Annotated in this window: 207 protein-coding genes, 2 tRNA genes and 2 pseudogenes (2 of these 211 cut by a window edge); 118 read left to right on the forward strand and 93 right to left on the reverse strand. The window is 71.5% G+C overall.

Going from position 1 to position 227,452, the window contains the following annotated elements:
- Positions 1-2,817: the 3' portion of a discoidin domain-containing protein gene (locus tag AB0J33_RS01935; protein ID WP_363608852.1), read on the forward strand. 882 nt of this gene lie to the left of the window's left edge; only the last 2,817 of its 3,699 coding nucleotides appear in the window; its start codon lies beyond the left edge, outside the window; the stop codon is at positions 2,815-2,817.
- A gap of 1 nt (position 2,818) precedes the next feature.
- Here the strand turns inward: AB0J33_RS01935 and AB0J33_RS01940 are convergent, their stop codons facing one another.
- Positions 2,819-3,619 carry a crotonase/enoyl-CoA hydratase family protein gene (locus AB0J33_RS01940; RefSeq protein WP_363608854.1) on the reverse strand — a complete coding sequence of 267 codons (801 nt, stop codon included), beginning with the start codon at positions 3,617-3,619 and terminating at the stop codon, positions 2,819-2,821.
- 185 nt (positions 3,620-3,804) lie between these two features.
- On the opposite strand from AB0J33_RS01940, the gene AB0J33_RS01945 reads away from it, so the two are divergent.
- Positions 3,805-4,659, forward strand: coding sequence for a DUF2231 domain-containing protein (locus AB0J33_RS01945; protein ID WP_363608855.1), 855 nt, complete (start codon positions 3,805-3,807; stop codon positions 4,657-4,659).
- 1,203 nt (positions 4,660-5,862) lie between these two features.
- Here AB0J33_RS01945 and AB0J33_RS01950 read toward each other — a convergent pair.
- The 12 genes and pseudogenes from AB0J33_RS01950 to AB0J33_RS02005 all read right to left on the reverse strand — a co-directional run.
- A pseudogene (locus AB0J33_RS01950) lies at positions 5,863-6,816 on the reverse strand (LysM domain-containing protein); the annotation flags it as partial.
- A gap of 14 nt (positions 6,817-6,830) precedes the next feature.
- Positions 6,831-7,280 carry a pilus assembly protein TadG-related protein gene (locus AB0J33_RS01955; protein ID WP_363608857.1) on the reverse strand — a complete coding sequence of 150 codons (450 nt, stop codon included), beginning with the start codon at positions 7,278-7,280 and terminating at the stop codon, positions 6,831-6,833.
- A complete protein-coding gene (locus tag AB0J33_RS01960; protein WP_363608859.1) occupies positions 7,277-7,744 on the reverse strand; it encodes a TadE/TadG family type IV pilus assembly protein in 468 nt (155 codons plus the stop codon). The genes AB0J33_RS01955 and AB0J33_RS01960 overlap by 4 nt, the downstream gene beginning before the upstream one ends.
- Positions 7,741-8,196 (reverse strand): TadE/TadG family type IV pilus assembly protein, encoded by a 456-nt coding sequence (locus AB0J33_RS01965; protein ID WP_363608861.1) that lies wholly within the window; start codon positions 8,194-8,196, stop codon positions 7,741-7,743. Before AB0J33_RS01965 ends, AB0J33_RS01960 begins: the two co-directional genes overlap by 4 nt.
- 5 nt (positions 8,197-8,201) lie before the next feature.
- The gene (locus AB0J33_RS01970) at positions 8,202-8,405 is read right to left on the reverse strand and encodes a hypothetical protein (protein WP_363608863.1); all 204 of its coding nucleotides are present in this window, start codon (positions 8,403-8,405) and stop codon (positions 8,202-8,204) included.
- Between the two features lie 24 nt (positions 8,406-8,429).
- Positions 8,430-9,299 (reverse strand): type II secretion system F family protein, encoded by an 870-nt coding sequence (locus tag AB0J33_RS01975; RefSeq protein ID WP_363610170.1) that lies wholly within the window; start codon positions 9,297-9,299, stop codon positions 8,430-8,432.
- 117 nt (positions 9,300-9,416) lie between these two features.
- On the reverse strand, positions 9,417-10,319 hold the full coding sequence (locus tag AB0J33_RS01980) for a type II secretion system F family protein (RefSeq protein WP_363608865.1): 903 nt from the start codon (positions 10,317-10,319) through the stop codon (positions 9,417-9,419).
- A 4-nt stretch (positions 10,320-10,323) separates the two neighbouring features.
- Complete coding sequence (locus AB0J33_RS01985; protein WP_363608867.1) at positions 10,324-11,865, reverse strand: ATPase, T2SS/T4P/T4SS family; 1,542 nt, start codon at positions 11,863-11,865, stop codon at positions 10,324-10,326.
- Positions 11,855-12,655 carry a ParA family protein gene (locus AB0J33_RS01990; RefSeq protein ID WP_363608869.1) on the reverse strand — a complete coding sequence of 267 codons (801 nt, stop codon included), beginning with the start codon at positions 12,653-12,655 and terminating at the stop codon, positions 11,855-11,857. Before AB0J33_RS01990 ends, AB0J33_RS01985 begins: the two co-directional genes overlap by 11 nt.
- A 2-nt stretch (positions 12,656-12,657) precedes the next feature.
- Positions 12,658-13,317, reverse strand: a complete 660-nt coding sequence (locus AB0J33_RS01995) for an SAF domain-containing protein (protein WP_363608871.1) — start codon at positions 13,315-13,317, stop codon at positions 12,658-12,660.
- Positions 13,314-14,183 carry a hypothetical protein gene (locus AB0J33_RS02000; protein ID WP_363608873.1) on the reverse strand — a complete coding sequence of 290 codons (870 nt, stop codon included), beginning with the start codon at positions 14,181-14,183 and terminating at the stop codon, positions 13,314-13,316. Before AB0J33_RS02000 ends, AB0J33_RS01995 begins: the two co-directional genes overlap by 4 nt.
- A gap of 56 nt (positions 14,184-14,239) precedes the next feature.
- The gene (locus AB0J33_RS02005; protein WP_363608875.1) at positions 14,240-14,806 is read right to left on the reverse strand and encodes a hypothetical protein; all 567 of its coding nucleotides are present in this window, start codon (positions 14,804-14,806) and stop codon (positions 14,240-14,242) included.
- Between the two features lie 785 nt (positions 14,807-15,591).
- On the opposite strand from AB0J33_RS02005, the gene AB0J33_RS02010 reads away from it, so the two are divergent.
- A complete protein-coding gene (locus AB0J33_RS02010) occupies positions 15,592-16,263 on the forward strand; it encodes an A24 family peptidase (RefSeq protein ID WP_363610172.1) in 672 nt (223 codons plus the stop codon).
- Positions 16,264-16,428: 165 nt separating this feature from the next.
- Here AB0J33_RS02010 and AB0J33_RS02015 read toward each other — a convergent pair whose 3' ends face one another.
- Positions 16,429-17,058, reverse strand: a complete 630-nt coding sequence (locus AB0J33_RS02015; protein WP_363608877.1) for a phosphatase PAP2 family protein — start codon at positions 17,056-17,058, stop codon at positions 16,429-16,431.
- 170 nt (positions 17,059-17,228) lie between these two features.
- Here AB0J33_RS02015 and AB0J33_RS02020 point away from each other — a divergent pair, with 170 nt between their 5' ends.
- Positions 17,229-19,628 (forward strand): glycosyl hydrolase family 65 protein, encoded by a 2,400-nt coding sequence (locus tag AB0J33_RS02020; RefSeq protein WP_363608879.1) that lies wholly within the window; start codon positions 17,229-17,231, stop codon positions 19,626-19,628.
- A gap of 15 nt (positions 19,629-19,643) precedes the next feature.
- On the opposite strand, the gene AB0J33_RS02025 is transcribed toward AB0J33_RS02020, so the two are convergent.
- Positions 19,644-20,108, reverse strand: coding sequence for a hypothetical protein (locus AB0J33_RS02025; RefSeq protein WP_363608881.1), 465 nt, complete (start codon positions 20,106-20,108; stop codon positions 19,644-19,646).
- 145 nt (positions 20,109-20,253) lie between these two features.
- On the opposite strand from AB0J33_RS02025, the gene AB0J33_RS02030 reads away from it, so the two are divergent.
- From AB0J33_RS02030 to AB0J33_RS02040, 3 genes are all read left to right on the forward strand, one after another.
- Positions 20,254-21,042, forward strand: coding sequence for an SAM-dependent methyltransferase (locus tag AB0J33_RS02030; protein WP_363608883.1), 789 nt, complete (start codon positions 20,254-20,256; stop codon positions 21,040-21,042).
- 71 nt (positions 21,043-21,113) lie between these two features.
- Positions 21,114-22,274 carry a low temperature requirement protein A gene (locus AB0J33_RS02035; protein WP_363608885.1) on the forward strand — a complete coding sequence of 387 codons (1,161 nt, stop codon included), beginning with the start codon at positions 21,114-21,116 and terminating at the stop codon, positions 22,272-22,274.
- A 27-nt stretch (positions 22,275-22,301) separates the two neighbouring features.
- A complete protein-coding gene (locus tag AB0J33_RS02040) occupies positions 22,302-23,198 on the forward strand; it encodes a helix-turn-helix domain-containing GNAT family N-acetyltransferase (protein WP_363608887.1) in 897 nt (298 codons plus the stop codon).
- Positions 23,199-23,268: 70 nt separating this feature from the next.
- Here AB0J33_RS02040 and AB0J33_RS02045 read toward each other — a convergent pair whose 3' ends face one another.
- The 8 genes from AB0J33_RS02045 to AB0J33_RS02080 all read right to left on the reverse strand — a co-directional run bounded on the left by AB0J33_RS02045 (position 23,269) and on the right by AB0J33_RS02080 (position 30,438).
- Positions 23,269-23,433, reverse strand: coding sequence for a hypothetical protein (locus AB0J33_RS02045; protein WP_363608889.1), 165 nt, complete (start codon positions 23,431-23,433; stop codon positions 23,269-23,271).
- Entirely contained in the window at positions 23,423-23,953 is a 531-nt protein-coding gene (locus tag AB0J33_RS02050) for an RNA polymerase sigma factor (protein WP_363608891.1), read from the reverse strand. The genes AB0J33_RS02045 and AB0J33_RS02050 overlap by 11 nt, the downstream gene beginning before the upstream one ends.
- Positions 23,954-24,182: 229 nt before the next feature.
- Entirely contained in the window at positions 24,183-24,413 is a 231-nt protein-coding gene (locus AB0J33_RS02055) for a hypothetical protein (protein WP_363608893.1), read from the reverse strand.
- Between the two features lie 175 nt (positions 24,414-24,588).
- On the reverse strand, positions 24,589-26,496 hold the full coding sequence (locus tag AB0J33_RS02060) for an ABC transporter permease subunit (RefSeq protein ID WP_363608895.1): 1,908 nt from the start codon (positions 26,494-26,496) through the stop codon (positions 24,589-24,591).
- A 125-nt stretch (positions 26,497-26,621) separates the two neighbouring features.
- Positions 26,622-28,058 carry an extracellular solute-binding protein gene (locus tag AB0J33_RS02065; RefSeq protein ID WP_363608897.1) on the reverse strand — a complete coding sequence of 479 codons (1,437 nt, stop codon included), beginning with the start codon at positions 28,056-28,058 and terminating at the stop codon, positions 26,622-26,624.
- Positions 28,059-28,370: 312 nt separating this feature from the next.
- A complete protein-coding gene (locus tag AB0J33_RS02070) occupies positions 28,371-29,141 on the reverse strand; it encodes an IclR family transcriptional regulator (protein WP_363608899.1) in 771 nt (256 codons plus the stop codon).
- Between the two features lie 233 nt (positions 29,142-29,374).
- On the reverse strand, positions 29,375-29,677 hold the full coding sequence (locus tag AB0J33_RS02075; RefSeq protein WP_363608901.1) for a hypothetical protein: 303 nt from the start codon (positions 29,675-29,677) through the stop codon (positions 29,375-29,377).
- A gap of 23 nt (positions 29,678-29,700) precedes the next feature.
- Positions 29,701-30,438 (reverse strand): SDR family oxidoreductase, encoded by a 738-nt coding sequence (locus AB0J33_RS02080; RefSeq protein ID WP_363608903.1) that lies wholly within the window; start codon positions 30,436-30,438, stop codon positions 29,701-29,703.
- A 238-nt stretch (positions 30,439-30,676) separates the two neighbouring features.
- Here AB0J33_RS02080 and AB0J33_RS02085 point away from each other — a divergent pair, with 238 nt between their 5' ends.
- Positions 30,677-31,570, forward strand: coding sequence for a helix-turn-helix transcriptional regulator (locus AB0J33_RS02085; RefSeq protein ID WP_363608905.1), 894 nt, complete (start codon positions 30,677-30,679; stop codon positions 31,568-31,570).
- A gap of 338 nt (positions 31,571-31,908) precedes the next feature.
- Here the strand turns inward: AB0J33_RS02085 and AB0J33_RS02090 are convergent, their stop codons facing one another.
- From AB0J33_RS02090 to AB0J33_RS02110, 5 genes are all read right to left on the reverse strand, one after another.
- Positions 31,909-32,370 (reverse strand): SRPBCC family protein, encoded by a 462-nt coding sequence (locus AB0J33_RS02090; protein ID WP_363608907.1) that lies wholly within the window; start codon positions 32,368-32,370, stop codon positions 31,909-31,911.
- A 17-nt stretch (positions 32,371-32,387) separates the two neighbouring features.
- A complete protein-coding gene (locus AB0J33_RS02095) occupies positions 32,388-32,708 on the reverse strand; it encodes a metalloregulator ArsR/SmtB family transcription factor (protein ID WP_363608909.1) in 321 nt (106 codons plus the stop codon).
- A 554-nt stretch (positions 32,709-33,262) separates the two neighbouring features.
- A tRNA-Lys gene (locus AB0J33_RS02100) sits at positions 33,263-33,334 on the reverse strand.
- A gap of 143 nt (positions 33,335-33,477) precedes the next feature.
- Positions 33,478-35,109, reverse strand: a complete 1,632-nt coding sequence (locus AB0J33_RS02105; RefSeq protein ID WP_363608911.1) for a hypothetical protein — start codon at positions 35,107-35,109, stop codon at positions 33,478-33,480.
- A gap of 119 nt (positions 35,110-35,228) precedes the next feature.
- Positions 35,229-36,812: a hypothetical protein gene (locus AB0J33_RS02110; protein WP_363608913.1), complete on the reverse strand. Its 1,584-nt coding sequence runs from the start codon at positions 36,810-36,812 to the stop codon at positions 35,229-35,231.
- Between the two features lie 279 nt (positions 36,813-37,091).
- Between AB0J33_RS02110 and AB0J33_RS02115 the strand changes: the two genes are divergently transcribed.
- Complete coding sequence (locus tag AB0J33_RS02115; protein WP_363610174.1) at positions 37,092-38,174, forward strand: NAD-dependent epimerase/dehydratase family protein; 1,083 nt, start codon at positions 37,092-37,094, stop codon at positions 38,172-38,174.
- Positions 38,175-38,285: 111 nt separating this feature from the next.
- On the opposite strand, the gene AB0J33_RS02120 is transcribed toward AB0J33_RS02115, so the two are convergent.
- The 5 genes from AB0J33_RS02120 to AB0J33_RS02140 all read right to left on the reverse strand — a co-directional run bounded on the left by AB0J33_RS02120 (position 38,286) and on the right by AB0J33_RS02140 (position 43,052).
- A complete protein-coding gene (locus AB0J33_RS02120; RefSeq protein ID WP_363610176.1) occupies positions 38,286-39,485 on the reverse strand; it encodes a hypothetical protein in 1,200 nt (399 codons plus the stop codon).
- A 111-nt stretch (positions 39,486-39,596) separates the two neighbouring features.
- Entirely contained in the window at positions 39,597-40,346 is a 750-nt protein-coding gene (locus AB0J33_RS02125) for a ZIP family zinc transporter (protein WP_363608915.1), read from the reverse strand.
- Between the two features lie 54 nt (positions 40,347-40,400).
- Positions 40,401-41,591: a GNAT family N-acetyltransferase gene (locus tag AB0J33_RS02130; protein WP_363608917.1), complete on the reverse strand. Its 1,191-nt coding sequence runs from the start codon at positions 41,589-41,591 to the stop codon at positions 40,401-40,403.
- Positions 41,592-41,669: 78 nt separating this feature from the next.
- Positions 41,670-42,389 carry a protein phosphatase 2C domain-containing protein gene (locus AB0J33_RS02135; RefSeq protein ID WP_124770664.1) on the reverse strand — a complete coding sequence of 240 codons (720 nt, stop codon included), beginning with the start codon at positions 42,387-42,389 and terminating at the stop codon, positions 41,670-41,672.
- 102 nt (positions 42,390-42,491) lie between these two features.
- Positions 42,492-43,052, reverse strand: coding sequence for an XRE family transcriptional regulator (locus AB0J33_RS02140; protein ID WP_363608919.1), 561 nt, complete (start codon positions 43,050-43,052; stop codon positions 42,492-42,494).
- Positions 43,053-43,107: 55 nt separating this feature from the next.
- Here AB0J33_RS02140 and AB0J33_RS02145 point away from each other — a divergent pair, with 55 nt between their 5' ends.
- Entirely contained in the window at positions 43,108-44,325 is a 1,218-nt protein-coding gene (locus tag AB0J33_RS02145) for a benzoate/H(+) symporter BenE family transporter (RefSeq protein ID WP_363608921.1), read from the forward strand.
- 24 nt (positions 44,326-44,349) lie between these two features.
- Here AB0J33_RS02145 and AB0J33_RS02150 read toward each other — a convergent pair whose 3' ends face one another.
- The 4 genes from AB0J33_RS02150 to AB0J33_RS02165 form a co-directional block, all read right to left on the reverse strand.
- Positions 44,350-44,721: a hypothetical protein gene (locus tag AB0J33_RS02150; protein ID WP_030486187.1), complete on the reverse strand. Its 372-nt coding sequence runs from the start codon at positions 44,719-44,721 to the stop codon at positions 44,350-44,352.
- A gap of 581 nt (positions 44,722-45,302) precedes the next feature.
- Entirely contained in the window at positions 45,303-45,554 is a 252-nt protein-coding gene (locus tag AB0J33_RS02155) for a hypothetical protein (protein ID WP_363608925.1), read from the reverse strand.
- Between the two features lie 81 nt (positions 45,555-45,635).
- Positions 45,636-46,109 carry a large conductance mechanosensitive channel protein MscL gene (gene mscL / locus AB0J33_RS02160; protein ID WP_363608927.1) on the reverse strand — a complete coding sequence of 158 codons (474 nt, stop codon included), beginning with the start codon at positions 46,107-46,109 and terminating at the stop codon, positions 45,636-45,638.
- Between the two features lie 39 nt (positions 46,110-46,148).
- Complete coding sequence (locus AB0J33_RS02165; RefSeq protein ID WP_363608929.1) at positions 46,149-46,829, reverse strand: FadR/GntR family transcriptional regulator; 681 nt, start codon at positions 46,827-46,829, stop codon at positions 46,149-46,151.
- A 215-nt stretch (positions 46,830-47,044) separates the two neighbouring features.
- Between AB0J33_RS02165 and AB0J33_RS02170 the strand changes: the two genes are divergently transcribed.
- Positions 47,045-48,196 (forward strand): MFS transporter, encoded by a 1,152-nt coding sequence (locus AB0J33_RS02170; protein ID WP_363610178.1) that lies wholly within the window; start codon positions 47,045-47,047, stop codon positions 48,194-48,196.
- A 13-nt stretch (positions 48,197-48,209) separates the two neighbouring features.
- Here AB0J33_RS02170 and AB0J33_RS02175 read toward each other — a convergent pair whose 3' ends face one another.
- Positions 48,210-48,566: an STAS domain-containing protein gene (locus AB0J33_RS02175; RefSeq protein WP_007454464.1), complete on the reverse strand. Its 357-nt coding sequence runs from the start codon at positions 48,564-48,566 to the stop codon at positions 48,210-48,212.
- Positions 48,567-48,728: 162 nt separating this feature from the next.
- Between AB0J33_RS02175 and AB0J33_RS02180 the strand changes: the two genes are divergently transcribed.
- From AB0J33_RS02180 to AB0J33_RS02205, 6 genes are read left to right on the forward strand one after another with little or no spacing between them, the layout of a single operon-like run.
- Positions 48,729-49,589 (forward strand): STAS domain-containing protein, encoded by an 861-nt coding sequence (locus AB0J33_RS02180; protein WP_363608932.1) that lies wholly within the window; start codon positions 48,729-48,731, stop codon positions 49,587-49,589.
- Positions 49,589-49,999 carry an STAS domain-containing protein gene (locus tag AB0J33_RS02185; RefSeq protein ID WP_112586344.1) on the forward strand — a complete coding sequence of 137 codons (411 nt, stop codon included), beginning with the start codon at positions 49,589-49,591 and terminating at the stop codon, positions 49,997-49,999. The genes AB0J33_RS02180 and AB0J33_RS02185 overlap by 1 nt, the downstream gene beginning before the upstream one ends.
- Positions 49,996-50,415: an ATP-binding protein gene (locus AB0J33_RS02190; protein ID WP_363608935.1), complete on the forward strand. Its 420-nt coding sequence runs from the start codon at positions 49,996-49,998 to the stop codon at positions 50,413-50,415. The genes AB0J33_RS02185 and AB0J33_RS02190 overlap by 4 nt, the downstream gene beginning before the upstream one ends.
- A complete protein-coding gene (locus AB0J33_RS02195) occupies positions 50,412-51,425 on the forward strand; it encodes a SpoIIE family protein phosphatase (protein ID WP_363610180.1) in 1,014 nt (337 codons plus the stop codon). Before AB0J33_RS02190 ends, AB0J33_RS02195 begins: the two co-directional genes overlap by 4 nt.
- A complete protein-coding gene (locus AB0J33_RS02200) occupies positions 51,422-52,783 on the forward strand; it encodes an ATP-binding protein (protein WP_363608937.1) in 1,362 nt (453 codons plus the stop codon). Before AB0J33_RS02195 ends, AB0J33_RS02200 begins: the two co-directional genes overlap by 4 nt.
- 13 nt (positions 52,784-52,796) lie before the next feature.
- A complete protein-coding gene (locus AB0J33_RS02205) occupies positions 52,797-54,326 on the forward strand; it encodes a SpoIIE family protein phosphatase (RefSeq protein ID WP_363608939.1) in 1,530 nt (509 codons plus the stop codon).
- 5 nt (positions 54,327-54,331) lie between these two features.
- On the opposite strand, the gene AB0J33_RS02210 is transcribed toward AB0J33_RS02205, so the two are convergent.
- Complete coding sequence (locus AB0J33_RS02210; protein WP_363608941.1) at positions 54,332-55,159, reverse strand: AraC family transcriptional regulator; 828 nt, start codon at positions 55,157-55,159, stop codon at positions 54,332-54,334.
- 31 nt (positions 55,160-55,190) lie between these two features.
- Between AB0J33_RS02210 and AB0J33_RS02215 the strand changes: the two genes are divergently transcribed.
- The 4 genes from AB0J33_RS02215 (at position 55,191) to AB0J33_RS02230 (ending at position 58,707) form a co-directional block, all read left to right on the forward strand.
- Positions 55,191-55,769 carry a TIGR03086 family metal-binding protein gene (locus AB0J33_RS02215; RefSeq protein WP_363608943.1) on the forward strand — a complete coding sequence of 193 codons (579 nt, stop codon included), beginning with the start codon at positions 55,191-55,193 and terminating at the stop codon, positions 55,767-55,769.
- 186 nt (positions 55,770-55,955) lie between these two features.
- Positions 55,956-56,492 carry a PadR family transcriptional regulator gene (locus AB0J33_RS02220; protein ID WP_363608945.1) on the forward strand — a complete coding sequence of 179 codons (537 nt, stop codon included), beginning with the start codon at positions 55,956-55,958 and terminating at the stop codon, positions 56,490-56,492.
- Positions 56,489-57,190, forward strand: coding sequence for an ABC transporter ATP-binding protein (locus AB0J33_RS02225; protein ID WP_363608947.1), 702 nt, complete (start codon positions 56,489-56,491; stop codon positions 57,188-57,190). The genes AB0J33_RS02220 and AB0J33_RS02225 overlap by 4 nt, the downstream gene beginning before the upstream one ends.
- A complete protein-coding gene (locus AB0J33_RS02230) occupies positions 57,187-58,707 on the forward strand; it encodes an FtsX-like permease family protein (protein WP_363608949.1) in 1,521 nt (506 codons plus the stop codon). The genes AB0J33_RS02225 and AB0J33_RS02230 overlap by 4 nt, the downstream gene beginning before the upstream one ends.
- Positions 58,708-58,741: 34 nt before the next feature.
- Here AB0J33_RS02230 and AB0J33_RS02235 read toward each other — a convergent pair whose 3' ends face one another.
- Both AB0J33_RS02235 and AB0J33_RS02240 read right to left on the reverse strand, forming a co-directional pair.
- Positions 58,742-58,927, reverse strand: a complete 186-nt coding sequence (locus tag AB0J33_RS02235) for a hypothetical protein (RefSeq protein WP_363608951.1) — start codon at positions 58,925-58,927, stop codon at positions 58,742-58,744.
- A gap of 93 nt (positions 58,928-59,020) precedes the next feature.
- Positions 59,021-61,117, reverse strand: a complete 2,097-nt coding sequence (locus AB0J33_RS02240; protein ID WP_363608953.1) for a S9 family peptidase — start codon at positions 61,115-61,117, stop codon at positions 59,021-59,023.
- Positions 61,118-61,213: 96 nt separating this feature from the next.
- Between AB0J33_RS02240 and AB0J33_RS02245 the strand changes: the two genes are divergently transcribed.
- Complete coding sequence (locus AB0J33_RS02245; RefSeq protein WP_363608955.1) at positions 61,214-62,572, forward strand: FAD-binding oxidoreductase; 1,359 nt, start codon at positions 61,214-61,216, stop codon at positions 62,570-62,572.
- A gap of 29 nt (positions 62,573-62,601) precedes the next feature.
- On the opposite strand, the gene AB0J33_RS02250 is transcribed toward AB0J33_RS02245, so the two are convergent.
- Together AB0J33_RS02250 and AB0J33_RS02255 are read right to left on the reverse strand one after the other, a co-directional pair.
- Complete coding sequence (locus AB0J33_RS02250) at positions 62,602-63,033, reverse strand: hypothetical protein (protein ID WP_363608957.1); 432 nt, start codon at positions 63,031-63,033, stop codon at positions 62,602-62,604.
- Between the two features lie 48 nt (positions 63,034-63,081).
- Positions 63,082-65,154 carry a SpoIIE family protein phosphatase gene (locus tag AB0J33_RS02255; RefSeq protein WP_363608959.1) on the reverse strand — a complete coding sequence of 691 codons (2,073 nt, stop codon included), beginning with the start codon at positions 65,152-65,154 and terminating at the stop codon, positions 63,082-63,084.
- A gap of 295 nt (positions 65,155-65,449) precedes the next feature.
- On the opposite strand from AB0J33_RS02255, the gene AB0J33_RS02260 reads away from it, so the two are divergent.
- Both AB0J33_RS02260 and AB0J33_RS02265 read left to right on the forward strand, forming a co-directional pair.
- Positions 65,450-69,817, forward strand: coding sequence for a HAMP domain-containing protein (locus AB0J33_RS02260; RefSeq protein ID WP_363608961.1), 4,368 nt, complete (start codon positions 65,450-65,452; stop codon positions 69,815-69,817).
- Entirely contained in the window at positions 69,814-70,368 is a 555-nt protein-coding gene (locus AB0J33_RS02265; protein ID WP_363608963.1) for a response regulator, read from the forward strand. The genes AB0J33_RS02260 and AB0J33_RS02265 overlap by 4 nt, the downstream gene beginning before the upstream one ends.
- A gap of 13 nt (positions 70,369-70,381) precedes the next feature.
- On the opposite strand, the gene AB0J33_RS02270 is transcribed toward AB0J33_RS02265, so the two are convergent.
- Positions 70,382-70,717: an STAS domain-containing protein gene (locus AB0J33_RS02270; protein ID WP_007454492.1), complete on the reverse strand. Its 336-nt coding sequence runs from the start codon at positions 70,715-70,717 to the stop codon at positions 70,382-70,384.
- A 179-nt stretch (positions 70,718-70,896) separates the two neighbouring features.
- Between AB0J33_RS02270 and hemL the strand changes: the two genes are divergently transcribed.
- Genes hemL through ccsB form a run of 6 tightly spaced genes read left to right on the forward strand, consistent with a single transcriptional unit; the run spans position 70,897 to position 76,874 of the window.
- Positions 70,897-72,237: a glutamate-1-semialdehyde 2,1-aminomutase gene (hemL, locus tag AB0J33_RS02275; protein ID WP_363608966.1), complete on the forward strand. Its 1,341-nt coding sequence runs from the start codon at positions 70,897-70,899 to the stop codon at positions 72,235-72,237.
- A gap of 6 nt (positions 72,238-72,243) precedes the next feature.
- Entirely contained in the window at positions 72,244-72,891 is a 648-nt protein-coding gene (locus tag AB0J33_RS02280; RefSeq protein ID WP_363608968.1) for a histidine phosphatase family protein, read from the forward strand.
- The gene (locus tag AB0J33_RS02285) at positions 72,891-73,460 is read left to right on the forward strand and encodes a TlpA disulfide reductase family protein (protein WP_363608970.1); all 570 of its coding nucleotides are present in this window, start codon (positions 72,891-72,893) and stop codon (positions 73,458-73,460) included. Before AB0J33_RS02280 ends, AB0J33_RS02285 begins: the two co-directional genes overlap by 1 nt.
- Positions 73,460-74,275: a cytochrome c biogenesis protein CcdA gene (locus AB0J33_RS02290; protein ID WP_363608972.1), complete on the forward strand. Its 816-nt coding sequence runs from the start codon at positions 73,460-73,462 to the stop codon at positions 74,273-74,275. The genes AB0J33_RS02285 and AB0J33_RS02290 overlap by 1 nt, the downstream gene beginning before the upstream one ends.
- The gene (locus AB0J33_RS02295) at positions 74,275-75,903 is read left to right on the forward strand and encodes a cytochrome c biogenesis protein ResB (RefSeq protein WP_363608974.1); all 1,629 of its coding nucleotides are present in this window, start codon (positions 74,275-74,277) and stop codon (positions 75,901-75,903) included. The genes AB0J33_RS02290 and AB0J33_RS02295 overlap by 1 nt, the downstream gene beginning before the upstream one ends.
- On the forward strand, positions 75,903-76,874 hold the full coding sequence (gene ccsB, locus AB0J33_RS02300) for a c-type cytochrome biogenesis protein CcsB (RefSeq protein WP_363608976.1): 972 nt from the start codon (positions 75,903-75,905) through the stop codon (positions 76,872-76,874). Before AB0J33_RS02295 ends, ccsB begins: the two co-directional genes overlap by 1 nt.
- Positions 76,875-76,943: 69 nt before the next feature.
- Here ccsB and AB0J33_RS02305 read toward each other — a convergent pair whose 3' ends face one another.
- From AB0J33_RS02305 to AB0J33_RS02315, 3 genes are all read right to left on the reverse strand, one after another.
- Positions 76,944-78,305, reverse strand: coding sequence for a hypothetical protein (locus AB0J33_RS02305; RefSeq protein ID WP_363608978.1), 1,362 nt, complete (start codon positions 78,303-78,305; stop codon positions 76,944-76,946).
- Positions 78,306-78,381: 76 nt separating this feature from the next.
- Entirely contained in the window at positions 78,382-78,657 is a 276-nt protein-coding gene (locus tag AB0J33_RS02310) for a hypothetical protein (RefSeq protein WP_363608980.1), read from the reverse strand.
- Between the two features lie 208 nt (positions 78,658-78,865).
- Positions 78,866-79,342: a MarR family transcriptional regulator gene (locus AB0J33_RS02315; RefSeq protein ID WP_363608982.1), complete on the reverse strand. Its 477-nt coding sequence runs from the start codon at positions 79,340-79,342 to the stop codon at positions 78,866-78,868.
- 79 nt (positions 79,343-79,421) lie between these two features.
- Here AB0J33_RS02315 and AB0J33_RS02320 point away from each other — a divergent pair, with 79 nt between their 5' ends.
- Positions 79,422-79,976 carry a carboxymuconolactone decarboxylase family protein gene (locus AB0J33_RS02320; protein WP_363608984.1) on the forward strand — a complete coding sequence of 185 codons (555 nt, stop codon included), beginning with the start codon at positions 79,422-79,424 and terminating at the stop codon, positions 79,974-79,976.
- A 22-nt stretch (positions 79,977-79,998) separates the two neighbouring features.
- Here AB0J33_RS02320 and AB0J33_RS02325 read toward each other — a convergent pair whose 3' ends face one another.
- Complete coding sequence (locus AB0J33_RS02325) at positions 79,999-80,874, reverse strand: alpha/beta hydrolase (protein WP_363608986.1); 876 nt, start codon at positions 80,872-80,874, stop codon at positions 79,999-80,001.
- A gap of 469 nt (positions 80,875-81,343) precedes the next feature.
- On the opposite strand from AB0J33_RS02325, the gene AB0J33_RS02330 reads away from it, so the two are divergent.
- Both AB0J33_RS02330 and mqnP read left to right on the forward strand, forming a co-directional pair.
- Complete coding sequence (locus AB0J33_RS02330; RefSeq protein ID WP_363608988.1) at positions 81,344-82,804, forward strand: menaquinone biosynthesis decarboxylase; 1,461 nt, start codon at positions 81,344-81,346, stop codon at positions 82,802-82,804.
- Positions 82,804-83,715, forward strand: coding sequence for a menaquinone biosynthesis prenyltransferase MqnP (gene mqnP / locus AB0J33_RS02335; protein ID WP_363608990.1), 912 nt, complete (start codon positions 82,804-82,806; stop codon positions 83,713-83,715). The genes AB0J33_RS02330 and mqnP overlap by 1 nt, the downstream gene beginning before the upstream one ends.
- A 60-nt stretch (positions 83,716-83,775) precedes the next feature.
- On the opposite strand, the gene AB0J33_RS02340 is transcribed toward mqnP, so the two are convergent.
- The gene (locus AB0J33_RS02340) at positions 83,776-84,759 is read right to left on the reverse strand and encodes a terpene synthase (RefSeq protein WP_363608992.1); all 984 of its coding nucleotides are present in this window, start codon (positions 84,757-84,759) and stop codon (positions 83,776-83,778) included.
- Between the two features lie 150 nt (positions 84,760-84,909).
- On the opposite strand from AB0J33_RS02340, the gene AB0J33_RS02345 reads away from it, so the two are divergent.
- Complete coding sequence (locus AB0J33_RS02345) at positions 84,910-85,539, forward strand: UbiX family flavin prenyltransferase (protein ID WP_363608994.1); 630 nt, start codon at positions 84,910-84,912, stop codon at positions 85,537-85,539.
- A gap of 140 nt (positions 85,540-85,679) precedes the next feature.
- On the opposite strand, the gene AB0J33_RS02350 is transcribed toward AB0J33_RS02345, so the two are convergent.
- Positions 85,680-85,946, reverse strand: a complete 267-nt coding sequence (locus AB0J33_RS02350; protein ID WP_007454516.1) for a BldC family transcriptional regulator — start codon at positions 85,944-85,946, stop codon at positions 85,680-85,682.
- A 270-nt stretch (positions 85,947-86,216) separates the two neighbouring features.
- On the opposite strand from AB0J33_RS02350, the gene AB0J33_RS02355 reads away from it, so the two are divergent.
- A complete protein-coding gene (locus AB0J33_RS02355; protein WP_334509027.1) occupies positions 86,217-86,675 on the forward strand; it encodes an Lrp/AsnC family transcriptional regulator in 459 nt (152 codons plus the stop codon).
- Positions 86,676-86,766: 91 nt separating this feature from the next.
- Positions 86,767-87,858 carry a PLP-dependent cysteine synthase family protein gene (locus tag AB0J33_RS02360; protein WP_363608997.1) on the forward strand — a complete coding sequence of 364 codons (1,092 nt, stop codon included), beginning with the start codon at positions 86,767-86,769 and terminating at the stop codon, positions 87,856-87,858.
- Between the two features lie 99 nt (positions 87,859-87,957).
- Here AB0J33_RS02360 and AB0J33_RS02365 read toward each other — a convergent pair whose 3' ends face one another.
- The 4 genes from AB0J33_RS02365 to AB0J33_RS02380 all read right to left on the reverse strand — a co-directional run bounded on the left by AB0J33_RS02365 (position 87,958) and on the right by AB0J33_RS02380 (position 94,007).
- Complete coding sequence (locus tag AB0J33_RS02365) at positions 87,958-88,578, reverse strand: putative glycolipid-binding domain-containing protein (RefSeq protein WP_363610182.1); 621 nt, start codon at positions 88,576-88,578, stop codon at positions 87,958-87,960.
- Positions 88,579-88,680: 102 nt separating this feature from the next.
- On the reverse strand, positions 88,681-90,492 hold the full coding sequence (locus tag AB0J33_RS02370; protein WP_363610184.1) for a DEAD/DEAH box helicase: 1,812 nt from the start codon (positions 90,490-90,492) through the stop codon (positions 88,681-88,683).
- A 329-nt stretch (positions 90,493-90,821) separates the two neighbouring features.
- On the reverse strand, positions 90,822-92,339 hold the full coding sequence (locus AB0J33_RS02375; RefSeq protein WP_363608999.1) for a hypothetical protein: 1,518 nt from the start codon (positions 92,337-92,339) through the stop codon (positions 90,822-90,824).
- A 114-nt stretch (positions 92,340-92,453) separates the two neighbouring features.
- Positions 92,454-94,007 carry a C40 family peptidase gene (locus AB0J33_RS02380; RefSeq protein ID WP_363609001.1) on the reverse strand — a complete coding sequence of 518 codons (1,554 nt, stop codon included), beginning with the start codon at positions 94,005-94,007 and terminating at the stop codon, positions 92,454-92,456.
- Positions 94,008-94,246: 239 nt separating this feature from the next.
- Here AB0J33_RS02380 and mqnE point away from each other — a divergent pair, with 239 nt between their 5' ends.
- The 3 genes from mqnE to AB0J33_RS02395 all read left to right on the forward strand — a co-directional run bounded on the left by mqnE (position 94,247) and on the right by AB0J33_RS02395 (position 96,241).
- On the forward strand, positions 94,247-95,416 hold the full coding sequence (gene mqnE / locus AB0J33_RS02385) for an aminofutalosine synthase MqnE (RefSeq protein WP_357646045.1): 1,170 nt from the start codon (positions 94,247-94,249) through the stop codon (positions 95,414-95,416).
- A gap of 23 nt (positions 95,417-95,439) precedes the next feature.
- Positions 95,440-95,877 carry a hypothetical protein gene (locus AB0J33_RS02390; protein ID WP_363609003.1) on the forward strand — a complete coding sequence of 146 codons (438 nt, stop codon included), beginning with the start codon at positions 95,440-95,442 and terminating at the stop codon, positions 95,875-95,877.
- A gap of 73 nt (positions 95,878-95,950) precedes the next feature.
- Complete coding sequence (locus AB0J33_RS02395) at positions 95,951-96,241, forward strand: DUF4229 domain-containing protein (RefSeq protein ID WP_363610186.1); 291 nt, start codon at positions 95,951-95,953, stop codon at positions 96,239-96,241.
- Between the two features lie 69 nt (positions 96,242-96,310).
- Here the strand turns inward: AB0J33_RS02395 and AB0J33_RS02400 are convergent, their stop codons facing one another.
- Positions 96,311-97,648 (reverse strand): C39 family peptidase, encoded by a 1,338-nt coding sequence (locus tag AB0J33_RS02400; protein ID WP_363609005.1) that lies wholly within the window; start codon positions 97,646-97,648, stop codon positions 96,311-96,313.
- 210 nt (positions 97,649-97,858) lie between these two features.
- Here AB0J33_RS02400 and AB0J33_RS02405 point away from each other — a divergent pair, with 210 nt between their 5' ends.
- From AB0J33_RS02405 to AB0J33_RS02420, 4 genes are all read left to right on the forward strand, one after another.
- A complete protein-coding gene (locus tag AB0J33_RS02405) occupies positions 97,859-99,736 on the forward strand; it encodes a M14 family metallopeptidase (RefSeq protein WP_363609007.1) in 1,878 nt (625 codons plus the stop codon).
- Positions 99,737-100,091: 355 nt separating this feature from the next.
- A complete protein-coding gene (locus AB0J33_RS02410) occupies positions 100,092-101,021 on the forward strand; it encodes an ABC transporter substrate-binding protein (protein ID WP_363609009.1) in 930 nt (309 codons plus the stop codon).
- Positions 101,022-101,034: 13 nt separating this feature from the next.
- Complete coding sequence (locus tag AB0J33_RS02415) at positions 101,035-102,132, forward strand: iron ABC transporter permease (RefSeq protein WP_363609011.1); 1,098 nt, start codon at positions 101,035-101,037, stop codon at positions 102,130-102,132.
- Positions 102,129-102,932, forward strand: coding sequence for an ABC transporter ATP-binding protein (locus AB0J33_RS02420; RefSeq protein WP_363609013.1), 804 nt, complete (start codon positions 102,129-102,131; stop codon positions 102,930-102,932). Before AB0J33_RS02415 ends, AB0J33_RS02420 begins: the two co-directional genes overlap by 4 nt.
- 12 nt (positions 102,933-102,944) lie before the next feature.
- Here AB0J33_RS02420 and AB0J33_RS02425 read toward each other — a convergent pair whose 3' ends face one another.
- Together AB0J33_RS02425 and AB0J33_RS02430 are read right to left on the reverse strand one after the other, a co-directional pair.
- Positions 102,945-103,709, reverse strand: coding sequence for a VOC family protein (locus AB0J33_RS02425; protein WP_363609015.1), 765 nt, complete (start codon positions 103,707-103,709; stop codon positions 102,945-102,947).
- Between the two features lie 94 nt (positions 103,710-103,803).
- Entirely contained in the window at positions 103,804-104,061 is a 258-nt protein-coding gene (locus AB0J33_RS02430) for a hypothetical protein (RefSeq protein ID WP_363609017.1), read from the reverse strand.
- Positions 104,062-104,128: 67 nt separating this feature from the next.
- Here AB0J33_RS02430 and AB0J33_RS02435 point away from each other — a divergent pair, with 67 nt between their 5' ends.
- Genes AB0J33_RS02435 through AB0J33_RS02450 form a run of 4 tightly spaced genes read left to right on the forward strand, consistent with a single transcriptional unit; the run spans position 104,129 to position 106,412 of the window.
- Positions 104,129-104,524 carry a type VII secretion target gene (locus tag AB0J33_RS02435; protein WP_363609019.1) on the forward strand — a complete coding sequence of 132 codons (396 nt, stop codon included), beginning with the start codon at positions 104,129-104,131 and terminating at the stop codon, positions 104,522-104,524.
- On the forward strand, positions 104,521-105,447 hold the full coding sequence (locus AB0J33_RS02440; RefSeq protein ID WP_363609021.1) for a WXG100 family type VII secretion target: 927 nt from the start codon (positions 104,521-104,523) through the stop codon (positions 105,445-105,447). Before AB0J33_RS02435 ends, AB0J33_RS02440 begins: the two co-directional genes overlap by 4 nt.
- Before the next feature lie 9 nt (positions 105,448-105,456).
- Positions 105,457-105,804, forward strand: coding sequence for a YbaB/EbfC family nucleoid-associated protein (locus AB0J33_RS02445; protein ID WP_363609023.1), 348 nt, complete (start codon positions 105,457-105,459; stop codon positions 105,802-105,804).
- Positions 105,801-106,412, forward strand: a complete 612-nt coding sequence (locus AB0J33_RS02450; protein ID WP_363609025.1) for a hypothetical protein — start codon at positions 105,801-105,803, stop codon at positions 106,410-106,412. Before AB0J33_RS02445 ends, AB0J33_RS02450 begins: the two co-directional genes overlap by 4 nt.
- On the opposite strand, the gene AB0J33_RS02455 is transcribed toward AB0J33_RS02450, so the two are convergent.
- Positions 106,401-108,662 (reverse strand): AAA family ATPase, encoded by a 2,262-nt coding sequence (locus AB0J33_RS02455; protein ID WP_363609027.1) that lies wholly within the window; start codon positions 108,660-108,662, stop codon positions 106,401-106,403. The genes AB0J33_RS02450 and AB0J33_RS02455 overlap by 12 nt on opposite strands.
- An 861-nt stretch (positions 108,663-109,523) precedes the next feature.
- Positions 109,524-110,774, reverse strand: a complete 1,251-nt coding sequence (locus AB0J33_RS02460) for a DUF222 domain-containing protein (RefSeq protein WP_363609029.1) — start codon at positions 110,772-110,774, stop codon at positions 109,524-109,526.
- Between the two features lie 437 nt (positions 110,775-111,211).
- Between AB0J33_RS02460 and AB0J33_RS02465 the strand changes: the two genes are divergently transcribed.
- Genes AB0J33_RS02465 through AB0J33_RS02475 form a run of 3 tightly spaced genes read left to right on the forward strand, consistent with a single transcriptional unit; the run spans position 111,212 to position 114,168 of the window.
- On the forward strand, positions 111,212-111,796 hold the full coding sequence (locus tag AB0J33_RS02465; protein ID WP_363609031.1) for a winged helix-turn-helix domain-containing protein: 585 nt from the start codon (positions 111,212-111,214) through the stop codon (positions 111,794-111,796).
- Positions 111,797-111,838: 42 nt separating this feature from the next.
- Positions 111,839-113,365, forward strand: a complete 1,527-nt coding sequence (locus AB0J33_RS02470) for an MFS transporter (protein ID WP_363609033.1) — start codon at positions 111,839-111,841, stop codon at positions 113,363-113,365.
- Positions 113,317-114,168, forward strand: coding sequence for a menaquinone biosynthesis protein (locus tag AB0J33_RS02475; protein ID WP_363609035.1), 852 nt, complete (start codon positions 113,317-113,319; stop codon positions 114,166-114,168). The genes AB0J33_RS02470 and AB0J33_RS02475 overlap by 49 nt, the downstream gene beginning before the upstream one ends.
- A 193-nt stretch (positions 114,169-114,361) precedes the next feature.
- On the opposite strand, the gene AB0J33_RS02480 is transcribed toward AB0J33_RS02475, so the two are convergent.
- Both AB0J33_RS02480 and AB0J33_RS02485 read right to left on the reverse strand, forming a co-directional pair.
- Positions 114,362-115,324 carry a hypothetical protein gene (locus AB0J33_RS02480; RefSeq protein ID WP_363609037.1) on the reverse strand — a complete coding sequence of 321 codons (963 nt, stop codon included), beginning with the start codon at positions 115,322-115,324 and terminating at the stop codon, positions 114,362-114,364.
- Positions 115,324-116,313: a hypothetical protein gene (locus tag AB0J33_RS02485; protein ID WP_363609039.1), complete on the reverse strand. Its 990-nt coding sequence runs from the start codon at positions 116,311-116,313 to the stop codon at positions 115,324-115,326. Before AB0J33_RS02485 ends, AB0J33_RS02480 begins: the two co-directional genes overlap by 1 nt.
- A 372-nt stretch (positions 116,314-116,685) precedes the next feature.
- Here AB0J33_RS02485 and paaA point away from each other — a divergent pair, with 372 nt between their 5' ends.
- From paaA to AB0J33_RS02610, 25 genes and pseudogenes are all read left to right on the forward strand, one after another.
- Complete coding sequence (paaA, locus tag AB0J33_RS02490) at positions 116,686-117,762, forward strand: 1,2-phenylacetyl-CoA epoxidase subunit PaaA (protein ID WP_363609041.1); 1,077 nt, start codon at positions 116,686-116,688, stop codon at positions 117,760-117,762.
- 32 nt (positions 117,763-117,794) lie between these two features.
- The gene (paaB, locus tag AB0J33_RS02495; protein ID WP_238668904.1) at positions 117,795-118,079 is read left to right on the forward strand and encodes a 1,2-phenylacetyl-CoA epoxidase subunit PaaB; all 285 of its coding nucleotides are present in this window, start codon (positions 117,795-117,797) and stop codon (positions 118,077-118,079) included.
- A 76-nt stretch (positions 118,080-118,155) separates the two neighbouring features.
- On the forward strand, positions 118,156-118,881 hold the full coding sequence (gene paaC / locus AB0J33_RS02500; protein WP_363609044.1) for a 1,2-phenylacetyl-CoA epoxidase subunit PaaC: 726 nt from the start codon (positions 118,156-118,158) through the stop codon (positions 118,879-118,881).
- A 38-nt stretch (positions 118,882-118,919) separates the two neighbouring features.
- The gene (gene paaD, locus AB0J33_RS02505; RefSeq protein ID WP_363610188.1) at positions 118,920-119,396 is read left to right on the forward strand and encodes a 1,2-phenylacetyl-CoA epoxidase subunit PaaD; all 477 of its coding nucleotides are present in this window, start codon (positions 118,920-118,922) and stop codon (positions 119,394-119,396) included.
- Positions 119,393-120,529: a 1,2-phenylacetyl-CoA epoxidase subunit PaaE gene (paaE, locus tag AB0J33_RS02510; RefSeq protein WP_363609046.1), complete on the forward strand. Its 1,137-nt coding sequence runs from the start codon at positions 119,393-119,395 to the stop codon at positions 120,527-120,529. Before paaD ends, paaE begins: the two co-directional genes overlap by 4 nt.
- Before the next feature lie 90 nt (positions 120,530-120,619).
- Positions 120,620-121,810 carry a cyclic dehypoxanthinyl futalosine synthase gene (mqnC, locus tag AB0J33_RS02515; RefSeq protein WP_363609048.1) on the forward strand — a complete coding sequence of 397 codons (1,191 nt, stop codon included), beginning with the start codon at positions 120,620-120,622 and terminating at the stop codon, positions 121,808-121,810.
- Between the two features lie 373 nt (positions 121,811-122,183).
- Positions 122,184-123,269 (forward strand): annotated as a pseudogene (locus AB0J33_RS02520) (cell wall anchor protein); the annotation flags it as partial.
- A gap of 666 nt (positions 123,270-123,935) precedes the next feature.
- Entirely contained in the window at positions 123,936-124,646 is a 711-nt protein-coding gene (locus AB0J33_RS02525) for a demethylmenaquinone methyltransferase (protein ID WP_363609050.1), read from the forward strand.
- 87 nt (positions 124,647-124,733) lie between these two features.
- Positions 124,734-124,958 carry a hypothetical protein gene (locus AB0J33_RS02530; RefSeq protein WP_363609052.1) on the forward strand — a complete coding sequence of 75 codons (225 nt, stop codon included), beginning with the start codon at positions 124,734-124,736 and terminating at the stop codon, positions 124,956-124,958.
- Between the two features lie 139 nt (positions 124,959-125,097).
- Positions 125,098-126,375, forward strand: coding sequence for a geranylgeranyl reductase family protein (locus tag AB0J33_RS02535; RefSeq protein ID WP_363609054.1), 1,278 nt, complete (start codon positions 125,098-125,100; stop codon positions 126,373-126,375).
- Between the two features lie 135 nt (positions 126,376-126,510).
- On the forward strand, positions 126,511-126,876 hold the full coding sequence (locus AB0J33_RS02540) for an NADH-quinone oxidoreductase subunit A (RefSeq protein WP_007454588.1): 366 nt from the start codon (positions 126,511-126,513) through the stop codon (positions 126,874-126,876).
- A gap of 14 nt (positions 126,877-126,890) precedes the next feature.
- Positions 126,891-127,568, forward strand: a complete 678-nt coding sequence (locus tag AB0J33_RS02545) for an NADH-quinone oxidoreductase subunit B (protein ID WP_145785918.1) — start codon at positions 126,891-126,893, stop codon at positions 127,566-127,568.
- Positions 127,565-128,302 carry an NADH-quinone oxidoreductase subunit C gene (locus tag AB0J33_RS02550; RefSeq protein WP_363609057.1) on the forward strand — a complete coding sequence of 246 codons (738 nt, stop codon included), beginning with the start codon at positions 127,565-127,567 and terminating at the stop codon, positions 128,300-128,302. Before AB0J33_RS02545 ends, AB0J33_RS02550 begins: the two co-directional genes overlap by 4 nt.
- Positions 128,299-129,627, forward strand: a complete 1,329-nt coding sequence (locus AB0J33_RS02555) for an NADH-quinone oxidoreductase subunit D (RefSeq protein ID WP_363609059.1) — start codon at positions 128,299-128,301, stop codon at positions 129,625-129,627. Before AB0J33_RS02550 ends, AB0J33_RS02555 begins: the two co-directional genes overlap by 4 nt.
- A 52-nt stretch (positions 129,628-129,679) precedes the next feature.
- Positions 129,680-130,810 carry an NADH-quinone oxidoreductase subunit NuoE gene (gene nuoE / locus AB0J33_RS02560; RefSeq protein ID WP_363609061.1) on the forward strand — a complete coding sequence of 377 codons (1,131 nt, stop codon included), beginning with the start codon at positions 129,680-129,682 and terminating at the stop codon, positions 130,808-130,810.
- Positions 130,807-132,123, forward strand: a complete 1,317-nt coding sequence (gene nuoF, locus AB0J33_RS02565; protein ID WP_363609063.1) for an NADH-quinone oxidoreductase subunit NuoF — start codon at positions 130,807-130,809, stop codon at positions 132,121-132,123. The genes nuoE and nuoF overlap by 4 nt, the downstream gene beginning before the upstream one ends.
- Positions 132,123-134,630, forward strand: coding sequence for an NADH-quinone oxidoreductase subunit G (locus tag AB0J33_RS02570; RefSeq protein ID WP_363609065.1), 2,508 nt, complete (start codon positions 132,123-132,125; stop codon positions 134,628-134,630). The genes nuoF and AB0J33_RS02570 overlap by 1 nt, the downstream gene beginning before the upstream one ends.
- A 31-nt stretch (positions 134,631-134,661) precedes the next feature.
- Positions 134,662-136,014 carry an NADH-quinone oxidoreductase subunit NuoH gene (gene nuoH / locus AB0J33_RS02575; RefSeq protein ID WP_363609067.1) on the forward strand — a complete coding sequence of 451 codons (1,353 nt, stop codon included), beginning with the start codon at positions 134,662-134,664 and terminating at the stop codon, positions 136,012-136,014.
- A gap of 1 nt (position 136,015) precedes the next feature.
- A complete protein-coding gene (gene nuoI / locus AB0J33_RS02580; RefSeq protein WP_112585694.1) occupies positions 136,016-136,657 on the forward strand; it encodes an NADH-quinone oxidoreductase subunit NuoI in 642 nt (213 codons plus the stop codon).
- Positions 136,654-137,427, forward strand: a complete 774-nt coding sequence (locus tag AB0J33_RS02585) for an NADH-quinone oxidoreductase subunit J (protein ID WP_363609069.1) — start codon at positions 136,654-136,656, stop codon at positions 137,425-137,427. Before nuoI ends, AB0J33_RS02585 begins: the two co-directional genes overlap by 4 nt.
- A gap of 117 nt (positions 137,428-137,544) precedes the next feature.
- A complete protein-coding gene (gene nuoK, locus AB0J33_RS02590; RefSeq protein ID WP_030486270.1) occupies positions 137,545-137,844 on the forward strand; it encodes an NADH-quinone oxidoreductase subunit NuoK in 300 nt (99 codons plus the stop codon).
- Positions 137,845-137,855: 11 nt separating this feature from the next.
- On the forward strand, positions 137,856-139,781 hold the full coding sequence (gene nuoL / locus AB0J33_RS02595) for an NADH-quinone oxidoreductase subunit L (RefSeq protein ID WP_363609071.1): 1,926 nt from the start codon (positions 137,856-137,858) through the stop codon (positions 139,779-139,781).
- A 64-nt stretch (positions 139,782-139,845) separates the two neighbouring features.
- Complete coding sequence (locus tag AB0J33_RS02600; RefSeq protein ID WP_363609073.1) at positions 139,846-141,378, forward strand: NADH-quinone oxidoreductase subunit M; 1,533 nt, start codon at positions 139,846-139,848, stop codon at positions 141,376-141,378.
- Positions 141,375-142,928: an NADH-quinone oxidoreductase subunit NuoN gene (gene nuoN, locus AB0J33_RS02605; RefSeq protein WP_363609075.1), complete on the forward strand. Its 1,554-nt coding sequence runs from the start codon at positions 141,375-141,377 to the stop codon at positions 142,926-142,928. The genes AB0J33_RS02600 and nuoN overlap by 4 nt, the downstream gene beginning before the upstream one ends.
- Before the next feature lie 90 nt (positions 142,929-143,018).
- Positions 143,019-144,104, forward strand: a complete 1,086-nt coding sequence (locus AB0J33_RS02610) for a polyprenyl synthetase family protein (RefSeq protein ID WP_363609077.1) — start codon at positions 143,019-143,021, stop codon at positions 144,102-144,104.
- Here the strand turns inward: AB0J33_RS02610 and AB0J33_RS02615 are convergent.
- A complete protein-coding gene (locus AB0J33_RS02615) occupies positions 144,080-145,312 on the reverse strand; it encodes an MFS transporter (protein WP_363609079.1) in 1,233 nt (410 codons plus the stop codon). The two genes, AB0J33_RS02610 and AB0J33_RS02615, sit on opposite strands and share 25 nt — an antisense overlap.
- 154 nt (positions 145,313-145,466) lie before the next feature.
- On the opposite strand from AB0J33_RS02615, the gene AB0J33_RS02620 reads away from it, so the two are divergent.
- The gene (locus AB0J33_RS02620) at positions 145,467-146,249 is read left to right on the forward strand and encodes an IclR family transcriptional regulator C-terminal domain-containing protein (RefSeq protein ID WP_363609081.1); all 783 of its coding nucleotides are present in this window, start codon (positions 145,467-145,469) and stop codon (positions 146,247-146,249) included.
- 138 nt (positions 146,250-146,387) lie between these two features.
- Here AB0J33_RS02620 and AB0J33_RS02625 read toward each other — a convergent pair whose 3' ends face one another.
- On the reverse strand, positions 146,388-148,514 hold the full coding sequence (locus AB0J33_RS02625; protein WP_363609083.1) for a PhoX family phosphatase: 2,127 nt from the start codon (positions 148,512-148,514) through the stop codon (positions 146,388-146,390).
- 227 nt (positions 148,515-148,741) lie between these two features.
- Here AB0J33_RS02625 and AB0J33_RS02630 point away from each other — a divergent pair, with 227 nt between their 5' ends.
- The gene (locus AB0J33_RS02630; RefSeq protein ID WP_363610190.1) at positions 148,742-149,257 is read left to right on the forward strand and encodes a sigma-70 family RNA polymerase sigma factor; all 516 of its coding nucleotides are present in this window, start codon (positions 148,742-148,744) and stop codon (positions 149,255-149,257) included.
- Complete coding sequence (locus tag AB0J33_RS02635; protein ID WP_363609085.1) at positions 149,254-149,973, forward strand: zf-HC2 domain-containing protein; 720 nt, start codon at positions 149,254-149,256, stop codon at positions 149,971-149,973. The genes AB0J33_RS02630 and AB0J33_RS02635 overlap by 4 nt, the downstream gene beginning before the upstream one ends.
- Positions 149,974-150,027: 54 nt before the next feature.
- On the opposite strand, the gene rarD is transcribed toward AB0J33_RS02635, so the two are convergent.
- From rarD to eccE, 4 genes are all read right to left on the reverse strand, one after another.
- Positions 150,028-150,966 carry an EamA family transporter RarD gene (gene rarD / locus AB0J33_RS02640; protein WP_363609087.1) on the reverse strand — a complete coding sequence of 313 codons (939 nt, stop codon included), beginning with the start codon at positions 150,964-150,966 and terminating at the stop codon, positions 150,028-150,030.
- Entirely contained in the window at positions 150,963-151,460 is a 498-nt protein-coding gene (locus tag AB0J33_RS02645) for a GNAT family N-acetyltransferase (protein WP_363609089.1), read from the reverse strand. The genes rarD and AB0J33_RS02645 overlap by 4 nt, the downstream gene beginning before the upstream one ends.
- A 121-nt stretch (positions 151,461-151,581) precedes the next feature.
- Positions 151,582-151,968, reverse strand: coding sequence for a phage holin family protein (locus AB0J33_RS02650; protein ID WP_124778570.1), 387 nt, complete (start codon positions 151,966-151,968; stop codon positions 151,582-151,584).
- Positions 151,969-152,028: 60 nt separating this feature from the next.
- A complete protein-coding gene (gene eccE, locus AB0J33_RS02655; RefSeq protein WP_363610192.1) occupies positions 152,029-153,825 on the reverse strand; it encodes a type VII secretion protein EccE in 1,797 nt (598 codons plus the stop codon).
- A gap of 440 nt (positions 153,826-154,265) precedes the next feature.
- Between eccE and AB0J33_RS02660 the strand changes: the two genes are divergently transcribed.
- Together AB0J33_RS02660 and AB0J33_RS02665 are read left to right on the forward strand one after the other, a co-directional pair.
- Positions 154,266-154,586 carry a WXG100 family type VII secretion target gene (locus tag AB0J33_RS02660; RefSeq protein WP_203149468.1) on the forward strand — a complete coding sequence of 107 codons (321 nt, stop codon included), beginning with the start codon at positions 154,266-154,268 and terminating at the stop codon, positions 154,584-154,586.
- A 21-nt stretch (positions 154,587-154,607) separates the two neighbouring features.
- Positions 154,608-154,901, forward strand: coding sequence for a WXG100 family type VII secretion target (locus tag AB0J33_RS02665; RefSeq protein WP_030486284.1), 294 nt, complete (start codon positions 154,608-154,610; stop codon positions 154,899-154,901).
- A 79-nt stretch (positions 154,902-154,980) separates the two neighbouring features.
- Here the strand turns inward: AB0J33_RS02665 and mycP are convergent, their stop codons facing one another.
- Positions 154,981-156,204 carry a type VII secretion-associated serine protease mycosin gene (gene mycP / locus AB0J33_RS02670; protein ID WP_363609092.1) on the reverse strand — a complete coding sequence of 408 codons (1,224 nt, stop codon included), beginning with the start codon at positions 156,202-156,204 and terminating at the stop codon, positions 154,981-154,983.
- Positions 156,205-156,356: 152 nt separating this feature from the next.
- Here mycP and AB0J33_RS02675 point away from each other — a divergent pair, with 152 nt between their 5' ends.
- On the forward strand, positions 156,357-159,065 hold the full coding sequence (locus tag AB0J33_RS02675; RefSeq protein ID WP_363609094.1) for an SseB family protein: 2,709 nt from the start codon (positions 156,357-156,359) through the stop codon (positions 159,063-159,065).
- Positions 159,062-159,427: a hypothetical protein gene (locus AB0J33_RS02680; RefSeq protein ID WP_357645956.1), complete on the forward strand. Its 366-nt coding sequence runs from the start codon at positions 159,062-159,064 to the stop codon at positions 159,425-159,427. Before AB0J33_RS02675 ends, AB0J33_RS02680 begins: the two co-directional genes overlap by 4 nt.
- A gap of 4 nt (positions 159,428-159,431) precedes the next feature.
- On the opposite strand, the gene AB0J33_RS02685 is transcribed toward AB0J33_RS02680, so the two are convergent.
- From AB0J33_RS02685 to acs, 4 genes are all read right to left on the reverse strand, one after another.
- Positions 159,432-160,364: an alpha/beta hydrolase gene (locus AB0J33_RS02685; protein ID WP_363609097.1), complete on the reverse strand. Its 933-nt coding sequence runs from the start codon at positions 160,362-160,364 to the stop codon at positions 159,432-159,434.
- A 166-nt stretch (positions 160,365-160,530) separates the two neighbouring features.
- On the reverse strand, positions 160,531-162,939 hold the full coding sequence (locus AB0J33_RS02690) for an immune inhibitor A domain-containing protein (RefSeq protein WP_363610194.1): 2,409 nt from the start codon (positions 162,937-162,939) through the stop codon (positions 160,531-160,533).
- A 330-nt stretch (positions 162,940-163,269) separates the two neighbouring features.
- Entirely contained in the window at positions 163,270-166,065 is a 2,796-nt protein-coding gene (locus tag AB0J33_RS02695) for an immune inhibitor A domain-containing protein (RefSeq protein WP_363609099.1), read from the reverse strand.
- A gap of 267 nt (positions 166,066-166,332) precedes the next feature.
- A complete protein-coding gene (gene acs / locus AB0J33_RS02700) occupies positions 166,333-168,297 on the reverse strand; it encodes an acetate--CoA ligase (RefSeq protein ID WP_363609101.1) in 1,965 nt (654 codons plus the stop codon).
- A gap of 412 nt (positions 168,298-168,709) precedes the next feature.
- Here acs and AB0J33_RS02705 point away from each other — a divergent pair, with 412 nt between their 5' ends.
- Positions 168,710-169,456 (forward strand): oxidoreductase, encoded by a 747-nt coding sequence (locus AB0J33_RS02705; protein ID WP_363609103.1) that lies wholly within the window; start codon positions 168,710-168,712, stop codon positions 169,454-169,456.
- Between the two features lie 20 nt (positions 169,457-169,476).
- Here the strand turns inward: AB0J33_RS02705 and AB0J33_RS02710 are convergent, their stop codons facing one another.
- Together AB0J33_RS02710 and AB0J33_RS02715 are read right to left on the reverse strand one after the other, a co-directional pair.
- Entirely contained in the window at positions 169,477-170,280 is an 804-nt protein-coding gene (locus tag AB0J33_RS02710) for an HAD-IB family hydrolase (protein ID WP_238661425.1), read from the reverse strand.
- A gap of 453 nt (positions 170,281-170,733) precedes the next feature.
- Positions 170,734-171,387 carry a Type 1 glutamine amidotransferase-like domain-containing protein gene (locus tag AB0J33_RS02715; RefSeq protein WP_363609105.1) on the reverse strand — a complete coding sequence of 218 codons (654 nt, stop codon included), beginning with the start codon at positions 171,385-171,387 and terminating at the stop codon, positions 170,734-170,736.
- Between the two features lie 124 nt (positions 171,388-171,511).
- On the opposite strand from AB0J33_RS02715, the gene AB0J33_RS02720 reads away from it, so the two are divergent.
- From AB0J33_RS02720 to AB0J33_RS02755, 8 genes are all read left to right on the forward strand, one after another.
- Positions 171,512-171,676 (forward strand): hypothetical protein, encoded by a 165-nt coding sequence (locus tag AB0J33_RS02720; RefSeq protein WP_363609107.1) that lies wholly within the window; start codon positions 171,512-171,514, stop codon positions 171,674-171,676.
- A gap of 221 nt (positions 171,677-171,897) precedes the next feature.
- Positions 171,898-173,001, forward strand: coding sequence for a septum site-determining protein Ssd (gene ssd, locus AB0J33_RS02725; protein WP_363609109.1), 1,104 nt, complete (start codon positions 171,898-171,900; stop codon positions 172,999-173,001).
- Positions 172,998-174,209, forward strand: coding sequence for a TadA family conjugal transfer-associated ATPase (locus AB0J33_RS02730; RefSeq protein ID WP_363609111.1), 1,212 nt, complete (start codon positions 172,998-173,000; stop codon positions 174,207-174,209). Before ssd ends, AB0J33_RS02730 begins: the two co-directional genes overlap by 4 nt.
- Positions 174,206-175,504, forward strand: coding sequence for a hypothetical protein (locus AB0J33_RS02735; protein ID WP_363609113.1), 1,299 nt, complete (start codon positions 174,206-174,208; stop codon positions 175,502-175,504). The genes AB0J33_RS02730 and AB0J33_RS02735 overlap by 4 nt, the downstream gene beginning before the upstream one ends.
- A 134-nt stretch (positions 175,505-175,638) precedes the next feature.
- Positions 175,639-176,244: a type II secretion system F family protein gene (locus AB0J33_RS02740; protein WP_363609115.1), complete on the forward strand. Its 606-nt coding sequence runs from the start codon at positions 175,639-175,641 to the stop codon at positions 176,242-176,244.
- A 23-nt stretch (positions 176,245-176,267) separates the two neighbouring features.
- Entirely contained in the window at positions 176,268-176,435 is a 168-nt protein-coding gene (locus tag AB0J33_RS02745; protein WP_081883916.1) for a DUF4244 domain-containing protein, read from the forward strand.
- Positions 176,432-176,854, forward strand: coding sequence for a TadE family type IV pilus minor pilin (locus AB0J33_RS02750; protein WP_363609118.1), 423 nt, complete (start codon positions 176,432-176,434; stop codon positions 176,852-176,854). The genes AB0J33_RS02745 and AB0J33_RS02750 overlap by 4 nt, the downstream gene beginning before the upstream one ends.
- Entirely contained in the window at positions 176,848-177,273 is a 426-nt protein-coding gene (locus tag AB0J33_RS02755; RefSeq protein ID WP_363609120.1) for an Rv3654c family TadE-like protein, read from the forward strand. The genes AB0J33_RS02750 and AB0J33_RS02755 overlap by 7 nt, the downstream gene beginning before the upstream one ends.
- 273 nt (positions 177,274-177,546) lie before the next feature.
- Here AB0J33_RS02755 and AB0J33_RS02760 read toward each other — a convergent pair whose 3' ends face one another.
- From AB0J33_RS02760 to AB0J33_RS02770, 3 genes are all read right to left on the reverse strand, one after another.
- Entirely contained in the window at positions 177,547-178,125 is a 579-nt protein-coding gene (locus tag AB0J33_RS02760) for a hypothetical protein (protein WP_363609122.1), read from the reverse strand.
- A gap of 165 nt (positions 178,126-178,290) precedes the next feature.
- Positions 178,291-178,500, reverse strand: coding sequence for a hypothetical protein (locus AB0J33_RS02765; protein WP_030334221.1), 210 nt, complete (start codon positions 178,498-178,500; stop codon positions 178,291-178,293).
- Positions 178,501-178,599: 99 nt separating this feature from the next.
- A complete protein-coding gene (locus AB0J33_RS02770) occupies positions 178,600-181,056 on the reverse strand; it encodes a DEAD/DEAH box helicase (protein ID WP_363609124.1) in 2,457 nt (818 codons plus the stop codon).
- A gap of 140 nt (positions 181,057-181,196) precedes the next feature.
- On the opposite strand from AB0J33_RS02770, the gene AB0J33_RS02775 reads away from it, so the two are divergent.
- The 6 genes from AB0J33_RS02775 to topA all read left to right on the forward strand — a co-directional run bounded on the left by AB0J33_RS02775 (position 181,197) and on the right by topA (position 189,324).
- The gene (locus AB0J33_RS02775; protein WP_179781807.1) at positions 181,197-181,553 is read left to right on the forward strand and encodes an STAS domain-containing protein; all 357 of its coding nucleotides are present in this window, start codon (positions 181,197-181,199) and stop codon (positions 181,551-181,553) included.
- Entirely contained in the window at positions 181,550-181,987 is a 438-nt protein-coding gene (locus AB0J33_RS02780) for an ATP-binding protein (protein WP_030334228.1), read from the forward strand. Before AB0J33_RS02775 ends, AB0J33_RS02780 begins: the two co-directional genes overlap by 4 nt.
- A gap of 316 nt (positions 181,988-182,303) precedes the next feature.
- Positions 182,304-184,664, forward strand: coding sequence for a sodium-translocating pyrophosphatase (locus tag AB0J33_RS02785; protein WP_363609127.1), 2,361 nt, complete (start codon positions 182,304-182,306; stop codon positions 184,662-184,664).
- Positions 184,665-184,766: 102 nt separating this feature from the next.
- Positions 184,767-185,306 carry a hypothetical protein gene (locus AB0J33_RS02790; protein WP_363609129.1) on the forward strand — a complete coding sequence of 180 codons (540 nt, stop codon included), beginning with the start codon at positions 184,767-184,769 and terminating at the stop codon, positions 185,304-185,306.
- Complete coding sequence (locus AB0J33_RS02795) at positions 185,297-186,028, forward strand: hypothetical protein (RefSeq protein ID WP_363609131.1); 732 nt, start codon at positions 185,297-185,299, stop codon at positions 186,026-186,028. The genes AB0J33_RS02790 and AB0J33_RS02795 overlap by 10 nt, the downstream gene beginning before the upstream one ends.
- A 461-nt stretch (positions 186,029-186,489) precedes the next feature.
- Positions 186,490-189,324 carry a type I DNA topoisomerase gene (gene topA / locus AB0J33_RS02800; protein WP_363609133.1) on the forward strand — a complete coding sequence of 945 codons (2,835 nt, stop codon included), beginning with the start codon at positions 186,490-186,492 and terminating at the stop codon, positions 189,322-189,324.
- Positions 189,325-189,464: 140 nt separating this feature from the next.
- On the opposite strand, the gene AB0J33_RS02805 is transcribed toward topA, so the two are convergent.
- Entirely contained in the window at positions 189,465-190,781 is a 1,317-nt protein-coding gene (locus tag AB0J33_RS02805) for a D-arabinono-1,4-lactone oxidase (protein WP_363609135.1), read from the reverse strand.
- Positions 190,782-191,007: 226 nt separating this feature from the next.
- On the opposite strand from AB0J33_RS02805, the gene AB0J33_RS02810 reads away from it, so the two are divergent.
- Positions 191,008-191,613, forward strand: coding sequence for a TetR family transcriptional regulator (locus AB0J33_RS02810; RefSeq protein WP_363609137.1), 606 nt, complete (start codon positions 191,008-191,010; stop codon positions 191,611-191,613).
- 20 nt (positions 191,614-191,633) lie between these two features.
- Here the strand turns inward: AB0J33_RS02810 and AB0J33_RS02815 are convergent, their stop codons facing one another.
- Positions 191,634-192,839: an amino acid deaminase/aldolase gene (locus AB0J33_RS02815; RefSeq protein WP_363609139.1), complete on the reverse strand. Its 1,206-nt coding sequence runs from the start codon at positions 192,837-192,839 to the stop codon at positions 191,634-191,636.
- A 350-nt stretch (positions 192,840-193,189) separates the two neighbouring features.
- Between AB0J33_RS02815 and tmk the strand changes: the two genes are divergently transcribed.
- The 6 genes from tmk (at position 193,190) to ricT (ending at position 199,129) form a co-directional block, all read left to right on the forward strand.
- Positions 193,190-195,280 (forward strand): dTMP kinase, encoded by a 2,091-nt coding sequence (tmk, locus tag AB0J33_RS02820; protein ID WP_363610196.1) that lies wholly within the window; start codon positions 193,190-193,192, stop codon positions 195,278-195,280.
- Positions 195,280-196,542 carry a DNA polymerase III subunit delta' gene (locus tag AB0J33_RS02825; RefSeq protein ID WP_363609141.1) on the forward strand — a complete coding sequence of 421 codons (1,263 nt, stop codon included), beginning with the start codon at positions 195,280-195,282 and terminating at the stop codon, positions 196,540-196,542. Before tmk ends, AB0J33_RS02825 begins: the two co-directional genes overlap by 1 nt.
- A gap of 123 nt (positions 196,543-196,665) precedes the next feature.
- Entirely contained in the window at positions 196,666-196,995 is a 330-nt protein-coding gene (locus AB0J33_RS02830) for a YbaB/EbfC family nucleoid-associated protein (protein ID WP_053659404.1), read from the forward strand.
- Position 196,996: 1 nt separating this feature from the next.
- Complete coding sequence (locus AB0J33_RS02835) at positions 196,997-197,302, forward strand: type VII secretion target (protein ID WP_112725261.1); 306 nt, start codon at positions 196,997-196,999, stop codon at positions 197,300-197,302.
- Positions 197,302-197,982 carry a hypothetical protein gene (locus AB0J33_RS02840; protein WP_363609144.1) on the forward strand — a complete coding sequence of 227 codons (681 nt, stop codon included), beginning with the start codon at positions 197,302-197,304 and terminating at the stop codon, positions 197,980-197,982. The genes AB0J33_RS02835 and AB0J33_RS02840 overlap by 1 nt, the downstream gene beginning before the upstream one ends.
- Before the next feature lie 307 nt (positions 197,983-198,289).
- Positions 198,290-199,129: a regulatory iron-sulfur-containing complex subunit RicT gene (ricT, locus tag AB0J33_RS02845; protein WP_363609146.1), complete on the forward strand. Its 840-nt coding sequence runs from the start codon at positions 198,290-198,292 to the stop codon at positions 199,127-199,129.
- 248 nt (positions 199,130-199,377) lie between these two features.
- Here ricT and AB0J33_RS02850 read toward each other — a convergent pair whose 3' ends face one another.
- Complete coding sequence (locus AB0J33_RS02850) at positions 199,378-201,120, reverse strand: metallophosphoesterase (RefSeq protein ID WP_363609148.1); 1,743 nt, start codon at positions 201,118-201,120, stop codon at positions 199,378-199,380.
- 144 nt (positions 201,121-201,264) lie between these two features.
- Here AB0J33_RS02850 and AB0J33_RS02855 point away from each other — a divergent pair.
- Positions 201,265-201,341 (forward strand) — tRNA-Thr (locus tag AB0J33_RS02855).
- Positions 201,342-201,396: 55 nt separating this feature from the next.
- On the opposite strand, the gene AB0J33_RS02860 is transcribed toward AB0J33_RS02855, so the two are convergent.
- Positions 201,397-202,254, reverse strand: coding sequence for a patatin-like phospholipase family protein (locus AB0J33_RS02860; protein ID WP_363609150.1), 858 nt, complete (start codon positions 202,252-202,254; stop codon positions 201,397-201,399).
- An 85-nt stretch (positions 202,255-202,339) separates the two neighbouring features.
- Positions 202,340-203,023 (reverse strand): class I SAM-dependent methyltransferase, encoded by a 684-nt coding sequence (locus AB0J33_RS02865; protein WP_363609152.1) that lies wholly within the window; start codon positions 203,021-203,023, stop codon positions 202,340-202,342.
- 66 nt (positions 203,024-203,089) lie between these two features.
- On the opposite strand from AB0J33_RS02865, the gene AB0J33_RS02870 reads away from it, so the two are divergent.
- The 5 genes from AB0J33_RS02870 to AB0J33_RS02890 all read left to right on the forward strand — a co-directional run bounded on the left by AB0J33_RS02870 (position 203,090) and on the right by AB0J33_RS02890 (position 209,059).
- Positions 203,090-203,647, forward strand: coding sequence for a DUF4240 domain-containing protein (locus tag AB0J33_RS02870; RefSeq protein ID WP_363609154.1), 558 nt, complete (start codon positions 203,090-203,092; stop codon positions 203,645-203,647).
- 147 nt (positions 203,648-203,794) lie between these two features.
- A complete protein-coding gene (locus tag AB0J33_RS02875) occupies positions 203,795-204,550 on the forward strand; it encodes an ABC transporter ATP-binding protein (RefSeq protein WP_363609156.1) in 756 nt (251 codons plus the stop codon).
- Positions 204,547-207,087: an ABC transporter permease gene (locus AB0J33_RS02880; RefSeq protein WP_363609158.1), complete on the forward strand. Its 2,541-nt coding sequence runs from the start codon at positions 204,547-204,549 to the stop codon at positions 207,085-207,087. The genes AB0J33_RS02875 and AB0J33_RS02880 overlap by 4 nt, the downstream gene beginning before the upstream one ends.
- Before the next feature lie 110 nt (positions 207,088-207,197).
- Positions 207,198-208,415, forward strand: coding sequence for a sensor histidine kinase (locus AB0J33_RS02885; RefSeq protein ID WP_363609160.1), 1,218 nt, complete (start codon positions 207,198-207,200; stop codon positions 208,413-208,415).
- A complete protein-coding gene (locus AB0J33_RS02890; protein WP_363609162.1) occupies positions 208,415-209,059 on the forward strand; it encodes a response regulator transcription factor in 645 nt (214 codons plus the stop codon). The genes AB0J33_RS02885 and AB0J33_RS02890 overlap by 1 nt, the downstream gene beginning before the upstream one ends.
- Positions 209,060-209,086: 27 nt before the next feature.
- Here AB0J33_RS02890 and AB0J33_RS02895 read toward each other — a convergent pair whose 3' ends face one another.
- On the reverse strand, positions 209,087-209,704 hold the full coding sequence (locus AB0J33_RS02895) for a pyridoxamine 5'-phosphate oxidase family protein (protein WP_363609164.1): 618 nt from the start codon (positions 209,702-209,704) through the stop codon (positions 209,087-209,089).
- 164 nt (positions 209,705-209,868) lie between these two features.
- Here AB0J33_RS02895 and AB0J33_RS02900 point away from each other — a divergent pair, with 164 nt between their 5' ends.
- From AB0J33_RS02900 to AB0J33_RS02910, 3 genes are read left to right on the forward strand one after another with little or no spacing between them, the layout of a single operon-like run.
- Positions 209,869-210,372 (forward strand): DUF2231 domain-containing protein, encoded by a 504-nt coding sequence (locus tag AB0J33_RS02900; protein WP_363609166.1) that lies wholly within the window; start codon positions 209,869-209,871, stop codon positions 210,370-210,372.
- Entirely contained in the window at positions 210,372-210,923 is a 552-nt protein-coding gene (locus tag AB0J33_RS02905; RefSeq protein WP_363609168.1) for an Hsp20/alpha crystallin family protein, read from the forward strand. The genes AB0J33_RS02900 and AB0J33_RS02905 overlap by 1 nt, the downstream gene beginning before the upstream one ends.
- Before the next feature lie 7 nt (positions 210,924-210,930).
- On the forward strand, positions 210,931-212,040 hold the full coding sequence (locus AB0J33_RS02910) for a glycosyltransferase family 9 protein (RefSeq protein ID WP_363609170.1): 1,110 nt from the start codon (positions 210,931-210,933) through the stop codon (positions 212,038-212,040).
- A gap of 6 nt (positions 212,041-212,046) precedes the next feature.
- Here the strand turns inward: AB0J33_RS02910 and AB0J33_RS02915 are convergent, their stop codons facing one another.
- Positions 212,047-212,925 (reverse strand): glycosyltransferase, encoded by an 879-nt coding sequence (locus tag AB0J33_RS02915; protein ID WP_363609172.1) that lies wholly within the window; start codon positions 212,923-212,925, stop codon positions 212,047-212,049.
- Entirely contained in the window at positions 212,922-214,760 is a 1,839-nt protein-coding gene (gene rfaE2, locus AB0J33_RS02920) for a D-glycero-beta-D-manno-heptose 1-phosphate adenylyltransferase (RefSeq protein ID WP_363609174.1), read from the reverse strand. Before rfaE2 ends, AB0J33_RS02915 begins: the two co-directional genes overlap by 4 nt.
- Before the next feature lie 168 nt (positions 214,761-214,928).
- Between rfaE2 and AB0J33_RS02925 the strand changes: the two genes are divergently transcribed.
- Positions 214,929-215,471, forward strand: coding sequence for a type 1 glutamine amidotransferase domain-containing protein (locus AB0J33_RS02925; protein ID WP_363609176.1), 543 nt, complete (start codon positions 214,929-214,931; stop codon positions 215,469-215,471).
- 155 nt (positions 215,472-215,626) lie between these two features.
- Positions 215,627-217,303, forward strand: a complete 1,677-nt coding sequence (locus tag AB0J33_RS02930; protein WP_363609178.1) for an MDR family MFS transporter — start codon at positions 215,627-215,629, stop codon at positions 217,301-217,303.
- Positions 217,304-217,348: 45 nt separating this feature from the next.
- On the opposite strand, the gene AB0J33_RS02935 is transcribed toward AB0J33_RS02930, so the two are convergent.
- Positions 217,349-218,206 (reverse strand): helix-turn-helix transcriptional regulator, encoded by an 858-nt coding sequence (locus AB0J33_RS02935; RefSeq protein ID WP_363609180.1) that lies wholly within the window; start codon positions 218,204-218,206, stop codon positions 217,349-217,351.
- 146 nt (positions 218,207-218,352) lie between these two features.
- On the opposite strand from AB0J33_RS02935, the gene AB0J33_RS02940 reads away from it, so the two are divergent.
- On the forward strand, positions 218,353-219,462 hold the full coding sequence (locus AB0J33_RS02940) for an FAD-dependent oxidoreductase (RefSeq protein WP_363609182.1): 1,110 nt from the start codon (positions 218,353-218,355) through the stop codon (positions 219,460-219,462).
- A gap of 88 nt (positions 219,463-219,550) precedes the next feature.
- Here the strand turns inward: AB0J33_RS02940 and AB0J33_RS02945 are convergent, their stop codons facing one another.
- Positions 219,551-220,183, reverse strand: coding sequence for a TetR/AcrR family transcriptional regulator (locus AB0J33_RS02945; protein ID WP_363609184.1), 633 nt, complete (start codon positions 220,181-220,183; stop codon positions 219,551-219,553).
- A 123-nt stretch (positions 220,184-220,306) separates the two neighbouring features.
- Here AB0J33_RS02945 and AB0J33_RS02950 point away from each other — a divergent pair, with 123 nt between their 5' ends.
- Complete coding sequence (locus AB0J33_RS02950; protein WP_363609186.1) at positions 220,307-221,341, forward strand: aldo/keto reductase; 1,035 nt, start codon at positions 220,307-220,309, stop codon at positions 221,339-221,341.
- Positions 221,342-221,376: 35 nt separating this feature from the next.
- On the opposite strand, the gene AB0J33_RS02955 is transcribed toward AB0J33_RS02950, so the two are convergent.
- Positions 221,377-221,868 carry an NUDIX domain-containing protein gene (locus AB0J33_RS02955; RefSeq protein ID WP_363609188.1) on the reverse strand — a complete coding sequence of 164 codons (492 nt, stop codon included), beginning with the start codon at positions 221,866-221,868 and terminating at the stop codon, positions 221,377-221,379.
- A 71-nt stretch (positions 221,869-221,939) separates the two neighbouring features.
- Here AB0J33_RS02955 and AB0J33_RS02960 point away from each other — a divergent pair, with 71 nt between their 5' ends.
- Positions 221,940-223,574 carry a fatty acid--CoA ligase gene (locus tag AB0J33_RS02960; protein WP_363610198.1) on the forward strand — a complete coding sequence of 545 codons (1,635 nt, stop codon included), beginning with the start codon at positions 221,940-221,942 and terminating at the stop codon, positions 223,572-223,574.
- A 186-nt stretch (positions 223,575-223,760) separates the two neighbouring features.
- Here the strand turns inward: AB0J33_RS02960 and AB0J33_RS02965 are convergent, their stop codons facing one another.
- From AB0J33_RS02965 to AB0J33_RS02985, 5 genes are all read right to left on the reverse strand, one after another.
- Entirely contained in the window at positions 223,761-224,771 is a 1,011-nt protein-coding gene (locus tag AB0J33_RS02965; RefSeq protein ID WP_363609190.1) for an NADPH:quinone reductase, read from the reverse strand.
- A gap of 28 nt (positions 224,772-224,799) precedes the next feature.
- Positions 224,800-225,453: an HAD family phosphatase gene (locus AB0J33_RS02970; RefSeq protein WP_363609192.1), complete on the reverse strand. Its 654-nt coding sequence runs from the start codon at positions 225,451-225,453 to the stop codon at positions 224,800-224,802.
- A gap of 32 nt (positions 225,454-225,485) precedes the next feature.
- Positions 225,486-226,313 (reverse strand): hypothetical protein, encoded by an 828-nt coding sequence (locus AB0J33_RS02975; protein ID WP_363610200.1) that lies wholly within the window; start codon positions 226,311-226,313, stop codon positions 225,486-225,488.
- A gap of 188 nt (positions 226,314-226,501) precedes the next feature.
- Positions 226,502-227,179, reverse strand: a complete 678-nt coding sequence (locus AB0J33_RS02980; protein WP_363609194.1) for an FKBP-type peptidyl-prolyl cis-trans isomerase — start codon at positions 227,177-227,179, stop codon at positions 226,502-226,504.
- Positions 227,180-227,325: 146 nt separating this feature from the next.
- Positions 227,326-227,452 carry the end of a DUF4241 domain-containing protein gene (locus tag AB0J33_RS02985; RefSeq protein WP_363609196.1) on the reverse strand. Its footprint extends 512 nt past the window's final position, so the window shows 127 of its 639 coding nt (coding positions 513-639); its start codon lies off the right edge, out of view — the gene reads right to left on this strand; the stop codon is at positions 227,326-227,328.

A 227,452-nucleotide genomic window follows, 5' to 3' on the forward strand; every position in this document is an offset into this window, starting at 1 on the left:
CGGACCGGCACCGGCAACCCGCCCACCGGAAGCAACCTGGCGATCGGTAAGCCGATCACCGCCTCCGGGTTCGTGCACACGTTCGTGGCCACCAACGCCAACGACAACAACGTGGCCACCTACTGGGAGGGCAACGGCAACCCGAGCACGCTGACCGTGCAGCTCGGCGCGAACGCCACCCTCAGCCAGGTCGTCGTGAAGCTCAACCCGGACTCGTCGTGGGGCACGCGTACCCAGAACATCACCGTGCTCGGTCGGGACCAGGGCTCGTCGAGCTTCACCACCCTGGTCGGCGCGGCGAACTACACCTTCAACCCGGGCAGCGGCAACACGGTGACCATCCCGGTCTCCGGTGCGGCGGCCGACGTACGCCTCTCGATCGCCTCGAACACCGGCGCCCCGGCCGGGCAGGTGGCCGAGTTCCAGGTCTTCGGCACCCCGGCGCCGAACCCGGACCTGACCGTCACCGGCATGTCGTTCAGCCCGTCCGCGCCCGTGGAGACCAGCACCATCACCCTCTCCGCGACCGTGCGTAACGCGGGTTCGGCGGCCTCCGGTGCCACCAACGTCAACTTCTACCTGGGCTCCACCCGGGTCGGCACCGCCTCGGTCGGTGGCCTCGCGGCCGGCGCCTCGACCACGGTCAGCGCCAGCATCGGCACCCGGGACTCGGGCAGCTACCCGCTCAGCGCGAAGGTCGACGAGTCGAACACCGTCGTCGAGCAGGACGACACCAACAACAGCTACACCAACCCCAACCCGCTGGTGGTCGGCGCGGTCGCCAGCTCCGACCTGGTCGCCTCCGCGGTCGACTGGTCGCCGGGCAACCCGCCGCCCGGTAGCACCGTCACCTTCTCGGTGTCCATCCGCAACGCCGGCAACCAGGCGTCCGCGTCCGGCGCGCACGGCATCACCCTGACCGTGCTCAACGACTCCGGCACCGTGGTTCGTACCCTGACCGGCTCGTACTCCGGCGTGATCAACGCCGGCGCGACGGTCGGCCCGATCAACCTGGGCACCTGGACCGCCGCGAACGGCAAGTACACCGTCCGGGTGGTGCTCGCCGTGGACGGCAACGAGCTGCCGGTCAAGCAGACCAACAACACCACCGACCGTCCGCTCTTCGTCGGGCGCGGCGCCAACCTCGGGTACGACATGTACGAGGCCGAGGACGGCACGACCGGCGGCGGCGCCGGGCAGGTCGGACCCAACCGGGACATCGGCAACCTTGGCGGCGAGGCGTCCGGACGTCGGGCGGTGACCCTGAACAGCACCGGCTCGTACGTCGAGTGGACCACCCGGGCGGCGACCAACACCCTGGTCACCCGCTTCTCCATCCCCGACTCGGCGGGCGGTGGGGGCATCGACTCGACGTTGAACATCTACGTCAACGGCACCCTGCACAAGCCGATCAACCTGACCTCCAAGCACATCTGGTTGTACGGCGCGGAGGCCAGCCCGAGTGACTCGCCCAGCGCCGGCCCGCCTCGCCACCTGTACGACGAGGCGAACGTCATGCTGAACTCGACCATCCCGGCCGGCAGCAAGATCCGTTTGCAGAAGGACCCGGCCAACACCACCACGTACGCGATCGACTTCATCAACCTGGAGCTGGTCGCACCGCGGGCCAACCCGGACCCGTCCCGCTACCGGGTGCCCTCCGGTTTCAGTCACCAGGACGTCCAGAACGCGCTGGACGCGGTCCGGATGGACACCACCGGCAACCTGATCGGCGTCTACCTGCCGGCCGGCACCTACGAGACCGCGCAGAAGTTCCAGGTGTACGGAAAGCCGATCACCGTGGTCGGCGCGGGCATGTGGTACACCCGCTTCCAGACGCCGACCGGTCAGCAGAACACCGACGCGGGCTTCCGGGTGGAGTCCTCGGCCAGCGGGTCGTCCTTCTCGCATCTGGCCTTCTTCGGCAACTACACCAACCGGATCGACGGGCCGGGCAAGGTCTGGGGTGAGTTGAAGGACGTCGACAACATGACCCTGGACAGCGTCTGGGTCGAGCACACCGTCTGCGCGTACTGGGGAGTGAGCGTCAGCGGGTTGACCATCAAGAACAGCCGCTTCCGGAACACCTTCGCCGACGGTGTGAACCTGACCAACGGCAGCACCAACAACCTGGTCACCAACACCGAGGGGCGGTCGAACGGCGATGACGCGTTCGCCCTCTTCTCGGCGACCGACCAGGGTGCGTCGACCGGCAACAACGGCAACGTGTTCGAGAACCTCACGGCCACGCTGACCTGGCGGGCGGCCGGGCTGGCGGTCTACGGCGGCTACAACAACATCTTCCGCAACCTGTACATCGCGGACATGTTGACGTACTCCGGGATCACCATCAGCTCGCTGGACTTCGGTTATCCGTTCATCGGGTTCGGAGCCAGCCCACCGACCCAGTTCCAGAACATCTCGCTGATCCGAGCGGGTGGGCATTTCTGGGGCTCCCAGACATTCCCCGCGATCTGGGTCTTCTCCGCCTCGAAGGAGTTCCGCGGCATCCGGGTGTCCGACGTGGACATCGTCGATCCGACGTACACCGGAATCATGTTCCAGACCAAGTACACCGGGTCGCAGCCGGAGAACCCGATCACCGACACCGTCTTCACCAACGTCTCGATCAGCGGCGTCCGGAAGAGCGGTGACGCGTACGACGCGAAGTCCGGCTTCGCGATCTGGGCCAACGAGATGCCGGAACCCGGTCAGGGCCCGGCGGTCGGCTCGGTCACCTTCAACAACCTGCGGCTGACCAACAACTACCAGGACATCCGCAACGTCACGACAACCTTCACCATCAACCGCAACTGATTCACCCGGTAGCCGACGCCGTCGGGAGGTCCCACCCTCCCGGCGGCGTCGCGCCGTGTCGGCCCTCGCCCGCGACGAACCGGGCCGCGCCGGCCGCCGCGTCGGTGGCCAGCGAGTTCATCCCGTACGCCAGCTCGGTGGCCAGCGCCTCCGCCTCGTCACGCCCCGCGCCGGCCAGCAGCGCCGCCCGGTCGTTGCGCAGGCAGGTCTGCGGATGCCGGGCCAGCGCCGCCGCCAACTCCTCGGCCGCCGCCCGCGCCTGGCCGGGTGGCACCAACCGATTGACCAACCCCATCGCGTACGCCTCGTCGGCCGGCACCGGGCGGCCGGTGAGGATCAGATCCACCGCCCGGCTCTCACCGATCAACCGGGGCAGCCGGACGGTGCCGCCGTCGATCAGTGGCACGCCCCAGCGACGGCAGAACACTCCGAGTGTCGCGTCGGACTCGGCGACCCGCAGGTCACACCAGAGCGCCAGTTCGAGCCCGCCCGCCACCGCGTACCCGGAGATCGCCGCGATCACCGGTTTGCTGAGCGTCATCCGGGTCGGACCCATCGGGCCGTCTCCCTCGGGCTCGACCCGGTTACCGCTCGGCGTGCCGATCGCCTTGAGGTCGGCACCGGCGCAGAACGTGCCCCCGGCGCCCCAGAGCACGGCCACCGAAGCGTCCGGATCGGCGTCGAAGGCCCGAAACGCGTCCGCCAGTGCCCGCGCCGTCGGCCCGTCGACGGCGTTGCGAGCCGCCGGCCGATCCAGCACGACGGTGGTCACCGCCCCGACCCGTTCCACCCGCACACCCATCCCGCCAGCATGCCCGCCCCACTCCACCCCGACAATCCCCGTCGATCTTGCGCGTTGTGCTGCCCCTTCACGGCTGGCGCCCGGATTCCCGGAGCAGGAGCGGCACGGTCGGCGGAGTGGGACCGGGCGTCAGATTTGTCGCCACCGACCGGTTTGCGACGCCGATCGCCGGGAAGTCGGTACTCGTGCGAGCACTTCTGACGAAAGTTGAGCAGGACTCCCGACTGGACCGCGCGGGCGACCGGTTGCAGCGGGTGGTCCTCGGCACGCTGCGTCCGCGACGGCTGCGCGACCTGCTGCACGGGGTGACCATCGGGCATCCGCTGCACCCGGCGATGGTGCAGGTGCCGGTCGGCGCGTGGATCAGCGCCGCGGTGCTGGACCTCATGCCCGGGCAACGCCGGCCCGCCACCGTGTTGGTCGGCGTGGGCACCCTCAGCGCGCTGCCGGCCGCGGTCGCCGGCCTGAACGACTGGGCGGCACTCGCCCGGGACCAGCGGCGGGTCGGCCTGGTGCACGCCGCCGCCAACACCGTCGGCGTGGCGCTCTACGCCGGCTCGCTGGCCGCGCGAATGTCCGGCCGCCACGGTGTCGGTCGCGCGCTCGGCTTCCTCGGGCTCTCCACCGTGAGCCTCGGGGCGTACATCGGGGGGCACCTGGCGTACAAGCAGGGGGCGCAGGTCAACCAGAGCATCTCCGAGTTGCGCCGGATGACCGACGGCTGGCACTCGCTGGCCGACATGGCGACGCTGCCGCAACGCACCCTGATCACCCGAGAGGTGGACGACGACATCTCGGTGATCCTCTACCGCCACGGTGACGAGGTGACCGTGATGTTGGAGCGCTGCCCGCACCAGAGCGGGCCGCTCGGCCAGGGTGAGGTGCAGGAGATCGACGGCCACGCCTGCGTGGTCTGCCCGTGGCACGGCAGCGCGTTCCGGCTCAACGGCGGCGAGGTCGTGCAGGGGCCGTCCGGCAACGACCAACAGGTCCTGCCCACCCGGATCCAGAACGGTGTGCTCCAGACCCGCCTGCCCTGAGCCCCGGCTGGCCTGAGCCTCCCCGGCTGGCCTGAGTTTCCCCGGCTGGCCTGAGCCGCCCGGCTGCCCTGAGCCCCCGGCCTGGCCTTGACCCTTTCCCGGCCTGGCCTTGAACCCTTTCCGGCCTGGCGGCCTTGAGCGCTCCGGTGCGGCGGCGTCGCGGTGGGTCGCGCGCCGATGCTCCGCAGCGCCTCGCCGGTCAAGGTGCAGCGGCTGGCCGCCCGCGGAGCTGATGATGCTCACGACGCTTATGCCTGTGAGTCATAACTATGACCCACAGGCATAACGCTCTTTGGGCACAGTGACCCGGCACTCCGGTCATCCTCGGGCCGACCCCCCGACCCCCCGACCCCCCGACCCCCCGACCCCCGGCGTCGCGGGCCGTGGGATACGCCTTCGACCGACGTGCGCGCGCGTCCAGCTTTGGTGCCGCACCGCCGCCGCACCCCCGCACGCCAACGCCCAACCCGCCCCGGCACCCGACCAGGTCACCGCCGGTCGAGTTGGCATGCTGCGCTGCGGAGCCGGCGAGCACCTTGCTCCAGACCTGCGCGTCGCGGCTGCGCCCGCTCGGCGAGGCCACCCGGGGGGGTCCCGTAGCGACTGTTCGCGGCGCTCGGATCAGCTGCGTCGGTGCCGGCCGACCGGCGGTCCGTCCGGCACCGAGTCCAGGCCATGTCCGCCGTCGAAGAGCCCACCTTCGTCGTCGCCGGCCCAGTCGTCACCGCTCCAACCCGCCGCGCCGGCGGTCGCCATTGCGCCGCCGGGGGGTGTCGTGCCGCCGGAAATCGCCATCCCGCTGCCGGGGAAAGCCGTGCTACCGGGGGGAGCCATGCCGCTGCCGGCGGGAGCCATGCCATTGCCGGCGGCGATCCCGCTGTCGGCGGCGATCCCGCTGCCGGTGGACGGAACCCTGCCGGCGGACGGAACACCGCCGCCACTCGGTGCCGCGGGGGCTTCGATGGCCGCCGCCGCCCGGCTCGCGGCCCAGGCGGCACCGCTTCCGGCCACCCCACCGCTGCTCCGGCCCGCGCCGCCGCCGGGTTGGCCCGTGCCAGCGCTGCTCCGGCCCACCCCGCCGCTGCTCCGGCCCGTGCCGCTGGTTCGGCCCGCGCCGCCGTTGGTTCGGCCCGCGCTGCTGCTCCGGCCCGCGCCGCCTCGACGCCTGCGGGAGGACGCGGCCAACCGGGGGGCCGCCCCTGCGGTCGCCGGGCGGCGGCGCAGCCCGAGAACCGCGCCGATCTGGGCGCCGACAATGCTCGCCACAGCCAGTACGGCGGAGACCGCCAGTGGTCGGTTCACCCGGTCGGCCTCGCCGGCCCGAGCTGCGCCGACCGTCATCGCGGGTGGTTGGCCCGCTGACTCCGTACCGCTGGGTGGTGCCGGGGTTTCCTGCGGCGGTGCGGCCCGCTCGGGCGCCGGCCGGGGTGGCTTCGGCGCTGCCGGCCGGTCGACCAGTCGGCCGCTGGCATGGTGCCGCGCCCCCTGGTCGGCGGCCTCGGTGGGGAGTCGGAGCAGCTGACCGGGGCGGATCCGATCCGGGTCGTCGAGCTTGTTCAGCTTGGCGAGCTGTCGGTAGTCGCCGAATTCGTCCAGGTAACGCTCGGCCACCTCCCCGAGGTAGTCGCCCCGCGCCACCCGGTACACCGGCGCGGCCTCGTCGTGCGCGGCGGAGCCGCCGGGCGCGGCCACGGTGGCGACCGCCGGTGCGACCGTCGGTGCGGCCGGACTCGCGTACACGGGGGTGCCGTAGACCGCCGCCGCGCTGGCGGCGGCCGGGCTGGCCACCAGGATCAGCGCCACCGAGCCGACCAGCGCGGCGGCGGCCTTCTGCTGGCGACCCATCCCCGGCAGCTTCGGTGCCGGCCGGCGCAGGGTCTGTGCCCCCAACTCGACGAGGACGGAGAAGGCGAACGTGGCCCAGCCGAACCAACCAGCCACGGCCAACGCGCGTAGGAAGAGTTGACCGTCGTCCCGGCTGGTCAGCGCGGTGCCCACCTCGCTGATCGTGGGTAGGTGATCCGGCAGCGGGTTGCCGGCGAAGGCGAGCAGCGCGATCGGCGCGCCGAACAGCAGCACCAGGAGCACAGCCAGCGCGCCGATGCCGGTGAGGATCCGTCCGGTCCGCCGTACGACGGACCCACCCGATACGGGCATGGCTGCCTTCCTTCCTATGGTGTTGCGGTGATGGCACGCGCGGTCGCCTCGCCGGTGACGGTGACGGCTTTGTTCTGGACAAACGGCCCGATCATCGACCGCTGGTAGGTGATGGAGACGGTCACCCGGATCAGCGTTTCCCCGTCGACCTCAGGGAAGTTCACTGTGTGGCCGGCGGTGTCCACGGCGGCCAGGTAGTCGCCGACCGCCTTGCGCGCCTCCGCCTGGTCGATCCGCTTCGGCCCGCCCTCGATGGCGGTGGCCCGGTCGATGGCCTGACCGCCGGCCCGGGCCGCCTCCGCGGCCAGGTTCTGGGCGCGTTGCAGGGTGCGGAGCTGCCCGGCGCCGTCGAAGGAGAGGCCGATGATGGCTAGAACCCCGACCATCGTCACCGCGAGGAAGATGCTCACCCGGCCGAACTCACCTGCCGGCGCGGACCTGTCCGCCGACGTGGCGGCCGTCACTGCCGGCCCCGGTAACGGTCCAGGGGAGAGGTGAAGCTCGCGCTGATCAGTTTCTGGCTGACCATGGTGGGCAGGATGCTGAGCGTGATGTCCTGGAAGGACACCACGCAGCTGATCGTCACAGTAACCGTGGCGTCGGTGCCCACCGTGCTGCTGAAGACGTCGTCGAAGTTGGAATCCTTGCCGCCCACCTTGCCGGTGAAGGTCGGCTTCAGGTCGTTGGCGCAGGCCAGACCGTGCCAGTCAAGCTGCTTCTGGGCGGCCTCCAGCGCCGCCTTCCGGGCGGTGCCGGAATCCCGGGATATCGACGCCGCCCGGGCGGCGTCGTGCGCCGCCGCGTCGAGCGCCTCCGCCGCGACCGCGCTGCGGCCGACCACTCCGGCTAGCACCATCAGCGCGATGAACGCGGGCGCGAGCACCGCCACCTCGATGGAGACCGAGCCCCGCTCGGCGGTACGGGTCATGGCGGGGTCACCCTCTCCACCGTGCCGTGGGCGGTCTGCCGTACCGCGAAGTCCACGCCCGGCACCACCGACAGGGACCGGCCGCTCACCGTGCAGGTCACCTCGGTCGGGGTGGTCACGCAGGTCGGTCCGGAGCTGTCCCAGCCCACCAGCCAACCGCCGGCGGCCCTGAGGAAACGGGTTGAACTGTCCACGCCGGCACCGGCCCCCGCCTGGTAGGTCCGCTGCGCGCTGACGCCGCTCTGCGCGGCGTTCAACGCGGTGGAGCGGGCGAGGAAGACGGCCGCGACCTGGATCGAAGCGAAGAGCAGCAGCAGGATCAGCGGCATCATCACGGCGAGCTCCACCGGGTTGGCCCCCCGTTCCCGCTCCCGTTCCCGGTCGCCGGCCGCGAGGCGGCGCCGGGCGGCGGTGACCGCTCGGCTCCACCTCGGGCACCCGGCTCGACGCATTCCGGCTACTTCGGGTTGGTGTGGTCCGGGATGCCATTCATCCAGTTGTTGGCCTTGGCCAAGGCCAACGCGGTGACCGCCATGGCGACGGCGACCAGACCAGCGATGATCACCGCAGTGGGCACCGGGCTGTCGCCGCGCTCACCGTCTCGGCGCAGCTCGGCCAGGCGCGTCGTCAGCGCGACGTGCAGGTAGCTGAGAATGGACATGGCGTTCTCCTTCAGAGGGCGGGGTCAGACACGGGCGATGAACGGATAGAGGACGAAGCCGAGCAGGACGAAGACGAGCAGTGCGCCCGGGATGTCGAGTTTGCTGGTCACTGCCTCGGCGCGGGCGAGGTTGTCGGTGCGGATCTGGTCGCGCAACGAGTCGGCGCGGCTGCGCAACGTCTCGTGCACCTGCGCGCCCTCACTGCCAGACGAGCGCATGATCGCGCCCACGTCGCCCAGCTCCGGAATTCCGATCTTGTCGGCGAGGTCGCGCAACTCGTCCCAGGGCGCGTGCATCTGCATCTGGGCGATCCGCAGCGACTCCTGAAGCCGGTCGAACACCCAGCCGTCGCAGACCGCCGCCGCCCGCTCCAGCGACTGCACCGGCCCGTGCGCCGCGGAGAGCTGCAACGCCACCAGATCGAGGTAGGTGCAGACCGCCTGGCGGAACTCGTCCCGAGCCGCGTCGGCCTTGGTCAACACGGCACGGTGCGCCAACAGGCCGCCCAACAGCGCCAGGCCGAGACTGCCCAGCACCGGCACGACCAGCGGAAACGAAACGCCGAGCAACCACAGCATCGCCCCGAGCAGGGTCGGTGTGGCCAATCCGATCAGCGCGGAGAGCAGCACCGACAGCGCGTACTGCTCGGAGGTTTGATCGATCAGGGCAAGCTGCATCTGCGGAGGCCGCAACCAGCGGGACATCCCGGTCAGCCAGTCGAGCCGCCGGGACGCGGGCGCGGCGAGGCGGCCGGTGCCGGGTGGCTGATGCAGTCGGCGCAGTGCCGGCCCCAGCGCCGGAGTCGCCGGCACCACCTCCCGGACCACCAGGAACACGCCCAACCCAACGGTGGCCCCGCCGCACACCGCGATGGCCAACTGCCAGTTCACGATCACGGGAGCCACCTTTCGTTCGCGACTGCGGGGCTCCGCTGCGCTGCACTCCTCGCGCTCACGGGAGCCACCTCTTGTTCGCGACTGCGGGGCTCCGCTGCGCTGCACTCCTCGCGCTCACGCGACCACCTCGTTGGGGTTCGGCGCCGGCAGGAACCGGGCCGGCCGCTGCGGCTGACTCATCGACCGCACCCAGGCCAGCAGGCCGATGAAGGCGGCGCCGAGAGCGGCCATCACCACCTGACCGATCGGGGTGCCGTACGGCTTGATGTACTCGGTGTTGATCAAGCCGTAGCCGAGGGTCGCCAGGGTCATTCCGGTGAGGAAGCGGACCGCGAACCGCGGCTGGGTGCGTTTGGCCTCGATCTCCCGACGGGTGGCCACCTCGGCGGATGCCGCGCCGGCGATCGAGCCGAGCACGTCACCGAGGCGTTCGCCCCGGTCGGAGAGGTGCAGGATCAACGCCGCGACCACCTGGTCGCAGACCGGGTCGGCGATCTCGTCGGCGAACGCCAGCAGCGCGGAGCGGGCCATCCAGCCGGCCTGTAGACGGGCGGCGAGCAGCCGTACCTCGTCCTCGATGCCGGGTGGCACGCTGCCGATGGTGCCGATGATTGCCTGTTGGAGGCCCTGCCCGGTGCCGGAGACGTCCTTGAGTCGGCGGGTCCACTCACCGACCGCCTCGATCCGGGCGATCGCCCGCTGCTCGGCCTTGCCCACCCCGAACAGCCACGGGGTGCCCGGCACCGCCACCGCCACCAGCAGGCCGACCACCGGCAGCCCGGTCAGCAGGAACGCCAACGCGCCGGCGACCAGCGCGGCCAGCAGCAGCGCCTGGTAGGCCCGCTGCTCGGCCGGGGTGCTGCCGGGCCCGCGCCACAGCCGGGCGGCACCCGGCCCGCCGCCCGGGCGTGGCCCGGGGGGTCGACGGGTGCCCACCAGCGCGACCACGGCCAGCAACAGCCCGGCCACACAGGCGGCCCCGGAGACCACCGCGATCAACTCCAGGCTGCCGAGCATCAGGTCACCGCCGGGCCAGTCGGGTCTGCCGAGGCCGCCGCCAGGCACCGGCGCCGGCCTCGACCCACCGGGTCAGCAACCGCGCGTCGTACCCCACCCGGAGCAGTTGGTCGCGGACCCGCTCCGGCAGGTGCCGGGGGACCGCACGACCATCCGGGCCGGGCCCGAAGACCGTGGTGGTGGTGATCCGACCGGCTTCACCGGCCCCGATCACCTCCTCCACGTGCGAGACGAACCGGTGTTTCCGCCCGCCGATAGCGGTCTCGTCCTCGATGGTGACGTAGACGATCAGGTCGAGGGCGTTGCCGGCCATCCGGCGGGCCTGGTCGACGGTCATCTCGCGGCCGTGCGCCAACGCCAACTCGACGATCCGTTCGCCCACACCGGCGGCGGTACGGGCGTGGATGGTGCACATCGACCCCCGGCTGGTGGTCATCGCCTGGAGCATCGGCACGATCTCCCGGGACCGCACCTCGCCCACGATGATCCGCAGGACTCCCATCCGCAGCGACAGCGGAATCAGGTCGGCGATGGTCACCTCACCGGCGGGACGGCCGTCGAAGCCGCGCTCGCCGTGCCCCTCCCGGGCCTCGAAGCTCATCACCGCCCGGTGCCGCTCCCGGCGGCGGGCGGGGAGCAGCTCGCGACTCTCCTCCAGCAGCACGTACGGCTCGTCGGGCGGGATCTCGTTCATCAGCGCCCGGATGACGGTGGTCTTCCCGGCACCCGCCAACCCGGCGACCATGATGTTCAGACCGGCGCGCATCGCCGCGCGGAGAAAGTCGCGCAGCAGCGGATCGATCATCTCGTCCAGGTCACCCCGGGCCCCCGCGAGATCGTCGAGGCTCACGTCCAGGGTGTTGTGCTTGCGGATCACCGCGTACGGGCGGTGGCTGACCAGGAACACCGCCGCCAGCCGGCTGCCGTCGGGCAGTTGCAGGTCGAGGGTGGGCTTCACGGTGGACAGGGACCGTTCGGTCGCGCCCGCCCGTCGGGCCGCCGCCTGGAGGATCTCCACCAGCTCGGCGTCGCTGTCGGCGATCGGCTCCGCCCAGTCCACCCCGCCGCCGTGCCGGGTGATGCGCACCTGGTCGCAGCCGAGGATGTGCACCTCCTCGATGGTGTCGTCGACCAGCAGGGTCTGGAGCCGGCCGAGCCCGACCAACTCGGCGGTCACCTGGTCGAGCAGCAGACGTTCGTCGCCGGCGGCCATCGGTGTGCCGGCCCGCCGCACGGAGTCCGCGTATGCGGCGACCACCGTGACGGCGAGTCGGGCCCGCTCGGTGTCCTCCTCGTCGACGGTGAACTCCCGGCCGCGCTGCCACAGGGTGAGGCGTTCGGTGAGTTCCCGGCGCAGCTCCCGGACCACCTGGAAGTCCATCCGGGGCCGGGGCGGCGACTCCGGCGGCGGCCCGACCGCGGGCATCGGCGGCGACATCGGCACGGACTGCTGGTGCCGGCCGTTGGGCGCGGCCAGTGGTGGCGCGGTGGAGGTCACGCCCGGTGGTTGTTGCCGAGGATCGGTGGAGACCGGCTCAAACCGCATCCGGCACCCCCTGCTGCACCGGCCACGCCAACCGGGCCCGCCGCCGCTCCAGGAGCGCCCCGATCGGCACCTCAAGCGCGGCCGCCGCGCGCATCAGCGGCCGTCCGGCCCGCACGGTCCCGCCCAGGGCGAGCACCCCGGCGGTACGCGGATCGTGCGGCATCCGCGCGATGACCGGCAGCTTCAGCGCGCGACTGATCTCGGTCCGCCCGTGCCCGTCACCGACCAGCAACAACCGCAGGGTGCCCGGCGGCACCCGGTGCTCGGCGAAGTCCCGTTCGATCGCGGTGACCACCGCGCGGGTGCCGGAGAGGTCCGGCAGGTGCGCCCGGGTCACCAGCAGCACCACCGACGCGGCCCGCAGCACCGGCCAGGGCGGCCCGGTCACGTGCAGCCGGCCACAGTCGACGAGTACGTCGTAGCCGGGGGTGCCGCGGTCGAGCGCGTCGAAGTAGTCGGCGAAGCGCTGCCAGAGCGGGGTGACGCTGCCGCTCTGGGTGGGGTCGACGAGCCCGGGCAGCAGCAGCCGTTCCCGGCGGGGCGCGTCCAGGTCGACCAGCTGCGACCAGAACGCGGTCTCCAGGTTGCCGTCGCGCAACTCGCCGACGGCCAGCTCCCCGATCCCGCGCGGGCCGTCCAGCTGGCCGCCGAGGTACCCGGCGAGGATCGAGCCGCCGGCCGGGTCACACTCGGCGACCACCAGCCGGCGGTGCCAGGCCAGCGCGCAGGCCAGCGCCGAGGTCGTGACGCCGGGCGAACCCTTCGCGGACACCAGCGCGATGATCGCCATGCTCAGGCCGCCTCGGTCAGCACGACGGCGAGCCGTTCCTGCGCGGCGAGCGCCACCACCGCGGGCACGTCGCGGGTGAGCAGTGCCAGGTAGAGGACCTTGCTGTCGTTGGCCGGGCTGACTGTGTCGATGACGGTGGCCGAGAACCGGGTGCCGGCGGCGGCAGCGCCTCCGTCGGCGTTGTCGTCCGGAGTGCTGACCAGCAGAACCTTGTCACCGGGGTGCAGTTCGCGGGCCGGCACCTGGGCGGTCTTCAGGCCGAGCGCGATCTGCTGCTGGCCGGGGCCGAGCAGCGGGTCGTCGGTGACCTGGCCCAGGGTGAGCAGCGTGCCCGGGACCAGCGCGACCGCGGCCCGTTTGCCGACCACCTCGTCGAGGCGTCCGGCGGGCACCGGGCGCAACCCCTGGCCGCCGGCGACCTGCACGGTGATCAGATCGGCGGCGCTGATCTCCCGGCCCACCTCCACCGGTCGGGCCACCGCGAGATAACTGCCGGTGGCCCTAACCGAGGTGACCGCGAACGCCGCGCCGAGCCCGCCCAGGGCGATCAGCAGGACGGCGAGACCGAGCAGACCCGGGCGGACCCGGCGCTGCCGGACCACCTTGGGCGGGTTGATCGGCGCGTCGACCGACCCGGTCCCGTTGCGCGTAGCGATGCTCATCTGGTCACCACCTGGAGTTCGTTGATCTGGATCGGCACGATGCCGCTGCGGCGGGTCACCCGGATCACTCCGCTCTGACCACCGCCGTGCCAGGTAACCGTCCAGTAGGTGGTCGCGGTGACGCGGTACGTACCGGCCTTCTGGTAGCCCCTGTCGTAGCCGCAGTCCGGGGAGGTGCCACCCGCGCGCTCGCCCTTCGGCTTGTATTCGGTGCCGGCGTCGTCACAGGTGACCGTGTCCCCGTTGCCCATGTCCCAGACGATCTCGTCCACCGCCGCCGTTATCTCGACGGTCACGTCCCGGTCGGTCTCGTCGGCGTGGATCGGGCCGAAGTAGTTGGTGTTCTGCTCGGACCACATCCAGACGGGCAGGCCGACCAGGCCGGGGCCGACGCGCTTGCGGGGTGCGACGCCCAGCGGCGCCGGCAGCAGGCTGATCGACGCCAGGGCGCGGCGGGCCAGCTCCTCCGGGTTGGGTGGGGCGCCGAAGCCGGCCGGCGGATCCGCGAGCAGCACCGTGTCCTGGACGCCCAGGTCGCCGCCGTTGCACGTCTGCAGATACCACTGCTGACCCTCGGGAGGCTCGGTCGGCCCCTCGGTCAGCTTGTAGTAGCAGCCGTCGCCGCTGTTGAACCAGCCCAGGTCCTCGTCGTAGCAGGGGATGGTCCGCCCGTTCCACTGGCAGACGCCGCCTCCGCCACCACCGCCGTCGTCGTCCCCGCCGCCACCGTTGTCCCCGCCGCCGCCGGGGTCACCCGGGTTGCCGGGTTCGTCGTCCCAGACGCTGCAGTCGGGCTGGTCGGGCGGGCAGCCCGCTCCGGGGTCGGCCCGTAGGGCGGCGGCGGCCGGCAGTGCCGCACCGACCATCAGCAGGAGCGTGAGGCCGATTCCGGCGAGTGCCCGTCGCGATGTGGCCGCCCGGCTCAACACGGTTGGTCCCGGTGCGTCGCGCCGTAGTTGATCAACCAGCGGCCGTCCGGATATCGGGTCGCGGTGGCGGTGGACAGATGTCTGCCGCCGCCACTGCCCGGGACCGGGCGCTTGTCCTTGGCGTAGACCAGCCGGTAGCCGGTCGTGTCCAGGCAGTCCTGGATCTCCACGGTGGCCGGCTTCGCGTCCAGGCTGACGGCGGTCACGGTCGGGTCGGATTTCAACGTCCCGGTACGCATAGCGCCGTGCTCCTTAGCCTCGCGAATGGACACCCGGACCCGAGTCAGCAGTGGATCACCAAGGAATCGGGATAGTTCCGGCGCGCGTGGATCACTGCGCGTACCCGCCGAGCGCGAGGCCGCGAGATAACCGGAGTACGCGTCAAGTGCCGCCTTTTCGGCAGCTCGCCGTGCCCCGTCGGGATCGGTCCGTTGTTCGTCGTCACGGGCTGTCGCCGGCCGTTCGACCGCCTCCCGCCCGTTGGCGCAGGCGGTGACCGGCGCCGCCGCCACGACCGCCAGCAGGCAGATTGCCGCTCGTCTGAGCTGCCGTCCGCGCACCGTCGAGCCTCCTCGTGGTCGCCCGAGGCGGTGACGGTTCACCGCCGACAGGCATGCGGAAGCGCGCCCGGATCAGCACATCCGGAGCCGTTCATTGCGCTTCTGCATTCACCGTTACGGATCTTTTGCTAATACGGGGTCCTGTGTCGTCCGGTATTGGAGGTGAGGCTTGCGTCACACCCAAGGGGCGAGCATAGGCTGACGCTCGCCGATGCAACAGAGGCAATTGACGTGAATACTCAGCGTGATGACAGGTGGTGATGGCGGGTGTCCACACTGCGCCCCGAACAATGGGCGAGTAAAAGGTCGTTATTGCTGAGGCGTGACCGGCGCGGGTGGGCCCGCCAGGGTCGTGCCGCCGGTCGCGGGAGTGGGACATGGTGGTCTCATCCCGGCATTCGGCCGGTCTTGCCGAGCGATCGACGGCTCGCCCCGCCCGACCCGGAGGTGGTCGAAAGTGGCGGCGTGGGGTCGGTTCGCCAGGTCGCTTTCCGCGCCATCCGCTACACCGCTGTGGGTACTCAATCACGATCCGTGTTCACCGCGGCAGGGCGGCGGCCGACCGCAATGGCGGCGACATGGCGCTGACCGGCCCCCCGGCGGCCGTCCCCGGTCGGCAGAACCCGCCCGATCGGAGCCCGGCACCCCCACCGTCCGGTGGCACGACGGAGGAATCCCATCGGGTGGCGTCCCGGCGGGAGGACGAACAGCCGGCCGCACCCGGCTCGGCGCGCGCCCGGGTCTCGACCGCGTTCGCGCTCCTGGCGATCAGCCCGCTGGTCCGGATGGCGGCGGTGCGCTACGCCGTACCCCCGGGTCTGCCCAACCGGACCGGCTGCGACGCCTGCGGCGCGCCGATCGGCCTGACCCGGCCCTGGCCGGCGCTGGGCCCGGCGGCCCGGTGCGGTCGCTGCCGTGCCCGGGTCGGCCCACCGCCGGGCACCGTCGAGGGGGCCGTGCTCGCGGCGGCGGTGCTGCTGGTGCTCGCCGGTCCGCCGACCGGGACGCTACCGGCGCTGCTCTGGTGGTTAGGCTGGACGATCCCGGCGGTCTTCGTCGACCTGGCCGTGCACCGGTTGCCGGATCGGCTCACGCTGCCCGCAGCCGCCGGCACCTGGCTGCTACTCGGGGTGGCCGCGCTCGATGCCGACCCGGGGCACTGGCGGCGGGCCGTCATCGCCGGCACCGGGCTGGCGCTCTTCTTCGCCAGCACCGCGGTGCTGCTCGGCCGCCGCGGCTTCGGGCTGGGCGACGCCAAGTTGGCGCTCAGCGTAGGAGCGCTGCTCGGCTGGTACGGCTGGCCGGTGCTGCTGCTCGGGTTGCTGATCGCCTTCGGGCTATCCGCGCTGGTGAGTCTGGGCCTGCTGGTCACCCGCCGGGCCACCTGGACCACCCATCTCCCCTTCGGCCCGTTCCTGCTGCTCGGCACGGCCGGCGCGCTCCCCTGGGCACTCTGACCACCAAACCCGCGCCCCTGCTCCGCCCTGCCCCTGCACCGCCCTGCCCTGCCCCTGCTCCGCGATCTTGCACTTACTGTCCCGACACAAGGGGCATCTCACTCAAGTCGACAACCGAAAGTGCAAGATCGGCGGGGCGGGGGTGGGGCGGGGGTGGGGGTGGGGTTAGGGGCGGGAGCGGCTGGCTAGTTTGGGTACCGGGCTGTCGGGGCGGTCGGCTCGGCGGCGGAGCAGTTCGGTGGTCGGGCGGGCCAGCAACGGGGTCGCCACCACGGCGACCAGGGCACCGAACAGCACACCCGCGATCACGTCGTGCGGGTAGTGCACGCCCACGAAGACCCGGGAGAAGGCACCGAGCGCGGCCAGGGGCAGTGCGATCAGGCCGAGCCGGCGGGAGAGCAGCAGGGTGGTGACGGCCAGCGCCCCGGCGATGGTCGAGTGGTTGCTGGGGAACGACCAGTCGCCCGGGGGTGGGCAGGCGCCCGCGATGATCGCTCGGCCGATCGTCCGGCAGGGACGGTCCTCGTCCACCACGGTCTTGAGCCATTCGCTGCCCGCGTACGCCAGGAGAGCCGGCACCGGCGCGATCAGGGCGAGTGCCCGGTCGTGCGAACCGCCGGTCCGGCGGCTGAACGCGGCCATCAGCAGCAGCGCTCCGAGCAGCAGGATCACCCCCTCGGTGGCGTGCCCGACGAACCACTGCACCGGCTCTGGGCTGCCGGCGGCGGCGTCGACGACGTCGCGGTACCACTCGGCGCTGATCTCCGGAACGTCCATGCTGCCGTTGTCGACCATGCATCACCTCACCTCACGTTCATACCCTGTTCACCTTGCGGACACCCTACGAACGCGGCACTGGGCACCGCTGCTGTCGAAGGTCGGGAGGTGTTCACGACCTTCGTCCAGGATTCGCACAGCCGGCTCTGGTTGGCTGTTCCGGGACGCCGGCACCCACAGGAGGCTTCGTGCACACCGGTTCGGCCACCGATCAACCGCCGCCCACCGCCCCGACGGCGGACGACGAAGCCTGGCGGATCCGGCGAACCGCAGCCGACCTGGACCGGCTCGGCGAGACCGAGTCGATCTTCGCGTTGGGCAACGGGTGGATCGGCTGGCGCGGGGTGCTCGACGAGGGCGCCCCGTGCGGAATGCCGGGCAGTTACGTCAATGGCCTGCACGAGCGGCGTGAGCTGAGCTATCCCGAGGAGGGGTACGCGTTCCCCCGGGCCAGCGACACCGTCATCAGCGCTCCGAACGCCGCGCTGATCCGGCTCTGGGTCGACGACGAGCCACTGGACCTCCGGACCGGTACGCTGCGCAGCCACGAGCGGGTGCTCGACCTGCGCACCGGCGTGCTGCGCCGGGAGACCGAGTGGATCTCACCGGGCGGGCGGGGAGTGCGCGTCCGCAGCACCCGGCTGGTGTCCCTGCCACGTCGCCCGGTGGCCGCCGTCCGGTACGAGGTCGAGCCGTTGGACACCGCCGTCGAGCTGCGGGTCTGCTCGGATCTGCTGGCCAACGAGAAGGTGCCGGAGCGTTCGGACGACCCACGGGCCGCCTCGGTACCCACCGACCCGCTGACCGCCGAGACGTACCGCGCGGCCGGCCTCGACGGCGTGCTGGTGCACCGCACCGGGCGCAGCGGCCAGCGCGTCGCGGTCGCGGTCAGTCACCTGGTGGCCGGGCCGGGCACGGTGACCACCACCGGTGACTGCACCCCGGACCGGGTACGGCTGACCGTGACGGGTCGGCTGCACCGGGGGGAACGGTTGCGGCTGACCAAGTTCGCCGCGTACGAGTGGGCGGCGGTCGACGCGGCGCCCGCCGACGAGTTGGCGGCACTGGTCACCGCCGAGGCGGACGCGGCCCGCGCGGACGGCTTCGACGCCCTGCTCACCGACCAGCGCGCCGCTCTGGACGCGGCCTGGCAGGTGGCCGACGTGCAGCTCGACGGCGATCCGGAGCTTCAGCAAGCCGTTCGGTTCGCGATGTTCCACCTGATCCAGGCCGGTCGTCCGGACTCCGGCCGGACCATCCCGGCGAAGGGGTTGACCGGCAACGGCTACGACGGGCACGTCCTCTGGGACACCGAGAGCTTCGTCCTGCCGGTGCTCACCTACCTGGCCCCGGCGGTGGCCCGCTCCGCGTTGAGCTGGCGACACGCCCACGTGCGGGAGGCTCGGGAGCGGGCCGCCGAGCTGCGGTTGACCGGCGCGACCTTCCCGTGGCGCACCATCGGTGGCCGGGAGTGCTCCGGTTACTGGCCGGCGGGCACCGCCGCGCTGCACGTCAACGCCGACATCGCCGACGCGGTGCTGCGCTACCTGGCGGCCACCGACGACCAGCGCTTCCTCGCGGAGGCGGGGCTGGACCTGCTGGTGCAGACGGCCCGGCTCTGGCACGGCTTCGGCCACTGGTCGCACGAGGGTGACTTCCACCTGCACGGCGTGACCGGCCCGGACGAGTACGCCGCCCTGGTCGACGACAACGTCTTCACCAACCTCCTGGCCAAGCGCAATCTGCGCGGCGCGGCGGACGCCGCCGAGGGGCAACCCGAGCTGGCCCGCCGGCTCGGCGTGGACCGCGACGAGGTGGCCGGCTGGCGGGCCGCCGCCGACGCCATGTTCATCCCCTACGACCGCGAGCGCGGGGTGCACCAGCAGGCTGCCGGCTTCACCGAACAACCCGAGTGGGACTTCGCCAACACCGGCGACGACGACTACCCGCTGCTGCTGCACTTCCCGTATCTGGAGCTGTACCGCAAGCAGGTGGTCAAGCAGGCCGACCTGGTGCTCGCCATGCAGCTCTGCCCCGGTGAGTTCACCGCCGCCGAGAAGGCCCGCAACCTCGCCTACTACCAGGCCCGGACGGTCCGCGACTCGTCGCTGTCGGCGGCCCCGCAGGCCGTGCTGGCCGCCGAGGTCGGGCACCTGGATCTGGCGTACGACCTGTTTGCCGAGTCGGTCCTGCAGGATCTGGCCGACCTGGGGGACAAGACCGCCGACGGGCTGCACCTGGCCTCGCTGGCCGGTGCCTGGTTGGCGCTGGTGCAGGGGTTCGGCGGGCTGCGCGACGACCGCCGGGTGCTCTCCTTCGACCCCCGGCTGCCGCGCCGGATCGACCGGCTGGCGTTCAGTCTGCGCTGGCGCGGCCACCGGCTGCGGGTCACGTTGACCCCGACCGAGGCCCGCTACGAGCTGCCCGACGCCGCGCCGGATGCCGAGGTCGAGCTGTGGCACCACGGCGAGGCGCTACGGGTCACCGCCGCCGCGCCGGTCACCCGGCCCATGCCGCCGGTGCCCGACCCCGGGCCGGAACCACTCTCCCCACCAGGCCGGCGCCCCACCCGCCGCTCGGCGGGCTGAACCGTCGCGGCCTTCTCAGGTCGGCACGGGGCCGCCGGCCATCCGCTCGCGGACGGCCTCCAGCGCCTCGAAGGCGTACGCCCAGTTGTGGCACTTGAAGCTGCGCAGACCGTCGATCGCGGTGTGACAGTCGGAGCAGCGCACCCCGGCGATGGCATCCGGGATCTCGGTGTTGACGTACTTCCGCTCGCCCAGGATGACCGTGGCGATCATGGCCTTGTCGTGCAGACCGGAGAGCGCCGAGGAGACGATGTCGTACCAGGTGACCCGCCGGCCGCACTTCGGGCAGTCGGGTTCGTCGCCGCTGACCCAGAGCGGGGCGCCGATGCTGCGCGCCGGCATGCCGAGTATTTTCTCCAGCCGCCGGACGTCCGACTCCGGAGTGGTCCAGCGGTGTCGGCCGGGCAGTGCCGCGGGCGAGTCGTACACGGCCCGGAACAGGTCGTGGTCGACCTGCACGGTCTCACGTCGGGCGGTCATCGGCGTCCCTCCTCGTTGAGTCGGTGCCCCCACCGTCGTCAGCGGTGACCATGGGCGCAGCCGGATCAACGACACGAGGGGGCGGCGGGTCGTCGCCCCGGGTGCTAGACATCGAGATCCGAACGCGCCGCCGAAGGGACCCCTCGTGACCGACCAGCCGATATCCGAAGCTACCGCCCGACCCAACGTCGCCCGGATGTACGACTACTTTCTGGGTGGCAGCCACAATTTCGCCGCCGACCGGGCCGCCGCCGAACGGGTGTTGGAGATCTTCCCGGAGACCGGGGTCGCCGCCCAGACCAACCGGCACTTCCTGCGCCGAGCCGTCCGGTACGCCGCCGCGCAGGGCGTACGCCAGTTCCTGGACATCGGCGCCGGGCTGCCCACCCAGGGCACCGTGCACGAGGTGGTACGGACAGTGGCCCCGGACGCGCGGGTGGTCTACGTGGACTACGACGAGGTGGCCGTCGCGTACGCCCGGCAGTTGTTGACCGACGTGCCCGGCACGGCGGTCGTCCAAGGCGACCTGTGCCGGCCTGACGACCTGCTGACGCACCCGGACGTGCGGGCCACGCTCGACCTGGACCGGCCGGTGGCGGTGCTGCTCCTCGCGGTGCTGCACTTCGTGTCGAACGACGACGACCCGTGGGCGGCGGTCGCCCGACTACGCGACGCCACAGTGCCCGGCAGTCACCTGGTGTTGTCCCACCTGACGCTGGACGGCATCCCACCGGAGCTGGCCGAGCGCGGGGAGGCCATCTACCGCAACAGCAGCGCGCCACTGGTGCCCCGCACGCACGCCGAGACGTTGCGCTTCTTCACCGGGTACGACCTGGTGGAACCCGGCTTGGTGGAGACCACCCGGTGGCGGCCGGACGGCGAGCCGGAACTCGTGAACTCGCACGGTTACGCCGGGGTCGGCGTTCGCCGCTGACCCGCTTTCGCCTCCGGCGGGCTTCCCGGGTGGTACGACGGACGCAGGGCGTGCCACCGGGAGGAGCGCCGATGGCGAGCAGACCCGAACGGCTGCTGCGGGGCGGTGACTCGCCGCTGAGCGCCTCGTTCCTGGAACTCTTCTTCGATCTGGCGTTCGTGCTCGCCCTCAGTCAGCTGGCCGCCCACCTGCTGCACGACCTCACCCTGGTCGGCGCGCTGCACACCGCCCTGCTGTTGACCGGGGTCTGGTGGATCTGGGTGCCCACCACCTGGTTCGCCGACTGGTACGACCCGGAGAGCCCGGCGGTGCGGTGGCTGCTGGTGGGTTCCGCGCTGGGCGGCCTGCTGGCCGGGGTGGCGATCCCGCAGGCGTTGGACGGGCGGGGCCTGCTCTTCGCCGGCGCGTACGTCTCGGTGCACATCGCGCGGGGGGTGGTCACCGCCGTCGGGCTGCGCGGTCATCCGCGGCAGACCCGGACGCTGCGGATCCTGTGCTGGTTCAGCGTCTCGGCCGTGCCGTGGCTCGTCGGCGGGTTGTTACCGCAGTGGCGGGTGCCGCTCTGGCTGCTCGCCCTCGCCATCGACCTCACCGGTCCACGACTCGGCTGGCCCACGCCGTGGATGGGTCGGACCAGGCGGGAGGAGCTGCACCTGGCCGGGGAGCACTTCGCCGAGCGGTACCAACAGATCATGATCATCGCTCTCGGCGAACTCGTACTGGTCGCCGGCCTCTCGTACGCCGGCACCGACCTGCACTTCCCCCAGACTGTCGCGTTCCTGCTGGTCTTCGCCACCGCCGTGCTGCTCGGTCTGCTCTATGTCACGCCCGCCGGCCAGCACCTCGGCCCGGCGATCGAGCACGCCGATCCGGCCCGGTTCGGCGTCATCACCGGATACCTGCACCTGGTGATGATCGCCGGGCTGGTGGTCACCTCCGTCGGTGCCGAACTGAGCATCGCCCAACCCCTGCGGACCGGTGACACGACCGCGGTCCTGGTCATTCTGAGCGGCCCGACGCTGTTCCTCGTCGGACGGATCCTCTTCTCGGCGGCGATCCACAGGCGACTCTCCTGGCCCCGGGTCGCCGCCCTGTTCGTGCTGGCTGGTGCGGCGGTCGTGCTGCGGTTGCCGCTGTGGGCGGTCAGCGCGATCGCCACCGCAGTGGCGTTCGTGGTGGTCGTCCTGGACCACGCCGGGATCGGCTCCTACCGTCGCCGCACTGGCGCGTAGCGAAGAAGCCTGACTAAAGTCAGGTATATGGACTCGGCTCTCATCGCCGCCGTGCGGCGGTTCAACCGGACGGTCACCCAGCGGGTGGGTGCGCTCGACGACGAGTACATGGCCCAGGGCCGCCCCCTCGGGCAGGCCCGCCTGCTCTGGGAGATCGGCCCCGCCGGCGCCGAGGTCGCCGCGCTACGAGCCCGGCTCGGCCTGGACTCCGGATATCTCAGCCGCCTCCTGCGCACCCTGGAGAACGACGGACTGGTCACCGTGGCACCGGCCGACCAGACCGGTGCCGACGGTCGGGTACGCGTCGCCACGCTCACCGACGCGGGCCGGACCGAATGGACCCAACTCGACCAGCGGTCCGACGACCTCGCCGCCTCGATCCTCGAACCACTCACCGACCACCGCCGCGAACGACTCGTCGCCGCCATGGCCGAGGTGGAACGGCTGCTCATCGGGTCGATGATCGTCATCGAACCGTGCCCGCCCAGCGACCCACGGGCCCGCGCGTGCCTGCGCGCGTACGCCCGGGACGTCGCTCGGCTGTTCGACGACGGCTTCGACCCCACACTGAGCAACCCGGTCAACGACGAGGAACTCGTCCCACCCGCCGGGGTGCTGCTGCTCGCCACCCTCAACAGCGAACCGATCGGCTGCGGCGCGGTCAAACTCCCCCGCGACGCACCCGCCGAGATCAAACGCGTCTGGGTGGCCGACACCGTACGCGGGCTCGGCGTCGGGCGACGACTGCTGGGAGAGCTGGAACGGTACGCCGCCGAGCGGGGTGTGCGGGCCGTGCGGTTGGACACCAACCGCAACCTCACCGAGGCGATCGCCCTGTACCGGGCGACCGGTTACCGGGAGATCGAGGCGTACAACACCGAGCACTACGCCCACCACTGGTTCGAGAAGCAGCTCGGGCGGTGAGGGTGGGCCGGGACCGTCCGCTGGTGGCGGGGCCGGGATGTCGAAACCCCGCCACCAGTGGCCGCTGATGTCAGAGCCGTTCGGGAACCTGCCCCTGGTCCGGGTCGATGCCAGCGTCGCGAAGTAGATCCCGTAGGCGCTGCTCGATGTCGACCGTGGCATCCAGGGATTTCAGCGCCGACGCGGACGCCCTCCTCATGAGTTGGTCGAGAGCGTAGTCCTTGTCATGATCCACGGCTTGCCTCCTTTTTGGTCGACCTCGCTTCCTTGAGCTGGATGAGCTTCTGGCGGGCGTGCCGCAAATTGGAACGGACGGTGCTCGGGCTCTGGCCGGTGATCTCGGTGATCTCGGCTGTCTCGTAGCCCTCGTCGCGAAGGAGGACCACCAGGCGTTGCGCTGGCGGCAGCGCCTGGAGCAGTCGTAAAACCTCCGTGCTGTCCTCGCTGACGTCGAAGGACGCCACGATGGTGTCCGTCGACACCCGTTGCCACGCGGCCCGTTCGCGTTCGGTCCCGTCCCACGCCCGATACAGGGTGCGATGAGCGACGGTGCGGACGAAAGCCTTCGGGGTTCGGACCGTCGGCCACTTCTCCAGCGCCACCCGCATCGCGTCCTGGGCAACGTCCTCGGCCTCGGGCTTGGCGGCCCCGAGCCGGATCAGTAGCAGGACCAACGGTTTGTAGTCGCCCTTGTAGAAGGCGGAAAATTCCGCTACCTGCTCTCGGCTTAGCTCGGCTGCAACCTTTTCCAGCATTCTCGTAATCTCCTTTTTTCGCTCCGAACCCTCCGGAGCCTGGGCTGTTTGTGCTGCATGGTTGCCTCCATGTTTTGCGTGGTCCCGGTCTGTCCGGGCCAACCGTGCGCCAGGCGGCGCCCATCGGTCGTCGTACGAGACGACGGCCAATGGCCACTGCCTGATCTCGATTGTTGAGTACGGTGTGCCGGCGCGGCGTGCAACGACGGAGCGGGAAATTTCCGGCCGGTCAGCGACTGCGGGGCATCAGCCACGCCGCGACCAGGGCAACCGCCAGGAGAGCGGCGATTGCGGTCACCGCCAACGAGCCCGACACGGCGTACGCCGAGGGCACCCCGACCAGGGCTGTGTTGGCCACCAACAGGAGCTTGCCCACCTCGTCGCCGCCGTCGGCCGCCAGAAGCCGCGCACGTCGGCTCGACGCGGCCTGCCTCGCCGAAATGTTTGCTTCCCGTGCCATTCGCCCTCCCACAGAGCACCAGCGAGTAGGTCTCGCTATACAGGTGCGTGGTGGAAACGTCGTGTGCAATCGGGTCGGGTGACTGTGGCCCGGCGGCACGCTGAGGTGCGGCGCCTCGGACAACGCGGCCCGGACGGGCGTACGAGCGGATGGGTTCGTGACCGACGCGGGCGCCTCAGCCCTTCACCGCGCCCGCGGTGAGACCCTCGGTCAGGAAGCGCTGCCCGAGGGCGTACATGATCACCACCGGGATGCTGACTAGCAGCGACGCCGCAGCCAGTTGTCCCTGCGGCACGACGTCCCCGGCGATCATCGACTGCATCCCCACCGGGAGCGTCTTGTACTCGTCCTTGGTGATGAACACGAAGGCGAAGAGGAACTCGTTCCAGGCGTTGGTGAGGGTGAAGAGCGCGACCGCCAGCAGCCCTGGCTTGGCCAGCGGCAGCACCACCCGGCCGAACGCCTGGACGCGGCTGCAACCGTCGACGAGGGCGGCCTCCTCCAACTCGACGGGGATCGACGAGAAGTACCCCACCAGCAGCCAGGTGGCGAACGGCAGCGTGAAGGTCGGGTACGTCACCACGAGCGACCACAACGAGTCGGTGAGCCGGGCGCCGATGAGCATTTGATACAGCGGGATGAACAGCAGCGCCCCCGGCATCACGTAGGTCAGCAGCACCGTGACGGTGAAGCCCTGCGCCCCGCGGAACCGCAGCCGGGCCAGCGCGTAACCCGCCAGGGCGGCGCAGACCAGCGCCACCGCGGTGGACGCCGCGGACACCAGCAGGGTGTTGAAATACCAGCGGCCGAACGGCTGGTTGGCGAAGAGGGCGCTGAACTGCTCAAGCGTCCACGGCGTCGGCCACAGGTCGTCGGTGCGCATGACGACCTGGCCCTCGGACTTGAAGGCCGTGACGCCGATCCAGTACAGCGGACCCAGCACGAAGAAGAGCAACCCGGCCAGCGCGACCCAGGACCCCAGGCCCGACACCACCGACGACGACCGGCGACCGCCTCGGGACTGGAGGGTCGAGACCACCCGGCCGACCGCCGCCGCGATCAGCAGAATCACCCCGAGGACCGCCGCCGCCTTCCAGAAGATCTGCGGCGACGCCCAGGCCAGCAGACCGGTGACCAGCGCGGCGACGACCCACGGCAGGGCCTTGCGGGCTGTCCCGGCCCACCGCCGCGTCCCGGTCCACCGCGCTCCCCGGCGTTTCCGGGGCAGTTTGATGCTGGTGTCCTGGCGCAACAACCGGACCAGGACGAACACCAGCCCGCCGATGATCGGCAGCATGACGAGGGTGACCGCCGCGCCCGCGCCGTACTGCAACTGCAGGATCGCCTTCGAGTACGCGACGAGCACGTACGGCGCGGTCACGTCGCCCGGGCCGCCCTGGGTCAGCAACCAGACGAGGTCGAAGTTGTTGAACGTCCAGATCGACGACAGGGTCACCGTCACGGTGATCACGTGGCGCAGTCCGGGCAGCGTCACGTTTGCGAACCGCTGCCACGCCGAGGCGCCGTCGATGGTCGCCGCCTCGTAGAGATCCGCCGGGATGGCCTTCAACCCGGCGAGGAAACACACGGTGAAGAACGGCACCCCCTTCCAGACGTTGACGAGGATCACCGACGGCATGGCCAGCGACGGGTCGGACAGCCAGCCCGCCGGCCAACTGTCCACCAGATGCGCGCTGGCCAGCAGCGGCCCGATCCCGGTGGCGGTGAGCAGCGTGTTGACGCTGCCGAAGATCGGGTCGAGCAGCGCGCGCCAGCTGAACGCCGTCACCACCGTCGGCACCACCCACGGCACCAGGAGCAACCCGGCCAGCACGGCCCGCCCGCGCCGCCGATGATGCAGCAGCAGGGCTGCGGCCAACCCCAGCACGACCTTGAAAATCTCGGCGTACGCGGTGAAGACGAACGAGTTCACCACGCCGGTGTGGAACTGGTCGTCGCCGACGAGCGCGAGGTAGTTGTCCAGGCCGACGAAGACGGTCTCCTGCCCGTGCCGTTCGGTGGTGCTGGTGATGATCGACCGGGCGATCGGCACGAGAACGAGAGCGCCGACCAACAGGGCCATCGGCGCCAGGAACAGGGCCGCTAGTCGCCAGTCGCGCCCCAGCCGCCGCTGGACCGCGGTGAGGGAGCCAGGGCCCGACGGCGGGGATCTCCTCGCCGCCGGGACCCGCGCGGGACGGACCGACCTCACTGCGGCAGCCCCTGCTGGTTGAAGATCTGCACCATCTTCGCGTGGGCGGCCGTCACCGCCTGTGCCGGCGCCGTTCCCTGCACTACCTGCTGCATCATGTCGGTGAGGACGTAGGCCGACCCCACCGCCTGCTGGCCCGCGCTGGCCTTCTGCGGGAAGGCCAGGCCGTTCTTCGTGTTCAGCGGCAGCTTCAGTTCGGTGATCTTGCGCAGCATGGGGAACGCCGGGTCGCCGCTGGTGAAGAACGGGTCGGCGTCCCAGACCTTCTGCCAGGCGGGCATCACCAGGCCGGGTGCCTCCTTCGCTACTCCGAGCAGCGCGGGCGCGCTGACCAGGTACTGCGCCAGGAGCTTGGCGAGCGCCGGGTTCTTGGCACCCTTGAAGACGACGAAGCCCTGCGACTGGCCGAGCAGCAGCGGATTGTCGGTCGCCGGCCCGATGCAGTCGGAGAACACGTGGGTGTTGGCGTGCACCGGGTTCTTCTTGGTCCGGGAGTCCGCGTAGACGCTGAACTGGTTGCGGGTGTAACCGAGGATCCCGGCGAGCCAGTTCTCGTTGTTGCTGGTGTCGGTCCAGCTCGCGATCCCCGGCGGCAGCATCGGCTTGTACTTGGGGTTGGTGTAGATGTCGCCGAGGAAGGTCACCGCCTGCACCGTCTCGGGAGAGTCGAAGGTGACCTTCCGGCCGTCGTTGGCGGCGATCGACCCGCCGTAGGCGTTGATCAGCGCCTCGATCATGCCGTTGCCGTCACCGGACCGGTTCACCGTCATGCCCCAGCCGAACCGGCGCTTGGTCGGGTCGGAGATCTCCAGGCACAGGTCCCGCAGCTCCTCCCAGCTGTAGATGTCCTTGGGGGAGATGCCCTTGTCCTGCATCCAGTCCTTGCGCAGGAACGACCCGATCCCGATGAAGTGGTACGGGATCGCGAACCACCTGCCGTCGAAGACACAGAAGTTCTTGGCCTCGGCGCAGGGTTCGCCGTACTTGGCGGTCAACGCCTGGACGACGTCCGTCACGTCCTCCAGGTCACCCAGCGCCTGGAACTGCGCGACGAACCGCGAGTCGGTCATGAACGCCAGGTCACGGGCCACCCCGCCCTTGACCTCGGCATCGATCTTGGCCACCACGTCACCGGCGTCGGCCTGGACCAGGCTGTTTTCGACCTTCGTCCCGGTGCTGCTGGCGAACTTCTTGATCGAGCTGTCCAGGGCGTCGTTCGCCGCCGTCGAGTAGAGCTTCTGCGACAGCATTCCCATCGAGGAGCCCTTCATCGACGCCGCGGCGTCGATCAGCTCCTGCGGAACCTCCGGCTGCACCTTCGTGGGCGAGTCGGAGGTCCCCCCACACGCGGCCAGACCTGCCGCGCCGAGCACCCCCACTCCCATCCCCAGAAAACCGCGCCGAGACCACACCGACTGGTCCTCCATGGCCATTCGCCTCCTCTGTTCCCCGCACCACCGCACGCTGAAGGCGTGCTTGATGAACACCGCGTGCCTCGTGCTCCAGGTGTGTTTCTGTGACGGCGACGGCAGACGCGTCGCCCGCATCGATCAGTGCGTTGAGGTGATCGGCGACCGGGCCGAGAGAACGGCGCTGGTATTCCAGTTCGGTCGGGCCACAGGACCACCACCGTTCGAGATTTCGAACTGAGTTCGAGATACCGTATCGAGTGGTCGCGACGCTAGAGGAGCATCGTGAGAGATGTCAATGTTTCGATGTTGTTTCGACCGAAAGCGGGAAGTCGACTACCGGCGCTGGGCCCGGTAGCCCATCCGCGCGGACAGCGCGGCCGCGCCCTCGCGAACCAGCCCGGTCCACTCCACGTGCGCCTGGGGGGTCCAGCGAATGATCGGCGCGGACAGGCTCATCGCGGCGATGGTGGCGCCCGAATGGTCGCGGATCGCCGCAGCGACGCAGCGCATGGCAGTGTCAGACTCGCCGACGTCGACCGCGACGTCGTCCGCCCGGACCCGGTCCAGATGTTCGCGTAGCAGGTCCGGGTCGGTGATGCTCTCCGGAGTCATACCCGGCAGGGCGCCCTTCGTCAGGACAGCGTCCAGGCCCGCCTCATCGAGGCTCGACAGCAGCACCTTGCCGACCGCCGTGCAGTGGGCCGGCAGCCGCCGCCCTACCGCGGACACCATCCGGACGGGGTGCGTGCTGTCGAACTTGACGAGGTAGATGACGTCGGCGCCGTCGAGTACGGCCACGTGGACCGCCTCGTGGCACGCGGCGGCAACGTCCCGCACGACGCACTGCGCCTCACGGACCAGATCAAGCCGGCCCGCGAACGCGGCGCCGAGCTGGAACAGCGGCATGCCGAGCCGATACTGCACCGGCTGGCCCGGGACGGAGATCAGGTACGAGCGAGCCTCGAGCGTGACGAGCAGTTCGTGGACGGTGGTGCGGGGCAGGTCGAGCCGCTCCATCACCTGACGGGCCGACAGCTGGGGGCAGTCCAGGAACAGTTCGAGGACGTCGAGCGCGCGGATGACCGCCGGAACCACACGGGGCATGTCGATAGTCCCTTCGCAGTGCGGGACCCGTGTCAAAGATCTTCACATGGCCCAGCACTTGAAGAGGATAGCTACGTCGCCCCCCGGCGCCAGGTCACGGATTCGGGACCATTGCCCTGTATCCACCTGCCTGGCTCGTACAAATGTCGATCTCGGTTCGGACCCTGCACCCGGCAACGCCGCACGGTCGAGCGCCCGGGGTCGGTGCTGCCGACCGGGTGGCCCGCCGGGGGTCAGCTGGTGTGCTGTAGCACCGGGACGATCCGGAAATCGACAGTGGCCTGGTCGATGGTGGCGTGCACCGGGGAGTCGACCATCTCGGTCATGATCCCCGAGGCGCTTCGCCGGCCGTCGGCGGCGGAGTCCCACGCGACGATGTCGGTGATGGTGCCGTCGTCGTCCTGCGTGATCCGCCGCCACCGGAAGCCGGGCTGGCGCCGCAGATAGTCGTTGATGTCCTCGTTGGCGTCGACGAAGTCGGCGCCGGTGAGGCCCGGGACGAGCCGGAATGTCGTCATCTCGAGCGCTTCGCTCATGGTGCACTCCTCCTGACGGGCGGTCAGCCCTGTGCGGTCGACCGCATGATGATCTCGTTGACGTCGACGCTGCCCGGCTGGGCGATCGCGTGGGCGATCGCGTCAGCGACCGCCGAGGCCGGCATTCCCAGCTCCTCGGTCGCCGCGCGGGCGGCAGCCCGCACCGCGGGGTCGCCACCCCGCTCGGTGAGTTCCGACTGGGTGTAGCCGGGGCTCACCAGGGTCACCCGGATATCCCGGCTCTCCTGGCGCAAACCTTCGGTGAGTGCCCGGACCGCGTACTTGGTGGCGCAGTAGACCGCAGCCGTCGGATCGACGCGGTAGGCGGCCGTGGAGCCGACGTTGATGATGTGCCCGGTGCCCTGGGCGCGCATCAGCGGCAACGCGGCGGCGATGCCGTACAGGGTGCCGCGCAGGTTTACCTCGATCATCTGGTCCCACTCGTCGACCCGCAGCGTGTCGAGGGTGGACAGCGCCATCACGCCGGCGTTGTTCACCAGTACGTCGACGCGACCGTGCCGGTCGTGGGCACCCTTGACGAAGGAGAGCACGCTGTCTCGGCTCGTGACGTCGAGGTCCTGGTGGTCGGCGGTGCCACCGGCGGCGCGCAGTTCGCTGACGAGCGCGGCGAGCCGGTCGACGCGTCGGGCACCGAGCACGACGTGATGGCCGTCGGCGACCAGCCGGCGGGCGGTCGCCGCACCGATACCGCTACTCGAACCGGTAATGAGAATGATCTTCGAGCCGGAACTGTTTCCCACTGATCCTCCTGTCGCACGTCGGGCCCGCTGCCCGAGCGCCGCTGCTCAACCATCCAGCCGGTACGCGGGCCCTGGAAGGGTGCGGTTTCCGGGGTGCGCCACACCCCGGCACCGCGTACCCTTCATCCGGTTTCAGGGCCCTCTGTCCGGTGGGATCTCGACTGCGTCTGGCGGAGGACGAGGCGGCGAAGTTGCCACTTGGCCGGCGATGTCGGCCCGACGTCTTAGGCTGGTCGACGTGCCCGATGCAAACCGGCTCGGGGAATTCCTCCGGGCCAGCCGCGCCCGCGTCGACCCACAAGAGGTCGGACTGCCCCGGGGCGGCGACCGCCGGGTACCCGGGCTGCGCCGCGAGGAACTCGCGGTCCTGGCTGGGGTGAGCGCCGACTACTACGCCCGCCTCGAACAGGGCCGGGAGCGCAACCCCTCGGCACAGGTGCTCGACGCGATCGGCCGGGCCCTGCGCCTCGACCCGGACGCGCGCCGCCACCTCTTCCGGCTCGCCGGGCTTCACCCGCGCCTCGGCCCGGACAACTCCCGGGACTCCGTGCACCCGGCGCTGCTGCGGCTGCTGGACGCCTTCCCCGACACCGCCGCCTACGTGCTCAGTCCCGCGTTCGAGGTGCTGGCCACGAACAGCGTGGCCGCTGCCCTGCTATCCCCGTTCACGGGCCCCACCAACATGGTCCGGGTGCTGTTTCAGCATCCGCAGGCCCGCGCCGTCTTCCCCGACTGGTCGACCCTGACCGAGAACGTCGTACACGCCCTGCAACTCAACGCCGGCCGCTTCCCGGAAGATCCGCACATCCGGGCGCTGGTGGCCGACCTGCGACGTGACTCGCCGGCGTTCCGCACCCTCTGGGCGGACCAGACCGTGCGGGGCCTGACCCGCATGTTCAAGGTCATAGACCACCCCGAGGCGGGGCGGGTCCACCTGACCTACCAGACCTTCGACGTCCGCGACGCTCCGGGTCAGCAACTGCTGGTCGGTACGCCGGAACCGGGCAGCCACAGCGCCGGGGCTCTGGCCGCCCTGGCGGCAGCGGATCGGGTGATCGCGGGCCAGCCGCCGGCCGACAGTCAGCCACCCGAGGGTGCCTCCGACCACCCGGCCGGCAGTCAGGAGTCATGACGGGCCACGGTGGGGGGCGGAATGATCACAAAGCCCTGGCGGCGGGACTCGTGGCAGGGCTTTCGTCGGTTCGAGTGAGCTGCCAGGGACTCGACCCTGCACCTGTCTCGTAGGGCATCAACCCTGTCCAATCGGGCGGATCGGCCTGGGCGAAGTCTCACGTTGCTTTGCAGCGCACGATCTTCACCGACTCGATCTCCTCGGCATGAGCTGCCGGCGAGATTGCTGCTGGGCCAGGTACGTGGTCGGCGGGCCGAGCCACATCCATACCGGCTCGGCCCGCCTCCCGTGGTTGCTGCATCTCTCTGCCGCACTGCTGCGGTGGCCTGTTCGCGCCGCTAGTTGTCGCCGCCGAAGAGGGACAGGTAGCGGCTGAGGTAGAGGAGCCACCCAGTGTCGCTGTCGACCCCGTCTCGGACCGACTCCCAGCCAGGGCCGTGCCGGTCAAGGTGTCGGTGCTCCAGCTCGATTCGGGTCTGGTCTGGAGTCTCGGCAACGAATAGGACTTCGACCTCGCTGGTGAGGGCCGGGTCAGTTTCGACTTGCCAGGTCGGTCCGATGTCCCAGCTAAAGACGACCCGGGTCGGCGGCTCGAACGCGAGGATGCGCGCCCACCGACATTCGCTGCCGTCGGTACCTCGGTCGTAGATGTACCCGCCGACTCTGGGCTCGACTACGGTCGCGACGATCGGAACCTGGAGCAGGTTGTGCTCGCGTGGCTTGAAGTCGCCGAACCGCTCGGTGAACACGGTGAAGGCCTGTGCGATTGGCGCGTTGACGACGATCTGTCGGCGGACCACCGCCGTAGCTGCTTGCGTCATGGACTCTCCTCAGTCTCTTCAACGATGTCTTGATAGCCGGCCAGCGCCCGGCGCCAGAAGGTGTCGAGCTGGTCCCGGAGAGCGGCCAGCCCGACCGGGCTGAGCCGGTAGACGCGGCGGGTTCCCATCGCCTGGTCAACGACCAGGCCTGCGCTCTTGAGCACCTTGAGGTGCTGCGACACGGCTGGTCGACTGATGGGCAGCTCATCCGCCAGCTCTCCCACGGCACGAGGCCGCTCGGCTAGGCGCTGGACGATGGCGAGCCTGCTGGGATCGCCCAACGCCTCCCAGCCCGGATGCACTCCGTAAGTCACCACGAACGAAAGCTACGACTTACCGATACGGTCGTCAAGGCGAATCACTGAACGGAGCGCCGATCCCGCCTGTTGCCGCGTCCGGCCACCCCGTCGGCCTTCGTCCGACACCTTTTGTGGATTGGACGGGCAGGCCCCATCTGCTCGGCTGAGCCCGGACGGAGGTTGTCGGGATGGCACCAGAGCGCCCGAGCGACCCGCCGGAGGCGCTGCCGGCCCCGAGGAACTGACCACACACCTCAGCGAGGTCGGCCCGGTCGAGTCCGGCCTTTCCGACAGCACCACGGGGAGCGGCTGACTCGTCCGGTGGCCGTCCTGTTCACCTCGGCACGAGGGAAGCTACTGACCGACACCTACCGGTCGGAGTTGTGAGCGGACTGGCGCGAGTCGGCCGGCTGGCCGAAGGAGGGGCACCTTCCACTCCCGGTGCCACTTCTACGCCACCCACCCTGATGAGCAACGGCGTCGAGCCCAGGAGGTGCAGAAGGCGCTACGGCACGCCAACCTGTGCCCGATGATCTTCGCTGGGCGTTTCCGCAGCTCAGAAGGGTTGAGAGTGGGCCGCCAGGGACTCGAACCCTGAACCTATGGATTAAAAGTCCACAGCTCTGCCATTGAGCTAGCGGCCCGCGCGCTCAGGTTACCCGACCGTTCGAGCCCTGGCTGACGTCCGCCCCCGGCTTGGAGGAGCGACGTCGATCTACGCCCGCGACGACGTGTGGGCGTGTGCGCCCCCACCGTCTCGTCGACTGGTGGGGGCGCACACTGCTGATCAACCTTCGGTGACGGTGAAGATCAGGGGCCCGCCGGGCACCGGCTCGCTCGTCGGGTCACCGAGCACGCCGTAGCTGGTGGTGCGCTCGGCCGCGTCGGTCAGGGTGAAGCCGATCGTGTACTCGCCGACCGTGAGCCCGTACCAGCCCAGGTAGAGCTGGTCGGTGACGGTGCCGTCCTCGGCCTGCTCTCCGCTGCCCCACGACTGATAGACGACGTTGCCGTCTACGTCGTAGACATAGACGGCGGCGATGCGGGCCGGTGCGACCTTCAGCGCGGCGGAGACGGTGAGCTCGACAGGCGGTAGGTTGCTCAGCTCACTGGCCGGCGATGACGTCGGGCTGAGAGTCGCGCCCAGGGCCGTGGGGGGTTCGGTGCTCGCCACGCGGGTGATTCTGATCCGCGGGTCGGGGGCGCCGAACATCGAACCGTACAGCGCGGCCTTGCCGGAACCGTCGACGACCGCGACACCAGTCAGCGAGCATGCCTCGGTGCCGGTGCTGACCCGCACCTGGAGGGCGAAGTGACCGTCGGGCTTGACGACCGGCGGGGCCGACTGGCCGCAGCCGGCCTCGAACCAAAACCGGAGGGACGCGACGCCGCGAGTTGCCCCGGTGACCGCCACGGAGAGCTCGACGATCGCATCCTCGCGCCAGTTGTTGACCTCGGCGGGGGAGACAGCGAATTCGCTCGCCTGCACCGTCGAGTTGGACGTCACGGTGACCGACGGGGTCGTCGGATTCTGGTAGGTCGTCCGGACACCGGCGTTGTTGAACAACACGAGTTGCGCGAGCCGCCAGTTGCCGGGACTGGCACCGGCCGGAAGCGTCACGGGGACGGTGCACGCCACGTAGTTGGCCTCCTCGCCACCGCTGGCGTCGGAGTCGCCGCAGACGATGGCCCCCCAGCCGTTGGACTGCCGCTCCCAGGTGAACGGTGTCGTCACGCTCTGGCTGCCTGGGCCGGCGACCTTGAGCGTGCCCTTCCAGAAACCGGAGCCGTAGTCCTGAACCGTGAACTCGTACGGGTAGGAGACCGGCTTGTCGCTGACATAGAGGAAGGGCTCGCTGGTGGCCAACCTGATCGTGTCGACCGTGGGACCGGACGCGTCTACCAGGGTCTGTGCGGCGAAGTGGGAGCCGGGAAGCGCCTGCAGCGTTTCCCTGGAGACGGTCGCCTCCCGGTCGCGGGCCACGATCGTGACTCTGGTGACCTCCCAGGTCGTGGTCGCCGAGTCGGAGAAACGCGGCACCCGGAAGTCATAGGCGTAGGTCGACTGTTGGGGCGTGCCGGAGACGAAGTCGGCGTCCTCCCAGGTCGAGCCGAAGAGGTAGTTCGCGGTGCGCTCGTGGCCGACCAACTGCCCGGTCACCGTGCTGCGCATTCGGAGTGTCACCGCACCTCGGACCGTCTCGGCCTCAGCATCGGTGTTGGTGACGGTGAACGTGAGTCGATTGGTGGCGGTGACCGTCGGCGTGGCGTCGACAGTGGTTTGTGCGAAGGAGAGCGCGGATAGCGCCAGTCGTGGGGTGGCGGCGTGTGCCACCGTGCCGCCGAGGACCGTCGTTGAGGCGGCCAGGGCGAGTGTCAACGTCCCGCGGAAAAATCCGCGGGCGAGAGTTCGGGACATGGGGGATTGATATCACCGGTGGGCGTTTCCGGATGGCCCGGGTGGGCAAGCTCGGACAGAGCGGAACAGGCGGGGCGAGCCACGCCGAAACCGGTGGCCCGCCCCGCCCTACTCCTGCTTCAGCCCTCGGTGATCGTGAGGACCACCGGACCGCCCGGCAGCGTCAGGCTGCTCGAGACGTCCGGCATGTTCCAGTAGCTGCGGAGGCCGGAGGCGTCGGACAGCATGAAACCAACCGTGTACTGGCCGGCTTCCAGATTCCAGTAGCCGAGTGAGATGTCGTACGTGAGCGAGCCGTCGGGCGCCTGGCCGCCGTATCCGGAGGCCTGGAAGACGACGTCGCCGTCAGCGTCGTAGACGTAGACGGGCATGCTGGTGATGGGAGCGACCTTCACCTCGGCCTGCACCGTGAGCCTGATGCTCTGGTTGGGCAGCTGGCTCAACGTGATGGACGCCGGGTTGAGCACCGCGCTGAGCGCGGTCGGCGCCTCGGTGCTCGGCACCTGGTCGATCGTGATTTGCGGATCCGGTGCGGAGACGTTGGAACCATAGAGCGCGAGGTTGCCGGCACCGTCCCGGATGGACAGCTTCGTCACGTCGCAGCCGCGTGCGCGGCTGGACACGTACACCTTGACGGCGAGCCTGCCGTCGGCCTTGGTGTAGGGCTGCCCGGTCGTTGAGCACTGATCCTCGAAGGCGACGTCGAGCTGGGAGATGCCGCGGCTGGCACCGGTGACCGCCATCGAGAGCTCGGTGGTCACGTCGGCGCGCCAGTTGTCGACCGGGTTCGGCGACACGACGAAGTCGGTGGCCTGCAGGGTCGAGTTGGACGTCACCACCATCGACGGGCCGGCGGGGTTCTTGTACGTGGCCCGGCCACCGCCGTTGTTGATCAGGACGATCTGGGCGACCCGCCAGCTCCCCGGCGCCGTGCCCGGAGGGAATTTCATCTCGATGGAGCACGGCACATAATTGCCGTCGGCGTCGCCGCTAGTCGACAGGCCGCATCGGTAACCGGTGCTGTATTCGTCGCGCGCCCAGTCGATCGGCGCGCTGATGCTCTGACCACCAGGGCCGACCAGTTTGATCGATCCCTTCCAGAAACCGGACTGGTAGTCGTTGATGGTGAAGCTGAGCGCGAAGTAGGACGGGTCGTCCTTGACATAGAAGTACGGGTCGCGCCCGTTGTAGAGCTCAAGATAGTCGAACGTCGGCGCAGACGAGTCGATGAGCGTGTTGGCCGTGAAGCGGTAGCCCGGGAAGGTGCTCAGCTTGGCGGCGCCCACGGTTGCCGAAATGTCGTCGCCGCGAAGGGTGACCTTGGTGACCTCCCAGGTCGCCGTAGCCGAGTCGGAGTACGCCCGCACCGGCAGGTAGTAGGCGAACGTCGCCTCCTGTGGTGTGCCCGACACGAGCTCCATGTCGCCGTAGTAGTAGTTGTAGTCGAAGCGTGCCACGCGGTCGTGGCCCAGCAGTTCGCCAGTCACCGAACTGCGCATTCGCATCGTCACGGTGCCCGCGAGGCTCTGCGCGTCTGGTTCGGTGTTCGTGACGGAGAACGTGAGGCGGTTGGATGCGGAGCCCTGGGTCGCGTCGACTGTGGATTGTTCGAAGGAGAGCGCGGTTAGCGCCAGTCGTGGGGTGGCAGCGTGTGCCACCGTGCTGCCGAGGACCGTTGTTGAGGTGGCCAGGGCGAGCGTCAACGTCCCGCGAAGAATTCGGCGGGCGAGAGTTCGGGACATGGGGGATTGATATCACTCGCGGACGCCTGTGGAAGGCCCAGGTGGGCAAGCTCGGACAGAACAGACGGGGCGAGCCACGCGGCAATCGGCGCTGCCCACCCCCTTGATCGACTCAGGGTTCAGGAAATCGGCGTGTTCTGGGCGCGGGATGCCGCGACTTTCAGGAAATCGAGTGGATCAAGCAGCGCGCCGCGCGCCGCGAGGGTGGTTGAGCTGCGGCTGGACGGGTACGGGTCGGGCATGCGGATCGTGGTGGTGGGGGCGAGCGGCAACGTCGGTACGGCGCTGCTGCGGCGGCTGCGCCGGGAGCGGGGCGTGGAGCTGGCGGGAGTCGTGCGACGGTTACCCGGCCCGGATGCCGGTGAGCCGTACGACCAGGTGGAGTGGCACTCCTGCGACATCGGCGCGCCGGGCGCGACCGGGCAGCTCGTTGAGGTGTTCGCCGGTGCCGACGCGGTGGTGCACCTGGCCTGGCAGATCCAGCCCAGCCACGACCAGCGGGTGCTGCGGCGGACCAACGTCGACGGCAGCCGGGCGGTGCTCGACGCGGTGGTCCGGGCCGGTGTGCCGGCCCTGGTGTACGCCTCGTCGGTCGGCACCTACGCGCCCGGCCCGAAGGACCACCCGATCAGCGAGCGGTGGCCGGCCACCGGTGTGGCCGGTTCGTCGTACAGCGAGCACAAGGCGGAGGTGGAGGCGCTGCTGGACGGGGTCGAGCGGGATCACCCGACGCTGCGGGTGGTGCGGATGCGACCCGGGTTGGTCTTCCAGCGGGCCGCCGGTGCGGAGATCACGCGCTACTTCCTCGGCCCGCTGGCGCCGGTGCGACTGCTGCGCTTCGGCCGGATCCCACTGGTGCCGGCGAACCGGCGGTTGCGGATGCAGGCGGTGCACGCCGACGACGTCGCCGACGCGTACGCCCGAGCGGTGTTGGGTGATGCGCGCGGTGCGTTCAACGTCGCCGCGGACCCGGTGCTCACACCGGAGCTGGTGGCCCGGCACTTCCATGGTTGGACGGTGCCGGTCGCCGCGCCGGTGCTGCGGGCGGCGGCGGCCCTGAGCTGGCGGGCGCGGCTGCAACCAGTCGACGCCGGCTGGGTGGAGCTGGGTCTGAACGCCCCGCTGATGTCCAGCGAGCGGGCGGAGACCGAGCTGGGCTGGCATCCCAAGATCAGTGCACTGACGGCGCTCAGGGAGCTCTTCGCCGGGATGGCCGACGGCGACCACACCGGAAGCCCACCGATGTCCGGCGCGCGGGACCTGCCCGGCCGCCCCGCCGCCCTCCTGCGCGCCCGCCCCCCAGGCGAAGGAAACCCCTACTGACCCCACCCCAGCTCGTGATCAAGAGCTTTCGGTCGGAAACGGCCGCCTCGGTGACCGAAACCTCTTGATCACTCGCGGAGAACGCGGGCCGGCCGGGGCAGGGGCGCGGAGTCAGGAGAGCTTGGAGCCCGTCACCGTGGGGTTGCGGGCGCCGAGGAAGAAGATGCCGGGGAAGCCACTGGTCTCGAACTTCCCGCTGGGGTTGCGGCGCAGGGTCGAGTTCTCGATCCGCATGGTGCCGGTGCGGTTGTTGCTCACGAAGAAGACCGCGCCGCCACCCTCGTTGGCCCTGTTGTTCTCGATGATCGTGCCGGCGATCCGTACGGTGAACTCGTTGCCGTCGCAGTAGATCGCGCCGCCGCTGCCACCGCCGGGCGTGCCGGACTTCGCCGGGTTGGCACCGCTGCCGATCGCCTCGTTGTGGCTGAGGACGCTGTTCAGCACCACCCAGGAGACGCCGATGCTGCTCAGCGCGCCCCCGTTCGAGCAGGAACCGCCCTGACCGGACGCGCCGCCGAAGGTGCTTCCCACGACGTACACCGGCTTGTTCTCATACTGGCTCAGCACCCGGATGGCCGCGCCACCCAGGTCGGGGCCGGTGCGGTCGCAGCGGTTGCGGACGAAGCGTGAGTTGACCACCTTCAGCCGCCCACCGCGTACGAAGATCGCCCCACCGCCACCACCCTCGACCCGTTCGCCGGTGGAGTTGCCGTCGGCGAAGGTCAGGTTCTGCACGGTGAGCTGCGGGTGATCCTGGTTCTGGCAGTGCGAGGTGGTGTAGCCCTGGGCCTCGTCGCAGGTGTTCAGGTAGAGGATGCGGCGCTGCCCCTGGCCGCTCAACGTGACCGTGCCGCCGCCGTCCAGCACGACCTTGGGTCCGTTGGCGTTGCGGACCTTCGCGGTGGCGGCCATCTTGATGGTCACCGGGGCCGGTCCACAGTTGAACGTGATGACGCCGCCGGCCGCGACGGCCTTCACGACCGCCGTGGAGGTGCAACTCGCCGGGGTGCCGGTGCCGATGGTCCGGGTCGGCTTCGAGGTGTCCACCGCCCGTGCCTCGGCCGGCACGGTCGCCCTGCCGTTCGGGTTGCCGGCCGCGAGCACCTTGGTGGCGGGCTTCGGGCTCGCGCTGGCCCCCGGGCCGCCGAGGCCGTCGCGAGCCCCCGGCGCCTCGGCCTGACCGTCGCTCGGCTGCGCCGTCGGCGAGGCGGACGAGCCGGCCTCGAAGGCGGGGGCCGGATCGTTGGGCGCGCAGCCGGGCAGGGTCGCGGTGGCGACACCGAGAACGAGAAGAGCGGCAAGCGACGTCATGCGCACCCCGTGATGCTAGGAGCCACGACGGCGTCGCGACGAATCCGCCGGACCGGCTTAATGCGCCCCTAAGCCACGCCGGACAGCGGCCACGCGGTTGTGGACCGGCGGTCAGGCGTGGGAGAGGGCGAAGGCGGTCAAAAAGCCGGCGACCGTGATCAGGCCGACCAGCAGGTGCGCGTCCTCGAACGCCTCCGGAACCATGGTGTCGGTGATCATGGCGAGGATCGCCCCGGCGGCCAACGCCGTGATGGCGGCCAGCACCTCCGGCGGCGCGCCGCCCAGCAGCGTGTTGCCGACCAGCGCGGCGCCGCCACTGACCAGCGCGATCCCGGTCCAGAGCAGGAACACGTACCGTCCGGTCCGGCCGGCCTGGCGCATGCCGGCCGCGCTGGACAGCCCCTCCGGCACGTTGCTGAGGAACACCGCCGCCACCGTGACCAGGCTGACCGCGCCGCCGCTGAGCAGGCTGGCGCCGATCACCACCGATTCCGGTACGCCGTCCAGCAGCGCCCCGACGGCGATCGCCGACCCAGAGCCGGGCTGGTCGCCCTCGGAGGGCTGCTGATCGCCGGACCGCTTCCGGTGCCGTGCGCCGTGCCGGGCGAGCGCCACGTTGGCCACCGTGTAGACGACCGCGCCGGCGGCAGCGCCGAGCGCGGTGGGCAGCAACCCGCCCTGCGCGTGCGCCTCGGCGATCAACTCGAACGATACGGCGGAGAGCAACACCCCCGCCCCGAAGGCCATGATCGACGCGATGAGGCGCTGCGGCACCCGCGCAAACCAGCCGACCGCCGCACCGACCAGCAGAGCTGATCCGGCCAGTAGACCCCAGCCACCCGCCTGCAACCACTCCGGCATTCGCGGGACCCTACCCACGGCCGGCGGGCCGGCAAACCCGTTGGTGAGGAAGGCTCAGAAGTCGGCGAAGAGGTACGGCACCCGACGGGGGAAAATGTCGCGCAACTCCGTGGCGGCGTCCACCGGCACCTCACCCAGGCCGCGCAGTGGCAGCTCGGCCGGGTCCAGCACCCCGTACGCGAGAGCGGAGAGCCCGGCGGCGGTGAGCGTGGCCGTCGGCGTACGGCCGGTGGTGTCGTCGACCAACTCCAGTGCGCCGGTCGTGCCGTCGAGCAGGTGGGTGCCGGCCAACCAGCGGTCCCCGGTCAGCTCGACCCGTACCCGGCCCGGACCGGCGGGCAGCCCGCGCAACGCGTCAAGCGACAGCAGTCGGGCCATCGGCGCGGACGCACCCGGCACGGCCGTGCGCATCTCGACGTGTACGTCCAGATCGGTCAGCCACAGCTCGGGCAACTCGTCCGGCGGGACCTGAACGGTGACCCGCTGGATCTGGTCGACGTGCCGGGCGAAGAACTGCAACAGCAACATCCGGGCGAGCGGGTCGGTGACCAGCAGTTCGTTGCCGTGCAGCGTGCCGCCGTACTCGTCGATCCGGTACGTCACCGCGCCGGTGACCTCCCCGGCCACCCGGGCGGTGAGCAGCCAGTACTCGTCCCGGTCGCGCATCCCGACAGCCCGGTAGTCCGGGAAGATCGCAAAACCGTGTCGTTCCTGGAGGTTGCGCTCGGTGAACGCCCGCCACGCCGGATAGCCGGCGGCGACGCGTTCCCAGCTCACCTCGCCCGGCAGGTCCACCCGCAGCAACGAGCCCAGATTGGCCGGAGTGAAGGTGACCCGGCGCGGCTTGGGCAGCCCGACGTAGCCGAACCGGGCGTAGAAGCTGGGCCGGAACGGGTAGAGCGCGCTGACCGGGTGCCCCTCGTCGCGCATCTCGTCGAGGAGTTGGTGCAGCAACGTCCGGACATGCCCCTGCCGGCGGGCCAGCGGATGGGTCGCCACCCCGGCCACGCCGGCCATCGGCAGTACCACCCCGCGCAGGTTCTGCCGCATCGGAATGGCCGACACGGCGGCCAGCGTGGTGCCGTCCTCCTCGGCGATCAGCGTCCGGTTGCCCTGGTTGTACGGCAGGTAGTCGCGGAACTCCGCGGTGCGGGCAGCGCTGAGCGGTGAGGATTCGAAGGCGTACGCGGCCAGCGGGAAGCTGGTGGTGAGACGGTCGTCGTCGGTCACCCGGCGGATGGTCATTCGCCCATCTCAACCCGCCGTGGGGGTGGCAGCAACCCAATTGGCCCGATCCGTGGATCACGGAGCGGGCCGTACGGGTCAGCGGGCGACGACGTCGGAGACCACGACGGTGACGTTGTCCGGTGCGCCGGCGTGGTGGGCCAGCTTCACCAACTGCTCACCGCACTGCTGGCGGTCGGCATACATGCCCAGCGCCGCCGCGATGGCCTCGTCCTCGACGTAGTCGGACAGCCCGTCGCTGCACAGCAGCAGCCGGTCGCCGGGGACCACGGTGAGCACACCGACCGCGGGTGGGGTGTCGGCGCCCTGCACGGCCCGGGTCACCAGGGACCGCTGCGGGTGGTGGCGGGCCTGCTCGGGAGAGAGGGTGCCCTGGTCGACAAGCGCCTGCACGAACGTGTCGTCCCGGGTGAGCTGGGTCAGCTCCCCGTCGCGCAGTAGGTAGCAGCGGGAGTCGCCCACCTGGGCCAGCACCAGCGTCTCCCCGGCCAACAGCGCCGCGGTGAGCGTCGTACCCATGCCGTCCCGGCTCGGGTCGACGGTGATCGCGGCGTGGATGCGCTGGTTGGCGGTGCTGACCACGGCACGCAGCGCGTCGGCGGCACCGTCGGGGTCGGTGGGCGGAGCCAACTCGTCCAGGATCCGGATCACGATCTCGCTCGCCACCTCGCCCGCGGGCAGCCCACCCATGCCGTCGGCGACGGCGATCAGGCGGTCACCGGCGAGGGCGGAGTCCTCGTTGTTGGTGCGAACCAAGCCGATGTCGTTGAGGATGACCGAGCGGAGGATCAGCGTCATGGGGTCAAGCTTGCCAAGAACAACCCGCATTCGTCTCTACGCCTCCTACGTAGGTCGAGAAATGATTGCGATTTCCGACGATCCACGCCCGATCGGCCGGCCTCAACGGCGCGGGTAACGCAGGAGCAGGCTGGCGGAAACCTCGTCGTCACCCACCGCCGCGTAGCTGTGTGGCACGTCCGACACCCAGCGGAGGTGACCGCCGGCCGGGGCGGTCAGCGGTGCGTCGGCCGGCCCGGCGCGCAGCACCCCGGCGAAGACGGTGATGTGTTCGGTGACTCCCGGCGCGTGGGCGGGGGAGAGCTGGGTGACGCCGGGTGCGACCCGCATCCGGTACAGCTCGTAGGTCGCGTCGGTGTCGGTGAACACCTCCAGCAGGGTGGCGGTGACCGCGGTGCCGTGCACGGTGGGTTCGGCCGTTGGTTCGGCCAGCAGGGCGGTGAACGGTACGCCGAGCTGCGCGGTGACCGCCCAGAGCGTCTCCAGGGTCGGGTTGCGGGTGCCGTGCTCCAGGCCGGAGAGGGTGGCCTTTCCGACGCCGGCGAGCCGGGCCAGTGTGGACAGCGAGATTCCCCGCTCCTCGCGTAGGGCACGGACCCGGCGCCCGACGACGGCGGGATCCACGTCGAGGCCCGGGCGCGGGGCTGGTGGTGGGTGCGGCACCCGGCTATCGTGCTACACGCTTCCGTTCCGTAAACGGAACAGTCGGGAGGATGGCGTGGCCGGACGCGTGCAACCGGTGCTGGCGGGGGTGGTGACCGCGCTGGTCGGCTTCGCCAGCTCGTTCACCGTCGTGCTGGCCGGGCTCCGGGCGGCGGGCGCGTCGGACGCACAGGCCGCCTCCGGCCTGCTCGCTCTCTGCGTGGCGAGCGGGCTCGTCGCCGCCTGGCTGGGCTTGCAGTACCGGATACCGATGAGCGCGGCCTGGTCCACACCGGGCGCGGCGCTGCTGGTGGCGACCGGGCCGCCGCCGGGCGGATGGCCGGTGGCGGTGGGCGCCTTCCTCGTCTCCGGCGTGTTGATCGTCGCGGCCGGGCTGTTTCCGCCGCTCGGCCGGGCGGTGGCCGCCATCCCCAAGCCGGTGGCCGGCGCGATGCTCGCCGGAGTGCTGCTGCCGCTGTGCACCGCCCCGGTCCGCGCGCTGGTCGCGCTGCCGGTGGTGGCCGGCCCGGTGGTGGTCGGCTGGCTGCTGCTGCACCGGTTCGCCCGCCGCTGGGCGGTACCCGGTGCGCTGGTGGTGGCGGTGGCGGCGATCGCACTTACCGCACCGCCGGCCGGCCTGACCGGCGCCGCGCTGATCCCGTCGGTCACGCTGACCGCGCCGGCCTGGAACGCGTCCGCCCTGGTCGGGGTGGCCCTGCCGCTGTTCCTGGTCACCATGGCCGCGCAGAACGTACCCGGCATGGCGGTGCTGGTCGGCTACGGCTACCGGCCGCCGTTCGGCGCCGCACTGCGGACCACCGGCCTGGCCAGCCTCCTCGCAGCCCCGGCCGGCGGGCACGCGGTGAACCTGGCGGCGATCACCGCCGCGCTGGCCGCCGGCCCCGACGCGCACCCGGACCCGGAGCGCCGGTGGATCGCCTCGGTCACCGCCGGCGCGGGGCTGGCCCTGCTCGGACTGGGCGCCGGTGTGGCCACCACGCTGGTCGCCGTCGCCCCGCCGATCCTCATCGAGGCGGTCGCCGGGCTGGCGCTACTGGGCGCACTCGCCACCGCGCTCGCCTCGGCGGTGACCGACCCGGCGACCCGGGAGGCCGCCGTGGTCACCTTCGTGGTGACCGCGTCCGGGGTGACGCTGATCGGTGTGGGCGGCGCGTTCTGGGGCCTGGTCGCGGGCTGCCTGATGCTGCTGCTCTTCCATCGCCGTCCAGCCGCCCCGCCCCCGCCCGACGCGGCGGAAAGTCCCACGCCGGTCGGGGCGCACTCCCGGCCCTGATCGACGGTGGGGTCGGCGTCTGGGTCACTCCTCGGGCGGCAGGTCGGCCACGCCCACGGCCAGCAGGACCCGACCGTCGGCCACCGAGCCGATCCGGTCGGCCGGTACGTAGACCGCGCCGGTGCGGGTCAGCTCGGTCGAGACCTTCAGGTAGCCGCTGTGCAGCAGGCGCGCCGCCAGATCGGCCGGCACGTCCGGCTCCTCCACCGCGGTCGCCTCGATCAGCTCGTCCAGGCTGCTGCCCGGGTCGGCGGTCGGTGTCTGGACGGTCACCGCGTTCGGGTCGCCCCGCTGGACGAGGTCCACGGTCCCGACCTCGGTACCGGCTGAGTCGATCACCGGCATCCCGGTGGTGATCCGCGAGATGGTCGCCTGCTGCTCGTCCTGCTGGTCCATCTCGCTGCGGTTCCCGGGGCGGCGCGCCGCTAAACGCCGCCGCCAGACCGCCCGATGCGCAGCAACCGCAGCAGCGGCCCGAGGGCGACGGGTCCGGAGGCGATGACCTGGGGTGGTGGGCTGGGCCAGTGGGCCGGCAGGAGACAGGCCGCGAGGGCGGTGAGCCGGGGCGGCGGGGCCGGGAGGCGGCAGGTCAGGGGGCGATGGGGTCAAGGTCAGGGGGTAATGGGGCCGGGAGGGCGAGTGGGCCGGAGAGCGTTATGACCCTGAGGCATAAATATGCCTCAGGGTCATAGTCGTCGAGAGCAGTACCGCCTCCGTGGCCCTGGGCAACGGCTGCTGCGACGAACCGCGACGCCAGCGGCGCACGGCAATCGGCAATCGGCAATCGGCACGCGGCTCGCGGCGCATGGCACGCGGCAACGGCGCGCGGCCCGGCGCAAGGCGCGGCGACAGCGCGGCATGGCGCAAGGCGCGGCATGGCGCAAGGCGCGGCAACGGCGCGCGGCGCGGCGCAAGGCACGGCGCAGGGCGCGACACACCACGTGCACACGGCGGGCGGCCCGGAGCTGCGCGCCCGCTCAACCGTTTGGGAGGGTCCAGCTGCCGGGCGGGCGGGGGGACAACTCCCGCCAGCTGTCCGGGCCGTCGAGGAGAGCCCGGATGGTCTCCTCGGCCTCGTCCACACTGCCGTACTCGTAGAAACGGGAGATGCCCTCGGCGCCGCCGGCACGCTGCTCGACGTGCCACCGGTCGGCGTCCACCCGCAGGAAGACGTCCCGTCGGGCCAGTCGCCCCCACTTCCCGTTCCACCAGTGCTTTCGCTGCTCCATGGCGGGACTCTATCGAACACACGTACGAGAAAGTGCGGCCCCTGCGGGAATCCCACAGGGGCCGATGTGCATCCGTTCGGATCAGCGCTGCGTCGGCGGCTCGGTGCGGCGGCCCAGCACGTCGTCCAGCGCCCCGCGCTGCTGACCCGGGGTGGTGTGGCCGGCGGAGACCAGGGCGTCCCGGATCTCGGTGAGCAGCTTGACCTCCTCGCTCGGTGCCGCGGGCGGCGGCTCCTCGCCCCGCTTGCGCCGCTCGGCCAGCCGGTTCATCGGGTAGACGACCAGGAAGTACAGCGCCAGCGCGGTCAGCAGGAAGGTGATCACCGCGTTGACGAACGCCACCCAGTCGAACGGGATCTCCCGGAACGTGGGAACCGAGCCGGTGAGGCCATTCTTGTTCCCGGTGATCAGCACGATGATCACGCGGACCAGCGGTTCGAGGAACGACTTGGTGAGCTGGGTGACCACGCCGGTGAACGCGGCGCCGATGACGACACCGACCGCCAGGTCGACGACGTTGCCGCGCATGATGAAGTCTTTGAAGCCCTTGAGCATTCGTACTCCCGAGGTGTCCGCTTTTCTGTCCGGCACAACCTATGCCCGGTCGGCGGGTTCCAGAAAAGCGCCGGCCTCGAGCGCCGCCCGGCCGGGATCGCCGGCCCGGATCGCCTCGACCAGGCGGGTGTGGTCGACGTAGCGCTCCGGGGTGAGCGCCCCACCCATGGCCTGGGCGACGGTGCTGCGCAGGGCGGTGCCGACCGAGGCGTACAGCTCGGCGAGCATGGCATTGTGCGCGGCGGCGACCACCGCCGTGTGCAGTGCGGCGTCGGCTTCGACGAACGCGTCGACCCGGCCGCCGTGCCAGGCGGTCTCGCGCTGGGTGAGCGCGCCGTCGAGCGCCGCCAGGTCCTCCGGTGTACGCCTCAGCGCGGCGAGCCGGGCGGCCTCCACCTCGAACGCGCGGCGCACCTCGATGACCTCGGTCATCCGGTCGTCGCCGAGTCGCCGGGCGACAACCGGCGCCAGTTCGTCGGTGGACACCACGTAGGTGCCGGAGCCCTGCCGGCACTCCAGCACCCCGGCGTGGACCAGGGCACGGACCGCCTCACGGACCGTGTTGCGCCCGACGCCCAGCGCGGCGACCAGCTGCGGCTCGGTGGGGATGCGCCCTCCGACGGGCCATTCGCCGCCGAGGATCCGGGCGCGGAGCTGCTCGGTGGTCTGCCGGACCCGGTGGCCCCGGGGCGGCACGGGTGGCTGGCCGCGAGGCGGCACCGGCGGTGCGGCAGCGGAATCGACTGACGGTGGCACTGGTTACAACACCGGTCCCAAATTCATCCCATGATTGTAGGTTAGCGGTCATGACCCCGCCACCAACCGCCGCTCCGGCGCCGCCCGCTCCCGTCGCCGTCGACCCTCGCCCGACGCGGGACCCCGGTACCGGCCGCCGGACGCACCCGGCGACCGGCGGCGCGCTGGTGCTGGTCGGGATGCTGCTGGTCGCGCTCAACCTGCGTGCCGTGGTGACCAGCCTCGGCGCACTGCTCGACGAGGTCCGCGACGGGCTGGGCCTCTCCGGTGTCACCGCCGGTCTGGTCACCACCCTGCCGACCATCGCGTTCGCCGGCCTCGGCGCGCTCACCCCGTGGCTGGTCCGTCGGGTGGCGCCGGCCCGGGTGCTGGTGGTCGCCATGCTCGCCCTCGCCGTCGGCCAGGTGCTCCGGGTCGCCACCGACTCGGCCCTGATCTTCGTGCTCACCAGCGCGCTGGCGCTGTCCGGCATCGCGGTCGCCAACATCCTGCTGCCGATGCTCGTCAAGCAGCACTTCCCGCACCGCACCGGCCTGGTCACCGGGGCGTACACGATGGCGTTGACGGTGGGCACGACGGTGGCCGCCGCCTCCGCGGTGCCGATCGCGCACGCCTTCGGGTCCTGGCGGGCCGGGCTCGGCGTCTGGGCCGTGATGGCCGCGGTGGCCGTACTCCCGTGGGTGCCGCTGGCGCTGCGGACCCGCGCCGCCGCGCGGCGGGCGACCCCGACGGCGGTCGTCGCCGCGCCGACGCGGGTACGGCCGGCGCGGACCCGGCTCGGCTGGGCGATGGCCGTCTACTTCGGGGCGCAGTCGCTCAGTGGGTACGCGATCATGGGTTGGCTGGCCCAGCTGTTCCGCGACGCCGGCTACCAGCCGGAGTCGGCCGGGCTGCTGCTCGCCGGGGTGACCGCGCTGGGTGTGCCGATCGCGCTGCTGATGCCCACCCTGGCCGGTCGACTGGGCAGCCTGCGTCCGCTGGTGCTCGGGCTGACCACCGCGTCGGCGCTGGCCTACCTGGGGTTGGCGATCGCCCCGCACGGCGCCGCGCTGCTCTGGGTCACCCTGTTGGCGATCGGTCAGGGCGCCTTCCCGATGATCCTGACCGCCATCGGCCTGCGCGCCCGCACCGCCGAGGGGACTGTCGCGCTCTCCGCGTTCGCGCAGAGCACCGGGTACGTGATCGCGGCGCTCGGCCCGCTGATGGTCGGCATCCTCTACGAGGCCACCGGTGGTTGGACCGCGCCGGTCGGGTTCCTGCTGGCCGCCCTCGCCGTGCAGACGACGGCGGGCATGGCGATCGCTCGTCCCCGTTACGTCGAGGACGAGTGACGAACGCGAGTGATCAGGAGGAGGCCGGCGTCGGCTCGCCGGCGACTGCCTCATCCACGGTCGGGTAGGTGTGCAGCACCTCGACCAGCCCGCTCACCTCGAGGATGCGCAGCACACCGCGCTGCGGGGCGGCCAGCCGGACCACGCCGCCGGCCTCGTCGCAGCTGTTCTTGGCGCGGACGAAGACCGACAGACCGGTCGAGTCGCAGAACGAGACGTCCGCCAGGTCGAACACCAGCCGGTTACGGCCCTTGTCGAGCAGGTCGGTGATCTGGTCCTGTAGCTGCGGTGCGGTCGCCATGTCCAGCTCGCCCGCGACCGACACGACGACCACATCGCCGCGTTGTTCCGTGTGCACCGTCAACGACATCGCCAGACCTCCTGTTATCGGGGGAACGGTATCCCACGACCGGGGTCGAACGCAGAACGGGAGTCCTGATCCGGTGGCCGTCGTCATTCCGTTGCTGTGGGGCAAGTAGTTGATCAGGCCCCGGTGATAGAGTCCGCCCGGTCCAGGTCAAGGGGGTTCGAAATGGCGTTGAGCACCGAAGAGAGTGGTCGGCTCGCCGCGCTGCTCAGCGGGCAGGACGAACGCGTCACGTCTCGGTGGACCGAGATCGTCACCAGTTCGTTGCGGGGCCGACTGAGCCAGGCGGAGCTGCGCCGACAGGTCCAGGACCTGCACCGCGCCATCGTCGCGAGCGGCGATCAGGGCGACATCGACCTGTCCGCCGACAGCGCGGCCGAACTGCGTGCCGCGCTGTCCGAGTTGTCCCGTGGGCGGGCCCGACAGGGCTTCTCCGCCACCGAGACTACGATCAGCATCTTCGCACTGAAGGACGTGCTGGCCGAGCTGGTGCAGGAGTCCGGCGGCGCGAACGCGCTGCACGACTTCGTCGCCTTCTCGAAGTTGGTCGACGAGATGGGCCTGTTCACCTTCGAGAGCTTCGTGCGCACCCGGGAGAGCCTGATCGCCGACCAGGCCGAGCAGCTGCTCGAGCTGTCCACGCCGGTGGTCAAGCTCTGGGAGGGTGTGGTCGCCGTCCCGCTGGTCGGCACCCTCGACTCGGCCCGGGCCCAGGTCGTCATGGAGCGGCTGTTGCAGACGCTGGTCGACACCGGCTCGCCGTACGCCATCATCGACATCACCGGCGTCCCGGCCGTGGACACCCAGGTCGCCCAGCACATCCTGAAGACCGTGGTGGCCGCCCGGCTGATGGGCGCGGACTGCATCATCTCCGGCATCCGCCCGCAGATCGCGCAGACCATCGTGGCGTTGGGCATCGAGTTCGGCGACATCGCCACCAAGGCGAGCCTCGCCGACGCGTTGCGCCACGTGCTGCGACTCAACGGGGTGGAGACCGCCCGCCGTCAGCCGCGCAGGGACGCCTGATGGAGAGGGTGCCGATCCTCAAGATCGGGGACATCCTGCTCGTGTCCATCCAGTTGGACATGTCCGACCAGACGGCGGTCCAGCTTCAGGAGGACCTGGCCGAACGGATCGTCGCCACCGGCTGCCACGGCGTCATCATCGACATCACCGCACTGGACATCGTCGACTCCTTCGTCGGGCGGATGCTCTCCACCATCGCGTCGATCTCCAAGGTGCTCGACGCGGAGACGGTCGTGGTCGGAATGCGTCCGGCCGTCGCCATCACCCTTGTCGAACTGGGGCTGTCGCTCAACGGCATCCGTACCGCGCTCAACGTCGAGCGCGGCATGGAACTGATCGCGGCCGCCCACGCCGACGAGCTCGACTACCAGCTCGACGACGATCCGGACGCCGAGACGGCCACGCCGTGACCACGGGCATCGACCTGGGCCAGCCACAGGCGCAGTCGGTCCGCAGCGATGAGGACGTGGTGCGCGTCCGGCAGTTGGTCCGCGCCGTGGCGGTGGCTGTCAAGCTGTCCCTCGTCGACCAGACCAAGGTGGTCACCGCGGCGAGCGAGCTGGCCCGTAACACCCTGGTGTACGGCGGCGGCGGGGCGGTCGAGGTGACGACCGTGGACAACGGTCGACGCAAGGGTGTGCAGATCATCTTCGCCGACTCCGGGCCGGGCATCCCGGACCTGGACCTGGCCCTCACCGACGGGTACACCACCGGTGGTGGGCTCGGCCTCGGGCTCAGCGGCGCCCGACGCCTGGTCGACGAGTTCCAGATCGAGACGTCGGCGGAGAGCGGTACGCGGATCACGGTCACCAAGTGGTCACGGTGAACGCCGACGCGGTCACCGACAGTGGCATCTGGTTTCGGGTCGAGGCCAGCAGCGCGGCGAGCGCCGTCCGGCGTGCCGCCGAGCGCCTCGGCGCGCAGCTGGAGATGGGGGCGGCGCGCATCGCCGACCTGGCCATCGTCGCGGCCGAGCTGACCAGCAACCTGGTCAAGCACGCCGACGAGGGTGTCCTGCTGCTCCGGCCGGTACGCCGCGCCGGGCAGGCCGGTGTGGAGCTGGTGGCCATCGACTCCGGGCCCGGCATGGTCGACCTGACCGTCTCCTCCCAGGACGGGCACTCCACCACCGGCACGCTCGGCATCGGTCTGGGCGCCATCGTCCGCCAGGCCAGCTGGTTCGACGGATACTCGCTGCCCGGGCGGGGCACCGTCCTCGCCGTGCAGGTCTGGCCGGCGGAGACGGCGCGGCCGTCCTGGGCCGGCGCCCTCGCCCGACCGCTCACCGGCGAGACGGTCAGCGGCGACGGCTACGCGGTCCGGGTCGCCGACGGGCGGCACCAGGTGCTGGTCAGCGACGGGTTGGGGCACGGCCCGTTGGCCGGGGCCGCCACCGAGGCGGCGCTGGCCGCGTTCCGCGACGCCCCGGCCGGCCCACCGGCGACGGTGGTCGGTCACCTGCACCGGAGCATGTCACACACCCGTGGTGCCGCGCTCGCGGTCGCCGAGCTGGTGCCGACGGCCGGTGTGCTGCACTACGCCGGCCTGGGCAACATCTCCGGCGTCATCGTCGAGGGCGACGGCCACCGCCGAGGGCTGGTGTCGCTGCCCGGCATCGCCGGGCACCAACGACCGGCGATCCGGGAGTACGACTACCCGTTCGGTCCGGGCGCCCGACTGGTGATGCACAGCGACGGAGTGGTCGACCGGTGGCGGTCGGCCGACTACCCGGGCCTGGCCGAGCGATCCCCACTGATCATGGCGGCGACCCTGCTGCGCGACGCCGGTGTACGACGTGATGACGCCTGCGTACTGGTCGCGAGGGCGTGGGCATGACCGGCGAGCCGGCCGCGCTGCCGCTGCTGCAGATGGCGCTGCGGGTCGAGCAGGACATCTTCGTGATCCGTCAGCGGGGGCGCGAGGTGGCCGCGGTGGTCGGCCTCGAACACCAGGACCAGGTACGGATCGCCACCGCGCTCAGCGAGGTGGCCCGGGACCTGCTGCGGACGGTCGGCGGCGCGGACGTCTCGTTCTACGTCGACCCGGGTGTCGACGGCCGGTTCCGTCTGCGCGCCGACCTGGCCCCGGTGTCCCCGCTTCCGGGCGGACGCTACGAGCCGCAGTCCGGCGCGGTGTCCCGACTGGTCGACACACTGAGCGTGTCGACCGTCGAGGGGGTTACGGTCGTGAGGATGTCCCGACGAGTTCCGGCCAACGCGCCGACGCCAACCCCGGATCGGCTGGCCGAGTTCCGTACCGAACTCGGCCGTACCGCGCCGGCCAGCGCGCTGGATGAGCTGACCGTGCAGAACGGGCAGCTCGTCGCCGCCCTCGACGAGGTACGCAGTCAGCGCGACGAGCTGGCCGTGCTGAACGAGGAGCTGGCCGAGACCAACCGTGGGGTGCTGGCGCTCTACAACCAGCTCACCGAGGAGTTGGAGGAGACCAACCGGGGTGTCGTCGCTCTCTACGCCGAGCTGGACGAGAAGTCGGCCCAGCTCCGGGCGGCGAGTGAGTCGAAGAGCCGGTTCCTGGCCAACGTGAGCCACGAGCTGCGCGCCCCGGTCACCGCGATCATCGGTCTGGGGCGGCTGCTCACCGACCCCGCCTCCGACCCGCTCACCGACGAGCAGGGCCGCCAGATCGAGCTGATCCGCGCGTCCGCCGCCGACCTGCTCGGCCTGGTCAACGAACTCCTCGACCTGGCCAAGGCAGAATCCGGCCGAATCGAGCCGGACCTGACCGACGTCGATCTGCGCCCGGTCTTCGGTCAACTGCGCGGCACCCTGCGGGCGCTGGCCACCCGCCCGGAGGTGGAGCTGGTCGTGGAGGAGCCGGGCACGCCGGCCCTGCTGCGCACCGACGAGGTGCTGCTCGGCCAGGTGCTGCGCAACCTGCTGCACAACGGGTTGAAGTTCACCGAGCGCGGCGAGGTACGACTGCGGGCCCGCCGGCACGACGACCGCTGGCAGTTCGAGGTCAGCGACACCGGGCCGGGCATCGCTCCCGAGCTGCACGACCGGATCTTCGAGGAGTTCTACCAGGTGCCCGGCGCCACCCGGGTCGGCGGCACCGGCCTCGGTCTGCCGTACGCCCGGCGGTTGGTGACGCTGCTCGGCGGCACGCTGGAGCTGACCAGCGCACCCGGCCGGGGCAGCACATTCACCGTCTCCCTGCCCACCGGTAGGGCGTGACGACGTGGACGGCATGCCGACAACCATCCTGGTGGTCGACGACAGTCGTACCAAGCGCTACCTGCTGGTCAGTTGGCTGACCCGGGCCGGCTTCACGGTGCTGGAGGCCGAGAACGGCGCCGAGGCGCTGGCCCGGGTCGAGGTGGACCGGATCGACCTGGTGGTGCTCGACGTCCGGCTGCCCGACCTGAGCGGCTACGAGGTCTGCGAACAGATCAAGGCACGGCATCCGACGATGCCGGTGATCCACGTGTCGGCGCACGCCGTGGACGTCGCCGACCGCGCTCAGGGGCTGACCCGGGGCGCGGACGCGTACCTCACCGAGCCCATCGAACCGGAGGAGTTGATCGCCACCACCCGGGCGGTGCTGCGCTACTACCAGGCCCGGCAGCGCGCCGAACTGCTCGCCGAGCGGTTGCTCGGGTTGGCCGACACGACCGTGGCCGTGCACGCCGCGCCGACCTTCGCGCGCCTGTTGGAGACCGCCGCCGAGGGGGCCGCCCTCATCTTCAAGAGCCCGGCGGCGGTGATCGCCGAGACCTTCGACGGTGACTGCATCGCCGGCGTCTGCGCCGGCCCCGGTGCGACGGCCGCCGTGGTGCCATGGGTCGTCGACGACACCGGCGTGCCGACCGGTGCCACGGTCCGGGTGGAGACCCCGGCGAGTTGGGCACTGGTCGACTGGCCGGCGGACGACACGGTGACGGTCGCCGCCGCCCGGCTGCGCGAGGACCGCGCCCCGCTCTACGTGGTGGTTCCCACCGCCACCCAGACCGCGCGTACGCCGGTGCTGGTGCAGCTCGCGCAGGCGGTGGCGGCTGCCGTGGAGGCGCAACGTTCGTTCGACGAGGAGCACCGCATCGCGGTCACCCTGCAACGCAGCCTGCTCCCGCGCGGGCTGCCCACGGTGGCCGGCCTGGACCTCGCCGTGCGCTACGAGCCGGCCAGCGCGCAGACCGAGGTGGGTGGCGACTTCTACGAGCTGGTGATGCTCGACGGGCACCTACTGCTGGCGATCGGGGATGTCGCCGGCCACTCGCTGCACGCGGCGACCGTGATGGCCGAGCTGCGGCACGCGGTGCGGGCGTACGCGGTCGAGGGCCACCAGCCCGGCGAGATCCTGCACCGGGTTAACGAGCTGATGCGGACGTTGTTGCCGGACGAGCTGGCGACGCTCTGCGTGCTGCTGCTGCACCCGCCGACCGGCCGGGTCCGACTGGCCAGCGCCGGGCATCTTCCGCCGCTGCTCAGCATGGACGGCAAGGTCGAGTTCGTGCAGCACTCCGCGCCGCTGCTCGGCGTCCGTGCTCCTCGCCCGGCCGATTTGGAGTTCGTGCTGCCGGCCGGGGCCACGCTGGTGTTCTACACCGACGGGTTGATCGAGCGCCGGGACGCCACCATCGACGAGGGGCTGGCCGCGCTCGCCGCGCTGACCGGCACGGTCGACGAGGACCTGGAGCGGTTCTGTGAGCGGCTGCTGGTCGAGCTGGCGCCACCGGAGATCCAGGACGACGTCGCCGTGGTCGTCCTGCGCCGCCGCTGAGCGGGTCAGCGCACCGAGCGGGCGTACGCGGCGGGTGACACCCCGGCCACGGCGGTGAAGTCGCGGACCAGGTGGGCCTGGTCGCTGTAACCGAGGTCGGCGGCGAGATCGGCCCAGCGCAACGGGCCACCAGCGGCCTGTTCCACCGCCTCCTGGAGCCGGTAGCGGCGGATCACCCACTTCGGCCCGACCCCGACGTACTCCAGGAAGAGCCGCTGCAACCGGCGGACCGGAACGTCGTGCCGCGCGGCGAAGTCGTCGACGCGCAGCACGCTCCGGTCGGTACGGATCGCCTCGGCAAGCCGGACGGCCTCCTCGGCCAACGGGTCCGGCTCCGGCTGCCAGGCGGTGAGGAGGGCGTCCAACGCCTGGCGGCGCCCGTCGTCGCCGGCCGCCGACGCGGCTGGCCCCGGTGACCTGCCCGGGCACACCGGAACGTCCGGGCGGGTCAGCCGGCCGGCGGGCAGCGGCACCCTCCGCCCGGTCAGCTCGTTGACCGGACGCTGCCAGAACGGGTGGAAGCCGCCGGGGCGGAACTGCACCCCGGACACCTGGCCGGTGCCGCTGAGCGTGATCCGGAACAGGTCGCGGCCCACCCCGGCCACCTCGCCGAACTCGGGCCCGTCGTCGTCCCGCCGGAACACCACGTTCACCGCCGGGTGCGGCACGACCCGCTGCTCGAACGGCGTGCTCAACGCCCAGTCGATCAGCCAGTAGTGCTCGACCCACCGGCGCAGCGACTCCGCCGGCAGGTGGCGGCGGAAGCTCACCTCGCGCAGCAGTCGCCCGGGGTCGAGAATTCCCCGGCTGTCGCCACGCGGTCGCTGTCGCATTTGTTCAAGACCACCCTCATACGCTGGCCCCATGTCCACTCAGACTAGCGATTTGCTGGCCGCTGCCGCCCCGCGAACCGTCGACGTGGTGCGCGGCATCTCCGACGACCAGCTCGACCTGCCCACGCCGTGCCGCGACTACCTGGTCCGCGATCTGCTCAATCACCTCTTCCAGGTGGTCGTCAATTTCCAGGAGCTGGCCGAGAAGCGGCAGGTGGAGTGGGCGGAGAAACCCGACCACTTGGGCGACGGCTGGCGGGACCGGTTCGAGGTGGAGACCGGCCGGCTGGTCGCCGCCTGGTCGGATCCGTCCACGCTGGAGGGCGTGTCGCCGGGCATGGGGCTGCCGCAGTCGGTTATCGGCGGGATGGCCCTACTGGACCTGACCGTGCACGGCTGGGACCTCGCGGTCGCCACCGGCCAGCCGTACCACCCGGCCCCGGAGGCGGTGGCCGAGCTGCACGCGCTGGTGGAGCAGTTGGGCCCCAACGCCCGCAAGATGGGCGTCTTCGCCGACCCGCCAGCCACCATTACCGAATCACCCACTCCCGACCTGGCCCACCTGCTGACCCAGACCGGCCGCACCCCCACCTGGCCCCAAACCCCCTGAACCCTCCCAGCCCCTCTACCCCCTTCCTCCGTCCCACTCCCGGTTGATCATGAAGTTATTGCCATCGATCTCGGCGTGTCTGCGCAATAACTTCGTGATCAACCGGGCTGAGTGGGATGGGGGGTCGGTGGTCGGGGTGGGGCGGGGGTTGTTGACTCTGGTATTCGCTGGGTGAATAGTGGCGGGGTGTCCACGCCGCATGTTCTGCTCGGGCTGCTCGCCGGGGGCAGCCGACACGGTTACGAGCTGAAGCGTGCGCACGACGAGCGGCTGCCCCGGGCCCGGCCGCTGGCCTTCGGGCAGGTGTACGCCACCCTCGGCCGCCTGGAACGCGACGGTCTGGTGGCGACCGCCGGGCAGGACCGCGTGGCCGGGCCGGACCGCACGGCGTACGCGCTGACCGACCAGGGGCGGGACGCGCTGGACCAGTGGTTGTCCACGGTGGAGCCGCCCATGCCGTACGTGGCGAGCACGCTCTTCGCCAAGGTCGTGGTGGCGCTCCTGGTGGCCGACGTCGACCGGGCCCGGTCGTACCTGATCGCCCAGCGTGCCGCGCACACCGCCCGACTGCGTGAGCTGACCGCGGTCAAGGCCGACCAGTCCGCCACCCTCAGCGATGTGGTCGCGGCCGACTTCGCGATCGCCCACCTCGACGCGGACCTGCGGTGGCTGCACGCCACCCTGGGCCGGGTCGCCGACTGGCACCGGGAGGTGCATCCGTGACGCAACTCCAGGCTCGCGGGGTGGTTCGGGCGTACGGCCCGACACCCGCTCTGCGCGGCGTGACACTCGACCTGGCCGAAGGCGAGATCATCGCCGTCACCGGGCCGAGTGGCTGCGGCAAGTCGACCCTGCTGCACTGCCTCGCCGGAATCCTCCGACCGGACGCCGGCGAGGTCAGTTGGCGTGGGCACCGCATCGACACCTGGTCGGAGGCGGCCCGGTCCCGGCTGCGGCGCACCGAGTTCGGGGTGCTGTTCCAGTTCGGTCAACTGGTCGCCGAGCTGACCGCCGCGGAGAACGTCGCACTACCCCTGCTCCTCGCCGGCACGGGGCGGCGAGAGGCGCGGACGGCGGCGCTCACCTGGCTGGAACGGTTCGGGGTGGCCGAGGTGGCCGACGTCCGGCCGGGTGAGATGTCCGGCGGCCAGCAGCAGCGGTGCGCCACGGCGCGGGCGTTGGTCACCGAGCCTCGGGTGCTCTTCGCCGACGAGCCGACCGGCGCGCTGGACACGCTCACCGGCGAGCAGGTCCTCACCCAGCTGGTCCGGCTCGCCCGTGAGCAGCGCACCGCCGTCGTGCTGGTCACGCACGAGCCGCGGATCGCCGCGTACGCCGATCGGGAGATCGTGCTGCGCGACGGCCTGGTGGACCACACCGGCCTGGGGCTCGACGTGCCGCTGGCCGGCGGTGCCCGGTGAGACCGACGACCCTGGTCCGCCTCGCGCTCGCCGGCACCCGCACCGACACCGCGCGGGTGGTGCTCACCGCGCTCAGCGCCCTGCTGGCGACCCTTGCCGGGCTCGCGGCGCTGACGGTGTTGGCCATCGAGAAGCCCGCCGGTGACGCCTGGGCCCAGTCGGAGCAGTACCGCAACGCGCTGCTGCGCGAGCCCGGCCTGCGTGGCGGGACGGCGTTCGCGTTGTTGATGCTGATGGTCCCGGTGCTGGCGCTCGCCGGTCAGTGTGCCCGGCTCGGCGCGCCGGCCCGGGACCGCCGGTTGGCCGCCCTCCGACTTGCCGGCGCGACTCCCGGGCAGGTCACCCGACTGGTGGTGCTGGAGACCGGGGTGGCCGCCGTGCTCGGCACGCTCGTCGGGCTGGCCGCCTACCTGGTCGGCCGCGATCTGCTGCACCGACCGGACGCGCGGGGTCAACTGGCGCTGCCCACCGACGTGTTGCCGTCGGCCGGCGCGTTGGCCGGCGTGGTGCTGGGTCTGCCGATCGTCGCGGCCCTGGCCACCGCCCTGATGCTGCGTACGGTCACCACCAGCCCGCTCGGGGTGAGTCGCAAGGCCGCCCGCGAGCGCGGTCCGGGCCCGTGGGCCGGGCTCCTGATCGGGTTCGGTGTGGTCTCGTTCGCGGTGATCCGTTCGGTGATATTCCGGTTCGACGACACCGGGGAGTGGGACTGGCTGGTGCCGCTGCTGTTCGCGGCGGGTGCGATGGCAGCGGTGATCGGCGTGGTGATCGGCACCGGCTGGATCTCGTACCGCTGCGGGCTGTTGCTGCGTCGGTACGCCCGCCGTCCCGCGGCCCTGCTCGCGGCGGGTCGGCTGATGGCCGATCCGTGGGCGGGCAGCCGCACCTTCGCCGCGCTGCTCGCCACCCTGATCTTCGGCGGGGGCGCAGCCGCCCAGCGCGCCTACTTCGCCACGAAGGACCAGCTCGAACGGGAGCAGAGCCGCCTCGCCGGCGGTGACGTCGGCGCCAACCCCTTCTACCTGTCCACGATGGACCTTGTCGACGGCGCGGTGGCCGTGGCCATCCTGATCGCGACGGGCGGGCTGATCGTCGCGTTGGTCGAGGGGATCGTCGCCCGCCGACGCGCCTACGCCGCGCTGGTCGCCACCGGAGTGCCCCGCGCCACGCTGAGCCGGTCGGTGGCCTGGCAGGCGTTGGCCCCGGCGGTGCCGGCGATCCTGCTCGCGCTCACCGTGGGCACGCTGCTCGGTCGAGGGCTCGCCGCGGAGGTGTCGACGGGCGTCTCGTCGACGGAGGTCTGCGAGGCCACGGCGGCGCTCTGCGACAACCCGGCCACCCGCGGGCAGTACACCCGGATCGTGCAGATCCCTGACGTGCGGCGAGCCGTCCCGGTACCCCTGGAACACCTGGCCTGGCTCGGTGCCGGCGCGTTGGCGGCGGTGCTGGTGACGGTCGGTGTCGGGCTGCTCTTCCTGCGCGCCAGCACCGCCCTGGACGAGCTGCGGACGACCTGAACCGAGGTCTTCGCCACGATCCGCCCCGGCCAGGTCAGGCGCTGAGCAGGCCGGAGGAGAACGCGATCAGCGCGCCGACCACCGCCGAGCAACAGCAGACCAGGAGGCCGGCGACCACGGCGAGGATCAGCCAGACCCGACGGTCCCGCGCCACCGCCGCCACGCTCGGTCGGCGGACGTCTCCGGCCGCCTCGCCGTCACCATCCGTAGCCCCGGTCACCCCGGAAGTCTAGGCCGCGACAACCGGCGCGAGTCGGAAAGGGCCAGGCCGTGCGGCGCGGAACGCCCACGCACACCCGGCCTGGCCCGACGGTCAGGCGCGGCCGATGCGGTCCAGGATCCAGGCGTTGATGAACGCCTCCTCCCGCCACGAGTCGTAGCGGCCACTCGGGCCGCCGTGCCCGGCACCCATCTCGGTCTTGAGCAGGTAGTCGCCGCCCGGGGCGACCGCCCGCAGCCGGGCGATCCACTTCGCCGGCTCCGAGTAGAGCACCCGGGTGTCGTTCAGGCTGGTCACCGCGAGGATCGCCGGGTAGTCCACGGCGGCGACGTTCTCGTACGGCGTGTAGGACTTCATGTACGCGTACACCTCGGGGTCGTCGAGCGGGTTGCCCCACTCCTCCCACTCGGTGACGGTCAGCGGCAGCGACGGGTCGAGGATCGAGGTGAGCGCGTCCACGAACGGCACCTGCGCCACGATCCCGGTGAACGCGTCGGGCGCGAGGTTGGCCACCGCGCCCATCAGCAGCCCGCCGGCCGAGGCGCCCCGGGCGACCAGCCGGTCGCTGGCCGTCCAGCCGGCCTTGACGAGGTGTCGGGCGCAGGCCACGAAGTCGGTGAAGGTGTTCTTCTTGGCCAGCAGCTTGCCCTGGTCGTACCACCGGCGACCCAGCTCACCACCGCCCCGGATGTGTGCCACCGCGAAGACCACGCCCCGGTCCAGCAGGGACAGTCGGGCCACCGAGAACCACGGGTCCATGCTGGCCTCGTACGAGCCGTAGCCGTACAGCTCGCAGGGCGCCGAGCCGTCCCGGGGGGTGCCGACGCGGCAGACCAGCGAGATCGGCACCCGGGTGCCGTCGTCGGCGAGCGCCCAGTCCCGGTGCTGCTCGTACTCGGCCGGGTCGTACGGCCGACCGTCCGGCCCGGGCAGTACGGGCTTCTGCTTGAGCAGCACCATCTGCCGGGTGACCAGGTCGTAGTCGTAAACCGAGTCGGGCGTTATCAGCGAGGAGTAGCGCAGCCGGACCCGCCCGGTGCGGTACTCCGGGTTGGCGTCCAGGCCGACGCTGTACAGCGGCTCGGGAAAGTCGATGTCGTACGTGTCGTCGCTGCCCACCGGCAGCACCCGCAGCCCGGTCAGCCCCTCGGTGCGCAGCGACACCACCAGGTGGTTGGCGAAGGCGTCGACGGCCTCCAGCCGGGTGCCGGGGGTGTGCTCGATCAGCGGCACCCAGTCGCCCGGCGCGTCCGCCGAGGTGAACGCGAGCGCGAAGTCCTCCGCGCCGTCGTTGTGCAGGATCAGGAAACGGTGGCCGTGGTGCTCCACCGCGTATTCGACGCCCTGCCGCCGAGGAGCGATCACGGCCGGTGCGCCGGTCGGGTTGCCGGCGGGAATCACCAGCACCTCGCTGGTCACCTTGCTGTGGATGTCGATGAGGACGAACTTCTCCGACCGGGTCAGCTCCACGCCCACCCAGAACCGCTCGTCGTCCTCCTGGTGGACCACCACGTCGTCGGCCGCGGCGGAGCCGACGGTGTGCCGCCAGACCCGGTTCGGCCGCCAGGCGTCGTCCACCGTCACGTAGAACAGCACCGAGGCGTCGGTCGACCAGGCGGTGCCGTAGAACGTGTCCGGGATCTCGTCCGGCAGCAGCTCGCCGGTGGTCAGGTCCTTCACCCGCAGGGTGAACCGCTCGTCGCCGGAGAAGTCGGTGGAGTAGGCCAGCCAGCGACCGTCCGGGCTGACGTCGAACGCGCCGAGCGAGAAGAAGTCGTGCCCCTCGGCCAGCAGGTTGCCGTCGAGCAGCACCTCCTCGCCGTCGAGTGGGGCGCCGTCCGCGCTGATCGGCGGATCGGTCTCGCCGTCGCGGACCGCGCGCCGGCACTGCACCCCGTACTGCTGCCCCTCGACCGTCCGGGTGTAGTACCAGTGCCCGCCCTTGCGGGTCGGCACGGACAGGTCGGTCTCCTGGGTACGCCGGCGGGTCTCCTCGAACAGGTCGGCGCGCAACTCGGCCAGGTGTGCCGTACGCGCGTCGGTGTAGTCGTTCTCGGCGGTCAGGTAGGCGATCGTCTCCGGGTCGTCCTTGGCGGCGAGCCAGGCGTACTCGTCGACGACCGTGTCGCCGTGGTGGGTGCGCTCGCTGGGCACCCGCTTCGCCGCGGGCGGGGCAGTCTCGGTGGTCACGGCGGCCACGTTACCGGCCGGCAGCCGTGGTGTGCCGGACCAGCGGCATCCCGATACTCGCCACCACGACTTTCGTACACATGTACGATGGCCGGCATGGCGGCAGCAGCGAGTTCCCTCGGCCGGTCCGGAGCCCTCGAGATCACCCGGCGGTTGGCGGCGATCTGCGGTCCACCGTTCTCCCGGCTGGCCGGGCCCGCCGACGAGGTGGCGGGGCGGCCGGCGCGCTGGGTGGCCGTTCCGGGCGGCCCGGCCGCCGCCGCCGAGGTGCTGCGGCTGGCCGCCGTGCACGACCTGGCGGTGGTGCCCCGAGGCGCGGGCACGAAGATCGACTGGGGCGCCACCCCCGTGCAGGTCGATATTTTGCTCGACACCGGCCGGCTGGCCGGCATCGGTCACGAGCCGGTCGACGCGCTGGTGACCGACGTGGGCGCCGGCACGCCGCTGCGGGCGGTGCAGGCCACACTGGAGCGCACCGGCCAGCGACTCGCGATGGATGCCCCGTCGCCCGGCGCGACCCTGGGCGGGGTGCTCGCGGCCGGCGAGTCCGGCCCGCTGCGTCACCGGCACGGCAGCCCCTGCGACCAACTGCTCGGCGTGCGTTACCTCGCCGCCGACGGTGAGCTGATCAGCGTCGGTGGTGGCGCGCCCGGCCTCGACCTGGCCCGCCTGCTCTGCGGCTCCCAGGGCGCGCTCGGCGTGCTGGTCTCGGCGAGCCTGCGGGTGCAGCCGGTGCCGGCGAGCAGGCTCTGGGTGTCCCGCCCGGTGTGGACACCGTTGGAGGTGCACGACCTGGTCCGGTCGATCCTCGCCGCCCGGCTGGAGCCGTCGGCCATCGAGCTGGACCTGCCCGGCGGCACCCCCCGGCCACGTACGCCGTACCCGCCCGGCCACCCGGCGGCCACCGCCCGGGAACGTCACCCGTCGATGTCCGGCCGATCCGGCGCCCCGTCCCGGGCCGGCAGCCTGGTGGTGCTCCTGGAGGGCGGCCCGGCCGACGTCACCGAGCGGGCCGAGCGGCTGGTCGGTCTGCTGCACGGCGAGGCCACCATCGCCCACTCCGCGCCGACGTGGTGGCGCCGCTACCCGTTCGCGCCCGGCGACACGGCGCTACGCCTGGAGGTGCCGATCGGCGATCTGCACGCCGCCGTCTACGCCCTGCGCGACGCGGCCGGCGCGCCGGTGCCGGTGCGCGGGTCCGCCGGGCTGGGCGTGGTGCACGCCGCGCTGCCCGGAACGCTGGCGCCCGCCCGGGTGGCGTCCATCCTGGCCGCCGTCCGGGGGGTGCTGCTGGCTCGACAGGGCCGCTGCGTGGTGGTCTCCGCTCCGGCGGCGGTCCGCCAGGCCGTCGACCTCTGGGGCGAGCTGGCCGGTCTGGCCCAGTTGCGGGCCGCGAAGCGACACCTGGACCCGGAGCACCGGCTCGCGCCCGGGCGGCTCCCCGGCGGCCTGTGAGGCCGGGGCCGCTGACAAGGCCGGCCCGGTCAGTCCATCCACCACCGGTGCATGTCCAGCAGCGGCGGGGTGAACCGGGCGGCAAGCACCAGTAGGCCGCCCACCGCGCCGGTCAACAGCATCGCCCGGGTCACCCTCGGCATGGCCTCGCGTTCCCGAGCGGCCAGCGCCAGCGCGACGATCGCCAACGGCAGCCCGAGCAGCGCACCCGCCACGTAGAGCATCCCGATCAGGCCATAGAGCCAGAAGAACGGGTTCAGCCCGTCCATCCCGAACGGAACCACATCCTTCGGGTCGTACGCGCCGGTCAGCATCTCCGCCGGGCCGACGCCGGCGGTCGCCATCCGAGCCAGGTAGAGCAGCAGCACGACGAGGAACGCGCCGAGCGCCGCGAGCTGCGCGACGACCAGTACACGGACCAGTGGTCGGGAGTACGACGAGACCTGCGCGACGCTCGACATGAGCGTCAATCTACCGAGCTGACCCGAAACCCGGGGGCCGCTCAGCGGTCAGGTCGCGTCGTTGCGGAGCACCAGCACGGCGATGTCGTCCCGGGGTGGCTCCACCGAGAAGTTGATCGCCGCGGCGCGCAACCGGGCGGCCACCACGTCGGCGGAGTATCCGGCCAGCGGCGCGGCGGCGTCCCGCAGCCGATCGGTGCCGAACAACTCCCGACCGCGCCGCCGTTCGGTGACGCCATCGGTGTAGAAGATCAGCGAGTCGCCCGGGGCGAGGGTGATCTCCGCCGTCGGCGAGGTGATCGTGTCGAGCAGGCCGAGCGCGGTGCCGCCGGTGCCGACGAACTCGGCGCCGCCACCCGCCGGCAGCAACACCGGTCGGTCGTGCCCGGCAAGGTGCAGCGACACGGCCAACCGGCCGCCCTCGCCCGCCCCGACCGCCGCCAACGCCAGCGTGCAGTAACGGCCCCCACCGCGTTCGACAAGCGTCTCGTTGAGCCGGGCCAACGCCTCCGGCAGCGGTTTGCCGTCGCCGACCAGCACCCGGATCACGTCCCGGACCAGACCGGTCACCGCGGCGGCCTGGACACCCTTGCCCGAGACGTCACCGATCACCACCAGCCAGCGCCCGTCGGGCAACGGCACCACGTCGTAGAAGTCGCCGCCCACCTCGGCGTGGTCGCCGGTCGGGACGTACTCGGCGGCGAAACCGATCCCGTCCACCACCGGCAGCACCGGCGGCAGCAGAGACTGCTGGAGCGTCTGCGCCACGCGCCGGCGCTCGGCGTGGATCCGGGCGTTCTCGATGGCCAGCGCGGCCCGCCGGGCCACGTCCTCCAGCACGGCCACCTCGTCCGGGTCGTGCCGGTGCCGTTGGTGCCGTCCCACCGCCAGGGTGCCGAGCCGCTGCCCGCGGGCGATCAGCGGGACCGCGAAACCCTCCATCGGCCCGCCCAGCGGGATCTGCGCGGCGCTGCGGGACGCCTCGCGCAGGCGGGCCTGGACCGAATCCGGACCGGTCTCCGCCAGCACCTTGTGCAACTGCGGAAGCATCGACTCGTCGGCGTGGCTGGCCGCCGCCAGCCGGAGCCGGCCCCACTCGTCGGTGGTGTGTACCGCGCACCACTGACCGAGCCGTGGCACCACCAGCTGCGGCACCAGCGCCATGGTCAGGTCGACGTCCAACGACTGGGCCAGCAGCTCGCTCGCCTCGGCCAGGAACGTCAACCACACCTGCCGGCGCACGTCGGTCCGGCGTAACCGGTCATTTTCCAGGTGCAGCGACAGCCGCTCGGCGGTGAGCACCGCCAACGGTCGGGCGTACGCCGACGGCGCGGCGTCCAGCTCCAACTCCCCGGCGTACGGGCGGTGCACCGTCAGCGGCACCCGGAGCAGGTCGCTGCCGGGGCGGGGCGGCCGACCGAACCGGGCCAGCACCTGACGGCCCTGCCCGTCGCCCCGGTCCAGCCGGATCGTGCCGCCGGCCGCGCCCACCATCTCGGCGACCCGGCTGAGCAGGCTGGTGGCGAAGTCGGGCAACGGGTCGTCCCCGTACAGGTCGGGGGCGGTCTGCATGAGTTCGCTCATGGCGCTGGCGCTCGGCGCGGACCGGTCGGTGCTCGTCTGCGGGCCGGCGTTGGCCGGTGCCGACTCGCCGATGGTGCTCGTTAGGTTCGGGTCGACGCCGGGGCGGTCCAGCCGGAACCAGACGCCCTTTCCGGTGGGCAGGTAGGTGGTGCCCCAGCGGCTGGCGAAGTGGTCGACCAGGAGGAGGCCGCGGCCCCGCACGGAGACCTCGTTGATCTCGGTGGAGTCGTTGCGGGCGCCGACGGTCAGCTCGTCGCCCGAGCCGGGGGCGAAGTCGGAGACGGTGACGGTCAGCCCGATCTCGTCGGCGACGACCTCGATGTCCAGCTCGGTGCGGGCGTGCTCGACGGCGTTGGTGGTCAGTTCGGTGGTGAGCAGCAGCGCTTCGTTGGCCAGCTCGTCGAGATGTGACTCGGTCAACACCGAGCGGACCACCGCGCGGGCGGCGGCCGGCGTACGGCGGTCCGCGGGCAGCCGGACCCGCCGGACGGCCCCGTCCCGCGCCCCGGCCGTCGCGGGCCCCGCCTCGGCTGACACCCTCGTATCCTCCACCGTCTCCCTACCGGGTGCCAAGCTGATCACCGATCGCGGGCTGTCGCGTCGCTCAGGCGGCACCGCTGGCAGCGCGCGGTCCGGGCGCGTCGAATCGACGGGTACGGGATCGGGGCGAGGTTTGCGGCCCGGTGTGCCGGCCCGGTAACGATCGGGTGGGTCGACAGCCGATCGATGCCTACTCGCGGGTCGCGCACCCTGGCACCACGGCGCTCGCGGGCACAATATGGGGTGCCGGTGTGTCCGCACGGACCGGCGCCCCCGAGTTGAGCGAGGAATGATGACCACGGCGAAGCAGTCGGTGGCGGATCCGTCCGCGCCCGACCACGAGGCGCTCCTCGGTGAGTTGACCGAGGCACTGCGACGGATCGGTCGCGGTGACCTGAAGGTCCGGCTTCCCCGCCGCGCCGGTGCGGCCGGTGAGGTGGCGGACGCCTTCAACGAGGTGGTCTCGCTCCAGGAACGGCAGTATCTGGACCTGCGGCGGATCAGCCGGATCGTCGGTCGCGACGGCCGGCTCACCGAGCGGCTCGACGACGAGGGGCTGGACGGCTCCTGGGCGGAGGGGCAGCGGGCGATCAACTCGCTGATCGACGACCTGGGTCGACCCACCACCGAGATCGCCCGGGTGATCGTGGCGGTCGCCGACGGTGACCTGTCCCAGCACATGGCGTTGGAGATCGACGGCCGGCCGCTGCGCGGTGAGTACCTGCGCATCGGGCGCACCGTGAACACGATGGTCGACCAGCTGTCGTCGTTCTCCAACGAGGTGACCCGGGTGGCCCGTGAGGTGGGCACCGAGGGCAAGTTGGGCGGCCAGGCGGACGTGAGGGGCGTCGCCGGCACCTGGAAGGACCTCACCGACTCGGTGAACACCATGGCGTCGAACCTGACCGGCCAGGTGCGGTCGATCTCCCAGGTCGCGACAGCGGTGGCCAAGGGCGACCTGTCGCAGAAGATCACGGTCGGCGCGCGTGGTGAGGTCGCCGAGCTGGCGGCAACGATGAACTACCTCACCGACACGCTGCGGCTCTTCGCCGAGCAGGTGACCCGGGTGGCCCGCGAGGTGGGCACCGAGGGCAAGCTGGGTGGCCAGGCCGAGGTGCCGAACGTGGCGGGCACCTGGAAGGACCTCACCGACAGCGTCAACTCGATGGCGTCGAACCTGACCGCCCAGGTCCGTAACATCGCCCAGGTCTCCACGGCGGTGGCGCGCGGCGACCTGTCGCAGAAGATCACCGTGGCGGCGCAGGGCGAGATCCTGGAGCTGAAGGACACCGTCAACACGATGGTGGATCAGCTGTCGTCGTTCGCCGACGAGGTGACCCGGGTGGCCCGTGAGGTGGGCATCGAGGGCAAGCTGGGCGGCCAGGCCCAGGTGCGCGGCGTCTCCGGCACCTGGCGCGACCTCACCGAGAACGTCAACCAGCTCGCCGGCAACCTCACCAGCCAGGTCCGCAACATCTCCCAGGTCTCCACGGCGGTCGCGAAGGGTGACCTGTCGCAGAAGATCACTGTCGATGCCCAGGGCGAGATCCTGGAGCTGAAGAACACCGTCAACACGATGGTGGATCAGCTGTCGTCGTTCGCCGACGAGGTGACGCGGGTGGCCCGTGAGGTGGGCACCGAGGGCAACCTGGGCGGTCAGGCGCAGGTGAAGGGGGTTTCCGGCACCTGGCGGGACCTGACCGACAACGTGAACTCGATGGCGTCGAACCTGACCAGCCAGGTCCGCAACATCGCCTCGGTGACCACGGCGGTGGCGAAGGGTGACCTGTCGCAGAAGATCACCGTGGACGCGCGGGGCGAGATCCTGGAGTTGAAGTCGACGGTCAACACGATGGTGGATCAGCTGTCGTCGTTCGCCGACGAGGTGACCCGGGTGGCCCGTGAGGTGGGCACCGAGGGCAAGTTGGGCGGTCAGGCGCAGGTGCGCGGGGTCGCCGGCACCTGGCGGGACCTGACCGACAACGTGAACTCGATGGCCTCCAACCTGACCGCCCAGGTGCGCAACATCGCCCAGGTCTCCACGGCGGTGGCGAAGGGTGACCTGAGCCAGAAGATCACCGTGGACGCGCGGGGCGAGATCCTGGAGTTGAAGTCGACGGTCAACACGATGGTGGATCAGCTGTCGTCGTTCGCCGACGAGGTGACCCGGGTGGCCCGTGAGGTGGGCACCGAGGGCAAGCTCGGCGGCCAGGCGCAGGTGAAGGGTGTTTCCGGCACCTGGCGGGATCTGACCGACAACGTGAACTCGATGGCGTCCAACCTGACCAGCCAGGTCCGCAACATCGCCTCGGTGACCACCGCCGTGGCGAAGGGTGACCTGTCGCAGAAGATCACTGTCGACGCCCAGGGCGAGATCCTGGAGCTGAAGTCGACGGTCAACACGATGGTCGACCAGTTGTCGTCGTTCGCCGACGAGGTGACCCGGGTGGCCCGCGAGGTCGGCATCGAGGGCAAGCTCGGCGGCCAGGCCCAGGTGAAGGGCGTCTCCGGTACGTGGCGTGACCTCACCGAGAACGTCAACCAGCTCGCCTCGACGCTGACCACCCAGTTGCGGGCCATCGCCCAGGTGTCCACGTCGGTGACCCGCGGCGACCTGACCCAGCGGATCGCGGTCAAGGCGCAGGGCGAGGTCGCCGAGCTGAAGGACAACATCAACCAGATGATCGTCACCCTTCGGGAGACGACCAAGAAGAACGCCGAGCAGGGCTGGTTGGACTCCAACCTCGCCCGGATCGGTGGCCTGTTGCAGGGCCAGCGCGACCTCGGCGAGGTCTGCCGCATGATCATGACGGAGGTGACCCCGCTGGTCGACGCCCAGCTCGGCGCCTTCTTCCTGGCCGACGACACCGACGGCAGCATGCGGCTCAAGCTGACCTCCTCGTACGGGTACGTGGCACGCGGGCACGACGTCACCTTCGGGCCGGGCGAGGGGCTGGTCGGGCAGACCGCGCTCTCCCGTCGCACGATCCGGGTCAGCGCCTCCCCGAACAGTCGGCTCACCCTGCGGTCCGGTCTGGCCGAGACACCCCCCTCCGACCTGGTGGTGCTGCCCGTCCTGTTCGAGGGTGAGCTGCTCGGGGTGATCGAGTTCGCCAGCGTGTCGGCCTTCTCCGAGCTGCACCTGTCGTTCCTGGAGCGGCTGGTGCTCACCATCGGCATCGCGGTCAACACCATCCAGGCCAACCGGCGTACGGAGGAGCTGCTGGCCCAGTCGCAGCGGCTGGCGCACGAGATGCAGGAGCAGTCGGCGGAGTTGCAGCGCACCAACGCCGAACTGGAGGAGAAGGCCACGCTGCTGTCCGAGCAGAAGGGCAACATCGAGACGAAGAACCGGGAGATCGAGCTGGCGCGGCTGGGCCTGGAGGAGAAGGCGCAGCAGCTGACCCGGGCGTCGGCGTACAAGTCGGAGTTCCTGGCCAACATGAGCCACGAGCTGCGTACGCCACTGAACTCGTTGCTGCTGCTGGCCCGGCTGCTGGCCGAGAACTCGGAGCAGAACCTCAGCCCGAAGCAGATCGAGTTCGCCCGGACCATCCACGGGTCCGGTTCCGACCTGCTGCGTCTGATCGACGACATCCTCGACCTGTCGAAGATCGAGGCGGGCCGGATGGACGTCGAGCCGACCGAGATCCGCTTCACCGAGCTGCGCGGCTTCGTCGAGCAGGCGTTCGCGCCGCAGGCCGAGGAGAAGAACCTGGACTTCCAGGTACGGGTGAGCAAGGATCTGCCGCCGGCGTTGGTGACCGACGCGCAGCGGTTGCAGCAGATCCTGCGCAACCTGCTCTCCAACGCGGTGAAGTTCACCGACAACGGTGCCGTGACGCTGCGGATCGCCCCGGCGGCGGAGAACGCGGTCTTCGACGTGCCGGCGTTGACCAACGCCCAGCAGGTGATCGCGTTCACCGTGATCGACACCGGGATCGGCATCTCCGACGACAAGCTGTCGATCATCTTCGAGGCGTTCCAGCAGGCCGACGGCACCACCAGTCGCCGGTACGGCGGCACCGGCCTGGGCCTGTCGATCAGCCGCGACCTGGCTCGACTGATCGGCGGCACCATCACCGTGTCGTCCGCACCGGGTCAGGGCTCGACCTTCACCCTGTTCGTGCCGCAGGTGCTCGCCCCGGATGCGGTGGTCGCGCCCCAGCCGCCGTCCCCGCAGCGCGCCGGCCTGCCGTCGTCGCTGCTGATGCCGCCACTGGAACTCCTGCCGGAGCGGCCGGAGGCACCGGCCACCCGCCAACTGGACGGCGCCACCGTGCTGATCGTGGACGACGACGTCCGCAACGTCTTCGCCTTGACCAGCGCGTTGGAGCTGCACGGGATGACCGTGCTGTACTCGGACAACGGGGCGGACGGTGTCCGCCTGCTGGCCGAGCACCCGGAGGTGGACATCGTGCTGATGGACGCCATGATGCCCGACCAGGACGGTTACGAGACCACCCGGCAGATTCGTCGCAACCACCGGTTCGCCGACCTGCCGGTGGTCTTCCTGACCGCGAAGGCGATGCCCGGCGACCGCGAGTCGGCGCTCGCCGCCGGGGGCAGCGACTACATCACCAAGCCGGTCGACCTGGACGATCTGATCGAGTTGATGTCGTCCTGGATCAACGGCAGCCGGACCGAGGAGACTTCGTGACCCAGATGGCCAAGGCGCTGCTCGTGGACGACCGGCGGCAGAATCTGACGGCGCTGGAGGCGATCCTCCAGGGGCTGCCGGTCCAGTCGGTGGCGGTGGAGAGCGGCGAGGCGGCGCTCAAGCAGCTGTTGGTGGACGACTTCGCGGTGATCCTGCTGGACGCGCAGATGCCGGACATGGACGGTTTCGAGACGGCGAGCCACATCAAGCGCCGGGAACGCACCCGGCACGTACCGATCATCTTCCTCACCGCCGCCGACCGGGACGCCCAGCTCGCCCTGCGGGGATACCAGGTCGGCGCGGTGGACTACCTGACCAAGCCGTTCGACCCGTGGGTGCTTCGGGCCAAGGTGTCGGTCTTCGTCGAGCTGTGGGTGAAGACCCGGCAGTTGGCGACCCAGTCGGACCTGGTCCGGGAGCGCGACACGCAGTGGCGGAGGCTCACCGACGCGGTGGACGAGGCGACCGCCCTGCTCCGCTCCGACGACGCGGAGGTCCGCGACCGGGCGGTACGGCTGCTCGAACAGGCCCGCTGGGGCAACAGCGACTGAGGCGGCGGGCGGCTCAGCCGGTGGGCTGGTCGTTGCGGATCATCAGGGCGCTGCGGAGCCCCGTGATGTCCAGCACGCGGATCAGGAAGTCGCCCACGTGCGTCAGCATCAGCAGGCTCTGCGCGTGGCTGGCCTTGCGGCTGAGCACGACCAGGGTGCCCAGGCCCTGCGAGTCACAGAAGGTGACGCCGCCGAGGTCGAGCACGATCCGGGGAGGGGGGTCGGCCAGCACCTCGTTGACGACGGTGGAGAGCTGCGCCGCCGTGAGCATGTCGATCTCACCGGCCAGGCGCAACACTGCTTCGTCGCCCGTCCGGTGTAGCGTGATGGACAGTTCGGCACGATCCACCCGGTCAGCCTAGCGCGATCCGAGCGACCCGGCCTGTCGAGGCCGCGAGCCGTCGCCGTCCAGGTCCAGCCCCTCCCATGTCGGCCGCTGCCGACCGGTGGCGGCCACGGGTGAGCCGGGTAACCCCACCGCGGGGTGGCTGCTGGTTGACCGTCCGACGCTGACACAATGGCGGCATCGTGACCGACATCTTCCCCGCCGGGTCCGGCCGCTACCCAGCCGACGCGCCGGCCTCCGAGGCCCTGTTCGACCGCGCCCGCGCCATCGTGCCGGGTGGGGTGAACTCCCCTGTGCGTGCCTTCCAGGCGGTCGGCGGCACCCCGCGTTTCATGGTCCGTGGCGAGGGCCCGTGGCTGTACGACGCCGACGGACGCCGCTACGTCGACCTGGTCTGCTCCTGGGGCCCGTTGATCCTCGGGCACGCCCACCCGGAGGTGGTCGAGGCGGTCCAGGCCGCGGCGGCCCGGGGCACCAGCTTCGGCACGCCCACCCCCGGTGAGGTGGAGCTGGCCGCGGAGATCGTCGCCCGGACCCCGGTGGAGCAGGTCCGCCTGGTCAACTCCGGCACCGAGGCGACCATGTCGGCGATCCGGCTGGCGCGCGGTTTCACCGGCCGCTCGAAGATCATCAAGTTCGCCGGCTGCTACCACGGCCACGTCGACGCGCTGCTCGCCGCCGCCGGCTCCGGCGTGGCCACCCTGGGCCTGCCCGACTCGCCCGGTGTGACCGGCGCGGCGGCCAGCGAGACGATCGTTCTCCCGTACAACGACATCCGGGCCGTCGAGGAGGCATTCGCCGCCGAGGGCCCGCACATCGCCGCGGTGATCACCGAGGCCGCCGCCGGCAACATGGGCGTGGTGGCCCCCCGCGACGGCTTCAACCAGCAGCTCGCCCGGATCGCGCACGCCCACGGCGCCCTGCTGGTGGTGGACGAGGTGATGACCGGGTTCCGGGTCTCCCGCGCCGGGTGGCACGGCCTCGACGCCTCCGACGCCGACCTGTGGACGTACGGCAAGGTCATGGGTGGCGGTCTGCCCGCCGCGGCGTTCGGCGGGCGGGCGGACATCATGGCGCGGCTCGCGCCGGCCGGCCCGGTCTACCAGGCCGGCACGCTCTCCGGTAACCCGCTCGCCTGCGCCGCCGGTCTGGCGACCCTGCGGCTCGCCGACGACGCGCTGTACCAGCGCCTCGACGAGACGGCCGCCGTCGTGGGCAAGCTGGCGTCCGACGCGTTGGCCGCCGCCGGGGTCCCGCACCGCCTGTCGTACGCGGGCAGCATGTTCTCGATCTTCTTCACCGACGCCGACGTGGTCGACTACGACAGCGCGCGCACCCAGCAGGTGCCGGCGTTCAAGGCGTTCTTCCACGCGATGCTCGCCGCCGGCGTCTACCTGCCGCCGAGCGCGTTCGAGTCGTGGTTCGTGTCGGCGGCGATCGACGACGCCGCTCTGGAGCACATCGCCGCCGCGCTGCCGACGGCGGCGAACGCGGCGGCGGCAGCGGCTGGCCACGGGGGGTAATGAGTGGTGAGTAAGACGGTGGTGCACGTGCTGCGGCACGGCGAGGTGCACAACCCCGACCAGATCCTCTATGGCCGGCTGCCCGGTTTCCGCCTCTCCGAGCTGGGTGTGCAGATGGCCAAGGCCGCCGCGCAGGGCCTGGCCGAGCGGGAGATCGTGCACGTGGTGGCCAGCCCGCTGGAGCGAGCCCAGCAGACCGCCGAGCCGATCGCCGCCCAGTTCGGGTTGCCGGTCGGCGTGGACGAGCGCCTGATCGAGAGCGCCAACTGGTTCGAGGGCAAGAAGGTCTCCCCGGGCGACGGGTCGTTCCGCGACCCGCGCAACTGGTGGGTGCTGCGCGACCCGGTGACGCCGTCCTGGGGTGAGGCGTACCGGGTGATCGCCGAGCGGATGTTCGCCGCCGTGCACGCCGCCCGGGTCGCCGCTGAGGGGCGCGAGGCGGTGCTGGTGTCGCACCAGCTCCCGATCTGGACGCTGCGCCGCTACGTCGAGCGCAAGCGGCTCTGGCACGACCCGCGCAAGCGGCAGTGCGGGCTGGCCAGCCTCACCTCGTTCCACTTCGACGACGCGAAGGTGGTGGGCATCGGCTACAGCGAGCCGGCCGCGCACCTGATCGCTCTCTCCGCGACCGCCCGGACGGCCAAGGGGGCCTGATGAACGCCCGGAGGTGGACCGCCGGTCTGCTCGCCACCGTCGCCGCGGTGGCGCTCGTCGGCTGTACGTCGTCGAAGGCGCAGGAGAAGACCTGCACGACCACCACCGACGGGATCTTCGAGTGCGCCCCGGACCAGCGCTCCGCCCCACCGAAGCTCTCCGGTGAGCTGCTTCTCGGTGGCAGCTACGACGTCAGTCAGGCTCGCGGTCAGGTGGTGGTGGTCAACTTCTGGGGTTCCTGGTGCGCGCCGTGCCGCGCCGAGGCGGACGACCTGGAAGCCGTCTACCAGGCCACCAAGGGTTCCGGGGTGAGCTTCCTCGGCATCAACGTCCAGGACTCGCGGGACAAGGCCAAGGCGTTCGAGCAGGGCCGGGTCACCTACCCGAGCCTCTTCGACCCGTCCAGCCGGCTGGCGCTCGACCTGGACATCCCGCCGAACACCGTCCCGGCGACGGTGGTGCTCGACCGGGACGGCCGGATCGCCGTGGTGATCCGGGCCGCCGTCAAGCAGGAGGGTCTGCAACCGATCGTCGAACGGATCGCCGCCGAGAAGCCGGCGCCGAACTGATGGGCGAGACGTTCCGGCAACTGGCTCTCAGTGGGCCACTGCTGCTCGCGCTGGGCGCGGCGGCGCTCGCCGGCCTGGTCAGCTTCCTCTCCCCGTGTGTGCTTCCGCTGGTCCCCGGCTACCTGTCGTACGTCACCGGTCTGGCCGGCGCCGACCTGGAGGGCCGGCGGACGACGCGCGATGCCGCACCGGCCACCGGCGGCGTCGCCGGCAGGGCGCGGGCCACGACGGTGGCCGTCAAGGGTCGGGTGCTCGCCGGGACGTTGCTCTTCATCGCCGGCTTCACCGTCGTCTTCGTGGCCACCGCGATTCTCTTCGCCGGCATCGGCCGGGTCTTCTTCGACTACGAGCGCGAACTCCAGATCGGCGTCGGTGTGCTGATCATCGTGCTCGGGTTGGGCTACCTGGGGATGATTCCCGCGCTGCAACGGGAGTTCCGGATCTCCCGACTGCCGTCGGCGGGCTTGCTCGGCGCACCGGTCTTCGGCGCGGTCTTCGCCCTCAGCTGGGTGCCCTGCACCGGCCCCACCCTCGGCGCGGTGATGGGCATGGCGGCCACCAGCGGGCAGAGTGACCGCGCGGTGGTGCTGGCCGTGGCGTACTGCCTCGGGCTGGGGATACCGTTCATCGTCTTCGGGCTGGGCTTCGAACGCCTGCTCGGGGTCTTCCGCGCCGTCCGGCGCAACAGCCGCTGGGTCACCCGGGTCGGCGGCGCCCTGCTCATCCTGATCGGCCTGGCACTTGTCACCGGCGGATGGCAGAGCTTCGTGATCTGGCTGCAGACCACCGTCGGGGTGGGCGAGGTGAGCATCTGATGACGGTCGTCGACGACCGACCGGAGACCGTGGCCCCGGCGCCCCGGCGCCGGCCCAACCGGCTGCTGGCCCTGCTGCGCAACTCGTGGCGGCAGTTGACCAGCATGCGTACGGCGCTGATCCTGCTCTTCCTGCTCGCGATCGCCGCCATCCCCGGTTCGGTCCTGCCGCAGCGTGGGATCAGCCCGGAGAAGGTCAACCAGTACTTCGTAGATCACCCGGACTGGGCCCCGCGACTGGACCGGATCGGCGCGTTCGAGGTCTTCGGGTCGGTCTGGTTCTCCGCGATCTACCTGCTGCTGTTCACCTCCCTGATCGGCTGCATCACGCCCCGCCTGCGCGATCACGTCCGCACGCTGCGGTCCCGGCCGCCGGCCGCGCCGAAGCGGATGGCCCGGCTGCCGCAGCACACCGTGCTGCCCGCCCCGCCCGGTGGCACGGCGGCGATCGCCGCCGTGCTGCGCAAGCGCCGCTGGCGCGTCGAGGTGCGCGGCGACGAGGTCTCCGCCGAGAAGGGCTACCTCAAGGAGACCGGCAATCTGCTGTTCCACACCTCGCTGATCGCCGTGCTGATCGGCGTCGCGCTCGGCTCGTGGTACGGCTGGAGCGGCAACCGGCTGCTCGTGGCGGGCGCGGACAACGCGTTCTGCAACACCCGCCAGCAGTACGCCGAGGCGAAGCTCGGTCCCCGGGTGGACAGCGCCGACCTGCCCCGCTTCTGCCTGCGGCTGGACGACTTCCAGGCCCGTTTCCTCGACAGCGGGCAGCCGGAGTTCTTCAACGCCAGGGTCACCGTCGACGGCCCGGACGAGCCGACCCGCAGCGCGGACTTCTCGGTGAACTCGCCGCTGCGCCTGAACGACGCGAGCGTCTACCTGCTCGGCCACGGGTACGCCCCGGTGATCCGCTACACCGACCGGTTCGGCAACAGCCAGATCAGCGACGAGCCGTTCCTGACCACCGGCGACATGGGCCTGACCAGCGAGGGGTTGGCCGCATTCCCGGACGCCAACGTCGACCCGGCGACCGGCCGGCGCGCAGCGGATCAGCAGATGGCGTTCACCGGCATCTACCTGCCCACGGCACCCGAGCAGGCGCCGTACGTCCGCTCGCAGTACCCGACCGAGCGCAACCCGGCGCTGAACCTGGTCGCCTACCGGGGCAATCTCGGCCTGGACGCCGGCATCCCCGGCTCGGTCTACCAGCTCGACCAGCGGCAGGTGCGGACCGGCAAGGTCAAGGAGGTCGGCACCAAGCTGCTTCGCAAGGGCGAGACCTGGACGTTGGACGACGGCACGACCGTCGAGTTCCTGGGCACCGAGCGGTACGTCACCCTCTCCATCCGGCACGATCCCGGCTCGACGATGCTGCTGGTCAGCTGCGGGGTCCTGCTGGTCGGGCTGATGGGTTCGCTGTTCGGCAAGCGTCGCCGGGTGTTCTTCCGGGTGGTGCCGGGCGACCCCGGGGGAGGATCTCCGACGAGCGGTAGTAGCTTGATGGAGGTCGGCGGGTTGCCGCGTACCGACTATCCCGGGTTCGCCGAGGAGTTCGCCCAGCTCGTCGCCGCGGTCAAGGGCGACGACGACGGAGCGGCCGAACGGGCCGGCGTGCGAGAAGGAGTCGAGTGATGTCCGCACTCTCCGACAATCTGGTGACCTTCGCGATCCTGGCGTACCTGGTCGCGATGATCGGCCATGCCGTCGAGTACGCGTTGGGCAACGTGCGTGCCCGGGTCGCCGTGGCGGCTCCGGTGCGCGAGTTGGTCGGCGCCGGCGGTGGCGTCGTTCCGATGCCGCCCGCGCCGGTCCCGTCGTCGCCCACGGCCGACCGTTCCGCCCGGCGGGCCCGGCTCGCCGGCCTGATCGGGGTGGGCGCCACCGCGGTCGCCGCCGCGCTGCACCTGGCGGCGCTGGTCACCCGGGGGCTCGCCGCCGACCGGATGCCCTGGGGCAACATGTACGAGTTCGTGCTCACGGTGACGTTCATCGGGGTCGCCGCCTGGCTGGTGGTGCTCTGGAAGCGACCGTCGCTGCGCAAGCTCGGGCTGTTCCTCACCCTGGTCATGGTGCTGCTGGTCGCCACCGCCGAGCTGGTGCTGTACGTGCCGATCGTGCCGCTGGTGCCGGCGCTGAACTCGTACTGGTTCGTCATCCACGTCTCGACGATCGTCTTCGCGTCCGGCATCTTCCTGCTCGGTGTGGTGCCGGCGGTCGGCTTCCTGATGCGCAACGGCTACGAGCAGGGCAAGCGGAGCTTCCCGTACACCCTGGCCAAGCGGCTGCCCGGTGCGGTCGGCCTGGAGCGGTTGACCTTCGCGCTGCACGCCTTCGCGTTCCCGATCTTCACCTTCGCGGTGATCGCCGGTGCCATCTGGGCGGAGGCTGCCTGGGGTCGGCCGTGGGGCTGGGACCCGAAGGAGACCTGGGCGTTCATCTCGTGGGTGGTGTACGCCGGCTACCTGCACGCCCGCGCGACGCCCAGCGTCAAGCGCAACGTGGCCACCTGGATCGCGGTGCTCGGCTTCCTCACCATGCTGATGAACCTGTTCGGCGTGAACATCTTCTTCACCGGCCTGCACTCGTACGGCGGCCTGGACTGATCCGGTAGGCGGTGCGGGCCGGTCACGGATTCCGTCCGTGACCGGCCCGCGTCGTTCAGGTGGAGCCGGTCAGCTCACCGTGACCGGGGCGATGTCGTTGTCCGGGTTGTCGTCCACCCGGGGGTAGCGGCCGTACGGCTGCACCTCTCCGGCATCTCCGGTGAGGCTGTCGATCCGCAGGTCGAAGGTGACCGTGTTGCTGGTCCCGGCGGGGAAAACGGCCCTTCTTCCGTTGCAGTACCAGGTACGCGTGGCGGCTTCCTCGTCCTCCTCGCTGCCGGTCGGCGAGCAGCCCGGCGGGTTGGCCAGCACGGTGATCCCGGTGGGCGGGGTGAAGTAGAACGCCCCGACCGTGTCGCCGGAGTTCGTGCCGTCCGGCACGCCCGGCCCGTCGTTGCGGATGCCCACGGTGACGTGGACGGTGTCGCCGACGGCGCCGGTGACGGCCGCGCCCTGGGCGACGATGTCGAAGGCGCTCTGGACCTTCCACAGGTAGGTCTGCCCGCCGACGCCGTCCACCTCGACCGGGATCACGCCGAGCGGCACGCCGACCGACCGCAGCCGCAGCGCCTGGTCGGCGTCGCGGCTTCTGAACTTCACCCCGCCGGGGAGCGGACCGGCGTTGGCCAGCGGCTCCACGACCTGCGTGATCCGCTTGTCGCCGAGGGTGGCCGGGCCGACAGTGGTGGCGAGCCCGCCGCGCAGCTCGTGCCGCTGGCCGGGCGCGAACGTGCCCCGCACCGTGCAGACGACCACGGTGGCGAGCACCTGGTCGGTGCCGTACTTGCAGTTGCGGTAGCTGGCCGGCACGAGCCCCACCGAGAAGCGCATGGTGAGCCGCAGGTCCACCGCCGGCTGGTCGCCGGCGTTGACCACGGCCACCGGTACGGGGAGCGTGTCGCCCACCTCGACGCCGTTCACGTACTCGTCGACCATGTCGAGCAGGGCGGGCCCGGACCGCACGGTGACCGTCGCCTGCTGGGTGTACGGCTCGGTCTGCTCGCCGAGCGCCGTGTAGTCGAGGGTGCCGGTCGCGCCGTCGACCGCGCCGGGCGCGGCCCGGAACACGACAGGCACGTCGCCGGTGAGCGTGCCGGACTGGTCGACGGCGGTCGGTGGCATCGGGCAGGTGACCGAGGTGGCCTCGGTGACGCACCAGTCGGGGAAGGTGGCGGTGGCCACGCCGGCCAGGCCGGTCAGGTCGACGGTCACCCGGGGCTGGGTGGCCCCGGTGCTGGTCAGGGTGAGCGGCAAGGTGCGGCCGGGAGCGCCGGACCCGCCGAGCGTGACGTCGCCCAGCCAGCCGCTGACCCAACCCGGGTCGTCCTGCGCCGCAGCCGGGCCGGCCGTGACGGCGACGCCTGCGGTGCCCACGACCAGCGCGGTCAGGCCGCGCAGGAGCCTGCCACGCGTAACGTGCACAGATCTCATCGATCTCCTTGGGAAGGGATGAGCCGGTCGGAAGAAGCCGGGCCTGCATCACCCGACCCGACCGGCATCCATGATCTTAAAGATCGCCTGTGACAGTTTTCGGTGAGTCGACCGGGCCGCGATCCACTGCGAAACGGGCCTCGGTGGGCGGCTCCCGCACCGGTCGCCAGGCGCGCAGCGCCCGCTCGACCTGGATCGTGACCTGGTACGACACCTCCGGCAGATCGGCCAGCTCGATCCGCTCGCCGCGTAGCGCCAGTTGGGCGTGCAGCTCCCGGGCGACGGCGTCGCGAAGCTCGACCAGCAGGGGCGACAACCCGTCCGGGTCGCCGACGACATACGCGTCCGACATGGGTCCACTCTGCTCCCACGTCCCGCCGTTCACCGTTGATCCACTCGGCTTTCCTGAGGTCGGGATGTCGTGTGGCCGGGGATACCGCACTTTCCTGAAGCCCGAGTGGATCTTGCGGGTGGGGCGCGATTGGTCGGGGCCGAGCAGGTGCCGGTGCGGTGCCGGTGCGTCGCCGGTGCGGTGCCGACGTGGCTGCCGGCCGGCGTGATCAGCCGCCGAACCAGCCGGGCACGTCGAGCCGGAACCAGTTGGCCGAGGCCATGGTGTGCAGGTCGTCCTCCAGGGCGGTGACCCGTTCGGGGCCGAGGGTGTCGGCCCACTGCGCGCGCAGCCGTTCGAAGATCTCCGCTGAGCGACGCAACCCGTCGGCGCCGCGCGGAGTCACCCGGACCAGCCGCCGTCGGGCGTCGGAGGGATCGTCGACCCGTTCCAGGTAGCCGGCGGTGACCAGCCTGTCGACGGTCTTGCCCGCGGCCTGTTTGGAGATGCCCAGCCGTTGGCCCAACTCGGTGGCGGTGGTGCCGTCCGCGCCGACCGCCTGAAGCACGAATCCGTGCAGCGGTCGGAGTTCCGCATGACCTTCCCGGGCCAGCTCGGCGTGCAGGTCGTCGATCAGCGTCCGGAAGCCGGCCAACAGCAACAGCGGCAGCCCGAAGCCGGGCCGGGCGGGTTCAGGGCTTGCCATTTTCGTCAACCACGTTTACTATTTCGTCAACCACGTTGACTATCTTACGGTCCGCGTCGCACTTGGAAAGCAGGCACCCGTGTCCGTCTTCACCGCCCACACCACCGAAACCGCCCCCGCCGCCGCCCGACGAGCTGTCGAAGGAGTACGAGGCCGATTCGGCTGGCTGCCGACACCGGTGGCGCTGATGGCCGAATCACCGCAGTTGCTCGCCGGTTTCCTCACCGCCAACGCCGGCCTCGAGCAGACCGACCTCACGCCGCTGGAACGGGAGGTGGTCGTCCTCGCCGTCTCCACCAGCAACGAATGCCACGTCTGCGTCGCCCTGCACACCGGCACGCTCACCCAGCTCGGCGCGACCGCCGAGTTGATCACCGCGCTGCGCGCCGGCTCGGTGCTGCCCGACCCACGCCTGGAGGCGTTGCGCCGGCTCACCCTCGCCGTGCTCGAACACCGGGGTGCGGTGCCCGACGACGAGCTGAACGACTTCCTGACCGCCGGCTACCAGCCCCGACACGCGCTGGACGTGGTGCTCGGCGTCGGCGCGTACACGATGTCCACCTTCGCCAACCGGCTCACCCGGGCACCGCTCGACCCGCCACTGGCCGCGCACGCCTGGACGCCCGCGGCCTGACCGGAGACACGTGGGCCGCCGCTCAGGCCGCCCCGAGAAAGTCGCGCAGCAGGGCGAGCATCTCGTCCGGGCGCTCCTCGTACAACCAGTGCCCGCAGTCCTCGATCACCTCGCCGCGGACCGTGTCGGCGTACCGGCGAAGCTGCTCGGCGACCTGCCCACCGAGGCTGGCCGCAGCCCCGACGGCCAGCACCGGCATGGTCAACTTCGTGTCCCGGTACGCCGCGTTGTCGGCGATGTCCTGGTCGAACGCCCGGAAGTAGGCGAAGCTGGCCCGCAGATGCGCCGGGTCGCGCAGGTGGCTGGCGAACTCCTCGATGTCGGGCCCGGCGATGCTCCCCTTACGCACCATCAGGGCGTCGGTGAACCTGTCCACCCAGAGCGACTCCCGCCCCCTGACCAACTCCTCCGGAAGCCCGTTGCCAATGGAGAAGTAACCGAAGTTCCACACGCCGGGCCCGGCCGAGGTCAGCGCGGGGAATGTGTAGATGCTCTCGTCGGGGATCGGCGCTTCGCTGAGCACCAACCGACTCACCCGCTCCGGATGAGCGGCGGCGTACGCGTACGCGACCATGGTCCCCAGGTCGTGCCCGACCAGCCGCAGGTCACCTACCAGGCCCAGCTGGTCGAGTAGTCCGTGCAGGTCGGCGGCGACCGTCTTCTTGTCGTACCCGCCGTCCGGGGCGTCGCTGCCCCCGAAGCCGCGCAGGTCGGGCGCGACCACGTCGAAGGAGCGTCCCAACTCGGGCAGCAGGTGCCGCCACATGTACCAGCACTGGGGATAGCCGTGCAGCAGTACCAGTGGCGGGCCGGCCCCGCCGCGGACGTAGTTCGTGGTGATCTGGCCGACCCGCGCCCGCTGTTCGGTGAACCCCGCCGGGACCCGCTCCCCGCCCATCGCGCCTCCGCCCGCTTGCCGCCCGCCCGGCGGCCAGGTCGCCGGCCTTGTGCCGCCCGCCCGGCGGTCAGGTCGCCGGCTTGTGCCGCCCGCCCGGCGGCTGCCGTCGGCCCGCGCCCTGCCTACCGGCTGCCCGGCTACCCGCTCAGCCGCCCACCATGCCGCGAGGTTCGGGCTCGGCCCGTTGATCAACTCGGTTTTCAGCAAGTCGGCCTGTCCCCGAGCGCCGGACACCCCGATCTCCTGAAAGGCGAGTTGATCTGGACCCGCCGTCCTCCGCCCTCCGCCCTCCGCCCGCCGCCCTCCGTCCTCCGCCCTCCGCCCGCCGGCCTCCGCCGCCCGCCGCCGCCCGCCGCCGCCCTCCGCCCTCCGCCCGCCGGCAGCCGCCCGACGCTGGCTGGCGGGCGATCGCGAGCGTCACAGCACCCGGCTTGGGCCGTACGGAAGCCGGTGCGGGAGACTGGGCGACATGGCGGCTCGTGGCTTCCCGTACACCGATCTCAAGGACTTCCTCGCGGCGCTGGAGCGCGCGGGGGAGTTGCGCCGGATCGACGTCCCGGTCGACCCGACCCTGGAGATCAGCGAGGTGGTCACCCGCACGGTGCGGGCCGGCGGTCCGGCGCTGCTCTTCGAGCGTCCGACCCGGGGTGAGATGCCGGTGGCGATCAACCTGTTCGGCACCGAGAAGCGGATGGCGATGGCCCTCGGCGTCGACTCGCTGGACGAGGTCGGTGCCCGCATCGGCGCGCTGATCAAGCCGGAACTGCCGGTCGGCTGGTCCGGCATCCGGGAGGGCCTCGGCAAGGTCATGCAGCTCAAGTCGGTGCCGCCGCGCAAGGTGAAGACCGCCCCCTGCCAGGAGGTCGTCTACCGGGGTGAGGACGTCGACCTCAACCGGCTGCCGGGGTTGCAGGTCTGGCCCGACGACGGCGGAATCTTCCACAACTACGGGCTGACCCACACCAAGCATCCGGAGACCGGCAAGCGCAACCTCGGCCTGTACCGACTCCAGCAGCACGGCCGCAACACCCTGGGCATGCACTGGCAGATCCACAAGGACTCGACGGCCCACCACGCGGTCGCCGAGCGGCTCGGGCAGCGCCTCCCGGTCGCGGTCGCGATCGGCTGCGACCCGGTCGTCTCGTACGCCGCCAGCGCCCCGCTGCCAAGCGACATCGACGAGTACCTGTTCGCCGGCTTCCTGCGCGGCGAGCGGGTGGAGATGGTCGACTGCCTGACCGTGCCGTTGCAGGTGCCGGCGCACGCGCAGATCGTGCTGGAGGGCTACCTGGAGCCGGGTGAGCGGCTGCCCGAGGGGCCGTTCGGCGACCACACCGGCTTCTACACGCCGGTCGAGCCGTTCCCGGTGCTGCACATCGAGGCGATGACCATGCAGCGCAAGCCGGTCTACCACTCGATCGTCACCTCGAAGCCGCCGCAGGAGGACCACGGCCTCGGCAAGGCCACCGAGCGGATCTTCCAGCCGCTGCTCAAGCTCATGATCCCGGACATCGTCGACTACGACCTGCCGGCAGCCGGCGTGTTCCACAACTGCGCGATCGTCTCCATCCGCAAGCGCTACCCCAAGCACGCGCAGAAGGTGATGAACGCGATCTGGGGCGCGCACCTGATGTCGCTGACCAAGCTGATCGTGATCGTCGACGAGGACTGCGACGTGCACGACTACAACGAAGTCGCGTTCCGTGCCTTCGGCAACGTCGACTACGCACGTGACCTGCTGCTCACCGAGGGGCCGGTGGACCACCTCGACCACTCGTCGTACCAGCAGTTCTGGGGCGGCAAGGCCGGCGTCGACGCGACCCGCAAACTTCCCACCGAGGGCTACACCCGTGGTTGGCCGGAGGAGATGAGCATGAGTCCGGAAGTCACGGCCCTGGTCGACAAGCGCTGGAAGGAGTACGGGCTCTGATGGCCGTCCTCGACGCGCCGGCCGAGAAGCCGGGCCGGACCAAGTCCTTCCTGCGGCTCGTCGCCATCGAGCACTCCGTCTTCGCGCTGCCGTTCGCGTTCCTCTCGGCGCTGGCCGCCATGCAGGTCAACGGCGGTCGGGTGCGCTGGCTCGACCTGTTGCTGATCACCGTGGCGATGGTCGGGGCGCGGACGTTCGCGATGGCCGCCAACCGGATCCTCGACCGCCGCATCGACGCGCGGAACCCGCGTACCGCAGGCCGGGAACTGGTCACCGGAGCGGTGAGTGTGCGGACGGCCTGGACCGGCGCGGCCGTCGCGCTTGTGGTGTTCCTCGTCGCTGCCGCCCTGCTCAACCCGCTCTGCCTGGTGCTCGCGCCGCTCGCCGTGGTGCCGCTGGTCGTCTACCCCTACGCCAAGCGGTTCACCAACTGGCCGCACGCCATCCTCGGGATCGCCCAGGCGGTCGGTCCGGTCGGCGCCTGGCTGGCGGTCACCGGGACCCTGGCCGGCTCCGGGCCGGCGTGGCTGCTCGGCGCCGCCGTCGGGCTGTGGATCGGCGGCTTCGACCTGATCTACGCCTGCCAGGACTCCGAGATCGACCAGGAGATCGGCGTGCACAGCGTGCCGGCCCGGTACGGCCGACGATTCGCGCTGCACGCCTCCACGGTCGCGCACGTGGTGACCTTCGCGCTGTTCATCTGGTTCGGCGCGCTGATCGGCCTCGGCTGGCTCTGGTGGATCGGGCTGGCGTTGACCGCGGTGGCCTTCGGCTACCAGCACCTGGTGGTCACCCCGACCGACCTGAGCAAGGTCAACCGCGCGTTCTTCACCGCCAACGGGTTCGTCGGCATCGCGCTGTTCGTCTTCGCCCTGCTCGATCTGGTGATCCGGCTCGGCCTGCGGCCCTGAGGCCGGCCCGGCCTGCGGCTCTGAGGCCGGCCCGGCCTGCGGCTCTGAGGCCGGCCCGGCCTACGCCCCGGAGGCGAGTTGCCGGGTGCTGACGGGGTAGCGGGCGCTCTCGAAGGTCCAGTCGACCGTCCCGCGCACGGCGTACGCGACCCCGTCGAGATGGTCGGTGACCGCCTCGTCCAGCGCCGGGCCGAACGACGGCACCGTGGCGCGCAACGCGACGAAGCGCCGCATCGTCTCCCGCCACTGCTCGGCCGTCCGCTCGACCGCCTCCGCCTCCGGGATGCCAAGGTCGGCCTGCATGGCGAGGACCAGGTTGTGCCCCCCGGCGGTCGCCCGGTCCCGCTCCAGCGAGGCCATGTCGTTGTACCAGGAGAGCAGGTCGTTGCCGGTGCGGGCGATCTGCCGCAGCAGCGGGTGCTGGTAGACCGGGTCGGGCAGCGTGCGACCGGTGACGAACTCCACAAGCGGGTACGACACCTCCGCCGCCGAGGTCGACCGACGCAGCTCGACGTACTCGTCGACGCTGGGGCGGCGGCCGGACTCCTTGTTGACCGCCTCCTGCCAGGTGCCGTCGAGGTGCCGGGCCACCGCGTCGGCGAAGCGCTGCCGCCAGTGGGCCGGCATCCGACGGCGTGGCTCCCGCCAGGCCAGCGCCAGCAGCCGCCGCAGCGGACCGGTCAGCCCGAACGGACCCGCCCGGGTGTCGTCGTGCAGCAGCGCCAGCGTGCCGTTGCGCAGCGCCCGGATCCGCGCCGGGGTCAACCGGTCCGGCCCGTCGCAGGCGTCATCGACCAGGAAGAACCAGGTGAACAGCGCGGTCAGCACCCGCAGGTCGGCCTCGGTCGCCGCTGGGTAGAGCCGTCCGGCGTACCGGGCGAACGCCCCTCGGGACAGCCGACGCAGTGCGGCCTCGTCCAGTGGGAGGCCGAGCTCGGGCAGCAGACCGAGCAGCCACTCCTGCACCCGGTCGGCGTGTGGTGGGAGCCGGGACGGGATCGGACATTCGGCGCGCAGCGCCCGGAGGATCTCGCCGGTCGTCACCGATGCCTCCTCTGCGAGATGGTGCCGGTGCGATTCGCCAGCGGCAGCATCTCAGGTCGGTGGGATGTCCAGGTACCCGAGGGGCGTGTCGGACCGACCAACCCCTGGGGTGCCCAGCAGCGGACCAGCTGGACCAGGCAGGCTGGGGGTATGCGGGAACCATGGGTGGTCGGGGTCTCCGGTGCCTCCGGCACCCCGTACGCGGCGGCCGTCATCGGAGGGCTGCTCGACGCGGGGGAGTCGGTGGACCTGATCGTGTCCCGAGCGGCGCGACTCACCGTGCTCGACGAGACCGGCCGGCCCTTCCGGGACGGCCACTGGGCCGAGGACCTCGCCGCCTGGCTCGACCGGGACCTGACCGCGGCGGACGTGCGGCACTGGCCGGCCGGCGACCTGGCCGCCGGGCCGAGCAGCGGCTCCTACCGGGTACGCGGCATGGCCGTGGTCCCGGCCAGCACGGCGGCCTGCGCGGGCGTCGCGATCGGGCTCTCCAAGGACCTGCTGCAGCGCGCCGCGGAGGTCAACCTCAAGGAGCGGCGTCGGGTGGTGATGGTCCCCCGGGAGACGCCGGTGACCCGCAGCCACCTGGAGCACCTCATCGCCCTGCACGACGCGGGCGCGGTGGTCCTGCCGGCCAGCCCCGGCTTCTACGGAACCGGCGCGGCGGCCAGCGCCCAGCAGCTGGTCGACTTCGTGGCCGGAAAGGTGCTGGACGCGCTCGGTGTCCCGCACACCCTGTTCCGGCGGTGGTCCGGCCAGCTCGGAGCGGCCCGAAGCTGAACCGTCCGCGTGCCGAGTCGTTCACCGGTGCCGAGCACCGGTGGCCTGCTCAGCGCGAACGGTGCTCCCGCCCTGCGGCTGGCCGAACCGGGACGCGGACCGGACTGGTGTCCGGTCCGCGTAGCGTTGTCCGCACCAGTTCAGTACATGCCGGCGTTGGCCGGACCCGGCCCCGTGGAGGCGGCCGGCCCCACATTGCGTGGCTTTCCGACCTCATCCACCTCGTCCAGCATGCCCTCCCCCTCAAGCAGGGCTCGCACCTCGGATTCCCGAAACCGGCGATGCCCGCCTGGAGTCCGGATGCTTCCTATCCGGCCGGCCGCCGCCCATCTCGTCACAGTTTTCGGGTCTACCCGAAACAGCGCGGCGACCTCACCCGGTGTCAGCAGGCGATCTCCAGTGTCCACAGCCCCCTCCTCGCGTCGACGAAGCCCCCGGCTGAACACACTGCCCCCGGCTGGTGCGTAGCCCAGAGCCGTCATGAGGGACGTATGGCAATTACAGCACCAGGGACATGGCCTGTCCGCCCAAACGCGAAAAATGCACTGAGTGGGGAGTTAGTAATGTTACTGGTGCTACCTCAACCTTGACCGGCGGTTTGTGAACAGTGACTCACCGCTCAGTCCAACGGATGCCGAAGGCCGCACGTTACGTCTGAGCGGTTAAGGTCACTCTCTGTGGACGCCATCGACCTGAGCCTCGTCGACCTGCTGCGCGGCAACGCCCGCCTTTCGTACGCCGAGCTGGCCCGACAGGTGGGCCTCTCGGCCCCGGCCGTCCACGAGCGGGTCGGCAAGCTGGAGAGCAGCGGCGTGGTGCGGGGTTACCGCGCGGACGTCGCCCCGGAGTCGATCGGGCTGGGTGTCACCGCGCTGATCGGCATCGTGGAGGACTCCGGCGCCGACACCGACGACATGCTCGAGTCGCTGCGGGTGCTGCCCGAGATCGAGTCCTGCTACTTCATGGCCGGGGTGGAGTCGTTCCTGCTCAAGGCGCGGGTGGGCACGATCGCCGAGTTGGAGCAGTTGATCGTGCGGCTGAACCGGACCCCCGGGGTCGCCTCCACCCGTACCGCCATCGCGCTCTCCACCAAGTGGGAGAACCGTCCCCAGCCGGTCGGGCCCGCCGCGGCCTGACCGCCGCGTACCCCCGCCGGCCACGCCCGGTGGTCGGCTGCGCCGCCGGACCGGCGCTGACCACCGCTGGTCTGCTTGCTACGTTTCGAGCGTGACTCATCTTGACCGGTGCGACGAGGCCAGCCGGACCTGGGTGACGGAGGCGATCGCCGCCGTCGAGGCGGACGCGAACCGCTCCGCCGACACCCACCTGCTGCCGTTCCCGCTGCCCCGGGCGTGGGGGATCGACCTCTACCTCAAGGACGAGTCCTCACACCCCACTGGCTCGCTGAAGCACCGGCTGGCCCGCTCGCTGTTCCTCTACGGGCTCTGCAACGGCTGGATCGGGCCGCGCACCACGATCGTCGAGGCGTCGTCGGGTTCCACCGCGGTCTCCGAGGCGTACTTCGCCCGGATGCTGGGCCTGCCGTTCATCGCGGTGATGCCCGCCTCCACCTCGCCGGAGAAGGTCGCGCAGATCGAGTTCCAGGGCGGCCGGTGCCACCTGGTGGACGACCCGGCGAGCGCGGTGGTCGAGGCCCGCTGGCTCGCGGAGGATTCCGGCGGGCACTTCATGGACCAGTTCACCTACGCCGAGCGGGCGACCGACTGGCGGGGCAACAACAACATCGCCGAGTCGATCTACGCGCAGTTGGAGCTGGAGCGGCACCCGATCCCCGCGTGGGTCGTGGTGGGGGCCGGCACCGGGGGCACCAGCGCGACCATCGGCCGGTACGCCCGGTACCGCCGACTCGACACCAAGCTCTGCGTGGTCGACCCGGAGAACTCGGCGTTCTACCCGGCCTGGCTGGCCGCCGACTGGTCGGTGCGCACCGGAAAGGGCTCCCGGATCGAGGGGATCGGCCGTCCCACCGTGGAGGCATCGTTCCTGCCGTCGGTGGTGGACCGGATGGTCCAGGTGCCGGACGCGGCGTCCCTGGCCGCCATGCGCGCCGGATCGGCGCTGCTCGGCCGCCGGGTGGGCGGGTCCACCGGCACCAACCTGTGGGGCGCGTTCGGCCTGATCGCCGCGATGCTCGCCGAGGGCCGGACCGGCTCGGTGGTCACCCTGATCTGCGACCCCGGCGACCGGTACGCCGACACGTACTACGCCGACGAGTGGGTGGCCGCCCAGGGCCTCGACCTGGCCCCACACCTGGCCACCATCGACCGCTTCCTGACCAGCGGGGCCTGGCCCGCCTGAACCGCCCAGCGGGCCCGGCTGGCCCGGCCCGGCTGGCCCGATCAGCGGGCCCCGGCCGGAGTGGCCGGCCCGGCGAAGCCCGGCCCGCCCGAACGCCGGTCAGCGCGGGTCGATCCGTTCGGCCAGCCCCGGATAGCGCACCACGTAGCCGCTGTCGTCCAGATCAATGTCGGCGGTGAAGGTGCCGCTGGCGAAGCGCACCCGACCCGGCCCGAGCCCGCTGTAGATCTGCTCGGCCGGCACCACCTCCAGGCCGGGCAGCAGCACCCAGGCCACGGTGATCCGGTGTGCCACGTCGGCCGGCTCGGCCGCCAGCCCGAGCCGGTGGACCGGCAGGGCGTTGAACAGTGGCGAACCGCTCAGGTCGACGTCGAGCGCGTCGGCCAGTCGGTCCGGGTCGTCCGTGCCCGGCAGGCCGGCCCGGGGATGACCGGCCGCGACCAGCGCCGCGTCCAGGTCGCCCTGCTCGGCCGTGGTCACCCGCCACCGACCCGCGGCCCGCTCCAGCGTCACCCGCCGCAGCCAGCCGAGACCTTCGGCCTCGACCTCGACCCGGGCGGTGGCCCAGTCCGGCGTGGTGGTCAGCTGATAGCGGGCGGTCCAGGGGATCGGGTCCACGGCGAGCAGGGTGCCCCGGGCCGTCAACCCGTGGCCGTCGTCGAGCAGGACCTGTTCGCTGCCGGCGGTGTCCGTCCGGGACCAGAAGATTGACTTCGGCATGGTCGGCATGAGCCGGACGTTACGCGACCCCGCCGGCATCGGCAGGGCATGCGCGAACGCCGCCGCGAAGCATGCGCTTCACGGCGGCGTCCGGTCGATCAATCAGTGGGTACGCGCCGGCGGTCGCCCGCCGAAGCCGCGCCGATCGTCCCGTGCGCGATCATCGCGCGGCCGGTCGTCGCGGGCCCGGTCGTCCCGGACCCGGCTCTCCGGGCGGAAGCCACCCCGGGCATCCCGGTCGCCGAAGCGCCGCTCGCCCTGCGGCCGGTCGCCGTACTGGCGGTCGCCCTGCGGGCGGTCGCCGAAGCGCCGCTCACCGGTGGGTCGGTCGCCGAACCGCCGCTCGCCCTGCGGCCGGTCGCCGAACCCCCGGGCGTCCCGGTCGGCGTAACGCCGGTCGCCGAAGCCCCGGTCGCCCTGCGGACGGTCGCTGTGCTGCCGGTCGCCGAAGCGCCGCTCACCCTGTGGGCGGTCGCCGTACTGGCGGTCGCCCTGCGGGCGGTCGCCGTAGCGGCGCTCGCCGGTGGGTCGGTCGCCGTAGCGGCGCTCGCCCTGCGGCCGGTCGCCGTACTGGCGCTCGCCCTGCGGCCGGTCGCCGTAGCGGCGCTCGCCGGTGGGTCGGTCGCCGTAGCGGCGCTCGCCCTGGGGGCGGTCGCCGTACCGACGCTCGCCCTGCGGGCGGTCACCGAACCGACGCGGGCCGCCGGAGCGGTCGCCGTAACCCCGGGGCTCCGCCTCGACGCGGACCGGGACGCCACTGGGCTCGCGGGCGCCGACCAGCTCGGCCAACGCCGCGTCCCCGACCCGGACCCGGGTCTCGGCCGGCGCGACGCCGGCCTTCTCCATCATCGCCAGGGTGGTGCGGCGCTGCTTGGGCAGCACCAACGTGGCGACCGCGCCCGACTCGCCGGCCCGGGCGGTACGCCCCGCGCGGTGCAGGTAGTCCTTGGGGTCCTTCGGCGGGTCGACGTGCAGCACCAGGGTGACGCCGTCGACGTGGATGCCCCGGGCCGCCACGTCCGTGGCGACCAGCACGTTCATCCGGCCCTCACGGAACTCGGCGAGGGTCTTGGTGCGCATCCGCTGGGTCTTGCCGCCGTGCAGCCCACCGGCGCGTACGCCGACGGCCGCGAGCTGCTCGACCAGCCGATCCACCCCGAGCTGGGTACGGGCGAAGACCATCGTCCGGCCGTCCCGGGCGGCGATCGAGGCCGCCACCGGGAACTTCTCGTGCGGCGGGATCAGCAGCATGTGGTGGTCCATGGTGGACACCGAGGCGGTGGACGGCGCGGTGGAGTGGGTGACCGGGTCGGTCATGAACCGCTTGACCAACGCGTCGACGTCACCGTCCAGGGTGGCCGAGAAGAGCAGCCGCTGACCGTTCGCGGGCGTCTTCGCCAGCAGGTCGGTCACCTCGGGCAGAAAGCCCATGTCGGCCATCTGGTCGGCCTCGTCGAGCACCGTGACCTCGACGTCGTCGAGCTGGCAGATGCCCCGCTCGATGAGGTCGCCGAGCCGCCCCGGGGTGGCCACGATGATCTCCACGCCGCGGCGCAGCGCGTCGATCTGACGGTCGTACGGGACGCCGCCGACGGCGGTCTTGAGGAAGATGCCGACGGCCTTGCCCAGCGGCACCAGGGCGTCGTTGACCTGCATGGCCAGCTCGCGGGTGGGAACCAGGATCAGGGCGCGCGGACGCATCGGGCGGGCCCGGTTACGGCTGGCCAGCCGGGCGATCACCGGCAGACCGAAGGCGAGCGTCTTGCCCGACCCGGTCTGCCCGCGGCCCAGCACGTCGCGGCCGGCGAGCGCGTCCGGAACGGTGGCCCGCTGGATCTCGAACGGGCTGGTGATGCCCTGCTGTGACAGCGCGCGAACCAGCGGCTCGGGCAGGCCGAGGGAGGCGAAGCTGATCGGTTCGGCGGTCGGTGCCGGCGCGGTGCCGGGCTCGCCCGGAGCTGCGTCGAACGGCTCCCGGGCGGTGTCGGCCGCCGGGACTGAGTCGAAAACGGACGTAACGGTGCTGGGGTCAGCAGAGGTGGTCAACAAAAACCTTTCGAGCGGGGCGCATCTTCGCGATGGCCTGCCGCGGCTGTACCGCCGGATCGCCCGCAAGATCGCCCAGGGGCGCACACCACGCGCGCCGGGTCAGTGATCTCAGCCAGTGTACGGCGGTCCGGCGAAGCCGCCAGCCGGTTGCCCGACGGTAGTGGGCGGACTCACCATCGCCACCGCTCGCTGGCTCACCCCTTGAGCACGTTGCCGACCAGACCGTCCAGGGCGTCGCCGGCCAGCAGAACGACCATGACACTGATCGCCACCAGCAGCCCCAGCGCGGCGGCCAGGACGATCACCACACGCGTGTTGCGGGACCGCTCGGACGGCGTGTCCGACCAGCCCTGGGCCAGGATGTGCCCGGTCAACGAGCCGGACGTCTCCACCGCGTTGGCGGGTATCGCGATCGTGGTGAAACCGGCCCCCTCGCCGTTGCCGTAGACGGTCCCGGCCAGGTCGGAGCCGCCGTCGTGCCGCCCCCCACGGGTGCCGGTCGCGTCCCGTCCGGCGGAGCCACCCGACGGGCCGCCGGTCGGTGCGGTCATTCGGGAGTTTCCGGTGCTGTGCCCGGTCGACGGAGGAGCCCCGGCGGTGGACGGTGGCCAATTGGGCAGCGCCGGCGCGGGCACCACCGGCGGTGCGGGAGTGGCTGTTCCGGTCCATCCGCCACCGGGCGTCGGAGGCGGTGCCGGGGTGCTCGACGGCCACCCGGCCGGCGGTGCGGAGACCGACGCGGTGGCCCGTACGCCGGGCGTGTCGGCCATGGCCGGCGGCGGCGGGAACGGCGGTGCCGGCATCGGGCCGGGCGGGGACGGTGGTGCGGGCACCGGCGGACCGGGTGGCGGCAGCGGCGGGGTCGGGACGGGCGGCGACGGCGGGCCGGGGATCGGTGGCATCGGCGAGGGCGGTGGAGCGGGTGGGCCTGGAACGGGCGGGACCGGACCGGGCGGCGGTGTGGGCCGGGGACCCGGCGTCGGCGTCGGGCCGGGAGGGTACGGACCGGGAGCCGGCGCGGGCTCCGGTTCCGGAGGCGCTGGCTGGGTCGGCCCGGGACCGGGTGGCGTGGGGTCCGGCGCAGGCTCCGGAGTCGACGGCGTTGCCGGCTGCCCCGGCTCCGGCTCGGGGCGCACCGGCGCGGCCCGGTAGACGGCGGGCGCGCTCGTCCGAGCGTCCGGGGTGCCCGTGGCGCCGACCGTGGCCCGGCTGCTGCTGGGAACCGTGGCGCTGGCCCGGGCCGACGCGGTGGAGTCGTGGCGCTGACCGGGCACCGACACGTCGGCCGGGCTGGCCGAGCCGGTGGCACGGTAGGTGGTCGCGGTGACCGGAGCACTGGCCGGCAGGTCACTGCGGAGAGCCCCGGCGGTCGCCACGCTGGCGCGGGCGCGTACCGGTGCGGCGGCCTGCCCTGGAGGCTGGTCGACCGGTGCGGGCTCCTCGACACCGGTCGCGAAATCGTCGGCGGCGACGTCCGCGCCGACCGAGGCGTCGTCGGTGCGCCCGGGGGTGCCGGCGGATGCGTCGTCCTGACCGTCACCGTCGGCGGTGTTTCCGGCGATCCGGGCCGGGTCGCCAACGGCCGGGTCGGCGACGCCGTCAGCCGGGCCGGCGTCGATGGCGGCCGCCGGGTCAGCGGTGCCCGGCCCTGGTGGGCCGGCCTGGTCGACCACGGGGTCGACAGTCTCCGCCGGATATCTCTGCTCGGCCATTTCCGCCCTCCGCGCCATGCTCGCACCCGGACCCGTGACGTCGAGTCGGATGTGCCTGGATGTCACGGTGCCACAGATCGTCCCGAGCGGACAGCCGGAGCCGGTCGTGGCGGATCAGCCCGCGGCGCTGGGGCTGCCCGTCGCGCTGGTGCTGGCCTTCGGTGTGGTCGTCGCGCTCGTGCTGGCCTTCGGTGTGGTCGTCGGAGACGTGCTGGCCGGAGCGCTGGTCGACGCCGGTGGCGTGGTCGTGGGAGTGTTGCTCGGGGTGTTCGAGGGCTTCGGCGTGGTGCTGCCGGTCGGGGTGGGCGTCGGGGTGGTCGTCAGCGTCGGCGTGGGCGTCGGCGTGGTGGTCTTCGTCGGCGAGGGGGTGGGCGTCGGCTTGGTCGTCTTCGTGGGCGACGGGGTGGGCGTCGGCTTCGGGGGCGAGACGGGCGGGGTCGGATTGGTCACGACCGGCGCCGGAACCGCGCCGATCACCCGGGTGGCGGCGTACAGCCGGGACCAGCGGACGACCGAGACCTTGACGACGTCGCCGGTGGTGGGCGCCTGCACCATCTTGCCGTTGCCGACGTACATGCCGACGTGGTGGATCGTCGTCCAGCTGCTGCCCGAGGCGAAGAAGAGCAGGTCGCCGGGGAGCAGCGCGCTCTGCGGAACGGTGCGGCCGCGGGTGGCGGCGTACTGGTCGCGGGAGACCCGGGGCAGGTCGAAGTAGTCAGCGCCGGGGGACCGGTACGCCGCCCACATCAGGCCGGAGCAGTCGAACTGGTCCGGCCCCTCCTCGGACCACTTGTACGGGTCGCCGAGCTGGGCGAGCGCGTAGCGGACCGCGGCCAGGGCCCGGGGGTGCGCGGCCATGCCGCTGACGTTCTGGTTGGCGACGTAGTCGGCGCCGATCTGCTGCTCGGCGGCTTCCTGCTGGCGCTCGATCTCGATCAGCGCGGCGGCGTTGTCCCGGCGCAGCTTGAGCAGGCTCGCCTCGGCGGCGCGTAGCGCGGTCTCGCCCGTGGTGAACTCCGCCTCGGCGGTGGTGAGCAGCGTCTTGGCCTCGGTGTGCCGCTGGTAGGCGGCCTGCTCACCGGCGCGGGCACGGGACAGCTCCCCGGCCACTCCGGTGGTGCCGCCGTCGACCTTCTCGCCGCGGGTGATCTGCTGGAGGCGGCTCAGCCCTCGGATGTCCCGGGCGAGGTCGCCGGGCGGCAGTGCGGCGGCGGCCTTGACGGCCTCGGCGGCGGCGGCGTCGGCCGTCTGCTGGGCTCGGAGCAGCGCGTCCTGCGCGGTCGCCAGCGCCTTGCCGGCCGCGTCGAGCTGCGCCTGTGCGTCGATGCGTTTCTGCCGGCTCACCAGCAACGTCTCGCCGAGTGCACCGACCTGGGCCTCGCCGGCGGCGATCGCGGTGGCGAGTGGGCCGTTGCCGATGTTGACCACCGGCGGGACGGGCACGCCGGCGACGGGTGCACCACCGGGCAGTTGAAGCGAGCCGGTGACCGCCGGGCGCGAGCCGGTGTCCGGCACGGTGGTCGGCACAGCGGGCTCGGCGTACGCGGGGGTGGCCAGCACGGCTGCGGCGATCGCGCCGAGCAGGGCGGCCCAGAGCTTCGGACGCAGGACCGGCGAGATCACCGGGCTCCGTCGTCGCTGCCGTCGCCCGCGCCCGCTGTAGACCATGCCGCTCCCCGTCTGACCGCTCGTCGCCGCGCTCGGTGGGCGCGGCCGTCGGGACGGTACCAGTGTGTGTGTTCCGCCCCACCTTGTTACTACCGCACCTCGCCACTCATGTCGATGCGTGGCCGGGTTACGGGAGGCTGAGAGTCTGGTGAAGTGGGTCGCTGCCGGCGACCGTGCCGGCGGGGTCGTCGGCCGCGCGACGTACGCTCGATCCGGACCGCAGGTGGAAGGGACGTGCCATGGACGCCGGACTCAAGCGTGAGCTCGAAGCGAAGGTGTACGCCGGTGAGCGGCTGACCCGGGAGGACGGGGTCGCCCTCTACGAGAGCGACGACCTGACCTGGTTGGGGCGGCTGGCGCACCACAAGCGCACCGAACTCAACGGCGACCGGGTGATGTTCAACGTCAACCGGCACCTCAACCTGACGAACGTCTGCTCGGCGTCCTGTGCGTACTGCTCGTTCCAGCGCAAGCCGGGCGAGAAGGACGCGTACACGATGCGCATCGACGAGGCGGTTCGCAAGGCCAAGGAGATGGAGGACGAGCAGCTCACCGAGTTGCACATCGTCAACGGCCTGCACCCCACGCTGCCCTGGCGTTACTACCCGAAGGTGCTGCGCGAGCTGAAGGCGGCGCTGCCGACCGTCAAGCTCAAGTGCTTCACGGCGACCGAGGTGCAGTGGTTCGAGAAGATCAGCGGCCTGAGCGCCGACGAGATCCTCGACGAGCTGATGGACGCCGGCCTGGAGTCGCTGACCGGTGGTGGCGCGGAGATCTTCGACTGGGAGGTCCGGCAGCACATCGTCGACCACGCCTGCCACTGGGAAGACTGGTCGCGCATCCACGCCCTCGCGCACCGCAAGGGCATGAAGACCCCGGCGACGATGCTGTACGGCCACATCGAGGAGCCCCGGCACCGCGTCGACCACGTGCTGCGGCTGCGCGAGTTGCAGGACGAGACCGGCGGCTTCGCGGTCTTCATCCCACTGCGCTACCAGCACGACTTCGTCGACTCGGCGGACGGCAAGATCCGTAACCGGATCCAGGCGCGTACCACGATGGCCTCGCCGGCCGAGTCGCTGAAGACGTTCGCGGTCTCCCGGCTGCTCTTCGACAACGTGCCGCACCTGAAGAACTTCTGGGTGATGCACGGGCTGTCGGTGGCGCAGCTGTCGCTGAACTTCGGCGTGGACGACCTGGACGGCTCCGTCGTCGAATACAAGATCACTCACGACGCCGACTCGTACGGCACCCCGAACACCATGCACCGCGACGATCTGCTGCACCTGATCTGGGACGCCGGCTTCCAGCCGGTCGAGCGGGACACCCGCTACAACGTGGTCCGGGAGTACGACAAGGCCCCGTCGTTGGCCGAGCGGCGCGCCGAGCCGCAGCAGGTCTGGGCCTGAGCCACCACGTACCCTCGCAGTCGATGACCGAGCAACGAGCACCCGAGCAGCAGGGCGGGTTTCCCCGCCGGGACGCCGAGGGGCACATCCGTACCCTGGGCGATCTGCTCGGGGTGTGCCTGGCCGGCCTGGTCATCGGCGTGTTGGCGTTGGTGCTGTTCGAGTGGGCGTTCGCCTCGATCGGCAGCGGCGACTTCGGGCACACCAACGGTTGGCTGGCGGTGATCCTGCCCGCCTGGCTGTTCTGGGACGATTTCCGGGCCTGGGAGTTCGGCGCGGCCCGGGTGGTGGCGGCGGTGGTCGCCGCCGCCGTCGGGGTGTTCGTCGGGCTGCTGGTCGCCGGGCTGGCCTCCGGGCTGCCGCCGCTGGTGTCGGGAGCGTTGGCCGCGGCGGGGTTCACCGTGGCGTACGCGACGGTGTGGTTCCCGGGCGTCCGTTGGCTGGCCCGCCGCACCGGCTGACCACGACCGCCCGTCGGGCGGATCGACCCTTCCGCCGGCAGTGGCGGTCGACGGAGAGAACGGAGTGGTGCAGGTGAGCGCCGCGCTCAAGTACACGCTGGGCCGGATCGGGCTGTTCGTCGCCGTGCTGGCGGGCCTCTGGCTGATCGACATGAACGTGTTCCTGAAGCTGATGCTGGCGCTGGTGTTCTCGGCCGCGCTCTCCTTCTTCCTGCTGCGCGGTTGGCGCGACGAGATGGCCGCCGAGATCGCCGAAGCCGCCGAGCGCCGCCGCACGGAGAAGGAACGCCTCCGCTCCGCCCTGGCCGGCGACGACCAGAACCCCACCCCCGACCAGCCACCCACCGACCAGCCCTCGCGTTGATCAAGAGGTTTGCGTCACCGGGAGCCGTTCCGTGACGCAAACCTCTTGATCACCCGTCTCGGGGATGGGTTACCAGTTGGTGGAGCCGGGGGCCTTGGGCCAGGGCTTTGACGTGGGCTTGATCAGGTACGCGATTCCGCCGGAGCCGCCGGAGACGCCGCCGCTGGCGTTGGTGCGCTTGGTACGCAGCCAGATCTGCTCGAACTGCGCACGCTTGTAGACGTTGCGCACCACGTCGTTGCTCGACGAGGCGGGATCGTTGACGATCACGTCGCCGTCAGCGGTGAAACCGACCACCACGAAGAGGTGCCCCGAGGTGCCGTAGTTCGCTCCGTCCAACTCGCTGGCGAGGAAGGACTGACTGGTCACGACGGGGATGCCGGCGGCGATGAACCGCTCCAGCTCGTCCAGCGAGTGCAGCCGGGTCACCCGACCCTCCAGTCCGGCGAAGCTGGCCGCGTACGCGGTGTTGAACGGCCAGTTGCCGGCGCCGTCGTACGCGTAGTCGTAGGTCATCCGGGCGGCGTGGTTCACCGTCGGGTCGGGGTAGGTCGGGTCCACCCAGGAGGTGTCGGCCTCCGACGGCCTGCGACCCCAGTATTCGACCACCATCTCCGTCGAGGTGGGCGAGCACCACGCCTCGCCGCCGCCGTCGTACTCGGGGTAGTGCCCGGCGTGCACGTTCTGCGAATAGCGCGGCACCGGCAGCTCCCGGCCCCAGGCGATGTGCCCGGCGCTCGGCGGCACGGTGAACCGGTCCGGCACGTTGGAACTCATCGCGCCCAGCATCCGGACCACCGGTGCGGCGCTCTGCCCGGGTGCCCGGTAGAGCGTCAGCTTCAGCTGGTACGACCGCAGCAGCACCCCGGCGGCGGCGTCGTCGATGCTGAAGGTGTCGGTCCAGATGGTCGACCAGGGGTCGCCCTGCCGGTCGACGCTGGTCCGCTTGATGTCGGTGTCGCCGGACGCCCACCGACCCAGGACGTACCACGGGGTCTGGTCGCCGCTGGTGTAGCTGCCCTGCATCTCGACCTGGATCCAGGTGCCGGCGGGGGTCTCGGCGTTCCAGGAGGCGATCAGCTCGGTGGCGTCGAACCCGATCCGGGTCACCGGTGCGGTCCAGGTGCCGTACTCCCAGGTGCGGGTGGTGCCGGTGTGCGGGTCCGCGTACTCGATGGTGCCGGCGGGGCGGGCCAGGGTGACGCCCGCTCGGGCACCGGGCACGACGCGGGTGCCGTCGCGGCTGCCCCGGTGCCAGTCGGCGGGCCCGGACCAGTCCTGGAAGGTGATCTGCTCGTCGTGGCCGGTGGCGGGCGGGTGGGCCGCCACGGCGGGCGTAGCGGTGCTGAGCAGGGCGAGCGCGGTGACGCCGGCGAGGGCGGCGGCGCGTAGGCGGGATCTGGCCATGGGTGCTCCGCGGTGTCGAGGGGGCATCGTCGCTGGTCAGTTTTCCGCTCGGAGGGAAGTTTCGCCATACGTTGATGGGTGGAAAATCATTGCCGCCGTGATGATCCGCTTGGGATGCATAACGCAGCGATCGATATTGATATGACCATGTGACAGGTGGTGAAGTGTCCTTCACCGAGCGGGATCTCCCGCCCTCTGAGGAGGTTGTCCATGGCCCTCCGCACGCCCATCCCCCTCCGCCGTGTCCTGGTGCTCGCCGTCGTCACCGGGCTGGGAATCGTCACCGTCGCCGCCGGTCCGGTCGCCGCCCGACCGGCACCGGACCGGAGCGCCGAGCAGGTCGCCACCGGCTACCGGGTGCTCGGGCCCCGGACCGTCGCCGACCGCACCGCGGTGGCCCGCACCGGAGCCGCCATCGACTACTCCGAACACGGGGTGCTGCACATCTCGGCCACCGCGGCCGAGGCCGCCGCGATCGGCAAGCTCGGCTTCCGGCTGGAACCGCTCGCCCCGCCGCCCAATGCCGAGCGCGGCGCCGGCGAGGTGGGCACACTGGCCTTCCCGCCGGCCGACTCCAACTACCACGACTACGCGGAGTTGACCGCCGTCGTGAACCAGGTCGTCGCCGACCACCCGGCGATCGCCCGCAAGATCAGCATCGGTTCGTCGTACGAGGGCCGCGACCTGATGGCGGTGAAGATCTCCGACAACGTCGGCACCGACGAGAGCGAGCCGGAGATCCTGTTCAACTCCCAACAGCACGCCCGCGAGCACCTGACCGTCGAGATGGCGATCTACCTGCTCAACCTCTTCACCGACAGCTACGGCAGCGACTCCCGGATCACCAACATCGTCAACAGCCGGGAGATCTGGATCGTGCCGACGGTCAACCCGGACGGCAGCGAGTACGACATCGCCACCGGGTCGTACCGGTCCTGGCGCAAGAACCGGCAGCCCAACAGCGGTTCGTCGAACGTCGGCACCGACCTGAACCGCAACTGGGGCTACAACTGGGGTTGCTGCGGCGGCTCGTCCGGCACCACCTCGTCGGAGACCTACCGGGGCCCGTCGGCGTTCTCCGCACCGGAGACGCAGGCGTTGCGCAACTTCGTCAACGGTCGCGTCGTCGGCGGTGTCCAGCAGATCAAGGCCAACATCGACTTCCACACGTACTCGGAGCTGGTGCTCTGGCCGTACGGCTACACCACCGCGAACACCGCCACCGGGATGAACGCGGACCAGTACAACACCTTCGCCACCATCGGGCAGCAGATGGCGGCCACCAACAACTACACGCCGGAACAGTCGAGCGACCTCTACATCACCGACGGGGACAGCCTGGACTGGATGTGGGCCACCCACAACATCTGGGCGTACACCTTCGAGATGTACCCGGGCTCGTCCGGCGGCGGCGGTTTCTACCCGCCCGACGAGGTGATCGGAGCGCAGACCTCCCGCAACCGGGAGGCGGTGCTGATCCTCAGCGAGTACGCCGACTGCCCGTACCGGGCCATCGGCAAGCAGGCGCAGTACTGCGGCGGCGGTGGCGGCACCACGGTCTGGTCGGACACCTTCGAGACCGCCACCGGCTGGACCGTCAACCCGTCCGGCACCGACACCGCCACGGCCGGCGCGTTCGAGCGGGGCGCCGCCCAGGCCACCACGTCCTCCGGAGCCAAGCAGCTCACCCCGTACGCCGGGTCCAACGACCTGGTCACCGGCCGGCTGGCCGGCTCGGCGGCCGGTGACTACGACGTCGACGGCGGCGTGACCAGTGCCCGGTCCCCGGCGGTGACCCTGCCGTCGTCCGGCACGCTGACCCTCTCGCTCGCCTGGTACCTGGCGCACGGCTCGAACGCCTCGTCGGCGGACTACCTGCGGGTGAGTGTGGTGCACAACGGCGGCACCACGGCGCTGCTCACCCAGGCCGGCGCGGCCAGCAACCGCAACGGAAGCTGGGCGGTCGCTAACCTCAACCTCACCCCGTACGCAGGTCAGTCGGTCCGCGTGCTCGTCGAGGCGGTGGACGCGTCCGGGGCCAGCCTGGTGGAGGCGGCTGTGGACAACGTCACCATCACGTCCTCCTGATCGGGTGGGGCCCCGTCCCGCCCCGGCGGGGCCCCACCACCCGCTCCCGAGCCTCCAGATACGGGACATATCCCTCGCTGTGCGGCGTTCAACCGATCGCCCGACGCCAATCGATCCTTGATCGATCCGGCACGTCGGGGCGGTGCGCTACCGTCTTAGCGACCAGTCCGCAGCGAAGCCGGTGGGTATCCCGGCGCTGTCCCGCAACTGTGATGCCCCACCAGCCGGTGGGGACGAGCCAGGTCGCCTACGGATCGGTCGCGATACGCGCTCTCGAGGAAGGGCGCCTCGTGGGCGGGCGTACGAAAGTCCCTGTCGGCGAAGCACCACACTCCTCGACCGACAGGAGGCCCCCATGTTCAGACGTACCCCTCGGCTCTTCGCGGCGACCCTCGCGGTCACCGCGCTCGCCCTCGGCGCCTGCGCCGAGAAGGCCGACGACAAGCCCAGCGCCGGCACCGCAGCCGCCGCGTACCCGGTCACGGTCGGCGCGCTCACCCTCGACAAGCGCCCCGAGAAGATCGTCGTGCTGTCGCCCAGCGCCACCGAGATGCTCTTCGCGATCGGCGCCGGCCCGCAGGTGACCGCCGTCGACGACCAGTCGAACTACCCGGCCGACGCGCCCAAGACCGACCTCTCCGCGTTCCAGCCGAACGCCGAGGCGATCGCCGGCAAGAACCCCGACCTGGTGGTGCTCTCCGACGACCGCAACAAGATCGTCGACCAGCTCACCAAGCTGAAGATCCCGGTGTACCGGACCCCGGCGGCGATCACGATCGACGACTCGTACCGGCAGATCACCGAGCTGGGCACGCTGACCGGGCACGCCGACCAGGCCACCGACGTCACCACCCGGATGAAGGACGACATCGCCAAGCTGGTCAAGGACCTGCCGCAGCGCGCCGAGAAGCTGACCTACTTCCACGAGTTGGGCCCGGAGCTGTACAGCGCCACCAGCAAGACCTTCATCGGCTCGCTCTACAGCCAGGTCGGCCTGACCAACATCGCCGACCCGGCCGACGCGGACGGCAAGAACTTCGGCTACCCGCAGCTCTCCCAGGAGTTCATCGTCAAGGCCGACCCGGACTTCGTCTTCCTGGCCGACGCCAAGTGCTGCCAGCAGAACGCCGACACGGTCAAGGCGCGCAGCGGCTGGGCGGGTCTCACCGCCGTGAAGAACAACCAGGTCGTCGCCCTGGACGACGACATCGCCTCCCGCTGGGGCCCGCGTGTCGTGGATCTGCTCCGGGTCATCATCGACGCGGTCGCCAAGGTGCCCGCGTGACCGTCGTCCGTCGGTGACCCGGCCGCTGTCCGCGGCCCGGCCGGCTGGGCCGCTTCCCGTGGCCCGGCCGGCCGGGCTGCGCAAGCGTTGGCTGGCCGCCGGGGTGTTCGCGGTGCTCGTCGCCCTCGTCGTCGGGGTGTCGCTCGGCCCGGTGAGCCTGCCCCCGGGCAGCGTCGCCGCCGAGCTGCTCAACCTGTTTCCCGGGGTGCACCTGGACAGCGGTCTGACCGAGCGCGAGATCGCCATCGTCACCGAGCTGCGCCTGCCCCGGGTGGTGCTGGGCCTGCTCGTCGGCGGCCTGCTCGCCCTCGCCGGTGGCTGCTACCAGGGGGTGTTCCGTAACCCGCTGGCCGACCCGTACCTGCTCGGGGTGGCTGCCGGTGCCGGCCTCGCGGTCACCGCGGCGATCGCCCTGGGCGGCGCCGGCCGGGAGGGCACGCTCTCCGGGTTGCCGTTGACCATTCCGCTGGCCGCGTTCGCCGGCTCGCTGCTCGCCGTCACGATGACCTACGTGCTCGGCGCGGCCGGCGGGCGGCGCGGTTCACCGGCGATGCTGATCCTGGCCGGGGTGGCGGTCTCCGCGTTCCTGTCCGCCGGGCAGACGTACCTCCTGCAACGGCACGCCGACAGCATCCAGCCGGTCTACTCCTGGCTGCTCGGCCGGCTGGCCACCGCCGGTTGGCACGACGTGCTGCTGGTGCTGCCGTACGCCGCGGTGACCACGGTGGTGGTGCTGCTGCACCGCCGCGAGCTGGACGTCCTCGCGGTCGGCGACGACGAGGCGAGGAGTCTGGGCCTGCACCCGCAGCGCACCCGATACCTGTTGATCGCCGCCGCTTCCCTGGGCACCGCGGCGGCGGTCTCCGCGACCGGGCTGATCGGCTTCGTCGGCATCATCGTGCCGCACACCGTCCGACTGCTCGCCGGGTCCAGCTACCGGGTGATCCTGCCGATGTCGCTGCTGTTCGGTGGCGCTTTCCTGGCGTTGACCGACGTGGTGGCCCGCACCGCCGCCGCTCCGGCTGAGGTGCCGATCGGCGTGGTTACCGCCCTGCTGGGCGGCCCGTTCTTCGTCCTGGTGCTGCGCACCGCCCGGCGGGTGCTCACGTGAGCCAGGAACCCCCACCCGGGGCGCCGGCCGTCGAGGTGCGCGGGCTGCATGTCGCGCTCGGCGGCACGCCGATCCTGACCGGCGTCGACCTCACCGTCGCCGCCGGCGAGTGGGTCACCGTGATCGGCCCGAACGGCGCAGGCAAGTCGACCCTGTTGCGCGCCGTCGGCGGCCTGCTGCCCGCGCCTGGGGCGATCACCCTGTTCGGTACGCCGAGTGCGGCGCTGCGCCGTCGGGACCGGGCCCGGGTGGTGGCCACGGTGGCACAGTCCCCGGTGGTGCCGTCCGGCATGTCGGTGCTGGACTACGTGCTGCTCGGCCGCACCCCGTACATCCCGACCCTGGGGCGGGAGTCGACCGCCGACGTCGACGCCGTACACGAGGTGCTCCGGCGGTTGGACCTCACCGGCTTCCACCCTCGTGAGCTGGCCACCCTCTCCGGTGGCGAACGGCAGCGGGTGTTCCTCGCCCGCGCGCTCGCCCAGGGCGCGACGCTGCTGCTGCTCGACGAACCGACCAGCGCGCTCGACATCGGCCACCAGCAGGACGTGCTCGAACTCGTCGACCAGCTACGCCGCGAGCACGGCCTGACCGTGCTGGCCACGATGCACGACCTCTCCCTGGCCGGCGAGTACGCCGACCGGATGGTGATGCTCGCCGCCGGTCAGGTGGTGGCCGCCGGGACCCCGTCCGAGGTGCTGACCGAGGAGCTGCTCGCCACCCACTACCGGGCCAGCGTCCGGGTGGTCCCCGGTGCCCACGGCCCGCTGGTGGTCCCGGTCCGCCCCATCCGACCCTGAGGCTGCCCGGGGTCAGGGGCCCAGGTCGATGACGGAGAACAGGGCGCCCTGGGGGTCGCGGAGGGCGGCGAACCGGCCCGCCGGGATGTCCCGGGGCGGGACCAGGATCGTGCCGCCCAGCTCGGAGGCGCGGGCCGCGGCGGCGTCCGCGTCGGCGACCGCGAAGTACACCGTCCAGTACGCGGGCAGGTCGGCCGGGAAGTCGTCGGCGAGCGGCGGCATCATCCCGGCGACGATCTGCGTCCCGAGCCGCCACCCGGTGTACGTCATGGCGCCCACCGCCTGGTCGTCGGGCTGCCAGCCGAACACCAGCTCGTAGAAGACCTTCGCGCCCTCGGGGTCGGGGGTGACCAGCTCGTTCCAGCTCATCGCGCCCGGCACGTTGAACACCTCGGCGCCGGCCATGGTCAGCGGCTGCCAGACGCTGAACGTGGCGCCGGCCGGGTCGGCGAAGACCGCCATCCAGCCCCGGTCGAAGACCTCGAACGGTGGCACGACGACCTGCCCGCCGGCCCGTTCGACCCGGCCGGCGACCAGCTCCGCGTCGTCGGTGGCCAGGTACGTCGACCAGATGGGCACCTGGTCCGGGATCGCCGGCGGGCCGGCGCCGGCCACCGGCTTACCGTCGAGCAGGAAGACCGTGTAGCCGCCCGCCTCGGGCTCCGGGGTGACCTGGCCGGTCCAGCCGAACAGCTCCGGGTAGAAACGCCGGGCGTCGGTCAGGTCCGGGGTGGCCAGGTCGGCCCAGCAGGGCGTACCCGGCGGGACGGTGCTCACGTCAAGACCCCTCTCGGTCCGGGCGGCCACGGTGGCCCCCTGCCGGAATCCTGGCACCGTCCCGCCGCGGCCCGGGGCCGAAACGGACGAATCGTCAGCTGAACCGGCGACCCTCGTCCCGCCGGTACGCCCATCCGGCGAGCGTGGCGAGCAGCACCACCCAGACCCCGATCATGATCAGTGCCAGCGGCGGCGCCAGGCCGGCACGCGGCCCGCGAACCGGGGTGCCGGACCGTCCGGCAAGGTCCGGGTGTACGGGTTCCAGGGCTGGTCGCGGTCCTCGGCGTAGGTGGCACCGACCGCACAGTCGAGGTGGGGTGACCCCGCCGCCACGCACGGGGCCCCCGATCACGGCGAGCAGTGCCTATGGTGGGTAGTCGTAGCGACTGATCCGTCGCACAGGCCACAGGGGAGGGTCCGTGTCGAGCCCGAGCAATGAGCTGGAGGTCCAGCCGGAAGCTCTGCTGGCATTCGCCGCAGGGTCCAAGGATCGGGCGGCCCGTTTTCGCGAGCTGCACCGCTCGTTCGGCGACGGGCACGTGCCACGGCACGCCTTCGGGGTCATGCCGGCGTCCTTCGGCCTCGCGGCGGCGTACGCCGAGCAGTTCGAGGCGTGCCTGCAAGGGCTCGCCGACGGTGCCGAGATGATGGCGGACATCGCCGAGGGGCTCACCGACACCGCCGGCGCCTACACCGGCACCGACGTGGCCAACACCGACCTGTTCGTGCCGGGCCGCCCGCCGGCTCCCGACGTGATCGCGCCCGGCCCCTGGTCGGGTGGCGCCGGCGCGCCGAGCGGGCAGGTGCCCGCGTGAGCACCGAGGCGCTGCAGCGCAACAAGACCTACTTCGAGCAGATCGTGTCGGGCACGCCCGACCCGTTCAAGCCGCTGTCCAACGCGGTGCTCTGGCCGTTCGAGCAACTCCTCGAGCTGGTCGCCGGAGAACCGGACGACCTGATGCGGGCCGCGCAGCTCTGCCTGGACACCGGCACGGCCGTGCGGGAGATCGCCGGTGACCAGATCGCCGACCGGGCCCGGTTGCGTGGCGCCTGGACGGGCGACGCCGCCGACAGCTTCCACGCCTCGATGGAGTCGGTGGAGGCGGCGATCGAGGAGCTGGCTCAGGGGCTCGACGGCACCAAGGAGGTGCTCGTCGAGGCGGCGAACGCGGCCGTCGACGCGTTCAACCTGCTGGTCGAGCTGATCCTCGAGTTCCTGCTCTGGTTCCTCACCGAAGTGATCATCGCGGCGGTCGCCGCGGCGTTGAGCGCCGGCGTCTCGCTGGCCGCCACGGTGGTCCGGGTGCTGGCCCGGCTCGCCACCACTGTGGGCCGGATGGTCAAGATCGTTGCTCGGTTCGCCGAGGTGCTCACCCGCCTCGCCGCCCGGCTCGGCAAGGTCGCCGGGCAGCTCCGCAAGTACGCCGACACCGTCATGGAGATCAAGAAGCGCAAGAAGCAGTACAAGCTGCTCAGTAAGGGCGGCTGGTCGGCCGAGGGGCGGGCCTTCCAGGTCGAGAAGTTCAAGACCCTCTTCCCCGGCAAATTCGTCATCAACCAGGTCTCGCCGGTGAACGTCCCCGGCTTCGGCGGCGCACTGCTGGACACCGGGGTGGGTCTGCACGACATCTCCGACGGGCACAAGGACCGCAACTACCTGGTGGACGGCACGTACCGCGAGGATCTGGGCCCGTACACCGAGGGTGTGCAGAATGTCTTCGACTCCATCCTGAACTGAGAGGCAGCCATGACCTTCCCCGCGCTGGACCGAATCGAGGCGCTGGCTCGCAACCTGGACGGATGGCAGCGGCAACTCGCCGACCGGATGGCGGAGCTGGAGCAGACCAGCGCCGAGGGGGTGAGCGACTCCGGTCTGGTGCGGGTCACCGCCGCCGCGGACGGCAAGATCGTCTCGACGGAGTTGAACGCGCGCGCGATGCGACTGGACTCGTACAGCCTCGCGGAGGAGTTCACCGCAGCCGCCAACCGGGCGCAGGAAGCCGCCGCGGCCCGGGTCCGGGAGTTGGTCGGTGAGGTCATCGGCCCGTCGGGCGCCGCTTCGCGCCAGCCCGACGACCACGAGGGGCGCGCATGACGGTGGACGGGAGCCAGGCACGGTACGTCGAGGGCATCACCAGGCTGCTACCGGCTGGAGAGCAGGTGCGTGCGGTGGCCCGGGTTCGAGCGGGCGGCGGGCTGACCCCGGCGCCACCCCCGCAGCCGACGGCACCCCCGGCCTCCGGCGGGCCCGGCTTCCTGGGCGTCCTGCTCAACGTGTTGTCGCCGAACATCACCTTCGGTCGGGCCGACAACGCCGTCGACTGGCTCTTCTTCGGCGTCGGGGGTCGAGGCGCACCGGGCTCGCAGGCGTCCCTGCTTCACCACGCCCTGACCGGGGCGACGAAGGGTTCCGGTCTCCGGGACACCGTGCTGGCGGTCACCGACCAACGGTTGCTGCTCGGCGTGACCGCACCGGTCGGGCTGCTCTCCAACTCGGCGACGGACGAACGGGCACAGGCCGACATCGAACTGCTCGGGTCGGTGCCACGCTCGGCCGTCACCGCCCGGGTCGGCAGGTACCGGTTGAACTGGAAACGCCTGCGGATCGACTTCGCCGACGGGTCGTGGCTGTCGTTCCACGTGCCGCTTGCCGACTCCGGCCGCCCGCTGCGGGAGATCGCGGCAGCCCTGTCAGCCGGCTGACCCGCCGACGAGCGGTGCGGGCAGCGGCTCGTGGTGCAGCACCGCCAGCCGGGACACCGCCCGCGTGAGCACCACGTACAGCCGGTGCAGCCCGCGTGGCTCGGCCGCGACGATCGCGGCCGGCTCGACCACCACCACATGGTCGTACTCAAGGCCCTTCACCAGCGTCGCGGGCACCACGGTGACCCGCTCCACGGCCGCGACGTCGTCGGCGGTCGCGGTCTCGACGCCGGCGTCGGCCAGAGCCGCGCGCAGGCCGTCGACCGCGTCGTCCGCGGCGATCACGCCGACCGAGCCGTCGTGCGCGAGCGCCGCGCGCACCTCGGCCACCGTCGCCGAGGTCAGGTCGGTCACGGTACGCACATCCAGGCCGCCGTCGTGGCGCAGCGACTCGGCCAGCGGTACGTCCACCGCGAGCGCCGGGAGCAGCAGGTTCGCGAATGCGACCACCGCGGCGGGCACCCGGAAACCGACCGTCAACGGCACCACCACCGCATCCGGCTTGCCCAGATGGGCAAGGGACTCCCGCCAGTCCGTCGCGGCCCACGGCGCGGTGCCCTGGGCGAGGTCACCCAGGAGCGTGATCGAGCCGTGCTCGCTGCGCCGAGCGATGGCCCGACACTGCATCGGCGAGAGGTCCTGCGCCTCGTCCACCACCACGTGCCCGAACCCGGAGGGGCGTTCCAGCAGCCCGGTCGCCTCGTCGATCAGCACCGCGTCGGCGGCGGTCCAGCGGGTCGCCTTCGCGGTGCGCGGCGGCTTGGCCCAGAGCAGCTGCGCCTGCTCGGCGTCGCTGAGCAGGCCATCCGCCGCGACGGCGAGGCGGTCCGGGTCGGAGAACAGGCCGTGCACCAGCCCCTCGGGGGTGAGCGCCGGCCAGACCGCGTCCAGGAAGTCGAGCACCGGCCGGCAGCGACCCATCCGGCGTAGCCAGGCATCGCTGGGCGACTCCGCGCGCCGCGCCTCGGCCTGCCGTTGCAGCAGGCTCACCACCCGTGCCTGGACGCGTTCCCGACCGGTGCTGTACGGCAGCTCTTCCCGGCGGGTCTCCTCGACGATCCGGTGCAACGGCTCCAGCCCGATCCGCCAGCGGAACGAGCCGTCCGACACGGTGATCGAATCGGTCGGCGTGCCGATCTGTGCCTGCACCGCGCGCCGCAGCACGCTCGCCATCCGTACGTCGTGCTTGAGCGCGGCCACCGCTGGCGCCTCGACCGCCCGGACCGGCACCCGGGCGATCAACTCCTCCACCGTGGCCTGTTCGACCTCGACCTCACCGAGCGCCGGCAGCACCGCCGCGATGTACGACAGGAACGCCCGGTTCGGCCCGACGATCAGTACGCCCGCCCGCCGCAACCGCTCCCGGTGCAGGTAGAGCAGGTACGCGGCCCGGTGCAGCCCCACCGCCGTCTTCCCGGTGCCCGGCGCGCCCTGCACACAGATCGAGTCGGCGAGATCAGCCCGGACCAGCTCGTCCTGCTCCGGCTGGATTGTGGCGACGATGTCCCGCATCGGCCCGACACGTGGCCGTTCGATTTCGGCGGTGAGGATCCGACTTGTCGTACCGAGCTCCTCACCCCGATCCAGCCGCTCGTCCTCGAAGCTGGTCAGCACACCATTGCTGAACCCGAACCGCCGCCGGACCGCCACCCCCTGCGGATCCCGCGCACTGGCCCGGTAGAACGACCGGGAGACCGGCGCCCGCCAGTCCAGCACCAACGGCTCGCCCCGCTCGTCGGTCACGTGCCGCCGCCCCACGTGATACCGCCGACCGTCGTGGTCACCAAGGGCGCCGTCCGAGGTCGTGTCGTTCGAGGTCGTGCCGTTCGAGGTCGTGTCGTCCGAGGTCGTGCCGTTCGCGGCCCTCTTGTCGGCGGGCCTGTTGTCGGCGGGCCTGTTGTCAGTGGTTCCGGCGAAGTCGGTCCCGTTGTCGGCGGGTCCGTTGTCAGTGGTCCCGGCGAAGTCGAGGCGGCCGAAGAAGAGCGGCGTGGTCGGGTCGTCGGCCAGTTCGGCGACCCGGCGGGCCAGGGTGCGCCCAAGCGTCTCCGCCGCGTACGCGTCACCGGCCACCTGGTCACCCGTGGCGAAGAGGGACTCGGCCCTCTCCCGCATCCGGCCCAGCGCCGCCCGTGAGGTGGCGAGGTGCGCGCGTTCGGCCGCCAGGTCCGCGTCGAGGTGGGCATCGAGGTGGGCGTCAGGGTCGGCGTCGAGATGACTGTCGGGCTGGCTGTCGAGGTCAAGTGCGGGCATGCTGACGTCCCATCGTTCACATCTGCTGCGCGCTCGCGTGTCCGGGGGCGGATGGCCGGCCGCCCGGCGCGAAGACGTCCGTTCCGGTGCAGCTCACCTCGGCCGTCAAGCGGCCTGCAACCCTACGCTTCCGAGCCCGCCGCTACCAGCGAATTACCGACGCGACCACCCATCCGAGATGGCGTGTCACCGGTGGGAGCGGCTGCAGATTCCCGCGCTCTGCGTGCGTCCTGCCGCTGCCGCCCTGGCCGTCGTGGCCGTCGTGCTGCCCCGGTCGTCGTGCTGCCCCGGTCGTCGTGGCCGTCGTGCTGCCCCGGTCGTCGTGGCCGTCGTGCTGCCCCGGGCGCCGTGGCCGCCGTACCGTCGTGCAGCCCCGAAGTGCCGCCGTGCCGCCGTCCGTGCCTCCGGACGTCGTGCCTCCGGGCCGCCGTGCCGTCGTTCCGTCGTGCCGGGCCGTCCGTGCCTCCGGGCCGTCCGTGCCTCCGTGCCGTCCGTGCCTCCGTGCCGGCCTGGCCTCCGTGCCTCCGTGCCGCCTTGGCTGTCGGGCGTCCGTGCAGCCCGCGGTGCCTCCGTGCCGTGCCTTTGTGCCGTTTCGCCGGGTCGTCCTTTCCGTTCCGAAGCGCGCGTGACGCGGCCCCGAGGATGGGTGCGATCCGGGTTGCGAAGCGCCAAGGTCGGGCTGTGCGGTGGGTCGGACGGCCGGGGCGCGGCAAGCATGGCAATCGCGCCCGCGTGCCCGCGTGCCGGCTGTCCGCTACCCGGTGGCCGCTTCCCGTAGCGGGCAGGAGGCGGTGTCGTCAGCTGTCTGCCCGACGGCAGTCGCAGTCGCAATGGTGAGTGGTGTTTGCCTGGTCGGTGGTGTCAGCAGCGTCGGTGGTAGAGGTTGCGACGCGGTGTGCGCACCGGGTCGAGCCAGCTGGGCGGTTGGAAGTCGGGTCGGCCGTCCGCCGCGATCCGGACCGCCCAGTCGCCGCGGTGGATGAAACGGTGGTGGTAGCCGCAGAGCAGCACCGCGTTGCCCAGCGCCGTCGCCCCGCCGTCGGCCCAGTGTCGGACGTGGTGACCGTCGCACCACCTCGGCGGCCGATCACAGCCTGGGAAGGCGCAACCGCCATCCCGTAGGACCAGCGCGCGCCGCAGCGGGCCGGTGAAGAGCCGACGTTGGCGACCCACGTCCAGGACCTGACCGTTGCCGCCCAGCACAGCCGGCAGCACACCGGCGTCACAGGCCAGGCGGCGGATCGCACCGGGCGTGAGGCGCGTCCCGGTCTCCAGCGTCCCGGCGCCTACGCCGTTCACCAGTTCGTCCAACGAGACGGTCACCGCCAGCTGAGGCCGGTCGCCGCCGTTGTCGGGCAGCTGACCGGTGCGCAGCGCCAGTCGACAGACCTCGCCCAACGCGTCGGCGCGCCGCTGGCCGGGACTGCGGTCATCGTGCTCACCGGCTGGGGCGCAGAGCGGATCCATCGCCTCGCGCAGCAAGCTCGCGGTTTCGGTGTCGAGGTTGCCGCTGAGGCGTACCTGCCCGTTCTGCTGCTCGGAGAGCGTGACGTGCCGGCGGGCCTCGGCCCGCTCGGTGGCCCGTTCCAGAGCCTTCAGCTCAGCCTGGTCGGCCAGCTCCGGGGCGACATGCGTGAGGACGCGCTCGCCCAGCCGGCTCAGACTCGTCGGGTCGAAACGATCGGCCCAGTCGACCAGCAACTGGGTGGCCTTGTCCGCCACCGCCGGACCGGCCTCCACCGGGAGAGCGGCGATCGTCTCGGCCACCACCCGACCCTGCTCGACGGTGATGGCACCGCGGCGCAGCGCGTCGCGCACCGCCGGCGGGGCGGCGTCGATGACGGCGGCGAGCTGGACCAGCTGGCGCGCGCTGCGACCGGAAAGCCGGAGCCGCTCACGCAGCCACACCGCAGTGGACGAGGCACCCTGCGCGACCGCCACCCCACGGCCGTCCAACTCGCGGACCAGACCCAGCTGAACGGTGGCCAGCCGCTGCGCCAACACCTGAGCCGCGTCGAGAGAAGCAAGCAACTCGTCGTCGGAGAGCCCCCAGAGCGCAGCCTCGGCGCAGTCGTCGACCGCGCCGCTCACCTGCGCCAACGCCCTCAACATGGAAACACAATAGAACAGGTGTACGACATTTTATGGTTCAAGTTGATCAATGGGGAGGAACTATTCTCGTCGACCACCGCACACCGTCTGCTCGTGCTGCGCCGACTCGGGCATCGCCTGCTCGCGCTGCCCGCCGAGCCGGTCGACCGTTCGGGTTTCCCGCCATGCCAGCCGCCGCGCCGGTCGTGCTCCCTTGTCCGCCGCGTCGGCCGTGCTTCCTCGGCCGCTGCGCCGAGCCCTACCCGCCATCGAATCCGCCTGCTTGCTTGTCGGGGGTCGAGATGCCTGGCCGTCTCACCCGACGCCGGCGTCCGCCACGCCGCCCGGGCTCAGGCCGCCCACGCCGCCCACGCCGCAAACGCCGCTCACGCCGCGCGAGGTGCGCACAGGGCGTGGGGGTGATGGCAGGTTGGGGGACCTGCCGGGATCATGGGCCTATGACCGAGGCCCACCCCGATGCGCGCCGGATGACGATCAGTGACCCGCAGGTGATGCGGGCGCTGGCTCATCCGGCTCGGATCGCGATCATGGAGTACCTGAGCAGCCGCGAGGGCGGCGGGACCGCCACCGAGTGTGCGGAGATCGTCGGGTTGTCGCCCAGCGCGACCAGTTATCACCTCCGGGCCCTGGCCAAGTTTGGCCTTGTCGAGCAGGCCCCGAGCAGGGGGGATGCCCGCGAGCGGGTGTGGCGCGTGCCGGGTACGAGTTGGATGGTCGACGCGGGGCGTGAGGCTGGGCCGGCAGCGCGCGCGGCGGAGCAGGCGTTGGTGGAGGCGCATGCGGTCCGGGCCATGGAACGGATTCGGGACTGGTCGCGGAGGGCCGGGGACGAGCCCGCCGAGTGGTACGACAACGCGCTGTTCAACGACACGCTGCTACTGCTCACCGCCGAGGAGTTGGCCGAGCTGAACGCGGCGGTCCTGGCGTTGATCCGGCCGTACCACCCGCGACGGCGGCAAGGTGATCCACCACCGGGGGCGCGAACCGTCGCGGTGCAGTACCGGACGGTGCCGCTGGCATAGCTGGGCTTGCATGAATCAGTTGTGAAGGATTATTTTCGAAGTATGTCCTTCGCAACTGACGAGTCGCGCTGGTCGGACGTCTGGCTCTCCGCCGCCGCTCGGGGCACCACGATCTGCGGCGACTTCCTGGCCGCGACCGCTCTGGCGCTGGCCCTGCAGGGCGCTGGTGCCGGAGGCTTGGCCGTGTCGGGGCTGCTGCTTGCCGCGACCCTGCCCCTGGTGCTGCTCGCCCCGCTCGCGGGTCGACTCGCCGACCGGGTGGACAGCCGTACCCTGCTGGTGACCGTCGGCCTCGTGCAGGCCGCGATCTGCGCGCTCCTCGCCGTCGTCGAGCACCCGGTCCTGGTGGTCGGGCTCGTCACCCTGCTGGCCTGCGGGCTCGCGGTGACCCAACCCTGCCTGGCAGCGCTTCTGCCGGCGATGGTTCGTCCAGCCGACCTGCCGAAGGCAAGCGCGATCGGTCAGACCGCCGTCTCGCTCGGCGCGCTTGGCGGCCCGGTGCTGGCCGGCCTGTTGGTGGGACAGTTCGGCACCCGCGTACCGCTGCTCATCGACGCCGCGACCTACCTGGCGCTCGTGGTCGCGGGCCTGCTGCTGCGGACCCGACGCGGTGGCCGGCGGCCCGCCGCCGCCCCCGCCTACCAGGCCCCGGCAAGCAGCCCGGCCCTACCGAGCAGCCAGCTCCAGGAGGGCGGCCAGCCCCGAAAAGGCAGCCAGCTCCAGCTAGGCGGCCGGACCGCCGAGGGCCGCCGGGCCGTCCCGGACGGCCTGGCAACCCCCGGGGGTACGGAGACCGGTTGGCGGCTGCGCCATGACCCGCTGATGCTCGTGATGGTGGTGAGCACCGCCGTGGTGATCGCGGCGATCGGCGGCATCAACGTCATCGACGTCTTCTTCATCCGGGAAACGCTGGGCGGTTCGCCCACCACGTACGGCCTGGTCAGTGCCGCGTGGATGGCCGGCATGCTGCCGGGTGGCTGGCTCGCCGCACGACTGGCCAAACGGCTCGACGACGACGGCGCCCTGGTGCGCGGGGTGCTGGTCACCCTGGCGGTGTGCAGCCTGATGGTGTTGCTCGCGGCGACGGTGCCGGCGGCGGGTGTGCTGGTGCCGCTCTGGCTGGTGGGTGGCGCGGCCAACGGCGGCGACAACGTCTTCGCCAACCTGCTCACCGCCCGGAGGGTGCCGGAGGCGATGCGCGGCCGGGCGTACGCCAGCTACGGCGCGGCGGTACAGGGTGGCTCGATGGCGGGCTTCTTGTTGGGCGGCGCGTTGCTCGCGGCCGCTCCACCTCGGCCACTGACCGCCGGTGCCGGTGTGGTCGGGCTGCTGGTGGTGCTGGTCTTCGTGCCGGTCGTGACCCGGGCGGCACGACGGTCGTCGCCGGTCGACCCGAACGAGCCCCGACCCGGGCCGGCGGGCGGCAGCGTCGGCGGACCAGCGACCGGGCCAAGTGCGGGGTTGGCCACTCCGGGCCGGCCCGCCGAGCCGGAGCCGGCCGCCGGGGATACGGTCGGGCCATGGCTGAGCGCATCGCACGCCCGCGGGTCGGGCACATCCAGTTCCTGAACTGCCTGCCGATCTACTGGGGTCTGATGCGCTCCGGTGCTCTGCTCGACGTCGACCTGCACAAGGACTCGCCGGACCGGTTGAGCGCGGCGCTGGTCGCCGGCGATCTCGACATCGGCCCGATCACGCTGTTGGAGTATCTGAAGCACGCCGACGAGTTGCTGCTCCTCCCGGACCTGGCGGTGGGCAGTGACGGGCCGGTGCTCTCGGTCAACATGGTCTCCACCCGACCTCTGGCCGAGTTGGACGGCGCGCGGGTGGCTCTCGGCTCGACCTCGCGTACCGGGGTGATGCTGGCTCAGTTGCTGCTCGCCGAGCAGTACAACGTGCGCCCCGACTACTTCCGCTGTCCGCCGGATCTCACCCTGATGCTGCTGGAGGCCGACGCCGCGGTGCTGATCGGGGACGTGGCGCTGCGGGCGTACTACGAGGCGCCGCAGAAGGGCCTCACCGTCACCGACCTGGGGCAGGCGTGGCGGGAGTGGACCGGGCTGCCGATGGTCTTCGCCGTCTGGGCGGTCCGTCGTGACTTCGCCGCCGCCCACCCGGGTCTGGTCAAGGAGGTGCACGAGGCTTTTCTGCGCTCGCGGGACCTCTGCCTGGCGGAGCTGGACCAGGTCGCCGAGGCGGCGGCGCGCTGGGAGACGTTCGACGCGGCGACGCTGGCCACGTACTTCCGGACCCTCGACTTCTCGCTCGGCGACCGGCAGGTCGCCGGGCTGCGCGAGTGGGCCCGGCGAGCCGCGGCCATCGGCGAGGCCCCGGCACTGCCCGACGGTGGCCCGGAGTTCTTCGCCGGCTGACCGCCGACGCCGGACCGGACGGTGCCAAGCTGACGCCGCTGCCGCCCTCGCCCGGCTCCGCGTACGCGGCGGCACCGCCGAGCACCTGCGCGACGCGGCACCGCCGAGCACCTGCGCGACGCGGCACCGCCGAGCACCTGCGCGACGCGGCACCGCCGAGCACCTGCGCGACGGCGGAGCCGCTGCCGCCGGCTCAGGTGCCGGGACGGAGCAACGCCTCGGTGATCTTCTGGCAGTTCTTCATGCCGTAGTCGTAGCCCATGTCGATCGGGTACTTGACCATCACGCCCATCGTCCAGGTGTCGCCGATGGCCAGGCAGTTGATGTGCATCTCCTGCTCCCTGGTCCGGTCGATCCACCCGTTCTTGATGGCGATCTGCTTCTGCTCGGCGGCCGGGAATGCCTTGCGGATGCCGAAGTCTCCCGCGCCGCGCACGAGCTTCATCTCGTTGAGCAGCCACTTCGTCCACGTGGGTCCGGCGGCCGTGCCGGTGGCGATGCAGTTGCCCAGCCGGGCGGTGTCCCGGGGGGAGAGCGCCGTCCGGGACCAGCCCTTGTCGGGGGCGACGCTGCTGTCGGTCAGCTTGCACATCGAGATCAGCCGCCGGATCGAGGCGTCCCGGCCGACCAGGTTGTAGAACTGCTCGGCCCGGGTGTTGTCGCTGTCCCGGATGATCCGCGTCGCGTCGGCAAGCTTGGCGTCGCTCGGTGTCTGGCCGGCGTCGGCCGCGCGACGGAGGTAGTCGGCGACGATCCAGGACTTGATCATCGAGGCGGTCGTGCTGGTCTCGCCCATGTTCTTGGAGCCGATGATCTTTCCGGTGCGACGGTCCAGGACGCTCCAGGAGTACCAGCCCTCGATGTCCAGCTTGAGGTCCTTGGCCACGAACGGCAGCGGCTCCAGTGCCGGGCTGGGGCTCGGTGACGGCGAGGACGGCTGGCGGGCGCTGCGGTCGGTGCCTGCGCCGGTGGGGCGGTCGCTCGTGCTGGAGCCGGCGTCGCCCCACTTGGCCGCGGCGGACGACTCGAACGGTGAGCCGGGCAGCAGCCGCAGCGAGACCAGCACCAGCCCGACCAGGATCACCGCGATGGCGATCAGCCGAAGCGGGGAGGCTTCGCCGCCGCCGCGCCGGTCGCCCCGACGGTTGCCGGCCATCAAAGCTTCCCGACCGGCTGCTGTGGCACCTTGAGCGCGGCGCCCGGCTGCGGAGTGACCAGTTGGGTGGCCACGCTGGCGCAGACCTTCGCGCCATAGTCCAGACCGGTCTTGATCGGGTAGCGCAGCATCACCGCGAGGCTCCACTTGCCGGTGACGGCGAGGCAGTTGACGTGCCAGTCGCCGTCGCCGTAGATGGGGGTCCAGCCGTTCTTGATGCTGACCGGGCCCTGCGCGGTGATCGACTTGGGTAGACCGTCGATGATCCCCCAGCGGCCACCACCGGACGAGGGCCTCTGGTCCTTGGCCGCGGTGGTGCCCCTGACCTTGGTCATCTGGTCCAGCACCCACTTCGTCCACTTCGGGCCGGCGGCCTTACCGTCGGCGATGCAGTCGCCGACCCGGACCGCGTCCCGGGGAGACATCCGGGTGAAACTCCAGTAGCCGGTGTACGGCTGGACGTTGCCGCGCTTGGTGTCGGTCAGCCCGCAGAGCTTGATCGCCCGCTGGATGACCGGGTCGGGGATGCTGCTGGACGAGGCCTTGTACGAGCCGCCCGCCGCGGCGTAGACCTTGTTGGCCGCTCCGTCGTTGCTGTCGATGATGGCGAGTCGAGCCGCCTCCTTCAACGTTGCGGGCGGCTCCCTGTCGCCGAGCTGCCGCAGGTAGTCGGAGACGATCCACGCCTTGATCATCGATTCGGTGGAGCTGGTCGCGGTCATGTTCGGCGACCCGGAGATCTTGCCCGTCTTCCGATCCATCAGGGCCCACGAGAAGAACTCACCCTTGAAGCTCACCGACACCGGACCGGCCGCCAGGGTGGGCGGTGGCGGAGGGGTGGGCGCGGGCGCGGCGACGCTCGACGTACCGCCTCCGCCGCCTCCGCCGCTGTCGTCGCTGGCGAGTCGGGCGTACGCGGTGGGGACCAGTAGCACGCCGCCGAGCAAGACCGCCGTGATGGCGAGCACCAGGGTCACGCGAGATCGCATGAGTGGGTGAGCTCCAGGTGTCAGGGCCGGGGGGACCGGCTTGTCGTCGGGACTGATCGGGTGCGATCGCCGAGGCCGGGGGAGGTGGCCTCTGTGGAGATGTCGATGCTCGGCAGCCGATCGGTTGTCCGGCAGAAGTCTACGTCCGGACCGGCCGGCCGCCAGTGTTCGACACTAGGCAACCTGCGATAAAGGCGGGATATGGGGCCGGTATGAGGTTCTTGCGGGGATTCACCTTTGTTTCGTGGCCTAAGTCACGGCGAAATCTCGGTGCCTAGGTAGCGCAAAGCGCTCATCCGGTTACAGATGGGATGCTCGGATTCCTGTTACACCCCCTGGTGCAACGCGGCGCAAGCTGTAACACTTAGCCTCATGTATGGCAACGACTTCTCCGCCCCGAACGGCGCCTCCGACGAGGCGCCCGGCGGCCTGCTGGGCGAGGTCGAGGCCGCCGAGGCCGAGCTGCGGGCTGCGGCTGCCCACGGTCGGCGTGGCGGGCCGGCGCCGGACGAGGACCTGGCGGCGTACTTCGCCGAGGTCGTCGACGCCGAACAGAAGATCGAGCCACGGGACTGGATGCCCGACGCGTACCGCCGCACGCTGATCCGACAGATCGCCCAGCACGCCCACTCCGAGATCATCGGCATGCAGCCGGAGGGCAACTGGATCAGTCGGGCGCCGTCGCTCAAGCGCAAGGCGATCCTGCTGGCCAAGGTGCAGGACGAGGCGGGCCACGGCCTCTACCTCTACGCCGCCGCCGAGACCCTCGGCATCAGCCGCGACGAACTGGTCCGGCTGCTGCTCGACGGCCGGCAGAAGTACAGCTCGATCTTCAACTACCCCACCCTGAGCTGGGCCGACGTGGGCGCCATCGGGTGGCTGGTGGACGGCGCGGCGATCGTCAACCAGGTGCCGCTCTGCCGCTGCTCCTACGGCCCGTACGCCCGCGCGATGATCCGGGTCTGCAAGGAGGAGTCGTTCCACCAGCGGCAGGGCTACGAGATCCTGCACACCCTGGCCCACGGCACCCCGGCGCAGCGGGCGATGGCCCAGGACGCGGTGGACCGCTGGTGGTACCCGTCGCTGGCCATGTTCGGCCCGCCGGACGGCAACTCCCCGCACTCGGCCCAGTCGATGGCCTGGAAGATCAAGCGCTTCTCGAACGACGATCTGCGGCAACGCTTCGTCGACATGTGCGTGCAGCAGGCCGAGATCCTCGGGCTGCGCATCCCCGACGACGACCTGCGCTGGAACGACGAACGGCAGGCGTACGACTACACCCAGCCGGACTACGACGAGCTGATGCGGGTGATCTCCGGCGACGGGCCGTGCAACCGCGAGCGGATGGCCCACCGCCGGGCCGCCCACGCCGACGGCAGCTGGGTACGCGAGGCCGCCGCGGCGTACGCCGCGAAGCGGGCGGGACAGAAGGAGACGGTGGCCGCGTGAGCGAGCGTAGCGAGCAAGCCGAGCAACCTGGCATGACGAGTCATTCGCCTCTGTGGGAGGTCTTCGTCCGGGCCCGGCGCGGGCTGTCGCACACGCACGTCGGCAGCCTGCACGCCCCCGACGCCGAGCTTGCCCTGCGCAACGCCCGCGACCTCTACACCCGCCGCCAGGAGGGCGTGTCGATCTGGGTGGTGCCGGCCGGCGCGATCACCGCGTCCAGCCCGGACGAGAAGGACGCCTTCTTCGACCCGGCCGCCGACAAGGTCTACCGCCACCCCACCTTCTACGAGGTGCCGGACGGGGTGGCCCACCTGTGAGCGAACGAAGCGAGCGAACCAGCCAGCACAGCAACGTGGCGCTTCACGCCGCCGCCGAGCGCAGCGAGGTGACGGCGTGAACGGACCCTTCGACTTCACCCTCGCGCTCGGTGACGACGCCCTGATCGCGGCCCAGCGGCTGGCCGAGTGGACCACCCGGGCCCCCGAGATGGAAGAGGACATCGCGCTGGCCAACATCGCCCTCGACCAGCTCGGCGCGGCGCGCCTGCTGCTGTCGTACGCGGGTGAGCTGGAGGGCGCCGGTCGCGACGAGGACGCGCTGGCCTACCTGCGTGACGACCGGGAGTTCCGCAACGCGCTCCTGGTCGAGCTGCCCAATGGCGACTTCGCGGTGACGATGGCGAAGCTGTACTTCCTGGCGGCGTACCAGTTGCCGCTGTACACGGCGCTGGCCGGCTGCGCCGACGAGCGGTTGGCCGCGATCGGCGCGAAGGCGCGCAAGGAGTCGGCGTACCACCTGGACCACGGCGCGCTGTGGGTGAAGCGGCTCGGTGACGGCACCGAGGAGTCGCATCGTCGGATGCAGGCGGCCGTCGACCAGTTGTGGCCGTACACCCATGAGCTGTTCGCCGCGGACCCGGCGGCGCCGGTCGACCCGGCCACCCTGCGGCCGGCGTTCGACGAGGTCGTCGGCCCGGTTCTGGCCGAGGCGACGCTCACCCGGCCGGGCGGTGCCTGGGCCCCGGCCGGCGGGCGGACCGGCGTGCACACCGAGCACCTGGCCTACCTGCTGGCCGAGATGCAGGTGCTGCACCGCGCCCACCCCGGAGCGACGTGGTGAGCGCGAGGAGCGCCGCGGTCGCGAACGCGGACGTCGGGGTGACCGACCCGAGGGCCGCCGCGGCGAGCGTGGTGGACCCGGAGATCCGGGTCATCACCATCGACGAGCTGGGCATCCTGCGGGCGGTCGAGGAGGACCCGGCCACCGGTCGGGTCACCGTCACCATCACCCCGACCTACACCGGCTGCCCGGCGATGGACGTGATCCGGGCCGACATCCGCCGCGCGCTCGCCGATGCCGGGCACCCGGACGCGCAGGTGAGGACCGTCTACAGCCCACCGTGGAGCACCGACTGGATCTCCGCGGGTGGGCGGGCGAAGCTCGCCGCCGCCGGGATCGCCCCGCCGACCCCGGTGCGTGCCGCCGGCGTCGTGTCGTTGACCCTCGCGGTCCGCTGTCCGCGGTGCGGCTCGCCGGAGACCGAGCAGGTCAGCCGGTTCGGCTCCACCGCGTGCAAGGCGCTGTGGCGGTGCCGCTCCTGCTCCGAACCCTTCGACCACCTGAAGGCCCTGTGACTGTCACCATCACCCGCCCGGTGCGCCGTCGGCCGGTCTTCCACCCGCTGCCCGTCGCCGCCGTCGACCGGCTCACCGACGACTCCGTGGCGGTGACCTTCGCCGTACCCGAGGAGTTGCGGGAGACCTTCGCGTTCCGCGCGGGCCAACACCTCACGGTCCGTCGTCCCGGCGGAGCCGGACCCACCGGCTCAGCTGGCGCGGACGGCACGGACGTGCGCCGGTCGTACTCGATCTGCTCCACCCCGGACGACCTGGCCCGGCACGGCCGGTTGCGGATCGGGGTGCGGGAGATCCCCGGGGGCGCCTTCTCGGCGTTCGCCTGCGGGGCGCTGCGCGGTGGCGACACCGTCGAGGTGCTGCCGCCGCTGGGCACCTTCACCACGGCGTTCGCGCCGGACCGGGTGCGGCACTACGGGGCGGTCGTCGCCGGCTCCGGCATCACTCCGGTGCTCGCGCTGGTCGCGACGGCCCTGGCCGTCGAGCCGGCCAGCACCTTCACCCTGGTGTACGGCAACCGCACGGCGAACTCGGTGATGTTCGCCGAGGAGTTGGCCGACCTGAAGGACCGGCATCCCACCCGGCTGCACCTGGTGCACGTGTTGTCCCGGGAGCAGGGCGAGTCGCCGTTGCTCTCCGGTCGGATCGACGCGGAACGGTTGGGCCGACTGCTGGACACGATCGTTCCGGGCGAGGTCATCGAGGAGTGGTTCCTCTGCGGCCCGTACGGCATGGTCGTCGACGTCCGGGACGTGCTGACCGCACGCGGGCTGCCCGAGTCGGCGATCCACACCGAGCTGTTCCACGTCGACGCGCCGCCGGAGCCGGTGCGCCGCCCCGTCGACCAGGCGGGCGCCGGAGCCGACGTCACCATCGTGCTGGACGGCCGGTCGTCGAGCTTCACGATGGGGCGCGAGGAGCGGGTGTTGGACGCCGCGCTGAAGGTACGCGGCGAGTTGCCGTACGCCTGCAAGGGTGGTGTCTGCTCGACCTGCAAGGCGAAGGTCGTGGACGGCGCGGTCACGATGGCCCGCAACTACGCCCTGGAGCCCGACGAGCTGGCCGCCGGCTACGTGCTGACCTGCCAGTCCAGCCCGACCACCGACAGGCTCACGGTCGACTACGACGCCTGACCGCCGCGCCCGAGCCGAGGGTGTGCGCAGCGGGTCACAGCCCTGAGCACCCCTCCGGGCAGGGGCGGGTAGCCGGCGTAGGCTCGGGGTGTGACGGTGAGCCGGGAGATCGACGACATCCTGCAGCGCGGCGCGGACGGTGGGCGGATCACGCCCGAGGAGGCGCTGCTGCTCTACACCGAGGCGCCCTTCCACGCGCTCGGCGAGGCGGCGGATTCGGTGCGCCGGCGGCGCTACCCGGACAACGTCGTCACCTACCTGATCGATCGCAACATCAACTACACGAACGTCTGCGTGACGGCGTGCAAGTTCTGCGCGTTCTACCGGGCGCCCAAGCACAAGGAAGGGTGGACCCACCCGACCGAGGAGATCCTGCGCCGGTGCGGCGAGGCGGTCGAGTTGGGCGCCACCCAGGTGATGCTCCAGGGCGGGCACCACCCGGACTACGGCGTGGAGTACTACGAGGAGTTGTTCTCCTCGGTCAAGCAGGCGTACCCGCAGTTGGTCATCCACTCGATCGGCCCGAGCGAGATCCTGCACATGGCCAAGGTCTCCGGGGTGAGCCTGGACGAGGCCATCGCCCGGATCAAGACCGCCGGCCTGGACTCGATCGCCGGTGCCGGCGCGGAGATGCTGCCGGAACGCCCCCGTAGGGCCATCGCGCCGCTCAAGGAGTCGGGCGAGCGCTGGCTGGAGGTCATGGAGCTGGCCCACCGGCAGGGCATCGAGTCGACCGCCACGATGATGATGGGCACCGGCGAGACGCACGCCGAGCGGATCGAGCACCTGCGCATGATCCGGGACGTGCAGGACCGCACCCGCGGTTTCCGGTCCTTCATCCCGTGGACGTACCAGCCGGAGAACAACCACCTGAAGGGCCGCACCCAGGCGACCACGCTGGAGTACCTGCGGTTGGTCGCGGTGGCCCGGCTCTTCTTCGAGACCGTGCCGCACCTACAGGCGTCCTGGCTGACGACCGGCAAGGACGTCGGGCAGCTCGCGCTGCACATGGGCGTCGACGACCTCGGCTCGATCATGCTGGAGGAGAACGTCATCTCCTCCGCGGGTGCCCGGCACCGCTCCAACCTGCACGAGCTGATCGGCATGATCCGCTCGGCGGACCGGATCCCCGCGCAGCGGGACACCCTCTACAACCGGCTCGCCGTGCACCACACCCCGGCCGACGACCCGACCGACGAGCGGGTGGTCTCGCACTTCTCCTCGATCGCGCTGCCCGGCGGCGGCGCGGGCCGATCCCTGCCGCTGGTCGACGTCAGCTGACGGTGGACGCCCGGCCGTTCGGCTGACCGACGCTCATGCTCCCGCCGGCCCACCTCGGCGGTACGGGTGGTCCCGGCCGCCGCAGCGTCAGGCTGTCGGTGCGGGGGTGGTGGAGATGATCGTCGGCGGCTAGCGTCCCGGCTCATATCCGTCACCACCGTCGACGGACGGGGCTGTCCTCCATCGGCCCGCTGCGGGTCGTTCATATAACGCACGGCGGTACGGGCGGGATGGGTGACCATCCCGCCCGTACCGTCTGCCCAGCTGGGGCCGGACGGATGAAAACGGGTCCGCGTGCTGGCGTGGAAGATCGGCCTCCGATAACGTCCGCTCGTTCCGCAACCATTCTTTCTTCCCTACCCCCGGGGGACTGATGACAGCGTTCCACCGCTCGACGCTGGTACGCGCCAGTGTCGTGGCGCTGCTCGCGGCCGGTGGCATCGCCGCCGTTGCCGCCCCAGTGCTGGCGGCCGACCAGGCCGACCTGGCCCTGGTGCCGCTCAGCTACAACCTCGCGAAGGGTGTCACGGAGGCCAAGAGCAAGCCGTTCAAGTTCTCGGTCGACAACACCCGCAGCGAGGAAGACGCCAAGGGTGTCAGCTACACCGTGGACACCAGCAAACTGAAGACGAACAAGGTCCGGGTGGTGGTGCCCGACGGCTGCCGGGTGAACGGCAAGAAGTTCACCTGCCCCCTCGGTGACCTGCCCGCCGGCACCAGTGAGGACTTCGGCATCCCGATCTTCTCGACCGGGGGTAAGGGCGCCGCCGGCACCCTGGTGGTGACCATCCGCTCCGCCACCGAGGACCCCAACAAGGACGACAACAAGGTCGAGCACGACATCACCGTCACCGAGCCCGGCTACGACCTGACCAGTTGGGTGCAGGACGTCAACGCGAACGTCGTGGTGAACGGCGTCAGCGGCGACGATCCCGACCTTCGGCCGGTGCGGCCCGGCGAGACGGTGCCGGTCGACTGGGCGGTCTACAACGACGGTAGCCGCAAGGCCACCGGCCTCGCGTACGTGCTCACCCTCCCGCCGGGCGTCACCTTCGACACCCTGCCGGACACCTGCACCGCGCAGACCTTCGGCGTCGCCCAGGCGCTCTGTCAGGACGACGGCGCGGTGATCCGGCCCGGCGACTACTACACGGCGGACATCAAGGTGACCGTCGGCAAGGACGTCACCGAGCCGGTGCTGCGGGTCGGCGAACTGGTGGCGCACGGTCTGGACGCGGCCGCCGGCAAGCCCGAGAAGCAGTCCGCGCGGGCCAGCGGCGCGCAGCGGAAGACCTTCACCGAGGTCGACGAGGGTGACAACCAGGCGATCTTCGACGTCTTCGTCGACCTGACCGTGGAGCCGACCCCGACGCCGACGGTCACTCCGACGGAGACGCCGACGCCGACGCCGACGGTTACTCCGACCGGGACGCCGACGCCGACGCCGACGGTCACTCCGACGGAGACGCCCACGCCGACGCCGACGGTCACTCCGACGGAGACGCCGACGCCGACGCCGACGGTTACTCCGACGGAGACGCCGACCCCGACGCCGACGGTCACTCCGACGGAGACGCCGACGCCGACGCCGACGGTTACTCCGACCGGGACGCCGACCCCGACGCCGACGGTCACTCCGACGGAGACGCCCACGCCGACGCCGACGGTCACGCCGACCGCGACGGCGACGCCCACAGCGACTCCGACGCCGACGATCACGGCGACGCCGACGGTCACGCCCACGACGACCGCGACGGCCACCCCGACGCCGGCACCGAGCGGTACGACGACGCCGCCGGCACCGTCCGTCTCGCCGGGTGCCGGTGGCGGCCCCGGTGGTGGCGGCTCGGGTGGTGGCGGCCTGCCGGTGACCGGTGTGCAGGTCGGTCTGATCGGCGGCATCGGCGTGATCATCCTGCTCGTGGGTGGGGCGCTGCTGGTGCTCTCCCGCCGGCGCAAGGTCGTCCTGGTCTCTCCGGCCGACGAGAAGTCGACCGACTGACACCGTTGACCGGCCCGATGCGCGGGGGCGGGGTGGGCGACCACCCCGCCCCCTTCGCGTACCCGGGCGGGTGCCGCACCACCCAGCGAGCGCCGGTTGGCGGACGGCTGGCAGAGTGAAGGGGTGAGCCGTTCCCCGCAGGGCCAGCGAGCCAGCCTGGACAAGCAGCCGCACGAGGTCGCCGCGATGTTCGACGGCGTGGCGGAGCGTTACGACCTGACCAACACCGTGATCTCGCTCGGTCAGGACCGCCTCTGGCGTCGGGCCACCCGGGCCGCGCTCGGGCTGCGGCCGGGCGAGCGGGTGCTGGACGTGGGCGCGGGCACCGGCGTCTCGACGCGTGAGTTGGCCCAGTCCGGGGCGTACGCGGTCGGGGTGGACCTGTCGCTGGGCATGCTGTACGCGGGCAAGCGGTCCCGGCCCGAGGTGCCGCTGCTGGCGGGAGACGCGCTGCGGCTGCCGTTCGCCGACGCCAGCTTCGACGCGGTGACCATCTCCTTCGCGCTGCGCAACGTCAACGACACCGACGCGGCGCTGCGCGAGTTGGCCCGGGTGACCCGGCCGGGTGGCCGGCTGGTGGTCTGCGAGTTCAGCACCCCGGTCAACCCGGTCTTCCGGACCGTCTACCTGTCGTACCTGATGCGGTCGCTGCCGGTGGTGGCCCGCACGGTGTCCAGCAACCCCGAGGCGTACGTCTATCTCGCCGAGTCGGTCCGGGCCTGGCCGGAGCAGTCCGCGCTGGCCGGCCGGGTGGCCGCCGCCGGGTGGGGTCGGGTAGCGTGGCGCAACCTGACCGGTGGCGTGGTCGCGCTGCACCGGGGGATCCGCGAGTAGCGGACGGCTAGCGCCCACCAGTACGGACATTATTCAGGTTTCGTGAATATCGGCTTTTAGTCCACTTTGCCCCGTAGGCTCGCTTGCATGACCGGAGCAGAGCCGGCGGACCCGGTGGCCGCCACCGACGACGACGCGGCCGAACTCATCGCCCAGTTGCGCGAGTTGGCCGGTGCCGACCCGGTGGAGGTCCGGCAGGTGGTCGCCGAGGTGTTGGCGGCACTGGACCGGGCGGCGGGCGGGGCGCTCCGCGAGCATCTGCCGGAGACGATCCGGGTCGACGCGGGCCTGGACGCCGCCAGCTCGACCTGACACCTGACCGCTGTGGACGGTGGTGGGCTGTCACATCGGCGAGTTAGGTACCCCTGATCCTGCGCTGGTATGACGCCGGTCATACACTCGTCCCGTCTGGCTTGTGAAGCATTTCACGAGCGTGCGGGAGGAGGCCCGAATGACCGCGGTGGAACACGACGCCGACGTCATCGTCGTGGGCGCCGGTCCCGGTGGATCAGCGACTGCGTACCACCTGGCCCGGCACGGCGTACGGGTGCTGTTGTTGGAGAAGACCGAGTTCCCCCGGGAGAAGGTCTGCGGCGACGGGTTGACCCCGCGCGCGGTACGCCAGCTCGTCCGGATGGGGGTCGACACCTCGCCCGAGGCGGGCTGGCTGCACAACCGCGGCCTGCGGGTCATCGGCGGCGGCGTACGCCTCGAACTGGACTGGCCGGAGCTGGCCAGTTTCCCCAACTACGGTCTGGTGCGCACCCGACTGGACTTCGACGACCTGCTCGCCCAGCGGGCGGTGGCCGCCGGTGCCAAGCTGCGGACCAACGTCAACGTGCTGGGCCCGGTGCTCGACGGCGATGGCCGGGTCACCGGCGTCGAGGCGGAGGTCGGGCCGGGCAAGGAGCCCACCACCTTCCACGCCCCGCTGGTCGTCGCGGCGGACGGCGTCTCCGGTCGGTTCCCGCTCGCGCTCGGGCTGGCCAAGCGGGAGGACCGGCCGATCGGGGTGGCCGTGCGCCGCTACTACCGCTCGCCGGCCAAGCACGACGACAACTACCTGGAGTCCTGGCTGGAGCTGCGCAGCAAGGACAGCGGCGACAACCTGCTGCCCGGCTACGGCTGGATCTTCGGTCTCGGTGACGGACGGGTCAACGTCGGCCTCGGCGTGCTCAACTCGTCCTCCGCGTTCGGCAAGACCAACTACCGACGGCTGCTCACCGACTGGCTCGCCAACACGCCGGTTGACTGGGGGATGACCGACGAGACCAACGCCGACGGCCCGATCCTCGGTGCCGCGCTGCCGATGGGTTTCAACCGGGTGCCCCACTACACGCGCGGCGTGCTGCTGGTCGGCGACTCGGGCGGCATGGTCAACCCGTTCAACGGCGAGGGCATCGCGTACGCGATGGAGTCCGGCGAACTGGCCGCCGAGGTAGCCGTCCAGGCCCTCGCCCGGCCGGCCGGTCCGGAGCGGGAGCGGGCGCTCATGGCGTACCCGAACGAGCTGAAGGCCCGGCTCGGCGGCTACTACCGGTTGGGCGGCATCTTCGTGAAACTGATCGGCCGCCCCGAGATCATGCGGATCGCCACCAAACACGGCATGCCGCACCCGACGCTGATGCGTTTCGTACTCAAGCTGTTGGCCAACCTGACCGACCCGCGCGGTGGAGACGCGATGGATCGGGTCATCAACGCGATGACGAAGGCTGCCCCAGCCGTATAAGTAGGACGGCATCGGTGCTGGTCACGGCCCCGATGCCGACAAAGATCGACCCCCGCCGACTGCCACTGCGAGGGACGTGAATAGTGTGATTTTCGTCAAGCACCGAGGGCAGGGAAGGACGAGCAGGAGAAAACGATGTCGCTCTCGCCTTACGCACCGATCATCGGGCTGTTCGCCCTCGCCGCGGCGTTCTCGCTGTTTTCCGTCGGCGCCGCCCGCTTCGCCGGTCCCCGTCGATACAACAAGGCCAAACTCGAGGCTTACGAGTGCGGCATCGAGCCCAGCCCGCAGCCGGTCGGCGGCGGGCGGTTCCCGATCAAGTTCTACCTGACGGCGATGCTCTTCATCGTCTTCGACATCGAGATCATCTTCCTCTACCCCTGGGCGGTCTCGTTCGACGCTCTGCCGATCTTCGGCTTCGTGGAGATGGTCCTGTTCATCGTCGCGGTCTTCGTTGCGTACGCCTACGTGTGGCGGCGCGGCGGCCTGGACTGGGACTGAGGAAGGAACGTCAGATGGGCATCGAGGAGAAGCTTCCGGCCGGCGTCCTGCTCACCTCGGTGGAGAAGCTGGTCAACTGGTCCCGGAAGTCGTCCGTGTGGGGCGCGACCTTCGGCCTGGCCTGCTGCGCCATCGAGATGATGGCCGCCGGTGGTCCGCACTACGACATGGGCCGCTGGGGCATGGAGGTCTTCCGGGCGTCGCCCCGGCAGGCCGACCTGATGATCGTGGCCGGCCGGGTGAGTCAGAAGATGGCCCCGGTGCTGCGCCAGATCTACGACCAGATGGCCGAGCCGCGCTGGGTGCTCTCGATGGGCGTCTGCGCCAGCAGCGGCGGCATGTTCAACAACTACGCGATCGTGCAGGGCGTCGACCACGTGGTGCCGGTCGACATGTACCTGCCCGGCTGCCCGCCCCGGCCGGAGATGCTCATCGACGCGATCCTCAAGCTCCGCGAGAAGATCATGTATGAGCCGCTCGGTCCGAACGGTCGCAAGATGCTGGCTGCCCGCCAGGAGCGCGGCGACGTTCCCGTCGTGCCCTACGGCTCCATGCCCTCCTCGTACCGCAACGACAAGGCCCGGCGGGCCGAGTGGACCCGGGCGGTCCGCGAGGGCCGCGAGGAGCAGCTGCGGATCGAGAACTGGATGAACGCCCAGAACCACCTCCACCCGCAGGTAGGCCCGAAATGACGTCACCCACGGACAAGCAGAACGACGGCGGCGTACCGCTGCCGGTGGTGCCGGTCGGCGCCTCCAGCGGCGCCCCCGCCGAGCTCCCACCGGCCAGCCCGGCCGGTCGCGGGATGTTCGGCAACCACGGCACCGGCGACGTGTCCGGCTACGGCGGCCTGGTCCGCCAGCGTCACCCCGTCGAAGAGGCGTCCCGGCCGTACGGCGGCTACTTCGACGAGGTCCGCGACGCGTTGGAGGAGGCGTACCCGGCCTTCGGCGACGCGATCGAGAAGGTCGTGGTCGACCGGGGTGAGCTGACCCTGCACGTCCGCCCGGAGCGGATCGCCGAGGTCTGCCAGGTGATGCGGGACGACCTGGCGCTGCGGTTCGAGCTGTGTTCCTCGGTGTCCGGGGCGGACTACCTGGGCGCCGACGAACGCCGGCTGCACGTGATCTATCTGCTCACCTCGATGACGTACCGCCGCCGGGTCCGGCTGGAGGCCGCGGTCTCCGTCGAGGCGCCGCACCTGCCCAGCGTGACCGCCGTCTACCCGACCGCGGACTGGCAGGAGCGGGAGGCGTACGACATGTTCGGCATCGTCTTCGACGGTCACCCCAGCCTGACCCGGATCCTCATGCCGGACGACTGGGAGGGCCACCCGCAGCGCAAGGACTACCCGCTCGGCGGTGTCCCCGTCGAGTACAAGGGCGCGGAGATCCAGCCGCCGAACGAGCGGAGGTCGTACCAGTGAGCGCTACGTCGAACTACGCCAGCGAGCGCGAGACCGACGAGGGACGGGTCTTCACCGTCACCGGCGGGGACTGGGACACGATCGTCTCGGGCACCGACCCGATCAACGACGAGCGCATCGTGGTCAACATGGGGCCGCAGCACCCGTCCACGCACGGGGTGCTGCGGCTGATCCTGGAGCTGGAGGGCGAGACGGTCCGCGAGGCCCGCTCGGTCGTCGGCTACCTGCACACCGGCATCGAGAAGAACCTCGAATACCGCAACTGGGTCCAGGGTTCGACGTTCGTGACCCGGATGGACTACCTCGCCCCGATCTTCAACGAGACGGCGTACGCCCTCGCCGTCGAGAAGCTGCTCGGCATCACCGACGACATCACCGAGCGGGCCACCACGATCCGCGTGCTGATGATGGAGCTCAACCGGATCTCCTCGCACCTGGTCTGGCTGGCCACCACCGGCATGGAGCTGGGCGCGATCTCGATCATGCTGTACGGCTTCCGCGAGCGGGAGTACATCCTCGACATCTTCGAGACCATCACCGGTCTGCGGATGAACCACGCGTACGTGCGGCCGGGCGGTGTGGCTCAGGACGTGCCGGACGACGCGGTCGTCAAGATCCGTGAGTTCCTCAAGATGATGCCGAAGAAGCTCAAGGAGTACGAGGACCTCCTCTCCGGTCAGCCGATCTGGACCGAGCGGACGAAGAACGTCGCGGTGCTGGACGTGACCGGCTGCGTGGCGCTGGGCATCACCGGTCCGGTGCTGCGCTCCGCCGGTCTCGCCTGGGATCTGCGCAAGACCATGCCGTACTGCGGCTACGAGACGTACGAGTTCGACGTGCCGACCCACCCCGACGGTGACGTGTGGGGGCGCTACCAGGTCCGGCTCGCCGAGATCCGGGAGTCGCTGAAGCTTGTCGAGCAGGCGCTGGACCGGCTCCGGCCCGGCCCGGTGATGGTCGCCGACCGCAAGATCGCCTGGCCGGCGCAGCTGGCCATCGGCGTGGACGGCATGGGCAACTCGCTGGAGCACGTCGCGAAGATCATGGGTCAGTCGATGGAGTCGCTGATCCACCACTTCAAGCTGGTGACCGAGGGCTTCCGGGTTCCGCCCGGCCAGGTGTACGTCGCCATCGAGGCGCCCCGCGGCGAGCTGGGCGTGCACGCGGTCTCCGACGGTGGCACCCGGCCGTACCGGGTGCACTACCGGGAGCCGAGCTTCGTCAACCTCCAGGCCCTCCCGGCGATGGCCGAGGGCGGCCTGATCGCCGACGTGATCGCCGGCGGTGCCTCGTTGGACCCGGTCATGGGGGGTTGTGACCGGTGAGCGCGAGGAGTGAGCTTGCGAGCCCCGCAGTCGCGAACGGAAGGCGGCTCTGATGAGTGTTGTTGTTTTCACTGACGAGACCCGGGAACGGGCGCGCGAGATCATCGCCCGTTACCCGGCGGACCGGTCCCGCTCGGCGTTGCTGCCGCTGCTGCACCTGGTGCAGGCCGAGGAGGGGTACGTCTCCCCGGCCGGGGTCGCGTTCTGCGCCGAGGTGCTGGGGCTGAACAAGGCCCAGGTCGGCGCGGTGGCCACCTTCTACACGATGTACAAGCGCAAGCCGACCGGTGACTTCCTGGTCAGCGTCTGCACCAACACGATGTGCAACGTGCTCGGTGGCCAGGAGGTCTACGACACCCTCTCCGAGCACCTGGGCGTCGGGCACGACGAGACCACCGCCGACGGGACGATCACGCTGGAGCACGCCGAGTGCCTCGCGGCGTGCGACTACGGCCCGGTGATGACCGTCAACTACGACTTCTTCGACGGCGTGGACGCGTCCACCGCCATCGGTGTGGTCGACGAGCTGCGGGCGGGTGGGCGACCGATGCCGACCCGGGGCGCTCGGCTCTGCACCCTCAAGGAGATGGCGGTGCAGCTCGCCGGTTTCGCCGACGAGCGCGACGAGGCGGTCGCCGACGGCGGGCCGGGCGAGCCGACCCTGCGGGGCCTGCGGCTGGCCCAGCAGCACGGCGTCTCGGTGCCGGGCTTCGACCCGAACACCCCGATCCGCAGCAAGGCGGAGGCGGACAAGGCCGCCGCCGAGGCGAAGGCGAAGGCGGAGGCCGCCAAGCCGGCGCCCGCCGAGGCCAGCGCAGCCCCGGTCAAGGGCGGCGACGGCGCGTCCGCCCCCACCGGCAGCACCGCACCGGACGTGAAGGCACCGGACGACAAGTCGCCGCAGGTGCGTACCGCCGAGACCCGGCAGCCGGACGCGGGCACGGCGGCGCCGGACGCCCCGGGCACGAAGGTCCCGGCGGACGCCACCGGCACCGCGCCCGCGGCTGGCGATGCCCGGTCGGCCGAGGCTGCCGGCGTGGCGGCCAACGCGCCGGCCGGCGACGGCAAGCCCGCCGGCGACGAGGCCGGAGCGCAGGAGCGCAACCTCACCGAAGCGAAGGCTGGGACGGACGCCGACGGCGCCGGGCCGGCGGACGCGAACGAAACGGGGGTCCAGAAGTGACCACTCCCCGCCCGGAGACGCTGGCCAAGCTGACGCCGGTGCTGACCAAGCGCTGGCTGTCGCCGGACGCCTGGCGGATCGACACGTACGAGCAGCTGGACGGTTACGCCGCGCTGCGCAAGGCGCTCAAGGCCCACCCGGACGACCTGATCCAGCTGATCAAGGATTCCGGGCTGCGGGGCCGAGGCGGCGCCGGCTTCCCCACCGGGCTGAAGTGGGGCTTCATCCCGCAGGGCGACGGCAAGCCGCACTACCTGGTGGTCAACGCCGACGAGGGCGAGCCGGGCACCTGCAAGGACCTGCCGCTGATGACCCACGACCCGCACGCGCTGGTCGAGGGCGTCATCATCGCGTCGTACGCGATCCGGGCCAGCCGCGCCTACATCTACATCCGGGGCGAGGCGGTGCACGCCGCACGTCGGCTGCGCAACGCGGTCCAGGAGGCGTACGACAAGGGTTACCTGGGCCGCAACATCCTGCGCAGTGGCTACGACCTGGAGCTGGTGGTGCACTCCGGTGCCGGGGCGTACATCTGCGGCGAGGAGACGGCGCTGCTCGACTCGCTGGAGGGGTTCCGGGGCCAGCCCCGGCTCCGCCCGCCGTTCCCGGCCACCCACGGCCTGTACGCCAGCCCGACGGTGGTGAACAACGTCGGCACCATCGCCAGCGTGCCGCCGATCGTGCTCGGTGGGGCCGACTGGTGGAAGAGCATGGGCACCGAGAAGTCCTCCGGGCCGATGATCTACTCGCTCTCCGGCCGGGTCGCCAACCCGGGCCAGTACGAGTGCTCGATGGGTGTCACGCTGCGCGAGCTGCTGGAGCTGGCCGGTGGCATGCAGCCCGGTCACAACCTGCGGTTCTGGACCCCGGGCGGTTCGTCCACCCCGCTGCTCGCCGCCGAGCACCTGGACGTGCCTCTGGACTTCGAGGGGGTGGCGGCGGCCGGCTCGATCCTCGGCACCACGGCCACGCAGATCTTCTCCGACCAGGACTGCCCGGTCTACGCGACGTACCGGTGGCTGGAGTTCTACCACCACGAGTCGTGCGGCAAGTGCACCCCGTGTCGCGAGGGCAACTACTGGATGGTGCGGGTCTACCGGCGGATCCTCGCCGGTCAGGGCACCCACGAGGACCTGGACACTTTGCTGGACACCTGCGACAACATCCTCGGCCGCTCGTTCTGTGGTCTCGGTGACGGCGCGACCAGCTCGGTGACCTCCTCGCTGAAGTACTTCAAGCAGGACTACCTCGACTACATCGAGGGTCGGACCGCACCCAAGCTGTCGGAGAAGACCCTGGTAGGGGCGCACTGATGACCGACGTAGCCAAGCAGACCGAAACCGTCACCCTCACCATCGACGGCGTCGAGGTCACCGCCCCCAAGGGGACGCTGCTGATCCGGGTCGCCGAGCAGATGGGCACCGAGATCCCCCGGTTCTGCGACCACCCGCTGCTGGCCCCGGCCGGCGCCTGCCGGCAGTGCCTCGTCGAGGTGGAGGGGCAGCGCAAGCCGGTTGCCTCCTGCACCCAGACCGTCGCCGACGGCATGGTCGTGCGTACCCAGATCACCTCACCGGTGGCCAAGAAGGCGCAGGAGGGGGTGATGGAGCTGCTGCTGCTCAACCACCCGCTGGACTGCCCGATGTGCGACAAGGGCGGTGAGTGCCCGCTCCAGAACCAGGCGATGTCCACCGGCCGCACCGACTCGCGCTTCCACGAGCACAAGCGGGAGTACGAGAAGCCGATGGCGATCAGCAGCCAGGTGCTGCTGGACCGTGAGCGGTGCGTGCTCTGCCAGCGGTGCACCCGCTTCTCGGAGGAGATCGCCGGCGACAAGTTTATCGACCTGATGGGCCGGTCGTCCGCCGAGGAGATCAACATCTACCGGGACGACGCGTACGGCGAGCAGGGCGACGCCGGGGACGTACCGTTCAACTCCTACTTCTCCGGCAACACCGTGCAGATCTGCCCGGTGGGCGCGTTGACCGGTGCCCAGTACCGCTTCCGGGCCCGCCCGTTCGACCTGGTCTCCAGCCCGAGCGTCTGCGAGCACTGCTCGGCCGGCTGCGGGCAGCGCACCGACTGGCGGCGCGGCAAGGTGCTGCGCCGGCTGGCCGGCGACGAGCCGGCGGTGAACGAGGAGTGGAACTGCGACAAGGGTCGGTGGGGCTTCCAGTACACCCGGGCCGGCGACCGGCTGACCACTCCGCTGGTCCGCGACGAGCACACCGGTGAGCTGCGCGAGGCGTCCTGGAGTGAGGCGCTCACCGTGGCCGCCGAGGGGCTGCACACGGCGCGGGAGAGCGGGCAGGGCACGGCGGTGCTCACCGGCGGTCGGCTGACCGTCGAGGACGCGTACGCCTACGCCAAGTTCGCCCGGGTCGCGTTGAACACCAACGACATCGACTTCCGGGCCCGGCCGGTCTCCCGTGAGGAGGCCGACTTCCTGGCCAGCTCGGTCGCCGGGGTCACCGACGTCACCTACACCGACGTGGAGAACGCGCCGGCGGTGGTGCTGGTCGGCCTGGAGCCGGAGGAGGAGTGCCCGATCCTCTTCCTGCGGCTGCGCAAGGCGTACCTGAAGAAGACCCTGACGGTGTACGCGCTGGCGCCCTTCGCCACCCGCGGCCTGGAGAAGCTCGGTGCCAAGCTGGCCCGGGTGGTGCCGGGCGAGGAGGCCAGCGTGCTCGCCGAGCACGCCACGGTCAGCGAGGCGCTGAGCGTGCCGGGCGCGATCCTGATCGTCGGCGAGCGGTTGGCCACCGTGCCGGGCGGGCTCTCCGCCGCGGCCGACGTGGCCCGGCGGACCGGCGCGAAGCTGGCCTGGGTGCCGCGGCGCGCGGGTGACCGCGGCGCGGTCGACGCGGGTTGCCTGCCCAACCTGCTCCCCGGCGGACGTCTGGTCACCGAGCCGGCCGCGCGGGCCGAGCTGGGTGAGGCGTGGGACATTCCGGCCGGGGTGATCCCGAGCCAGGCCGGTCGGGACACCGACGGCATCCTGGCCGCCGCCGCCAACGGGCAGCTCGGCGCGTTGGTCGTCGGCGGTGTCGACCCGGCGGACCTGGCCGACCCGCGACTGGCCGAGTCCGCCCTGGACGCGGTGCCGTTCCTGGTCAGCCTGGAGCTGCGCGCCAGCGCGGTGACCCGGCGGGCGAACGTGGTGCTGCCGGTCGCCCCGGTGGTCGAGAAGGCCGGCAGCTTCCTGGACTGGGAGGGTCGGCTGCGTCCGTTCGAGGCGGTGCTGAACACCTCCGCGATGACCGACGGCCGGGTGCTCGACGCGCTGGCCGCCCTGCTCGACGTGCGTCTCGGCACGGCCGACGTGTTGAGCGTGCGTCGTGAGCTGGGCTCGCTGCCGGCGACGCGGATGTCTCGGCCGGCCGCGCCGTCGGTCGCGCCGGGGCGGGTGCCGGAGCCGGGCGCCGGGGAGGCCGTGCTGGCCACCTGGCACCAGCTGGTGGACCTCGGCACCCTGACCGAGGGCGACGAGAACCTTGCCGGGACCGCCCGTCCGCCGGTGGTCCGGCTGGGCAAGGGCACCGCCGAGGCGCTCGGTGTCGCCGACGGTGACGCCGTCACGGTCGGCACCGACCGGGGGGCGCTGACCCTGCCGGCCGAACTCACCGAGATGCCGGACGGTGTGGTCTGGCTGCCGACCAACTCACCCGGATCGACCGTGCGGCGCAGCCTCGGGGCGACGTCCGGCGCGGTCGTCCGGATCTCCGTTCCCGCACCGAGCACGGCCATTCCGGCCGGGCGCGTGGCGGCCGACGAGACCGGTCTCCCGGGTCCGCTCCTCAACTCCGGGGGTAACCAGTGAGTTCCGCAGTCGCGAACGAAAGGTGGGCACAGTGAGTCCGTCCTACCTGGCCCAGGACCCCACGCTTGCCGACTTCGGTCGGGATCCGTGGTGGCTGGTTCTCGGCAAGATTGTCTTCGCGTTCGCCTTCGGGCTGCTGGCCACCCTGCTCGGTGTCTGGTTCGAACGGCGTGTGGTCGGCTACATGCAGGTGCGGCCCGGCCCCAACCAGGTTGGCCCGTTCGGCCTGCTGCAGACCCTCGCCGACGGCCTGAAGATGGCCTTCAAGGAGGACATCCTGCCGAAGGCGGCCGACAAGGTCGTCTACTTCTTCGCCCCGACCATCTCGGTGATCTGCGCGGTCACCGCCCTGTCGGTGGTGCCGTTCGGTCCGATGGTGAGCATCTTCGGTCACCACACGCCGTTGCAGGTCACCGACGTGCCGGTGGCGGTGCTGCTGCTGCTCGCCTGCTCCTCGATGGGCGTCTACGGCATCGTGCTGGGTGGTTGGGCCTCCGGTTCGACGTACCCGCTGCTGGGTGGTCTCCGCTCCAGTGCCCAGATGATCTCGTACGAGGTCGCCATGGGGCTGAGCATCGTGGCCGTCTTCATGACCGCCGGCACGATGAGCACCAGCGGGATCGTCGCCGCTCAGGGCGACGGCACCCAGTTGACCGTCTTCGGCCAGCCCATCCCGGCGCCGGGCTGGTACGCGATTCTGCTGCTGCCGAGCTTCGTCATCTTCTTCATCGCCACCGTCGGTGAGACCAACCGGGCGCCGTTCGACCTCCCCGAGGCCGAGTCCGAGCTGGTCGCCGGCTTCATGACCGAGTACAGCTCGCTGAAGTTCGCGCTCTTCATGCTCAGCGAGTACGTCGCGATGGTGACCATGTCCGCGGTCACCACCACGCTGTTCCTCGGCGGCTGGCGAGCGCCGTGGCCGATCACCATCTGGGAGGGCGCCAACTCCGGTTGGTGGCCGATGCTGTGGTTCTTCGGCAAGGTGATCGCGCTGGTCTTCGTCTTCGTGTGGCTGCGCGGCACGCTGCCCCGGCTGCGGTACGACCAGTTCATGCGCCTCGGTTGGAAGGTGCTGCTGCCGATCAACCTGGTCTGGATCCTGGTCCTGTCGGGCCTGCGCTCCATCGAGGACTGGGACACCCGGGGCAAGGTGATCGCCGTCGGCGTCCCGGCCGGCATCCTGCTGATCGCCACGATCTTCTGGCCCAGCCGGAAGCCGAAGCCGACGCCGACGACGCAGGAGCAGGTCGACAGCCGGCCGTACGGGAGCTTCCCGCTGCCGCCGATGGATCTTCAGGTACCGCCGAGCCCGCGTATCACGCGCGTGGTCGCCGAGCGGGAGCCGGCCAACATCGTTGCCGGCTCGGACTCCAGGGAGGTGTGACGTGGGCGCGATCACCGGAACGTTCAAGGGATTCGGTGTCACCTTCTCGCACATGTTCAGGAAGGTCGTCACCACCGACTACCCGTTCAAGCCGCCGGTGTCGGCGCCGCGCTACCACGGGCGGCACATCCTCAACCGGCACCCGGACGGCCTGGAGAAGTGCATCGGCTGCGAGCTGTGCGCCTGGGCCTGCCCGGCGGACGCGATCTACGTCGAGGGTGGCGACAACACCGACGAGCAGCGCTTCTCACCGGGTGAGCGGTACGCCAGCATCTACCAGATCAACTACGCCCGGTGCATCTTCTGCGGGCTGTGCATCGAGGCTTGCCCGACCCGGTCGCTGACCATGAGCAACGAGTACGAGCTGGCCCGGGACAACCGGCAGGATCTGATCTTCACCAAGGAGCAGTTGCTCGCGCCGCTGCTCGAGGGCATGGAGCAGCCGCCGCACCCGATGCGGCTCGGTGACAGCGAGAAGGACTACTACGTCGGCGCGCTGGACAACCCGGGCACCTCCGCCGGTGCGGAGACGTCCCCGATGGGCCCCGGCCGCTACCAGGTCGAGGAGCACCCCGGCGTGACGTTCCCGGGCGCCGAGCAGGCCGCCCAGCGCGTCGCGGCCGGCAAGGGAGAGGAAGCATGACCACGTCTACGGTGCTGGCCGCGGCGGGTGGGGTGTCCGGCGGCGAGGAGGTCACCTTCTGGATCCTCGGGCCGCTCGCGCTGATCGGCGCGATCGGGATGGTGGCCGCCCGTAACGCGGTGCACTCCGCGCTCTGGTTGGTGCTCACCATGCTCTGCCTGGGCGTGTTCTACGTGCTCCAGGCCGGGCCGTTCATCGGCATGGTGCAGATCATCGTCTACACCGGCGCGATCATGATGCTCTTCCTCTTCGTGCTGATGCTTGTCGGTCGAGACTCCACCGATTCACTGATCGAGACGCTGCGCGGTCAGCGGGTCGCCGCGATCGTGCTGGGGCTGGGCTTCGCCGGTCTGGTCGGCGGCGCGCTCTACCGGGCGCTGGACGGGACCACCGCGGTCGGCCTGGAGCAGGCCAACGCCGAGGGCAACGTGCAGGGCATCGCCCGCCTGCTCTTCACCAAGTACGTCTTCGCGTTCGAGCTGACCTCGGCGCTGCTGATCACCGCGGCGGTCGGTGCCATGGTGCTGGCCCACATCGAGCGCCGCAAGCAGGACAAGGTCGACCAGCCGTCGACCATGCGGGCCCGTTTCGCGCCGGGTAACTACCCCGGCCCCAAGCCGGGCCCCGGCGTCTTCGCGACCTCGTCCTCGGTGGCCACCCCGGCCCGACTGCCGGACGGCCGGCTCTCCGAGCGGAGCACGCCGGACATCCTGCCGGTGCGGGAGCTGACCGCCCAGGAGACCACGCTGAAGGGGACGGACCAACGGTGAGCGCGAGGAGTGCAGCGAAGCGGAGCCCCGCAGTCGCGAACGAAAGGCGGGCACGGTGAGCGCGAGGAGTGCAGCGGAGCGGAGCCCCGCAGTCGCGAACGAAAGGACAGCTCAGCCATGACACCCGACTACTACCTGGTGCTCGCTGCGGTGCTGTTCACCATCGGGGCCGCCGGGGTGCTCGTCCGGCGCAACGCGATCGTGCTGTTCATGTGCGTGGAGCTGATGCTCAACGCGGCCAACCTGACGCTGGTCACCTTCAGCCGGATCAACGGTGACCTGAACGGTCAGATCATGGCGTTCTTCGTGATGGTGGTGGCGGCGGCCGAGGTCGTGGTCGGGCTCGCGATCATCATGTCCATCTTCCGGACGCGACGCTCGGCGAGTGTCGACGACGCCAACCTGCTCAAGTACTAAGGGGCAAGCAAGTGGAAGAGACTGTGCAGTACGCCGGTGCCACGGGCTTGCTCGGCAGCGTCTGGCTGCTCGTGGCGATCCCGCTGGTCAGCGCGGCCATCCTGCTGCTGCTCGGCCGTCGGGCCGACCGCTGGGGGCACTGGTTGGGCGTCGCCGCGATCGGCGCCGCGTTCGTGCTCGGCCTGACTTTCTTCTTCCAGCTGCGTGGCCTGGAGAACAAGTCGGTCGAGCTGAGCCTGTGGGACTTCATCGCGGTCGGTGACCTACGGGTGGACTTCGGCCTGCTGTTCGACCCGCTGGCCGCGGTCTTCGTGCTGCTGATCACCGGGGTGGGTTTCCTGATCCACCTGTACGCGGTGGAGTACATGTCGCACGACGCCGGTCGTCGTCGGTTCTTCGCGTACTTCAACCTGTTCGTCGCGGCGATGCTGCTGCTGGTGCTCGGCAACAACTACGTGATGTTGTACTTCGGCTGGGAGGGCGTCGGTCTGGCGTCGTACCTGCTGATCTCCTTCTGGACCGAGCGGCCGAGCGCGGCCACCGCCGGCAAGAAGGCGTTCCTGATGAACCGGGTCGGTGACACCGGCCTGGCCATCGGCATCTTCATCATGTTCGCCACCCTGGGCACCACCCAGTACGACGAGGTGTTCAACGGTGTCGGCGCGCTGACCGGCACCACCGTGCTGGTCCTCGGCCTGTTGCTGCTGCTCGGTGCGGCCGGCAAGTCCGGTCAGTTCCCGCTCCAGGCGTGGTTGCCGGACGCCATGGAGGGCCCGACCCCGGTGTCGGCGCTCATCCACGCGGCCACCATGGTCACCGCGGGCGTCTACCTGATCGCCCGGTCCAACCCGATCTTCTCCGCCAACTCGACGCTCCAGCTCGTGGTGGTCAGCGTCGGCGCGCTCACCCTGCTGATCGGCTGCATCATCGGTGCGGCCAAGGACGACATCAAGCGGGTGCTCGCCTGGTCGACGGTGAGCCAGATCGGCTACATGTTCCTCGGTGTCGGTCTCGGCGGTGGGGCGTACGCGCTGGCCATCGTGCACCTGCTGGCGCACGGCTTCTTCAAGGCCAACATGTTCCTGGGCGCCGGCTCGGTCATGCACGGGATGAAGGACCAGGTCGACATCCGCCGCTTCGGTGGGCTGTCGAAGTACATGAAGATCACCTGGCTGACCTTCATGATGGGCTGGCTGGCCATCATCGGCATGTTCCCGTTCTCCGGCTTCTTCTCCAAGGAGCCGATCATCGTGGCCGCCTTCGAACGGGAGGACTGGACCGCCTGGCTCTTCGGCGGGGCGGCGCTGCTCGGCGCCGGGCTGACCGCGTTCTACATGACGCGGCTGTTCGTGCTCACCTTCCACGGCCCGCAGCGCTGGACCGACGACATCGAGCACCCGCACGAGTCGCCGAAGCTGATGACCGTCCCGCTGATCCTGCTGGCGGCCGGCTCGGTCGGCGCCGGCTTCCTGCTCTCCACGTCCGTGCCGGACTGGCTGACGGCGACCGCAGGGCTGGGCGGCGAGCACGCCGAGCACGAGCCGGTCCTCTCGCACGCCGTGATCACCACGCTGTCGCTGCTGGTCACCGTGCTCGGCGCCGGGCTGGCCTGGTTCCTGTTCCGGGCCGGCACGGCCACCGCGCCGCAGCCGGCCGGGGTGCTGGTCACCGCCGCCCGGCGCAACCTCTACACCGACGCGGTCAACGAGGCGGTCTTCGAGAAGCCGGGCATCTTCCTCACCCGGGCGCTGGTGTATCTCGACAACCGGGGCATCGACGGGCTCGTCAACGGGCTCGCCGCCGCGGTCGGCGGTGGCTCCGGTCGCCTCCGCCGCATGCAGACCGGCTTTGTCCGCTCGTACGCCACCTCGATCCTGGCCGGTGCGCTGCTGGTGATGGCGGCGTTCCTGGCGGTGCAGGCGGGGTGGTTGGCGTGATCGACCTCTTTCCGGCCGCCCCCGCCGGCGGACCACGCAGTGACGACGGAGGTAAGGCCGCATAATGTCCAACTTCCCGTTCCTCTCGGTGCTCACCGTGGCGCCACTGGTGGGCGCCCTGGTGGTGGCCTTCCTGCCGCGCCACCGGCCGGAGCTGGCCAAGCAGGTGGCTTTCGCCTGGTCGCTGCTGGTGCTGGTGCTGTCGGTGGTGATGTGGGTCAGCTTCAACGCCGGTGGTGACCGGTTCCAGTTCCGCGAGTCGTACTCGTGGATTCCGAACTGGGGTGTCAGCTTCACCTTCGCCGCCGACGGCATCGCGTTGGTGATGTTGATGCTGATCGCGGTGCTGGTGCCGCTGGTGATCCTGGCGTCCTGGCACGACGCCGAGTCGTCGAAGCGGTCGGTGCCCGTCTACTTCGCGCTGCTGCTGGTCCTCGAATGCACGATGATCGGCGTCTTCGCGGCCGCCGACGTTTTCCTGTTCTACGTGTTCTTCGAGGTCATGCTGGTGCCGATGTACTTCCTCATCGGCAGCTACGGCGGTCACCAGCGCCAGTACGCGGCGGTGAAGTTCTTCCTCTACTCACTCGTCGGCGGTCTGTTCATGCTGGCCGCGGTGATCGGCCTGTGGGTGGTCGGCGGGAAGACGTTCGACTGGCAGGCGCTGTCGCAGGTCGATATCAGCACCGGCACCGAGCGCTGGCTGTTCCTCGGCTTCTTCCTCGCGTTCGCCATCAAGGCGCCGTTCTTCCCGTTCCACACCTGGCTGCCCGATGCCGGTGGCGCCGCCCCGGCGGGCGCGGCAGCCCTGCTGGTCGGTGTGCTGGACAAGGTCGGCACCTTCGGCATCCTGCGCTACTGCCTGCCGCTGTTCCCGGAGGCGTCGAAGTGGTTCGCGCCGTGGGCGCTGGCACTGGGCGTGATCGGCATCGTCTACGCGGCGCTGCTGGCCGTCGGCCAGAACGACCTCAAGCGGCTGGTGTCGTACACCTCGATCGCGCACTTCGGCTTCATCGGGGTGGGCATCTTCGCCTTCACCACCCAGGCCGGCACGGGCGCGGTGCTCTACATGCTCAACCACGGGCTGGCCACCGGCCTGCTCTTCCTGGTGGTGGGGATGCTGATCTCCCGGCGTGGCTCGGCGCTGATCAGTGACTTCGGTGGCGCCGGCAAGCTGGTCCCGCTGCTCGCCGGGGTGCTCTTCTTCGCCGGTCTCGCCTCGCTCGCGCTGCCCGGCACGGCGCCGTTCATCTCCGAGTTCCTGGTGCTGATCGGCACCTTCACGGTGAACAAGCCGGTCGCGGTCATCGCCACGCTCGGCATCATCCTGGCCGCCGCGTACGTGCTGTGGATGGTGCAGCGCACCACCCAGGGCACCCTCAACCCGGCGCTGACCGAGGTCGAGGGCATGCGTCGCGATCTCAACCTGCGCGAGAAGGTCGTGGTCGCACCCCTGATCGCGTTGATCGTGCTGCTCGGCTTCTTTCCCAAGCCGGTCACTGACGTGATCAACCCGGCCGTCCAGGCGACCATGGACGACATCGGTAGAACCGACCCGGCCCCGTCGGTGGGCACCGTCCAGGAGGCGGCAAAGTGACCGAGCTGAACCTGCCGTCGATCAACTATGCGGCGATCGCTCCGATCCTGATCATGCTGGGTGCCGCGTTGCTCGGCGTGCTGGTCGAGGCTCTGGTGCCCCGACGTCTGCGGCACGTGGTGCAGCTGACGCTGGCGCTGCTCGCGGTCCTCGCGGCACTGACCATGGTGGTCCTCAGCGCCGACGAGCGGATCATCACCGCCGGTCAGGCCCTCGCGATCGACGGGCCGACGCTCTTCCTCCAGGGCGCGATCCTGGTGCTCGCCGCGATGGCGTTGCTGCTCATCGGTGACCGCTCGATCGAGCGGGGCGGGGCGTTCGTCGCCCAGGCCGCGGTGACCGCCGAGTCGGCCGACGACCGGCGGCAGGCCGAGGGGCGCAACGGTCTCACCGAGGTCTACCCGCTCACCACGTTCGCGATCGGCGGCATGCTGATCTTCGTGGCGGCGAACGATCTGCTGACCATGTTCATCGCGCTGGAGGTCTTCTCCCTGCCGCTCTACCTGCTCTGCGCGCTGGCCCGTCGCCGGCGCCTGCTGAGCCAGGAGGCGGCGATGAAGTACTTCCTTCTCGGTGCGTACGCCTCGGCGTTCTTCCTGTTCGGTGTGGCCCTGATCTACGGCTTCACCGCCGGCATCCCGGGCCGCTCGGCCGGCGTCGACTTCGCCACCATCCACGCGGCGGTGAGCGAGTCTCCGGCCAGCCCGGTGCTGCTCTTCGCCGGCATGGCGCTGCTCGCCATCGGTCTGCTCTTCAAGGCCGCGGCGGCGCCGTTCCACGTCTGGACGCCGGACGTCTACCAGGGCGCGCCGACCCCGGTCACCGGCTTCATGGCGGCCTGCACCAAGGTCGCCGCGTTCGGTGCCCTGCTGCGCGTCTTCCAGGTCGCGTTCGCCGACGCCAACTGGGACTTCACCCCGGTCCTCGGTGCGGTGGCGGTGCTGACCATGCTGGTGGGCGCGGTGCTCGCGGTCACCCAGACCGACATCAAGCGGCTGCTCGCGTACTCCTCGATCGCCAACGCCGGCTACCTGCTGGTCGGTGTGTTGGCGCCCAGCCGCGACGGGCTCGCCGGCACGATGTTCTACCTGGTGGCGTACGGCTTCTCGGTGCTGGCCGCGTTCGCCGTGGTGACCCTGGTGCGTGACGAGGACGGAGAGGCCACCCACCTGTCCCGTTGGGCCGGGCTGGGCCGGCGGTCGCCGTTCTTCGCCGCGCTGTTCACGTTCATCCTGCTCGCCTTCGCCGGTATCCCGCTGACCAGCGGCTTCACCAGCAAGTTCGCCATCTTCGGGCCGGCCCTGGAGGGTGGCCAGGCGTGGCTGGTGATCGCCGGTGTGCTGACCAGCATGGTGCTCGCGTTCCCGTACCTGCGGGTCGTGGTGATGATGTGGCTCTCCGAGCCGGGCGAGTCGACCCCGACGGTCACCGTGCCCGGTGGGCTCACCTCCGCCGCGCTGATGATCGGTGTGTTGGCGACCCTGGTGCTTGGCGTCGCCCCGGCGCCGCTGCTCGATCTGGCCGCTGGAGCTGCCGAATTCGTGCGATGACCGAAGGAGCGATCACTGGGGGTCGGCGCGTGTTCACGTGCCGGCCCCCGGTGCGTATCCCCGGCCCGGAGCAGGTCGAACGGGTGTGGCATGGTTGATAGCGTGGTGAATCCGGCGGGCGAGCGTTCAGGTGTCTCCGGCTCCGGCGGTCGGCGGGGTCGGGCGAGCACGAGTCAGTTCGGCGCGATCGGCCTCAACCTCGCCGATCCCCGCGTCGAGGCGTCCGTGCTGGGTCTGCTGGACACGGTCGAGGTCGAGCTGCGGGCCAGTGTGTCAAGCGCCGACCCCTTCGTCACCGAGGCTGCCCGGCACCTCGTCGAGGCCGGCGGGAAGCGTTTCCGGCCGCTGCTGGTGGCGCTCGGGGCCCAGTTCGGCGATCCGACCGCTGCGCAGGTGGTTCCGGCCGCCGTGGTGATGGAGCTCACGCACCTCGCCACCCTCTACCACGACGACGTGATGGACGAGGCCGCCGTCCGTCGGGGCGCGCCCAGCGCGAACTCCCGGTGGACCAACTCGGTCGCCATCCTGGTCGGCGACTATCTCTTCGCCCGCGCGGCCGACATCGCCGCGGATCTGGGCCCCGAGGCGGTCCGGTTGCAGGCGCGCACCTTCGCCCGGCTGGTGCACGGCCAGATCGCGGAGACCGTGGGGCCGCGCGCCGGTGACGACCCGGTGGCCCACTACCTGCACGTCATCGCCGAGAAGACCGGTTCGCTGATCGCCACGTCGGCCCGGTTCGGCGGCATGTTCGGTGGCGCCGCCCCGGAGCACGTGGAGGCGCTCGCCGGGTACGGCGAGACGATCGGTGTCGCCTTCCAACTCTCCGACGACCTGCTGGACATCGCCTCCGAGTCGGTGCAGTCGGGTAAGACGCCCGGCACGGACCTGCGCGAGGGTGTCCCGACCCTGCCGGTGCTCTACGCCCGCGAGGCGGACGACTCCGACGCGTCGTCGGTGCGGCTGCGGGAGATCCTGGCGACCGGCCCGCTGACCGACGACGCGCTGCACGCCGAGGCGTTGGGGTTGCTCCGGGAGAGCCCGGCGCTCAAGCGGGCCCGGGAGACCGTGCGCAGCTACGCCGAGGAGGCCCGCGCGCAGCTCGCCCCGCTGCCGCACGGCCCGTCCCGCAGCGCGCTCGAGTCGCTCTGCGACTACATCGCCGACCGCACCAGCTGATCCGCGCCGCCATTTCCAACCCGGGCGGCGACGCGGGTCAACAGTCGACTGCCGACGAGCATGAGGGCGGCGGCGAGCAGCATCGACACGGCCGCGACGGTCCACATCACCGGGTAGCCGAGGTGGGCGGCGAGTGGGCCCAGGCTCAGCGGGCCGAGGCAGCCGCCCGCGTACACCCCGGTCTGGGTGATCGAGGTGGCGGCGGCCGGTGACTGGGGGTGGAGCCGGACCACCGCGAAGTTCATCAGGCCGGGCCAGGCCCAGCCCAGGCCGAAGCCGAGGAGCACGCCGGCCACCAGCGGCACCGAGCCGGTCACCGCGAGCAGGCCCAGCCCGACAGCGCCGACGACCAGCATCGCGGCGATGAGGGCGACGTGCCCGGTGTCGCGACGGTCGGCCAGCCAGCCGGCGCCCACCCGGGCCGCCACGCAGGTCGCGCTGCCCAGGGTGAGGGTGAGGCCGGCGAGGCCGGGTGACAGGCCCCGGGCCGCGGCGGAGTCCACCAGGAAGGTGCCCAGCGCGTTGGCCGCGCCGGAGGCCAACGTGGCCGCCGCGCCGAGCACCACCAGCGCCGCGGTGGCCCGCCCGGCGCGCGTGCCGCCGGCCCGCCGCGCCGGGCCGGGCAACTGCCGGGGTACGGCCGCCAGCGCCGTCAACGCGGCCACGGCGGCGGCCACGAACGCCCAGCGCCAGCCGGCGGTGAGCGCGATGGTGGGCACCGCCGCCCCGGCGAGCAGCGTGGAGACCGGGATGGCGGCCTGCTTGACACCGAACGACAGCCCCTGCCGCCGGGCCGGCACGTGCTGAGCCAGCGCCGTGTTGCTGGCCAGCTGGCCGAGTGCGTTCGCGGCGGCGCTGAGGGCCAGCAGGCCGACCAGCATCGGGTACGACCGGGCGAAGGCGGCCACGGCGAGCATCGATCCGGCGGCGAGCAGGATGCCGCAGCGGGCGACCAGAGCCGGTCCGTACCGCTCGACCAGGCGGCCGGAGGGCATCGAGGCCAGCGCGCTGACCCCGAAGTAGACGGAGACCGCCAGGCCCAGACCGGCCGGTGAGAAACCGAGGTCGGCGCCCATCTGCACGGCGAGACCACCGACCAGGAAGACGGGGAGCACGCAGGCCACGGTGGTGACGACCGCGCCGGCGCTGGCCCCGACCGGTCGGGGTCGCGCGGTGGTCGATTTCGGGGTAATGGAGGTGTTGGTCATCGTCCCGCAAACGTACGCGAATCCCGCTCAGCGCACTCTTGGTGATCGTCGGGGAACGTGCTGTGGATAGTGATCTGGCATCCTCGACCCGAACAGGCATTTCGCACCGGGCCTGTTTTTCATATGGTGTAAGTCCCCGGCGGCGGAGGTGGTTGTGCGCGACCCCTTGGCAGAACCTTCGGACCTGATTCGCAGCGTGTCCCGAGCGCTACGGGTGCTGGAGTCGGTCGGTCGCGCCCCGAAGGGCCTGACCGTCAAGCAGATCGCCCGGCGCTGTGAGCTGACCGTGGCGACCACCTACCACCTCGTCCGCACCCTCGCCTACGAGGGCTACGTGATCCGTCGCGAGGACGGCACGTACATCGTGGGGTTGGAGGTGGCCGACCGGTACCGGGAGTTGGTCACGGCGTTCCGGGGCCCGCCAGCGGTCGGTGAGACGCTGCGGCGGGCCGCGCTGGACACGGGCTACAGCCACTACCTCGGGCGGTTCGTCGGCGGCCAGGTGGCCCTCACAGCGGTCGCCGAGGGGCACCGCTCGCCCTACCTGGAGGACCTGGTCCCCGGCTTCGACGAGGGTGCGCACGCGACCGCCCTGGGCAAGTCGTTGCTCGCCACCCTCACCGCCGACCAGCGCTACCGCTACCTACGCGAGTACGGCATGCGGCCGTTCACCACCGCCACGCTGACCACGACGGAGAGTTTCGAGGCCGACCTGGCCGCCGGCGACCGGCGCGGCATGCAGTTGGAGATGGGCCAGTTCCGGCAGGGGGTGGCGTGCGCCGCGGTGCTCGTCGCGCCGGACAAGGACATGGAACGCCGGGTCGTGCTGGCCTGCGCGCTGCCGGCCAGCGAGATGATGACCTCCGCCCGGGTGGTACGCGCCAAGCTGCTCACCGTGGCCCGCAGCGTGGCCGACGGCATCGCCGCCGACAACTGACCGACCCCCGTTCCAGGCCGAGAGGGGCCCTCTCCCAGGCCGAGAGGCCCTCTCCCAGGCGGGGAGAGGGCCTCTCGGGGCGGTCCAGCGCCGGACCGCCGGAACAACGTCAGCGGCCCACCGGCCGTGGATGTGGGGTCAGCTACCCACCGGGCCGCCGTCGAGGCGCCAGGTGACCACCACGCCCGGCTTGGCGTAGTCGCCGTCCGGCCAGTTCGAGGCCGGGTTCTCCACCGAGGCGCCGCTGATCTCGCCCGGGTGCTGCACGGCGACGAAGACCGAGCGGTTGTCACCGGTGATGAACGGGCCGCAGGTCTCCGCGCCGAGCGGCACGGTCAGGAACTGCTTGAGGTGACCCCGCTCCGGACCCTCGACGGCGACGGCGAAGAGGCCGTCGTTGCTGCCCAGCGCGTTGCCGTCGGTGGAGATCCACAGGTTGCCGGTGGCGTCGAAGGCGACGTTGTCCGGGCAGGAGATCGGGGAGACCTTGGTCTTGTCGTACCCGGCGAAGAAGGTCGACGGGTCGGTCGGGTCGCCGCAGACGATCGGCAGTGACCAGGCGAAGGTCTCCGAGGTGTTGTCGTTGCGATCCTCGACCAACTCCAGGACCTGCCCGTGCTTGTTGGCGTTGCGCGGGTTCGCCTCGTCCGCCTTCGGGTTGCTGCCGACGCCACGGTTGGTGTTGTTGGTCAGCGCCACGTACACCTTGCCGGTGAGCAGGCTCGGCTCGACGTCCTCGGGGCGGTCCATCTTGGTCGCGCCGACCTTGTCACCGGCGAGCCGGGTGAAGGTGAGCACGTCCGCCGCGGTCATCCCGTCGACGAACGACCGGTTGCCACTGACCAGCTTGATCCAGTGACCCCGGCCGTTGAACGCGCCGTCGGCGGGGAGCTTGCCCGAGCCGTCGATCTCGGCGGCGCTGGTCTGGTCGAGCTTCGCCACGTAGAGCGTGCCGGACTCCAGCAGGGTCAGGTTGTGCTTGCGGGCAGCCCAGGAGTTGCCCTTCATGAACTTGTTGTCCGAGACGAACTTGTAGAGGTAGTCGAACCGCTCGTCGTCGCCCATGTACGCGACCACGTGGCCGTCCTTCGCGACGATCACGTTCGCGCCCTCGTGCTTGAACCGGCCCATCGCGGTGTGCTTACGCGGGCGGCTCTCCGGGTCGAACGGGTCGATCTCGACGACCCAACCGAACCGGTGCGCCTCGTTGGGGTGCTTCGCCAGGTCGAAGCGCTCGTCCGCGCGCTCCCACTTACGGCTGCCGCTCGGGTAGCGGCTGGCGGTGCTGATGCCGTACCGGTCCAGCTTCGGCTTCAGCTCGGCCGGGGCGGCGTCGGCGCCGACGAAGTACTGGTTGAAGTTCTCCTCGCCGGAGAGCACCGTGCCCCACGGGGTCACCCCACCGGCGCAGTTGTTGAGCGTGCCGACGACCGTACGGCCCTTGGGGTCGGCGGCGGTCTTCAGCCAGGCCGAGCCGGCGGCCGGGCCGGTCAGGTCGAACTTGGTGCTCAGCGCGGTGACCCGCCGGTTGTACGGCCGAGGGCCCTTGTCGACCGGCTTCCACTGCCCGGTGCCCGCGACCCGCTCCAGCTCCACCACGGACATGCCGTGCGCGGCCATCGCGGTGCGCAGCTGCTCCACGGAGAGCCCGTCCAGCCCGGGGAAGCCCGGGAACATCAGGTCCTCGTTGGTGTACTCGTGGTTGACCACGAGCAGCGCCCGCTTGCCCTGCTTGTCCAGCGGCAGCACGCCCACGAAGTCGTTGTTGTAACCGAACTGCTTGGACTGCGCGGCGGCGGTCTGGTGGTGCAGGTTGAACTCCGGCGCGCCCGGCAGCACCGGGTCACCCCACTTGATCACCACGGCGTGGTCGTAGCCGTTCGGCACGACCAGGGTGTCCAGCTTGTTCGGTGGAATCGGCTTGAAGGTCAGCGCGCCGCTGCCGACTCCGGTGCTGGGACGACCGAAACCGAAGGCCTCCGGGACGTCCGGGGTGCTCGGGGCCGCCGTGGCCGGGGCCGCGCCGGCGAGCGCACCTGCCGCCGCGCCGCCGAAACCGAGAACCAGCGCGCCGACCGCGCCGGCCCGAACCACCCCACGCCGCGAGACCTCCGCGCTCACCACGTCACCGAAGTACGCGTTGTCGGAGGTGTTCGGGACCGGGTGGTCACAGGCGTTTCCGCAGCGGTACAGACAGGTCATGGCGTCACGGGTGCCATGACGGGTGCCGTTCAACAGGGGGAGCAGCCGGGGACGGTCGCTCATGGGGGAAGCCTCCAGAGAAGTCGGTGGCACGACAGGCGGCGTACCAGCCGGACGCTAGGAGGACGTGGTGAGCGCTCGTCGGCCACGATGTGAACCGGGCATGAACACCTGCGCGGGCGACAACCCTCGCGCAGCCGGTCTGACCTCGGGCTGAACCGTTCGGCGTGACCGCACGTATTCCCGAGCGGACGCACCGCCGGACGCGCGCCGGAAGCGAGGAGACCGCCATCAGCGACCATGACGCCCAACTGCTGCGCGCGCTGCACGACGAGCACGCGGAAGCGCTGTACGCCCATGCCCTGCGGCTGGTCAACGGGGACCGGCAGCGGGCCGAGGACCTGGTGCAGGAGACGCTGCTGCGGGCCTGGCGACACCCGGAGGCGCTCGACCCGAGGCGCGGTTCGGTGCGGTCCTGGCTGTTCACCACCGCCCGCAACCTGGCCATCGACGCCTGGCGTCGGCGCTCCACCCGGGTCGGCGAGGTGTTCACCGACGATCTGCCCGAACCGCCGGAGGTGATCGACGAGGCCGAACGGGCGGTGGAGGCGTGGACCGTCGCCGAGGCGCTGAACCGGCTCAGCCCGACCCACCGGGAAGTGCTGGTCGAGTGCTTCTACCAGGGGCGTTCGGTAGCCGAGGCGGCGTCCCGCCTCGGCGTACCACCGGGGACCGTGAAGTCACGAACCCACTACGCACTGCGGTCTCTACGGTTGGTCCTTGCGGAAATGGGGGTGACGGGATGACCCGGTGCGAGTTCGCGTACGACGACGGCGCGTACGTGCTGGGTGCCCTGGCCCCCGCCGAGCGGGCGGCCTACGAGCGGCACCTCGGCGGCTGCGCGTCGTGTCGGGAGGCGGTCGCCGAGATCGCCGTCCTGCCCGGGTTGCTCGGCCGCCTCGACCCGGCGGGGTTGGAGCAGATCCTGCCGCCGCCGGCCCCGCCCCGGGTGCCCGCGCTGCTCGACGAGGCCCGGCGTCGCCGTCGTCGGGACCGCACCGCCGAGCGGCGACGGTACGCGCTGACCACACTGGCCGCCGCCGGCCTGGCGCTGCTGGTGGGGGTGGGCACCGCCGTGGCGCTGCCCCGGCCGGTCAGCCCCGGCCGGCCCTCCGGCGCGCAGGGCGGCACCCCGGCGCCGCAGGTGTCGATGGTCGCCATGCGGCCGGTGGCCTCGGCCGGGCCGGTGCACGCCGACATCGGGCTCACCGGCACCGAGTGGGGCACCGAGGTGACCATGCGCTGCGGGTACGACGCGCGGACGAGCTACGGCAAGGCGTACCCGTTCCGGCTGGTGGCGCGCGGGCCGAACGGCACCACCGAACAGATCGGCTCCTGGCTGGCGGCCCCCGGTGACGACCTCAGCTTCACCGGCGCCACCCGGTTCACCGACGCCGAGCTGGTCAGCGTGGAGCTCCAGAAGGCCGACGGCACCCCCATCCTCACCTACGCCGTGCCGTAGCCGCGACCCGTCTGCGTCGATCAAGGAGTTGTGCTGGGCGACAAACCGGCCGAACTAGTGCTGGGCGGGCACCACAACTCCTTGATCGACCGCGGTTGGGGGTCGGGGCCGGGTGCGGGTGCGGCGGGAGGTGTGGACCGCGTCGGCGGTGAAGACGATCAGGGCGAGCCAGACCAGCGCGAAACCGGCCAGGCGGGCCGGGGGCATCGGCTCGTGAAAGATCAGCACACCGCAGCCGAGCTGAAGGACCGGCGCCAGATACTGGATCATGCCGAGGCTGCTCAGCGGTAGGCGGTTGGCCGCCCCGGCGAACAGCAGCAGCGGAATCGCGGTGGCGGCGCCGGCCAGCACCAGCAGCGCGGTGTGTCCGGCCGACACGTGCCCGAAGGTCAGGTCGGCCTGTGCCGTCAGCCAGCCGAGGTAGCCCAGAGCCGGCAACGCCAGCACCGCCGACTCGACGAAGAGCCCCTCCGCCGCCGGCAGCCCGAGCCGCTTCTTGACCAGGCCGTACCCGGCGAAGCTGAACGCCAGGGTCAACGCCAACCAGGGCAGCCGACCGTAGTCCACCGTGAGCACCGCGACCGCCGACGCGCCGATCCCCAGCGCCACCCACTGCGCCGGCCGCAGCCGCTCCCGCAGCACCGTCACCCCGAGCAGCACCACGACCAGCGGGTTGATGAAGTAACCGAGCGCGGTCTCCACCACCCGGTCGGAGTTGACCCCGTAGATGTAGGTGCCCCAGTTGACCGCGATCAGCGCGGCGGCCGCGACGATCCCGGCCACCGCCCAGGGGCGGCGCAGCAGCGCACGCAGGAAGCCGATGTTGCGCAGCGCCGCCAACAGCAGGGCCACGAAGAGCACCGACCAGACGATCCGGTGGGCCAGGATCTCCAGCGGGCCGGCGGGCCGCAGCAGCTTGAGGTAGAGCGGAAAGAAACCCCAGAGCAGGTACGCGCCGAGGCCGTAGAGGTATCCCAGGCGGAGTGGCGTCACGCCTCCACCGTAAGGGGTGTACCGCCGTTTTGTTCCTTTCCGGTGATCGGCGTCACCGGGGGACGTCGATCGAGCTGCATCCACCGTTGTGGCACGTCCAACGGCGTGAAGCCCACCCGCGCGTACACCTGGTGGGCGTCGTTGGTGCAGAGCACGATCCGGCGTACGCCCAGCTCGTCCAGGTGGTCGCGGATCCCGCCGACCAGCCATCCGCCCAACCCGCGACCCCGGGCGGCGCGGTCGACGTACACGTCGCAGAGCCAGGCGAAGGTGGCGCCGTCGGTGACCACCCGGGCCACCGCCACCTGACGGCCGTCCTCCGGCCGGTAGACGCCGAACGGCAGCGAGCCGGCGAACGCCCGCGCGGTGATCTCCGCGTCCCGTCCGAGCGCCCAGTACGCGTCGGTGGACAACCAGTGGTGCACCAGGTCCAGATCGATGCGCGCGGGATCGGCGCTGAGCAGGTGACCGTCGGCGTGGGTCAACGAGAACATGCCGCGACGCTAATCGTCGAGATGGGCGGCCAGGCCGACCAATTCCCGGATGCTGGTCGTCGGCCCGCCCGGCGGAGGTCGAAGCGCCGGGCGGGCCGGTTCGGCGACGACCGCCCGCCGGTCAGTCCCGGTCGAGGACGGCGCCGAGGATCCAGGTCACGATGCTCACGAAGAGGGCACCGAGCACGGCCGCCGGCCAGAACCCGTCCACCGAGAACGGCAGCCCGGCCTGGTCCGCGATCCAACTGGTGAGCAGGAACAGCAGCCCGTTCACCACCAGGGCGATGAGGCCCAGCGTCAGGAGGTAGAAGCCGCAGCCGACGGTCTTGATGATCGGCTGGAGGACCGCGTTGACCACACCGAAGATCACCGCCACCAGGAGCAGCGTGGTCACCGTCTCGGTGGCGGAGTTCGAATCCAGGGTGATGCCCGGAATGAGGAGCGTGGCCAGCCAGAAAGCCAGAGCTGTGCTGGCCAGCCGAATCAGCAGACCTTTCAGAAAACCCATGGCGGGGATCGTGCCACGGACCGCCCACCGGCGTAACCCGCAGCTGACCATCGTGGTGGGTCAGCCGCGGGCCGGTGGCCCGATCAGTTGCGCCTCGATCGGGGTGGGGGAGAGCAGCGCCCAGCGCAGCGCCCGCCGGTTGACCACGGCCACCATGTCGTCCCGGATCCGGGTCAACCACTCGGCCGAACCGCCCAGCCCGAGTGCGGCTCCGGCCAGGGTGGCCTCGGCGGCGTTCAGCGGTTGGAGCAACGCCAGGTCGGCCCGGCTCAACGCGTCCACGTCGGCCGGGGTCAGCTCGTCGCGTACCACCAGAGTGGCCTGCCACGGCGGGCCCGGCGCGGCGTCGGCGGCCACCGGCCCGGCGTCGACGACCAGCAGCAACGGACGCAGCGCGGTGGCCACCCCGTCGGCCACCGACCGGCCGGGCGGAAGCAGGGGTATCGTGCCGCCCGGCGCGCCAACCCCCCGGACGAACGGCTCCCACGCGCGCGGTCGCACGGTCTGCACCACCACCAGGGCGCCGAGCGCCAGGGCGCGCAGGGCCACCAGCTGCGCCGCGCGTACGCCGCCGACCAGCAGCACCCGGGTGCTCTCCGGCCGGAACAGCCGCACGGTGACCGCTCCGCCGTGCCGGTTGGTGCCGACCATCATGCCCGCGTCGCCCAGGGAAAGCTCCCAGTCGTCCACCGACGGGCCGGGTGCCGCTGGGCGGGGCTGCGGACCGGCTGCCGTCAGCGCCAACGGCAGCGTCGCGGCCAGCCCGCCCAGGTGGGCGCCGTCGAGCCGACGCAGCTTTCCGCCCAGGTCCGTCACCAGACGGATCAACGCCTCGGAGGCCGCGGCCAATTCGGTCGCCGTCCCGGCAGCCAGGCGTACGGTCAGCTCGGTCGGCACCGCGGAGCCGGTGCTCGTCGACCGGCCCGACGGCATCGACGCCGTCGTCGACGGTCCCGCCGACAGGGACACCGTCGTCGCGGTCGCCGGCAGCGCGAGCAGTCGGGGCACCAGTCGACGTCCGACCGCACCGACCGGGTCGGGCCAGCGGATCAGGTGGAAGGTCGCCTGGTGCAGCGTGCCGGACCGGATCGCCGGCCAGGACTCCCGTGTCGGCGCACCGTCGTGGTGGGCCAACTCGCCCAGGACGCGCAGCGCCGCCGGCACACCGAGTGGCCGCGCGGTCAACGACCCGAGCCGGCGCACGATCCGGCGTACCGTGCCGGCGAGGGCGCGGCGCAGGTCCTCCTCGGACCAGCCGTCCACCCGCAGCACCCGGACCGCCACCACGGCCCGTTCCCGCCCGGCGAGCCGCCCGTCGGTGAGCTGCCGGTACGACGTGCCGACCGTGCCGCCCGCGCCCGGTACCGGAGCCGGTGACCCGGCGAGCAGCAGTTGCACCAGCAGCGGGGGCGTGTCGGGCCCGGCCGGGGGCAGCAACGCGGCCGGCGCGGGAATCGGCTGTGACGCGTCGCCGAGCAGGTCGCCGGGGTCGCCGAGCTCCAGCAGCGCCACCATCCCCCCGATGTCCTCCAGGACGGCCGCCGGCCCGTCGGTCAGCTCGGTCGAGCGGACGACGGTGCCCGGGGCGACCAGGTCGAGCAGGTCGGCCGGGCCCGCCGGCCCGCTCAGCGCCCGACGGCGGGTGAGATGCCCGGTGGCGGTGCCCAGCCACTCGAAGAGCCAACGCCCCCGAACCGGCACCCAGGCGGTCGCCACCAGCAGCACGGCCACCAGCGCGGCCACGACGACGACCGGTGCGGGTCGTCCGAGGGCGACGAGGACGAGCGCCGCCGCGACCTGGGCGGCGACGAGTTGCCCGGCTCGCACTCCTGCGCCCGTACGCCGGGCGAGTGCGATCCACTGGTCGGCGGGTGACCGACGAGGCGTGCCCTGATCGCCCGACCCGAGGGTGCGACCGGTGGGTCGGCCCGGACCGATCGCCCGTGGGGCACCCGCCCCGGACCCGACCGGGGTCGCCGGGTGCGGCCCTCCGGTGGTGATCGCCGGCACCGTGCCTCCTCGACCAGTGGGACCGTGTCGGGCGGCCGGCCGTCCTCCGACGGCCCGTCACGCGCCGCGACGTGGCTGCGGCACATCGTAAGCGACCGATGGCTGTCCCGGTTGTCCACAGGAGAGCCACAGGGGGTAGCAGAACCGCTACGAGGTCGCTACCGTCAGCCACGAAGTCCGTCGCTGACCCGTGTCTCAGTGCTCGACGACGGGCCAAGCGACGACGCGTCCGACGGGTTGGGCGCGTCGACAGCCAGGTGCGATCGGAGAGACGAGGTGACGTCCGGGTGTCTCAGACCAAGGCAGAAGCCGCGGTGATGCAACAGACCGCCGCGAAGTTCGAACAGGTGGACCAGTCGTTGCAGTCCATGCTGACCGGCCTGCTGGCCGAGTTGGAGGTGTTGCAGCAGGCCTGGCGCGGCGCCGGTGGGCGGTCGTTCGAGCAGGTCAAGCAGCAGTGGTCACAGGACCAGGCGGCGCTGCACCGGGCCCTGCGGGAGACCGCCGGTGCGATCCGCACCGCCGGTCGGCAGTACGACGTGTCCGACGACGAGGCGGCCAGCCGGGTGGCCGGCACCAACCGCGGCGGCATCCAACTGCCGCTCTGATCCCGCTGGGGAGGGAATCCGATGGACCATGGTGTGCTGGTCGTCAACTTCGCCGCGCTTCAGCAGGCCGGCGCGGACATTCAAAAGGCGTTGAACACCCTCGACACGCAACTCGGTCAACTCGAACGCGACGCCGCGCCGCTGGTGGCGAGCTGGACGGGCGAGGCCCGGCAGGCGTACGAGCAGCGGCAGGCGCGGTGGCGCTCGGCCTCCCAGGACCTCCAGGGGATGCTGCGGGACATCAGGCTGGCGGTGAACGACTCCGCCACCGACTACCTGGACACCGAAAAGAAGAACACCGGGCTGTTCCAGTGAGCGATGTGGGCCGGGAGCGCTGACCGTGTCCGGGCCAGCGCCCCGGCCGCAGCCGACCCGGGGCCGTGGCCGGGCGAGGTCAGATCTGGTCGGCCGGGCGCCAGCGTCGGCGGGCACCCCGCGGCACCACCAGGGCGAGCAGCGCCACGGTGAGCGCCGTCATGCCGACCACCGCCCCGACCAGCAGGGCTCGGTCCCGGGCGGTGTCCCGGCGGGCCTGCCGGGCGAGCTGCGCCGGGTCGGCCCGGTCGTCGGCGAGCGCGGCGACCGGCCGCGAGCCGCCGGTACGGCCGCCGCTGGTCTCGGTGACCGCCCGGTAGGGGTTCAGCACGCCGGCGCCGTACCCGCCTCCGCGGCCCGAGCCCGGAGCCGGATCGGCGGTGGCGATGATCCGTTCCGCCACCTGGGCGGCGGTCAGCTCGGGGCGGTACTCCCGGAGCAACGCGGCGGTGGCCGCCACGAAGGGTGCCGCGTAACTGGTGCCCTCGACGCGATGATGGCCCGCGCCGGGTGCGGCGGTCAGCACCTCGCTGCCCGGCGCGACCAAATCGACGTACGGGCCGGTCTGCGAGAAGGCCGCCCGCCCACCGTCCGCCCCGATCGCCCCCACGCCGAGCACCCCGTCATAGCCGGCGGGGAACGGTCGGGGGTCACCGCTGTCGTGCAGGTTGCCGGCGGCGGCCACCAGCACCACGTCCCGGTCGACCGCGTACCGCACGGCGGAACGGACCTCCGGGTCGTCCGCGTACAGCACCACGGACAGGTTCACCACGTCGGCGTCGTGGTCGACGGCCCACCGGATGGCCCGGGCGAACTCGTCGGCGCTGACCGTACGCCCCGACTCCCGCCCCTGCACCACCTGCTGCTCACTCACCCGCACCGGCAGGATCCGGGCGCCCGGCGCGAGGCCCCGGAAGGCGACGTCGCGGCGGGGCGCCGCCGCGATGATGCTCGCCACACCGGTGCCGTGCCCGGCGCAGTCCCGACCGCCGTCCCCGCCGAGGTCGAGCAGGTCAGCGCCGGCCAACACCCGCCCGGCCAGTTGCGGATGCATCCGGTCGACGCCGGAGTCGACCACCGCGACGGTCACCCCGACGCCGGTGGCCAGCGGCGCGAGCCGTGCGGGGTCGTACCGTCGCTGCGGCCAGGGCTCGGCCGAGACCGGCCGGACGGGGGCGAGTGGGGTGGTGCAGGCCGGCGCCGCCCGGAGCCCGGCGGTGGCGGCGACGGTCGGCAGGGCCGGTACGGTCAACAGGCTGACGGCCAGACCGGCGAGGACCGGGCGCGTGATCGATCGGGACATCGACACCCTCCGTATCGTGTCGGCTCCGGGACGCGATGTTATCGCCTCGTCCGCGCCCCGACAGACCGCCGCCGGCCAGCCATTGTGATCTTGGTACCACCTTGTAGGTTGTACGCGATACCTGTGGCCTGTTCTCGGAAGGGGAGGTGGCCGTGACCGCATGGGAGCCGGCCACGGAGGCCGAGGTGGCGATGCGCGACGCGCTACGCGCCAACGACCAGGAGCTCTACTTCCGGCTCCTGTCCCGCACCGACGTGTTGCTGCCGGTCTCCGCGCCGACGCAGCCCGGCCAACCACCCGCCGGCTGGGGCACCTGGACCACCGGCGGCCGGACCCACGTCCTGGCCTTCACCTCCGCCGCCGCGCTACGTGCCTGCCTCGGCGATCACGCCGGCAGCAACCGACGGGTCCCCTTCGCCGATCTCGCGGCCAGCTGGCCCAACCCGGAGTGGTGGCTCGCGGTCAACCCGGGTCTACCGGTCGAGGGCTACCTGCCGGCCTGGTTCGTGTCCCAGCTGTCGCGAGGTGACGTACGGCTGCCGGGCCGTGCCATGGGCGCCCGCGCCCGCCTGGAGCGGGCGGAGACGTTGGCCCGTACCCGGCCGGGCATGCCCCATCGGGACGCCGCGCCGGCCGCTGGATCGCCCCCGGCGGCGGCAGCCGCCCCGTCCGGTCCCGAGACCGCTCCGCTGGCACCCCGGAGGCCCACCCGCGGTGCGCCGCCGCGGGTGGGTGCCCCCGCGGCCCCGGGCCCGGCGCCGCGGCCACCCGTGCCCGGTGAGTCGTCGCGCCGATCCGGCGAGGAGAGCCTGCCCGCCGCAGGTCAGCGGCACCCGTCCGAGCTTCCCCGGCCCGCGTCCGGCACCGACGCCCTGCCCCGCACCGGCCGACCGTCCCGGTTCACTCCGCTGGGAGCCACCGGCCCCGCCGCCGATCAGCCGGGGCCGGGCATGGGCTGGCCGGCACCGACCCGGCCCGGCGACGGCGACGCCCCCGCAGCGGGTAACGGCAACGCCGGCCCACAGGCGGCCCCCCGGCGCTCCTTCTTCGACCCCAGCCCCGCCCGGGACCCGGCCGCGAGCGGGGGGCGTTCCGGCGATCGCGCGGCCCCGCCGACCCGGTTCGGGCGAGGCAGTCAACCCTTTCCCCGGCGTCGGCCCGCCGATGCCCCGGCCGACGAGACCGCGACGCGCGCCTTTCCGATGACCGATCCGGAGGCGACCCGGCCGCTGCGTCGGCCGGCGGACGGCCTCGGTGCCCCCCGCGGAGCAGGCGCGCCGTCATCCGACGAGGAAATCACCCAGCCCCTGCCTCCGCGCCGGCACAATCCGTTGGCCGAGGAGCCCACCCGTGCGTTCCGGCTGGCCGGTGAGCCTCCGCTGGCCGGGGCGCCCGGTCGGTCCGGTCCCTCGGCGGAGGAGACCCAGGCGATCCCGCAGGACCGGCCGGGCCGGTTCGAGCCGGTGGAGGATCTTCCGGTATCCGTCGCGGAACCGGTCTCCGGCCCGCCCGCGCCGCGCCGTGGCTTCACGCCCATCGTCATCGAGGGCACCATCATCGAGTCCCGCGACCTCACCGACCCGATCGAGAGCAGCGCGCCGGTCGACGCGTTCCCAGGGTCCAGCTCCGCCGAGGCCGCCCCGCCGTTGTTCGGCCCGGCGTCCTCCGGTCCCGGCCTGTTCGGGCCGTCGTCCTTCAGCCCCAGCCCTTCCGGTCCCGCGTCGTTCACTCCCGGTCCGCCGGTCGCGCACCCCACGGCTCCCACCGAGACCGACCGTGCCGGCCTGGGTGGGGTGCGGGCCGACGACCGCGCCGACGCCCCGGTCGGTGGCGGGAGCCGGGTCGCGGCCGACGAGCAGCGCCCACCGGCCGACGAACCGGCGCCGATCGAGTTCGACCCGGCCAACACGGTCGAGGAGGACCTGCTCAGCGCCGCCGGTTCCGGCAGCACCGACACGTTCCTGTCCACCCTGCTGCTGGCCCGGGTGCTGCTGCCGGCGGCACCGGAGTCGGTGCCGGGCAGCCGCCCGGGGGACCCCGGCTTCGTCTGGCGTACGGGGCAGCTCGACGGCGAAACGTACGTGGTGGTCTACACGTCGCCGGAGCGCCTCGCCGACCATGTCGACGGCGACGTGGACACGGTCCGGGTGAAGTTCGCCCAGCTGATCCGGCGTTGGCCGGACGAGGACTGGTCGTTCGCCGTCAACCCGGGCACACCGGTCGGCGCCAAGTTGCCCGGCGAGCAGATCGTCGCGTTGGCCAACTGGGCCGCCGAGGTGGGGCTCGGGGACGACCTGGAGGTGGACCAGGAGGAAGCACCGGCCGTGGCGGAGCCCACCACCCGCCCCCGGTACGCTCCCGCGGCGGTCGACCCGACCCGACCGACGGTCATGCAGAAGGCGATCGCGCCCAGTCAGCTGGCGTACTACCTGGATCGTGGCTACGACCGGGTCTCCGGCTTCGTGCACCGGGCCGGTGAGCTGTCGCACCTGACCACACCGGCTCAGCTGCACGGCGCGCTCGGCCTCAGCTATCCCGGCTCGCCGTTCGCGCCGGACGCCGAGGAGATCTACGTGTTGCGCTGGCCGGCGCACCGGCCGAGCCTCTACCGGATCCCGTACGGCGGTCAGAACGAGCCGGCGATGCGGGCCATGGAGGGTTGGGTCATCGAACGCCCGCCGTTCCGGGGCAACGGTTTCGCCCCGGGCGAGAGCAGCGACGTGGTGGCCGAGTTCAAAGTGGACAGCGCCCGCCTTCCGCACGGCGCCCAACTGTGGCGGATCGGCGCGGACGGCACCGAGCGGGTGGTGGCAGAGCTGGACACCGACGAGGTCGTCTGGCGACGGGTCGGTGAGGCGTGATGCGCGACGGCTACGTGGCCCGTTGGCGGGGCAGGGAATACCAGGCCAGCCCGGACGGCGACGACATCCGCCTCTACCAGCCCGAGCCGGGCGAGGGCTTCGAGGAGGTCCGCGCGGGCCGCTACGTCCGGGTGCTGCCGGCGAGCGAGATCGAGGATCTGGCGTACGTGCGGACCACCTGCACCTGGAAGGGGCAGCCGTTCATCGTGCTCGGTGAGCACGACGCGTGGCTGCGGGTGGAATACACCGGCGGTCGCTGGCCGGTGGCCGAAGCGATGCGGCTGGAGGTCTTCGACTTCGGCGTCTACCAGGGTTGGGCGCCGGCCGCCGAGGTCACCGACCTGCGGGAGCAGCGGGTCTGACCGGTCAGGTCTTGGCCCACCGCAGGATCTCGCCGAGCACCAGCTCCGGTGCCTCCAGGTGCGGGAAGTGCCCGACCTCGTCGAGCAGCCGCCACTCGTACGGGGCGACGACGTACCGGCCGGAGCCCAACGCCGTCCGGGGCAGGGAGGCGGCGTCAAGCGCGCCGTGCAGTTGCAGGGTCGGGGTGGACAGCGGCTTCTGCATCAGGCGGACGAACCGGTAGCCGTGCAGCCGCAGCACCGACCGGAACGCCCAGCGGTAGCCTTCCAGCGCGCAGAACGCCGCCTGCGGGATGCACATCGCCTCCCGGCACCGCTCGGCGTACGCCTCGAAGTCCGCCCCGGCCACCCACTGTGGGCCGCCCCAGCGGCGCAGGATCTCCCCGATCGCCGCCGCGCCGTCGCGGGTCAGCACGTGCTCGTAGCGGGGTAGCTGGAACTTCAACGCCGGAGTGGAGGCGGTGAACTGCCCGCGCGGGTCGGCGAAGATGGCCGCGCGCAGACGTAGTGGGTGCGGTGCTCCCAGCACCACCAGTCGGCGTACCAGCGATGGGTGGAACGAGGCCACCGTCCAGGCCACCATGCCACCGAGGCCGCTGCCGACGATGGTCGCGGATCGTTCCCCGAGTGCGCGGATCAACCCGGCGATGTCGGCGGCGAGGGTGTAGCCGTCGTACCCCCGGGGTGGTTTGTCGCTGGCGCCGTAGCCGCGCAGGTCGACGGCGACCGCCCGGAAGCCGGCGTCGGCGACCGCCGGCACCATCTGGTGCCAGGCCCACCAGTGCTCGGGAAAACCGTGCAGGAAGAGCACCATCGGCCCGGTGCCGGCCTCGACGACGTGGAACCGACTGCCGTTTGCGCCGACGAAACGGTGCGTCCACGGCCCCTCGGTGAGGACACGGGACTCGTCGACGGCTCCGCCGCGCTGGTCGGTCATGGCAGACAGCCTAGGACCCGGTTGCCGCCGACGACCCCGGTGGTCTTCGTGAACAGGGGAAAGCCCCGGGTTGCCCCGGACCGGGATGAGGGGAGCGGGCTCGACAAAGGGCGACGCCCGGGCAGATGACCTGCCCGGGCGTCGCTGGTTGGTGCGGGATCAGTGGTCAGCTGACCCGGATCTTCATCGAGGTGCCGTCCTGCTCCAGAACCTTGATCTTGACACCGCTCGCGGGGAGCTTGACGCCGTGGTTCGGCAGCTCCTCGTAGAAGTACTTCTGGGTGTCGTCGAACAGCGGCTCAGCGGCCTGGCCACGGATGTACTGCGGCTGGCTGTTGAGGTGCAGGGTGAACGAGTCGGCCTTGTTCAGGCTGAACGGTGCGTCGTACATCTGGATGCGGGCCCGCCACGGCGCCCCGGTGAGGTTGTAGATCGGGCGCGGGTGCGCGTCGATGTACAGGTTGCGACCCTCACCCGGGTGGGCACCCGTGTCGTTGTCCGACCAGCGGGTGTTCCAGTACGAGATGAGCAGGCCCTCCTGGTACGCGTAGTGGTCCACCCAGTCCGGGCGGGTGTTCGCGTAGCCGAAGAAGTACGGGCCGGTCTTCAGGTACTTGTCGTACGAGACGTACGACCGGTTGCCGGCGATGTAGTAGTTGTCGAACAGCCGGGTGTAGGTCGCACCGACCACCTGGAACTTCTCCAGGGCCCAGCCGGCGTCGGTCTCGGCGCCGTCACTGAACACGGTCTGGCCGTCGGCGGTCACGGTGATCGCGTCACCGAAGAAGCCGCCCTCGGAGACGCCACCGTCGGTGACGTAGTGCAGGCGGACCTGCGCCACCTTGCCGGCGACCGAGGTCAGCGGGATGTTGATGTCCGCCCAGGCGCCGTTGCTGCTGCCGTCGAGGGCCGGGCGGCCGGCGCCGTCGACGCCGATCGGCTTGCCGTTGACCGTGCCGTCCAGGTCGGCCCAGGTCTGACCGCCGTCCGTCGACGCCTCGAAGTAGAGGTAGTCGTAGGTCTCCTCGATGCTGTACTTGCCCTTGAGCGACAGCGCCGCCGTGGACTTGCCGGTGAGGTCGAACGTCCTCGTCATCTTGCTGTCGAGGTCGTCCTCGTTACCGGAGAAGTACTGCTTGGCGCCCGCGAACGGCGCGCCGTAGTTGAACGTGTACTCCCGCTGCGGCAGCACCACCACGGCGGCCTGTGCCTTGTCGGAGTTGTACTCCTGCGGGCCGAGTTCCAGCGAGCGCTTCTGCCCGGCCACGATCACCTCGTAGTCGAGCCAGCCGAGCTGGAGCTTGTTCCACGCGCCGAGGTCACCGCCCCGGTCGCCGATGCCGATGTCGTTCTTGGCACCGAGCCGGCTCTGGGCCATCAGGGTCCAGTGCTCGTTGTTGTTGTCCGTCGATCCGTAGTCGTCCGGCAGGCCCAGGTCGTGGCCGTACTCGTGGTAGAAGACGCTGCGGCCACCGTTTTCCGGCTGGATCGTGTAGTCGCGGATCCAGACGCCGGTGTTGCCGATCTGGGTGCCGCCGATCGGGAAGTTCGGCGGGCCGACGGGCGAGCTGTTGAACGCCGACCAACGGTGGCTCCAGATCGCGTCCTCACCCTGCTGCGGGTCACCGTCGGCCTGGTCGCCGCCGGAGTGGACGATCTGGAAGTGGTCGATGTAGCCGTCCGACTCGTTGAAGTCGCCGTCACCGTCGTAGTCGAAGCGGTCCCACTGGTCGAAGGACTTCATCTCGGTGGCGATCTGCGCGTCCGTCCGGCCCTTGGCCTTCTGGTCGGCGACCCACTGGGTGGCGGCGTCGGCGATCAGGTTCCAGGTGTTCGGGCAGACGTTGTCGCCGCAGACGGCGGGGTCGCCGGTCGGGTCATCGTCGGCCTTCGGGTCGTCGGAGCGACCGTAGCGGGCCTCGTTGTACTTGACCTTGACCCAGTCGGTCACCTCACCATCGACGGTGTAGCGACCCGAGGACTGCGCCTCGTAGTACTGCTTGAGCGACTCGTCGCCCGGGTTGGTGCCGAAGTAGAGCTGGCGGAAGTGCTCCGGGCTGAAGTCCGGCTGCCAGATGGTGGAGTTGTCCACGGCCCGGTTGGGCTCGGGGATCTTGTTGTGCAGCGGACCGTCGAACGTCGCCGGTCCGGCGATGTCCGAGTTCATGTCCTTGTCCGGGAAGGACGGGTGCCGCTCGTCCCCGAACTCGGCCAGGATCACGAAGATCTTGTCGGTCCGCTCGCGCTTGAGCTCGACGTACTGGTCCTTCGTCGCCTGAGCGCCGGCAGCGGAGCGCGCCTTGGCGTTGGTGGCCGTCTTGCCGACCTGGCCGACCTTGACGACAGTGCTGCCGTTGCGCTCGATCGGCTTGCTGCGCCCGCTCAGCACGTCGGCGAGACCCTGCTCACGCAGCTCGCGGCGCTTGTCCTCGAGCTTGTCGGGCAGCTCGTCCTTCAGTGCCTGCGGTTCGGCAGCGGCCGGTGCTGCTGCCGGCAGTTTGGGCTGAGGCGCCGCCGAGGCGGACGGGCCGAAAGCCAGGCCTGTCGCCGTCAGTGAGAGCCCGAGCAGACCCACTGCGACTTTGCGCACGTGGTACCTCCGGTGTGAGGGAACCGGCCCAACGGGGGTACGGGCCGGTGGGAGATCGATCCCACGAGTGGGACCAATGGTGAACATAGACACTGGCGGGACGGGTGGGAAGACGATCGCGTCGATTTGTTGCAAGATTTTGTTGGGAACGCTTTCCACCGTCACACACCAGGGCTTCATCAGCCACGCCGAACACCGTCGGCCGAGCGACGCCGTTTGTAACGACAAATATCGATCAATTAGTTCGGTTTACGACAGTGGGGCCGGAGGCGTCTCCGCCACCGGCCCACCGTCAGTTGTTGGTGCCTGAAACCGTTACTTCTTCGCCGGGGTGACGAAGATCGTGGCGGACGAGTTGTCGCCGGCCGCCTTCTTGATGGTGAGCGAGACGCCGTAGTTCACGCCCTGGTCGCCGGGGTTGCCGGTGCCCAGCACGATCGCGCCACCGCCCAGGGTCACGCCGTAGAACTCCGGCGCCGGACTGCCGTCCGGGTGGGTGACCCGGGTGGTGTACGGCGCGTTGTTACGCGACGGCAGCACCACCGACGCGTCGTTGTCCCGCGCGTAGGCAGCACCGTCGCGCATCTCGATGCCCGGGTAGTAGCCCTTGGCATCGGTGAACGCCTTCACCGGCGGCAGCCCCTTGAACTTCGTGCAGTAGGCGCTGTACGGCTCGTCCGCCGCCTCCAGGCACTCGGTGAACGGGTACGTCCGGTTCAGCGTGAACGCCGCGTTCGACGACTGCGGGCGGCTGGGCAGGTTGTCCGTCACCGACGGGTCCTTCACGGCCGCCTCGCCGGTGCGGCGCAGCGGGTCGAAGTGCGAGTCGACGATGAGCAACCCGCCCTTCGCGCCGTAGCTGGGCAGCGAGGTCATCTGCCCGGTGACGTGGTTGACGTCGCCGAGCGCGGTGTCCCGGTACCAGACCAGCATGCCCGGCGCGTTGTAGGAGATCCGGTCGACCTTCCACGCGTCGTGCGAGTAGATGGTGTCGTACGCGTACTTCAGGCCCTTGTCGAAGCCGTCGAAGTTACGCCACTCCGCCAGGTAGTACTGGGCGTGCACCTCGGTGCCGCTGGAGATCTCCCAGCCCGCGCCGGTGGTGTCGACGAAGGTGCCGCCGGTGGCCGTCCAGCCGTTGGCGCCGCCCTCCACGTCGTCACTCCAGGTGGTGGCGCCGCCGCCGGTGACCGAGAAGTCGTCGACGAACCAGTTCCGCTCCTCGAACGCCTCGTCGGTGGCCAGGCGCAGCCGCACCTGAACCGTCGTCCCGGCGTACGCCGACAGGTCGACGTAGTCGTGCCGCCAGCCGTCGGTGCTGCCGGTCAGGCCGTACTTCTTGCCGCCGAAGTCGTTCATCCGGCCGTTCGGGTCCGGGTAGCCGTCCGGCGTGGTGACCACCGTGCCGCCCTCGTCGTACACCTTCTGCTCGGTCCAGGTCGTACCGCCGTCGGTGGAGAGCTCGACGAAGCCGTAGTCCCAGTCCTCCTCGATGATGTAGTTGTTCCACATCCAGAACTTCGAGTCGGCCGCCGCCGGCACGTCGACCGAGCGGCTCAACTTGACGTCGGCCCACTCCTGGTCGTTGTTGCTGTGCCACATCTTCGTGCCGCTGTGCGGCGTGGCCAGCGTCGTCACCTTGTCCGGCAGGTCGACCTTGATGCCGTCCTCGGAGTCGATCGGGGTACGCGACGTCTGGCCGAGCTTCACCTCGCGGGGGTTCGACCCGGGGCGGATGGTCAGCGGGTCGGCCCAGCCGAGCACCCACTTGTCCCAGATGCCCATGTGGGTCGGCAGCGCCTGGAAGATCTCACCCGAGTGCGAACCCGAGGCCATCAGGTCCCAGAAGTCCACGTCGGAGTCGGCGTTGCCGGACGTGTCGTAGAGGTCCGGCAGGCCCAGGTCGTGACCGAACTCGTGGGCGAAGACACCGACACCGGCGTCCTCCGGCTGCACGATGTAGTTCGACGCCTTCAGGTTGGTGCCCGGGATCGTGTAGCCACCGGCGACCGTGGAGGAGTGCGCCCACACGGCGTACACACCCTCGGCGCCGCCACCACGGGACTTGCCCTGACCGGCGTGCACCAGCACGAGGTGGTCGATCACGCCGTCCGGCTCGAAGACGTTGCCGTCACCGTCGCGGTCGGCCTGGTCCTCGATGTCGTAGTCGGCCCACGGGAAGTTCGGGTCCTTGGCGACGAGCGCGTCGATCGCGTCGGTCGCCAGCCGGCCCGCGCCGGCCGGGTTGTCCGGGTGGCCGTTCATCGACTGCTCACGGCCGGGCACCCACGCGCCGGTCTCGTCCTGGAAGCAGCGGTTGGCCGCGTACCAGCCCTCCGAGTGCGGCACGGTGATCCACGGGCTGGCCTGCCCGTCCACCGTGTACGCGTTCTTGGACATCTCCAGGTACATGTTGTGCATGGTGCGACCGGACAGGTCGATGCCCTTCTTGCCGTCCGGGCCCTTCAGGTCCGTGCGGACCCGCTCGGTGATGCCGTTCTTGCTGTAGAGCATCTTGTTGTAGTGCTGCGGCGAGAAGTCCGGCACCCACATCGAGTTGTTGTCCTCGTGGGGCAGGCGCGCCGGGTCCGGGATCTTGTTGTGCTTCGGGCCGTTCTGGACGGTGCCGGGGACGCAGGTGCGGTCCTCGAACACCGTCTTGGGGACCATCACGCCGGTGAAGTCGTCGTTGGCCTTGTCGTTGAACTCGACCAGCAGCGTCAGCAGCTTCGCCGTCTGGGTGGTCGGGGCCTTCTTGAACTTGCGCGGGTTCTGACCCGTCTTCAGCGACTTGGCCTCGTCCTTGGCCAGTTGCCGTGCGGTCACCGGGTTGCCCCGGGCGTGCTTGCGGTCGAACGCACGCGCGGACTCCGCGGCAGGGGTGTAGATGCCACCCTTGCCCTTCACCTCACGGCCGGTGGTGTCCGGCTGCACCTCGGGCTCGGCGTAGTTGATGTAGTGCTCGTCCGCGCCGATCACCGCCTGCGGGGTGCCGGACCGCGACTGGGCTGCCGCACTGCCACTCACGGTCAGTGACGTGGCCGCGAGGGCGATGACGGGCAGCGCGACGAGTAGTCGTCGCCGCGCCCTGGACTGCGGTTTGTGGTTCATGCCGCTCCGTTTCTCGGGCATGGGGAGGAGGACGTTGGCGTGGCCGACCATCGAAGCGATGTGTGTCGAACTCTTCCAACTTGCGTGAACCTAAAGCACAACCGGCCGAAAGGACAGAGGTGATCTACGCCTGTGCCCGTTCAGCTTCTCCCGACTCCCCCGACCGACCGATGTGACACCGGCGGCGCGGCGCAAACCGCACCCGTAAGACATGACGGAGGGTGGCGGCCCGCGCGGGCCGCCACCCTCCAATGGGTACGCCTACCGTCAGTCCTCGTCGGACTTCGCGCCGCTCATCCCCGAGGAGATCAGGTCCATCACCGAGGAGTCCTGGAGCGTGGTCACGTCGCCCAGCGACCGGTTCTCCGCCACGTCCCGCAGCAGCCGGCGCATGATCTTGCCGGAGCGGGTCTTCGGCAACTCCGGCACCAGCATGATCTGCCGCGGCTTCGCGATCGGGCCGAGCGTCTTCGACACGTGGTTACGCAGGTCGGCGATGAGCTGCTCACCCGCGTCACCAGCGATGTCCGTGCTGCCCCGCGGAATCGCGAACGCGACGATCGCCTGACCGGTGGTGGGGTCGGTCGCACCGACGACCGCGGCCTCGGCCACCGACGGGTGCGACACCAACGCCGACTCCACCTCGGTCGTCGAGATGTTGTGCCCGGACACCAGCATCACGTCGTCCACCCGGCCGAGCAGCCAGATGTGCCCGTCGTCGTCCTTCTTCGCACCGTCACCGGCGAAGTACATGCCCTGGAAACGAGACCAGTACGTCTCGATGAACCGGTCGTCGTCACCCCAGATGGTGCGCAGCATCGACGGCCACGGCTCACGCAGCACCAGGTAGCCGCCACCACCGTTGGGCACCGACTGGCCCTGGTCGTCCACCACGTCCGCCACGATGCCCGGCAGCGGCGTCATCGCCGAACCCGGCTTGGCCGCGGTCACCCCCGGCAACGGCGAGATCATGATGGCGCCCGTCTCGGTCTGCCACCAGGTGTCCACGACCGGCAGCTCACCCCGGCCGATGTGCTGCCGGTACCAGATCCACGCCTCCGGGTTGATCGGCTCGCCGACGCTGCCCAGCAGCCGCAACGACGACAGGTCGAAACCGGCCGGAATGTCGTCGCCCCACTTCATCATCGTCCGGATCAGGGTGGGCGCGGTGTACAGGATGCTCACCCCGTACCGGTCGATGATCTCCCAGAACCGGCCCTTGTGCGGGGTGTCCGGGGTGCCCTCGTACATGACCTGGGTGGCGCCGTTGGAGAGCGGGCCGTACACGATGTAGGAGTGCCCGGTGACCCAGCCGATGTCGGCGGTGCACCAGTAGACGTCCGTCTCCGGCTTCAGGTCGAACACCGCGTGCGTGGTGTACGACGCCTGGGTGAGGTAGCCGCCGGTGGTGTGCAGGATGCCCTTCGGGCGGGCCGTCGTGCCACTGGTGTAGAGGATGAACAGCGGGTGCTCGGCGTCGAACGGCTGCGCCGTGTGCTCGGCCGACGCGGTCTCCACCGTCTCGTGCCACCAGTGGTCCTTCTCCGACCACGCCACGTCCTCGCCGGTGCGGCGGACCACCAGCACGTGCTCCACCGACGGGCAACTCGCCACCGCCTCGTCCACGGTGGGCTTCAACGCCGACGGCTTGCCCCGCCGGTAACCACCGTCCGCGGTGATCACCACCTTGGCGCTGGCGTCCTGGATCCGGTTGCTCAACGAGTCGGCGGAGAAGCCACCGAAGACCACACTGTGCGCGGCGCCGATCCGGGCGCACGCCAGCATCGCCACCGCCGCCTCCGGGATCATCGGCAGGTAGATGGCCACCCGGTCGCCGGCGGTCACACCCAGGTCGGTGAGCGCGTTCGCCGCCCGGCAGGTCAGCTCGTGCAGGTCGGCGTACGTGATGGTGCGGGTGTCGCCCGGCTCGCCCTCCCAGTGGATCGCCACCTTGTCGCCCCGGCCCGCCTCGACGTGCCGGTCCAGGCAGTTGTACGCGACGTTGAGCTGCCCACCCACGAACCACTTCGCGAACGGCGGGTTCGACCAGTCGAGCACCTCGTCCCACTTCTTCGACCAGGCCAGACGCTCGGCCTGCTTCGCCCAGAACGCGAGCCGGTCGGCCTCCGCCTCGGCGTACGCGTCGACGGTGACGTTGGCGTGCGCGGCGAGTTCGGCGGGCGGGGGGAACTGGCGCGTCTCGTTCAGCAGATTGGCCAATGCCTCGCTCATGCCGTGACTCCTCATCCTCGGGGTGACCTGCGTCTCGATGGCACGAGGGTAGTCGCGGGTCCCACGACCGGCCACGGCTGCCCACGCTGTCGCGCCGAGTGGCCCTCGCCGCGCGCCCGACGGCCCGCCCGCCGCCCCCGTCCCCGCGCGGGGTGCCTGCCTCGGCCCGCGCCGGGTGCTTGACTCGGCCCGCGCCGATTGCCTGCCCTCGGCCCGCGCCGGATGCCTTGATCAACTCGGGTTCGTGGAAATCGTGGTGTCCGAGCCAGGTGGACACCCCGACTTCCATGAACCCGAGTTGACCTTGCCGTGCCGTGCCGTGCCGTGCCGTGCCGCGTCCGGGGCGGTGGCGCCGGTCGCGTTGCGGGCGGGTGCGACCCGCCGCGCCGGGTCGGGTCGTTAGCGTGGCGGGGTGACCACCGACCCACTCGCGCCCCTGCTCGCGCTCGCCGACATCGCCGCCGCCGTCGAGCAGGCCCGTGAGCGGTTCGACCAGGCGCTCGGGCACCGGGCCCTACGCCGGCACGGCGGGCAGGTCGCCGCCGAGGTCAGCCTGCGCTCCGCAGTGGCCAGCGCGGCTCTAGAGGGGGCCGGGCACGAGCGCGAGGCGGTCCGGGCCGGCACCGTCACCGACCCGGTCCTTCAGGGGGCGTTACGGGTCGCCGGCGCGCTGCCCGGCCTGAGCGAGCTGTGGCCGAAGGCCCCCCGCCAGGCGCTCGCGAAGCTGCACGTGCTCGCCGCCCGGGACCTGGTGCCGGAAGCCGAGTTGGGCCGGCCGGTGGCCGACCCGGTCGTCGCCACCCGGCTGGACGGGCTGGCCGGACTGGTCGCCGGCGGCACGAAGGTCTCCCCGCTGGTGCTGGCCGCGGTCGTACACGGGGAGTTGCTGAACCTGCGCCCGTTCGCCGGGCCGTCCGGCGTGGTGGCCCGCGGGGCCGCCCGACTGGTGCTGCTCGCCAGTGGCCTCGACCCGCGTGGCCTGCTCGCCGTCGACGTCGGGCACCGCGAGCGGGAGCCCGAGTACGTCGGCTCGGCCGGTGCCTTCGCCACCGGCACCCCGGACGGGCTGCGCTCCTGGCTACGCCACTACATGGCCGCCGTGGAGGTCGGCGCCGACCAACTCACCGCCATCGGAGACGAGATCCTCGCCGCCGCCTGAGCGCTCTTTGCGGGGTGGGATCAGGCGGTGGTGGCGGCGCGGGTGCGGCGGTGGCGGCCGTACCAGGCGATGCCGATGGCCACCCCGACGCCCACACCGAGCGCCGCCGCGGCCACCGGAACCGCGGGCCGCTCCCGCAGGCGCCGACCCAGCGGAATCGGATGCCGGAACTCCAGCACCGGCCACGCGTTCTCCGAGGCCAGCTTGCGCAGCTGCCGGTCCGGATTCACCACGCTCGGGTGGCCGACACACTCCAGCAAAGGGCGATCGCTGTACGAGTCGGAGTAGGCGTACGAATCAGCCAGGTCATAGTCCCGGGCGGCGGCCAACTCGGTGACCGCCTCCACCTTGCTCGGACCAGCCGCGTAGAACTCGACCTCGCCGCTGTACCGGCCGTCCCGCACCGTCATCCGGGTGGCGATCACGTCGGTCACCCCGAGCAGCTCGCCGATCGGCCGGACCATCTCCTCGCCGGACGCCGACACCAGCACCACGTCCCGCCCAGCCGCCTGGTGCTCCTCGATCAGCGCGGCGGCTTCGGCGTACACATAAGGGTTGATCAGCTCGTGCAGCGTCTCCGCGACGATCTGACGGACCTGCTCCACCTGCCAGCCTTTGCAGAGCGCGGCCAGGTAGTCCCGTGTTCGGGCCATGGTCTGCTCGTCGGTGCCGCCCAGCCGGAACATCAGCTGCGCGTACGCCGACTTGACCACGTCACGCCGGGTGATCAGCCCGTCCCGGTAGAACGGCCGACCAAACGCCAGGGCGCTCGACTTGGCGATGACGGTCTTGTCCAGATCGAAGAAAGCGGCACTTCGGCCCACGGCGCGAAAGTCTAGCCGGATGGTCTATCGTCGGCGGGTGCCCGGGGTCATGCCACCCCTCAGACCTGCGGGCTGGCAGCACCATCTCCGCTCCGCGTGATCGCGCTCACACTCCGCGAGGAGATTTTCGCAGTGAGTGGAGTCGGCACCACTCGACGTGACGGGCCCGCTCAGGCAGACTTGTCCGTACGACGAGCTTTCACATCCCCGAAACAGACAGACCCTCAGCGGTTGCACCCCCCGTGACCGCTGAGTGGTTCGGCTCGACCCCCCCGGAGCCGAACCTCCGACGACCCCCGTCTCCCCCCGACGGGGGTCGTCCCTTTCTGCTGGAAGCGCTCCACCACAGCTCAGCCGGCTGGCGAACACCATCCACGCTCACACATCGCCGACCACCGCACGCTCGTCGGCATGAGCGGGCGCTTCGCCACGCCGATCACTGTTGGCCCGCGGCTACGCGGGGAACAGCTTCCAGTGCCCCTCGGAGACGACCTCGACGGTGCCGTCGGTCACCTTGATGGCCGTCTGGTCGTCGATCGCGTACGCCGGGCCCGCGATCTCGGCCGCCCACTTCTCGGCACCAGCCATGGTGTTGTCCGGCTCGAGACCCAGGTGCGGGAAGATCGAGAAGTCGACGACCCCCAGTGTGCGGTCGTCGGGCGCGGACTGCCACTCGACGAAGTCCGCACCGACCCGGGGGGTCAGCACCATGCTCCCAGCACTCAACCCCACCCAGACGGTGTCCCGCAGCGACGGCAGGAGGTCCGCCAGCCCGGACTGCCGCATCCAGTGGCAGAGGTACGTCGGGTCGCCGCCGGCCACGAGCATGACGTCGGCCTCCCGAACCCAGGGGACCCACCGCTCCTCGCCGACGCTGGGGAGCGCCGTCAGCTCAAGGACGCCCAGCGACTTCCAGCCGAGGCCGGACATGGGTAGCGGCGTCTGACCGGTGATGAAGCGCCAGGCCGAGGCTGGCCCGCCCATGGGGTGGGTCGCCGTAGGGATGCAGAGGGCACTGGAGTCGGCGATCGGCTTGCCCAGCAGGTCGACCAGCGCATCGCGGATGCTCGCGTTCTGGACGCCTGCGGACGTGAGAAGAAGCTTCACGCTTGCCTCCTGTGCGTACAGGTGATGACACGCTCTCCCCGAAGGTCGGGAGTGGGTGCATGGAGTACAGACTCGACACCATAACGAAACTCATCGCTGTTGCGACCCCTCAAGCCCCCGCAGGGTGGCTGTCACGTTCGACGATCGTGAACACGACGCGCAGTCTCTCCTGGTCTTCGATCCGAAGACGCGTGAACTGCTGGCGCACGAGCGGCTGACACTGTCGCCCGCGCGGATCAGCGCGTACCAGGTGATCCTCGACGTGGCCTGGACCGACCGACTCGGCTGACCGCCGACTTTCGGGGCCGCTCCTTCCGGGAGCGGCCCCGACGTCTTTTCCCGCAGCGGCGTCAGCTGCGAAGTTGCCTGCGCTCGTAGCAGATCAACTGTCTCGGCGGGCGTTTTCCACAGCGCACCGAGTTGTCCACAGGCGACGTCATCGCGGCGGTGCGCCGGGCGGATTTCGAGCAGGGTCGGCGGCATACCAAAGCCCGACCGCTGGAGGCCGCGATGCCATCCCGTACCACGGTTCCGCCGATCCGCCGGCTTCCGCTGGTCGTCACCGGCGACGACGATCTGCTCGATGACGTGCTCCGGCTCGCCGCCGTCGGCGGGACCGAGGTTGAGCTCGCCGGCGACCCGGCGGCCGCCCGTACCCGTTGGCTCCCCGCGCCGTTGGTGCTGCTCGGGGCCGATCAGGCGCAGGCGTGTCTGCGCGCCCGGTTGCCGCGGCGGCCCCGGGTGGTGCTCGTCGGCCGGGCCGGTCAGCTCGACCCCGGTTGGCAGATCGCCGAGCTGATCGGGGTCGAACACGTCGCCATGCTGCCGGCCGCGGAGCCGTGGCTGGTGGATCGGTTCGCGGAGCATGATCCCGGCCGTCCGGTCGGCGTCGGCGCGCGGGTCGTCGCGGTCCTCGGTGGTCGGGGCGGTGCGGGTGCGAGTGTGCTCGCCGGTGGTCTCGCGGTGACCGCCGCCCGGGCGCGGCTGCGCACCCTGCTGGTCGACGCCGATCCGCTCGGTGGTGGCCTCGACCTGGTGCTGGGCTGGGAGCAGTTGGATGGCCTGCGTTGGCCTGCGCTCACCGGCGCCGACGGGCGGGTGGACGCCCCGGCGCTGGTGCAGGCACTGCCCAGCCGGGGCGATCTCGTGGTGCTCTCCTGGGATCGCGGCGAGATGCTGGCGCTGCCGGCCGCGGCGATGGCGGCGACGGTCGACGCGGCCCGGCGCGGGCGTGACTTCGTGGTGGTCGATCTGCCCCGACAGTTGGACGACGCGGCTGTGGTGGCGTTGCAGGCCGCCGACCACGCATTCATCGTCGTACCGGCCGAACTGCGTGCCACCGCGGCGGCCACTCGGGTGGCGGCCGCCGTAGCCCCACACTGCGCGGCCCTTTCGGTGGTGGTGCGCGGGCCTGCCCCGGGCCGGCTTCGTGCGACCGAGGTGGCACGGGCATTGGGGCTTCCGCTGGCCGGCACGCTGCGACCCGAGCCGGGGCTATGCCGTGGGCTGGAGCGGGGCGAGGCGCCGGCGGCCGGCGGCAAGGGTCCGCTGGCCGCACTCTGCCAACGGATCGTCACCGACCTCACCGGCGTGCCGGCCACGGGTGCGGCATGACCGGCCGGCAGCAGGACGGCACTCTCGCCGCCCGGGTGCGACAGCGGATCGCCGCCGCCACCACGCCGGTCACCGCCGCGGCGATCGTGTCGGCGGTACGGGCCGAGCCCACCGCCGCCGTGCTCGGTGACACCGCCATGCTCCGGATAGCCGACCGGGTGCGCGACGACCTCGTTGGCGCCGGGCCGCTGGCGCCGCTGCTCGCCGACCCGGAGGTCACTGACGTTCTCGTCAACGGCACCCGGGTCTGGGTCGACCGGGGTTCGGGGCTGCACCAGGTCGCTGTGCCGGTGGGCTCGGCAGAGGACGTGCGCCGGTTGGCGCAGCGGCTGATCGCCAGCGCCGGGCGGAGGCTCGACGACGGCTCACCGTACGCGGACGCCCGGCTCCCCGACGGCACCCGGCTGCACGCGGTGCTGCCGCCGGTGGCGACGGACGGCCCCTACCTGTCGCTGCGCACCTTCCGGCACCGGCCGTTCACCCTCGACGAGTTGGTGCAGCAGGGGACGGTGCCGCGACCGCTCGCACCGCTACTCGCCGCCGTCGTCGCGGCCCGGCTGGCGTACCTGGTGACGGGAGGCACCGGGTCGGGCAAGACGACCCTGCTCAACACGCTGCTCGGGATGGTGCCGGTCAGCGAACGGATCGTGCTGGTGGAGGACGCCGCCGAGTTGCGTCCGGGGCATCCGCACGTGGTGGGGCTCCAGGCCCGTACCGCCAATGTGGAGGGCACGGGCGTGGTCAGTCTCGCGGACCTGGTCCGGCAGGCGTTGCGGATGCGCCCGGACCGGCTGGTGGTCGGGGAGTGCCGGGGCGGTGAGGTGGTCGACCTGCTGGCCGCGCTCAACACCGGCCACGACGGGGGCGCCGGCACGTTGCACGCCAACACCCCGTCCGACGTGCCGGCCCGGCTGGAGGCCCTGGGCATGTTGGGTGGGCTGCCCCGCGCCGCGCTGCACGCCCAGGTGGCCGCCGCGTTGCAGGTGGTGTTCCAGGTGCGACGGGGAGACCGGGGTCGCGTTCTGGAGTCGGTGTGCCTGCTGCTGCCCGAAGGACCCGAACGGCTGGTGACCGTGGTGCCCGCCTGGGTACGCGGCAGTGGGCTCGGACTCGCCGCCCGTGCCCTCGGGGCACTACTGCGGGAGCGTGGGGTGACGGTGCCGCCGATCCTCAGCGAGCCGTGGCCCGGATCGGCGGGTCCGGCATGAGCGGCGGGACGATGCTGGTGGCGGCGCTGCTCCTGATCGCCGCTGTCCTGGTGGCGTGGCCGGTGCACAGCGTTCGGGCTCGTCGACGTCGCGTGCTGGCACCGGCACGGAAGGGTGGCGGTGTCGATCCGGAGGACGCCCTCCTGGAGTGGATCAGGGAACTCGGTCGCACCCCGGACGGCCCGGGCGACGGCCCCGGCGCCGACCCGTTCTCGGGCCATCCGGTCGGCATCGCGGGAGAGCCGGGCCCGACCGCGGGTTCCAGCGGTGGGCGTACGGCGCTCGGTTGGCCCGCCCGGGACCTCAGCCGCAGCCCGAGTTGGCCCGGGGTGACCGGCGCTCTCACGCGTCCGGCAGGCCCGACGCGCCCGCCGACCCGTCGGGATCCCCGACGTCCAAGCGGCACCGCACGGCCGGCGGAGGCCACCATGCTCGGCACGGATCTGCCCGCCGCGGCGTCGACTGCCGCGACCGGGGTCAGCGGTGCGGGCGTGGACGGGCAGATCGGCGTCCTGAGCAGAGCAACCGCCGACGGGCACGGCGACCAGGAGCCGGGCTCGCGGGGCGACGCGCCCGGGGTGGCGATGGCCGCCGGGTACGCGGATGTCGACAGCCGGGACCATCGGCTCGTCGGCCACGTCGAGGGCACGTCAGCTGGACCGAGCACGCCTGCAGCGGTGCGTATCTCGCGATCGACAACCCGGGTGCTGCCAGTGGTCGGCCTGGTGGGAGGCGGTGTCGGTGCCGTGGTCGGCGGGCCGGTGGCTGCGGTCGCGGTTGCCGGCTACGGCACGCTGGCCGTACGCGCCGTACTGCGTTGGCGAGTGAACCGGAGTGCCGAGCGGAGCCGACGACGAGGACTGGACCAACTCTGCGGCCTCGCGGCGGACCTTCGAGCCGGCCTGCCCGTACCGCAGGCGTTTGAGAGCGCGGCCGTCGAAGGCGACGGGTCGAGCCGGCTACGTCAACTGACCTCGGCGGCGGTGCGGCTGGCCGACCGGACCGGTGCCCCGCTGGCGGAGCTCGTCGAGCGGATCGAGGCTGACGCTCGGGCGACCGACCGGGGCCTGGCCGCTGCGGCGGCACAGGCAGCCGGCGCCCGGGCCACGGCCTGGCTACTGGCGGCGCTGCCGGTCGGTGGGATCGGGCTCGGGTACGGCATCGGCGTCAACCCCGTTGCGGTGCTCCTACACAGCACGGTCGGCGGAGCCTGCGCGGTTGTCGCGGTCGCTCTGCAGGTCGTGGGCCTGCTCTGGGCGGAACGGTTGGGCGCGACACCGGGGCGGCCCGGATGACGACCCGGGGCCCGGCCGGCCGCCCAGAAAACCGGCCCAGCTGGATGAGCCAAGCCAGCCCAGCGAGCCAAGCCAGCTTGATGAGCCAAGCCAGCCCGGCGAGCCAAGCCAGCCCGGCGAGCCAAGCCAGCTCGATGATTCGGCGGCGGCCGGACGCGATCCGGCTCGCGGCAGCGCTGGGTGGGCTCGCCGTGGCCGTCGTCGTCGGGGGTTGGCTCGGGCTGCTCGGTGCACTCCCGGCTGCGGTCCTGCTCGACCTCTTGTTGCGCCGGATCGAGGCGCCCGCCGTGCGCAAGCGGCGGCAGCAGGAGGCCGCCGACCTGCCGCTCGCCGCCGACCTCCTGGCTGCGGCGATGCGGGCGGGCGCCCCGGTGGACCGGTCGGTGCTGGCCGTCGCCGAGGCGCTGGACGGGCCGCTCGCCGTCCGGCTGGCCCGGGTGGGCCGCACGCTGCTACTCGGCGGTGGCCCGGCGGAGGCATGGTCGGCGCTGGACGGAGTGCCCGGGGCGGAGCGCCTGACCGCGGCGGCGTTGCGCTCGGCCAACAGCGGTGCCGCCCTGGCTGGCGCACTGACCCGGCTCGCCGACGACCTGCGTGCCGACCGGGCCACCGCAGCTGAGGCGTCGGCCCGCCGAGCCGGGGTGCTCATCGTCCTGCCGCTGGGGCTCTGCTTCCTGCCGGCGTTCATTCTCGCCGGACTGGTACCGGTGATCGTCGCCGTTCTCGGCGATGTGCTCTGACCCATCGAGAAGGGAAAACAGCCATGCGCAAACTCATCGCTCGCCTGCGCGGCGATGCCGGGATGAACACGGCCGAGTACGCCGTCGGCACGCTCGCCGCGGTCGCCTTCGCCGGGATTCTGCTGAAGGTGCTGACCTCCGGCAACGTCCAGTCGGCGCTGACCGCCGTCATCGACCGGGCGCTGAAGTGATCGAGCGCCGGCGGGCCGGCCGTGGTCCACAACCGAGCGGGTGGAGACTCCGCGCCGCCGAACGGGCTGGCGGCGGAGACCGGGGATCCTTCACCGCCGAACTGGCGGCCGGCCTGCCGGCGCTGCTTCTGCTCCTGCTGGCCGGCCTGACCGCGGTCAACGCCGTCAGTACCCAGGCGAGCTGCCTGCACGCGGCCCGGGAGGCTGCCCTTGCCGCCGCCCGGGGCGCGGACGGCGGCGCGCAAGGCGGTCGTGCGGCACCGCCAGGAGCGGCGGTGTCGGTGTCCATCGACGGCGATCGGGTGCAGGCGACGGTACGGGCACCAGTGCGAACGCTGGGCGGCCGGCTGCCGCGGATCACCGTGTCCGCAACCGCCGTCGCCGCGGTGGAACCCGGAGCTCATGAGGGGAGTTGGTAGTGCGACGGGCCGGCGAGCGGTCAGCCCGCTCCGATGGTCAACCGACTGGCGAGCGGCTCTCTGATGGTCGACCGGACCCGCAACGAGGTGGGGCGACGGTCGTGCTACTGGCGATGGGTCTCGTCTTCGTGGTGTTCGGGACCTTCGGCGCCGCCGTCGTCAGCGCCGGGATGGCGAAACAGCGGGCAGCGGTGGCTGCCGATCTCGGCGCGCTGGCCGGTGCCGCTCGGGTGTTCGACGGAGACGCCGCAGTCTGCGCGTCCGCCTCCGACATCGCCGGCCGCAACGACGGTCGGCTGGTCGGCTGTCACCTCGACGGGCTCGACGTGCTGGTGACGGTCGAGGTGGCGTTCACGCCACTGCCCGGGCTGACCCGCGTGGCCGCCGCGACCGCCCGTGCCGGCCCGGTTCGCGGCTGAGCGACGCATGACCGGGTAGAAGCCTAGACCGCCGGCCACCTCGGACCGAGGCGCAGACCGCCCGCTGGCCGGGCAGGTCGAGGCGCCAGCGGTCTGCCGGCGGCGGGCCGGCTCGAGGCGCAGACCGCCCGCTGGCCGGGGAGGTCGAGGCGCCAGCGGTCTGCCGGCGGCGGGCCGGCTCGAGGCGCAGACCGCCGGCCGGCCGGGACTGGTCGAGGTCCGGTCCCGGCCGGCGGCGAGGAGTGGGGTGGGTGGCCGGTTGGGCCGGATGGGTCAGCGGGCCTGGAGCGCGTCGAGGGCGACGGCCATCGCGATGACCAGGCGGCGGTCGATCTGCGGGTTCTGCACTTCGACGATGTACTTGTCGCGCAGGCCCCACTTCTTGACCACGGTGAAGACCGGCTGGCCGCCGGCGGTGAAGTCGAAGTGGTACGGCAACCAGGACAGCGAGTCGACGAACCGGCGCAGCAGTGCCACCGGCAGGCTCCGCTCCTGGCCGGTCACCTGCGGCAGGCCGGCCTGCTCGACGTGCCAGGTGGAGCGCAGCAGCGACTGGGCGAAGTCCTTGCGGAACAGGCCGATCGCGTCGCCGGCGGCGTCGGTGACGTCGTACGTCGCACCGAGGTCGATGCGCTGGCGGGCCTTGAAGCCGAGCAGGGCCTGCTGCTTGGAGTCATCGGTGTAGATCGTCACCTGCTCCTTGAAAGCGAGCCGCTTCTGCTGCGCGAACGCCAGCAACTCACCTTCGGTGCCGTCCGGCGAGACCGCCCGGACCTCGTACTGGTTGACCATCATGCGCAGTCGCTGGCGGATGTGGAACTGGTGCTGGCCCTGCAAGTTGTCGAGCTGCATAAGAACTCCTCCGGGGGTTGGTGCGCCGGAGTCTCGCACAGCCCGACAAAGGTCGCGGACCCTGCTCTCCAGGATCAGATGATGCTGGGTAGCCGTCGGGGCCGGCGAACGACTACCCAGCACGGAGTGATCACTGGTGCCCTGTCAGGATCACTCCACGAGACGTCAGCGGCTGTCGACCGACGTCGCCGCACGCAGCGCCCAGGTGTTGAGCACCTGGTGGATGCCGCGCAGCCGCTCGTTGATCTGTTCCAGCCGTTCCGCCTGAGCGAGGGCCGCCAGCGCGGACCCCAGCGCGATCTGCTGGTCGAGGGTGAGATTGTCCTGGTCGATGGTGTAGAGCAGGTCGACGGTCTCGGCGATGGTGTCGGCCACGGCTTCTCCTCGGGCACGGGGGGCGATCAGCAACATAGGCATCGATGGAAGCGCTCCCACACCATTGTGCCCCGTGCCACGTCGATTCATGCAAGGTGGTCAGTCGGGCAGGTTCGTCAGCACCACGTCGAGCACCCGGATCGCGTCCGGCTTGGAGAGCGGATTGTTGCCGTTGCCGCACTTCGGTGACTGCACACAGGACGGGCAACCGGTCTCGCAGCCGCACTCGGCGATCGCGTCCCGGGTGGCCCGCAGCCACGCCGCCGCCGTCCCGTACGCCCGTTCGGCGAACCCGGCGCCACCCGGATGCCCGTCGTAGACGAAGACGGTCGGCGCCTCGGTGTCCGGGTGCAGGGCGGTGGAGAGCCCTCCGATGTCCCACCGGTCGCAGGTGGCCATCAGCGGCAGCAGACCGATCGCGGCGTGTTCGGCGGCGTGCAGCGCACCCGGCACATCGGCCGGCTGGACCCCGGCGAGGGCCAACGACTGCGGTGACAGGGTGAACCAGACCGCCACCGTGCGCAGCTCCCGGGTGGGCAGGTCGAGCGGCCGGGTGTCGATCACCTCGCCGGTGGCGATCCGTCGCCGCTGGTACGACACCACCTGGCTGGTCACGTCCACCTCGCCGAGGAACATGCCGACCGGCCCGGCGTCCACGTAGGAGCGCACCGACACCACGGACAGGTCGGTGACGTCCCGGGCGTGGGTGGACCAGTCCGGCTCCTCGGTGCGCACCAGCGCGCATCCGTCGGCGAGGTCGAGGTCGTCGACCACGTACGACACGCCCTGGTGCAGGTAGACCGCGCCGGGGTGCAGCAGGAAGTGCGAGGAGCCGCCGTCGACCGTGCCGAGCAGCCGCCCGGTCGACGACTCCACCACGGCGACCGGCGCGCCGCCCTCGCCGCGCAGGTCCACCTCCGGTCGCTCCCGGTGCCGCCAGTACCACCCGGTGGGCCGCTGCCGCAGCGCCCCGGCCGCGACCAGCTCGTCGACCGCCTCCTTCGCCCCTTCACCGAAGAGGACCAGGTCGGCCGGGGTGAGCGGCGCCTCCACCGCGGCGCAGGCGAGCTGCGGTGCCAGCACGTACGGGTTGGCCGGGTCGAGCACCGTCGCCTCCACCGGCGCCCCGAAGATCGCCTCCGGGTGGTGCACCAGGTAGGTATCCAGGGGGTCGTCCCGGGCCACCAGCACCGCGAGGGCCTCCTGCCCGGAGCGCCCGGCGCGCCCCGCCTGCTGCCACAGCGACGCCCGGGTGCCCGGATAGCCGCAGATCAGCACCGCGTCGAGGCCGACCAGGTCCACGCCCAGCTCCAGCGCGTTGGTGGAGGCCAGGCCGAGCAGATCGCCGTGCAGCAACGCCCGTTCCAACTCGCGCCGCTCCTCCCGCAGGTAACCGCCCCGGTAGGCGGCCACCCGGTCGCCGAGCCCCGGCACCGCGTCGTCGAGCGCTCGACGAGCGTTGGCGGCCACCACCTCGGCGCCCTTGCGGGAACGGACGAACGCGAGGGTGCGTACGCCCTCGGCGACCGTGTCGGCGAGCAGGTCCGCGGTCTCGCGCAGCGCCGACCGGCGGACCTGACGGAGGTCGTCGTGGCCACCGTCCGGCTGCCCCGGCACGGAGCGGGAGAGGTCGCCGTCCGACTGCCCTGGCACCGGAAAGGCCGGGCCCGAGTCGGGTGGCAGCAGCGGCGGCTCCCAGAGCGCGAAGGTCACCCCGCCCCGGGGTGAAGCGTCCTCGGTGACCGCCGTGACCGGCAGGCCGGTCAGCCGCCCGGCCGCGGTCGCCGGGTCGCCGGAGGTCGCCGAGGCGAGCACGAACACCGGGGTTGCCCCGAACCGGGCGCACTGTCGGCGCAACCGACGCAGCACGTGCGCGACGTGCGAGCCGAACACGCCCCGGTAGGTGTGACACTCGTCGATCACCACGTACGCGAGTCGGCGCAGGAACCCGGACCACTGGGCGTGCCCGGGCAGGATGCCGTGGTGCAGCATGTCGGGGTTGGTCAGCACGAATCGGGAGTGCCGGCGGATCCACTCCCGCTCGGCCCGCGGCGTGTCCCCGTCGTAGCAGGCGGGGCGTACCCCCTCCAGCTCCAGCGCGGCGACGGCGCGCAACTGGTCGGCGGCGAGCGCCTTGGTCGGTGCCAGGTAGAGCACCGTGGCGCGGGGGTCGGCGAGCAGGGTGGCCAGGGCCGGCAGTTGGTACGCCAGTGACTTGCCGGACGCGGTGCCGGTGGCGACGATCACGTGCTGACCCTCGTACGCCAGGGTGGCCGCGTCGGCCTGGTGCTGCCAGGGCGCGACCACGCCGCGCCGGGTGAACGCGGCGCGCAGTTCCGCCGACGCCCACGACGGCCACGGCGCGGGCACCCCGGCGCGGGCCGGCACCCGCTCGACGTGGGTGACCGGGTCGGCGGCGCCCCGGGCGCGCAGCCGGCGCAGCAGGTCGGCCGGCGCTGGCCCGAGGTCAGGACCAGCGGATACGGTGGCCGCGGACGGCGACTCCAGGTCGTGGCGCGGCGTGCGACGCGCCGAGCTGAAGTCGTTGGAGGTCACGCCCTGCACTCTCGCACTGGTGTTCGGAGATGAAAAGTCGGACACGGGGGTAAGGGGAAGCCTCCGCTGGCGTCCGCAGGCCGTTGCGGCGGTAGTGGTTAGATGCCCACGAGAGTTTACGGCTCTGGCGAGGAGGACCGATGGAGCTGTCGCTGGCGACGCGCACCGTGGGCGAGCACACGGTGCTCGAGGTCGGTGGTGAGGTGGACGTCTACACCGCGCCCCGGCTCCGTGAACGACTCCTCGAGCTGATCGACGGTGGCGCCCGGCACGTGGTGGTCGACCTCGGTCGGGTGGATTTCCTCGACTCCACCGGGTTGGGCGTGCTGGTCGGCGCGCTCAAGCGGCTGCGCTCGGCCGGTGGTTCGTTCGCCCTGGTCTGCGACAAGGAGCCGCTGCTCAAGATCTTCCGGATCACCGCGCTGGACCAGGTGTTTCCGCTGCACCCGACGGTCGACGCGGCGATCAGCGCCGACTCGGCGGGCGCCGGCGCGTGATGGCCACAGTCAAGCTCTCCTTCTCGCCCGCCCCGGTGCACGTGCGCACCGCCCGCCTGGTCGGCGTCGCCGTCGCCCGGCGCGCCGGAGTCCGGGAGGACCTGCTCGACGAGGTGCGTCTGGCCATCGGCGAGGCGTGCACCCGCGCGGTGGCGCTGCACCGGCAGTACGGGCTGGCCGACCCGGTGCTGGTGGAGATGTCCGACGGTGGCTCGTACGCCGTGCGGGTGGTGGACCGGGCGCCGATCGAGGCGGGTATCGGTCTGACCGCGCTGCCGCCGGACGAGCTGGCCAACGAGTCGCTCACCGACGAGGCGCTGACCACCGGCGTCGGCTTCGCCCTGCTCGCCGGCTTCGTCGAGGACCTCCAGGTGCGCCCGGTCGACGAGGGCATCGGCACCGAGGTGCGGATGGTGTGGCCGGTCGGCCGCTGATCGGTTCCGCTGTGTAGGCCGCTTCCCCTGCGGGGGATGCGGCCTTCTTCGCATGGATCGGGCCCTATATCAGATTTCGTTTCATAACACAGCGACGAAGATCATCGCGACACGGTGCCACCTGGGTGTGACCTCCAACACTGCGGAGGGCTACAGTACCCGGGTTGTCAGCAAGTGACCTGTCCCGCAGCCAGCGGGTATGGGTGTTCATCGCTGGTCCGCTGGTGGGTTGGCGCGCGCTTGCGAGTCCGCATCCAGGCGTCGGTCAGTGCGTCTCCACTCACCGGCGCGAGTGTTCGGTAACAGGAGGACACAGATGTCCGAGACCTTGGCCGCCGACGGCGGCGGGCTTTCCCTTACCGGAAGCAATGTCACCTACGTCGTCATCGCCGCGGTAATCGCGTTGGTGGCGCTCGTCTTCGCCGCTGCCCTCACAAGAACGGTGCTGGCCGCCGGCAAGGGCACCAGCACGATGCAGGAGATCTCGGGGGCGGTCCAGGAGGGCGCCTCGGCCTACCTGCTTCGCCAATTCCGTACCCTGGCGATCTTCGTCGTCATCGCCGTCGTGCTGCTCTTCCTGCTACCGGTGCACGACACCGACGGCAGCGAGCTGGCGGTGAAGATCGGCCGCTCGCTGTTCTTCGTGGTGGGCGCGCTGTTCAGCGCGTTCATCGGTGGCGCCGGCATGTGGTTGGCGACTCGCGCCAACCTGCGCGTCGCCGCCGCCGCGAGAGAGCGCCAGGGTGGCCGCGAGGCGGCCATGAAGATCGCCTTCCGAACCGGCGGCGTGGTCGGCTTCTTCACCGTCGGCCTGGGCCTCTTCGGCGCCGCGCTGGTCGTGCTCCTCTACCGGGGTGACGCGCCCACCGTGCTGGAGGGCTTCGGCTTCGGCGCCGCGCTGCTCGCGATGTTCATGCGGGTCGGCGGCGGCATCTTCACCAAGGCCGCCGACGTCGGCGCCGACCTGGTCGGCAAGGTCGAGCAGGGCATCCCCGAGGACGACCCGCGCAACGCCGCCACCATCGCCGACAACGTGGGCGACAACGTCGGTGACTGCGCCGGCATGGCCGCCGACCTGTTCGAGTCGTACGCGGTCACGCTGGTCGCCGCGCTGATCCTCGGTCGGGCCGCGTTCGGCGAGGACGGCCTGGTCTTCCCGCTGATCATCTCCACCATCGGCGTGCTGGTCGCGATCATCGGTGTCTTCATCACCCGGCTGCGCACGTCCGACCGCAACGGTCTGACCGCGATCAACCGGGCCTTCTACCTGTCCGCCGTCATCTCGGCGGTGCTGGTGGCGATCGCCGCCTTCGCGTACCTGCCGGCGACCTTCGGCGAGTTCGACGGCGGCCTCACCGACGCCAGCGGCAACCCGCGGCTGGTGGCCATCGGCGCGGTCGTGATCGGCATCGTGCTGGCCGCCGCGATCCAGGCGCTGACCGGCTACTTCACCGAGACCAACCGGCGACCGGTGCAGGACATCGGCAAGAGCTCGCAGACCGGCGCGGCGACCGTGATCCTGGCCGGCATCAGCATCGGTCTGGAGTCGGCGGTCTACTCGGCGTTGCTGATCGGCGCCGGCGTCTTCGGCGCCTTCCTCCTCGGCGGCAGCTCCATCACGCTGTCGCTGTTCGCGGTGGCGCTGGCCGGCACCGGCCTGCTCACCACGGTCGGCGTGATCGTCGCGATGGACACCTTCGGGCCGATCTCCGACAACGCCCAGGGCATCGCCGAGATGTCCGGCGACATCGACGAGCACGGCGCGCGGGTGCTGACCGAGCTGGACGCGGTCGGCAACACCACCAAGGCGATCACCAAGGGCATCGCGATCGCCACGGCGGTACTCGCCGCGACCGCGCTGTTCGGCTCGTACACCGACACGCTCAGCAGCGCGTACGCCAGCGCGGGTGTGCAGGACGTCGGCTCGGAGATCCTCAACTCGCTGAACGTGGCGAACCCGCGCAACCTGGTCGGCCTGATCATCGGGGCGGCGGTGGTCTTCCTCTTCTCCGGGTTGGCCATCAACGCGGTGTCCCGCTCGGCCGGCGCCGTGGTGATGGAGGTCCGCCGGCAGTTCCGTGAACTGCCCGGCATCATGGACCGCACCCAGCGCCCGGAGTACGGCAAGGTCGTCGACATCTGCACCCGGGACGCGCAGCGCGAGCTGATGACCCCCGGCCTGCTCGCCATCCTGGCGCCGATCGCGGTCGGCTTCGGCCTCGGACCGGGCGCGCTCGCGGCGTACCTGGCCGGAGCGATCGGCGCCGGCACCCTGATGGCGGTGTTCCTGTCCAACTCAGGTGGGGCCTGGGACAACGCCAAGAAGTTGGTCGAGGACGGCGCGTACGGCGGCAAGGGCTCCGAGGCGCACGCCGCCACGGTCATCGGCGACACGGTCGGCGACCCGTTCAAGGACACCGCCGGCCCGGCGATCAACCCGCTGATCAAGGTGATGAACCTGGTCTCGCTGCTGATCGCGCCCGCCGTGGTGGCCTGGAGCGTCGGCGACGACCGCAACGTCGGCCTGCGGGTGACCATCGCGCTGGTCGCGGCGGCGATCATCGTGGCGTCGGTGGTGTTCAGCAAGCGCAAGGGCATCGCGATGTCCGACTCCGACGCCGACGGCAACACCGGCGCCGGCAGCACCGATCACCGCCCGGAGACGGTCAACGCCTGATCCACGACGAGCCCGGGTCCCCGGTCGACGTACCGCGTCGACCGGGGACCCCGGCCGTCCGGCCCGGTGCCACACCTGGCCAAAGGCCGTACGCTGCAACGCATGCGTACGTGCCGGGCGTCTGCCGCCGGAAAGCTCACGGTGGTCCTGGCCACGATCGTCGTCCTCGCCGGCTGCGGCGGGGGCCCCAGCCCGCGGGCCTGGGCGGCCTCGGTCTGCGGTGCGCTCACCCCGTGGCGTTCCGAGATCAGCAAGTTGACCAGCAGCACCGACGAACAGATGACCGCGCAGACCACACCGGCGCAGGCCAAGGAGAACCTGGTGCGGCTCTTCGCCGGGGCGGAGCAGGCCAGCGAGGCCGCGCGCCGCAAGGTGGAGCAGGCGGGCGTCCCGGAGGCCGACAACGGCGAGGCCATCTCCGCCGGGTTCCGCGGCTCGCTGGGGAAGATGCGGGACGCCTACGGTCGCGCCCGGGACACCATCGAGGGGCTGGGCATCGACGAGCCGACCGCCTTCTACGACGGCGTGCGGGCCGCGGTGGCGACCCTCAACACGGAGTACGACGCCAGCGCGCTGGACACCAGCAAGCTCAACTCCGAGGAGTTGAAACAGGCATTCGACGAGGTGCCGGAGTGTCGCTGAGCGGGCCCGGTGACACCGGGGAGGCACCGCCGCCCCCGGCGCTGTTTCCCGCGCCCGAACCAGACGCGCCCGAACCCGCCGCGCCCGTTTCCGCGCGTCGTCGCGGCGGTTCGTCCCCGAACGGCTCGAATCCGCGCGACGACGCGGGCCGGCAACTCGTCTTCTTCGGTGCGGATACGGCCGAACCGACGGTCGCCGACCTGGCCGGGCTGCTCGCCGGGCCGGGCGAGGTGGTCCGGATGGGCGGCACCGCCCGGCTCTGCGTGCGGGTGGACGCCGCCTGGCGGGTGCACGTGCTCGTCGCCGAACTGGCGTCGCGCGGGCTGGCGGCGAGCTGGGAGCCGACCGAGGACGAGCGACACGCCGTCCGTACGTCGTACACCCGGGTCTTGAAGCCGCTCGCGGCGGCCTGGCTGCACGGCCCGACGAAACGCCCGCCGGCCGCCTTCCACCTGACCGGTCGACGGTTACGACTGTGGGTCGCCGCCGCCGGGACGCCGGAGCCTCCCGACGGCTTCCTGTTGCGGCTGGGCGCCGACGACCAGGAGTGCTGGGAGTCGATCGGGGTGGCGCTCGACGCGGCCGGGCTGGCCGGAACACTGCTCGACCCGGCTGCGGGAGGCCCGGCCTACCTGATCACCGGCCGCCGCCGGCTGGCCCGGCTGGCCGAGCTGGTCGGCGCCCCGCCCCGAGCAACGCCCCCCAACTCCTGGCCAACCTGACCCCCGCCCCCCGCCCCCTGGCCCCTACCCCCAACCCCCACCCCCCACCCCCGTCGATCATGGAGTTGTGGTGGTGGATGTACTTCTCGTTCGGGGCTAAAGCGCCCACCACAAGTCCATGATCGACGCGGATGGGCGGGGGATGGGGCGGGGGTGGGGCGGGGGACGGGTGGGCGGGCGGTGTCTGGTGTTGGACAGGCGGCGGGTCGATCCAGGCGGAAAACGGGCGGGTCGGGCCTCGGTCGTGGGTCCGCCATCGTCACAGTGACCCGCTTCGAGCCCTACCCACGGTGTACGGTGGCGCCGTCCGACAGTGCCGAAGCGGTTTGCGGCCCGCGAAACCCGAAACGCGGGCGACGCGTTACGTTGGACATCCGGACCGCCGGTGCGACGGCGGGGTCGAAAACGGTCGCTGTCCGGGCGCCGGCAGGCCACGAGCAGGAGTGAGGTCGGGGAGAGACGTGCCGAGCAACGCTGGAACCACCCGTCTGGTCATCGTCGAGTCACCGGCGAAGGCCAAGACGATCTCGGGCTACCTCGGCCCGGGGTACGTCGTGGAGGCCAGCTTCGGTCACGTCCGCGACCTGCCGCGCAACGCCGCCGACGTGCCGGCCAAATACAAGAAGGAACCCTGGGCCCGGCTCGGGGTGGACGTGGACAACGGCTTCCACGCCCTCTACGTCGTCTCCGCCGACCGCAGGCAGCAGATCAGCAAGCTGGTGAAGCTGGCCAAGGAGGTCGACGAGATCTTCCTGGCGACGGATGAGGACCGCGAGGGCGAGGCGATCGCCTGGCACCTGGTCGAGACGCTGAAGCCCAAGGTCCCGGTCAAGCGGATGGTCTTCCACGAGATCACCAAGCCGGCGATCCAGGCGGCGGTGGCCAACCCCCGGGAGATCGACCGCGATCTGGTGGACGCCCAGGAGGCCCGCCGGATCCTCGACCGCCTCTACGGCTACGAGGTCTCCCCGGTGCTGTGGAAGAAGGTCATGCCGCGGCTCTCGGCCGGCCGGGTGCAGTCCGTGGCGACCCGCATCGTGGTCGAGCGGGAACGGCAGCGGATGGCCTTCCGCACCGCCGAGTACTGGGACATCCTGGCCACCCTCGCTGTGGCCAACGCCGGCGAGGGTCCGCGAAACTTCAACGCCACCCTGATCGCGTTGAACGGCGACCGGATCGCCACCGGCAAGGACTTCGAGCCGACCACGGGCAAGGTGAAGCCCGGCGCCGGCGTCGTGCACCTCGACGAGAGCGGTGCCCGGGGGCTCGCGGCCCGGCTGGACGGGCGGCCGTTCACCGTCACCCGGGTCGAGGAGAAGCCCTACCGCCGTCGCCCGTACGCGCCGTTCATCACCTCGACCCTCCAGCAGGAGGCCGCCCGCAAGCTGCGCCTCTCCTCGCAGCAGACGATGCGTACCGCGCAGCGCCTGTACGAGAACGGCTACATCACCTATATGCGTACCGACTCGGTGAACCTGTCGGAGACCGCCATCTCGGCGGCCCGTCGGCAGATCGTCGAGCTGTACGGCGAGCGCAGCGTCCCGCCGGAGCCGCGCCGCTACACCGGCAAGGTGAAGAACGCGCAGGAGGCGCACGAGGCGATCCGTCCGGCGGGGGACAACTTCCGCACCCCGGGCGAGGTGGCCAAGGAGCTGTCCGCCGAGGAGTTCAAGCTCTACGAGCTGATCTGGCGGCGCACCATCGCCTCGCAGATGACCGACGCGGTCGGCTCCAGCGTGTCGGTGCGCATCCGCGCGGTCTCCACCTCCCAGGAGGAAGCCGACTTCGGCGCGACCGGCAAGACCATCACCGACCCGGGCTTCCTGCGCGCGTACGTCGAGTCCAGCGACGACGAGAACGCCGAGGCCGAGGACGCGGAGCGCCGGCTGCCCACCCTGGTCAAGGACCAGCCGCTGACCGCCGACGAGTTGGCCGCGCAGGGCCACCACACCCAGCCGCCGTCGCGCTACACGGAGGCGTCGCTGGTCAAGGCCCTGGAAGAGCTGGGCATCGGCCGCCCGTCCACCTACGCGTCGATCATGCAGACGATCCAGGACCGGGGGTACGTCACCAAGCGCGGCCAGGCGATGATCCCGACCTTCCTGGCCTTCGCGGTGATCGGGTTGATGGAGCGGCACTACCCGCGCCTGATCGACTACGACTTCACCGCCACGATGGAGAACGAGCTGGACGAGATCGCCGGCGGTGACCACGCGGCGGTCGACTTCCTCACCGCGTTCTACTTCGGCAGTTCCAACGGTGCCGGTGACCAGGACATCGCCCGTTCCGGCGGGCTCAAGAAGCTGGTCACCGAGAACCTGAGCGACATCGACGCCCGCAGCGTCAACTCCATTCCGCTCTTCACCGACGACGACGGTCGTGAGGTCGTCGTGCGGGTCGGCCGGTACGGGCCGTACCTGCAACGGGAACTGCCCGGTGGGGAGCAGCCGGCACCGGCCGCCGAGGGCGAGGAGGGCGGTGCCCAGGGCGACCGGGCGCCGATTCCCGAGGGCCTGGCACCGGACGAGCTGACCCCGGAGAAGGTGCACGAGCTGTTCCTCGGCGGCAGCGGTGAGCGCAAGCTCGGTGACGACCCCGCCACGGGCGAGCCGATCGTGCTCAAGTCCGGCCGGTTCGGCCCGTACGTGTCCAGCGGTGAGCGGAAGTCGTCGCTGCTACGTACGCAGACCCCGGACTCGCTGACCCTGGAGCAGGCGCTCAAGCTGCTCAGCCTTCCCCGGCTGGTCGGGGTCGCGCCGGACGGCGTCGAGGTCTTCGCCAACAACGGTCGCTACGGCCCGTACGTCAAGCGGGGCGAGGAGTTCCGTTCGCTGGAGTCCGAGGACCAGATGTTCACGGTCGGCCTGGACGAGGCGCTGGCTCTGCTGGCCGCTCCGAAGGCCCGTGGCCGGCGGGCGGCGGCACCACCGCTGCGCGAGATGGGCGTGGACCCGGCGACCGAGAAGCCGCTGGTGATCAAGGACGGCCGGTTCGGCCCGTACGTGACCGACGGGGAGTTCAACGCGTCGCTGCGGCGCGGGCAGACGCCGGAGGCGCTGAGCATCGAGGAAGCCTCCGAGATGCTTGCCGAGAAGCGGGCGAAGGGTCCGGCGCCGCGCAAGAAGGCGGCGGCGAAGAAGGCGCCCGCGAAGAAGGCCACGGCCACCAAGAAGACGGCCGCCGCCAGCAAGTCCACGGCCGCGAAGAAGGCCACGACTGCCAAGGCCACGACGGCGGCGAAGAAGGCTCCGGCGAAGAAGGCCGCCCCGCGTAAGGCCGCGACCGGCACGGAGTAGCCCCGCCCCCCACGCTCGCCTGGACACCCCGCTCTCACCTGACACCCCGGTTTCGGTGAGACCGGGGTGTCTTGTTGTCGGCGACACCCCGGTTTCACCGAAGTCGGGTCGATCAACCCGGCAAGCCCGCCCAGCCGGCGTCAGGCGCCGAGGACGTGGGTCAGGTGGGGGTTGGTGAAGACGCGGTCGGGGTCGAGCCGGTCGCGGACGGCCCGGAAGTCCGCGAAGCGGGGGTATGCCGTGGCCAGCGAGGCGGCGTCGCGGTAGTGCAGCTTGCCCCAGTGCGGGCGACCGCCCAGCCCGGCGGCCACCGCCTCGAAGGCCCGGAAGTACGGCTCGTACGGCATGCCGACGTACTGGTGCACGGCGATGTAGGCGTTGTCCCGGCCGTAGCCGTGCGACAGCCAGATGTCGTCGGCGGCGGTGAATCGCACCTCCACCGGAAAGAGCACCTTGAACGGCAAGCCGTCCACGATCCGCTGGAGCGCGGCGAGCGCCTCGGGCAACGCCTCGCGCGGCAGGCCGTACTCCATCTCCACGAAGCGGACCCGGCGCGGGGTGCAGAAGACCCGGTCGGAGCGGCCGGTGTACTGGCGTTCGGTGAGGGCGCGGGCCGAGACGGCGCTGATTCCCGGGGCCAGCGCGGGCACGACCCGGCCGAGCCGGCAGGCGCCGGCGAAGACCCGGTTGGACAGGAAGTCGTCGTCCAGCCAGCCACGCCAGCGCGACAGCGGCCGGTCGTTGGCGGGTACCCGGTCGTTGGCCTTGACCTGGACCCGGGACGTGTACGGGAACCAGTAGAACTCGACGTGGTCGTGCCGGCCGATCAGCTCCGGCAGTTCGCCGAGCACGTCGGCCAGTTCGGCCGGGCGTTCGTGGGCGCGCAGGACGAAGGCGTCCACGCAGCGCAGCGTCACCTCGACCAGGACGCCGAGCGCGCCGAGTGACACCCGGGCGGCGGCCAGGACGTCGGGATGCTCGTCGGCGGAGCAGCGCAGCACCTCGCCGGAGCCGGTGACCAGGGTGACCGCCTCGACGAAGGTGGACAGGCACCCGTAACCGGCCCCGGTGCCGTGGGTGCCGGTGGAGATCGCCCCGGCGACGGTCTGCGCGTCGATGTCACCGAGGTTGGGCAGCGCGAGGCCGTGCCGGGCGAGCAGGCCGTTGAGCGCGTGCAGGGTCATTCCGGCGGGCACGGTGACGAGCCGTTGTGTGACGTCCACGCTGACCGGGGTGTCCAGGTCGGAGAGGTCCATCCGACGGTCGTCGGCGAGCGCGACGGCGGTGAACGAGTGGCCGCTGCCGGTCACCCGGATCCGACCGCCGTCGGCCGCGGCCGATCGGACGGCTTCCGCGACCTCGGTCGGCGAGCCGGGGCGCAGGATCGCGGTGGCACTGCCACGCTGGTTGCCGGCCCAGTTGGACCATGGAGCGGTGAGCGGTGCGGTGCCGACCATGCGCACTCCTCATTCATGAATATGAACTGACTTCATATCAGGAACGTTCTACCTGGTAAATACCGCAATTGCGATCCGCTCGTTGTACCGGTAGTCACGGACTCGTGACGTGGAGATATGTTCATCCGTCGAAGGGGGGTGGCGCAGAGTGTCCACACCAGCCGCCACGACCGGGCCGCTGCGCCGCGTACCGGTGCAAGGTCGAAGTGTCGCGCGGGTACAGCGCATGTTGGATGCCTGCGCCGAACTCGTCGACGAGGTGGGGTACGAGGGGTTGACCACGACCCTGCTCGCCGAGCGTGCCGAGGTGGCGATCGGGTCGGTCTACCAGTTCTTCCCGGACAAGCGGGCGATCGTGCAGGCGTTGACCCTGCGGACCATGGAGTCCTACCTCCAGCGCCTCGACGAGCGATTCGCCTCCGACGAGATGACCCACTGGTGGGACGGCGTCGACGCGGGGATCGACGAGTACATCACGATGCACCGCACCGTTCCCGGCTTCCGTACCCTGCACTTCGGCGACGTGGTCGACCTGCACCTGCTCGACGAACAGCGGGACAACAACGGCGTGATCGCCGATCAGTTGGCCCGGGTGCTCACCGAGCGTTTCGGGCTCACCGACGTACCCAAGCTGCGCTTCGTGCTGGAGATCGCGGTCGAGGCGGCGGACGCGCTGATCAAGCTCGCCTTCCGGCGGAAGCCCGAGGGCGACGAGCGGGTGCTGCTGGAGGCGAAGGCGCTGATCCGCGAGTACCTGCACCGCCAGGTCGACGGCCCGGACAACGGCCGGCCCACCGCCGGAAAGCAGGCCGGGGCGGCCCAGCCCGCCTGAGTCGGCGCGGGGCGCGGGCCTCAGAGAAAGGCCTGCCCCTCACCCCGGTAGGTGGGCACGGTCGCCACCACCGCGTCCCCCTCGACCAGGTGCAGCTCGTTGACCCGTTCACACAGCTCACCGGCCTTGGCGTGGCGGAACCACACCCGGTCGCCGACGCGCAGGCCGGCCGCCGCGGCCCCGGACAGCGGAGTCTGCACCTCGCCGGCGCCCTCGGTGCCGACCAGCTTCAGCCCCGCCGGTAGCCACGGCCGGGGCAGTCGACTGTCGGCGGCCGGGCCGGAGGCGATCCAACCACCGCCGAGCACCGTCGCCAGCTCCGGCGTCGGTCGGCGGACCACCGCGCAGGCGAAGAACGCCGCCGGGGTGGGCCGCCAGGCGCGGTACGCGTCGAACAGCGTCGGCCCGTACAGGCCCGATCCCGCGGTGACCTCGGTGACCGCGGGATCGGCGCTGGTCGCGGCCACGCTGCCGGTGCCGCCGCCGTTGACGAACTCCAGGTCGGCGTGCTCGCGCACCGCGGCGACCGCCGCGCCACGGCGGGCCAGCAACTCGCGGTACGACCCGCGCTGGGCCAGTCTGATCGCGCCGGCCAGCAGCGTCTGCCCCGGCGGCGCGTCGCCCAGGCCGGCGATCTGCGCCTCGTACGACATCAGCCCGACCAGCCGGAATCCCGGCCGACCGGCGACGGCGGCGGCGAGCGCGCCGGCCGCCCGAACGCTGTGCACCGGTGAGCGGCGGACACCGACGTGCACCCCGCGCAGCGGTCGCCAGGAGGCGTCCAGATCCAGGCAGAGCCGTAGCTCGGCGCGCTGACCCGGGGGCGTGACGGCGTCGACGAGGTCGAGTTGGCCGGTGCCGTCGATCATCAGGGTGATCGCGGCGGCGAGCGTCGGGTCCGCGCCCAACTCGGCGAGCGCGGCCCGGTCCGCGCTCGGGTACGCGACCAGCACGTCGTCGCTCACGCCGACGCGGACCAGCCAGATCGCCTCGGGCAAGGTGAACGCCATCACGCCCTGCCAGCCGGGCCGCGCGAGGGCTCGGCTGATCAACTCTCGGCTGCGGACCGATTTGCTGGCGAGGCGGACCGGCTTTCCGGCGGCGCGATCGGCCAGGGCGGCCGAATTGGCGTCGAAGGCGGTGAGGTCGACCACCGCGTACGGGGGTTCGAGGTGGGCGGTCGCCCGATCCAGACGTTCGCGAAGTTTGTCGCTTTCGATGGCCACGTATGCACGCTAACTGTCTGACGAAGAATGCGAAATACCCTCGCGTACGTCCGGGCTGCGGCTGGTGCCGTCGGCGGCCTAGGCTCGGCGAGCAGGAGAATGTCGCCCGGGGGGTGGCCCCCCACCGGGTCTAGAGTGTTGCACCGGAGGTGCCCAGCGATGGGCCGGCACGTGGAGGTACGGCCATCGAAAGCCAGAACAGCGGCGAGTCGTCCGGCGTGTCGCGCCCGGGTGACCAGTCCCACGCCCCGGGGAGCACCGGCGCCGCCGCAGACTCCGCGAGCGCTGCGAACCAGACCGGCAAGCAGGTGGATCCGTCCGGCTATGCCGCGATCCGTTCCGTCCTGCGCATCCGTCCGTTCCGCCGGCTCTGGATCGTGCTCGGCGCGGCCTCCTTCGGTGACTGGCTCGGCCTGCTGGCCACCGCACTCTTCGCCGCCTCGCAGGTGCAGGGCAGCACCGCCCAGGGCGCCGCGTTCGGCGGGGTGACCGCGATCCGGCTGCTACCCGCGCTGGTGCTCGGCCCGGTGGCGGGCGTCTTCGCCGACCGGTTCGACCGACGCTGGACGATGGTCATCTGTGACCTGCTGCGCTTCGTGCTGTTCGCCTCCATTCCGCTCTACGCCCTCAGCGGCGCCGCGGGTGGCCTGGTGGTCGGCTGGGCGCTGATCGCCACCTTCCTGATCGAGTCGCTCACCCTGCTGTGGATCCCGGCCAAGGAGGCCGCGGTCCCCAACCTGATCCCGCGCGCCCGGCTGGAGGCGGCCAACCAGCTCACCCTGATCACCACGTACGGCCTCACCCCGGTCGCCGCCGCCATCGGCCTTGCCGTGCTCGATCGAGGCGTTCGAGGTGCCGTCGGCGGCGACCTGCCCTCCTGGGCCGAGCCGGCCCAGCTCGCGCTCTGGTTCAACGCCCTCTCCCGGCTCGCCACCGCGCTGGTGGTGGCGTTCGGGATCAAGGAGATCAGCGAGGCGCAGCGCGGTGAGGCCGAGCGTGCCGAGCAGAGCATGTTCCGGCAGTTCTCCGAGGGCTGGAAGTACATCGGCCAGACCCCGCTCGTCCGTGGCCTGGTGCTGGGCATCTTCGGCGCGTTCGCCGGCGGCGGCATCGTGGTCGGCACGGCCAAGTTCTTCGCCAACTCGCTGGGCGCCGGTGACGCCGCGTTCTCGCTGCTCTTCGGCGCGATCTTCGTCGGCCTGGCGCTCGGCATCGGGCTCGGCCCGATGATCGTCAAGGAGATGTCCCGGCGCCGTTGGTTCGGCATGAGCATCGTGCTGGCCAGCGCCGCCGTGATGACCCTCGCCTTCGCCATCCACCTGTCCATGGCGATCGTCGGCGCGGTGCTCGTCGGCGCCGGCGCCGGGATGGCCTTCCTGGCCGGCACCACGCTGCTGGGCGGCGAGGTGGCCGACGAGGTGCGCGGGCGGGTCTTCGCGGTGGTGCAGATCGGCACCCGGCTGGTGCTGATCCTGGCCATCGGGCTGAGTAGCGTCCTGGTCGGTGTCGGCGGTTCCCGCAAGCTCACCATCGCCGACCTCGGCATCTCCGTCTCCTCCACCCGACTGCTGCTGCTCGCCGCCGGTGCCGCCGGCATCTTCGCCGGAATCAGCGCGTTCGGTCAGATGGACGACAAGAAGGGCGTCCCCGTCCTGGCCGACCTCTGGGGCTCGATCCGGGGTCGTCCGCTGATGCCCTCCGAGCCGTTCGTCTCCGCCGGGCTGTTCGTGGTCTTCGAGGGTGGCGAGGGCGCCGGCAAGTCCACCCAGCTCACCGCGCTCGCCGAGCGGCTGCGCGGCCAGGGTCACGACGTCGTGGTCACCCGCGAGCCGGGGGCCACCGGCGTGGGTCGGCGGATCCGGTCGCTGGTGCTGGACACCTCCGGCGACGACGCGCCCTCCCCCCGGGCCGAGGCGTTGCTCTACGCCGCCGACCGGGCGCACCACGTGGCCACCGTGGTCCGGCCCGCACTGGTCCGGGGCGGTGTGGTGATCAGCGACCGGTACGTCGACTCGTCGCTGGCGTACCAGGGTGCCGGCCGTACGCTGCCCGTCGACGAGGTCTCCTGGCTCTCCTCCTGGGCCACCGGTGGGCTCAAGCCCGACCTGGTGGTGCTGCTCGACGTCGAGCCGCGTACCGGCCTGTCCCGGGTGACCTCGCGCAACACCGGCACCGACCGGCTGGAGGCCGAGTCGGTCGCCTTCCACGAGCGCGTCCGGTACGCGTTCCTCGACCTCGCCGCCGCCGACCCGAAGCGCTACCTGGTGCTCGACGCGTCCCGGCCGGTCGACGAGATCACCCGTCTGGTGGCCCGGCGGGTCGAGGAGATGCTCGGCAAGCCGGGCGGGATCGTGCACCCCCGGCCGGCGCAGGGTCCGGACACCTCGGTGCAGCCTGAGTTATCCGACGCGGAGCTGGTGACGATGGAGCACAAGACCTGATGTCGGACGTCTTCGCCGACCTGGTCGGTCAGGACGAGGCGGTGGTCGAGCTGCGCCGGGCCGCCGCCGCAGCCGCCGCCGTGCTGCGTGCCGGCGCGACCGACCGGGCATCCGCGCTGGTCGCCGCCGGCCCGACCGACGGTGCCCGGTCCGCGTCCGCCGGTGGAACCGATCCGTCGGCCGGGATGACGCACGCGTGGATCTTCACCGGGCCACCCGGTTCCGGCCGCTCGGTCGCCGCCCGGGCGTTCGCCGCCGCGCTCCAGTGCGTGCACGGCACCGGCTGCGGTGCCTGCCCCGGCTGCCACACCACGATGGGCGGCACCCACGCCGACGTGCGGATGGTGGTGCCGGAAGGGCTCTCCATCGGCGTCGGCGAGATGCGCGCGCTGGTGCTCCGCGCGGCCAGCACCCCGTCCGGCGGCCGCTGGCAGGTGGTGATCATCGAGGACGCCGACCGGCTCACCGAGGCCGCCGGCAACGCGCTGCTCAAGGCGATCGAGGAGCCCCCGCCGCGGACGGTCTTCCTGCTCTGCGCCCCGTCCACCCACCCGGACGACATCTCGGTGACCATCCGGTCGCGCTGTCGGGTCGTACCCCTGCGGCAGCCGCCGGCCACCGCGGTGGCCGAGGTGCTGGTTCGACGGGACGGCATCGCGCCCGACGTGGCCCAGTGGGCGGCGGCGGCCGCGCAGGGCCACGTGGGTCGGGCCCGCCGGCTGGCCCGCGACCCGGAGGCCCGCAAGCGGCGCGAGGCGGTGCTCGCGGTACCCCGTCGGTTGACCGGTGTCGGCGCGGCGTTCGACGCGGCGTCCGCGCTGATCGAGGCCGCCGAGGCGGAGGCCGAGGCGTCGGTCACCGAGGCCGACACTTCCGAGCGGGCGGCGTTGGAGACGGCGCTCGGCGCGGGCGGCACCGGTCGGGGCGCGGCCGGCGCGATGCGGGGCGCCGCCGGGCAGCTCAAGGAGTTGGAGAAGCGGCAGAAGTCCCGGGCCACCCGGGCCCAGCGGGACGCACTGGACCGGGCGCTGGTCGACCTGGCGGGCTTCTACCGGGACGCGCTCACCATGGCGCTGCGCGCGCCCGTCGCCCCGGTGCACACCGACACGGCCGCGCTGGCCGGCGCCGGCGCCCAGAAGTGGGACGCCGAGGGATCGCTGCGCCGGTTGGAGGCCGTGCTCGCCTGCCGCGCGGCGATCGAGGCGAACGTCAAGCCGCGGATCGCGGTCGAGGCGATGATGCTCGCCCTCTGGAAGGGCTGACCCGCGGCTTCCGGCCGTTGTCCACAGGCATCGACAGGCCCGATTCCGGTGCGGTACGGTCCGGTGTGCCGTGGTGACGGTGACAGCACACTGAGTGAGGAATCACCCGGGAGGAGTCGGCCGATGCCGCGGGGGGAGATCGACGAAGCCTGGATCGAGGAGGCGGTGCGCCGCTACCGCCGGATCGAGTCCCTCCAGGCCGAGTTCGACCAGGCGGTGTCGACCGTCGAGGTGACCGTCCGTTCGCCGGACGGCCTGGTCGAGGTGGTGGTCACCGCCGGGGGGCGGATCACCGACGTCCGGTTCCTCGGGCCGCTGCACAGCCGCAGCCCGCGAGACGTGGCGGGTTCCGTGCAGGCCGCGGTCACCGCGGCCGCCGACGCCGCCGAGTGGGCCCGGGAAAAGCTGCACAACGAGACGTTCGCCGCCTACCGACCGCTCGCGGGGGCCTGAGATGGACACACTGCGCGCGCTCTCCGCCCGACTGGACGAGGCGAGCGCCACGCTCACCGTCGTGTCGCACACGGTCACCGCCAGCGACCCGGCCCAGGCCGCGTTCGGCGCCGACGCGCCGGGCCGTCCGGGCGAGATCGGTCGGGCGCTGCACCGGCAGTGGACCACCGCCACCGACGATCGGGCCCGGGAGGCCCGCGCCGCCGCCGGTCGACTGGCCGCCGCCGCGGCGGCGGTCCGGGAGGCCGCCGACCGTTACGCCGAGGTCGACCGGGCAGCCCGCCGCCGGCTCACCGGGGAGCCGTGATGGACGCCCTGGACCGGCTCGCCGAGCCCGGCCTCGACCTGCTCCGCCGGGTGGACACGCTGATCGCGGCCGGCGTCCCGGAGGGGCACCGGGTCTGGCCGTTGCTGCGCCGCATGCAGGTGCTGCCGGGCGACGCGGTCCGCAGCTTCCTCGACCTGCACCCCGTGCCGCTCGCCAGTGCCGGGCACGCGGTGCGCCGGCTGGTCCGGGGGTACGACGACGTCTCCGCCGCGCTCACCGACACGGTGCTCTGGTCCGGTCCGGCCGCCACGGCGTACGGGCAACAGCGGGCAGCGCTGCTGCGCCACCTCGACGAGGGGCCGGACAGCCTGGTCGGGCGACTCGAATCCACCGCGGGTTACGCGGACGCCCTCGCCGACTGGGTGGAGGGCAGCCGTCTCGCCCTGGCCCGCACCTTGGCCGACGTGCTCCGCTCGGCCGAGGCGGTCGCCGTGGTCGCCGCCACCGCCACCGCCGCGTCGACACGCCCCGGGCCGATCGGGCCCGGTGTGGCCGACGCGGCCGAGATCGCCGCACGGGTGCTGGCGGTGCTCTGCGTCGCGTACGACGGCGCCGAGACGCTCCTGCGTCAGTGGGCGCCGAGCCTGGCCGAGACCGCGTGGCGTCCGCCAGCGGACGGGCGACCCCGCTACGACCAGCCCACCCGCGTCGGCTGGTAGCCGGGTCTCGGTCGTCCCGGCCTCGGCAGCTGTGCCGGACAGACCACGGCGTCGCTCGCGGGCGTCCGACCTGAGCCGGCGCCCACGGCGACGCCGTGGTCTTCCCCCTGCACCCCCCGCAGGTCTGCCTCCACTCAACGCCGCCGAGGCACCTCTTGTCTCCTGCCCGGACCCGGATTCAACCGTCCGGGCGAGGAGCAACGGCACGACGGGACGCCCGGCAATGGGTCAAGTCGACGGTCATGGATGGCAGCGGGGCGTAGCCCGCCGGTGCGCTCTGCGCGGTGGCCCGTCGTAGGGTGGGGGGATGGGCATGCTCTGCGCGGTCAGTTTCAACCGGTACGGGCGCCTCTACTACCTCGACCCGGGTGAGTTGCGTCCGCAGGTGGGCGACCGGGTGCTGGTGCCCACCGACGACGGGCCCGAGGTAGCGGAGTGCGTGTGGGCGGCGCAGTGGGTGACCGAGGACACCGACGGCTTCCCCCGCCTGGTGGGGCTGGCCGGTGACGACGACCTACGCCGCGACGAGGCGTTGCGCCGGCGCAAGGCCGAGGCGAAGGTGGCCGCGAAACGGCTGATCCGCTCGCACGGCCTGCCGATGAAGGTGGTGGCCGTCGATCATGTGCTCGGCTCCGCCGAGAGCGGCGGTGAGCGCAGCACCGTGTACTTCACCGCCCCGCACCGGGTGGATTTCCGCTCTCTGGTCCGCGACCTGGGCGCGACCCTGCACTGCCGGGTGGAGCTGCGGCAGCTCTCCGCACGCGACTCGGCCCGGGTGCAGGGCGGCATCGGCTCGTGCGGTCGGGACCTGTGCTGCGCCACGTTCCTCACCGACTTCGAGCCGGTGACCATCCGGATGGCGAAGGACCAGGACCTGCCGCTCAACCCGCTGCGCATCTCCGGCGCGTGCGGCCGGTTGATGTGCTGCCTGAAGTACGAGCACCCGCTCTACCAGCGTTTCCAGGAGACCGCCCCGGCGGTCGGCAGCCGGGTCTCCACTCCCGAGGGTGACGGCCGGGTCGTCGGCCATAGTGTCCCGAGGGACGCGGTGACGGTCCGCCTGGACGCGGACGGCTCCCGCTGCTCCTGCTCCCGCGCCTCCGTCTGCGCCCCCCGCCAAGCCCACGACCAGCACTACACCCCCTAACCCCCGCCCGCGCCCCCGCCCGCCCCCGCCCGCGCCCCCGCCCGCCCCCGCCCGCCCCCGCCCGCCCCCGCCCGCCCCCGCCCGCCCCCGCCCGTCCCCGCCCGTCCCCGCCCGTCCCCGCCCGCCCAGCCGCGTTGATCAAGAGGTTTGCGTCAGGAATCAGGCCCGACATGACGCAAATTTCTTGATCAACGCGGCTGGTGGTGGGTGGGTGGATGGATGGGTGGATGGTGGGCGGTGGGCGGGGTTTAGTGGAGGGCTGTGGGGGGTTCGGTCAGGTGGGGGGTTAACGGGGTCTTGGGGGTCAGCCAACTGGTGGTGGGGGACTGGTCGGGGTTCACCTGCCAGTCGCGGGCTACCCGGTCCACTCCGATCGGGTAGATGGTCAACGTGCCGTCCGGGTCGATGCGCAGCCGCAGGAACGACTTGGAGTCCTCGATGCCCTGGCCGGCGAACAACTCGTTGACGTTCACCCCGAACGAGCCCGCCACCAGCAGATAGGCCGCCACCAGCTGACTCGCGACCAGGCCGATCACCGGGCCGTACAACACCGCCGCCGCGGCTGCCGGAAGTGGCCACGGCCAGTCGTAGAACGGCAGCGCCAACCACGCCCAGGTGCCGGCCGCCCCCAGGGCCACCTGGGCCACGCCGTGGCCGACGCCGAGGATCCAGTGCCGTGCGTGGCGTTTTCCGCTCGCGCTCGGCGGCTTGGCGAAGAGGGCCGCCGCCACCACCGTCACCAGCACCATCACCACCAGCGGGACGCTGAACAGCCGCTGGTCGGTGCTGTCGGCCCAGTTCGCCGTCGCGCCGGCCATGGCCAGCATCAGCAGGGTGTGCAGCGTGCCGAGCAGTGTGGTGAAGCCGGGATTGCGCAACGGCAGCCGGGGGAAGATGCCCCAGCCGTAGCGGCGGGACCGGGCGGCGTCCGGGTAGCGGGACACCAACTCGTACGGCTGGGCGGCGCTGGCCTTGCGGGCCAGCGTGTCCCGTGGCGGCACCTCGATGCGCTCCGGCAACTTGTGGGTGGGGTAGAGATACGCGCCGCCGCCGCCGCAGGTGATGAGTTGCCGGTCCGGCCCGGAGTAGCGGGCGTAGTGGTGCAGGTCGCCGGAGAGCAGTAGCCGCACCCGCGCCCCGGTCGGGTCGATGATCGTACGGATGAAGTAGTCGATCGAGTCGTACGCCGTGGGGTTGTCGGCGGCCTTGACCCAGGTCGGCGCCGGCGCGGCGATGATCACCTTCGACTCCGGCCCGAGCCGCCGGGCCACCTCGTCGAAGTAGGCCAGCTGCGGGTCGTCGAGGTACGAGCCGGACTGGTCGTCCACGCCGAGCAACCACCAGCCGGCCGGCAGCTCCACCGCGAAGTACGACCGGGACTGCCCGGTGCCCCAGCCGGCGAAGTTCCGGTCCCGGGAGCGGACGAACAACCGCAGGAACGCGGTGAGACCGTCGTACCAGTCGTGGTTGCCCGGCACCGCGAAGAGAGTGGGTTTCTCGGGCGGTGCCACCGGCAGGGCGGCCTGGTACGGGCCCTTGCACCGGTCCTCGTACGCGGCATAGGCCGCCGACGGGTACACCTGGTCGCCGCCCATGACCAGGGTCTGCGCCCGGGGCAGTCGGTGCCCGTCCACGGTCAGCTCGGGCTGCGCCAGCAGGTACGCCACCGAGTAGGTGGCGTTGAAACCGTCACCCAGGTCGGCCACGTAGTCGAGCCACAGCCCGCCGTCCGGCCCGACCTGGTGGAAGATGTCGTCGCCGAACGCGTTCTGCAACTCACGCTTGTCGAGGTACGCCCCGAAGAGCACCGCGAGTAGCGTGCGGATGCCCGTGCTGATCAGCAGGAACGGCGCCAGCCACGGCACCGGCTTGCGCGGGGTGAACCCCAACTCCAGGGGGTCGGTGCTGCGCGGCCGATGGGCGGCGCGTTCACCGCCCGGCGGGCGGTCAGGACGCTCCGGCTGGGGGAAATCGTCGCGTTCGTCGCTCACCCGCCGCAGCGTAGTCCCGGACCCGATCATTCGCTGTCCGGTAAGCGTCCAGATGGCGGCCGATGTCCGGTTGGTGCGGGCCGGCCCGGCGGGGGTATCCCGTTCGGTCGGTGCGGCCGGGGTGCCGTACACTTGCTGATCGTTGCCGCCTTAGCTCAGTCGGCTAGAGCGACGCACTCGTAATGCGTAGGTCGACGGTTCGATTCCGTCAGGCGGCTCCACGGAAAGGCCCAGGTCACGTCGGTGACCTGGGCCTTTCGCATGCCGCCGAGCCGGTTACGGGCGTTTGGTCGCGGACAGCGCCGCCGCCACCCGGGACGCCTCGCGTCGGCCCTGCTCCCGGGCGGCGGCGACGAGCGCGGGCACGACGGATCTGTCCATCACGCTGGTGCCCTGCGCCCGCGTGGACGCCGCGTCTCGCAGTAGCAGCTCCACCCGCCGACCAGCTCCCAGTGCTGCTCGCTGCTTGCCGATGCGCGCCCACGGTCCGATCGCGGCGGTGCTCGGGGCGAGGGCGATCACCGGGCCGTCGCCGGGGGCGAGGTCGAGGTTGAGGGTCGAGCGCATCCCTCCGTCCATGTAGCGGTGGCCCTCGATGGCGACCGGAGCGGCGGAGATCGGCATGGCGCAGCTCGCGGCCACGGCGTCCACGAGGGGTACGTCGTCGTGCCGGGTGATGAGGCGGCTGGCGCCCGACGCGGTGTCGACGACGACGATGCGCAGGTCGGCTTCCGTCCAGCTGTGGTCGGGCAGTCTCGCCTCGGCGATCCGGCGGTGTCGGGACGGGTCGTCGATGTGCGCGGCGAGAGCGAGCCGACCGAGGCGGCGGGCGGCCTGCTCCGGGGTGCGGGCGAACAGTTGTGCCCGCGCGAGCCGGAGGAGGTCGAGGAAGCCGAGTGCGGCGGAGGTCTCGTGGGCGACGCCTTCGCGCTGGCGTTCGAAGAGTTCCGTCAGTGGCGTGCCGCTGCTGATCTGCGCGGCGACGACGGCTCCGGCGCTGGTGCCGACGAGGACCGCCTCCGGGGTCACGGTAACTCCCTCGTCCGCGAGCCCGGTGAGGATGCCCGTCTCCCAGGCGATGCCGGCCACCCCTCCGCCGCCGAGCACCCAGACGGGCCGCGTGTCGTCGGTCATCGGTCCCCCGCTCGAATCGAGTTACTGCTAACAGCGTTCGCAGTTGCACGCTAGCAGGGGTACCGAAAGTTGACAACGGTGCCGCTCAGGGCTCCCGTCGCCCGAGGATGATCCCGCCGAGCCGGCTCTCCGGCGAGCTGACGGTCTTCTGCGACTCGACGGTGAAGCCGTTCTCGCGCAGCCAGGTCGCCACCTGCGCTGGCTGACGACGATGGACGTGCACGTTCATCGGAAGGCCGCCGTAACCGTCCGTCTTGAGGGTCGTCTCGTCGCCCACGTGGAAGCCGAGCAGCAGCGGGCCACCGGGACGCACCACCCGTCGGAAGTGCGCGAACACCGTCCCGATCCGGTCGTCGGGGACGTGGATGAGGGAATACCAGGCGACCAGGCCGGCGAGCGAGGCATCGTCGAGATCGAGGTCGATCATCGAGCCGATCTCGAACCTCAGCTCGGGGTTGTCACGGCGGGCGACCGCGATCATCCCGGGCGACAAATCGATCCCGAAGGCGTCGATGCCGAGGGTGTGCAGGTACGCGGTGATGCGCCCCGTTCCGCAGCCCACATCCGCGACCGGCCCGCCACCGGCACCCAGCACGGCATCAGCGAACGACGCCAGCGCGGCTCGTTCGTGGGGTGACTCCGCCAGCAGGTCGCGGACCAGGCGCGCGTAACTGACCGCCACCGTGTCGTACGAGGTGCGAGTCTCTGACAACCAATCATCCACGGTCACGGATCCCACGCTAATCCAGCGGCACCGACACCCGACCATTCCGGCGCTCCATTCTGGAGCGGGCGGAGCCCGGAAACCGTCGGTGGTGGTGGTTACGGTCCGACGGTGACCGTGACCACCGACACCCCTCAGACGATGCCCACCCCCGCCGAGGAGGCCCGACTGTGGGCGCTGATCGAGGCGGCCTGGGCCGAGTTGGGCCCGGAGCCCCTGGCGCTGCGCCAGGCCCTCGTCGAGCGCGACCCCGCCGCCGACGACGGCGACGATGACGATGACGGCCCGGCCCACGCCATCGACGCCTGGCTGGACGCGTTCCTGGACCGTCTCGGGCACCTCACCGCCGAGCTGACCGGGCAGGAGCTGACAAATCTCGACCGGGTGGTCGAGCGCAAGCTGCACGACATCGACCGGGAGGACATCCACCAGGTGACCGACGGGTCGGACGACGGCTTCCTCTACTGCCGGGGTTTCATCGTCGCCCTGGGCCGGGCGTACTACGAGGCGGTTCGTGCCGATCCCGCGATGGCGCTGCTGGACGCCGACTGCGAGGGCATGTGCTACTTCTTCGCGCATCTGCACAACGACCGGTTCGGTTCGTGGCCGGAGACCGGCTCCGGGATCTCCCGGGAGTCGTTCGGCAACCCGGCCGGTTGGTCGGCCTGACCGCCGGGGCCGCCGACCACCCGGGCGACGGCAGCTACCCCACCGCCGCCGGGTCGAGGTCGATCAGCCGGCGGTAGGGGTTTCCCCACCGCCAAGATCATGGGTCGCCGTGTGTTTCGGCAACGCCGTCTCGACCAGGCTTTCACCATGCGAAACAGCGGTATGAACGCACCGGCCCGCAGGCCGGTCGTCGAGGTGCTCGACGTCACGAAGACCTATCCCGGCGGAGGCGGTGCGCGGGCGTTGGACGGCGTGTCGGTCGCCTTCGAGGCTGGTTCGTTCTGCGCGGTGATGGGCCCGTCGGGCTCGGGCAAGTCGACGCTCCTGCACTGCGCGGCGGGCCTGGATCGGCCGGACAGCGGCCGGGTGCTCCTCGCCGGCCAGGACATCGGCGGGCTGCGTGAGCCGCAGCTCACCCAGGCGCGGCGGCGGCGGGTCGGGTTCGTCTTCCAGTCGTACAACCTGATGGACGCGCTGTCGGTCTGGCACAACATCCTGCTGCCGCAGCGGCTGGCCGGGGTACGCCCGGACCGGGACTGGGCGCGGGAGGTGATGCGCCGCGTCGGGCTCACCGGACGGGAGAACGACCGGCCCGGCCAACTGTCCGGTGGGCAGCGGCAGCGCGTCGCGCTCGCCCGCGCTCTGGCCAGCCGGCCGGAGGTCATCTTCGCCGACGAGCCGACCGGGGCGCTGGACCTGTCGACCGGTCGTGAGGTGCTCGGGCTGCTGCGCGAGGCGGTGGACAGCACCGGCACGACGATCATCATGGTGACGCACGACCCGTCCGCCGCCGCGTGGGCCGACCGCGCGGTGTTCCTCGCCGACGGGCGGATCGTCACGGAACTCGCCGACCCGACCGCCGAGAAGGTCGCGGCGCAGATGATGGCGGTGACCGTCCGATGATCCGGCTCGCTCTCGGCACTCTTCGCCAACACCGCGGCGCGTACGCCGGCACGTTCTTCGCCGCGCTGCTGGCCGTGGCCCTGCTCGCCGGCGGCGGGCTGCTGCTCGCCTCCGTGCTCACCGCGAAGCCGCCGGCCGACCGGTTCGCGGCGGCGACGCTCGTCGTGTCCGGCGACCGCGCCGTCACCCTGGAGAAGGTCACCACCAAGGAGAAGAAGGACAAGGTCAAGGTCAAGCGCAAGGTCAAGTCCGAGCGGCTCACCGGCGCCGGCTCGCTGCCAGCGGACCTTGCCGGCCGGTTGGGTGACCTGCCGGGCGTGGCGACGGCGGTCGCGGACGTCGCCTTCCCGGTCCAGGCGGGTACGTCGGACGGCCGTCCGCTGCGCGGCGCCGACAACGCGCCAGTGATCGGGCACGGATGGGCCTCGGCGCCGCTGACCCCGTACGTGCTGCGCACCGGCGAGGCACCCGGCCCGGGTCAGGTCGTCGTCGACGCCGACCTCGCCAACCGCTCGGGTGCCACGGTCGGCGGACGTCTCGTCGTCACCACGAAGACCGGCGTCCGCAGCATGACGGTGTCCGGCATCGCCGCACCGGTCGGCCGGGACGGTCTGCCCGCTCAGGGTGCGCTGTTCGTCGCCGATGCTGAGGTGGCGTCGGTGTCGGGTCTGCCCGGCCCGACCGCGGTGGCCGTCCTGGCCACCCCCGGCACCGACCCGGTCGCCCTGCGCGCCGCCGTCGAGAAGGCCGCCGGGAAGGCTCCCGTGCTGACCGGCGCGGACCGGGTCCGGGCCGACCTGCCCGGCGCCCTGCCGGACTACATCGGTCCGATCTCGATGTTCGGCTTCGTCATCGGCATCACGGCGTTCTCAGCTGTCTTCGTCCTCACCGGCACGGTCACGCTCGGCGTACGCCAGCGTCTGCGCGAACTGGCCCTGCTGCGCGCCTCCGGCGCGACCCCCGGTCAACTGCGCCGCCTGCTCGGCGTGGAGAGCGTCCTGCTCGCCGGGTTCGCCGCGCTGCCCGGCGCGCCGTTGGGTGTGCTGTTCGCCCACCTGGTGGCCGCCCGGTTCCGGGACCTGGGCGCGGTGCCGGCCCAGTTCGTCGTGCGGACCAACGTGATCGTGCTCATCGCCGCCGCCGTGGCGGGAATGCTGGTGACCTTCGTCGGCGCACGGATCGCCGGCCGTCGAGCGGTGCGGATCGCCCCGACGCAGGCACTCGCCGAGACCGCGAACGCGCCGACCGGTGGTCTCGTCGTACGGGCCGTCCTCGCGGTGGTGACCGCCGCGGGCGCGGTCGCCCTGCTCATCTTCGTCCCGCTCGACGGGCCACTCGGGATGGGCATGAGCTTCGTCTCGTCCGCCCTGTTGCTGTGCACGGTCGCTGCTCTCGGCCCGCTGCTGATCCGGGTGTTGACGACGCCGGTGTCCCGCCTCGTGGGCCTCGGCGGGGCGACCGGCTGGCTGGCCGGCCTGGTCACCCGAGCCGAGCCGCGGCGGGTCGCGGCGGTCGCCGTCCCACTCGTGCTCATGTTCGCGATCAATGCCACCATGCTGCTCAACAGCGCCCTGATCGACGACCTGACGGCGCAGGAGCAGGTGGACCGGACGGCGTCCGCGACGGCGCAGGTGACCGCGCAGGGCGGTCTTCCACTCGGCACCGTGGAAAAGCTCGCCGCCCTCGACGGGGTGACCGGCGCGGCGGCGACGCTGCCGACCCGGGCCATCGTCGAGCAGGGCGGCAAGCCCGAGGACTTCGCCACGCAGGGTCTGCTGGTGGCCGGCGACGAGAGCGCGCTCGACCTCGACCTGCGCGCCGGAACGCTGCCGGGCACCGGGGCGTTCGCCGCCAGTGAGTACATCACCGACCAGTACGGTTGGCGGTTGGGCGACGACGTGCCGATCTGGCTCGCCGACGGTCAGCAGGTCCACCTGCGCCTCGCCGGGGTGTACGCCCGAGCCCGAGGTTTCGGTGACCTTGCGCTCCCCGCCGACCTGGTGGCGGCACACGATCCGCGCGGACTGGTCAGCACGGTCGGGCTGCGCTACCACGGCGACGTGCCGGACCAGATCGCCGCCTCGTGGCCTGAGCTGCGGCTGACCCCCACGCTCGGAGCGGCACCCGCCCGGGACGCACAGAACCAGCAGGGTGCCTGGGAACTCATGGTGGTCATCTCGCTCGGCTTCACGGCGATCGCGGTCGTCAACACCTTCGCCATCGCCACCGCCGCGCGTCGCCGCGAGTTCGCCGGCCTGCGGCTGGTCGGGGCGACGACCGGGCAACTGCACCGTCTCGTCGGCCGCGAAGCGTTGATCACGGTCAGCGCCGGGTTGGCGCTGGGCATCCTGGTCACCGCGATCGTGGTGGGTGCGTTCAGCACCGCGCAGGACGGCACGCCACGGGTGTTCGTCGACGCCGGCACCTACGCGGCGATGCTCGGCGGTGTCGCGGCACTGGGGCTGGTCGCGGGCGTCGTACCGGCCCGAGTCCTGTTGGGGCGGCGCAGCCTGCCGGCCCTGGGCGACGGACGTTGACCGTGCCTCCCACCGGATCGCCGCTCGGACCCGTCCTCCGTACCGTCGGGGGCCGGGTCCGGCCGGCGACCATCGGCTGGTGCCGGCGCACCGCGGGTACGATCCCCGTGATGATCCGCACAACGGCGTCAGCGCTGGGGTACCTGGTCAGCAGCCTCGTCGCCGGTCTGGTCGGCCTTGCCTGGGTCCTGGCGTCCACCCTCGGTGTCGGCCTGCTGGCGATCACGCAGCTCGGTGGGCCGGCGTTCCTCGGTGCCGCCTGGGTGACCCGGCGCCTCGCGGACGTGGAGCGGCGCAGGGCTCGTTGGGTGCTCGGTGCCGCGATCGCCACGCCGTACCTGTCGACCGACGGCGGCACCGTCCGGCAGCGGATCGGCGCGGTCGCGGCGCAACCGGCCACCTGGAGAGACCTGGCCTGGCTGGTCGTGCTGTTCCCGCTGGGCCTGGCCGGCGGAATCGCGGCCACGGTGGTCACCGTCGTCCATCTCGCCGCCGTCGTGGCGCCCCTGTGGGCGTGGGCGGTGCCGAACCCGCACGCGCCGTTTCCGATGCGTCCGCTCATGACGACCGTGCCGGGCCGGTTCGGCCTGACCGTTCTCGGCGTGCTGCTGCTGCCGGTCACCGCGTGGCTGCTGCGAACCGCGGGGCAGGCCCAGGCTCTCCTGGCCCGGGCCCTGCTGGCTCCGGGCGCGCATCGGCACCTGGTCGAGGAGGCCGCCCGCCTCGCGCAGACCCGCCGTCGGGTCGTCGACGCCCAGGCGGCGGAGCTGCGCCGGATCGAGCGGGACCTGCACGACGGCGCGCAGGCGCGGATCGTGGCTGCCGGCATGACGCTGGCGTTGGCCGCCCGCAAGCTGCGCACCGGTGCCGCCGCCGCGTCCGACGTCGAACTCGCCCGCCGGCAGCTCGACGACGCCCTCGCCGAGCTGCGTCGGCTGGTACGCGGCATCCATCCGCCGATCCTCACCGATCGAGGGCTGCACGCGGCCGTTGCCGCCCTGGCCGGCGACAGCCCGCTCGCCGTCGAGATTCGGGGCGATCCGGACGACCGTTACCCGGCGGCGGTCGAGTCGGCGGCCTACTTCGTCATCGCGGAGGGTCTCGCCAATGCGGGCAAGCACGCCGACGCCCGGACCTGCGTCGTCAGTCTCACCCGCCGGGCCGGCACGGTCATCGTCACACTGACCGACGACGGGCAGGGCGGCGCCGACCCGTCCGGTTCCGGGCTCGACGGCCTGCGTCGCCGGGTCGAGGCGCTCGACGGCCGGCTCACCATCACCAGTCCACCCGGCGGTCCCACCGTCCTGTCCGCGGAGCTACCCCACTGATGCGTATCGTGATCGCCGAGGACCTGCTGCTGCTCCGGGACGGCATGGTGCGGCTGCTGACCGACACCGGCCACACCGTCGTCGCCGCCGTCGACACCGCACCCGCCCTGCTGGCGGCCGTCGCCGAACACCGACCCGACCTGTCCATCGTCGACGTGCGCCTGCCACCGGGCTTCCGCGACGAGGGACTCCGCGCCGCGCTGACGCTGCGGGCCGGCGACCCGGACACCAGGGTGCTCATCGTCTCCCAGTACGTCGAACGGGCGTACGCCGTGGAACTGCTCGCCGACGGCCGGGGTGGGGTGGGTTACCTCCTCAAGGACCGGGTGACCGCCCTCGACGACTTCCTCGACGCGGTGGAGCGGGTCGCCAACGGTGGGACCGCGTTGGACCCGGAGGTGGTGCGGCAGCTGTTCACCCGCAACAGCCGCAACCACGGGGTCGACGGGCTCACCGCCCGGGAACAGGAGGTGCTCGGCCTCATGGCGCAGGGCCTGTCGAACGCGGCGATCTGCGCGGCGCTCGTGCTCGCGCCGGTGTCGGTGGAGAAGCACATCACCAACATCTTCGCCAAGCTCGACCTGCCTCCGGCCGAGGACGCCAACCGGCGGGTGCGTGCCGTTCTCGCCTACCTCAACCACTGACGTGCCTGGATGAGGTGACGCGCGCGCTCAGACGTAGATTTTCGAGGCGTACTCCGGGCCGTAGTGCCGTTCCAGGTCTTCCAGGCTCTCCGTCGGCGCCTCGACCTCCTTGATCAGGCGTGCCCGCGACGGCAGCGACTCGGGCTGCCAGGTCTCCGGCCGCCACAGCGCGGACCGCAGGAACGCCTTCGCGCAGTGGTAGAAGATCTGCTCGATCTCCACCACCACGGCGAGCACCGGCCGGTGCCCCTTGACCACCATGTCGTCGAACCAGGGCGCGTCGCTGACCAGGCGGGCCCGCCCGTTGATCCGCAGCGTGTCGGTCCGACCGGGGATGAGGAAGAGCAACCCGATGTGCGGGTTGTCGAGGATGTTGCGGTAGCCGTCGGCCCGCCGGTTGCCCGGCCGCTCGGGCAGCGCGATGGTCGTCTCGTCCAGCACCAGCGCGAACCCGGCCGGGTCGCCCTTGGGGGAGACGTCGCAGCTGCCGTCCGCGCCGGCCGTGGCCATCAGGCAGAACGGCGAGGCGGCGAGCCAGTCGCGGTCCCGCTCGTGCAGCCGGGAGCGCTCCTTGTTGGCGGCCCGAGCGTTCGGTACGCCGAGCAGGGCGCGCAACTCCTCGTGCGAGGTGATCTCCACCGTCACGTTGGTCCTCCTCAGGCGTTGACCCGGTGGCGGGCACTACCAGTCGTCAGCCTATGCCGTCGTGACCAGCGCGAGGTTTGTGCTCGGTCGCCGGGGGTACGGCCTCACCCGACGCTCGCCGCACGAGACCGTTCCGCAGGACGCCGACCAGTGGAGGCCGGGAGATGGAGAGCCGACTCAAGGTGCTGGGGCACCCAGTCCACCCGATGCTGGTCATGTTCCCGGTCGCGTTGCTGGTCACGGCGGTGCTGTTCGACGTGGTGGACACCGTGGGCGGTCCCGACTTCCTCGGCGAGGTCGCCTACTGGAACATCACGGTCGGCCTGATCGGCGGCCTGCTCGCCGCGGCGGCCGGCTCGTTCGACCTGCTGGCGATCCCGACCGGCACCCGCGCCAAGCGGGTCGGTCTGTTGCACGCGGGCGCCAACGTCGCGGTGATCCTGCTCTTCGCCGCCGTGTGGGCCGTCCGGCTCAATGCGGACTCGCGCGCCGCTGGCGGCGCGTTGATCGCCATCGAGGTGGTCGCGGTGGCGATCCTCGGCATCAGCGCCTGGCTCGGTGGCGAGCTGGTCGACCGGCTCGGTGTGGGCGTCGACCGCGACGCCGGCCTGGACGCGCCCAGCTCCCTACGGCCGCCGGCGGCCACCCAGCGGATCGGAGAGATGTGATGAGCGAACAGCAGACCGGTGGCTTCGGCCGTGGATGGCGGGGCGGTCGGCAGCAGGGCTGGGACCCGATGGGCGAGTTGCAGTCGCTGCGCTCCGAGCTGAGTCGCCTGGTCGGCGGTCGCGGCGGCGGGTCCGACGTCGAGTTGACCGAGACGTCCGACGGCTGGGAGGTCGTCGTCCGACTGCCCGGCGTGGCACCGGAGGAGGTGGCGGTCGAGCTGGACGACCGCGAGTTGTGCGTGCGCGCCCGTTCGGAGGCGGAGGTCAACGCCGACCAGGGCATCCCCGGTGGCTTCGAGACGCGCGGCTTCGAGTACCGCGTCAACCTGCCGTCCCGGGTCGAGCCGGACGCCATCGACGCGGTCATGGACCACGGCCTGCTCCGGGTCCGCCTGCCCCGGGCGACCCGGCCCGCGCCGCGCACCATCACCGTGGGCCGCACCGGGCCGCGCTCCGGCGGCCGCCCCACGGGTACGCCGATGCCGGCCGATCCCGCCGCGGACCGGGAGCTGCACCACCCGGACACCGTCGGCGAGATCGACCGGCCGTAGCGGCCGCGTGGTCTCCCCGTCCGTGCTCGGCCCGACCTCCGAGCGCCTTCCCGACGTGCGGCGGATCGCCGTGCTGCGCGCCAACGCGCTCGGTGACTTCATCTTCATCCTGCCGGCGCTGGATGCGCTGCGTGGCGCGTACCCCACGGCGGAGATCGTGTTGCTCGGTGCGCCGTGGCACGCGAAGCTCTGGCGCGACCGGCCCGGCCCGGTGGACCGGGTGCTGGTGGTGCCGCCGGCAGCCGGCATCCGGACGCCGGAGCCCGGCGAGCCGGAGTCGTCAATGGACGACTTCCTGACCGCCGCCACCGGCGCGGAGTTCGACCTGGCAGTGCAGCTCCACGGCGGCGGCGCCAACTCCAACCCGCTGATCAGTCGGCTCGGTGCCCGGTTGACCGTCGGCCTGCGCAGCGACGACGCGCCGCCGCTGGACCGGTGGTTGCGTTACGTCTACTACCAGCACGAGGTGATCCGTTACCTGGAGGTGGTGGCGTTGGCGGGAGCACCGGCCACCACCATCACGCCGACGCTGGCGGTGACCGACGCCGACCGGGCCGAGGCCGCCCGGGTGCTCGGCCCGGCTGGCCGACCTCGGGTGGCGTTGCATCCGGGGGCCACCGACACCCGCCGCCGCTGGCCCGCCGAGCGCTTCGCCGAGGTGGCCCGTGCCCTGCACGAGGACGGCTACGAGGTGCTGGTCACCGGCACCCCGTCCGAGCAGGAGGTGGTGGATCGGGTCGTCGCCGCGGCGCAGGTGCCGGTGCGGCCACAGGTGGGCACGCTCAGCCTCGGTGCGCTGGCGGGCTGTTACGCCGAATGCGCGCTGGTGGTCTCCAACGACACCGGCCCGCTGCACCTGGCCGCCGCGGTGGGTGCGCCCACGGTGGGGATCTTCTGGGTCGGCAACCTGATCAACGGGGCCAGCCCGTTGCGGCTCCGGCACCGGCCGATCTCCTCCTGGACGGTGCACTGCCCGGTCTGCGGGGTCGACTGCACACCGGGCATCTATCCGCACCGGCCGGGCGACGGCGAGTGCCCGCACCGGGATTCGTTCGTCACCGACGTGCCGGTGGCCGAGGTGCTGGAAGCCGCCCGGGACCTGCTGGCCGCGCGGTGACGGCGCTCAGGCCGGCTGCGGCGTGTCCTCGTCGGTGAGGACGACCTCCCACGCCTCCACGTCCCGGTCGGTGACCGTGGTGGGAGACTCCAGGTGGTACGCGCCGCTGGGCAGGATGCCCGCCCCGCCGTGGCGGGACAGCACCGCGAGCTGCGCGGCCACGTCCTCACCCTGGTGCTTCTCCTGCACCCGACGCCAGAAGTCGAAGCCGCCGGCGTCGATGAGCTTGGCCCGGTCGTAGAGCACGCACCCGCCGATCCAGGACACCTTGTACGCCCGCCACGCGCCCGGCGGGAGCGCCAACCGCTCGGTGATGTGCAGCAGGTTGGCGGCCGAGTGGATGCGGGCGCGGTTCCACTCCGGCGTGCCGGGTCGGATCCGCTCCGGTGTCGGCGGGCCGACCCACTCCTCGTAGTGCCCGTGCGAGTCGGGTCGTACGTCGTCGGTGTACGAGAGCCCGTGCACACCGTTGCCGACGAACCCGCAACCCAGCGCGCCGATCGCGGTGACCAGCCGGTGCAGCGCCCCCGGTTCCAGCCAGATGTCGTCGTCGAGGTTGAGGACGTACCGGGCGGACGAGGCGGCGAGCAGGTACGCCCGGTGTTCGGCCAACCCCCGGCGGGGCAGCCGGCGGGTCAGCAGCACCGGGTGCCCCCGGTGCCGCAACGCCCGGACCATGGTGGCCGCTGCCGGATGCGTGTACGCGGGATCGCCGTCGGACTGGTCGCTGACGACCACGCCGAAGCCGGGAAGCCCGTCCTGGGCGGCGAGGCCGCCCAGGGTGACGGCCAACTCGGCGGGGCGGTTCCGGGTCGGAATCAGCACGTCGACCAGCCGGTCGGCGCGGAAGTCCGCCGGGTCGCCGAGGTCGAGCGGGCGGTTCACGACGCCTGGGTGCGGGTGCGCAGCGACGGGTCGGGCTCGCGGTCACCGAGGTGCGGCGACGGGTCCTGGCTGTGCGACCGGATCCGCTCGATGATCGCCGAGGTGGACCGGTCCGGCACGTACCCCAGGGTGCGCACCTGACCGCCCAGCCGGCGCACCAGCGGCGCCTCCGGTACCAGCTCCGGCGGGTAGTCGCCGCCCTTGACGTACACGTCCGGGCGGACCGCCTCGATCAGCGCGGCGGGCGAGTCCTCCTCGAAGACCACCACGTGGTCCACGCAGGCGAGCGCGGCGAGCAGGGCACCCCGGTCCTCCACCGGGTTGACCGGCCGGTCCGGGCCCTTCAACCGGCGTACGCTGCCGTCCGAGTTGACCGCCACGATGAGCAGGTCGCCCAACGCGCGGGCCTGCTCCAGGTAGCGCACGTGCCCGCGGTGCAGCACGTCGAAGCAGCCGTTGGTGAACACCACCGACCGTCCCGCCTCCCGGTACTCGGCGACGATCGCGTCCAACTCGTCGCCGCCGACCAGCGCGGGGTGGCCCGCGCCGTCGGTCGGCTGGTCCAGCGCGGCCAGCAGGTCGTCCCGGCGGCACACGCAGGTGCCGGTGTCCGAGACGGTGATGGTGGCCGCCAACTGGGCGAGTTGGGCGGCGGTGGGCAGCGGCGCGTCGGCGGCCAGGGCCAGTGTCATCGCCGCCAGGTACGCGTCGCCGGCACCTACGGCGTGGCTCGCCGGCACCGGGGTGCTGTGGCTGCGTCGTGGTTCCCCGTCGGCGCCGCCGACCACCGCGCCCTCGGTGTCCAGGGTCACCGCCACCACGTCGGCGCCGGTGTGCGCGCGCAGCTCGGCCAGGCGCGACTCGGCCAGGACGGCCCGGTCCACGCCCTCGCCGGCCCGGGTGTTCACGGTGACGCCGGTGCCGGTGACGCTGAGCCCGTCGCCGGTGAGGGCCACCCGTCCCTCGCCCGGGGTGGGCTCACCGACCGGCCCGGGACGGCGCTCCGGTGCCGGGTCGGTGGGGCTCACGTCGTCGGCGCGTACCCCGCCCGGGGCGGCGCCGGCGGTCATCTCGGACGGCCCGTCGACCGGGTCGGTGTCGGGGTGTTCCAGGTGCAGGTCGGTCCCGCCGGTCGGTCGGGTCGTCCCGCCCGCGCGGGCCAACAGTCGGGTCGCCTCGGCGAAGCTGGGGGTGACCACGGTCGGGGCGAGACCCCGCCAGTCGGCCAGGTCGTGGGCGTCCAGCGCGACCGTGGCGTACCGCTCGCGGTGCTCGACCAGCCACGCGCGGACCGGCGCGGGCAGCGCGCCCAGGCCGTAGTCGCAGACCACCAGGGTCGGCGCCTCCCCACCGGCGGCGGCGCGCAGTTCCTCGGTGGCGCAGCTCAGGGCGGTGAGCAGCCGGGCCACCCCGTCGTGGTCCAGGGTGTCCTCGGGGTCGCCGGAGTCCTCGCGCAGCAGGATCTGGTTACCGGCCAACATCCGCCGCTTCACCGGTGTGGGCCGTCCGGGCTGGTTGACCGTGCGGTCCCAGACGCCGGCCCGGTCCAGGCAGTCGTGCAGCTCGTCGCCGGCGACGTCGGCGCCGACCGGTGCCACCAGCACCGCCCGTCCGCCGAGGGCGGCGACGTTGACGGCGGTGTTCGCGGCCCCACCGGCCGCGGAGATGCGCCGACGCAGGGTGAGGACCGGGGCGGGCGCCTCCCGGCAGAGCCGGTCGGAGTCGGCGAACCGCCATTCGTCCAACATGGCGTCACCGACGATCAGGACTGGGCGTCCGAGCCAGCTCTCCACGACGGTGGCGAGCCGGCGCTGTTCCGCTGCTGCTCCTGCCATGCCTCCCCGGGTCCCCAGCGGCCTCGCCGACAAACCTGCCCGACGGGCGTCCGCCGCTGGTCAGGCGGCTTCCGCTGACGCCTGACCGGTCCGAGCCTGTCCGACCTGTTTCGGGCGGTCAGGGGCGGGAAGGGAATTGAGGTACCCCCGGAAAGGAGACGTACCGAAATGGCAGCGAATTTGCAGGGCAAGCGGATCGCCTTCCTGGCCGCCGATGGTGTCGAGGAGGTCGAGTACGTCCAGCCACGCGCGGCGGTCGAGAGTGCCGGCGCGACGGCCGAGTTGGTCTCGCTGAAGCCCGGTTCCATCCAGTCCTTCAACCACCTGGACCACTCCAAGACCTACGACGTGGACGTGACCGCCGACAAGGCGGACGCCGCCGGCTACGACGCGCTGGTGCTGCCCGGCGGGGTGGCGAACCCGGACTTCCTGCGGGGCGACCCGGACGCGGTGCGGTTCGTGAAGGCGTTCTTCGACGCGGGCAAGCCGGTCGGGGTGATCTGTCACGGTCCGTGGACGCTGATCGAGGCGGACGTGGTGCGTGGTCGCCGCATCACCTCCTGGCCCACCCTGCGTACCGACCTGACCAACGCCGGCGCCAGCTGGGTGGACGAGGAGGTCGTCACGGACGGCAACCTGACCAGCAGCCGCAACCCCGACGACCTCCCGGCCTTCTGCGCCGCAATCACCAAAACCTTCGCCACCCCCTGACCCCACCCCGCCCTCTGCTGATCATGGAGTTGTTGCCGTTCGGCGCGCGTGTCGTGGCAACAACTTCATGATCAACGCTTCCGGAGGCGTGCGGTGGGGGTCGGGGTTTTTCGCGGTTCGGCGCATGTTCTGCGGCTCGCGGGATAGAAGGGCACATGACCACCGAAGCCTCCGACGCGCCGGTGCTGAACCGTCAGCAGATCCGGCTGCTCATGTTCGGCCTGATGACCGGCATGCTGCTGGCCGCACTCGACCAGACCATCGTCGGCACGGCGTTGCCGACCATCGTGGGCGAACTGGGCGGGATCAACCACTACTCGTGGGTGGTCACCGCGTATCTGCTCGCCTCGACCGCGTCGACGCCGCTGTACGGCAAGATGGCCGACCTGTACGGGCGCCGACCGGTCTTCCTCTTCTCGATCGGCACGTTCCTGGTCGGGTCGTTGCTGGCCGGGCTCTCGCAGAACATGACCGAGCTGATCGTCACCCGGGGTATCCAGGGTCTCGGCGCCGGTGGTCTGCTGACGCTCGCCTTCACCATCATCTCGGACGTGGTGTCACCCCGGGAGCGTGGTCGCTACCAGGGTCTGTTCGGCGCGGTCTTCGGGATCTCGTCGGTCGCCGGGCCGTTGGTGGGTGGTTACTTCGCGGAGACCGACTGGCGGTGGATCTTCTACATCAACGTGCCGCTGGCGATCCTGGCGATCGTCGTCTGCTACCACGTGATGCGGCTGATCCCGTTCGAACGTCGGGACCACTCGATCGACTGGCTGGGCGCCGGCCTGCTGGTCGCCGGGGTGAGCGCGCTGCTGCTCGCGCTCAGTTGGGGCGGCAACGAGTACGCCTGGGGTTCCGGCGTGATCATCACGCTCTTCGTGGTGGGCACCGTGCTGGGGGTGCTCTTCGTCCTCCAGGAGGCCCGGGTGGCCGAGCCGATCCTGCCGCTGCGGCTGTTCCGGAGCGCCACCTTCGCGCTTGCCAACTCGGCTCTGCTCATCATCGGTCTGGTGATGTTCGGGTCGATCATCTTCATCCCGCTCTACCTGCAGATCGTCAAGGGCGCCTCGCCGACCCAGAGCGGTCTGCTGATGCTGCCGATGATGGCCGGCATCATCATCACCTCGATCCTGACCGGCCGCGCGATGACCCGGATCGGTCGGTACAAGTGGTTCCCGGTGGCCGGCTCGGTGACCCTCCTGGTCGGCATGTTCCTGTTCACCCAGTTGTCGGTGGCCACCTCGCTCTGGTTGGCGTTCGGGTTCATGGTGGTGATCGGCGTCGGGCTGGGGCTGTGCATGCAGTCGTTGATCCTGGCGGTGCAGAACGCGGTCTCCGTACGCGACCTGGGCGCGGGCACCTCCTCGGCGACCTTCTTCCGGTCGCTTGGCGGTTCGTTCGGGGTGGCGATCCTCGGCACGGTGCTCTCGTCCCGGCTGACGGGTGGGCTCGCCGACCGGTTGCCCGGCGCGATCGCGCAGCTCCCGCCGCAGGAGCGGGCCGCCGTGGCGGCGAGTGGCGGCACAGACATCTCGATCAACGATCCGGCCACCATCCTGGCCCTGCCGGCGCCGGTACGCGCGGCCATCCAGGGCGCTTTCGTCGACGCGCTGGACATGGTGTTCCTGACCGCTGGCCTGATCGCGATCGTGGCGGTGCTGGTCACCCTGGCGCTGCCCAACACGCAGCTGCGCGGTGCCGGCCCGAGGGGCGCTACCGGCGGCGCTGACCCGCTCGGCGGCGAGGCCCCGGCGCCGGGTGGCAAGCCGCTGACCCGCGAATCGAAGGACGAGGCCGCCGCCGACATGGAGGCCAAGTCGCAGACGATGATCTGAGCGTCGCGACACCGACCGCCCCGGACCGCTCCGGGGCGGTCGCTGTCAGCCAGCCACGAGACGTAGTGGCTGCGGGTGTTGGTTGTTGAGGCGGTCGAGCGCGGCGGCGGTCGCCGGGTCGGCGGGCAGGTGCACGATCAGACGCTGGTCATCGTCCGCGGGAAGTTCGAGGGTCTCGTACGCGAGCCGGAGAATGCCCGCCTGGGGATGGGCCAGCCGGAAGACGCCGCTGGCCTTCGGCAGGCTGGGAACGGTGTCGACGCGCCGGGTGAAGACATCACCCGCCGTGATGGTCAACTCGTCGGCCAGGGCCGCCATCGGCGGGTAGGCCCGGAACGGACCTTGCTTGAGGGCGGCGACCTGCTCGTCGGCCAGGTAGTCCCAGTCGAGGTACGCGCTGCGTGCCCGGGTGTCGCCGAGGATGAACCTGGCGAGATTGGCCGGCGTCGCGTCCAGCAGACCGATCGGACCGACCAGCCGCAGGTAGCCGGCGGTGTGGGCGAGGACGTCGCTGAGCTGGTTGAGCAGCACCGCCGGGGCGGGTTCGAGACGGTCGAGCAGCGCCCGCACGGTCGGACGTACCTCGCGGCTCGGCGCGATCTGGCCCCGGCAGTTGTAGCTGGGATCAGCCGCCTTGGTAAGGCGGTGCAGGTGGGCGCGTTCGTTCCAGTTCAACCGCAGTGCGTTGGCGAGCGCGGCGAGCACCTGCGGGGACGGCCGGCGGTCGCGGCCCTGTTCAAGTCTCGTGACGTACTCGACGCTGACGTCGGCGAGGGCCGCCACCTCGGATCGGCGTAGCCCCGGGGCGCGACGGCGCGGCCCGGTGGGCAGCCCCACCTCGGCCGGTGTCACCGCTTCCCGGTGGAGGCGCAGGAACAACCCAAGCTCGTTGTCGCTCACCATCCGAACGTAACAACGCAGGCTCATCAAATGGTGTCCCTGCCACTACCAGTCTCAGTCCGGCCTCCCTGGCCCTCGGCCAGTTGACGACCGTGGGGCAAGGCGCTCGACGGCTGTCGAGCGAAATCCCTGTCGGTTGGAGCTGAGTCATGAGTCGTACGGTTGCGGTCGTCGGCGGTGGTTACGGGGGTACGGCGGTTGCCAAGACGCTGGAGTCGGTGGGCGATGTCGTCCTCATCGACCCTCGGGACGCGTTCGTCAACGTCGCGGCATCGCTGCGGGCGTTGGCCCGGCCTGACTGGGCCGGGAACATGTTCTTCCCCTTCGAGACGGTGCTCTCGCGGGGCACGGTGATCCGAGATCGAGCCGTCTCGGTGGATCCCGGCGGCGTCACGCTGGCCTCGGGCGAGCGTGTCGCGGCGGACTATCTGGTGCTGGCCACCGGCTCCAGCTACGCCTACCCGGCCCGGCCCAGCGCCGACTCGATGGCGGCGGCGCTCGACGACCTGCGCCAGACCAACAAGGAGTTGGCCAGCGCCGAGCGAGTCCTGATCCTCGGTGCCGGGCCGGTCGGGTTGGAGCTGGCCGGTGAGATCAAGGGGGTTTGGCCGGAGAAGCACGTGACGATCGTCGATCCAGCCGAGCGGCTGCTGCCAGGCTTCAAGCGAGAGATGCGCGATGACCTGCATCGGCAGCTCGACGAGTTCGGCATCGAGGTGCGGCTGAGTACCAGCCTGGCCGGGCCCTTGACGACCGAGGCCGGGCGGGCCGCGACCTTGACGGCCACCACCACCGACGGCGGCGAGATCACCGCCGACATCTGGTTCCGTGCCTTTGGTCTGAGGATCAACAGCGATTACCTGGTCGACGGCCGATTGACGACGCTCACCTCGCAGGGGCAGGTTCGCGTCACCAAAACTCTCAACGTGCGGGGGCTCGACGGCATCCTCGGCCACGTCTACGCAGTCGGTGACCTCACCGACGTCGCCGAGGACAAGCTGGCGGCGTACGCGTTGCAGCATGCCGAGGTGGTGGCGCAGAACATCACCGCGCAGCTGCGGGGCGAGCGGGCCGTGGCCACGTACCAGCCCATGCCCGATCCGATGATTCTGCTCCCGCTCGGGCCGCAGCATGGTGTCGGCCAGATGCCCACGCCCGGCGGTCCGGCCGTCATTCCTGCCGCGACGGTCGCCGAGTACAAGGGCGTCGACCTGTTCACCGGCCGGTTCACCGCCCAGTTCGGCCCCACCGCCGCCTGAAGACCGGGCAGCAGCCGGAAAGGGGTCAGGAGTCGGGGTGTCCGGATGGCGGGACGCCCCGACTGGGGGAATCAGAGTCGATCAAGAATCAGGCGGGCCGGCGGTAGGTGCCGTACCACCAGGTAGCCGCCAACTCCCGGGCTGCCGCCGCGTCCGTCTCGGGGTCGGCCGAGGTGGTGCTGACGTGGTCGGCCAGGAAGCGGTCGCCGCCGATCACGATGAGCCGGCCGGCGGCGGTCACGTCCAGGTCGGCCGGCGTACGGCCGGCCTGCTGCTCGACGCGCAGCGCGGCGACGGTGCGCGCCACGAACTTTTCCAGCCCCGCCGCCCAGAACTCCCGGACCACCTCGTCGTACGCGGCGACCTCGCTGATGGCGGCCAGTACCGGGGCGTATGTCCGGTAGATCCGGATCACGTCGGCGAAGACCTCGGTCAGCTTCGCGAGCGGGTCGCCGGGGGCGCCCGGATCCCACTCGCCGGTGCGGTCGAAGGAGCTTTCCCGCATGGTGCCGGCGAGGCGCATGAGCAGCTCGCTCTTGTCCCGGAAGTGGGTGTAGAAGGTCGACCGCGCCACGCCCGCCTCGGCCGCGATCCGCTGCACGCCGAGGTCGGTGAAGCGGATTCCCTCCTTCAGCAGCCGCTCGGTGGCCGCCAGCACCCGCCCTTCGACCGCCGCGCGTCCGTCGGGGTTGCGCGGGCGGCGGCGGGTGATCGAGGGCATAGCCGGAATCCTAGGTGGCCGCGGGTCGGGCCGGCGACGTACGCTCGTTGCCGGACACACTGTCCGACATAGTGACCACGAGGCGCTGACCTCGGCCTCCGACCCACACGAGGAGCAACACACGTGAAGTACCGACTGCTGGGCACCACCGGGGTGTACGTCTCGGAGATCTCGCTCGGCGCGATGACCTTCGGCGGCAGCGGGCACCCGCTCTGGGGCACCCTCGGCGGGCTGGCGCTGCCCGAGGTGCAGCGGCTGGTGGACACCGCGTTGGACGCGGGCGTCAACTTCGTCGACACCGCCGACGGCTACAGCGACGGCGAGAGCGAGGAACTGCTCGGCAAGGCGCTCGGCAAGCGGCGTCGCGACGTCGTACTGGCGACGAAGGTGCACTCCCGGACCGGCCCCGGCCCGAACGATGTCGGCACCTCCCGGCTGCACATCATGCAGAACCTGGAGGACAGCCTGCGCCGGCTGGGCACCGATCACATCGACCTGTACCAGATCCACAACTTCGACCACGTCACGCCCATGGAGGAGATGCTGCGCGCGCTCGACGACGCGGTCCGGCAGGGCAAGGTCCGCTACGTCGGCGCCGCCAACTTCGCCGCCTGGCAGCTCTCCAAGGCGCTGGGCATCTCCGCCCGGGAGAAGCTGGCCGGCTTCGTCTCGGTGCAGGAGTACTACTCCCTGCTGGGCCGGGACGTGGAGCGCGACGTGGTGCCGATGGCGCTCGCCGAGGGCGTCGGGCTGACCGTGTGGAGCCCGCTCGCCGGCGGTTTCCTCTCTGGCAAGGTCAGCCGGGACGGCGCCGTCGCCGACAGTGGCGCGCGCAGCGCCCAGCCCGGGTACGCCAGCTTCACCCCGTTCGACCCGGAGCACGCCTTCGCAGTGATCGACGTGCTCAAGGGCGTCGCCGAGCGGCACGACGTCAGCCCGGCCCGGGTGGCGGTCGCCTGGCTGCTGTCCCGTCCGGCGGTGACCAGCGTGATTGTCGGCGCCCGCAAGGAGGAGCAGCTGGTCGACAACATCGCCGCCTCGGACCTCACCCTCACCGCCGAGGACCTCACCGCGCTGGACGAGGCCACCAAGCTGCCGGTCGCGTACCCGAACTGGATCCAGGAGGGGTACTTCGCCGGCCTGCGTCACCCGCAGTGAGGCGCGGCCCCTGGTCGGTGACCGGGGGCGCGGCCCTACTTGAGGATGAGCCGGTTGGTCTGCTCGAAGACGTCCAGGTCGGCGAGGGTTTCGGCGACCGAGGCGGAGAGCGGGGCGGGGAACCGGTCGCGGGGGAAGAAGCCGGCGTCGGTGGTCTCGTCGGTGACCCGGGTCAGCTGCCCGTCCCACTCCTCCACCTTGAAGGCCGTCGTGAACACCTGGTACGTGTGCCCGTACATGTTGGTGCTCGTCCGGTCCGGGCCGGTGTAGAGGGCGAACGCGCAGACCCGCAGTGCCCGCAGCCCGGTCTCCTCGCGGACCTCGCGTACCGCGCAGTCGGCGATCGACTCGCCCAGCTCCATCGCGCCGGCCGGCATGGCCCACTGGCCGTTGTCCGAACGTCTGATCAGCAGGATGCGGCCCGCGTCGTCGTTGACCACGGCACGGGCGCCGACGAACATCAGCGTCCGGTCCCCGGCCAGCGCGCGCAACTGCCCTACGTATGAGTCGGCCCAGGAGATGCTCACCTGCGACAACTTACGGGGGTTCCCATCGTGTGACCGCCGACACTAGCTTGTTACCCATGCGTAGCACGATGATGGACGCCCCTCTGCAGATCTCCCGGATCCTCGACCACGGCGCAGGGGTGCACGGCACGGCCGAGGTGGTCACCTGGACGGGCGCCGAACCCCGCCGGATGACGTACGCCGAGGTGGGCCGGGCCGCCGCCCGGCTGGCACACGCGCTGCGCGACGAGTGTGGGGTGACCGGCGACGAGCGGGTCGCCACCTTCATGTGGAACAACAACGAGCACCTGGTCGCCTACTTCGCGGTGCCGAGCATGGGCGCGGTGCTGCACACCCTCAACATCCGGCTCTTTCCCGACCAGGTCGTCTACATCGCCAACCACGCCGAGGACCGGGTGGTGCTTGTCGACAGCACGCTCATCCCGCTGCTGGCCCGGGTGATCGGTGAGCTGGGCACGGTGCGGCACGTCGTGGTGGTCGGCGGCGGCGACCCGGAGCCACTGGTGGCGGTCGCCGGCGACCGGATCACCGTGCACCACTGGGACGCCTTGCTCGCCGACCGTCCCGACACGTACGACTGGCCCGAGGTCGACGAGCGCGACGCCGCCGCGCTCTGCTACACCTCGGGCACCACGGGCAACCCGAAGGGCGTGGCCTACTCGCACCGGTCGATCTACCTGCACTCGTTGCAGGTCTGCATGCCGGAGGGTTTCGGTCTCGGGCCAACCGACCGCGAGTTGGCCATCGTGCCGATGTTCCACGCCATGTCCTGGGGCCTGCCGTACGCGGCCTTCCTCTCCGGCGCGTCGCTGATCATGCCGGACCGGTTCCTCCAGGCCGCGCCGATGGCCGAGATGATCGCCGCCGAGCGGCCCACCCTGGCCGGTGCGGTGCCCACCATCTGGACCGATCTGTTGGCCTACCTGGACACCCACGAGGTGGACACCTCCTCGCTCGGTGAGGTGATCGTCGGCGGTTCGGCGTGCCCGCCGGCGCTGATGCACGCGTTCGACGAGCGGCACGGGATCGACGTCATCCACGCCTGGGGGATGACCGAGATGTCCCCGCTGGGGTCGGTCTCGCGCCCGCCCGCCGGTGTGACCGGTGAGCAGTCATGGCGTTACCGCTACACGCAGGGGCGGGTGCCGGCGGGCGTGCGGGCGCGGATCGTCGGCCCGTCGGGTGAGCCGATGCCCGCCGATGGCCGGGCCGTGGGCGAGCTGGAGGTCCGCGGGCCGTGGGTGACCGCCCGGTACGTCGGTGACGACACCCCGGACGAGGAGAAGTTCCGCGACGGCTGGCTTCGTACCGGCGACGTGGGCACCCTCTCGCCGGACGGGTACATCACGCTGACCGACCGCGCCAAGGACGTGATCAAGTCCGGGGGTGAGTGGATCTCATCGGTCGAGCTGGAGAACGCGCTGATGGCCCATCCGGCGGTGCTGGAGGCGTGCGTGGTGGGTGTCCCGGACGAGCGCTGGGACGAGCGGCCGCTGGCCACCGTTGTGCTCCGCGAGGGCGCCTCGGTGACCGCCGAGGAGTTGCGGGACTTCCTGGCCGGCTCGGTGGCGCGCTGGCAGCTGCCCGAGCGCTGGGCGTTCATCGACACGGTGCCGAAGACGAGCGTGGGCAAGTTCGACAAGAAGGTCGTCCGTTCGCGGTACGCCGGGGGCGAGCTGACTGTCCGGGAGCTGACAGCCCCGTAACGTTTTCCCAGGCACTGTCGCCTCTTGGGGCGGGAGTACTCCTGAACAACCCTCCCCAGGGGCGGCCCCGGCGTTCGCACCGCGCCGGGGCCGCCCGCTCCACGCGGGGTGACCCGCACCGTCATTGTTGCGAAAGTTGTTCGCTTCTGTCCCGCTGACGGGGAAATCGGGGGTGCGGCGACCCGATCAGGCGTCGCTGGTGCTGATCAGCACCTTGCCCACCGTCGCGTCCTCCACCGCCTGGTGCGCCGCGGCGGCCTCGGCCAGCGGGTAGTAGTGCAGCGGCAGGCCCGCGTCCGCGCCGACCCGGATGCCGCCCTGGCTGGCCGCCGCCGCCACGTCCTTCACGCCCTGCGCCTTGGCTCCCTTCGGCTCGGTGTAGACCAGCACGAACTGCCAACGGGCGTTCGGCGCCATCATCGCCCGGATCGGGATGCTCACCTCAGCCCCGCCGTCGTCGGCGTACATGCACACCGCGCCGCCGTGCCGCAGCACCTGCACGTCGGTCGAGGCGTTGCGGGCGGGGGAGACCTCGACGATGGTGTGAACCCCGTCGGGGGCGATCTTGCGGACCTCCCCGACCACGTCCTGCTCCCGATAGTTGATCACGAAGGAGGCGCCGGCCGACGCCGCCAGCTGCGCCTTCTCCGCGCTGCTCACCGTGGCGATCACCGTGGCGTCGGCCCAACGGGCGAGCTGGATCGCGGCGTTGCCGACCGCGCCCGCGCCGCCCTGCACCAGCACCGTGTGGTCCGCCAACGCGCCGGCCCGCAGCGTGTCCGGCATGAACTCGCCGACGGTCAGGCAGCGGTGCGCGGTGAGGAACGGGATGCCCAGGGCGGCGCCCAGCTCGAACGCGGCAGCGCCGAGGCGTACCGCCTGCCGGACCGGCACCAGCGTGTACTCCGCCGCCGTGCCCCACGGTCGCTGCCAGGCGGCCTCCCAGACCCACACCCGTTCACCGATCAGGTCGGGGTCGACCCCCGCGCCGACCGCCTCGACCACCCCCGCGCCGTCCTGCCCGGGAATCTGCCAACCGTCCGGCGGGGAGTTGCGGCGGGACTTCCAGTCGGTCGGGTTCACCCCGGAGACCGCCATCCGCACCAGGACCTCGCCCGCGCCCGGCTCCGGCACCGGCCGGTCGACCAGACCAAGCACCGACGGGTCGCCGGTGCGCTCGTACACGATCGCCTTCATCCGTGGTCTCTACCCCGCTCGGCCCGGGTCAACCCAGCTCGTCAACCAGCTCGGGAGTCAGCTCACCGATCGCGTTCAGCGTCACCACGGCCAGCCCCGCGGCGTCCGGATCGAGCGGGTACGAGCCGTGCGGCACCGCCACCACCCGCATCCGCGCCGCCGCGGCCGAACGCACCCCGTTTGACGAGTCCTCCACGGCCACGCAGCGGGACGGGTCGACGCCGAGGCGCTGCGCGACGCTCAGGTACACGTCCGGCGCCGGCTTGCCCCGCTCGGTCTGCTCGGTGGAAAGGGTCGCGCCGAACGCGTCGGTCAGGTCGGTGGCGGCCAGCGCCGCCTCGATCAGCCGGGTCGGCGACGAGCTGGCCAGCCCGAGCGGCCACCGCGCGGCCAACCGGCGTACGACCTGGTCGGCGCCGTCGATGAGGGGTACGTGGTCCCGGTAGCGTCGGGTCATCTCCTCGACCACCTCGACGGCGACCTGCTCGGCGGTGCGGTCGACGCCCAGCTCCGCGCTGAGGTAGTGGGCCCACTCGCCGGTGCTCATCCCCATCAGGCGGCGTTGCGTGTCCGGTTGCCACGTCCCGCCGTGCGCGGCGACGTACGCCCGGCGGACCTCCTCCCACACCGGCTCGGAATCCACGATCACGCCGTCCAGGTCGAAGACCACCGCATCCGCCACGGGACCATCCTGCCCGACGGGCGGGCGCCCGGTCAGCCGGGCAGCGCGGGCAGACCGAGCGGGCTGCCCTCCGGGATCAGGGTGTGCCCGGACCGGGCGATCGGCTCCAGCAGCTCGCGGAGCCGGTCGGTTTTGTCGGGGCCGAGCGCCTGCCACGGGTGCGCGGCGGCCCGGTCGGTGGCGTCCTCGATGGCCTGGAACTCGGCCCGGGCGTGGTCGGTTGCCGCGCCGTCCCCGGTCAGCCAGCCGCGCTGGGTCAGCCGCGCGCGGGCGGCGTCCCACTGCTCCTCCGACCAGCCTCGGCCCAGCAGGTACTGCGGCGGCGAACCGTCAAGCGCGACCCGCACGGTCAACGTCTCCACCGGGTCCAGCCCGGCGGCCACCAGCGCCGCCACGTGTCCGTCGCCCCGGTGCTCCCGCAGCGTGGTGGCGGCCTGCCAGAGCCGCGCCAGCGGGTACTCCCCGACCGGGAGGGCCGCGTTGGCCGCGCCGAGCACCCGGCCGGCGGTCTGCGCCGCCGAGGCGGCCCGCTCCAGCAGGTCGGCGGCCTCCGCCAGGTGTGACTCCGGCAGCTCGTAGGTCAGCTCGGCGAGCGCCTGCACGGCGCCGGTCAGCCGGGCGCGCAGCGCCTCCTGCGGGGTGGCCAACCGCCACACCGCCGGCAGCGCGCGGGCCACCATCGGTGGCGCGAAGTTGAAGAACGCGGCGACCACCGGGGCCGCCTCGGTGGCGCCCAGCGGTGCGGCGCGGCCGGCGAAGTAACCGCGCCAGTAGCCACGCAGACCGACCGCCTCGTACGCGGCGCGGGCCCGGGGGTGGAGGTAGGTGACCGCGTGCGCCGGCTCGAAGTACGCCCACATCGACCGGGCGGTCCGCCCAGGCTCGTCCAGCGCCGTCACATGCACCTCCGCGTCCCGGTCCGGATGATCACCCCGGGCGGCGAACCGCCCGGGGTGACGCCGAACCTACTGCCGCTGGGTGACGGGCCGGAAGCCCCATGTGAACAACTCCATCGCGGCCCGGCGACAACCGGGACGACCCGGACAGGTCACTGGGCGGCGAGCACGTCCACCACGAAACGCAGCGGACCCTCGGGAGCGCCCTTGGCGGCGGCGTCCTTGCCGTACGCCAGCTCCGACGGGATGTCGAGCTGCACCCGGCTGCCCACGGTCACGCCGACCAGGCCCTGGTCCCAGCCGGGGATGACCCGGCCGACGCCGATCGGGAAGGTGGCCGGCTGCCCGGACGTCCAGGAGGAGTCGAACTCCTTGCCGTCCTTGTAGAACACCCCCACGTAGTTGGTGGTGATGTTCTGGCCCTTCTGCACCGCCGCGCCCTTGCCCTTGATCAGCGGGGTGACCGTGAGCTTCTTGAGGTCACCGGTGCCCGGCGTCACCGTCGGCTTGCTGCCCAGCGCCGGGTCGGCGCCCTCGGGCAGCTGCGGAGCGGGGGGTGCGCCGGCCTCGTCGGGGGCCGGGGCGGAGGCGGACGGGGTCGCGTCGGCCTGGTTCTTCGCCTTGTCGTCGCCCCCACCGATCGTCACGAACACGGCGATCAGCACCCCGACCACGGCGACGGCGGCGAGACCGCTGATCCACGCGTTGCGCTTGCGCCTCGCGTCGGCGGCCTTCTTCTCCGCCAACTGGGCGGCCAGGCGGCGCCCCGACTTGGTCGCCGGGCTCTGGTCCTGGCCTGCCGACCGGTTCTGCTGCGTCCGCTCGCTCACGTCGTCGACTCCCTGCTGCGAAGTGTGGCCGGCACCCGGTGCCGGGGGGAAAGCCGACGCACACGGTACCCGCACCGCGGCCTACCGTGCCCGCCGCGGACGCCTCGGATCGCCCAGCCCGGCAGTTGCGGGGCTTTCCCGGTCGGTTATTCCGGGACGACCATGAAGTCGGTCACGAACGAGGTGACGCGGCCGTCGGCGGCCCGGCCGATCCACGTGCCGTAGCAGCCGTCACCCCAACCCGTGGACACCGTGACGACGTTGGCGCCGGTG

This window comes from Micromonospora sp. NPDC049645 (assembly GCF_040675155.1).
Taxonomy (GTDB): Bacteria; Actinomycetota; Actinomycetes; order Mycobacteriales; family Micromonosporaceae; genus Micromonospora.

Excerpts from the sequence above, each read along its gene's own strand:
- AB0J33_RS01940 (WP_363608854.1), bottom strand. The coding sequence starts at position 3,619 with ATGGGTGTGCGGGTGGAACGGGTCGGGGCGGTGACCACCGTCGTGCTG.
- AB0J33_RS01960 (WP_363608859.1), bottom strand. The coding sequence starts at position 7,744 with ATGACCCGTACCGCCGAGCGGGGCTCGGTCTCCATCGAGGTGGCGGTG.
- AB0J33_RS01965 (WP_363608861.1), bottom strand. The coding sequence starts at position 8,196 with ATGCGTCGAGCCGGGTGCCCGAGGTGGAGCCGAGCGGTCACCGCCGCC.
- AB0J33_RS01970 (WP_363608863.1), bottom strand. The coding sequence starts at position 8,405 with ATGTCCATTCTCAGCTACCTGCACGTCGCGCTGACGACGCGCCTGGCC.
- AB0J33_RS01980 (WP_363608865.1), bottom strand. The coding sequence starts at position 10,319 with ATGCTCGGCAGCCTGGAGTTGATCGCGGTGGTCTCCGGGGCCGCCTGT.
- AB0J33_RS01985 (WP_363608867.1), bottom strand. The coding sequence starts at position 11,865 with ATGCGGTTTGAGCCGGTCTCCACCGATCCTCGGCAACAACCACCGGGC.
- AB0J33_RS01990 (WP_363608869.1), bottom strand. The coding sequence starts at position 12,655 with ATGGCGATCATCGCGCTGGTGTCCGCGAAGGGTTCGCCCGGCGTCACG.
- AB0J33_RS01995 (WP_363608871.1), bottom strand. The coding sequence starts at position 13,317 with ATGAGCATCGCTACGCGCAACGGGACCGGGTCGGTCGACGCGCCGATC.
- AB0J33_RS02000 (WP_363608873.1), bottom strand. The coding sequence starts at position 14,183 with ATGGTCGGTGCGGCACTGCCGGCCGCCGCCGCCCTACGGGCCGACCCC.
- AB0J33_RS02010 (WP_363610172.1), top strand. The coding sequence starts at position 15,592 with ATGGCGGCGGTGCGCTACGCCGTACCCCCGGGTCTGCCCAACCGGACC.
- AB0J33_RS02015 (WP_363608877.1), bottom strand. The coding sequence starts at position 17,058 with ATGGTCGACAACGGCAGCATGGACGTTCCGGAGATCAGCGCCGAGTGG.
- AB0J33_RS02025 (WP_363608881.1), bottom strand. The coding sequence starts at position 20,108 with ATGACCGCCCGACGTGAGACCGTGCAGGTCGACCACGACCTGTTCCGG.
- AB0J33_RS02035 (WP_363608885.1), top strand. The coding sequence starts at position 21,114 with ATGGCGAGCAGACCCGAACGGCTGCTGCGGGGCGGTGACTCGCCGCTG.
- AB0J33_RS02040 (WP_363608887.1), top strand. The coding sequence starts at position 22,302 with ATGGACTCGGCTCTCATCGCCGCCGTGCGGCGGTTCAACCGGACGGTC.
- AB0J33_RS02050 (WP_363608891.1), bottom strand. The coding sequence starts at position 23,953 with ATGCTGGAAAAGGTTGCAGCCGAGCTAAGCCGAGAGCAGGTAGCGGAA.
- AB0J33_RS02055 (WP_363608893.1), bottom strand. The coding sequence starts at position 24,413 with ATGGCACGGGAAGCAAACATTTCGGCGAGGCAGGCCGCGTCGAGCCGA.
- AB0J33_RS02060 (WP_363608895.1), bottom strand. The coding sequence starts at position 26,496 with ATGGCCCTGTTGGTCGGCGCTCTCGTTCTCGTGCCGATCGCCCGGTCG.
- AB0J33_RS02065 (WP_363608897.1), bottom strand. The coding sequence starts at position 28,058 with ATGGCCATGGAGGACCAGTCGGTGTGGTCTCGGCGCGGTTTTCTGGGG.
- AB0J33_RS02070 (WP_363608899.1), bottom strand. The coding sequence starts at position 29,141 with ATGCCCCGTGTGGTTCCGGCGGTCATCCGCGCGCTCGACGTCCTCGAA.
- AB0J33_RS02075 (WP_363608901.1), bottom strand. The coding sequence starts at position 29,677 with ATGAGCGAAGCGCTCGAGATGACGACATTCCGGCTCGTCCCGGGCCTC.
- AB0J33_RS02105 (WP_363608911.1), bottom strand. The coding sequence starts at position 35,109 with ATGTCCCGAACTCTCGCCCGCGGATTTTTCCGCGGGACGTTGACACTC.
- AB0J33_RS02115 (WP_363610174.1), top strand. The coding sequence starts at position 37,092 with ATGCGGATCGTGGTGGTGGGGGCGAGCGGCAACGTCGGTACGGCGCTG.
- AB0J33_RS02120 (WP_363610176.1), bottom strand. The coding sequence starts at position 39,485 with ATGACGTCGCTTGCCGCTCTTCTCGTTCTCGGTGTCGCCACCGCGACC.
- AB0J33_RS02125 (WP_363608915.1), bottom strand. The coding sequence starts at position 40,346 with ATGCCGGAGTGGTTGCAGGCGGGTGGCTGGGGTCTACTGGCCGGATCA.
- AB0J33_RS02130 (WP_363608917.1), bottom strand. The coding sequence starts at position 41,591 with ATGACCATCCGCCGGGTGACCGACGACGACCGTCTCACCACCAGCTTC.
- AB0J33_RS02135 (WP_124770664.1), bottom strand. The coding sequence starts at position 42,389 with ATGACGCTGATCCTCCGCTCGGTCATCCTCAACGACATCGGCTTGGTT.
- AB0J33_RS02150 (WP_030486187.1), bottom strand. The coding sequence starts at position 44,721 with ATGGACCAGCAGGACGAGCAGCAGGCGACCATCTCGCGGATCACCACC.
- AB0J33_RS02155 (WP_363608925.1), bottom strand. The coding sequence starts at position 45,554 with ATGGAGCAGCGAAAGCACTGGTGGAACGGGAAGTGGGGGCGACTGGCC.
- mscL (WP_363608927.1), bottom strand. The coding sequence starts at position 46,109 with ATGCTCAAGGGCTTCAAAGACTTCATCATGCGCGGCAACGTCGTCGAC.
- AB0J33_RS02170 (WP_363610178.1), top strand. The coding sequence starts at position 47,045 with ATGCTGCTGGTCGCGCTCAACCTGCGTGCCGTGGTGACCAGCCTCGGC.
- AB0J33_RS02175 (WP_007454464.1), bottom strand. The coding sequence starts at position 48,566 with ATGTCGTTGACGGTGCACACGGAACAACGCGGCGATGTGGTCGTCGTG.
- AB0J33_RS02180 (WP_363608932.1), top strand. The coding sequence starts at position 48,729 with ATGGCGTTGAGCACCGAAGAGAGTGGTCGGCTCGCCGCGCTGCTCAGC.
- AB0J33_RS02185 (WP_112586344.1), top strand. The coding sequence starts at position 49,589 with ATGGAGAGGGTGCCGATCCTCAAGATCGGGGACATCCTGCTCGTGTCC.
- AB0J33_RS02200 (WP_363608937.1), top strand. The coding sequence starts at position 51,422 with ATGACCGGCGAGCCGGCCGCGCTGCCGCTGCTGCAGATGGCGCTGCGG.
- AB0J33_RS02205 (WP_363608939.1), top strand. The coding sequence starts at position 52,797 with ATGCCGACAACCATCCTGGTGGTCGACGACAGTCGTACCAAGCGCTAC.
- AB0J33_RS02210 (WP_363608941.1), bottom strand. The coding sequence starts at position 55,159 with ATGCGACAGCGACCGCGTGGCGACAGCCGGGGAATTCTCGACCCCGGG.
- AB0J33_RS02215 (WP_363608943.1), top strand. The coding sequence starts at position 55,191 with ATGTCCACTCAGACTAGCGATTTGCTGGCCGCTGCCGCCCCGCGAACC.
- AB0J33_RS02245 (WP_363608955.1), top strand. The coding sequence starts at position 61,214 with ATGGCGGCAGCAGCGAGTTCCCTCGGCCGGTCCGGAGCCCTCGAGATC.
- AB0J33_RS02250 (WP_363608957.1), bottom strand. The coding sequence starts at position 63,033 with ATGTCGAGCGTCGCGCAGGTCTCGTCGTACTCCCGACCACTGGTCCGT.
- AB0J33_RS02260 (WP_363608961.1), top strand. The coding sequence starts at position 65,450 with ATGACCACGGCGAAGCAGTCGGTGGCGGATCCGTCCGCGCCCGACCAC.
- AB0J33_RS02285 (WP_363608970.1), top strand. The coding sequence starts at position 72,891 with ATGAACGCCCGGAGGTGGACCGCCGGTCTGCTCGCCACCGTCGCCGCG.
- AB0J33_RS02290 (WP_363608972.1), top strand. The coding sequence starts at position 73,460 with ATGGGCGAGACGTTCCGGCAACTGGCTCTCAGTGGGCCACTGCTGCTC.
- AB0J33_RS02295 (WP_363608974.1), top strand. The coding sequence starts at position 74,275 with ATGACGGTCGTCGACGACCGACCGGAGACCGTGGCCCCGGCGCCCCGG.
- ccsB (WP_363608976.1), top strand. The coding sequence starts at position 75,903 with ATGTCCGCACTCTCCGACAATCTGGTGACCTTCGCGATCCTGGCGTAC.
- AB0J33_RS02305 (WP_363608978.1), bottom strand. The coding sequence starts at position 78,305 with ATGAGATCTGTGCACGTTACGCGTGGCAGGCTCCTGCGCGGCCTGACC.
- AB0J33_RS02310 (WP_363608980.1), bottom strand. The coding sequence starts at position 78,657 with ATGTCGGACGCGTATGTCGTCGGCGACCCGGACGGGTTGTCGCCCCTG.
- AB0J33_RS02315 (WP_363608982.1), bottom strand. The coding sequence starts at position 79,342 with ATGGCAAGCCCTGAACCCGCCCGGCCCGGCTTCGGGCTGCCGCTGTTG.
- AB0J33_RS02325 (WP_363608986.1), bottom strand. The coding sequence starts at position 80,874 with ATGGGCGGGGAGCGGGTCCCGGCGGGGTTCACCGAACAGCGGGCGCGG.
- AB0J33_RS02330 (WP_363608988.1), top strand. The coding sequence starts at position 81,344 with ATGGCGGCTCGTGGCTTCCCGTACACCGATCTCAAGGACTTCCTCGCG.
- mqnP (WP_363608990.1), top strand. The coding sequence starts at position 82,804 with ATGGCCGTCCTCGACGCGCCGGCCGAGAAGCCGGGCCGGACCAAGTCC.
- AB0J33_RS02345 (WP_363608994.1), top strand. The coding sequence starts at position 84,910 with ATGCGGGAACCATGGGTGGTCGGGGTCTCCGGTGCCTCCGGCACCCCG.
- AB0J33_RS02365 (WP_363610182.1), bottom strand. The coding sequence starts at position 88,578 with ATGCCGAAGTCAATCTTCTGGTCCCGGACGGACACCGCCGGCAGCGAA.
- AB0J33_RS02375 (WP_363608999.1), bottom strand. The coding sequence starts at position 92,339 with ATGGCCGAGCAGAGATATCCGGCGGAGACTGTCGACCCCGTGGTCGAC.
- AB0J33_RS02380 (WP_363609001.1), bottom strand. The coding sequence starts at position 94,007 with ATGGTCTACAGCGGGCGCGGGCGACGGCAGCGACGACGGAGCCCGGTG.
- mqnE (WP_357646045.1), top strand. The coding sequence starts at position 94,247 with ATGGACGCCGGACTCAAGCGTGAGCTCGAAGCGAAGGTGTACGCCGGT.
- AB0J33_RS02390 (WP_363609003.1), top strand. The coding sequence starts at position 95,440 with ATGACCGAGCAACGAGCACCCGAGCAGCAGGGCGGGTTTCCCCGCCGG.
- AB0J33_RS02400 (WP_363609005.1), bottom strand. The coding sequence starts at position 97,648 with ATGGCCAGATCCCGCCTACGCGCCGCCGCCCTCGCCGGCGTCACCGCG.
- AB0J33_RS02405 (WP_363609007.1), top strand. The coding sequence starts at position 97,859 with ATGGCCCTCCGCACGCCCATCCCCCTCCGCCGTGTCCTGGTGCTCGCC.
- AB0J33_RS02410 (WP_363609009.1), top strand. The coding sequence starts at position 100,092 with ATGTTCAGACGTACCCCTCGGCTCTTCGCGGCGACCCTCGCGGTCACC.
- AB0J33_RS02445 (WP_363609023.1), top strand. The coding sequence starts at position 105,457 with ATGACCTTCCCCGCGCTGGACCGAATCGAGGCGCTGGCTCGCAACCTG.
- AB0J33_RS02450 (WP_363609025.1), top strand. The coding sequence starts at position 105,801 with ATGACGGTGGACGGGAGCCAGGCACGGTACGTCGAGGGCATCACCAGG.
- AB0J33_RS02455 (WP_363609027.1), bottom strand. The coding sequence starts at position 108,662 with ATGCCCGCACTTGACCTCGACAGCCAGCCCGACAGTCATCTCGACGCC.
- AB0J33_RS02460 (WP_363609029.1), bottom strand. The coding sequence starts at position 110,774 with ATGTTGAGGGCGTTGGCGCAGGTGAGCGGCGCGGTCGACGACTGCGCC.
- AB0J33_RS02465 (WP_363609031.1), top strand. The coding sequence starts at position 111,212 with ATGACCGAGGCCCACCCCGATGCGCGCCGGATGACGATCAGTGACCCG.
- AB0J33_RS02470 (WP_363609033.1), top strand. The coding sequence starts at position 111,839 with ATGTCCTTCGCAACTGACGAGTCGCGCTGGTCGGACGTCTGGCTCTCC.
- AB0J33_RS02475 (WP_363609035.1), top strand. The coding sequence starts at position 113,317 with ATGGCTGAGCGCATCGCACGCCCGCGGGTCGGGCACATCCAGTTCCTG.
- AB0J33_RS02480 (WP_363609037.1), bottom strand. The coding sequence starts at position 115,324 with ATGGCCGGCAACCGTCGGGGCGACCGGCGCGGCGGCGGCGAAGCCTCC.
- AB0J33_RS02485 (WP_363609039.1), bottom strand. The coding sequence starts at position 116,313 with ATGCGATCTCGCGTGACCCTGGTGCTCGCCATCACGGCGGTCTTGCTC.
- paaA (WP_363609041.1), top strand. The coding sequence starts at position 116,686 with ATGTATGGCAACGACTTCTCCGCCCCGAACGGCGCCTCCGACGAGGCG.
- paaB (WP_238668904.1), top strand. The coding sequence starts at position 117,795 with ATGACGAGTCATTCGCCTCTGTGGGAGGTCTTCGTCCGGGCCCGGCGC.
- AB0J33_RS02530 (WP_363609052.1), top strand. The coding sequence starts at position 124,734 with ATGACCGGAGCAGAGCCGGCGGACCCGGTGGCCGCCACCGACGACGAC.
- AB0J33_RS02535 (WP_363609054.1), top strand. The coding sequence starts at position 125,098 with ATGACCGCGGTGGAACACGACGCCGACGTCATCGTCGTGGGCGCCGGT.
- AB0J33_RS02540 (WP_007454588.1), top strand. The coding sequence starts at position 126,511 with ATGTCGCTCTCGCCTTACGCACCGATCATCGGGCTGTTCGCCCTCGCC.
- AB0J33_RS02545 (WP_145785918.1), top strand. The coding sequence starts at position 126,891 with ATGGGCATCGAGGAGAAGCTTCCGGCCGGCGTCCTGCTCACCTCGGTG.
- AB0J33_RS02550 (WP_363609057.1), top strand. The coding sequence starts at position 127,565 with ATGACGTCACCCACGGACAAGCAGAACGACGGCGGCGTACCGCTGCCG.
- nuoE (WP_363609061.1), top strand. The coding sequence starts at position 129,680 with ATGAGTGTTGTTGTTTTCACTGACGAGACCCGGGAACGGGCGCGCGAG.
- AB0J33_RS02570 (WP_363609065.1), top strand. The coding sequence starts at position 132,123 with ATGACCGACGTAGCCAAGCAGACCGAAACCGTCACCCTCACCATCGAC.
- AB0J33_RS02585 (WP_363609069.1), top strand. The coding sequence starts at position 136,654 with ATGACCACGTCTACGGTGCTGGCCGCGGCGGGTGGGGTGTCCGGCGGC.
- nuoK (WP_030486270.1), top strand. The coding sequence starts at position 137,545 with ATGACACCCGACTACTACCTGGTGCTCGCTGCGGTGCTGTTCACCATC.
- AB0J33_RS02600 (WP_363609073.1), top strand. The coding sequence starts at position 139,846 with ATGTCCAACTTCCCGTTCCTCTCGGTGCTCACCGTGGCGCCACTGGTG.
- AB0J33_RS02610 (WP_363609077.1), top strand. The coding sequence starts at position 143,019 with ATGGTTGATAGCGTGGTGAATCCGGCGGGCGAGCGTTCAGGTGTCTCC.
- AB0J33_RS02615 (WP_363609079.1), bottom strand. The coding sequence starts at position 145,312 with ATGACCAACACCTCCATTACCCCGAAATCGACCACCGCGCGACCCCGA.
- AB0J33_RS02625 (WP_363609083.1), bottom strand. The coding sequence starts at position 148,514 with ATGAGCGACCGTCCCCGGCTGCTCCCCCTGTTGAACGGCACCCGTCAT.
- AB0J33_RS02635 (WP_363609085.1), top strand. The coding sequence starts at position 149,254 with ATGACCCGGTGCGAGTTCGCGTACGACGACGGCGCGTACGTGCTGGGT.
- AB0J33_RS02645 (WP_363609089.1), bottom strand. The coding sequence starts at position 151,460 with ATGTTCTCGTTGACCCACGCCGACGGTCACCTGCTCAGCGCCGATCCC.
- AB0J33_RS02650 (WP_124778570.1), bottom strand. The coding sequence starts at position 151,968 with ATGGGTTTTCTGAAAGGTCTGCTGATTCGGCTGGCCAGCACAGCTCTG.
- AB0J33_RS02665 (WP_030486284.1), top strand. The coding sequence starts at position 154,608 with ATGGACCATGGTGTGCTGGTCGTCAACTTCGCCGCGCTTCAGCAGGCC.
- mycP (WP_363609092.1), bottom strand. The coding sequence starts at position 156,204 with ATGTCCCGATCGATCACGCGCCCGGTCCTCGCCGGTCTGGCCGTCAGC.
- AB0J33_RS02685 (WP_363609097.1), bottom strand. The coding sequence starts at position 160,364 with ATGACCGACCAGCGCGGCGGAGCCGTCGACGAGTCCCGTGTCCTCACC.
- AB0J33_RS02695 (WP_363609099.1), bottom strand. The coding sequence starts at position 166,065 with ATGAACCACAAACCGCAGTCCAGGGCGCGGCGACGACTACTCGTCGCG.
- acs (WP_363609101.1), bottom strand. The coding sequence starts at position 168,297 with ATGAGCGAGGCATTGGCCAATCTGCTGAACGAGACGCGCCAGTTCCCC.
- ssd (WP_363609109.1), top strand. The coding sequence starts at position 171,898 with ATGCCATCCCGTACCACGGTTCCGCCGATCCGCCGGCTTCCGCTGGTC.
- AB0J33_RS02730 (WP_363609111.1), top strand. The coding sequence starts at position 172,998 with ATGACCGGCCGGCAGCAGGACGGCACTCTCGCCGCCCGGGTGCGACAG.
- AB0J33_RS02735 (WP_363609113.1), top strand. The coding sequence starts at position 174,206 with ATGAGCGGCGGGACGATGCTGGTGGCGGCGCTGCTCCTGATCGCCGCT.
- AB0J33_RS02740 (WP_363609115.1), top strand. The coding sequence starts at position 175,639 with ATGATTCGGCGGCGGCCGGACGCGATCCGGCTCGCGGCAGCGCTGGGT.
- AB0J33_RS02745 (WP_081883916.1), top strand. The coding sequence starts at position 176,268 with ATGCGCAAACTCATCGCTCGCCTGCGCGGCGATGCCGGGATGAACACG.
- AB0J33_RS02760 (WP_363609122.1), bottom strand. The coding sequence starts at position 178,125 with ATGCAGCTCGACAACTTGCAGGGCCAGCACCAGTTCCACATCCGCCAG.
- AB0J33_RS02775 (WP_179781807.1), top strand. The coding sequence starts at position 181,197 with ATGGAGCTGTCGCTGGCGACGCGCACCGTGGGCGAGCACACGGTGCTC.
- AB0J33_RS02785 (WP_363609127.1), top strand. The coding sequence starts at position 182,304 with ATGTCCGAGACCTTGGCCGCCGACGGCGGCGGGCTTTCCCTTACCGGA.
- AB0J33_RS02790 (WP_363609129.1), top strand. The coding sequence starts at position 184,767 with ATGCGTACGTGCCGGGCGTCTGCCGCCGGAAAGCTCACGGTGGTCCTG.
- AB0J33_RS02805 (WP_363609135.1), bottom strand. The coding sequence starts at position 190,781 with ATGGTCGGCACCGCACCGCTCACCGCTCCATGGTCCAACTGGGCCGGC.
- AB0J33_RS02810 (WP_363609137.1), top strand. The coding sequence starts at position 191,008 with ATGTTGGATGCCTGCGCCGAACTCGTCGACGAGGTGGGGTACGAGGGG.
- AB0J33_RS02825 (WP_363609141.1), top strand. The coding sequence starts at position 195,280 with ATGTCGGACGTCTTCGCCGACCTGGTCGGTCAGGACGAGGCGGTGGTC.
- AB0J33_RS02830 (WP_053659404.1), top strand. The coding sequence starts at position 196,666 with ATGCCGCGGGGGGAGATCGACGAAGCCTGGATCGAGGAGGCGGTGCGC.
- AB0J33_RS02835 (WP_112725261.1), top strand. The coding sequence starts at position 196,997 with ATGGACACACTGCGCGCGCTCTCCGCCCGACTGGACGAGGCGAGCGCC.
- AB0J33_RS02840 (WP_363609144.1), top strand. The coding sequence starts at position 197,302 with ATGGACGCCCTGGACCGGCTCGCCGAGCCCGGCCTCGACCTGCTCCGC.
- ricT (WP_363609146.1), top strand. The coding sequence starts at position 198,290 with ATGGGCATGCTCTGCGCGGTCAGTTTCAACCGGTACGGGCGCCTCTAC.
- AB0J33_RS02860 (WP_363609150.1), bottom strand. The coding sequence starts at position 202,254 with ATGACCGACGACACGCGGCCCGTCTGGGTGCTCGGCGGCGGAGGGGTG.
- AB0J33_RS02865 (WP_363609152.1), bottom strand. The coding sequence starts at position 203,023 with ATGGTCGGGTGTCGGTGCCGCTGGATTAGCGTGGGATCCGTGACCGTG.
- AB0J33_RS02875 (WP_363609156.1), top strand. The coding sequence starts at position 203,795 with ATGCGAAACAGCGGTATGAACGCACCGGCCCGCAGGCCGGTCGTCGAG.
- AB0J33_RS02880 (WP_363609158.1), top strand. The coding sequence starts at position 204,547 with ATGATCCGGCTCGCTCTCGGCACTCTTCGCCAACACCGCGGCGCGTAC.
- AB0J33_RS02885 (WP_363609160.1), top strand. The coding sequence starts at position 207,198 with ATGATCCGCACAACGGCGTCAGCGCTGGGGTACCTGGTCAGCAGCCTC.
- AB0J33_RS02890 (WP_363609162.1), top strand. The coding sequence starts at position 208,415 with ATGCGTATCGTGATCGCCGAGGACCTGCTGCTGCTCCGGGACGGCATG.
- AB0J33_RS02900 (WP_363609166.1), top strand. The coding sequence starts at position 209,869 with ATGGAGAGCCGACTCAAGGTGCTGGGGCACCCAGTCCACCCGATGCTG.
- AB0J33_RS02905 (WP_363609168.1), top strand. The coding sequence starts at position 210,372 with ATGAGCGAACAGCAGACCGGTGGCTTCGGCCGTGGATGGCGGGGCGGT.
- rfaE2 (WP_363609174.1), bottom strand. The coding sequence starts at position 214,760 with ATGGCAGGAGCAGCAGCGGAACAGCGCCGGCTCGCCACCGTCGTGGAG.
- AB0J33_RS02925 (WP_363609176.1), top strand. The coding sequence starts at position 214,929 with ATGGCAGCGAATTTGCAGGGCAAGCGGATCGCCTTCCTGGCCGCCGAT.
- AB0J33_RS02930 (WP_363609178.1), top strand. The coding sequence starts at position 215,627 with ATGACCACCGAAGCCTCCGACGCGCCGGTGCTGAACCGTCAGCAGATC.
- AB0J33_RS02935 (WP_363609180.1), bottom strand. The coding sequence starts at position 218,206 with ATGGTGAGCGACAACGAGCTTGGGTTGTTCCTGCGCCTCCACCGGGAA.
- AB0J33_RS02940 (WP_363609182.1), top strand. The coding sequence starts at position 218,353 with ATGAGTCGTACGGTTGCGGTCGTCGGCGGTGGTTACGGGGGTACGGCG.
- AB0J33_RS02945 (WP_363609184.1), bottom strand. The coding sequence starts at position 220,183 with ATGCCCTCGATCACCCGCCGCCGCCCGCGCAACCCCGACGGACGCGCG.
- AB0J33_RS02960 (WP_363610198.1), top strand. The coding sequence starts at position 221,940 with ATGGACGCCCCTCTGCAGATCTCCCGGATCCTCGACCACGGCGCAGGG.
- AB0J33_RS02965 (WP_363609190.1), bottom strand. The coding sequence starts at position 224,771 with ATGAAGGCGATCGTGTACGAGCGCACCGGCGACCCGTCGGTGCTTGGT.
- AB0J33_RS02975 (WP_363610200.1), bottom strand. The coding sequence starts at position 226,313 with ATGTGGGCGTACTTCGAGCCGGCGCACGCGGTCACCTACCTCCACCCC.